The organism is Kitasatospora sp. NA04385, from assembly GCF_013364235.1.
Taxonomy (GTDB): Bacteria; Actinomycetota; Actinomycetes; order Streptomycetales; family Streptomycetaceae; genus Kitasatospora.
This window is the reverse complement of the sequence record NZ_CP054919.1, coordinates 4,126,886-4,354,068: the sequence shown is the minus strand read 5'-3', so window position 1 is coordinate 4,354,068 and position 227,183 is coordinate 4,126,886. Positions and strand designations below refer to the sequence as shown.

General features: G+C 73.2%; 203 protein-coding genes, 6 tRNA genes, 7 pseudogenes and 1 riboswitch (2 of these 217 running past the window's edge). Of the genes and pseudogenes, 107 read left to right on the top strand and 109 right to left on the bottom strand.

Annotated features, from left to right (window positions below):
* The 4 genes from HUT16_RS19500 to HUT16_RS19485 form a co-directional block, all read left to right on the top strand.
* A protein-coding gene (locus tag HUT16_RS19500; protein WP_176189409.1) for an acyl-CoA carboxylase subunit beta crosses the window boundary here: on the top strand, nucleotides 1-1,473 show its 3' portion. Its footprint begins 141 nt before the window's first position; only the last 1,473 of its 1,614 coding nucleotides appear in the window; its start codon lies beyond the left edge, outside the window; its stop codon occupies nucleotides 1,471-1,473.
* 35 nt (nucleotides 1,474-1,508) lie between these two features.
* Nucleotides 1,509-1,787 (top strand): hypothetical protein, encoded by a 279-nt coding sequence (locus HUT16_RS19495; protein WP_176189408.1) that lies wholly within the window; start codon nucleotides 1,509-1,511, stop codon nucleotides 1,785-1,787.
* Between the two features lie 83 nt (nucleotides 1,788-1,870).
* Nucleotides 1,871-3,661 (top strand): biotin carboxylase N-terminal domain-containing protein, encoded by a 1,791-nt coding sequence (locus HUT16_RS19490; RefSeq protein ID WP_176189407.1) that lies wholly within the window; start codon nucleotides 1,871-1,873, stop codon nucleotides 3,659-3,661.
* A gap of 113 nt (nucleotides 3,662-3,774) precedes the next feature.
* Entirely contained in the window at nucleotides 3,775-4,953 is a 1,179-nt protein-coding gene (locus tag HUT16_RS19485) for a glycosyltransferase (protein ID WP_176189406.1), read from the top strand.
* Between the two features lie 52 nt (nucleotides 4,954-5,005).
* Here the strand turns inward: HUT16_RS19485 and HUT16_RS19480 are convergent, their stop codons facing one another.
* Nucleotides 5,006-6,715 (bottom strand): serine/threonine-protein kinase, encoded by a 1,710-nt coding sequence (locus HUT16_RS19480; RefSeq protein ID WP_254897884.1) that lies wholly within the window; start codon nucleotides 6,713-6,715, stop codon nucleotides 5,006-5,008.
* Between the two features lie 1,350 nt (nucleotides 6,716-8,065).
* Here HUT16_RS19480 and HUT16_RS19475 point away from each other — a divergent pair.
* Nucleotides 8,066-10,000 (top strand): site-specific integrase, encoded by a 1,935-nt coding sequence (locus HUT16_RS19475; protein WP_176189405.1) that lies wholly within the window; start codon nucleotides 8,066-8,068, stop codon nucleotides 9,998-10,000.
* Nucleotides 10,001-10,231: 231 nt separating this feature from the next.
* On the opposite strand, the gene HUT16_RS19470 is transcribed toward HUT16_RS19475, so the two are convergent.
* Nucleotides 10,232-10,786 (bottom strand): GIY-YIG nuclease family protein, encoded by a 555-nt coding sequence (locus HUT16_RS19470; RefSeq protein WP_176189404.1) that lies wholly within the window; start codon nucleotides 10,784-10,786, stop codon nucleotides 10,232-10,234.
* Between the two features lie 105 nt (nucleotides 10,787-10,891).
* On the opposite strand from HUT16_RS19470, the gene HUT16_RS19465 reads away from it, so the two are divergent.
* A complete protein-coding gene (locus tag HUT16_RS19465) occupies nucleotides 10,892-12,220 on the top strand; it encodes an IS630 family transposase (protein WP_217712086.1) in 1,329 nt (442 codons plus the stop codon).
* Between the two features lie 150 nt (nucleotides 12,221-12,370).
* Here HUT16_RS19465 and HUT16_RS19460 read toward each other — a convergent pair whose 3' ends face one another.
* From HUT16_RS19460 to HUT16_RS19445, 4 genes are all read right to left on the bottom strand, one after another.
* On the bottom strand, nucleotides 12,371-14,533 hold the full coding sequence (locus tag HUT16_RS19460) for a DUF262 domain-containing protein (protein ID WP_176189403.1): 2,163 nt from the start codon (nucleotides 14,531-14,533) through the stop codon (nucleotides 12,371-12,373).
* Nucleotides 14,534-14,624: 91 nt separating this feature from the next.
* Nucleotides 14,625-15,971 (bottom strand): restriction endonuclease subunit S, encoded by a 1,347-nt coding sequence (locus tag HUT16_RS19455; RefSeq protein WP_176189402.1) that lies wholly within the window; start codon nucleotides 15,969-15,971, stop codon nucleotides 14,625-14,627.
* Nucleotides 15,968-18,403: an N-6 DNA methylase gene (locus HUT16_RS19450; protein ID WP_176189401.1), complete on the bottom strand. Its 2,436-nt coding sequence runs from the start codon at nucleotides 18,401-18,403 to the stop codon at nucleotides 15,968-15,970. The genes HUT16_RS19455 and HUT16_RS19450 overlap by 4 nt, the downstream gene beginning before the upstream one ends.
* Before the next feature lie 364 nt (nucleotides 18,404-18,767).
* Entirely contained in the window at nucleotides 18,768-19,043 is a 276-nt protein-coding gene (locus HUT16_RS19445; RefSeq protein ID WP_176189400.1) for a hypothetical protein, read from the bottom strand.
* A 657-nt stretch (nucleotides 19,044-19,700) separates the two neighbouring features.
* Between HUT16_RS19445 and HUT16_RS39800 the strand changes: the two are divergent.
* The 8 genes and pseudogenes from HUT16_RS39800 to HUT16_RS39780 form a co-directional block, all read left to right on the top strand.
* A pseudogene (locus tag HUT16_RS39800) lies at nucleotides 19,701-19,976 on the top strand (transposase family protein); the annotation flags it as partial.
* Nucleotides 19,977-20,070: 94 nt separating this feature from the next.
* A complete protein-coding gene (locus tag HUT16_RS19435) occupies nucleotides 20,071-20,916 on the top strand; it encodes an ISAs1 family transposase (protein WP_176189399.1) in 846 nt (281 codons plus the stop codon).
* A gap of 66 nt (nucleotides 20,917-20,982) precedes the next feature.
* Entirely contained in the window at nucleotides 20,983-21,591 is a 609-nt protein-coding gene (locus tag HUT16_RS19430) for a winged helix-turn-helix domain-containing protein (protein WP_254897882.1), read from the top strand.
* A gap of 501 nt (nucleotides 21,592-22,092) precedes the next feature.
* Entirely contained in the window at nucleotides 22,093-22,743 is a 651-nt protein-coding gene (locus tag HUT16_RS39795) for a reverse transcriptase domain-containing protein (RefSeq protein ID WP_368662700.1), read from the top strand.
* Nucleotides 22,728-23,561, top strand: coding sequence for a group II intron maturase-specific domain-containing protein (locus HUT16_RS39790; protein ID WP_368662699.1), 834 nt, complete (start codon nucleotides 22,728-22,730; stop codon nucleotides 23,559-23,561). Before HUT16_RS39795 ends, HUT16_RS39790 begins: the two co-directional genes overlap by 16 nt.
* Entirely contained in the window at nucleotides 23,444-24,049 is a 606-nt protein-coding gene (locus HUT16_RS39785; RefSeq protein WP_368662698.1) for a transposase, read from the top strand. Before HUT16_RS39790 ends, HUT16_RS39785 begins: the two co-directional genes overlap by 118 nt.
* 179 nt (nucleotides 24,050-24,228) lie before the next feature.
* Nucleotides 24,229-24,345, top strand: a pseudogene (locus tag HUT16_RS38305) (IS5/IS1182 family transposase); the annotation flags it as partial.
* Nucleotides 24,346-24,504: 159 nt separating this feature from the next.
* Nucleotides 24,505-25,341: an endonuclease domain-containing protein gene (locus tag HUT16_RS39780; protein WP_368662697.1), complete on the top strand. Its 837-nt coding sequence runs from the start codon at nucleotides 24,505-24,507 to the stop codon at nucleotides 25,339-25,341.
* 20 nt (nucleotides 25,342-25,361) lie between these two features.
* On the opposite strand, the gene HUT16_RS19410 is transcribed toward HUT16_RS39780, so the two are convergent.
* From HUT16_RS19410 to HUT16_RS19395, 4 genes are all read right to left on the bottom strand, one after another.
* Nucleotides 25,362-26,201, bottom strand: a complete 840-nt coding sequence (locus HUT16_RS19410; protein ID WP_176189397.1) for an IS5 family transposase — start codon at nucleotides 26,199-26,201, stop codon at nucleotides 25,362-25,364.
* Between the two features lie 717 nt (nucleotides 26,202-26,918).
* On the bottom strand, nucleotides 26,919-27,566 hold the full coding sequence (locus tag HUT16_RS19405; RefSeq protein WP_176189396.1) for a hypothetical protein: 648 nt from the start codon (nucleotides 27,564-27,566) through the stop codon (nucleotides 26,919-26,921).
* A gap of 547 nt (nucleotides 27,567-28,113) precedes the next feature.
* Nucleotides 28,114-28,186 (bottom strand) — tRNA-Lys (locus HUT16_RS19400).
* Between the two features lie 122 nt (nucleotides 28,187-28,308).
* Entirely contained in the window at nucleotides 28,309-28,980 is a 672-nt protein-coding gene (locus HUT16_RS19395; protein WP_176189395.1) for a nucleotidyltransferase domain-containing protein, read from the bottom strand.
* 224 nt (nucleotides 28,981-29,204) lie between these two features.
* On the opposite strand from HUT16_RS19395, the gene HUT16_RS19390 reads away from it, so the two are divergent.
* Entirely contained in the window at nucleotides 29,205-30,398 is a 1,194-nt protein-coding gene (locus HUT16_RS19390; protein ID WP_176189394.1) for a crosslink repair DNA glycosylase YcaQ family protein, read from the top strand.
* 1 nt (nucleotide 30,399) lies between these two features.
* Here the strand turns inward: HUT16_RS19390 and HUT16_RS19385 are convergent, their stop codons facing one another.
* Nucleotides 30,400-31,017 (bottom strand): transglutaminase family protein, encoded by a 618-nt coding sequence (locus tag HUT16_RS19385; protein ID WP_176189393.1) that lies wholly within the window; start codon nucleotides 31,015-31,017, stop codon nucleotides 30,400-30,402.
* A gap of 155 nt (nucleotides 31,018-31,172) precedes the next feature.
* Between HUT16_RS19385 and HUT16_RS19380 the strand changes: the two genes are divergently transcribed.
* The 3 genes and pseudogenes from HUT16_RS19380 to HUT16_RS38300 all read left to right on the top strand — a co-directional run.
* Complete coding sequence (locus HUT16_RS19380) at nucleotides 31,173-31,925, top strand: SDR family oxidoreductase (protein WP_176189392.1); 753 nt, start codon at nucleotides 31,173-31,175, stop codon at nucleotides 31,923-31,925.
* A 129-nt stretch (nucleotides 31,926-32,054) separates the two neighbouring features.
* A complete protein-coding gene (locus tag HUT16_RS19375; RefSeq protein ID WP_176189391.1) occupies nucleotides 32,055-32,753 on the top strand; it encodes a tyrosine-protein phosphatase in 699 nt (232 codons plus the stop codon).
* A pseudogene (locus HUT16_RS38300) lies at nucleotides 32,750-33,478 on the top strand (HNH endonuclease); the annotation flags it as partial. The gene HUT16_RS19375 and the pseudogene HUT16_RS38300, both read left to right, overlap by 4 nt.
* A 39-nt stretch (nucleotides 33,479-33,517) precedes the next feature.
* Here the strand turns inward: HUT16_RS38300 and HUT16_RS19370 are convergent.
* On the bottom strand, nucleotides 33,518-34,864 hold the full coding sequence (locus HUT16_RS19370) for a low temperature requirement protein A (protein ID WP_176189390.1): 1,347 nt from the start codon (nucleotides 34,862-34,864) through the stop codon (nucleotides 33,518-33,520).
* Nucleotides 34,865-34,990: 126 nt separating this feature from the next.
* On the opposite strand from HUT16_RS19370, the gene HUT16_RS19365 reads away from it, so the two are divergent.
* A complete protein-coding gene (locus HUT16_RS19365) occupies nucleotides 34,991-35,290 on the top strand; it encodes a hypothetical protein (protein ID WP_176189389.1) in 300 nt (99 codons plus the stop codon).
* Between the two features lie 132 nt (nucleotides 35,291-35,422).
* On the opposite strand, the gene HUT16_RS19360 is transcribed toward HUT16_RS19365, so the two are convergent.
* The 4 genes from HUT16_RS19360 to HUT16_RS19345 form a co-directional block, all read right to left on the bottom strand.
* Nucleotides 35,423-36,241, bottom strand: a complete 819-nt coding sequence (locus HUT16_RS19360) for a TIGR02452 family protein (protein ID WP_176189388.1) — start codon at nucleotides 36,239-36,241, stop codon at nucleotides 35,423-35,425.
* Nucleotides 36,242-36,357: 116 nt separating this feature from the next.
* A complete protein-coding gene (locus HUT16_RS19355; protein ID WP_176189387.1) occupies nucleotides 36,358-38,595 on the bottom strand; it encodes a DEAD/DEAH box helicase in 2,238 nt (745 codons plus the stop codon).
* Between the two features lie 221 nt (nucleotides 38,596-38,816).
* Complete coding sequence (locus tag HUT16_RS19350; protein WP_176189386.1) at nucleotides 38,817-39,365, bottom strand: hypothetical protein; 549 nt, start codon at nucleotides 39,363-39,365, stop codon at nucleotides 38,817-38,819.
* 146 nt (nucleotides 39,366-39,511) lie between these two features.
* On the bottom strand, nucleotides 39,512-39,958 hold the full coding sequence (locus HUT16_RS19345) for a CrcB family protein (protein ID WP_176189385.1): 447 nt from the start codon (nucleotides 39,956-39,958) through the stop codon (nucleotides 39,512-39,514).
* Nucleotides 39,959-40,037: 79 nt separating this feature from the next.
* On the opposite strand from HUT16_RS19345, the gene HUT16_RS19340 reads away from it, so the two are divergent.
* The 6 genes from HUT16_RS19340 to HUT16_RS19315 all read left to right on the top strand — a co-directional run bounded on the left by HUT16_RS19340 (nucleotide 40,038) and on the right by HUT16_RS19315 (nucleotide 45,343).
* Nucleotides 40,038-40,379, top strand: a complete 342-nt coding sequence (locus HUT16_RS19340) for a metallopeptidase family protein (RefSeq protein ID WP_176192757.1) — start codon at nucleotides 40,038-40,040, stop codon at nucleotides 40,377-40,379.
* Between the two features lie 145 nt (nucleotides 40,380-40,524).
* Nucleotides 40,525-40,597 (top strand) — tRNA-Glu (locus HUT16_RS19335).
* A gap of 42 nt (nucleotides 40,598-40,639) precedes the next feature.
* A tRNA-Asp gene (locus HUT16_RS19330) sits at nucleotides 40,640-40,713 on the top strand.
* Between the two features lie 27 nt (nucleotides 40,714-40,740).
* A tRNA-Phe gene (locus HUT16_RS19325) sits at nucleotides 40,741-40,814 on the top strand.
* 216 nt (nucleotides 40,815-41,030) lie between these two features.
* Nucleotides 41,031-44,921, top strand: coding sequence for a tetratricopeptide repeat protein (locus HUT16_RS19320; RefSeq protein WP_176189384.1), 3,891 nt, complete (start codon nucleotides 41,031-41,033; stop codon nucleotides 44,919-44,921).
* Nucleotides 44,922-44,941: 20 nt separating this feature from the next.
* Nucleotides 44,942-45,343, top strand: a complete 402-nt coding sequence (locus tag HUT16_RS19315) for a hypothetical protein (RefSeq protein ID WP_176189383.1) — start codon at nucleotides 44,942-44,944, stop codon at nucleotides 45,341-45,343.
* 78 nt (nucleotides 45,344-45,421) lie between these two features.
* Here the strand turns inward: HUT16_RS19315 and HUT16_RS19310 are convergent, their stop codons facing one another.
* Nucleotides 45,422-46,015, bottom strand: a complete 594-nt coding sequence (locus HUT16_RS19310) for a TetR/AcrR family transcriptional regulator (protein ID WP_176189382.1) — start codon at nucleotides 46,013-46,015, stop codon at nucleotides 45,422-45,424.
* Nucleotides 46,016-46,168: 153 nt separating this feature from the next.
* Here HUT16_RS19310 and HUT16_RS19305 point away from each other — a divergent pair, with 153 nt between their 5' ends.
* The 4 genes from HUT16_RS19305 to HUT16_RS19295 all read left to right on the top strand — a co-directional run bounded on the left by HUT16_RS19305 (nucleotide 46,169) and on the right by HUT16_RS19295 (nucleotide 49,118).
* Nucleotides 46,169-46,450: a hypothetical protein gene (locus HUT16_RS19305; RefSeq protein WP_176189381.1), complete on the top strand. Its 282-nt coding sequence runs from the start codon at nucleotides 46,169-46,171 to the stop codon at nucleotides 46,448-46,450.
* A gap of 120 nt (nucleotides 46,451-46,570) precedes the next feature.
* Nucleotides 46,571-47,269: a hypothetical protein gene (locus tag HUT16_RS38295; RefSeq protein ID WP_254897881.1), complete on the top strand. Its 699-nt coding sequence runs from the start codon at nucleotides 46,571-46,573 to the stop codon at nucleotides 47,267-47,269.
* An 80-nt stretch (nucleotides 47,270-47,349) separates the two neighbouring features.
* Nucleotides 47,350-48,438: an N-acetylmuramoyl-L-alanine amidase gene (locus HUT16_RS38290; RefSeq protein WP_254897880.1), complete on the top strand. Its 1,089-nt coding sequence runs from the start codon at nucleotides 47,350-47,352 to the stop codon at nucleotides 48,436-48,438.
* A gap of 38 nt (nucleotides 48,439-48,476) precedes the next feature.
* A complete protein-coding gene (locus tag HUT16_RS19295) occupies nucleotides 48,477-49,118 on the top strand; it encodes an SMI1/KNR4 family protein (RefSeq protein WP_176189380.1) in 642 nt (213 codons plus the stop codon).
* A gap of 17 nt (nucleotides 49,119-49,135) precedes the next feature.
* Here HUT16_RS19295 and HUT16_RS19290 read toward each other — a convergent pair whose 3' ends face one another.
* On the bottom strand, nucleotides 49,136-50,167 hold the full coding sequence (locus tag HUT16_RS19290) for a glycosyltransferase (protein ID WP_176189379.1): 1,032 nt from the start codon (nucleotides 50,165-50,167) through the stop codon (nucleotides 49,136-49,138).
* Nucleotides 50,168-50,614: 447 nt separating this feature from the next.
* Here HUT16_RS19290 and HUT16_RS19285 point away from each other — a divergent pair, with 447 nt between their 5' ends.
* The 4 genes from HUT16_RS19285 (at nucleotide 50,615) to HUT16_RS19270 (ending at nucleotide 53,526) form a co-directional block, all read left to right on the top strand.
* Nucleotides 50,615-51,052: a helix-turn-helix transcriptional regulator gene (locus HUT16_RS19285; RefSeq protein ID WP_176189378.1), complete on the top strand. Its 438-nt coding sequence runs from the start codon at nucleotides 50,615-50,617 to the stop codon at nucleotides 51,050-51,052.
* A gap of 104 nt (nucleotides 51,053-51,156) precedes the next feature.
* Complete coding sequence (locus HUT16_RS19280; RefSeq protein WP_176189377.1) at nucleotides 51,157-51,624, top strand: hypothetical protein; 468 nt, start codon at nucleotides 51,157-51,159, stop codon at nucleotides 51,622-51,624.
* A complete protein-coding gene (locus HUT16_RS19275; protein WP_176189376.1) occupies nucleotides 51,617-52,849 on the top strand; it encodes an MAB_1171c family putative transporter in 1,233 nt (410 codons plus the stop codon). The genes HUT16_RS19280 and HUT16_RS19275 overlap by 8 nt, the downstream gene beginning before the upstream one ends.
* Nucleotides 52,846-53,526 carry a DUF2236 domain-containing protein gene (locus HUT16_RS19270; RefSeq protein ID WP_176189375.1) on the top strand — a complete coding sequence of 227 codons (681 nt, stop codon included), beginning with the start codon at nucleotides 52,846-52,848 and terminating at the stop codon, nucleotides 53,524-53,526. The genes HUT16_RS19275 and HUT16_RS19270 overlap by 4 nt, the downstream gene beginning before the upstream one ends.
* Before the next feature lie 195 nt (nucleotides 53,527-53,721).
* On the opposite strand, the gene HUT16_RS19265 is transcribed toward HUT16_RS19270, so the two are convergent.
* The 5 genes from HUT16_RS19265 to HUT16_RS19245 form a co-directional block, all read right to left on the bottom strand.
* Nucleotides 53,722-54,156 carry a PGPGW domain-containing protein gene (locus HUT16_RS19265; protein ID WP_176189374.1) on the bottom strand — a complete coding sequence of 145 codons (435 nt, stop codon included), beginning with the start codon at nucleotides 54,154-54,156 and terminating at the stop codon, nucleotides 53,722-53,724.
* A gap of 88 nt (nucleotides 54,157-54,244) precedes the next feature.
* On the bottom strand, nucleotides 54,245-55,051 hold the full coding sequence (locus tag HUT16_RS19260; RefSeq protein ID WP_176189373.1) for an alpha/beta fold hydrolase: 807 nt from the start codon (nucleotides 55,049-55,051) through the stop codon (nucleotides 54,245-54,247).
* 190 nt (nucleotides 55,052-55,241) lie between these two features.
* The gene (locus HUT16_RS19255) at nucleotides 55,242-55,892 is read right to left on the bottom strand and encodes a TetR/AcrR family transcriptional regulator (RefSeq protein WP_176189372.1); all 651 of its coding nucleotides are present in this window, start codon (nucleotides 55,890-55,892) and stop codon (nucleotides 55,242-55,244) included.
* A gap of 191 nt (nucleotides 55,893-56,083) precedes the next feature.
* Nucleotides 56,084-57,193, bottom strand: a complete 1,110-nt coding sequence (locus tag HUT16_RS19250) for a hypothetical protein (protein WP_176189371.1) — start codon at nucleotides 57,191-57,193, stop codon at nucleotides 56,084-56,086.
* A gap of 41 nt (nucleotides 57,194-57,234) precedes the next feature.
* The gene (locus tag HUT16_RS19245; RefSeq protein WP_176189370.1) at nucleotides 57,235-57,579 is read right to left on the bottom strand and encodes a hypothetical protein; all 345 of its coding nucleotides are present in this window, start codon (nucleotides 57,577-57,579) and stop codon (nucleotides 57,235-57,237) included.
* 225 nt (nucleotides 57,580-57,804) lie between these two features.
* On the opposite strand from HUT16_RS19245, the gene hrpA reads away from it, so the two are divergent.
* Both hrpA and HUT16_RS19235 read left to right on the top strand, forming a co-directional pair.
* Nucleotides 57,805-61,773 (top strand): ATP-dependent RNA helicase HrpA, encoded by a 3,969-nt coding sequence (gene hrpA / locus HUT16_RS19240; RefSeq protein WP_303392084.1) that lies wholly within the window; start codon nucleotides 57,805-57,807, stop codon nucleotides 61,771-61,773.
* 116 nt (nucleotides 61,774-61,889) lie between these two features.
* Nucleotides 61,890-61,963: transfer RNA gene (locus HUT16_RS19235), tRNA-Asp, on the top strand.
* 373 nt (nucleotides 61,964-62,336) lie between these two features.
* Here HUT16_RS19235 and bldC read toward each other — a convergent pair.
* Nucleotides 62,337-62,543, bottom strand: coding sequence for a developmental transcriptional regulator BldC (bldC, locus tag HUT16_RS19230; protein WP_030459248.1), 207 nt, complete (start codon nucleotides 62,541-62,543; stop codon nucleotides 62,337-62,339).
* A 484-nt stretch (nucleotides 62,544-63,027) separates the two neighbouring features.
* On the bottom strand, nucleotides 63,028-63,939 hold the full coding sequence (locus HUT16_RS19225; RefSeq protein WP_176189368.1) for a hypothetical protein: 912 nt from the start codon (nucleotides 63,937-63,939) through the stop codon (nucleotides 63,028-63,030).
* A 162-nt stretch (nucleotides 63,940-64,101) separates the two neighbouring features.
* Between HUT16_RS19225 and HUT16_RS19220 the strand changes: the two genes are divergently transcribed.
* Nucleotides 64,102-65,244 (top strand): Glu/Leu/Phe/Val dehydrogenase dimerization domain-containing protein, encoded by a 1,143-nt coding sequence (locus HUT16_RS19220; RefSeq protein ID WP_176189367.1) that lies wholly within the window; start codon nucleotides 64,102-64,104, stop codon nucleotides 65,242-65,244.
* A 372-nt stretch (nucleotides 65,245-65,616) separates the two neighbouring features.
* On the top strand, nucleotides 65,617-65,856 hold the full coding sequence (locus tag HUT16_RS19215; protein ID WP_033217334.1) for a DUF3073 domain-containing protein: 240 nt from the start codon (nucleotides 65,617-65,619) through the stop codon (nucleotides 65,854-65,856).
* A 149-nt stretch (nucleotides 65,857-66,005) separates the two neighbouring features.
* Here the strand turns inward: HUT16_RS19215 and purM are convergent, their stop codons facing one another.
* The 3 genes from purM to HUT16_RS19200 all read right to left on the bottom strand — a co-directional run bounded on the left by purM (nucleotide 66,006) and on the right by HUT16_RS19200 (nucleotide 69,765).
* Entirely contained in the window at nucleotides 66,006-67,082 is a 1,077-nt protein-coding gene (purM, locus tag HUT16_RS19210) for a phosphoribosylformylglycinamidine cyclo-ligase (RefSeq protein ID WP_176189366.1), read from the bottom strand.
* A 94-nt stretch (nucleotides 67,083-67,176) separates the two neighbouring features.
* Nucleotides 67,177-68,757: an amidophosphoribosyltransferase gene (gene purF / locus HUT16_RS19205; RefSeq protein WP_176189365.1), complete on the bottom strand. Its 1,581-nt coding sequence runs from the start codon at nucleotides 68,755-68,757 to the stop codon at nucleotides 67,177-67,179.
* A 195-nt stretch (nucleotides 68,758-68,952) separates the two neighbouring features.
* Nucleotides 68,953-69,765, bottom strand: a complete 813-nt coding sequence (locus tag HUT16_RS19200; RefSeq protein ID WP_368662696.1) for a diacylglycerol kinase — start codon at nucleotides 69,763-69,765, stop codon at nucleotides 68,953-68,955.
* A 126-nt stretch (nucleotides 69,766-69,891) separates the two neighbouring features.
* Between HUT16_RS19200 and HUT16_RS19195 the strand changes: the two genes are divergently transcribed.
* Together HUT16_RS19195 and HUT16_RS19190 are read left to right on the top strand one after the other, a co-directional pair.
* Nucleotides 69,892-71,175 (top strand): adenylosuccinate synthase, encoded by a 1,284-nt coding sequence (locus HUT16_RS19195; protein WP_176189364.1) that lies wholly within the window; start codon nucleotides 69,892-69,894, stop codon nucleotides 71,173-71,175.
* Nucleotides 71,176-71,334: 159 nt separating this feature from the next.
* Nucleotides 71,335-71,928 (top strand): GNAT family N-acetyltransferase, encoded by a 594-nt coding sequence (locus HUT16_RS19190; RefSeq protein WP_176189363.1) that lies wholly within the window; start codon nucleotides 71,335-71,337, stop codon nucleotides 71,926-71,928.
* 18 nt (nucleotides 71,929-71,946) lie between these two features.
* Here HUT16_RS19190 and HUT16_RS19185 read toward each other — a convergent pair whose 3' ends face one another.
* From HUT16_RS19185 to HUT16_RS19175, 3 genes are all read right to left on the bottom strand, one after another.
* The gene (locus HUT16_RS19185; protein ID WP_176189362.1) at nucleotides 71,947-72,369 is read right to left on the bottom strand and encodes a DUF350 domain-containing protein; all 423 of its coding nucleotides are present in this window, start codon (nucleotides 72,367-72,369) and stop codon (nucleotides 71,947-71,949) included.
* Nucleotides 72,370-72,467: 98 nt separating this feature from the next.
* A complete protein-coding gene (locus HUT16_RS19180) occupies nucleotides 72,468-72,959 on the bottom strand; it encodes an LURP-one-related/scramblase family protein (protein ID WP_176189361.1) in 492 nt (163 codons plus the stop codon).
* A 67-nt stretch (nucleotides 72,960-73,026) separates the two neighbouring features.
* Nucleotides 73,027-73,815, bottom strand: coding sequence for an aminoglycoside 3'-phosphotransferase (locus tag HUT16_RS19175; RefSeq protein ID WP_176189360.1), 789 nt, complete (start codon nucleotides 73,813-73,815; stop codon nucleotides 73,027-73,029).
* Nucleotides 73,816-73,918: 103 nt separating this feature from the next.
* On the opposite strand from HUT16_RS19175, the gene HUT16_RS19170 reads away from it, so the two are divergent.
* The 4 genes from HUT16_RS19170 (at nucleotide 73,919) to HUT16_RS19155 (ending at nucleotide 78,775) form a co-directional block, all read left to right on the top strand.
* On the top strand, nucleotides 73,919-74,650 hold the full coding sequence (locus tag HUT16_RS19170) for a phosphotransferase (RefSeq protein WP_176189359.1): 732 nt from the start codon (nucleotides 73,919-73,921) through the stop codon (nucleotides 74,648-74,650).
* A gap of 144 nt (nucleotides 74,651-74,794) precedes the next feature.
* Complete coding sequence (locus HUT16_RS19165) at nucleotides 74,795-75,646, top strand: hypothetical protein (protein WP_176189358.1); 852 nt, start codon at nucleotides 74,795-74,797, stop codon at nucleotides 75,644-75,646.
* A 260-nt stretch (nucleotides 75,647-75,906) separates the two neighbouring features.
* The gene (locus HUT16_RS19160; protein ID WP_217712085.1) at nucleotides 75,907-76,908 is read left to right on the top strand and encodes a Fic family protein; all 1,002 of its coding nucleotides are present in this window, start codon (nucleotides 75,907-75,909) and stop codon (nucleotides 76,906-76,908) included.
* Nucleotides 76,909-76,954: 46 nt separating this feature from the next.
* A complete protein-coding gene (locus tag HUT16_RS19155) occupies nucleotides 76,955-78,775 on the top strand; it encodes an NHL domain-containing thioredoxin family protein (RefSeq protein ID WP_176189356.1) in 1,821 nt (606 codons plus the stop codon).
* A gap of 54 nt (nucleotides 78,776-78,829) precedes the next feature.
* Here HUT16_RS19155 and HUT16_RS19150 read toward each other — a convergent pair whose 3' ends face one another.
* Nucleotides 78,830-80,131, bottom strand: a complete 1,302-nt coding sequence (locus HUT16_RS19150; RefSeq protein WP_176189355.1) for a M18 family aminopeptidase — start codon at nucleotides 80,129-80,131, stop codon at nucleotides 78,830-78,832.
* 264 nt (nucleotides 80,132-80,395) lie between these two features.
* Complete coding sequence (locus HUT16_RS19145; protein WP_176189354.1) at nucleotides 80,396-82,225, bottom strand: acyl-CoA dehydrogenase; 1,830 nt, start codon at nucleotides 82,223-82,225, stop codon at nucleotides 80,396-80,398.
* A 273-nt stretch (nucleotides 82,226-82,498) separates the two neighbouring features.
* Between HUT16_RS19145 and HUT16_RS19140 the strand changes: the two genes are divergently transcribed.
* Both HUT16_RS19140 and HUT16_RS19135 read left to right on the top strand, forming a co-directional pair.
* A complete protein-coding gene (locus HUT16_RS19140) occupies nucleotides 82,499-82,927 on the top strand; it encodes an SseB family protein (RefSeq protein WP_234337291.1) in 429 nt (142 codons plus the stop codon).
* Between the two features lie 136 nt (nucleotides 82,928-83,063).
* Nucleotides 83,064-84,023 carry a pirin family protein gene (locus HUT16_RS19135; protein WP_176189353.1) on the top strand — a complete coding sequence of 320 codons (960 nt, stop codon included), beginning with the start codon at nucleotides 83,064-83,066 and terminating at the stop codon, nucleotides 84,021-84,023.
* Nucleotides 84,024-84,101: 78 nt separating this feature from the next.
* Here the strand turns inward: HUT16_RS19135 and HUT16_RS19130 are convergent, their stop codons facing one another.
* Nucleotides 84,102-85,055 carry a hypothetical protein gene (locus tag HUT16_RS19130; RefSeq protein WP_254897879.1) on the bottom strand — a complete coding sequence of 318 codons (954 nt, stop codon included), beginning with the start codon at nucleotides 85,053-85,055 and terminating at the stop codon, nucleotides 84,102-84,104.
* Nucleotides 85,056-85,494: 439 nt separating this feature from the next.
* On the bottom strand, nucleotides 85,495-85,905 hold the full coding sequence (locus tag HUT16_RS38285; protein WP_176189352.1) for a hypothetical protein: 411 nt from the start codon (nucleotides 85,903-85,905) through the stop codon (nucleotides 85,495-85,497).
* A gap of 16 nt (nucleotides 85,906-85,921) precedes the next feature.
* On the opposite strand from HUT16_RS38285, the gene HUT16_RS38280 reads away from it, so the two are divergent.
* On the top strand, nucleotides 85,922-86,107 hold the full coding sequence (locus tag HUT16_RS38280; RefSeq protein ID WP_254897878.1) for an excalibur calcium-binding domain-containing protein: 186 nt from the start codon (nucleotides 85,922-85,924) through the stop codon (nucleotides 86,105-86,107).
* Nucleotides 86,108-86,347: 240 nt separating this feature from the next.
* Here the strand turns inward: HUT16_RS38280 and HUT16_RS19115 are convergent, their stop codons facing one another.
* Entirely contained in the window at nucleotides 86,348-86,926 is a 579-nt protein-coding gene (locus HUT16_RS19115) for an XRE family transcriptional regulator (protein ID WP_176189351.1), read from the bottom strand.
* 421 nt (nucleotides 86,927-87,347) lie between these two features.
* Here HUT16_RS19115 and HUT16_RS39280 point away from each other — a divergent pair, with 421 nt between their 5' ends.
* Nucleotides 87,348-87,476: a hypothetical protein gene (locus HUT16_RS39280; RefSeq protein ID WP_303392083.1), complete on the top strand. Its 129-nt coding sequence runs from the start codon at nucleotides 87,348-87,350 to the stop codon at nucleotides 87,474-87,476.
* Here the strand turns inward: HUT16_RS39280 and HUT16_RS19110 are convergent, their stop codons facing one another.
* Nucleotides 87,477-88,355 carry a hypothetical protein gene (locus tag HUT16_RS19110; RefSeq protein ID WP_176189350.1) on the bottom strand — a complete coding sequence of 293 codons (879 nt, stop codon included), beginning with the start codon at nucleotides 88,353-88,355 and terminating at the stop codon, nucleotides 87,477-87,479.
* A gap of 97 nt (nucleotides 88,356-88,452) precedes the next feature.
* Between HUT16_RS19110 and HUT16_RS19105 the strand changes: the two genes are divergently transcribed.
* Entirely contained in the window at nucleotides 88,453-89,010 is a 558-nt protein-coding gene (locus HUT16_RS19105; RefSeq protein ID WP_176189349.1) for a 1,4-alpha-glucan branching protein, read from the top strand.
* A 72-nt stretch (nucleotides 89,011-89,082) separates the two neighbouring features.
* Here the strand turns inward: HUT16_RS19105 and HUT16_RS19100 are convergent, their stop codons facing one another.
* The gene (locus HUT16_RS19100) at nucleotides 89,083-89,904 is read right to left on the bottom strand and encodes an integrase (protein WP_176189348.1); all 822 of its coding nucleotides are present in this window, start codon (nucleotides 89,902-89,904) and stop codon (nucleotides 89,083-89,085) included.
* A 174-nt stretch (nucleotides 89,905-90,078) separates the two neighbouring features.
* Between HUT16_RS19100 and HUT16_RS39275 the strand changes: the two genes are divergently transcribed.
* Both HUT16_RS39275 and HUT16_RS19095 read left to right on the top strand, forming a co-directional pair.
* Complete coding sequence (locus HUT16_RS39275; protein ID WP_303392082.1) at nucleotides 90,079-90,210, top strand: hypothetical protein; 132 nt, start codon at nucleotides 90,079-90,081, stop codon at nucleotides 90,208-90,210.
* A 178-nt stretch (nucleotides 90,211-90,388) separates the two neighbouring features.
* Complete coding sequence (locus HUT16_RS19095) at nucleotides 90,389-90,625, top strand: DUF5302 domain-containing protein (RefSeq protein ID WP_176189347.1); 237 nt, start codon at nucleotides 90,389-90,391, stop codon at nucleotides 90,623-90,625.
* 85 nt (nucleotides 90,626-90,710) lie between these two features.
* Here HUT16_RS19095 and HUT16_RS39270 read toward each other — a convergent pair whose 3' ends face one another.
* From HUT16_RS39270 to HUT16_RS19065, 6 genes are all read right to left on the bottom strand, one after another.
* Nucleotides 90,711-91,742: an alpha/beta hydrolase gene (locus tag HUT16_RS39270; protein WP_303392081.1), complete on the bottom strand. Its 1,032-nt coding sequence runs from the start codon at nucleotides 91,740-91,742 to the stop codon at nucleotides 90,711-90,713.
* A gap of 295 nt (nucleotides 91,743-92,037) precedes the next feature.
* Nucleotides 92,038-92,661, bottom strand: coding sequence for a TetR/AcrR family transcriptional regulator (locus tag HUT16_RS19085; RefSeq protein WP_176189346.1), 624 nt, complete (start codon nucleotides 92,659-92,661; stop codon nucleotides 92,038-92,040).
* A gap of 57 nt (nucleotides 92,662-92,718) precedes the next feature.
* Nucleotides 92,719-92,952, bottom strand: a complete 234-nt coding sequence (locus tag HUT16_RS19080) for a hypothetical protein (RefSeq protein WP_176189345.1) — start codon at nucleotides 92,950-92,952, stop codon at nucleotides 92,719-92,721.
* A gap of 331 nt (nucleotides 92,953-93,283) precedes the next feature.
* Complete coding sequence (locus tag HUT16_RS19075) at nucleotides 93,284-93,670, bottom strand: YciI family protein (RefSeq protein WP_176192755.1); 387 nt, start codon at nucleotides 93,668-93,670, stop codon at nucleotides 93,284-93,286.
* A 252-nt stretch (nucleotides 93,671-93,922) separates the two neighbouring features.
* Nucleotides 93,923-95,161: an MFS transporter gene (locus HUT16_RS19070; protein WP_176189344.1), complete on the bottom strand. Its 1,239-nt coding sequence runs from the start codon at nucleotides 95,159-95,161 to the stop codon at nucleotides 93,923-93,925.
* A gap of 176 nt (nucleotides 95,162-95,337) precedes the next feature.
* Nucleotides 95,338-96,015, bottom strand: coding sequence for an ATP-binding protein (locus HUT16_RS19065; RefSeq protein WP_254897877.1), 678 nt, complete (start codon nucleotides 96,013-96,015; stop codon nucleotides 95,338-95,340).
* 354 nt (nucleotides 96,016-96,369) lie between these two features.
* Between HUT16_RS19065 and HUT16_RS19060 the strand changes: the two genes are divergently transcribed.
* From HUT16_RS19060 to HUT16_RS19020, 9 genes are all read left to right on the top strand, one after another.
* Nucleotides 96,370-97,161 (top strand): hypothetical protein, encoded by a 792-nt coding sequence (locus HUT16_RS19060; RefSeq protein ID WP_254897876.1) that lies wholly within the window; start codon nucleotides 96,370-96,372, stop codon nucleotides 97,159-97,161.
* 137 nt (nucleotides 97,162-97,298) lie between these two features.
* Nucleotides 97,299-98,033, top strand: coding sequence for a YcnI family protein (locus HUT16_RS19055; protein WP_176189342.1), 735 nt, complete (start codon nucleotides 97,299-97,301; stop codon nucleotides 98,031-98,033).
* 145 nt (nucleotides 98,034-98,178) lie between these two features.
* Nucleotides 98,179-98,859, top strand: coding sequence for an SCO family protein (locus HUT16_RS19050; protein WP_176189341.1), 681 nt, complete (start codon nucleotides 98,179-98,181; stop codon nucleotides 98,857-98,859).
* Nucleotides 98,856-99,335, top strand: coding sequence for a copper chaperone PCu(A)C (locus tag HUT16_RS19045; protein ID WP_176189340.1), 480 nt, complete (start codon nucleotides 98,856-98,858; stop codon nucleotides 99,333-99,335). The genes HUT16_RS19050 and HUT16_RS19045 overlap by 4 nt, the downstream gene beginning before the upstream one ends.
* Before the next feature lie 33 nt (nucleotides 99,336-99,368).
* Nucleotides 99,369-101,492 (top strand): FixH family protein, encoded by a 2,124-nt coding sequence (locus HUT16_RS19040; protein WP_254897875.1) that lies wholly within the window; start codon nucleotides 99,369-99,371, stop codon nucleotides 101,490-101,492.
* Between the two features lie 5 nt (nucleotides 101,493-101,497).
* A complete protein-coding gene (gene efeB / locus HUT16_RS19035) occupies nucleotides 101,498-102,760 on the top strand; it encodes an iron uptake transporter deferrochelatase/peroxidase subunit (RefSeq protein ID WP_176192753.1) in 1,263 nt (420 codons plus the stop codon).
* Between the two features lie 168 nt (nucleotides 102,761-102,928).
* Nucleotides 102,929-103,864 carry a prephenate dehydratase gene (pheA, locus tag HUT16_RS19030; protein ID WP_176189338.1) on the top strand — a complete coding sequence of 312 codons (936 nt, stop codon included), beginning with the start codon at nucleotides 102,929-102,931 and terminating at the stop codon, nucleotides 103,862-103,864.
* Nucleotides 103,865-104,588: 724 nt separating this feature from the next.
* The gene (serS, locus tag HUT16_RS19025) at nucleotides 104,589-105,869 is read left to right on the top strand and encodes a serine--tRNA ligase (protein WP_176189337.1); all 1,281 of its coding nucleotides are present in this window, start codon (nucleotides 104,589-104,591) and stop codon (nucleotides 105,867-105,869) included.
* A gap of 29 nt (nucleotides 105,870-105,898) precedes the next feature.
* Nucleotides 105,899-106,714 carry an HAD family hydrolase gene (locus HUT16_RS19020; RefSeq protein WP_176189336.1) on the top strand — a complete coding sequence of 272 codons (816 nt, stop codon included), beginning with the start codon at nucleotides 105,899-105,901 and terminating at the stop codon, nucleotides 106,712-106,714.
* A gap of 122 nt (nucleotides 106,715-106,836) precedes the next feature.
* Here HUT16_RS19020 and HUT16_RS19015 read toward each other — a convergent pair whose 3' ends face one another.
* The gene (locus tag HUT16_RS19015; RefSeq protein WP_254897874.1) at nucleotides 106,837-108,288 is read right to left on the bottom strand and encodes an LCP family protein; all 1,452 of its coding nucleotides are present in this window, start codon (nucleotides 108,286-108,288) and stop codon (nucleotides 106,837-106,839) included.
* A 678-nt stretch (nucleotides 108,289-108,966) separates the two neighbouring features.
* On the opposite strand from HUT16_RS19015, the gene HUT16_RS19010 reads away from it, so the two are divergent.
* Nucleotides 108,967-109,686: a FadR/GntR family transcriptional regulator gene (locus HUT16_RS19010; RefSeq protein WP_176189334.1), complete on the top strand. Its 720-nt coding sequence runs from the start codon at nucleotides 108,967-108,969 to the stop codon at nucleotides 109,684-109,686.
* Between the two features lie 62 nt (nucleotides 109,687-109,748).
* Complete coding sequence (locus tag HUT16_RS19005) at nucleotides 109,749-111,008, top strand: MFS transporter (protein WP_176189333.1); 1,260 nt, start codon at nucleotides 109,749-109,751, stop codon at nucleotides 111,006-111,008.
* Nucleotides 111,009-111,077: 69 nt separating this feature from the next.
* Here the strand turns inward: HUT16_RS19005 and HUT16_RS19000 are convergent, their stop codons facing one another.
* From HUT16_RS19000 to HUT16_RS18960, 9 genes are all read right to left on the bottom strand, one after another.
* Nucleotides 111,078-111,794 carry an ABC transporter permease gene (locus HUT16_RS19000; RefSeq protein WP_176189332.1) on the bottom strand — a complete coding sequence of 239 codons (717 nt, stop codon included), beginning with the start codon at nucleotides 111,792-111,794 and terminating at the stop codon, nucleotides 111,078-111,080.
* A 10-nt stretch (nucleotides 111,795-111,804) separates the two neighbouring features.
* Nucleotides 111,805-112,746, bottom strand: a complete 942-nt coding sequence (locus HUT16_RS18995; RefSeq protein WP_176189331.1) for an ABC transporter ATP-binding protein — start codon at nucleotides 112,744-112,746, stop codon at nucleotides 111,805-111,807.
* Between the two features lie 9 nt (nucleotides 112,747-112,755).
* Nucleotides 112,756-113,652 carry an ABC transporter permease gene (locus HUT16_RS18990; RefSeq protein ID WP_176189330.1) on the bottom strand — a complete coding sequence of 299 codons (897 nt, stop codon included), beginning with the start codon at nucleotides 113,650-113,652 and terminating at the stop codon, nucleotides 112,756-112,758.
* On the bottom strand, nucleotides 113,649-114,653 hold the full coding sequence (locus HUT16_RS18985) for an ABC transporter ATP-binding protein (protein ID WP_254897873.1): 1,005 nt from the start codon (nucleotides 114,651-114,653) through the stop codon (nucleotides 113,649-113,651). Before HUT16_RS18985 ends, HUT16_RS18990 begins: the two co-directional genes overlap by 4 nt.
* 183 nt (nucleotides 114,654-114,836) lie before the next feature.
* Nucleotides 114,837-115,790 (bottom strand): hypothetical protein, encoded by a 954-nt coding sequence (locus tag HUT16_RS18980; protein WP_176189329.1) that lies wholly within the window; start codon nucleotides 115,788-115,790, stop codon nucleotides 114,837-114,839.
* On the bottom strand, nucleotides 115,787-116,569 hold the full coding sequence (locus HUT16_RS18975; protein WP_176189328.1) for a hypothetical protein: 783 nt from the start codon (nucleotides 116,567-116,569) through the stop codon (nucleotides 115,787-115,789). The genes HUT16_RS18980 and HUT16_RS18975 overlap by 4 nt, the downstream gene beginning before the upstream one ends.
* On the bottom strand, nucleotides 116,566-117,453 hold the full coding sequence (locus tag HUT16_RS18970; RefSeq protein ID WP_176189327.1) for a hypothetical protein: 888 nt from the start codon (nucleotides 117,451-117,453) through the stop codon (nucleotides 116,566-116,568). The genes HUT16_RS18975 and HUT16_RS18970 overlap by 4 nt, the downstream gene beginning before the upstream one ends.
* A 34-nt stretch (nucleotides 117,454-117,487) precedes the next feature.
* Nucleotides 117,488-118,363 (bottom strand): hypothetical protein, encoded by an 876-nt coding sequence (locus HUT16_RS18965; protein WP_176189326.1) that lies wholly within the window; start codon nucleotides 118,361-118,363, stop codon nucleotides 117,488-117,490.
* Between the two features lie 258 nt (nucleotides 118,364-118,621).
* On the bottom strand, nucleotides 118,622-119,770 hold the full coding sequence (locus HUT16_RS18960; RefSeq protein ID WP_176189325.1) for a glycerophosphoryl diester phosphodiesterase membrane domain-containing protein: 1,149 nt from the start codon (nucleotides 119,768-119,770) through the stop codon (nucleotides 118,622-118,624).
* 1,111 nt (nucleotides 119,771-120,881) lie between these two features.
* On the opposite strand from HUT16_RS18960, the gene lanKC reads away from it, so the two are divergent.
* The 4 genes from lanKC (at nucleotide 120,882) to HUT16_RS18945 (ending at nucleotide 125,822) form a co-directional block, all read left to right on the top strand.
* Nucleotides 120,882-122,885, top strand: a complete 2,004-nt coding sequence (gene lanKC / locus HUT16_RS18955; protein ID WP_254897872.1) for a class III lanthionine synthetase LanKC — start codon at nucleotides 120,882-120,884, stop codon at nucleotides 122,883-122,885.
* The gene (locus HUT16_RS38270) at nucleotides 122,773-123,486 is read left to right on the top strand and encodes a lanthionine synthetase C family protein (RefSeq protein WP_254898324.1); all 714 of its coding nucleotides are present in this window, start codon (nucleotides 122,773-122,775) and stop codon (nucleotides 123,484-123,486) included. The genes lanKC and HUT16_RS38270 overlap by 113 nt, the downstream gene beginning before the upstream one ends.
* Before the next feature lie 135 nt (nucleotides 123,487-123,621).
* A complete protein-coding gene (locus HUT16_RS18950) occupies nucleotides 123,622-123,759 on the top strand; it encodes a SapB/AmfS family lanthipeptide (RefSeq protein WP_176189324.1) in 138 nt (45 codons plus the stop codon).
* Between the two features lie 248 nt (nucleotides 123,760-124,007).
* Complete coding sequence (locus tag HUT16_RS18945) at nucleotides 124,008-125,822, top strand: ABC transporter ATP-binding protein (protein ID WP_254897871.1); 1,815 nt, start codon at nucleotides 124,008-124,010, stop codon at nucleotides 125,820-125,822.
* 205 nt (nucleotides 125,823-126,027) lie between these two features.
* On the opposite strand, the gene HUT16_RS18940 is transcribed toward HUT16_RS18945, so the two are convergent.
* The 3 genes from HUT16_RS18940 to HUT16_RS18930 all read right to left on the bottom strand — a co-directional run bounded on the left by HUT16_RS18940 (nucleotide 126,028) and on the right by HUT16_RS18930 (nucleotide 127,977).
* Nucleotides 126,028-126,420, bottom strand: a complete 393-nt coding sequence (locus tag HUT16_RS18940) for a type II toxin-antitoxin system VapC family toxin (protein WP_176189323.1) — start codon at nucleotides 126,418-126,420, stop codon at nucleotides 126,028-126,030.
* Nucleotides 126,417-126,698, bottom strand: coding sequence for a hypothetical protein (locus HUT16_RS18935; protein WP_176189322.1), 282 nt, complete (start codon nucleotides 126,696-126,698; stop codon nucleotides 126,417-126,419). The genes HUT16_RS18940 and HUT16_RS18935 overlap by 4 nt, the downstream gene beginning before the upstream one ends.
* 94 nt (nucleotides 126,699-126,792) lie before the next feature.
* Nucleotides 126,793-127,977, bottom strand: coding sequence for a hypothetical protein (locus HUT16_RS18930; protein ID WP_254897870.1), 1,185 nt, complete (start codon nucleotides 127,975-127,977; stop codon nucleotides 126,793-126,795).
* Between the two features lie 448 nt (nucleotides 127,978-128,425).
* Here HUT16_RS18930 and HUT16_RS39265 point away from each other — a divergent pair.
* The 3 genes and pseudogenes from HUT16_RS39265 to HUT16_RS18920 all read left to right on the top strand — a co-directional run.
* Nucleotides 128,426-128,675 (top strand): annotated as a pseudogene (locus HUT16_RS39265) (transposase); the annotation flags it as partial.
* Nucleotides 128,676-128,697: 22 nt separating this feature from the next.
* Nucleotides 128,698-129,129: a hypothetical protein gene (locus HUT16_RS18925; protein ID WP_176189321.1), complete on the top strand. Its 432-nt coding sequence runs from the start codon at nucleotides 128,698-128,700 to the stop codon at nucleotides 129,127-129,129.
* The gene (locus tag HUT16_RS18920; protein ID WP_176189320.1) at nucleotides 129,119-129,628 is read left to right on the top strand and encodes a hypothetical protein; all 510 of its coding nucleotides are present in this window, start codon (nucleotides 129,119-129,121) and stop codon (nucleotides 129,626-129,628) included. The genes HUT16_RS18925 and HUT16_RS18920 overlap by 11 nt, the downstream gene beginning before the upstream one ends.
* 202 nt (nucleotides 129,629-129,830) lie before the next feature.
* Here the strand turns inward: HUT16_RS18920 and HUT16_RS18915 are convergent, their stop codons facing one another.
* Together HUT16_RS18915 and HUT16_RS18910 are read right to left on the bottom strand one after the other, a co-directional pair.
* Nucleotides 129,831-130,232: a DNA-binding protein gene (locus HUT16_RS18915; RefSeq protein ID WP_176189319.1), complete on the bottom strand. Its 402-nt coding sequence runs from the start codon at nucleotides 130,230-130,232 to the stop codon at nucleotides 129,831-129,833.
* Nucleotides 130,229-130,477 carry a type II toxin-antitoxin system CcdA family antitoxin gene (locus HUT16_RS18910; protein WP_030906175.1) on the bottom strand — a complete coding sequence of 83 codons (249 nt, stop codon included), beginning with the start codon at nucleotides 130,475-130,477 and terminating at the stop codon, nucleotides 130,229-130,231. The genes HUT16_RS18915 and HUT16_RS18910 overlap by 4 nt, the downstream gene beginning before the upstream one ends.
* Nucleotides 130,478-130,593: 116 nt before the next feature.
* Here HUT16_RS18910 and HUT16_RS18905 point away from each other — a divergent pair.
* Nucleotides 130,594-130,779: pseudogene (locus tag HUT16_RS18905) on the top strand (LLM class flavin-dependent oxidoreductase); the annotation flags it as partial.
* 41 nt (nucleotides 130,780-130,820) lie between these two features.
* On the opposite strand, the pseudogene HUT16_RS18900 reads toward HUT16_RS18905, so the two are convergent.
* A pseudogene (locus HUT16_RS18900) lies at nucleotides 130,821-131,215 on the bottom strand (type II toxin-antitoxin system VapC family toxin).
* Between HUT16_RS18900 and HUT16_RS18895 the strand changes: the two are divergent.
* The 4 genes from HUT16_RS18895 (at nucleotide 131,151) to HUT16_RS18880 (ending at nucleotide 134,558) form a co-directional block, all read left to right on the top strand.
* Nucleotides 131,151-131,498 (top strand): hypothetical protein, encoded by a 348-nt coding sequence (locus HUT16_RS18895; RefSeq protein ID WP_176184170.1) that lies wholly within the window; start codon nucleotides 131,151-131,153, stop codon nucleotides 131,496-131,498. The pseudogene HUT16_RS18900 and the gene HUT16_RS18895 overlap by 65 nt on opposite strands.
* 162 nt (nucleotides 131,499-131,660) lie before the next feature.
* A complete protein-coding gene (locus HUT16_RS18890) occupies nucleotides 131,661-132,551 on the top strand; it encodes a hypothetical protein (RefSeq protein WP_176189318.1) in 891 nt (296 codons plus the stop codon).
* Between the two features lie 103 nt (nucleotides 132,552-132,654).
* On the top strand, nucleotides 132,655-133,542 hold the full coding sequence (locus tag HUT16_RS18885; RefSeq protein WP_176189317.1) for an LLM class flavin-dependent oxidoreductase: 888 nt from the start codon (nucleotides 132,655-132,657) through the stop codon (nucleotides 133,540-133,542).
* A 203-nt stretch (nucleotides 133,543-133,745) separates the two neighbouring features.
* On the top strand, nucleotides 133,746-134,558 hold the full coding sequence (locus tag HUT16_RS18880; RefSeq protein ID WP_176189316.1) for an HAD family hydrolase: 813 nt from the start codon (nucleotides 133,746-133,748) through the stop codon (nucleotides 134,556-134,558).
* Nucleotides 134,559-134,616: 58 nt separating this feature from the next.
* On the opposite strand, the gene HUT16_RS18875 is transcribed toward HUT16_RS18880, so the two are convergent.
* The 13 genes and pseudogenes from HUT16_RS18875 to hisC form a co-directional block, all read right to left on the bottom strand.
* Nucleotides 134,617-135,549 carry a DUF72 domain-containing protein gene (locus HUT16_RS18875; protein ID WP_176189315.1) on the bottom strand — a complete coding sequence of 311 codons (933 nt, stop codon included), beginning with the start codon at nucleotides 135,547-135,549 and terminating at the stop codon, nucleotides 134,617-134,619.
* Between the two features lie 149 nt (nucleotides 135,550-135,698).
* Nucleotides 135,699-137,513, bottom strand: coding sequence for a GAF domain-containing sensor histidine kinase (locus tag HUT16_RS18870; protein WP_254897869.1), 1,815 nt, complete (start codon nucleotides 137,511-137,513; stop codon nucleotides 135,699-135,701).
* Nucleotides 137,514-137,618: 105 nt separating this feature from the next.
* Nucleotides 137,619-141,166 (bottom strand): annotated as a pseudogene (gene cydD, locus HUT16_RS18865) (thiol reductant ABC exporter subunit CydD).
* Nucleotides 141,167-141,201: 35 nt separating this feature from the next.
* The gene (gene cydB, locus HUT16_RS18860; protein WP_176189314.1) at nucleotides 141,202-142,209 is read right to left on the bottom strand and encodes a cytochrome d ubiquinol oxidase subunit II; all 1,008 of its coding nucleotides are present in this window, start codon (nucleotides 142,207-142,209) and stop codon (nucleotides 141,202-141,204) included.
* An 11-nt stretch (nucleotides 142,210-142,220) separates the two neighbouring features.
* Entirely contained in the window at nucleotides 142,221-143,762 is a 1,542-nt protein-coding gene (locus HUT16_RS18855) for a cytochrome ubiquinol oxidase subunit I (protein ID WP_176189313.1), read from the bottom strand.
* A 269-nt stretch (nucleotides 143,763-144,031) separates the two neighbouring features.
* Complete coding sequence (locus tag HUT16_RS18850; RefSeq protein WP_217712083.1) at nucleotides 144,032-145,495, bottom strand: cell wall metabolism sensor histidine kinase WalK; 1,464 nt, start codon at nucleotides 145,493-145,495, stop codon at nucleotides 144,032-144,034.
* Between the two features lie 4 nt (nucleotides 145,496-145,499).
* The gene (locus HUT16_RS18845) at nucleotides 145,500-146,261 is read right to left on the bottom strand and encodes a response regulator transcription factor (protein WP_254897867.1); all 762 of its coding nucleotides are present in this window, start codon (nucleotides 146,259-146,261) and stop codon (nucleotides 145,500-145,502) included.
* Between the two features lie 149 nt (nucleotides 146,262-146,410).
* Entirely contained in the window at nucleotides 146,411-147,043 is a 633-nt protein-coding gene (locus tag HUT16_RS18840) for a hypothetical protein (protein ID WP_176189312.1), read from the bottom strand.
* Between the two features lie 12 nt (nucleotides 147,044-147,055).
* Nucleotides 147,056-148,258, bottom strand: coding sequence for an ABC transporter permease (locus HUT16_RS18835; protein ID WP_176189311.1), 1,203 nt, complete (start codon nucleotides 148,256-148,258; stop codon nucleotides 147,056-147,058).
* On the bottom strand, nucleotides 148,255-149,031 hold the full coding sequence (locus HUT16_RS18830) for an ABC transporter ATP-binding protein (RefSeq protein ID WP_176189310.1): 777 nt from the start codon (nucleotides 149,029-149,031) through the stop codon (nucleotides 148,255-148,257). The genes HUT16_RS18835 and HUT16_RS18830 overlap by 4 nt, the downstream gene beginning before the upstream one ends.
* On the bottom strand, nucleotides 149,031-150,380 hold the full coding sequence (locus HUT16_RS18825) for an efflux RND transporter periplasmic adaptor subunit (protein WP_176189309.1): 1,350 nt from the start codon (nucleotides 150,378-150,380) through the stop codon (nucleotides 149,031-149,033). The genes HUT16_RS18830 and HUT16_RS18825 overlap by 1 nt, the downstream gene beginning before the upstream one ends.
* 286 nt (nucleotides 150,381-150,666) lie before the next feature.
* Nucleotides 150,667-151,959 (bottom strand): TrpB-like pyridoxal phosphate-dependent enzyme, encoded by a 1,293-nt coding sequence (locus HUT16_RS18820; protein ID WP_176189308.1) that lies wholly within the window; start codon nucleotides 151,957-151,959, stop codon nucleotides 150,667-150,669.
* A gap of 97 nt (nucleotides 151,960-152,056) precedes the next feature.
* The gene (gene hisC, locus HUT16_RS18815) at nucleotides 152,057-153,133 is read right to left on the bottom strand and encodes a histidinol-phosphate transaminase (RefSeq protein WP_176189307.1); all 1,077 of its coding nucleotides are present in this window, start codon (nucleotides 153,131-153,133) and stop codon (nucleotides 152,057-152,059) included.
* Nucleotides 153,134-153,421: 288 nt separating this feature from the next.
* Between hisC and HUT16_RS18810 the strand changes: the two genes are divergently transcribed.
* The 3 genes from HUT16_RS18810 (at nucleotide 153,422) to HUT16_RS18800 (ending at nucleotide 156,917) form a co-directional block, all read left to right on the top strand.
* Nucleotides 153,422-154,579 carry a LacI family DNA-binding transcriptional regulator gene (locus HUT16_RS18810; RefSeq protein WP_176189306.1) on the top strand — a complete coding sequence of 386 codons (1,158 nt, stop codon included), beginning with the start codon at nucleotides 153,422-153,424 and terminating at the stop codon, nucleotides 154,577-154,579.
* A gap of 156 nt (nucleotides 154,580-154,735) precedes the next feature.
* Entirely contained in the window at nucleotides 154,736-155,884 is a 1,149-nt protein-coding gene (locus HUT16_RS18805) for a metallophosphoesterase (protein ID WP_176189305.1), read from the top strand.
* 163 nt (nucleotides 155,885-156,047) lie between these two features.
* Complete coding sequence (locus HUT16_RS18800; RefSeq protein ID WP_176189304.1) at nucleotides 156,048-156,917, top strand: hypothetical protein; 870 nt, start codon at nucleotides 156,048-156,050, stop codon at nucleotides 156,915-156,917.
* 181 nt (nucleotides 156,918-157,098) lie between these two features.
* On the opposite strand, the gene HUT16_RS18795 is transcribed toward HUT16_RS18800, so the two are convergent.
* Complete coding sequence (locus HUT16_RS18795; protein ID WP_176189303.1) at nucleotides 157,099-158,526, bottom strand: MFS transporter; 1,428 nt, start codon at nucleotides 158,524-158,526, stop codon at nucleotides 157,099-157,101.
* 122 nt (nucleotides 158,527-158,648) lie between these two features.
* Between HUT16_RS18795 and HUT16_RS18790 the strand changes: the two genes are divergently transcribed.
* On the top strand, nucleotides 158,649-159,644 hold the full coding sequence (locus HUT16_RS18790; RefSeq protein ID WP_176189302.1) for an Lrp/AsnC family transcriptional regulator: 996 nt from the start codon (nucleotides 158,649-158,651) through the stop codon (nucleotides 159,642-159,644).
* Nucleotides 159,645-159,821: 177 nt separating this feature from the next.
* Here HUT16_RS18790 and HUT16_RS18785 read toward each other — a convergent pair whose 3' ends face one another.
* The 4 genes from HUT16_RS18785 to HUT16_RS18770 form a co-directional block, all read right to left on the bottom strand.
* Nucleotides 159,822-161,036: a M20 family metallopeptidase gene (locus tag HUT16_RS18785; protein WP_176189301.1), complete on the bottom strand. Its 1,215-nt coding sequence runs from the start codon at nucleotides 161,034-161,036 to the stop codon at nucleotides 159,822-159,824.
* An 85-nt stretch (nucleotides 161,037-161,121) separates the two neighbouring features.
* Entirely contained in the window at nucleotides 161,122-161,727 is a 606-nt protein-coding gene (locus tag HUT16_RS18780; RefSeq protein WP_176189300.1) for a TetR/AcrR family transcriptional regulator, read from the bottom strand.
* Between the two features lie 169 nt (nucleotides 161,728-161,896).
* A complete protein-coding gene (locus tag HUT16_RS18775) occupies nucleotides 161,897-162,322 on the bottom strand; it encodes a hypothetical protein (RefSeq protein ID WP_176189299.1) in 426 nt (141 codons plus the stop codon).
* Between the two features lie 168 nt (nucleotides 162,323-162,490).
* Nucleotides 162,491-163,243: a DUF6585 family protein gene (locus HUT16_RS18770; protein WP_176189298.1), complete on the bottom strand. Its 753-nt coding sequence runs from the start codon at nucleotides 163,241-163,243 to the stop codon at nucleotides 162,491-162,493.
* A gap of 228 nt (nucleotides 163,244-163,471) precedes the next feature.
* On the opposite strand from HUT16_RS18770, the gene HUT16_RS18765 reads away from it, so the two are divergent.
* A complete protein-coding gene (locus HUT16_RS18765; RefSeq protein WP_176189297.1) occupies nucleotides 163,472-164,377 on the top strand; it encodes a hypothetical protein in 906 nt (301 codons plus the stop codon).
* A gap of 34 nt (nucleotides 164,378-164,411) precedes the next feature.
* Here HUT16_RS18765 and HUT16_RS18760 read toward each other — a convergent pair whose 3' ends face one another.
* The 4 genes from HUT16_RS18760 to HUT16_RS18745 all read right to left on the bottom strand — a co-directional run bounded on the left by HUT16_RS18760 (nucleotide 164,412) and on the right by HUT16_RS18745 (nucleotide 166,475).
* Nucleotides 164,412-164,831, bottom strand: a complete 420-nt coding sequence (locus HUT16_RS18760) for a PIN domain-containing protein (RefSeq protein WP_176189296.1) — start codon at nucleotides 164,829-164,831, stop codon at nucleotides 164,412-164,414.
* Nucleotides 164,828-165,049: a type II toxin-antitoxin system VapB family antitoxin gene (locus HUT16_RS18755; protein ID WP_176189295.1), complete on the bottom strand. Its 222-nt coding sequence runs from the start codon at nucleotides 165,047-165,049 to the stop codon at nucleotides 164,828-164,830. The genes HUT16_RS18760 and HUT16_RS18755 overlap by 4 nt, the downstream gene beginning before the upstream one ends.
* A gap of 698 nt (nucleotides 165,050-165,747) precedes the next feature.
* Nucleotides 165,748-166,056, bottom strand: coding sequence for a hypothetical protein (locus HUT16_RS18750; protein ID WP_176189294.1), 309 nt, complete (start codon nucleotides 166,054-166,056; stop codon nucleotides 165,748-165,750).
* The gene (locus HUT16_RS18745; RefSeq protein WP_176189293.1) at nucleotides 166,053-166,475 is read right to left on the bottom strand and encodes a hypothetical protein; all 423 of its coding nucleotides are present in this window, start codon (nucleotides 166,473-166,475) and stop codon (nucleotides 166,053-166,055) included. Before HUT16_RS18745 ends, HUT16_RS18750 begins: the two co-directional genes overlap by 4 nt.
* A 163-nt stretch (nucleotides 166,476-166,638) precedes the next feature.
* On the opposite strand from HUT16_RS18745, the gene HUT16_RS18740 reads away from it, so the two are divergent.
* Nucleotides 166,639-167,820 (top strand): hypothetical protein, encoded by a 1,182-nt coding sequence (locus HUT16_RS18740; RefSeq protein ID WP_176189292.1) that lies wholly within the window; start codon nucleotides 166,639-166,641, stop codon nucleotides 167,818-167,820.
* A gap of 152 nt (nucleotides 167,821-167,972) precedes the next feature.
* The gene (locus HUT16_RS18735; protein WP_176189291.1) at nucleotides 167,973-168,119 is read left to right on the top strand and encodes a hypothetical protein; all 147 of its coding nucleotides are present in this window, start codon (nucleotides 167,973-167,975) and stop codon (nucleotides 168,117-168,119) included.
* 65 nt (nucleotides 168,120-168,184) lie between these two features.
* Here HUT16_RS18735 and thiC read toward each other — a convergent pair whose 3' ends face one another.
* Nucleotides 168,185-169,978: a phosphomethylpyrimidine synthase ThiC gene (thiC, locus tag HUT16_RS18730; protein ID WP_176189290.1), complete on the bottom strand. Its 1,794-nt coding sequence runs from the start codon at nucleotides 169,976-169,978 to the stop codon at nucleotides 168,185-168,187.
* Nucleotides 169,974-170,106, bottom strand: a riboswitch (TPP riboswitch). Its footprint overlaps the gene before it by 5 nt.
* 112 nt (nucleotides 170,107-170,218) lie before the next feature.
* Here thiC and HUT16_RS18725 point away from each other — a divergent pair.
* The 5 genes from HUT16_RS18725 to HUT16_RS18705 all read left to right on the top strand — a co-directional run bounded on the left by HUT16_RS18725 (nucleotide 170,219) and on the right by HUT16_RS18705 (nucleotide 175,613).
* Nucleotides 170,219-170,419: a hypothetical protein gene (locus tag HUT16_RS18725; RefSeq protein ID WP_176189289.1), complete on the top strand. Its 201-nt coding sequence runs from the start codon at nucleotides 170,219-170,221 to the stop codon at nucleotides 170,417-170,419.
* A 185-nt stretch (nucleotides 170,420-170,604) separates the two neighbouring features.
* The gene (locus HUT16_RS18720; protein WP_176189288.1) at nucleotides 170,605-172,089 is read left to right on the top strand and encodes a flotillin family protein; all 1,485 of its coding nucleotides are present in this window, start codon (nucleotides 170,605-170,607) and stop codon (nucleotides 172,087-172,089) included.
* Nucleotides 172,090-172,214: 125 nt separating this feature from the next.
* Nucleotides 172,215-173,222 (top strand): 3-oxoacyl-ACP synthase III family protein, encoded by a 1,008-nt coding sequence (locus tag HUT16_RS18715; RefSeq protein ID WP_176189287.1) that lies wholly within the window; start codon nucleotides 172,215-172,217, stop codon nucleotides 173,220-173,222.
* The gene (locus HUT16_RS18710; RefSeq protein ID WP_176189286.1) at nucleotides 173,219-173,974 is read left to right on the top strand and encodes a glycosyltransferase family A protein; all 756 of its coding nucleotides are present in this window, start codon (nucleotides 173,219-173,221) and stop codon (nucleotides 173,972-173,974) included. The genes HUT16_RS18715 and HUT16_RS18710 overlap by 4 nt, the downstream gene beginning before the upstream one ends.
* Before the next feature lie 163 nt (nucleotides 173,975-174,137).
* On the top strand, nucleotides 174,138-175,613 hold the full coding sequence (locus HUT16_RS18705) for a class I adenylate-forming enzyme family protein (protein ID WP_176189285.1): 1,476 nt from the start codon (nucleotides 174,138-174,140) through the stop codon (nucleotides 175,611-175,613).
* On the opposite strand, the gene HUT16_RS18700 is transcribed toward HUT16_RS18705, so the two are convergent.
* Nucleotides 175,565-176,215 (bottom strand): hypothetical protein, encoded by a 651-nt coding sequence (locus HUT16_RS18700; protein WP_176189284.1) that lies wholly within the window; start codon nucleotides 176,213-176,215, stop codon nucleotides 175,565-175,567. The genes HUT16_RS18705 and HUT16_RS18700 overlap by 49 nt on opposite strands.
* On the opposite strand from HUT16_RS18700, the gene HUT16_RS18695 reads away from it, so the two are divergent.
* Both HUT16_RS18695 and HUT16_RS18690 read left to right on the top strand, forming a co-directional pair.
* A complete protein-coding gene (locus HUT16_RS18695; protein ID WP_176189283.1) occupies nucleotides 176,202-176,642 on the top strand; it encodes a cytochrome P450 in 441 nt (146 codons plus the stop codon). The two genes, HUT16_RS18700 and HUT16_RS18695, sit on opposite strands and share 14 nt — an antisense overlap.
* Nucleotides 176,643-176,689: 47 nt before the next feature.
* Nucleotides 176,690-177,583 carry an NAD(P)-dependent oxidoreductase gene (locus tag HUT16_RS18690; RefSeq protein ID WP_176189282.1) on the top strand — a complete coding sequence of 298 codons (894 nt, stop codon included), beginning with the start codon at nucleotides 176,690-176,692 and terminating at the stop codon, nucleotides 177,581-177,583.
* On the opposite strand, the gene HUT16_RS18685 is transcribed toward HUT16_RS18690, so the two are convergent.
* The 3 genes from HUT16_RS18685 to HUT16_RS18675 all read right to left on the bottom strand — a co-directional run bounded on the left by HUT16_RS18685 (nucleotide 177,580) and on the right by HUT16_RS18675 (nucleotide 178,969).
* On the bottom strand, nucleotides 177,580-177,780 hold the full coding sequence (locus HUT16_RS18685) for a hypothetical protein (RefSeq protein ID WP_176189281.1): 201 nt from the start codon (nucleotides 177,778-177,780) through the stop codon (nucleotides 177,580-177,582). The genes HUT16_RS18690 and HUT16_RS18685 overlap by 4 nt on opposite strands.
* 177 nt (nucleotides 177,781-177,957) lie before the next feature.
* The gene (gene tenA / locus HUT16_RS18680) at nucleotides 177,958-178,614 is read right to left on the bottom strand and encodes a thiaminase II (RefSeq protein WP_176189280.1); all 657 of its coding nucleotides are present in this window, start codon (nucleotides 178,612-178,614) and stop codon (nucleotides 177,958-177,960) included.
* A gap of 37 nt (nucleotides 178,615-178,651) precedes the next feature.
* Nucleotides 178,652-178,969, bottom strand: coding sequence for a cupin domain-containing protein (locus HUT16_RS18675; RefSeq protein ID WP_176189279.1), 318 nt, complete (start codon nucleotides 178,967-178,969; stop codon nucleotides 178,652-178,654).
* Nucleotides 178,970-179,062: 93 nt separating this feature from the next.
* Here HUT16_RS18675 and HUT16_RS18670 point away from each other — a divergent pair, with 93 nt between their 5' ends.
* On the top strand, nucleotides 179,063-179,443 hold the full coding sequence (locus tag HUT16_RS18670; protein ID WP_176189278.1) for a phage holin family protein: 381 nt from the start codon (nucleotides 179,063-179,065) through the stop codon (nucleotides 179,441-179,443).
* Between the two features lie 91 nt (nucleotides 179,444-179,534).
* Here HUT16_RS18670 and HUT16_RS18665 read toward each other — a convergent pair whose 3' ends face one another.
* Nucleotides 179,535-179,963, bottom strand: a complete 429-nt coding sequence (locus HUT16_RS18665) for an SsgA family sporulation/cell division regulator (RefSeq protein WP_176189277.1) — start codon at nucleotides 179,961-179,963, stop codon at nucleotides 179,535-179,537.
* Nucleotides 179,964-180,223: 260 nt separating this feature from the next.
* Nucleotides 180,224-181,156 carry an IclR family transcriptional regulator gene (locus HUT16_RS18660; RefSeq protein ID WP_368662695.1) on the bottom strand — a complete coding sequence of 311 codons (933 nt, stop codon included), beginning with the start codon at nucleotides 181,154-181,156 and terminating at the stop codon, nucleotides 180,224-180,226.
* 357 nt (nucleotides 181,157-181,513) lie between these two features.
* Here HUT16_RS18660 and HUT16_RS18655 point away from each other — a divergent pair, with 357 nt between their 5' ends.
* Nucleotides 181,514-182,041, top strand: coding sequence for an NUDIX domain-containing protein (locus HUT16_RS18655; RefSeq protein WP_176189276.1), 528 nt, complete (start codon nucleotides 181,514-181,516; stop codon nucleotides 182,039-182,041).
* A gap of 13 nt (nucleotides 182,042-182,054) precedes the next feature.
* Here HUT16_RS18655 and HUT16_RS18650 read toward each other — a convergent pair whose 3' ends face one another.
* From HUT16_RS18650 to pdhA, 4 genes are all read right to left on the bottom strand, one after another.
* Nucleotides 182,055-183,509, bottom strand: coding sequence for a globin domain-containing protein (locus HUT16_RS18650; RefSeq protein ID WP_176189275.1), 1,455 nt, complete (start codon nucleotides 183,507-183,509; stop codon nucleotides 182,055-182,057).
* A gap of 443 nt (nucleotides 183,510-183,952) precedes the next feature.
* On the bottom strand, nucleotides 183,953-185,281 hold the full coding sequence (locus HUT16_RS18645; protein ID WP_176192746.1) for a dihydrolipoamide acetyltransferase family protein: 1,329 nt from the start codon (nucleotides 185,279-185,281) through the stop codon (nucleotides 183,953-183,955).
* A 5-nt stretch (nucleotides 185,282-185,286) separates the two neighbouring features.
* Nucleotides 185,287-186,294 (bottom strand): alpha-ketoacid dehydrogenase subunit beta, encoded by a 1,008-nt coding sequence (locus HUT16_RS18640; RefSeq protein ID WP_176189274.1) that lies wholly within the window; start codon nucleotides 186,292-186,294, stop codon nucleotides 185,287-185,289.
* Nucleotides 186,291-187,448, bottom strand: a complete 1,158-nt coding sequence (pdhA, locus tag HUT16_RS18635; protein ID WP_254897866.1) for a pyruvate dehydrogenase (acetyl-transferring) E1 component subunit alpha — start codon at nucleotides 187,446-187,448, stop codon at nucleotides 186,291-186,293. Before pdhA ends, HUT16_RS18640 begins: the two co-directional genes overlap by 4 nt.
* 137 nt (nucleotides 187,449-187,585) lie before the next feature.
* On the opposite strand from pdhA, the gene HUT16_RS18630 reads away from it, so the two are divergent.
* Nucleotides 187,586-188,053 (top strand): Lrp/AsnC family transcriptional regulator, encoded by a 468-nt coding sequence (locus tag HUT16_RS18630; RefSeq protein ID WP_176189273.1) that lies wholly within the window; start codon nucleotides 187,586-187,588, stop codon nucleotides 188,051-188,053.
* A 44-nt stretch (nucleotides 188,054-188,097) separates the two neighbouring features.
* Here the strand turns inward: HUT16_RS18630 and HUT16_RS18625 are convergent, their stop codons facing one another.
* Genes HUT16_RS18625 through HUT16_RS18615 form a run of 3 tightly spaced genes read right to left on the bottom strand, consistent with a single transcriptional unit; the run spans nucleotide 188,098 to nucleotide 190,264 of the window.
* Complete coding sequence (locus HUT16_RS18625) at nucleotides 188,098-188,628, bottom strand: hypothetical protein (protein ID WP_176189272.1); 531 nt, start codon at nucleotides 188,626-188,628, stop codon at nucleotides 188,098-188,100.
* Nucleotides 188,625-189,209, bottom strand: coding sequence for a TetR/AcrR family transcriptional regulator (locus HUT16_RS18620; protein ID WP_176189271.1), 585 nt, complete (start codon nucleotides 189,207-189,209; stop codon nucleotides 188,625-188,627). Before HUT16_RS18620 ends, HUT16_RS18625 begins: the two co-directional genes overlap by 4 nt.
* Nucleotides 189,210-189,256: 47 nt before the next feature.
* Nucleotides 189,257-190,264, bottom strand: coding sequence for a glycosyltransferase family 2 protein (locus tag HUT16_RS18615; RefSeq protein WP_176189270.1), 1,008 nt, complete (start codon nucleotides 190,262-190,264; stop codon nucleotides 189,257-189,259).
* Between the two features lie 149 nt (nucleotides 190,265-190,413).
* On the opposite strand from HUT16_RS18615, the gene HUT16_RS18610 reads away from it, so the two are divergent.
* The 3 genes from HUT16_RS18610 to paaN all read left to right on the top strand — a co-directional run bounded on the left by HUT16_RS18610 (nucleotide 190,414) and on the right by paaN (nucleotide 194,347).
* Nucleotides 190,414-191,679 (top strand): glycosyltransferase family 39 protein, encoded by a 1,266-nt coding sequence (locus HUT16_RS18610; RefSeq protein WP_176189269.1) that lies wholly within the window; start codon nucleotides 190,414-190,416, stop codon nucleotides 191,677-191,679.
* 106 nt (nucleotides 191,680-191,785) lie between these two features.
* Nucleotides 191,786-192,553 carry a hypothetical protein gene (locus tag HUT16_RS18605; RefSeq protein WP_176189268.1) on the top strand — a complete coding sequence of 256 codons (768 nt, stop codon included), beginning with the start codon at nucleotides 191,786-191,788 and terminating at the stop codon, nucleotides 192,551-192,553.
* 99 nt (nucleotides 192,554-192,652) lie between these two features.
* Nucleotides 192,653-194,347, top strand: coding sequence for a phenylacetic acid degradation protein PaaN (paaN, locus tag HUT16_RS18600; RefSeq protein WP_176189267.1), 1,695 nt, complete (start codon nucleotides 192,653-192,655; stop codon nucleotides 194,345-194,347).
* 68 nt (nucleotides 194,348-194,415) lie between these two features.
* On the opposite strand, the gene HUT16_RS18595 is transcribed toward paaN, so the two are convergent.
* From HUT16_RS18595 to HUT16_RS18585, 3 genes are all read right to left on the bottom strand, one after another.
* Nucleotides 194,416-195,120 carry a L,D-transpeptidase gene (locus HUT16_RS18595; protein ID WP_176189266.1) on the bottom strand — a complete coding sequence of 235 codons (705 nt, stop codon included), beginning with the start codon at nucleotides 195,118-195,120 and terminating at the stop codon, nucleotides 194,416-194,418.
* Nucleotides 195,113-195,610 (bottom strand): SigE family RNA polymerase sigma factor, encoded by a 498-nt coding sequence (locus HUT16_RS18590; RefSeq protein ID WP_176189265.1) that lies wholly within the window; start codon nucleotides 195,608-195,610, stop codon nucleotides 195,113-195,115. Before HUT16_RS18590 ends, HUT16_RS18595 begins: the two co-directional genes overlap by 8 nt.
* A gap of 228 nt (nucleotides 195,611-195,838) precedes the next feature.
* Nucleotides 195,839-197,074 carry a dolichyl-phosphate beta-glucosyltransferase gene (locus tag HUT16_RS18585; protein WP_254897865.1) on the bottom strand — a complete coding sequence of 412 codons (1,236 nt, stop codon included), beginning with the start codon at nucleotides 197,072-197,074 and terminating at the stop codon, nucleotides 195,839-195,841.
* A 129-nt stretch (nucleotides 197,075-197,203) separates the two neighbouring features.
* On the opposite strand from HUT16_RS18585, the gene HUT16_RS18580 reads away from it, so the two are divergent.
* From HUT16_RS18580 to HUT16_RS18565, 4 genes are all read left to right on the top strand, one after another.
* Nucleotides 197,204-198,679, top strand: coding sequence for an FAD-dependent monooxygenase (locus HUT16_RS18580; protein WP_176189264.1), 1,476 nt, complete (start codon nucleotides 197,204-197,206; stop codon nucleotides 198,677-198,679).
* 177 nt (nucleotides 198,680-198,856) lie between these two features.
* Entirely contained in the window at nucleotides 198,857-201,025 is a 2,169-nt protein-coding gene (locus HUT16_RS18575) for a protease pro-enzyme activation domain-containing protein (RefSeq protein WP_176189263.1), read from the top strand.
* 248 nt (nucleotides 201,026-201,273) lie between these two features.
* Nucleotides 201,274-202,320: a hypothetical protein gene (locus HUT16_RS18570; protein ID WP_176189262.1), complete on the top strand. Its 1,047-nt coding sequence runs from the start codon at nucleotides 201,274-201,276 to the stop codon at nucleotides 202,318-202,320.
* Nucleotides 202,321-202,606: 286 nt separating this feature from the next.
* Entirely contained in the window at nucleotides 202,607-203,980 is a 1,374-nt protein-coding gene (locus HUT16_RS18565) for a peptidoglycan-binding protein (protein WP_368662694.1), read from the top strand.
* Between the two features lie 21 nt (nucleotides 203,981-204,001).
* Here the strand turns inward: HUT16_RS18565 and HUT16_RS18560 are convergent, their stop codons facing one another.
* The 5 genes from HUT16_RS18560 to HUT16_RS37425 form a co-directional block, all read right to left on the bottom strand.
* Nucleotides 204,002-204,661 carry a TrmH family RNA methyltransferase gene (locus tag HUT16_RS18560; RefSeq protein ID WP_176189260.1) on the bottom strand — a complete coding sequence of 220 codons (660 nt, stop codon included), beginning with the start codon at nucleotides 204,659-204,661 and terminating at the stop codon, nucleotides 204,002-204,004.
* Nucleotides 204,658-206,814 (bottom strand): FUSC family protein, encoded by a 2,157-nt coding sequence (locus tag HUT16_RS18555; RefSeq protein WP_176189259.1) that lies wholly within the window; start codon nucleotides 206,812-206,814, stop codon nucleotides 204,658-204,660. The genes HUT16_RS18560 and HUT16_RS18555 overlap by 4 nt, the downstream gene beginning before the upstream one ends.
* 35 nt (nucleotides 206,815-206,849) lie before the next feature.
* Entirely contained in the window at nucleotides 206,850-207,935 is a 1,086-nt protein-coding gene (locus HUT16_RS18550; RefSeq protein ID WP_254897864.1) for an HTTM domain-containing protein, read from the bottom strand.
* Nucleotides 207,932-208,558, bottom strand: coding sequence for a DUF5819 family protein (locus tag HUT16_RS18545; RefSeq protein WP_176189258.1), 627 nt, complete (start codon nucleotides 208,556-208,558; stop codon nucleotides 207,932-207,934). Before HUT16_RS18545 ends, HUT16_RS18550 begins: the two co-directional genes overlap by 4 nt.
* Nucleotides 208,559-208,629: 71 nt before the next feature.
* A complete protein-coding gene (locus tag HUT16_RS37425; RefSeq protein ID WP_217712082.1) occupies nucleotides 208,630-209,751 on the bottom strand; it encodes a rhodanese-like domain-containing protein in 1,122 nt (373 codons plus the stop codon).
* A 215-nt stretch (nucleotides 209,752-209,966) separates the two neighbouring features.
* Between HUT16_RS37425 and HUT16_RS18535 the strand changes: the two genes are divergently transcribed.
* Complete coding sequence (locus tag HUT16_RS18535) at nucleotides 209,967-212,615, top strand: SpoIIE family protein phosphatase (RefSeq protein WP_176189257.1); 2,649 nt, start codon at nucleotides 209,967-209,969, stop codon at nucleotides 212,613-212,615.
* A gap of 55 nt (nucleotides 212,616-212,670) precedes the next feature.
* Here HUT16_RS18535 and HUT16_RS18530 read toward each other — a convergent pair whose 3' ends face one another.
* The gene (locus HUT16_RS18530) at nucleotides 212,671-213,330 is read right to left on the bottom strand and encodes a hypothetical protein (protein ID WP_254897863.1); all 660 of its coding nucleotides are present in this window, start codon (nucleotides 213,328-213,330) and stop codon (nucleotides 212,671-212,673) included.
* A 320-nt stretch (nucleotides 213,331-213,650) separates the two neighbouring features.
* Entirely contained in the window at nucleotides 213,651-215,432 is a 1,782-nt protein-coding gene (locus HUT16_RS18525) for a phosphatidylglycerol lysyltransferase domain-containing protein (RefSeq protein WP_368662693.1), read from the bottom strand.
* Nucleotides 215,433-215,610: 178 nt separating this feature from the next.
* On the opposite strand from HUT16_RS18525, the gene HUT16_RS18520 reads away from it, so the two are divergent.
* The gene (locus HUT16_RS18520) at nucleotides 215,611-216,279 is read left to right on the top strand and encodes a response regulator transcription factor (RefSeq protein ID WP_176189256.1); all 669 of its coding nucleotides are present in this window, start codon (nucleotides 215,611-215,613) and stop codon (nucleotides 216,277-216,279) included.
* A complete protein-coding gene (locus HUT16_RS18515) occupies nucleotides 216,276-217,433 on the top strand; it encodes a sensor histidine kinase (RefSeq protein ID WP_254897861.1) in 1,158 nt (385 codons plus the stop codon). Before HUT16_RS18520 ends, HUT16_RS18515 begins: the two co-directional genes overlap by 4 nt.
* Before the next feature lie 125 nt (nucleotides 217,434-217,558).
* On the opposite strand, the gene HUT16_RS18510 is transcribed toward HUT16_RS18515, so the two are convergent.
* A tRNA-Leu gene (locus tag HUT16_RS18510) sits at nucleotides 217,559-217,642 on the bottom strand.
* Between the two features lie 354 nt (nucleotides 217,643-217,996).
* Here HUT16_RS18510 and HUT16_RS18505 point away from each other — a divergent pair.
* The 7 genes from HUT16_RS18505 (at nucleotide 217,997) to pknB (ending at nucleotide 226,263) form a co-directional block, all read left to right on the top strand.
* Nucleotides 217,997-218,614 (top strand): DUF3662 domain-containing protein, encoded by a 618-nt coding sequence (locus HUT16_RS18505; protein WP_368662692.1) that lies wholly within the window; start codon nucleotides 217,997-217,999, stop codon nucleotides 218,612-218,614.
* Nucleotides 218,611-218,871, top strand: a complete 261-nt coding sequence (locus HUT16_RS39775; RefSeq protein ID WP_368662691.1) for an FHA domain-containing protein — start codon at nucleotides 218,611-218,613, stop codon at nucleotides 218,869-218,871. The genes HUT16_RS18505 and HUT16_RS39775 overlap by 4 nt, the downstream gene beginning before the upstream one ends.
* Nucleotides 218,872-218,883: 12 nt before the next feature.
* Nucleotides 218,884-219,408, top strand: a complete 525-nt coding sequence (locus HUT16_RS18500) for an FHA domain-containing protein (protein WP_176189255.1) — start codon at nucleotides 218,884-218,886, stop codon at nucleotides 219,406-219,408.
* 45 nt (nucleotides 219,409-219,453) lie between these two features.
* Nucleotides 219,454-220,953: a protein phosphatase 2C domain-containing protein gene (locus HUT16_RS18495; RefSeq protein ID WP_176189254.1), complete on the top strand. Its 1,500-nt coding sequence runs from the start codon at nucleotides 219,454-219,456 to the stop codon at nucleotides 220,951-220,953.
* Nucleotides 220,954-220,987: 34 nt separating this feature from the next.
* Nucleotides 220,988-222,493, top strand: a complete 1,506-nt coding sequence (locus HUT16_RS18490; protein ID WP_254897860.1) for an FtsW/RodA/SpoVE family cell cycle protein — start codon at nucleotides 220,988-220,990, stop codon at nucleotides 222,491-222,493.
* The gene (locus HUT16_RS18485; RefSeq protein WP_176189253.1) at nucleotides 222,490-223,947 is read left to right on the top strand and encodes a penicillin-binding protein 2; all 1,458 of its coding nucleotides are present in this window, start codon (nucleotides 222,490-222,492) and stop codon (nucleotides 223,945-223,947) included. The genes HUT16_RS18490 and HUT16_RS18485 overlap by 4 nt, the downstream gene beginning before the upstream one ends.
* Nucleotides 223,948-224,226: 279 nt before the next feature.
* Nucleotides 224,227-226,263, top strand: coding sequence for a Stk1 family PASTA domain-containing Ser/Thr kinase (gene pknB / locus HUT16_RS18480; protein ID WP_176189252.1), 2,037 nt, complete (start codon nucleotides 224,227-224,229; stop codon nucleotides 226,261-226,263).
* A gap of 82 nt (nucleotides 226,264-226,345) precedes the next feature.
* Here pknB and HUT16_RS18475 read toward each other — a convergent pair whose 3' ends face one another.
* A complete protein-coding gene (locus tag HUT16_RS18475) occupies nucleotides 226,346-227,074 on the bottom strand; it encodes a class E sortase (RefSeq protein ID WP_176189251.1) in 729 nt (242 codons plus the stop codon).
* A gap of 18 nt (nucleotides 227,075-227,092) precedes the next feature.
* Nucleotides 227,093-227,183: the 3' end of a class E sortase gene (locus tag HUT16_RS18470; RefSeq protein ID WP_368662690.1), read on the bottom strand. The gene runs 590 nt beyond the window's last position; the window shows 91 of its 681 coding nt (coding positions 591-681); the start codon falls outside the window, past its right edge; the stop codon is at nucleotides 227,093-227,095.

Here is a 227,183-nt window from a genome sequence, read left to right as displayed (position 1 = left end):
GAGGCGCAGCACGCGAAGGGCAAGCTGACCGCGCGGGAGCGGATCGATCTGCTGTTGGACGAGGGTTCGTTCCACGAGGTGGAGCCGTTGCGGCGTCACCGGGCGCAGGGTTTCGGCCTGGAGGGGAAGAAGCCGCACACCGACGGTGTGATCGTGGGGTGGGGCACGGTGCACGGGCGCACGGTGTTCACCTATGCGCACGATTTCCGGATCTTCGGGGGTGCGCTGGGTGAGGCGCACGCGCAGAAGATCCACAAGATCATGGACATGGCCATCGCGGCGGGTGCGCCGCTGGTGTCGCTGAACGACGGCGCCGGCGCCCGCATCCAGGAGGGCGTCACCGCGCTGGCCGGCTACGGCGGCATCTTCCAGCGCAACACCCGCGCTTCCGGGGTGATCCCGCAGATCTCGGTGATGCTCGGTCCCTGCGCCGGCGGCGCCGCCTACAGCCCCGCGCTGACCGACTTCGTGTTCATGGTCCGCGAGACCTCGCAGATGTTCATCACCGGCCCCGACGTCGTCCAGGCCGTCACCGGCGAGAAGATCACCCAGAACGGCCTCGGCGGCGCCGACGTCCACTCCGCCGTCTCCGGCGTCTCCCACTTCGCCTACGACGACGAACAATCCTGCATCGAGGAAGTCCGCTACCTGCTCTCCCTCCTCCCGCAGAACAACCGCGAGATGCCCCCCGTCGTCGCCGCCGACGACCCCGTCGAGCGCCGCAACGACACCCTCCTCGACCTCGTCCCCGCCGACGGCAACCGCCCCTACGACATGCGCAAGGTCATCGAGGAGATCGTCGACCACGGCGAGTTCCTCGAAGTCCACGAACGCTGGGCCACCAACGTCATCTGCGCCCTCGCCCGCATCGACGGCCACGTCGTGGGACTCATCGCCAACCAGCCCCAGTCCCTGGCCGGCGTCCTGGACATCAACGCCTCCGAGAAGGCCGCCCGCTTCGTCCAGATGTGCGACGCCTTCAACATCCCCCTGGTCACCATGCTCGACGTCCCCGGCTTCCTGCCCGGCGTCGACCAGGAACACGACGGCATCATCCGCCACGGCGCCAAACTCCTCTACGCCTACTGCAACGCCACCGTCCCCCGCATCCAGCTCATCCTCCGCAAGGCCTACGGCGGCGCCTACATCGTCATGGACTCCCGCTCCATCGGCGCCGACCTCTCCTACGCCTGGCCCACCAACGAGATCGCCGTCATGGGCGCCGAAGGCGCCGCCAACGTCATCTTCCGCCGCGACATCAACACCGCCGACAACCCCGACGACATGCGCGCCCAGAAGATCAAGGAATACAAGAACGAACTGATGCACCCGTACTACGCGGCCGAACGCGGCCTCGTCGACGACGTCATCGACCCCAGCGAAACCCGAGCCGTCCTCGCCCACGCACTCGCCATGCTCCGCACCAAGCACGCCGACCTGCCCAGCCGCAAACACGGCAACCCGCCGCAGTGAGTGGCGCCGGGCCGACCCGAGAGGAACCGAGCCCGATGGCCGACTGCCCGGTGCCGGACGCCCTGCTGAACGCGCTTCTCCGCACCGGGCGGCCCGGCCGTCCGAGCGACGACGGGCCCGCGGCACCCGTCGCGGCCCTGAAGGCGCACGGGGCCGCGACCGCTGCCCGGCGCGCGACGCCACCGCGCTTCGCCCACGGCGACCGCCCCCGTCCGCAGACCGGCCCGCAGGCCCGTCCGCAGGCCCGTCCGCAGGCCCGCCTGCGCCGTCTCGAACGCACCGCCGGCCACCGCAGTCCGGTCAGCTGGCGCTGAAGGACTCCACCCCGTCCAAGACTTCACACCGTCCGGAACAAAAGACCCGCTGTCCGGGAAAGACCGAGGAGACGTCTGCAGTGATGCGCAAGGTGCTCATCGCCAACCGCGGAGAAATCGCCGTCCGCGTCGCCCGGGCCTGCCGGGACGCGGGAATCGCCAGCGTCGCCGTGTACGCGGAGCCTGACCGGGACGCGCTGCACGTACGGGCCGCCGACGAGGCCTACGCGCTCGGCGGCGACACCCCCGCCACCAGCTACCTGGACATCGCCAAGGTCCTCAAAGCCGCCGCCGACTCCGGCGCCGACGCCATCCACCCCGGCTACGGCTTCCTCTCCGAGAACGCCGACTTCGCCCAAGCCGTCCTCGACGCAGGCCTGACCTGGATCGGCCCGCCCCCGCAGGCCATCCGCGACCTCGGCGACAAGGTCACCGCCCGCCACGTCGCCCAACGCGCCGGCGCCCCCCTGGTCGCCGGCACCCCCGAACCCGTCTCCGGCGCCGACGAAGTCACCGCCTTCGCCGCCGAACACGGCCTGCCCGTCGCCATCAAGGCCGCCTTCGGCGGCGGCGGCCGCGGCCTCAAGGTCGCCCGCACCCTCGAAGAGATCCCCGAACTCTACGAATCCGCCGTCCGCGAAGCCGTCGCCGCGTTCGGCCGCGGTGAGTGCTTCGTCGAGCAGTACCTCGACAAGCCCCGCCACGTCGAAACCCAGTGCCTGGCCGACCAGCACGGCAACGTCGTCGTCGTCTCCACCCGCGACTGCTCGCTCCAGCGCCGCCACCAGAAGCTGGTCGAGGAAGCCCCCGCGCCGTTCCTCACCCCCGAGCAGAACGCCGAGCTCTACCGCGCCTCCAAGGCCATCCTCCGCGAAGCCGGCTACGTCGGCGCCGGCACCTGCGAATTCCTCGTCTCCCAGGACGGCCTCATCTCCTTCCTCGAGGTCAACACCCGCCTCCAGGTCGAACACCCCGTCTCCGAAGAAGTCACCGGCCTCGACCTGGTCCGCGAGATGTTCCGCATCGCCGACGGCGAACCCCTCGGCTACGACGACCCCGAAATCCGCGGCCACTCCTTCGAGTTCCGCATCAACGGCGAAGACCCCGGCCGCGGCTTCCTCCCCGCCCCCGGCACCGTCACCCTCTTCGCCCCGCCGTCCGGCCCCGGCGTCCGCCTCGACGCCGGCGTCGAATCCGGCTCCGTCATCGGCCCCGCCTGGGACTCCCTGCTCGCCAAGCTGATCGTCTCGGGCGCCACCCGCCAGCAGGCCCTCCAGCGCGCCAAGCGCGCCCTGGAGGAATTCAAGGTCGACGGCATGGCCACCGCCATCCCCTTCCACCAGACCGTCGTCACCGACCCCGCCTTCGCCCCCGAACTCACCGGCTCCACCCGGCCGTTCGACGTCCACACCCGGTGGATCGAGACCGAGTTCCAGAACACCATCCCCGCCTTCACCGGCACCGGCGCCGAGAGCGAGGAGCCCGAGGGCCGCGAGACCCTGGTCGTCGTCGAGGTCGGCGGCAAGCGCATCGAGGTGACCCTGCCGTCCTCCCTCGGCGTCGCCCCCGCTCCCGCCGCGGGCGCATCGGGCGCGGCGGGCGCGGCGAAGGCCAAGCGCCGCACCGGCACCGCGAAGGCCGCCTCCACCGCTTCCGGCGACACCCTGGCCTCGCCCATGCAGGGCACCATCGTCAAGGTCGCCGTCGAGGAGGGCCAGGTCGTCGCCGAAGGCGAACTCGTCGTCGTCCTCGAAGCCATGAAGATGGAACAGCCCCTCAACGCCCACAAGGCCGGCACCATCGTCGGCCTCACCGCCCAGATCGGCGCCTCCGTCTCCAGCGGCGCCGCCCTCTGCGAGATCAAGGACGCCTGACCGCCGAGGTCCCGCCGACTCCGCCCCCGGGGCCGCTCCGGGCCCACCGTAGGCTGATGGATCGTCAATCCGAGTGGTGAGGTCCGCGGTACGGCGGTCGATGGGAGACGGGCATGGAGTTCACTGAGCAGGTCGGCCCCCTGCGCCTGGTGGTCACGGGCGGCGGCACGGGCGGGCACACCTACCCCGCGCTGACGGCGGTACGGGCGCTGCAGGCCCGGCTGGCCGCGCAGGGACGGGCGGTGGACGTGCTGTGGGTGGGCACCGCGGCGGGGCTGGAGGCCCGGGTCGCACCCGCCGAGGGGATCCGGTTCGAACCGGTCGCGACCGGGAAGATCCGGCGCTCCTCGAACCCGCTGAAGCTGGTCTCCCCGGCGAACGTCCGAGACATGTTCCGGGTGCCGCTGGGCGCCTGGCAGGCCAGGTCGCTGATCGCCCGGTTCGCGCCGGACGTGGTGCTGGCCACCGGCGGGTACGTGGCGGTGCCGGTGGGCCTGGCGGCCCGCTCGTGCGGGGCCCCGCTGGTGGTGCACGAGCAGACGGTGCGCCTCGGGCTGGCGAACAGGGTGCTGGCCCGCGCGGCGACCCGGGTCGCGGTGTCCTCGGAATCCACCCTGCCGCTGCTGCCGAAGTCCGCCCGGGGCGGCGCCGCGGTGACCGGCAACCCGGTGCGTCCGGCGGTGCTGGCCGGACGGGCCGACAAGGCGGTGACGGCGCTGGACCTGTACGGGTTCGACCGCTCGCGGCCGACCGTGTACGTCACGGGCGGCGCCCAGGGCTCGGTGCAGATCAACAACCTGGTCTCGGCGATCCTGCCGGACCTGCTGGACCGGGCCAACGTCGTCCACCAGTGCGGCCCGGCCAACGAGGCGGCCCTGCGCGGCCCGGCCGCCGCCCTGCCCCCGCACCTGGCCGGCCGCTACCTGCTGACCGGCTACCTCGGCGCCGAACTCCCGGACGTGCTGGCCCTCGCGGACGTGGTGGTCAGCCGCAGCGGCGCCGGCACCCTGGCCGAGCTCACCGCCCTCGGCAAGGCCGCCGTCTTCGTCCCGCTCGCCTCCTCGGCCGGCAACGAGCAGGCCCACAACGCCACCCACCTCCAGCGGTCCGGCGCCGCCACCGCCCTCCTCGGCACCCCCACCCCCGACGACCTCCGGGCGGCCCTGGCCCCACTGCTGGCCGACCCGCTCCGCCGCGAGGCCATGGCCGCCCGCTCCCGCGAACACGGCCGCCCGGACGCGGCGGAGCGCCTGGTCGACGTCCTGCTCTCGGTGGTCGGGACCAGGCGCTGAGCCCCGCCACCCCCGACACCCGCCGGCACCCCCGACACCCGCCGACGGCCCGTCAGCGGTGCTTGCCCGCCCGGGCCGGCCGGTCGTCGCCGTCCCCGGCCGGTCGGTGGAGCGGCAGCAGGAGGGTCAGCGCCCCGGAGGCGGCCACCCAGACGAACAGGCCGAGAAGCACCGTGAGCAGGGCGGGCGCCCGGGTACCGGTGAGCAGGCCGGTCGCCACGGCGCCGTTCACCAGGCCCACGCCGACCGCCCCCTGCACATCGGCCCGCCGCCGGATGAGGGCCCGGCCGAGCCAGCGCACGAGCGGCCGCTGCGCTCCCCACAGGGCGGGGCCCGTCGCACAGCCCAGGGGCAGCGCCGCCCACCAGGACAGCGGCGAGGCGAACAGGAGCAGCAGGGCGGAGAACGTCCCCGCGCCCAGGGCGACGAAGCACCCCGCCATGCTCTCGTCGCCCTCCGTCCCGGCCCCGTCGACCTCGATCAGGAAGACCAGGCCGAAGAAGGCGAGGAGGGAGACCGGGACCGCCCAGAGCACGGACCACGCGGCGAGGGCGACCAGTTGGACGCAGATCAGCACGGCACCCACCAGCGCGCTCCGGCCGGAGGCCATCGACGGCTTCTTCGCCGGCGCCTCGCCCCCGCCCTCCGGCGCCCCCTCCGTCTCGAACTCCGGTTCGCCCTCGGACGGTTCGACCTCGGCCGGTTCGCCCTCGGCCGGTTCGGGCCCGCGCCGGGCCGGCACCCGGCCGACCCGCGGAACGGCCGGCGGGTCCGCCGGGGGCGCGTCGGCCGGGGGTGCATCGGCCGGGGGCGCGTCGAGCACCGTCGGCGGGAACGGGCCCGCCGGTTCGGCCCGCACCGCGGTCTCGGTCTCGGCGACGTGCAGGCTCCGGGGCGCCGCTCGGGGCGGCTCGGACCGGCGGCTCCGCAGACCGGTCTCCAGCAGGATCGTGATCGCCTCGATGACCTCGGCCGTGTCGGCGGGCCGGTCCGCGGGCTCCTTCTCCAGCAGGTGCAGCACGAGCCGGTCGACGGCGGCGGGGATCGCGGCGCGGTGGCGGCCGGGGGCTTCGGGCTGCCGGGTCAGGTGCTGGTGGAGGACGGCCAGCGGCGCGCCGGTGAAGGGCGGTCGGCCGACCAGGAGGGTGTGCAGCAGGCAGCCGACGGCGTAGAGGTCGGCGGCGGGCCCGATGCTGCGGTCGCCCCGGGCCTGCTCGGGGGCCATGTAGGCGGCGGTGCCGACGGCGTGACCGGTGCCGGTGAGCGCGAGGTCCTCGTACAGGTGCTTGGCGATCCCGAAGTCGAGGATCTTGACCGTGCCGTCGGGCAGGAGCATGACGTTCGCCGGCTTGATGTCCCGGTGGACGAGGCCCGCGCGGTGGGCGGAGGCCAGCCCGGTGCACACCTGCCGGGTCCACTCCAGGGCGTCCGGGACCGGCGGCAGGCCGCCCCGGGAGACCACCTCGTCCAGCGAGCGGCCGTCGAGGAACTCCATGACGAGGAACGGCGCGCGGCCGTCCTCGGGGCCGGTGCGCCCGAAGTCGTGGATGGTCACGATGTGCGGGCTGCTGAGATTGCCCGCGGCCCTGGCCTCGGCGGCGAACCGCTCGACGCTGGCGGAGGCCGCATCGGCGTTGGTCAGCAGCTTCACCGCCACCGGCCGGCCGACCCGTTCGTCGAAGGCCCGCCACACCTTGCCCATCCCGCCGGAACCCAGGACCGACTCCAGGCGGTACCGGCCGTCCAGTCTTGCTCCGTGCATCTCCACCCCGTCACGGCCTCGGGAACGCAGTTGGTCCGGGTACGCCCGTCCAGGCAAGCACTCTATCCAGCGGAGGACCGGACCGAACCGCCCAACGACCCGGAGGGAGCGCGACGAACCAGGAACCACCCACCCGCCCGACCACCCCGGAAAACACGTCAGCACCCTGGCCGTTGACACCGGCCGGGGTGCTGCGCCACAGATCGGAGGGGGCGTGGCCCCCGTCCTTCCGAGTGGGCCGCCAGGGGTTCGAACCCTGAACCTACGGATTAAAAGATCCTGCATCTCAATTCTCACCGCCCAAGTTGGTGCTCCGCAGCCCATGGTGAGCACTATTTACCCAGGTCAGCGGGGTGCACCCAACTCCACGCCTCCAGCCGGGCCCGCCGGGGTCAACCCCTGTGTCGGGCAGCTCTGTCCCCGCGCTATCCCCGTGCATGCCTCTCCATCATGACCCAAAATAACCTCATATTTCGTGCACTTCGACGTAAAATCAACGACTGAATCAAACTGCACGCCTTCGGATTCATTCGATTCAGGTGCACCGTTTCACCGAGCCCTCCCCAGCAACGGATGCCAGCGCCTTACCGCGCCCGTCGGTACTGCTGCCAACCGCGAACCACGACATGAATGTCGTCTCCGACCTAGGGACGGGAACGCCGGGGTCGCAGACCAGCAGAGGAACGGTGCTCCGAAGACCGCGCAAGCCGCCGCGTCGATGCCGAGCAGGGCACGCAGCTTCGCGGTGGGCACTGGCAGCAGACGTCGACCTCCAGTGATCGCCAGGACCTCACCGCGTTACGCCGCGTTGTAGCTCTCGGCCTCCAGGAGTCCGAAGTACCCGCCAGCTTCCGGAACGGTCCCGGTCAGCTCGAGTCGCGAAGAGCCGGAGTGGTGTTCGTCGCCGTTATGACCAGACCCTGAACCGGAGCTTCTATGCCGTGGTCCACCCGCCTCCCCACGCACGGGGTACCGGGCCACAGGTACAGCCCAAGGCCATATTCATGCTGGTCACAGCTCTTGCATTACGCAGATGGCGTTCTTGACTGTCGCCGGCCACTGCCTCCACCAAGCCCGCTGATCCTTCGAACTTCCTTGTCAGCTAAGGCTGTTGAGGCTCTTCTCATCCGCCTTCGGCCACAATCATCGCATCAAGCCGCGTCAGGCCGAACACGACGCGACCATATACCTGCCGCACAGGTACGGTCTCCAACTTCCCTATCAGTCAACGAACCTGCACCCCAGGCGGCGCAGATCAGTAACTCTAGGAACTCCCTGAACCGAGCCCTGAGCGGGCCCGAGCACCGGCTGAGAGGCCATGACCCCGCACCACGCACCGAAGGCGGCCCGATGAGCAAAGCACGTAAGACCGGCTCGGTGTACCGCCGTTGTACCTGCCGCACCCCGGTCCACAACTGGGACGGCACACCAGTGCTGGACGCGCACGGCAAGCCCAAGACTAAGGAGCTAGGTGCACGGTGCCCCAAGCTCAAGGGGCGTAAGCCGCACGGAAGTTGGTGGTACTACCTTCCGCTTGGCAATGGTCCGGACGGCAAGCCGAGACGAGACCGGCGAGGTGGATTCGATGATCAGAACGCGGCCGAGGCGGCGTTGGCGAAGGCCCTCAGCCAAAGGACCCGCTCCGAGGTCATCGACCACCGCACTACTGTCGGGGAGTTCCTGACCAAATGGCTCGGGCACCGCAAGACGCTGGAGAAGTCGACCGTCAGCTCCTACGCCGGCCACATCCGCAACTACCTGATCCCCGCGCTCGGCGTCATCGTGCTGGAAGATCTGACGGCCGGTCCGATCCGGGACATGTTCGACGCGATTGAGGCGCGCAACCTCGTCATCGAGTACGAGTTGGCGATGGTGGCGAAGGCCCGCGCGGAGTACGCCGAGTGGAAAGCGCGCCACGGACGCAAGCCCGGGCGGCCGAAGGCTAACGCCCAGCCGCCCGCCGTCCCGGCCCCCGTGATCCCCAAGCGGGATCCGCACCCGCAGATGAAGATCGTCGCCCCCGCGACGATGCACCGCATCCGCGCCACCCTGCGCTCCGCCCTATCCCAGGCTGTCCGCGAAGAGCGGATCAGCAAGAACTGGGCGAGCCTGGTCGAACTGCCGTCGGGCAAGCGGCCGAAGGCTCTGCTGTGGACCCCCGAGCGGGTCGCGGAGTGGCGGCGCACCGGGGAGAAGCCGTCCAAGGTTATGGTCTGGACGCCCGAGCAGGCCGGCGAGTTCCTGGACGCGATCGAGAACGACTGGCTCCGGGCGTACTGGCACCTGGCGATCTTCCGTGCCGTGCGCCGAGGCGAGGGCGCCGGCCTGATGAAGTCGAAGTGCAGCCTCGACACCGCCCTGATCACCGTGGACTGGCAGATCGTCACCGTCGACGGCGAACCGCTCGGCAAAGCCCCGAAGGCGGACAGCGTCCGCACCGTCGCCCTCGACAGCCACACCTTGCAGGAGCTCCGCGACCACTTCGACCGCATGGACGAGGCCCGCCAGGAGGCCGCCGAAGCAGGAAAGCCCTGGCCCGAGCACGACGCCGTCTTCGTCCGCGAGGACGGCACCGCAATCAACCCGGACTACCTCACCGACCGCTTCGAGCGGCTGTGCACCCGCCTTGCCCTCCCACCGGTGCGCCTGCACGACCTGCGGCACCTCGCGGCCACCTTGATGCTCGGCGCCGGCGCCGACCTCAAGGTCGTGCAGGAAGTCCTCGGCCACTCCACCATCGTCCTGACCGCCGACACCTACACCTCCGTCCTGCCATCCCTCGACCGGGAAAGTGCCGAGAAGGCCGCCGCCCTGGTGCCGATGAAGACCCGCAAGGCGACCGCCCCGCTCGTCTACCTACTCGTGCTCGGCAGGATCGAGGTCGCCCTGACCAACCGCGACGACGCCCAGGCCCTCGTCGTCCTCTGGAACAATCTCCTAGAACAAGGCGACCTCGGACAGATCGACGCCCGCGCGACCATGCCCAGCGAGCCGGCGCCGTGGACCGGCCACGGATCCCTGTGGGAGCGACAGCCCCGCTACGAGCACGTCTACTCCGCGGTGGCAGTCCTCGACCGGCACTCGAGAGCAGTCCTGTATCAGCTACCGCTCGCCGGCCGACCGACGTTCGAGTTCGAGCGGGACCTGTTCACAGACCAGGCCGCCACCACGTCGGTGCAAGCCCGGCTCGGCCTGCGCGGCCCGGTCGAGATCGTCGCACGCGGCACCGACCAGGAGGCAGTGAAGGGCGCGTTCGCCCAAGCGCTGCAGGACACGGAGACGTAGCACATACGGCCCACGCGGGCCTGAGGCTACCCCGCATGTCCCGGCTCGCAACCGCAGGATGACGCTCCGCTCCACCCAAGCCGGCTCGGCCACCGTCCAGCAAGTGATCACCACACTGCAGCTGCTACTCTCCGCCGCCGCGATCAACGCCGTCCTGCCGGTACCCTAAGGCGCGGGCCGAGACCCACTTCGCGTCTCGCACCGCCGTCCCTGCCTTCATGCTCGTAGATCTCAGGTCGTGGTCAGGGACGGCGGTTGCGCCGCCCGAGGTCTCGCCCATAGCCGCTCCTCGTCGACGACCGTCAGCGCTTGGTCATAGGCGAGGCCGTAGAAATACTCCCCGTCGGTCTCATCTGGGTCGTGCCGCCGGCGCAGCGTCCGAAGCACACTCGTCTCCCAGTCGTGGGCGCTCTCGACGGGCTCCGATGCCCAGGCGTCGAAGAGTGCGTAGCCGTGCCGGCCAGCGCTCGTCCGGTGCTCTCGGAGGCGACGAGCGAAGTTGTCCGTACGTCCGATCTTCACGTATGGGTGGGCGCCCGCGAACGACAGGACGTAGAGCCGGTCCCCATACGGCCTCCGGTCTGGGTCAGCGGCATAGCCGAGTCGCCACATTGCCCAATACTCCACCAAGAGCGCTTCGCTCGACTTCCGCGCCGCCTTTCCGGAGATTAGGTTCGCCAGCAGCCGTTCGCGGGTCTCTTCCTCCGTCGACCGACCGAGTTGGTGGGGTGGGATACCGGCCTGTGCGAACGCCGCTTCGAGCTCTGTCAGGGACAGGGGTGCCATCCTGGAAGAGTGGCACAACTTCCTTCGGGGAACTAGTGTCTTGCGCTGCAAATCATGAGGGTAAGTTGCTACCCTTTTCGAGTGTCACATCCTGGGCCTTCTGCCGTGTCGATCACGTTGTCCGAGGACGAGCGTGCCGAGTTGGTGCGTCGGGCTGCGGGGTGGGACCGGAGAGTTGCCGAGCGGGCCCGGATCATTCTGGAGTGTGCTGACGGCATGTCGAATGCCGCTGTTGCAGGGCATGTTGGCGTGCAGGCCAAGACGGTGGGCAAGTGGCGTCGTAAGTTCGCGGCCGAGGGGCTGGCCGGTCTGCAGGACGCGGGCCGGATCGGGCGGCCGAAGGCCGATCTGGTTTTGAGCGATGCCGAGCGGGACCAGTTGGTGCGCTGGGCGAGGCGGGCGAAGACCGCGCAGTATCTGGCCCTGCGGGCCGGGATCGTGCTGCGGTGCGCGGAGGGTGGGACCAACAAGCAGGCCGCGATGGACCTGGGCGTCGACGAGTCGACGGTGGAGCGCTGGCGGGCCCGCTTCATCGCCAAGCGCCTCGACGGTCTGCAGGACGAGCCCCGACCTGGCCGGCCGCCGTCGATCCTGCTCAACCAGGTCGAGGACGTCATTGCCGCGACTCTGGAGTCCACGCCGGGCAACGACACCCACTGGTCGCGGACCTCCATGGCCGCTCGCACCGGGCTGTCGAAGTCGACCATCGGGCGGATCTGGAGGAAGTTCGACCTCAAGCCCCATCTGCAGGACAGCTTCAAGCTGTCCACCGACCCGCAGTTCGTGGACAAGGTCGTCGACGTCGTCGGGCTCTACCACAACCCGCCCGAGCGGGCGGTCGTGCTATGCGTCGACGAGAAGTCCCAGATCCAGGCGCTGGACCGCTCCCAGCCGGTGCTGCCGATGATGCCCGGCATGCCCGAGCGCCGCACCCACGACTACCTGCGCCACGGCATCACCAGCCTGTTCGCCGCCTTCAACATCGCCGACGGCACCGTCATCAGTGAACTCCACCGCCGTCACCGGGCGATCGAGTTCAAGAAGTTCCTGGTCACGATAGACAAGGCCGTGCCGCGAGACCTCGACGTCCACGTGGTGTGCGACAACTACGCCACCCACAACACAGCCGAGATCCGCACCTGGCTCGCGAAGCATCCTCGCTTCCGCGTCCACTTCACCCCCAGCGGCTCGTCCTGGATCAACCAGGTCGAGCGCTGGTTCGGCCTCCTCACCGACAAACTCCTCCGCCGCGGCGTCCACACCTCCGTCCAAGCCCTCGAGAACGACATCAAGGCCTGGATCTCGACCTGGAACGACAACCCCCGACCCTTCACCTGGACCAAGACCGCCGACGAGATCCTCAAATCCCTCGCCGACTACCTCACCAAAATCAACCCACCAAGCCCGACATCAGAGCAAAACTCACCCTCGTGATTTGCGGCGCAAGACACTAGGGAGTTGCCCCGTTACCGGCGCCCAAGGGCGGCCGCCAGCTGACGGCCGCCCTTCAACGCTACGCAGAACAGCCGCCGAAGCCGCCTCACCCTCTCGGAGCAGCTTCGGCCTCGGTGACAGACCGCCAGGCTAGCTCAGGAGTCCCCGCTCCAATGCCCGCTGCCGGACCTTGATCAGAGGCTCGAGCCCGTGCTCGGTCCGCACCTGCCATCGGCGCCAACCGTTGCAAGACGGGATGTTCAACGCAATCTGCCCGGCAGTGGACAGCGAGTCGTAAATGGCCCCGTTCTCCAGTTGCACCCGCCCGTCCTCCAACAGCACGGCGCGCTGAGCTTCCCGTCGCCCCGTCGTGGTGATCTCGATGCCAGGCCGGAGCAGACCCACCTTGATCAGCTGAGCGGGCGTGATGCCGTAGTGCGCTCGCGTCGACGCGGTTCGCTTCGCCGATTGCCCAGTCGGCACGGTGAAGCCCAGGCCCGCAGGGTCCCATACCAGCTCGCACAGCCGGCGGTACAGGCGCTGCCGCTCCTTGATCGCCGCAGGGGGAAAGGAGTCGCCGTAGGGCTTCGCGAGCTTCGCCAGGTCGTGAGCGGCGATGAAGCGCCGCAGGCGAGGGTTCCTCTCGTGGGCCTTCGGGTGCAGAAGGGCGGCCAGCAGGTTCTGCCGCTGGTAGTACTCAACCTTCTTCTCGTAGACCGTGTCCTGGTAGCTGGCATTGTCTGACTTGGGCAGCAGGAGGAGGGCGCCGAGCTGGTCCCGCTGGTTTCGGAACTGCTCCTCGCTTCCAGCCTCCTTGTGCCGGTCGTAGTGGTTCTCCCAGATGTGCTCGATCTCGTGCGGGCGGGTGCCCTCGAGGCCGAGGTACTCAGCGGTGCGGTCGGGGTTGTCGTTCTCGCCCTCAACGAACGCGGTCATCCGCGCCAGGAGATAGCGCACCTGCTTGCGGTTGTCACTGCGGAGCTTGAAGGTGTTGATGCCCAAGAAGTCGTGGCCGAGCTCCGCCGCTTCCTGGCCGAAGAGCTTCGAGAGGTCCTCGACCGTCGCGGCCTCGCGGACGAAGGGGACCAGCCGCATGATTTCCGGGAACAGCTCGACGCTCTGGATCGGAGCGCTGTTCGCCATCCGGCGGGCCAGGAGCAGGTCCAGGAACCGGGCCACCAGCTGTGCCTTGGCGATGAAGGTCGCGTCATCGTCGTCGGGCCGCATGACCGCGGTGAGCAGCGTGAGCTGTCCGGTGAGGCCGTTGTCGGCGTTGTAGCGGACCGTCTCCAGTCCCGGGATTCGCTCGGTCGTCGCCCGCTGGATCAGCGCGTACCTGCTGGCGAACGGTACGAGGATGTCGGTTATGAACCACCGGAACTTGTCGGGGCGGATCATCCCGAGGAGCCCGGCGTGTTCGCGGACCCACTCGTGGAAGGATCCGTCGATCTTCTCCCTGTCAGGGGTGTCGGGACCGACGTAGAGCGCCAGGAGAAGGGTCTTGATGAAGTCGCTCGGATGAGCGCCGGCGTTCGTCAGGCCGGTCAGCATGCCCCGCCAGGCGTCATTGAGCTCGGCGTGCTTCTGGCCGGCGTGGGAGAGCAGGAAGCCTTTGAGGAGGTCGAGGGGCGTGAGCCGCGCGCCTCGGTCGTTCATCGTCTCGAAGATCTCCCAGCCGTTGTCCCGGTCGTGAGCGCGGATGTCAACGAGGCAGACACGGTTGAGCAACCAGTCGACGAAGTAGGGCAGGGGCTCGCCGCGGAGGGTTGCCGGGAAGTCCTCGGCAAGGTCGGATCCTCGTGCCCAGAGGTTCTTCACCGACAGTGAGGCGTCTTCGGGCACCGTGAATTCCGTCCGGCCCCTCAGCAGCGCTTCCATGCAGTCGTTGCGCTCCGGAACGTCCAGGGTGAACGCCCGCGTGCCGTACTGCCGCGATCGGATGAGCTGGTCGAGGTCTCGGGCATCGTCCTCCAGCTCTTCGTCCACGCTGAGGAGTGCGCGCAGGTGGGTGAGCAGAAGGAGCAGTGACGTGAACCGCTGCTGGCCGTCGACGAGGTACGTCCGATCACTCTCGTAGGTGACGATGGATCCGAGGAAGTACGGCCGGTAGAAGGCCACATCACGGCGTTCGTGTCCTGACTTCCACTGGCTGAGGAAGCGCTCAGCCAGGTCGCCGAGCAGTTCCTGCATGTTCCGGCGGGTCCAGGTGTACTCCCTCTGGTAGTACTCCAGACCGTACCGGGCGTTCTTGAAGAGCTGCTTGACCGTCTGGCCCCGTCCGTCAACCAGCTGCGCGTCCCCGCCGTCGTGCACGTTCCCTCCCCTGCTTGGCAGTTGGTACAGGGTAGGAACGATATTCCAGGCCTATGACAGCCGCGGCGGTTCCACGAAAATCGACGAACCGTCACACGGCTACGCCTTCGCTGATCATCATTTCGATCTGGCGACGTGAGCGGTTCTCCTCCTCGCGTGCCTGTCGCTTGGCCACTTGAGCTTGCAGCTGCGCGTCAGCCCACAGAGCCGCGATCTTCCTCTGCTCTGCCACACCCGGAACGGGGATGGACAGCTCTCGAACGTCTGTGCTGTTGATGGTGGCCAGGTTCGTCGTCTGCTTGGCCCTCTGGCGAAAATGCAGACGAGACGGGGCGGTCTGCATGTACGCGAGGAGATATTCCGGCAGCAGTTCGTCTGATTCCATGCGCACACGCAGCACGTGGTTCTGGTGCACACACTTCTCGATTTCACCGGACCAAATCGCCGGACGCCCGACGAGATCCGCACTGTTCCCTTCGCACAGCAGCACGTCACCCGGCTTCAAGAGGAATAGGTCAAGCTGAGCCGGGGGTACCTCGATCGTCTTCATCTCATCGAGATCGAGGTACCCGTTCTGCACGTTGGCCACCCGGAGATACGGGTGAGCATGCTTCCCTGGGCGGTTTGTCGGGCTCTTCTGCAGCCCGTAGCTGACAACGGCAAGATCGCCCAATGGTCGAACGGGATAGTCGCTGACGAGTTCACGCGCGACGCCCCGGACGCCAGCAACGGCGGAGGACACTGACCAGCGGTCCAGCCGGACGCTCTGCGCGACGAACGGGAACTTTATGGGGGCAATATGGGTGGACACCAGGCCGAGGAAATCCGAGATCTCCTGGACCGCGTCAGCGAGCACTGACGTCTCGACGGTGCGCAGATGCTGAATGCGGTCCTGCGCCTCGAGCTCAGCCCGCACGATCCGGTGCTGCTCCTCCAGCGGTGGCACCGGAATGGTGAGGCTTTCAAAGAGTTCAGGCGACACCCTTTTTCGTCCGCTGTGGCCGACGACGAGGGCCTGAACCTGGCTTCGGAACACCGCCGTGCGGCAGAGGATGCGCATGTATGCCGACAGCACTTCGCCGACCGCGCTCATGTCGAAGATAGGGTACTCGGGGCTGAACGCCAGCTTCCCGAACTCCTCGGGAACGACTCCGATCGCCCCGTTCCGGACGTCGATCTTGCTGAAGACAACATCGCCGGGGTGGGCTACGAAGGTTCGCCCCTTGATGGAGGCCTCGGCAGGGCGCAGCGAGATCTTGCCGTCAAAGTGAATGCTGCCGAGGCGCAGGACACTGCTACTGGCCTCGGTGCGGCGGACAGCGACATCACCGATCGCCCTGAGTTCCGCGGCCGGCCGATGCCACGACAGCGCCAGCATCTGCTTGACGTCCCACCGGTCCAGCGCGCGGGACTGCGCCACCCGCACTGTGATCGTCACAGCGCCAGCTCCTGCTCGGACTCGACAGCAAGCCTTGCCTCGACCTCCAGCTGGTAGGCCACTGGATCAGCCTGGAACCTGCGGTACTCCGCCTCGACAAGCGGCAGGTCGTTCGCAACGTTCTCGCCGGTCTCTCCGGTCCCGGTGATGCCCGCTGACTCGACTTCAGCCATGAAGACCGGGTAGCTGAACCGCTCGCGCACCATGCTCCGGACGAGAGCGGCCTTCTTCTCATCCAGTTCGGCCGCAGCCTTCGCGTACTCACGGGTCAGCTCCCGAGCACGGGCCTTGTCGTCCGACGTGATGGCGGCGCGCAGCGCCCGCTTGAGGGCAGCAAGCTCAGATGGCTTCGCCTCGCCCGAGGCTTCGGCGGCGGTGATTTGATCAACTAGATCTGCAAGATCATCACGATCATAGGTGTCAATTCGGTGGCGAAGCTCATCCAACTTCTCGCGTTCAGCGATCAGAATCTCATCCGCTTCCTTGCCAGCCTGCTCGCGAAGAGCCTCAAGCTGCGCCACTTCGTCCTCTGTGAAACGCTGAAGGAAGACGATCGAGGTCTTGACCGTGGCCTTTGAGCTGGCGAAGACTTCCTGAGGAACAGATACGACAGCAAGAATCCTGGCGCGCCCTTCCGCGTATTCACGGAGCCACCCCATGGATGGATTGTTCAGGATTCCATCAGGAAGGACGATACCCATCCGACCGCCAGGCTTGAGCAGCCTGATGCAGCGCTCAACAAAAAGCGTCTCTGTATTTCGAGAGCTCCGCGCCTTGGCCTTTCCAAGCGGACCGCCGATCGGATCGCGCCCGATGTCGAAGAGCTCTATGATGGGCCGACGATTCTTGTCCGCGTCCCACATTCGACGCTGAGAAGCCTCCCACACATCGCCGAACTTCTTCTTGTAGTCGTCGATCAGATCAGGGTCGGTGAGCGCACTCGTCTGTTCGGTCGCTCCGACGACCTGATCCTTGGTGACGGTGGCCCCGAATGGTGGGTTGCTGAGAACGACGTCGAACGACTCCTCAAATACATCGTGAATGTCAAGAAGACCGTCATGGTGATAAATTCCGCTGTGCCCGTCACCATGCATGATCATGTTCATCTTGCTGGTGCGCGCCGCGCGAGGTTCAGCGTCAATTCCTCGAATGCATTCCTTGGCGGCCAGGTGCAGCCGCCCGGTCGAATTCTGAATGTCGAGGTCCTTGTTGAGGAGCTCATACGCCTCGTTGATCTTCTCGAGGAGGATCTCCTCGGTCCAACCGGCCGCCCTGCCCTGTTGCTCCAACTCCGCACGCCGGGCGTCCTTCTGGGCCTGGATGTCGTTCTCGATACCTGCCCGCACGTAGTCCAGAGCTGTGATGAGGAACCCGCCTGTGCCGGCGGCCGGATCGCAAACCCGCTCGCCTTCCTTCGGGTCCAACATCCTGACCATGAAGTTGACCATCGGTCGAGGCGTGAAGTACTGGCCCAGGTCGCCGCGGAACGTGTCCCCAAGGAATCGCTCGAAGGCGAGGCCCTTCACATCCTCGCCAGTGTCCGACAGATTGAACTTCTCAAGCTTCGACACGATTCGTTCAAACGTCGCGGGAGAAACGTTCAGGTCATCCCTTTTCCCAAAGAGACGATCATGCTTATAGAACTCCTTGGTGCCATCGAAAAGCTTCTGCAGGAGCCTTTCCTTGCTGTCCACGAGAAGCGAGTGCTCAATCTGACGAAGAGCTTCCGTACTGAAAACTTCGATTCGCCCCATGCGCTCATAGGCCATCTTGATGAAGAGGATCTTTGAGATCTCATCGAACGCTGCGCCAGGGTCCATCTTGTGATTATCCCGCAAGATGCAGTGGCACTCGAAAAGAAGTCGCTGGAATTCATCCCGCGTGAACGCCTTGGTGGAGTGCTTAATCTCCTCGATGCGCTTGCTGCTCGCCAGGTCCTTGAACTTAGGGACCTCTGCGATCTCGACGCTTCTGCCGGGCAGGCCCGCGATAAGGTGAAAATATGAGGTCGTCTTGCTGTTGTGAAGGACGAGGAAATCGACTCCAACCGACCGCGCATAGCTCTCGCCCTGCTCGTAGTCGGCCTGACGAATCGGAACGTTCTCGGCCTTCACCTCGACCACCATCACGTAGTCGCGGTTTTCGCGCAGTGCTTCGGGCGATTTGGCTACCACGATGTCCGCGCGGACAGACCTCCTACCGGCCTTAGTCCTACGCTCCTGGTCCATCTGCTCGAGTGCGTAACCCCACTTGGTATTCATCCTGTGAATGAACCGCTGCCGCACCAGTTCCTCGGGCTTCGCCAGCAGCCAGTCCCGGCGCAGCGGGGCCCACACCCAGTTGCCGGAGAGGTGCAGCGGCTCATCCCCGTCCCTGTAGTGGCTCGAGGGGGCGCCCTTCGGCTTGCTTGCCGTACCGCTTGCCTTGGACATACTGCTCCTCTTCGCCAGACCCACAGTCCGCTCGCGCCTGCCCTCTGGCGCGTGCATGAGCTGCCCAGCGAGCCGTATGAGATGCGGCTGACAACCGATCGTCGGCCGGCGAGTGCTGTGGGCAGGACCAGCGGACAGCCTACGACAGCCTAGGCTCTCGACGTGCCTTCCCGAAGGAGGAGCAACACCAACGGGTGCCGAGAAGTCCCACACAAGGTGTCGCTTCCTCCCCTGAGCTCGCTGTGCGCCATGCCTCACTCCTTGACTGCGTCCGGCCCTGCGGCGGAGAGCCATCGACCGAGGCGGCGCTGCCGGTGCGAAGGAGGCTTCGAAGAGGCACAGCACCCATGCCTCTTCCATGCCATCAGTCGCCGATGCGCTCCTCGGTCTGCTTCACCACTTTGCGGACTGGACGGATTCGAAGGGGGATCACATCGGCCAGGCGCAAGCCCAATACAGCCCCGGTATCCCGAGAGCGGATGACCCGATACTGAGAAGGGCTGAGCCGCCAAGCGTCCCATTCCTCCGCATCATGGCCAGCACGCTCCTCGTCGGCCTTGGCAGATGACCACGTTCCGGCAACCCCTGGCAGCGATTCCGGCGGATTGAGCGTCGCCGACGTTGAGCGGTAACGCTTCATCTGGCCATTCAGCATGGGACACGCCCGAGCAGAGTAGCTCGAACATTCAGGATGGAGAGCTGGCTCAGCCAGGAATCCGATCTGAATATCACGCGGCCGAACGAGATATACAATCCGACCTCCAAGCCTCTCCCCACATATCTGGCAGAGGCGGTTCACGATCGCATCACGGCGGCGCGCGTTATCTACGGCTCCCATCGCTGCCCGATCCACCGTCTGAGGCGTTACCCACGGCACCGCAAGCCCGCCGATTTTAAGAAGCTGAGCACACCGGATTGGCACAGGGAGAAAAGTCATGAACGCACCGTCCTGCCGACCAGCAGCAGTAGCCAGGTCCGGCAACCTCTGTCGCCGCACTCACGAGAGCCCCGCCGCTCCTTATGGATTGATAGAACGAGCCTCTGAGGAATACGGCACTATAGGCAACAGGCGATTCCGGGCGGCTGCCAAACTGACGGCCGCCCGATGAGCTGCTCGCCCGCAACACAGATCTTCCTCGGTCGCGGGTACAGTCAGGGCTGTTTCAAGGTCCCGATGAGCGCGTGAGTCGGCAGGTCACGGTGGGGTGAGGAGTACGGGGCGGCCCGTCACGTACGCAACGAAGCTCCGGTTGAACGGGGTGACCTTGCCAAGTCGCCTCGTACCGCCGGAGCTTCGATGTGCCGCCAGTCTGCCACCGTCTGCCTGATCAAGTCGCCCGCTCTGGAGGGCGTGACGGGATTGCCGCTGGTGGAACGTTTGCGGTTGCTGCCCGATCCGCGTCGGCGTCGAGGGGTGCGTCACCCGTTCGTGGCGGTGCTGCTGGTCGCCACCTCGGCGGTGGTCGCCGGGGCACGCTCGTACGCGGCCATCGGCCAGTGGTCCGCGAACGCACCGCAGCACGCCCTGGCCCGCCTCGGCGCCCGGGTCGTGGGCGCGGCGGGCGTACGGGTCGCACCGAGTACCGCCTCCATCCGACGGATCGTCAACCTGGTCTGCCCCGGCGGCCTGGCCGACCTGACCGGCCGATCCCGCAGGATCGGACTCGGTGGCTGTGGACGGCAAGGCCACACGTGGCTCCCGGCACGGCACCTCGCCCGCCGCCCACCTGCTAGCCGCGATGACCGGGGACGGCCGCACTGTCACCCAGCTGCGGATTCCCGGCAAGACCAACGAAATCACCTGCTTCGCCGCGCTGTTGGAGCCCTTCGACCTCGCCGGGGTCACCGTCACGGCCGACGCCCTGCACACCCAGCGTGCCCACGCGCGCTTCCTCGTCGAAGAGAAGAAGGCCCACTACCTGCTGGTGGTCAAGGCCAACCAGCCCGAACTCCACCGCCGGCTGCGGTCGTTGCCGTGGAAGAACGTCACCGCACGCCGCTACGACCGCGAGATCGGCCACGGCCGTAGGGAGACCCGCGCGACCAGGGCCCTCACCGTCACCGATCTCGGCCTGGACTTCCCCCACGCCGCCCAGGCAGTTCGCATCCTGCGCCACCGCACCGACCTCATGACCGGCAGGTGCAGCCGCCAGACCGTCTACGCGATCACCGACCCGACCTCACAGGAAGCCTCGCCCCAGCGCCTCGGCAGCTCGCCAGATCGCAGTGGACCATCGAGAACCGGCTCCACTTCGTCCGCGACACCACCTTCGCCGAGGATGCCTCGAAGATCCGTACCGGCCACGGCCCGGAGCACATGGCCACCCTGCGCAGCCTCGCGATCAACACCCTCCGCGCCGCCAGGCACCGCAACATCGCCGTCGGCCTTCGCCAAGCCTCCTACGCGCCATTCAACCGCCCGCTCGACCTGCTGGGCCTCGCCTGACCAGCACACCTACAAGATCGCCAGACTTTGCAACATCCCTAGCTCGCCGGGGAGCGGTCGGTACTGAACTTGATTGGGTGATGTCGGAGCCGTTCGCCTGACGGTGGCCGGTCCGTTCCGGTAGCCCAGGATCGTGAGATACGCACAGGGCGGCGGGCTGACCGACGCTGGGAGAGCTGCGCGGGAGCGAGTTCGGCTGCAGGCTGTGGAACGCTTCGAGGGCGGACAGGGGAACAGGGAGATCGCCGCCGCGCTGCGGGTCAGTGAGCGGTCGGTGGAGCGGTGGCGCGCCCAATGGCGCGAACGCGGTGAAGCGGGGGTCCTGTCGAAGGGATCGCCTGGGCGCCCCCGGCTCAGCGCCGCGCAGATCGCCAGGCTGGAAAGGGAGTCGGATCGGGGACCGTTGGTCTACGGCTGGGCCGACCAGCGGTGGACGCTGGCCCGGGTGAAGACGCTGATCGGCCGGCTGTTCCACGTGAGCTACACGGTGGAGGGCACCTGGCAGTTGCTGAAGCGACACGGCTGGTCCTGGCAGCAGCCCGCCCGGCGGGCGATCGAGCGCAACGACGCGGCGGCCGAGGCCTGGAGGAAGGAGACCTGGCCGCTGGTAAGACAACCGCGGCGGCGTGCAACGGCTGGATCGTCTTCGAGTTGCGCCGTGAGGCGCTGTGATTCGTGTGGAGGTGAGAGACCTTCACCGCTGACCTGTCGTAGCAGGGAGGTGGAGCTGAGGGCAGCCTGATCCGGGTGATGCCGGGGAGGGCGGGAGCGGCCCTGACAAAGCCGGGACGTGCCAGTACTGCCAGATGGTGCGGGTCCGGCGAGCGGGATGGAGAGGAGTACGCGAGGAACCGGCGTCTTTACGTCTCTTAACGATTACACCGGCTCGAACCTGGCGGATCTGGGCCGGAAGCGGTGCGCACTCGTCGCCTGGTGGTGGTGGGGAACTCCTTGGCCGGTATTTCGAAGCCGTTCGGGAGGCCCCGAGGAAGGTCTACGGCGTACTCGTGGCGATGCCGCAGGGACACAGTCGGGCTCCTACTCCAACGAGCGAATCACAGTGAACACGGGAACCATCCGGTCTCAACTCCCCTGTCGTGCACGGCCAGTGCCCGGCTGGGGATAGGCGCATCGACCGCCGAACGGTCCGGGTGGGGCGGAGCCGCCGTAGTACTCCGAGCCGAGGAGAGCCCGCGCACATGGGGAAGGGCGGCAGCGGTATCGAGAGGGGAAGGAGACTGCAATGCCGAAAGACGCACCGCTGAACAGCGGCGCTCCGTTGGAGGCGGACCCTATGGGTCCGCGCCAGCGGGTATCGGAGATGCAGGCCAAGCTTCACCGTTGGGCGGCGGCCGATGCCGGCCGCCGGTTCGATGATCTGTTCAACCTCGTGCACGACCCGGCGACGCTGATCGCGGCATTCGACCGGGTCGCTGGCAACCGGGGAGCCCGCACTGCTGGCGTGGACGGCCTGACAGCCGCCGACGTCGAGGAACGGTTCGGGGTCCCCGGATTCCTGGACGACCTACGGGCTCAGCTCAGACAGGGCTCGTTCCGTCCGCTCCCGGTTCGGGAGCGCAAGATTCCCAAGCCGGGCGGGTCGGGGAAGGTTCGGCGGTTGGGGATTCCCACGGTCGCCGACCGGGTCGTCCAGGCCGCGCTGAAGCTGGTGCTGGAGCCGATTTTCGAGGCCGACTTCAAGCCGGTCTCCTACGGCTTCCGGCCCAAGCGGCGTGCTCAGGACGCGATTGCCGAGATCCACTTCTATGGCACCTGCGGCTATCGCTGGGTGCTGGACGCGGACATCGCGGCGTGCTTCGACGAGGTCGACCACGTCGCGCTGATGGACCGGGTCCGGAAGCGGTCAAGGACAAGCGGGTGCTGGCGCTGGTGAAGGCGTTCCTGAAGTCCGGTCTCCTTACGGAGCTCGGCGAACAGCAGGAGACCTTCAGTGGCACGCCGCAAGGGGGCATCCTGTCCCCGCTGCTGGCCAATATTGCCCTGTCGGTGCTCGATGAGCACCTGCACCGGGCATGGGAGAGCGGCGGGGAGTTGTCCACCAGTTCCTGGCGCTGGCGGCGTCGGGCCAAGGGCCTGCCCTCGTGGCGACTGGTGCGCTACGCGGACGACTTCGTCGTCCTGGTCCACGGGACCAGGCAGGACACCGAGGCACTGCGCGAGGAGATCGCCCAGGTCATCGCGCCGATGGGGTTGCGGCTCTCGGAAGCCAAGACCCAACTGGTGCACCTGAGCGAGGGGTTCGACTTCCTGGGGTTCCACATCCAGTGGCGCCGCAAACGCGGAACGGACAAGTGGTACGTCTACACCTTCATCGCCGACCGGCCCGTCCAGTCGGTGAAGGCGAAGATCCGCACCCTCACCCACAGAACATCGCAGCAGGACCTGGCCGTGGTGCTGACCAATCTGAACAGGGTCACCCACGGATGGGCCAACTACTTCAGGCATGCCGTTGCGAAGCGCACCTTCAGCAAGCTGGACAACCTCGTCTGGTGGCGAGTGATCCGAATGCTGCAAGAGCGGCATCACTGGAACTGGTCGGACGTCCGCAGACGGCTCACCACCCCCACCGGGCGGTGGCTGCCGATCAGCGCGGGCGAGATCGAGTTGCGGAAGACCAGCGCGATCCCGGTCACCCGGTATCGCTACCGCGGCAACACGATTCCCAACCCCTGGACCAGCACGACAACCTGACGGCAGAGACCGTGGAGAGCCCGTTGCGTCGAGAGGCGCACGGCGGGTTCGGCGAGAGGTCCGGGGAAACGGGCCGGGAGCAATCCCGGCACCGCGCCCCGGGCCTACTCAGCGACGAAGCCGGCCAGTCGATGACGCCGCCGCGCGCGAGAACCTGGGGACGCAAGGGCCGCACGCCGGTGGCGAGGGTGCGCGGCCGAGGATCAGGCCGGGTGTCCATGACCGGGCTGACCTGCTACAAGCCGGGCAAGCGGTCCCGGATGTTCTACTCGGTCCGCGAGTACCGGGGCCGCAAAGGCGAGCCGAAGGGCATCGGCTGGCGCGACCTGCTGGTCAGAGCACACATCCAGCTCGGCCGCCCGATCGTGCTCATGTGGGACAACCTGCGCATGCACCTGGTCGAACCGATACGCCAGTTCATCGCCGACCACGCGGCCTGGCTCATTGTCTTCCAACTTCCGAGCTACTCACCGGACTTGAACCCGTAAGAGGGGATCTGGTCGCTGGTCAAGCGCGACATCGGCAACCTCGCCGCAGCCGACCTCGGCCAGATCACCCGTGCCATCAAACGCAGACTCAAGCAGAGCCAGTACCGCCGGGACCTGGTCGACGGCTGCTTGACCGGCACCGGCCTGACCCTCGACGGCTGATCGACATCACGAATTCAAGTTCAGTAAAGACCGTGCGCAAGGCCCCGGACCAGCGCGGACTCTAGGTCCAGCCCAAGCGTTGGGCCGTGGAGTGCACCTTCTCGTGGATCACCGTTCATCGCAGCCTCGCGCGAGACTACGAGCAACAGACCGCCCGCTCCGACACCATGATCCGCCGTCCCACCCGAGGCGACCCGGCCCGGCGAGCAGGGCCAAGTGCCAGTGTCAGAGCTGTGCCTTACCTTGCACCTCGGTAGCTGGCACCACATTCGACCAAGACATTACTAGCTTGGATGCTTGAATTAATTTCATATTTTGGAGCGAGAATGCCCGAGGCTCTTCGGTTGATCTTTCTCAAGTGTGTCGCAGAAGGGGAAGGATGGGAGTGTGATCGCGAGGTTAAATACCACGCTAAAATGCTATGCGGTGCGCATTATCAGCAGGCCAATTCTGGCAAGGTGCTCGTCGCCGCTCGACCTCGGTCTTATCCAAATTCTATTTGCGCGGCGCGGAATTCTCATGAGCTTGCCGGCGAGGGATATGGGGAATGGGAGTGCCTGAGCCCCCGAAAGTCCCGAGAGTGGTGCGCCGCGCATTATGGGCAACTGAGGGGGACGAATCGTATCGGATATCTTCGTCCGATCAGAAAATATAAAGACTATCGCTCTGATGGATCGAAGAAGAGGTGCATTTCTTGCGAATTGGTCAAGCCGAACTCTGAATACTATAAGCATGACAAATCCGCCGACGGCCTCAAGCGTGACTGTGCCCGTTGCAACTGGACTTACAACTTGAAGCGGAGATTCAATATCACGCCACAGCAATATGCGGATATTCTCGCATTTCAGAATGCGGGGTGTGCTATCTGTGGGCGAGATTCCAGTGCGGATGGCAAGCGTCTGGCAATTGACCACTTTCATGGATGCTGCCAGGTAAATGGCGGCAGCTGCGGAAAGTGCATTCGCGGGCTTCTGTGCACCAGCTGCAATACCATGCTTGGCAAATACGAGACGCTGCCTTCTAGATTTCAAGATTCATTGCACCTGAACTCTTATATTTCCAATCCGCCCGCACGTCAACTTAATCAGGTCGCATCTGAGAGGGCGTTTCGTCCCGTTGTTTCGTCCTGAATTGTCTGACTGGTGGTGGTTCAGGGGTCGCGCCAGGTTGGTGTGGCTTCGTGGGTGAGCCAGCGGGTCATGAGGTTGATCATCGCGAGGTGGATCATGGCTTCGGAGCGGTGTGGGTGTGCTTCGTAGTCGCGGGCGAGGCGGCGGTGGTTCATGAGCCAGCCGAGTGTTCTCTCGACGGTCCAGCGCCGGGGCAGGACGGTGAATCCCGTGGTGGTGGGGTCACGGCGGACGATGTGCATGTCGATGCCGAGGGTGGCGGCGTGTTCGACGAGGTGCTGGCGGTAGCCGCCGTCGACCCAGGTCTTGCGGACGCTGGGGTGGTCGGCGGCGACCCGCTCGATCAGAGTTTGGCCGGCGATGGAGTCCTGCACGCTCGCGGCGGTGACCAGCACTCCCAGGAGCAGGCCGATGGTGTCGATGACGATGCTGCGCTTGCGTCCGACGATCTTCTTGCCGGCATCGATGCCCTGCCCGGTGGCGGGAACGTTCACCGAGGTCTTGATGCTCTGCGAGTCGATGACGCAGGCGCTCGGTTCCTCCTGGCGGCCCTCCTGGCGGCGGACTTGACGCCTGAGCAGGCTGTTGAGTTGGTCGAAGACGCCTTCGGCCTGCCAACGGGCGAAGTAGGCGTAGACGGTGTTCCAGTGCGGGTAGTCGTGGGGCAGGTAGCGCCAGGGGATGCCGGTGCGGTTCACATACAGGACCGCGTCAAGCAGGCTCCGCAGATCGTGGTCCGGTGGTCGTCCGATGTCCAGGCCCCGGCCGCGGCGCTCGGCCCGCCACGCGGCCAGAACCGGCTCGACCAGGGCCCAGCGGGCATCGGAGAGATCACTTGGGTAGCGGCGGCGTTCAGGCACGATGACGAACTACCCGCCCGGGCCGGGCGCGCTTACCGGCGCGCGAAGCACACCACACACAACCGGCGCCTTGGGATGAAACAGGAGGACGACGGGCAAGACCACGGCCTCGTCATCTCTCCAGCATCGCCAACCCCTTGAGTATCAGCAGTCACATCGAACCCGAAGAGCAAATCACCCGAAATCCTATTAGAAGCGGTGTAAACACCCTCTGAGATCTCACGGGTTGGTGCGTGAAAGCGATCGCGTGCCTGGTCGCCGGGTCGGCTCGCCTCGGATGGGTCGGCGGATCATGATGGCGATCATCGTCCAGCGGATCATGGTCTCGTAGCGGACGAGCTGCTGCTCGTAGTTACGGGATAGACGCCGGCACGCGGTGATCTACGAGAAGGTGCGCTCCAAGGCCCAACCCTTGGGCTGGACCTGGAATCCGCGTTGGTTCGGGGCCGTGCGCACGATCTCCAGCTCGCGGCCGAGGATTACGCGGGCCCACCCCACGAGGAAGTCGGCGAAGCCCTGATCGGCCCAGATCGGGTGGTGATGAGGATCTGCGCAAATCCCCACGCCCGTCGTCGGTGATCGGTGGCGGGGCGTCAGCCGTCAAACTGGTCCCACCACGGGGCAGGCCCTTACCGGGATCACGCCGGCCAGGCCCTCGGGGCCGGATGTGTGCGCGTGCGGATTCGGCACCATGACCGGCGGGTGAGCTGGCCGCCGCTACTCGGACTCGGACAGGCCGTACGCTGCGAAGTACGAACGCCAGTCAGCAATAGCCCCTCGCGCCATCTCTAGGGCGTCCGTGGTGCCCGAAGTTCCGTCGGGCTTGTCCCACGTGATCGTCCAGGACACCCGGACACCGTCGGGGATGCTCACAGGGGACACTGCCGCGGTCGTGTATCCCGGATCGCGGCCGTAGTGTTTGTGCGTGTTGTGGATGTTGCATGCGAGGTGAATCGCGGTGCTCTCCGCGGCGAACTTGTTCACGCCGTTCTGGGCCTTCTGGGGGACGGCGGGGTCCCTCCTAAGCCACTCCTTGAGGATGTAGCACTCCGCGCAAAACGCGTCGACGACCTCTCGTGGATCAAGCGGGCGCTCTCCGATGCCGTCAGCGAGTCGTTCCATCGCGGCAAGGTCGTCGAGGAGCCTGCCCCACTGCTCACGCCATGACCGCTCAAGGAGGTACTCGATCTCCAGGCCCGCCTTCTCGACCGCCGTCACGGTATCCGGCTCCGGGGTCACCAGGTACTTGCGGTTGGTGTCGCCGCACTCCGGGCACGGCTCGCTGGGCGGCACGCCGGTCAGGTCGTGGCCGCGATCATGGCACACCGCCGGCCACTGCGGTACGTCGTCCGTTCCATCGGCCATGCTCTCCTCCTCCGTGGGCGCTCTTCCGAGCGTATGAGCGACTTCGGGAAAGCGCCGAGTGGGAGGAACCAACCCAGGGACCAACCGGCGTGCTACTCGCTGCCGAGGCCCCGCAGGTCGGCGAGTCCCACAGTCGCGGAGTTGAGCAGCGAGCCCGCGCGATTCTGCTGGCGGGTCTCCCGATGGCCCCCGAGGGGTTGCGCTTCGACGCTCCGTCGGCCCGGCCGGATGAGGACATCGTGACCGGCACTGCCGAGCTTCCTCGTGAACCCGGCGAAGACGCCCCGGTCGCCGGGGCGGGGGACAGCTAGCGGAGCCCTCGGCGTAGCCACGTTCAGTGAGGAATCGGACTGGGATTGGACGCACGTGGACTGGCCTGTAGGTGGGTGGAAAGGGGGTCTGCGGGGGCGAATCGGGGGCGTTATCCCCGCTCTATCCCCGCAGTGGGACATATCGGGCACATTTCAGGGCCAGCAGCGGGCACGGATGAAGCGTCAGAAATGCAAAGACCCAGGTCAGTTGGGGTCTGACCTGGGTCTCGGTGCAGTGGGCCGCCAGGGGCTCGAACCCTGAACCTACGGATTAAAAGTCCGCAGCTCTGCCAATTGAGCTAGCGGCCCGCGGCAGGCGTGGACCGGGTGGGACAGTGCCTGCCGGGGTGATCCTACCTGGTGCTCGGTGGGGGATGACCAGTGGATTGCCGGGCGGGTCGCGCGGGTGCGGGGCCGCAGGTGGCGGGGGGTCAGGCCGGGGGGAGGTGGGCGGCTCGGACGCGGTGGAGCCAGGCTTCGGCGGGGCGTTCGTCGGGGGCGGCGGGGAGGACGCCGGGGCGGTCGAAGCGGGTCTCGGCGTCGGCGAGGAGGGTGACGGCCTCCTCGGGGCGGTCGGCGTAGCGCTCGCCGAGGGCGCGGACCCGCTCGGGGTCGGGGAGCCGGATCTCCAGTCGGCCGGTCTCGTGCAGGGTGACGCCCTGGCGGACCAGGCGGACCAGGTGCCGGGCGTGCTTGGCGGCCCTGGTGCGGCCGGCCGGGTCGGTGCGGTCGCGGGCGGTGAGCTTGCGGAACTGCTGGTCGGCGTAGCCCAGGTAGGCGCGCCGGACCGCCGGGCCGGACAGGAAGGACTCCCGCAGGCCGATCAGCTCCTCGCCGAGCGGCGTCCGGACCTCGTACAACTCGTCCGGGAGCCAGGCCAGTTCGGTGGCGGTCGGGTTGCCGTTGAGGGCCAGCCGGCACCACTTGGCGGCCTCGTGCAGGGTGCGGTCGGGGCGGGTGGTGACGTGCGACTCGGCGGGGCGGTGCAGGCCGTGGAAGGAGACGGTGGGCGCGGCGAACAGGCCGAGCCGGTCGAGGTCGGAGCCGGCGTGCGCCAAGCCGTACGCGGTGGAGCCGACGATGCCGGAGAGCAGGACGTTCACGGGCGGACGCCTCCTCGGCGGTCGCGGACGGGTGCGGGTGCGGTGCGGACGGGGAAGGTGCGGGCAGGAGTGGCAGTGTGTCCCGGGCCGGGCCGTTCGCGCGAGCGATTTCCGGCCGGGAGGCAGGGCCCGGGAGGCGGGGCCCGGGAGGCGGTGCCCGGCGTACCGGCCGACTCGGGCCCGGGTTACCGGTCGTGGGGCGGACCCGCGCCGATACTGGGCGCATGGCGAACGGCGAGGTCCCCGCGGCGAAGCTGCGTGCCTGGTGGGCGCACCGGCAGTGGCTGGACGGCGGGCGGCACCGCGGGGCGTCCGCGGCGCAGGTGCTGGCGGCGACGGGGTGGGCCCGGACGGGGGGCGGGTCGGCGCCGTACCTCGGACTGTTCGCCCGGGCGGGGCTGCGGCGGGCGGAGGTGGACGCGGCGCTGGCCGCGCTGGAGGTGCAGGAGCTGCCGGCCGCCCGGGGCCGGTCGTACCTGCTGCCGGCCGAGGACTTCGCGCTGGGCCTGGCCGCGGGCGCGGGCGCGACGGAGACGGAGTTGGGCGCGGCGGTGCGGCAGCTCGGGGTGACCCGGGACGAGATCGAGCAGCTCTGTCTGACGCTCGCCCAACTGCTGTCCCCCACCGTGCCGTTGACCTCGGCCGAGCTGTACGTGCAGGCCGGCCCGGCGGTGCGCCCGCTGGGGGACGCGGGCCGTCGGCGCGGGGTGGCGAGCACCCTGCCGCTGGCGCTGGGGCTGCTGCGCTCGCGCGGCCTGGCCCGCCGGGTGCCGGTCGACGGCCGGCTGGACCACCAGCGGCACGGGTACCTGGGCTGGGACCGGCCGGTGCACGGCGAGGCCGCCGACCTGGCCCGGCGGTACTTCGCCTGGGCGGCCCCGGCCTCGGTGCGGCAGTTCCGCCGGTTCTCCGGGTTCGGCGCCGCGACCGCGAAGGCCGCACTGGCCCCGCTGGAACTGGTCGCGCTGCCCGGCACCGAACTGCTGCTGCCGTCCGAACTGGCCGGTGAGTTCGCGGAGTTCACCGTTCCGTCCGAACCCGCGTACGCCCTGCTGGCGGCCACCGACGGCCTGCACCTGCTGCGCCGCGACCTGTCCCGGCTGGTCGACCCGCGGGACGCGGACCGGCCCGTCCCGGCGTCCCGGACCGGGCGGGTCCTGGGCGCGGAGGCCGACCCGCCGACCCACCTGGTGGTGGACCGCGGCCGGATCGTCGGCTTCTGGGAGTACGACCCCGAACGTCGGGAGCTGGTGCACGAGTTGTTCGTGCCGATGGACGCCGCCCTGCGGGCCGCGCTCGAAGCCGCCGAGTCCTTCGTCCGCGAGGACCTCGGCGACGCCCGGGCCGCGGGCCCGGACTCGCCGCGGAGCCGGGCACCGAAGCTGGCCGCGCTGCGCGCCGCGCCCCGAAAGGAGTGAACTACCGCTCCGGGTCCGGCATTTCGCGCGGCAGGTAGCCGTAGCCGACCGAGTTCGGGACGCCCGCCCGCAGGCCGTCCAGCAGCAGCTTCGGCGGAGTGACGTACACGGTGGTGTAGTGGTGCTCGCCGAGCGCCGGATCGTTGGCCCAGGCGGGCCGCTCCTCGGCGGGGGTGGTGGCGAAGTGCCCGTCGGCGCCGTTCCGGTTGCCCCGGCCGTCCAGCCGCACCCACCACGAACTACCGGGAAGCAGAACGCCGTTGAGCCCGTGCAGGACCTCCAGCTTCTGGTAGCACAGGCCCGCCGGGATGCCGTTGGCGCGCAGCAGCGCGGCCAGCAGGTGCGACTTGCCGTGGCAGATCGCGTTCCCGGCCGCGAGCACGTCGGAGGCCCGGTAGGCGGCCGACCAATGGCCCACGTCCGCCGAGTGGTCGATCCGGTCGCGGACGTACGCGAACGCCGCCTCGGCGGTCCGCACCGGGTCCGGCTGCCGCAGCTCGGCGGCGAGCGCGACGATCGCGGGGTGGTCGTGGTCGACGACCTCGTCGGCGGCCAGGTACGCGGCCGGGTCGGGCAGTTCGGCCAGCAGCGGGCCGTGGGGGGAGACGGAGAGATCCATGGCAGTGATGCTCGGCCGCCGACCGCACGGCCCGCAAAGGGATTTCACCCGATGGGCTACGGTCGGGACCACACGCATCGTGGACGGACAGACGGAACAGCGGGACAGCTGACCAGCTGACCAGCGGGACAGCGGACGGGCGGAGGAGCGGCGGCATGGCGCAGGACGAGGTGCTGGTGGTCACCGGCGGCGGTCGCGGCATCGGGGCGGCCACCGCGCTGCTCGCCGCCGGGCGCGGCTACCGGGTGTGCGTCAACTACCGCAGCGACCGGGAGTCGGCGGACGCCGTGGTGGAGCGGATCAGGTCCGCCGGCGGCACCGCGATCGCCGTCCGGGCGGACGTCTCGCACACCGCCGGGGTGGACGGGCTCTTCGAGGCGGTCGACCGCGAACTCGGCACCCTCACCGCGCTGGTGAACAACGCGGGCACGCTGGAGAAGCAGTGCCGGCTGGACGAGCTCGACGAGGACCGGCTGAACCGGATCTGGGCCGCCAACATCACCGGCCCGTTCCTGTGCGCGGGCGCGGCGGTGCGCCGGATGTCCACCCGGTACGGCGGCCGGGGCGGGGCGATCGTCAACGTCGGCTCGGCGGCGTCCCGGCTCGGCTCGCCCCACGAGTACGTCGACTACGCGGCGTCCAAGGGCGCGCTGGACTCGATGACCACCGGCCTGGCCCTGGAGGTCGCGGCCGAGGGCATCCGGGTCAACGCCGTCCGCCCGGGCCTGATCCACACCGGCATCCACGCCCTCGGCGGCGAGCCCGGCCGGGTCGACCGGATCGGCCCCCACCTGCCGATGGGGCGCGGCGGTCAGCCCGAGGAGATCGCCGAGACCATCCTGTACCTGCTCTCCCCCGCCGCCTCGTACGTCACCGGCGCCTTCCTGGACGCGGCCGGCGGACGCTGACCCCGGCGCGACACCGACCCCGGCGGGGCACCGGCGCGGCACCGACCGCCGCCGACCGATCCGCGCGCTCGGTACCGGTTCGGTGAACGGCCCGGCCCGGCGTCCGTCCCTGCCCCTACCGTGGAACGCATGACCGAGACCGAGATCGCCGCCGCTCCGTTCCTCGACATCCCCGACGTCCCCAACCTCCGCGACGCCGGGGCCGGCGTCTACCGCCCCGGGCTGCTCTACCGCTCGGCCACCCTCAACCGCCTCACCGACGAGGGCCTGCGGCGCTTCACGGAGCTCGGCGTCCGCACCGTCCTCGACCTGCGCAGCTCCCCGGAGGTCGCGCAGTACCCCGACCGGCTGCCGGACGGCGTCGACTACCTGCACCTGCCGCTGCTGCCCGACCCGGCCACCACCGACCGGGCCTGGCCCGAGGACCAGGCCGCGCTGTACCCGTTCATGGCCGAGACCGGCGGCATCGCCGTCGCCGCCGCCGTCCGCGCCCTGGCCACCGGCGCCCCGCTGCTGGTGCACTGCGCCGTCGGCAAGGACCGCACCGGCCTGACCGTCGCCGTCCTGCAGACCCTGGCGGGCCTGCCGCTCGAAGGCGTCACCGCCGACTTCCTGCGCTCCAACCCCGGCCTGGGTCTGGACCGCGGCCCCATCCCCTACTACGACGCGGCGGGGGTGGAGCGGCTGTCCCGCCCGGTCGAGGCCGCCCACCTGCACGCCGCCCTCGACCACGCCACCACCCGCCACGGCTCCCTGGACGCCTACCTCCGCGACCACGGCGCCACCGACGCCGAGATCACCGCACTCCGCGCGATGGGCCCGGCATGACGGCGGCCGGCGTCCCGCTCACCGGGCCCGCCCTGCTGGCCCTCCTGGACACGTTGAACCGCTCCGGCCTGCGCGGCGGCGGCAGCGCCCCGCACAAGCCGCTGCTGCTGCTCTGGCTGATCGACCACCGGCTCGCCGTGTCCGGCACCACCGAGACCTCGTACGAGGAGGCCGCGGAGCCGGTCGGCCGACTGATCGCCCAGCACACCAGGACCGTGGCGACCCCGGACGGGGAACGGGCCGCGCTGCCGTTCCAACTCCTGGAGAAGGAGCTGTGGACGGTCACCGACGCGTTCTCCGAGCCGCTGCCGAAGGAGGTCGGCCACCGCCGCCTGCTCGAACTGGGCGCCCGCGGCCGCCTGCACCCGGCGGTCGAGGAACTGCTGGGCGACCGGGACGTCCGGGCCCGGGTGCGCACCCTGCTGCTCGCCAAGGTCGGCGGCAGCGGCACCGGCAGCGCCCTGGAGCAGTCCCTCCAGGAGGCCCTACCGCCCGCCGAGCCCCGGTACCGGCAGGAGTACCGGCGGGTCCGCGACAGCGGGTTCGCCCGCGCGGTCCTCCCGCTGTACGGATACGCCTGCGCCGTCTGCGGGTTCGGCGGCCTGCTCGACGGCACCCCGGTGGGCGTGCAGGCCGCCCACGTCCACGCACACGCCAGCGGCGGGCCGGACGTGGTGCAGAACGGGATCGCCCTGTGCGGCCTGCACCACGCGCTGTTCGACTACGGGGTGCTCGGGCTGAGCGAGGAGCTGACGCTGAGGGTGTCACCCCGTTTCGTCGGCGGCCAGGGCCACGGGGGCACGCTGGTCGCCGAGCTCGACGGGGCCCCGGTGCGACAGCCCTCGAAGGCCGTGTTCCGGGTCCGGCCGGAGTACGTCGGCTGGCACACCGATCACGTCTTCCGCGCCTGACGGCCGTCCGGCGGTCGGCCGCCCGGCCGTCGACCCGCCGCCCGTCTCCGCGTCGGTATCCGTGTCGGTATCCGCGTTCGCGTTCAGGCCCGCCGAGCGGCTCTCCACCGCGAAGACCAGCGCCAGGACCACGACGGTGCAGGCGAGTTGGGCGAGCGGGCTGATCCGGATGCCGAGCGGGACGGCGGCCAGGACCAATGCGGCGGCCAGCAGGCGCAACCGGCCGGTGCCGAAGGCGAGGATGCGGCGGGCGGCGGTGTTGGCGCCCAGGAAGAGCGCGACACCGCCGGCCAGGGCGAGCGCCTCGGGCAGGTGGATCGGCTCGGTCGGGTGCGCGGTGGCGGTCTTGGCGCCGGTGGCGAACAGGATCACCCCCAGCAACAGCGCGTAGTGGCCCAGGTTGTAGACCTTGATGGCGGTCAGGTTGCGCTGCGCGTCGTCGAGCCGGGCCATCGCACGGACGGCGTGCTCGTCGTCGTCCGCGCCGAAGTACGCCCACCACAGGCCGACGCAGACCGCCAGCGCGAGCATCGCGGCGCCGATCAGCGCCGGGGTCAGCTCGGCCCCGTCGATGCCGACCCCGATGGCGATCACCGACTCGCCGAAGGCCACGATCACCACCAGCCCGTGGCGCTCCACGAAGTGGTCGGCGCGCAGCTGGAAGCGCGGCAGGTCGACCAGGTACGGGATGGCCAGCTGGAGGCCGAACGCGGCCGTCCAGAGCAGCAGTTCGGGCCCGCCGCGGAGGTAGCCGCCGGTGATCACCAGCCCGGCCCCGAGCAGGTTGAGCGCGCCCATCCGGGCCACCGCCCCGGGCCGGACCCCGGCGGTGGCGAACATCCCGGTGTGCACGGCGATCACCAGCAGGTACGCCCAGCCGAAGATCTCCCCGCCGCCTTCGAAGGCCCGCGGCACGCTCAGCGCGATCACCAGGAAGCAGCCCATTCCCAGCAGCATCAGCGCCCGCTGCCCGGCCGTGCGCGGCGGGACGGCGTTGGCCACCCAGATGTAGGCGTCGTACATCCACCAGATCACCGCCAGCATCACCAGCACCCGGGCGAGGCCGCCCGGGGTGAGGTGGTGGGCCAGGCTCGCGGTGAGCTGGGTGATGACGAAGACGAAGACCAGGTCGAAGAAGAGCTCCAGCGGGCTTGCCCGCAGCTCCCCGTCCCCCGTCGGTGCAAGCTCTCGATCGGTCACCGCCCGAGTATCCCAATCCCCGTTCCCCGCACGGCGGGCGGCTCGTTAGGAGCGTTACCGTGGACGGTGCGTCCACCGGTGCGTCCACCGGCCGAGCCGGTCCGCCGTCGTGAAGGAGTCCGTCCCATGGCCCGTTTCCCCGCCACCGCCGCAGTCGCCGCCGCCGGGCTGATCGGCGGGTACGCGACCGCGCGGTTCAGTGGTCGGCGCGAACTGGGCGGCGCGGTGCTGGCCGCCGCCGGGGCGACCGCCGCGGTGCGCTGGGGGCGCCGGTCGGGGGTGCCGGCCGCCGCGGGGCTGACCACGCTGTACCTGGCGGCGTTCGGCGGCTCGCACCCGCTGGCGAAGAAGATCGGCGCCTGGCCGGCCGTGCTGTCGGTGACGGGCGTGGTGGCCGCCGCCTCCGCGCTGGCCACCGGCGACTGACGCCCGGCCGCGCACCGGCTCGACAGCGCGCGAGGCACGCGGGGGCACGCAGGAGCGCGGGAGCACCGGGGAGCCGCGGCCGTGCCCGGCCACCGGATTCGCCGGGTTCGCCAAGGCGACGGCCCGCCGGGTTCAGCCGCCGAACCGCCGCTCGAAGGCCGTCCGGTTCGCCGAGGGCCGGTCGCGGTCCCAGACCGCGAACACCACCCGGTCGAAGGCCGCGCCCCACCCGTCCAGGGCCTGCCCGAACGTGTCCGCCACCTCCGCCGGGTCGTTGCGGAACACCCCGCAGCCCCACGCGCCCAGCACCAGCTCCCGGGCGCCGTGCCGGGCCGCGACGGCCAGCACCCGCCCGGCCCGCTCGGCCAGCACCGGGCCGAGGTCGAACCTCCGCCCGGGCGAACGCAGCACCAGCTGGCCCGCGTTGGGCGCGGGCGAGGTCAGGAAGCCGACCCGGTGGGTGCGCTCCAGCAGCTCCCCCCGGTCGTCCCGGATCACCGGCACGCCGGGCGACCAGATCACCCGGTGGCTGTAGTGCAGGTCGGTGGAGGCGCGGTGCGCCGCGTAGTAGTCCGGGGCCTCCAGCAGGCAGCGGTACAGCAGCGAGGAGCGGCAGACGTCCTCCTCCTGGGCCTTGGCGCCGCGCAGGTACCCGCCGCCGGGGTTGCGCGCGGACGCGAAGTTCAGCACCGCGACGCCGCGCCCGCCGTCCCCCACCAGCCGCCGGGCGGCCTGCATGCTGCCCTCGTCAGTCACCTCGACCACCGCCCCGGCCGCCGACGGCCCCGGGGCCGGTCCGAACTCCACGTCCGCCGGGTACGACACCGTGCCGGCCCGGGCCTCGGCCAGCTCCTCGGCGATCCGCACCACCGCCCCGCTCGGGCTCCGGTACTCGCCCTGGTCGGCGATCTGCTCGTTCTGCGCGGCCACGGCCTTCTGCCTACTGCTCATGCTCCGGCACGCTAACCGCCAACTCCCTTGCCCACCAGCGATTTTCACCCCCGGGAACGCGGGCGGGCCCGCCCCACCGAAGTGGAACGGGCCCGGATCGCACTGCCTGCGGCAGGTCAGTTCTTCCAGCGCGGCTTGCGGTCGCCGCCACCGTTGTAGCCGCCGCGGTCGTCGCGGTTGAAGCCACCGCGCTCACGGTCGCCACCGAAGGAGCGGCCGCCACGGTCGTCACGGTTGAAGCCACCGCCCTGCGGGCGCCCACCGGCACGGTGGTCGTCGCGCCGCGCGAACGGACGGCTGCCGCCACCGGCCTGGCCGCGGTCACGGTCGCCGAAGGAGCGGCCACCACGGTCGTCACGGTTGAAGCCACCGCGCTCACGGTCGCCACCGAAGGAACGACCACCACGGTCGTCACGGTTGAAACCGCCACGCTCGCCACGGTCACGGTCGCCGAAGGAGCGGGCCGGACGGTCACCGAAGGAGCGGCCGCCGCGGTCGTCACGGTTGAAGCCACCGCGCTCGCGGTCGCCACCGAAGGAGCGGCCACCACGGTCGTCACGGTTGAAACCGCCACGCTCACGGTCGCCACCGAAGGAACGACCACCACGGTCGTCACGGTTGAAGCCACCGCGCTCACGGTCGCCACCGAAGGAACGACCACCACGGTCGTCACGGTTGAAACCGCCACGCTCACGGTCGCCGCGGTCACGGTTGTTGTAGGCCGGGCGCTCACTGCGGGCCTCGCGGTAGGACGGGGCGCGCTCCTCGGCGACGGCGGCGGCCGCGACCGGCTCGGTCTCGACGGCAGCGGCGACGGGGGCCTCGGCGTCGGCCTCGGCGGCCGGCTCCTCGTCCTCGATGCCCAGGTCGGCGCGCTCGCGGGCGGCGCGGGCGGCCAGGCGGTCGGCCTCCTCGCGCAGCTCGGTGGCGCGGCGCTGGGCGCGCTCCAGCTCACGGGTGAGCTCGGCGACCTCGCGCTCGGCGGCGCCGGCGATGCCGGACGCGCTCTCGGCCTGGACCTCGACCAGCGAGCGGGCGCCGGTGATCCGGGCCACCTCGGCGTCGAAGGCGTGGTCGAGGATGTGGCGCGAGGCGTCCACGCCCGCGTCCTCCATCAGGCGGAACACGCCGCGGCGCTGGTGCGGCAGCACCAGGGTGACGACGATGCCGGAGCGGCCGGCCCGGGCGGTGCGGCCGGAGCGGTGCAGGTAGTCCTTGTGGTCACCGGCCGGGTCGACGTTCAGCACCAGGTCGATGCCGTCGACGTGGATGCCGCGGGCGGCGACGTCGGTGGCGACGACCACGTTCAGGTAGCCGTCCTTGAAGTCGCCGAGGACCCGGGTGCGGGCGCCCTGGGTCATGCCGCCGTGCAGCGCGTCGGCCTTCACCCCGGCCTCCAGCAGCTGCTGGGCGACCCGGTCCGCGCCCATCTGGGTGCGGACGAAGATGATGGTGCGGCCCTTGCGGGCGGCGATCGCGTTGGTGATCGGCGCCTTGTCCTTGGGCTTCACGACCAGGATGTGGTGGGTCATGGTGGTGACCGCGCCGGCCGACGGGTCGACCTCGTGGGTGACCGGGTTCTTCAGGTAGCGCTTGACCAGGGTGTCGATCTCGTTCTCCAGCGTGGCGGAGAACAGCAGGCGCTGGCCGCCGGCCGGCACCAGGTCGAGGATCTCGGTGACCTCGGGCAGGAAGCCCATGTCGGCCATCTGGTCGGCCTCGTCCAGGACGGCGATCTCGACCTCGTCCATCTTGGCGGAGCCGCGGTTGATCAGGTCGCGCAGGCGGCCGGGGGTGGCCACCAGGACGTCGACGCCGCGCTCCAGGGCGTAGATCTGGTTCGACATCGAGGTGCCGCCGCAGACCACCTTCAGGCGCAGGCCGAGCACCGAGCCGAACGGCTCCAGCGCGTCGGCGACCTGCATCGCCAGCTCGCGGGTCGGGACCAGGATCAGGCCGCGCGGGTGCTTGGCCTTGGTGCGCTCGCCGTCGGCGAGGCGGGTCAGCAGCGGGAGGCCGAAGCTCAGGGTCTTGCCGGAGCCGGTGCGGCCGCGGCCGAGCACGTCCTTGCCGGCCAGCGCGTCCGGGATGGTCGCGGCCTGGATCGGGAACGGGGTGGTGACGCCGCGCTTGGCGAGCGCCCGGACGACGTCGTCGTGCAGGCCCAGGTCACCGAAGGTGATGGTGGGCTCGGTGTCGGCGGCCTCGGCGGCGTCGGTGTCCGCGTCGAGGTCGGTGTCGCTGTCGACGTCGGTCAGCTCGGCGAGCTCCGCGTCCAGCGTGTCGGTGTCGAGGGAGTCGGCGTCGGACCCGTTCGCGGGCATGGCGAAGCGGGCGTCGTCAACGAGAGACATGCAAAACCTTCCGGAAGTGGCACGCGCCAAAGTCCGGGGGTCTGTTGAAAAACCGCCTCTATGCGGTCAGCCACGGATCGCCGGAACGCGCCAAGGGCGCTCAAAGGTGTATGAGGAGCGCCAGCCAAATAGGATCAAACGAACGATCTACCACCATAGGGGAGCCTCCGGATCAGAGGCAAATCCCCTGGTCAGCACGGTCGAACGAAGGCCGGGACGGCTCAGTGCGCCGAGGGCGACCCGCTCGGCGACTCCGGCCCGGGGCCGCTGGGCGTCCCGGACGGCGCCGCCGAGTGCGAGGGCGCCGGCGGGCTGCTCTGCGGGGTCGGCGAGGTGTCCGCCGGGGGCGAGGCGGGCGGCGACGGGGGCGTGGCCGGTCCGCTCGGCGTCCCGGACGGGGCCGCGCTGCTCACCGACGGGGCGGGCACCTGCACCGGCGCGCCCGGCACCCCCGCGGACACCGGCGGCGGGGTGGCCCCGGGCGCCTGGGCCCCGGTGGAGGGCGTCGCGCCGGGTGACGCCCCGTCAAGGCTCAGCGAACCGCCGTGCTCCCCCGGCCTGGCCCCCTGCCGCACGCCCGGCCCGGCGCCCGGCTTGGCGCTGGCCGCCGGGCCGCCCGTCCCGGACGGCTTCACCTGCACCACCCCGCCGGGGGCGTCCGCGCCCACCGACATGCACCCGCCCAGTCCGAGCACGGCCAGCGCCGCCGCCACCGAACCCGCCGCCGTCCGCCGCCCGCGCGCCGACCGGACCACCGCACCCGCCACCATCACGCCACCTCCCGCACGGCCCGCCCGGGGCCGCCACCTTTCCCGGTGCCCAACGCGCGGCCGCCCGCCGGGACACGGGTAGCCCCGCGCTCACCCCCGGACCGCGCGACCGCCCCCGCACCCGCCCGCACCGCCGGCGGCCGGCTTCACCCCGCCCCCGCCCGCCCGCCGTACGCCGACAGCACCGCCCGGGTCGCGCTCGCGGCCGCCCGCACCGCGGCCAGCGCGGCCAGCAGCGTCCCGGCCAGGTAGAGCAGCGCCCGGCCGGGCACCCCGTGCCCGAACAACTGCTGCGCGTCCACCGCGTACGTCGAGAAGGTGGTGAACCCGCCGAGGACGCCGGTCGCCAGGAACGGCCGCAGCAGCGGGTGCGGCGCGCGCCGCCCCTCGGTCAGCGCCACCAGCACCACCCCGATCAGCGCGCAGCCGACCGCGTTGACCAGCAGCGTCGTCCACGGGAAGCCGTCCCGCGCGGTCGGCCGGAGCAGCCCCGCCCCGTACCGGGCGCAGGCCCCGAGCACCCCGCCCGCGCAGACCGCGGCCACCGCCCGGCCCTGCCCGCGCAGCAGCGGCACCGGCTTCCTCGTCGTCATGCTCCGAAGTCAAGCACCCGCCACCGCCCGGATGACCTGGCGCCCCGTCAGCGGAACTCGGACAATGGGGCACGTGGAGATGACCAGGGACGAGTTCGAGGCGCTGGTGTCCGACGCGCTGGACCGCATTCCGCCGCAGCTGGCCGCGATGATGGACAACGTCGCGGTCTTCGTCGAGGACGAGCCCGACCCCGCCACCCCCGACCTGCTCGGCCTCTACGAGGGCATCCCGCTCACCGAGCGCGGCGAGTGGTACGCCGGCGTCCTCCCCGACCGGATCATGGTCTACATGGGCCCGACCCTCCGCCACTGCGAGACCCGCGAGCAGGCCGTCGAGGAGGTCCGCACCACCGTCATCCACGAAGTCGCCCACCACTTCGGCTTCGACGACGACGAACTCCACGAACTCGGCTGGTCCTGACCCCCGCCCCTCCCGACCACCCGCGCCGCGCCGCGCCACATCGCGCCGCGCCGACCACCGGAAACCGTTTTGGCGTTCCCGCCCGGCATCCCATATGCTTCTCGACGTCCCCGAACGCCGGATGATCCGGCCGGAAGGGCCGCAAGCCCTCATCGTCTAGTGGCCCAGGACGCCGCCCTTTCAAGGCGGTAGCACGGGTTCGAATCCCGTTGGGGGTACGCAGTACCGTAGTAAGGTCCTGTGCGGAGCGATCCGCATGAGGTCCCGTGGAGCAGTTGGTTAGCTCGCCACCCTGTCAAGGTGGAGGTCGCGGGTTCAAGTCCCGTCGGGATCGCTCGTCTCGCAAGAGGCGGTGCAGTACGGCCAGGTAGCTCAGTTGGTACGAGCGTCCGCCTGAAAAGCGGAAGGTCGCCGGTTCGACCCCGGCCCTGGCCACAGCAGTGAAGAGGCTCCGGAGCAGCAGCTCCGGGGCCTCTTCCGTGTGCGGCGGGCCCGGTACGCCAATGGCAGTGGTACGCCCGTCCGTCTCCCCCGCGCGCACGGTGCGGGCAGTGCGGGTGTTCTTCCGGCAGGGGCGGGAACCGGTCACTACTCACCGGCTCGGGTGGGTAATTGATGGGTTGTCCGCAATTGCTGGGGATGGGGGCCGGGGTGGAGCGACTGCTGGTGGAGCTGACCGCGGACGGCCTGGTCGTGGTGTCCGAGTGGCGCGGCGGGGAGGCGTTCCCGAGCCAGGTGGGTGAGCCGGTTCCGCTGGAGTGGCCGTTGGACGCCCGGGCGCTGGACGACCTGCGGTGGTACCTGGAGGAGTACCTGCGGGCCCCGTTCGGGGTGTACAGCGAGCGCGGGCCGCGGATCGCCGGGCGGCTGCCGGAGTGGGGGGCCCGGGTGTTCGAGGCGCTGTTCGGGGCGGGGCCGGCCAGGAGCGCCTACGTGCGGGCCAGGGCGCGGGCGCGGACCGGCGGCGGGTCGCTGGAGATCGTGCTGCGCTCCCGGACGCCGCAGCTGCTCGGGCTGCCGTGGGAGCTGATGGCCGACCCGGGCCGGCCGACGCCGGTCGCGCTGGACCGGGTCGCGGTGACCCGCAGCCTGCCCTCGGCGGAGCTGGGCGAGGTCTTCACGGTCGGGGGTTCGCGGCTGCGGGTGCTGATGGTCATCTCCCGTCCGCACGGCGAGGCGGACGTGGGCTACCGGATGATCGCCCGGCCGCTGCTGCACCGGCTGGAGGCGGTGCGCGGGAGCGTGGAGCTGGTGGTGCTGCGCCCGCCGACCCTGGAGCGGCTCGGCGAGGTGCTGGCGGAGGCCCGGGCGGCGGGCCGGCCGTTCCAGATCGTGCACTTCGACGGGCACGGGGTCTTCGGCGAGCCGGCCGGGCCGGCGAGCGGCTGGAACGCGCTGACCTTCACCGGCCCCGGCCCGCGCGGGATGCTGGCGTTCGAGCGGCCGGGCGGCGGCGCGGACCTGGTGCCGGTCGAGCAGGTGGCGCGGGTGCTGGCACGGGCCCGGGTGCCGGTGGTGATCCTGAACGCCTGCCAGTCCGCGGTGATCGGCTCGCAGCTGGAGGCGGCGGTGGCGACCCGGCTGCTGCAGGAGGGCGCCGGGGCGGTCGTCGCGATGGCGTACAGCGTGTACGCGGTGGCCGCGGCCGAGTTCATGGCGGCCTTCTACGAGCGGCTGTTCGCCGGTGACCGGGTGGCCGACGCGGTGGCCGCCGGCCGCCTGCGCCTCGCCGAGCACGACCGGCGCCCCTCGCCCAAGGGCCTGCTGCCGCTGGCCGACTGGATGGTGCCGGTGCTGTACGCGCGCAGCGAGGTGTCCTTCCCCGGGCTGCGCACCGAGCGGGCGGGCGAGGAGTCGCTCGGGGCGGTCCTGGACCGGATCCGCGAGCGCCCGGCGGGCGGGGCCGGCCCCGCCGAGGGGCTGGCCCCGGCGGGCGCGTTCGTCGGCCGGGACGGGCTGCTGTACACCCTGGACGTGGCCGCCCGGCTGCAGCGCGTGGTGGTGCTGCACGGCCCGGGGGGCGTGGGGAAGACCGAGCTGGCCCGGGCGTTCGGCCGCTGGTGCCGGGACACCGGGGCGGTCGACCGGCCCGAGTGGGTGCTCTGGCACTCCTTCAAGCCCGGCGTGGCCTCCTTCGGGCTGGACGGCGTGGTCACCGACATCGGCCTGCACGTGTACGGCGCCCAGTTCGCCCGCCTCCAGGACCCGGCGGAGCGGCGGGCCGTGGTCGAGGACCTGCTGGCGACCCGGCGGCTGCTGCTGCTCTGGGACAACTTCGAGTCCGTCCACACCATGCCCGACCCGACCGCCGCCACCCCCGCCCTGAGCGAGGAGGACCGCGGCGCCCTGCGCGGCTTCCTGGAGCACGTCGCCCGGGACGGCCGGAGCGCGGTCGTCATCACCAGCCGCACCCCCGAGACCTGGCTCGGCGAGGTGCGCCGGATCGAGGTCCCCGGCCTGGAGGCCGAGGAGGCCACCCAGTACGCCGAGCTGCTGCTCGCCCCCTACCCGCGGGCCGGGCGGCGGCGCGAGCAGCGCTCGTTCGGCGAGCTCATGCAGTGGCTGGCCGGGCACCCCGACAGCATGCGGATCGTGCTGCCGCACCTGGACGCCCGCGATCCGCAGGACCTGCTGGCCGGGCTCCAGGGCACCGATCCGCTGCCGGAGCACGAGAGCGGCTCGCTGTCCGCCGGGATCGCCTACTCCTTCGACCACCTGCCCGCCGCAGACCAGCGGAGGATGACCGCGCTCAGCCTGTTCCACGGCGTCGCCGACGCCGACGTGCTGGGGCTCCTCTCGCAGGACCCGGCGGTCCCCGAACGCTTCCGGGGCTGCACCGCGGAGGACTGGCACCGGCTGCTGCGGCGCGCGGTGGAGATCGGGCTGCTCACCGAACTGGGCGGCGGCATGTACCGCATCCACCCGGCGCTGCCCGCCTACCTCGCCGCCCGGTGGCGCCACGAGGAGCCGGACGGCCACGGCGGGCAGCGCCGGGCGGCCACCCTCGCCCTGCTGAACGCCTACACCGACCTCTCGGTGTGGCTGGAGCGGCAGTTGACGGGCGGGAACGCCCAGTTCGCGGTCGCCCTGATCGACCTCCAGCGGCGGACGCTGGGCAACCTGCTCGGCTACGCCCTCGACCACGGCCTGTGGGAGCAGGCCGTCCGCGTGGTGATCCCGCTGGACGCCTACTGGGACATCCGGGGGCTGTTCGTCGAGGCGCGCGGCTGGGTCGACCGGGTGCGGGTCGCCGTCGAGGACTCCGACGGCACCCCGCCGCTCCTGGACACCCCGGCGGGCGCGCTGTGGATGTTCCTGGTCGGGTCCGAGGCCAGCCGGCAGATCGACGCGCACCGGCTCGACCAGGCCGAGAGCACCTACCGGGACATCCTGCAGGCGCTGCGCGAGCAGCCGACCAGCGACTGGCAGCGCGGCCACCTCTCCACCAGCTACCACCAGCTGGGCATCGTGGCGCAGGTCCGGGGGCGGCTGGCGGAGGCCGGGGAGTGGTACCGGCAGTCCATGGCCATCGAGGAGGAGAGGGGCAACCGGCACGGGATGGCCACCAGCTACCACCAGCTGGGCATCGTCGCCCAGGACCGGGGACGGCTGGCGGAGGCCGAGCAGTGGTACCGCAAGTGCCTGGCCATCGAGGAGGAGCTGGGGGACCTGCCGGGGATGGCGGGCAGCTACCACCAGCTGGGCATGGTCGCCGAGGACCGGGGGGAGCTGGCGGAGGCCGAGGAGTGGCACCGCAGGTCGCTGGCGATCAAGGAGGAGCTGGGCAACCTGCCGGGGATGGCGGGCAGTTACCACCAGCTGGGCATCGTCGCCCAGGGGTGGGGGCGGCTGGAGGAGGCCAGGGAGTGGTACCGGAAGTCGCTGGCCATCATGGAGGAACTGGGCAACCTGCCGGGGATGGCCAGCAGCTACCACCAGCTCGGCATCGTCGCCCAGCTCGGCGAGCGGCTGGAGGAGGCCGAGGACTGGTACCGCAAGTCGCTGGCCATGGAGGAGGAGCTGGGCAACCTGCCCGGCATGGCCAGCAGCTACCACCAGCTCGGCCGGGTGGCCCAGGAGTGGGGGCGGCTGGCGGAGGCCGAGGAGTGGCACCGCAGGTCGCTGGCGATCAAGGAGGAGCTGGGCAACCTGCCGGGCATGGCCCGCAGCTACCACCAGCTGGGCATCATCGCCCAGTTGCAGGGACGGCTGGAGGAGGCCTGGGAGTGGCACCGCAAGTCCCTGGCGATCAAGGAGGAGCTGCGCATCCTGCCCGGCATGGCCGCCAGCTACGGGCAGCTCGGCCTGCTCTTCGAGCAGTGGGGCGCCCAGCGGGAGGCCCTGGCCTGGATGGTCAGGTGCGTGGCCTGCTTCGCCGAGTTCCCCCACCCCGCGACCGGGCCGGCGCCCTGGCACCTGCGGCGCCTGGTGGCGGCGCTCGGGTCGGCGGCCCTGGAGGAGGTGTGGCGGGAGGTCACCGGCGAGCCGCTCCCGGCCGCCGTCCGCGAGCAGGTCTGCCCCGAACCGGAACCCACCGACTGACCCGGAAGGAGACCCGTCCCATGACGCACCCGGTCGAAGCGGGCGCCCGAGCCGCGGCGCGGCGCCTGGCCACGCGGCGCACGCCCGCCCTCGCCACCGACGTCGAAGCGGCCCTGCACGCCCGCGGGGCGGCGGACCGGCCCGAGCGGTACTTCGACCCGGTCTCGCTCGGGTCGCTGATCGTCAGCGTCGCCACCCTGGCCTGGACGGTCTACCAGGACCGCCGGAAGGAGGGCCGGGCCCCGCGGCCGGACGTGGTGACCCGGCTGGTCCGGGTCGAGCTCGACCGGGACGGCGGGCGGGACGCCGGGCTCGGCCCGGCCGAGCGGGACCGGATCGTTCGGGTCACCGTGGAGGAGACCCTCCGCGCGGCCGGCCCCGAGCAGCCGCCGGGCTCCGAGCAGCCACCGGGCCGGGAGTAGCGCGGGCTCAGCCGCCGGGCCGGGCCGCCGGTCCCGGGGCCGCTCCGGGGGCACCGGCACGTCGTGCGCGCGCCCCGGTCAGGCGCTCCCCGCGGCCGGGAGGGAGTCGGCGACCGCGCGCCGGGCGAACTCCACCAGGTGGGCGCGCAGGTCGGGTTCGGGCCGGGGCCCGGCGCCGAGGATCAGCCGGGACATCTGGGGCACCGCGCTGGGCCAGGCGGCCAGCGCGATCAGGCCCAGCAGGCAGGTGGTGACCTGCGCGGAGACCTCGGTGCCGAAGGTCTCGGCGAGCGCGGCGGCCTTCCGCTCGTAGTGGGTGGCCCGGCGCTCCTCGCGGGGCAGGGCGTCGTCGCGGTAGTGCAGGCCCTCCCAGAGCGAGAGCCGCACCAGGGCGGGGTTGGCGCGGTGGAAGTCGTACACCCGGCCCACGTACTCGGCGGGGTCGTCGCCGGGGCGCAGCGGGACGGCCTCGGCGAGTTCGTCCAGGGCCAGCGAGACCACCTGGTCGAAGAGCTTCTGCTTGCTGCCGAAGTAGCCGTAGATGCGCTCCTTGTTGACGCCGGCGAGTTCGGCGATGCGGTCCACGCGGGCGCCCGCGATCCCGTGCGCGGCGAACTCCTCCCGGGCGGCGGAGAGGAGCCGTTGCTTGGTGGAGGTCGGGTCCTGGGTCATGCGGTCAGCCTAGGACGGAGCGGCCCCGCCCGCCAACCAACTGGATAGTTGACACCCAACTGGTTGGTTGGTTACTTTCGACCAGCCGCCGCACCTCCCTGCCGACGAACCTCCCGACGGACCTCCCGATGAAGACGAACAGGAAGCGCCCCCATGCCGATCACCGCCACCGCGCCCTCGACCGTCACCACCGCCGTCACCGCCACCGCCGCGCCGCAGGCCGTCCCCTCCGTGCACGTCCGCGCCCTGCTCACCTGGCTGGCCGTCTACCCGGCGATCACGCTCGCCCAGGTCCTGCTCGGCCCCCCGCTGGCGGGCCTGGCCGTGCCGCTGCGGGTGCTGGTCATCACCGGCCTGGTCGTCCCCGCCGTGGTCTACCTGCTGGTGCCCGCGCTGCTGCGGGCCCGGGCCGCCCTGCTGCGCCGCCGGGGCTGAGGCCCGCGGGACGGCCACCCGTCCGGGCGCGGGTCGCAGCGCCGTCCGGCCGGGCCCGGCCGGTAGCGTCGCGACCACCCGTGCGAACGTCCGCGGGCACCCACCGCAGGGAGGTCACCGGTGATCCGGATGCCCCGGGCCGCCGTCGCGGCCGCCGCAACGGCCCTGGTCGCCGCCGCCCTGGGCGCGGCCCCGGCCACCGCCACCGCCACCGGCCGCCCGCCCGCCGACGGCCGGCTGCAACTCCGGTTCGCCGCCGCCGCGGCGGAGTTCCACGTCCCGGAGGGCCTGCTGCTGGCGCTGGCCTACCAGCAGACCAGGTGGGAGTCGCACGGCGGCGAGCCGAGCACCACCGGCAACCACGGAGTGACCGGGCTGACCCGGGTCGACCCGGCCGCCGTCCCGGCCGGATCGGACGGCCCGTGGCTGCACACCCTGGACGCGGCCGCCGCGCTGATCGGCCGCCCCGCCGGGCAGGTCGCGGCCGACCCGGCGCAGAACCTCCGCGCCGCCGCCGCGCTGCTCGCGCACGACCAGCGGGAGTCCGGCCGGGCCGTGAGCGCCGACCCGGGCGACTGGTACCGAACGGTGGCCGGGTTCGGCGGCGGCGACGAGCGGAACCCGTTCGCCGACCGGGTGTTCGCGACCCTGCGCACCGGCGCCGAGCGCACCACCGCCGACGGCCAGCACGTCCGGCTGGCCGCCGCGCCCGCCGTGCGCCCGACCGGCCGGACCGCCCGGCGCCCCGCGCCGCCGACGCCGCCGCGGACTGCCCGGCCGGTCTGGACTGCGACGTCCGCCCGGCCGCGTACGCCCTGACCGACCCGAAGGACCCGACCTCGTACGGGAACTACACCAGGGCGAACCGCCCGGACGACGGCCAGCGGATCCGGTACGTCGTGCTGCACGACACCGAGGGCGGCTACGACGGCTCGCTGGCCGCCTTCGCCAACCCCCGCAGCCAGGCCAGCGCACACTACCTGGTGCGCTCCTCGGACGGGCACGTCACCCAGCTGGTGGCCAACCGGGACGTCGCCTGGCACGCCGGGAACAAGACCTTCAACATGCACGGCATCGGCATCGAGCACGAGGGCTACGCCTTCCCGAAGGACCGGCCGACCTGGTACTCCGAGCAGCTGTACCAGTCCTCCGCCGCGCTGGTACGGCACCTGGCGGCGCGCTACGGCATCCCGCTGGACCGGGAGCACGTCCTCGGGCACGACGACGTCCCCGGGCCGGTGCAGGCGAACGTGGCCGGGATGCACTGGGACCCGGGCACCTTCTGGGACTGGGCGCACTACCTGGAGCTGCTGGGCGCCCCGCTGCCCGGCCCGGCCGGACGGCCCGCCGTCGGCGCGGTGGTCACCGTCTCCCCCGCGTTCGACACCAACCGCCCTCCGGTGAACGGCACTTCGGATCGCCCGGAGAACTTCGTCTACCTGCGCACCGGCCCGTCCGCCGACGCCCCGCTGCTGAACGGCGGCACCCGGGACGCCGCCGACTGGCGCGACAAGGCGGTCACCGGCACCCACTACGTGGTGGCGGACACCGCCGACGGCTGGACGGCGATCTGGTACGGCGGGCAGAAGGCGTGGTTCGCCGACCCCGCCGATTCGGTCGGCGCCCCCGACACCCGCCCCGGCCGGACGGTGCTCACCCCGCGCCCCGGCGCGGCCTCGATCCCGGTGTACGGCCGCGCCTACCCGGAGGCCGCCGCCTACCGGCAGCACCCCTCGATCCCCGTCCAGCAGGTGGTGCCGCTGTCGGCGACCGTCCCGGCCGGGCAGGCGTACCCGGCCGCGGACGCCGAGCCGGTGCCGGGCGACTTCTACTACGCGCGGAACATCGACGGCGACGCCCCGGAGGACCGCACCCTGGTGGTCGGCTGCGACGCCTACTACCCGATCCGCTACGACCACCGGCTGGCCTACCTCAAGTCGACCGACGTGCAGGGCGGTCCGGCGGCCCCGGGCTGCCCCGGAAACTGAGCTGCCGTCCGGCCGCCCCCTCGCCTAGAGTCCGCCACATGACGACGAACTGGACGGGGGTCCGGGCCCGGGTGACCGCCCTCCGGCCGCACCGCGGCCGGGCCTTCGGCTCCGGACGGCACGGCTTCGCCCTGGCCGACCCGCTGACCGAATCCCAACTCCGCGATGCCGAACGATATTTGGGCGTCACCCTGCCCGCCGAGTACCGCACTTTCCTGGCCGAGGTCGGTGCGGGCGGCGCGGGCCCGGACTACGGCCTGTTCCCGCTGGCCGCCACCCCGGACGGCTGGGGCTGGCCGGGGCAGTACGACGACGAACCGGCCGACCTGGCGGCGGAGTTCCTCTCGGTGACGGAGCGCGAACGGCTGGACGCGGAGCACTCCGCCCGCGAGCCCCGGGAGGCGGACTTCGCCGACCCGGAGGCCCACCTGGCCGCGTTCCGGGCCTGGGACGACGAGTGGGAGACGCTGCGCCGCCGGATGACGGCGGGCTCGGTGCAGATCGGCGAGCAGGGCTGCGGCTACTCCTCCTGGCTGGTGGTCTCCGGCCCGCACCGGGGCAGCGTCTGGGAGGACGGCTTCGCCGCGGACGCGCTGATGTCGCAGCTCGCCCCGGACTTCCGCACCTGGTACCTCGACTGGCTGGCCCGCGCCGAGGTGGAGTCCCGCGGGCGGCGCTGAGCGGCGGACGGCGGGCGCTACTTCCGGCGCAGCGCCTTGCGGGTGTTGCGCACCCGGCGGTGCAGGCGCTGGACGTTGGCCAGGGTGTGCACCCGCCCGGCCACGGTGAGGCGGTACTTGAGGCGCAGGAAGCGCGGCAGGGCGTCGATCCGGTCGTCCCCTATGGCGCTGATCAGCCGGGTGACGTGCCGGTGGTAGGCGTACCGGTAGTCGTGGTCGCCCTCGGGGACGGTCCAGAAGAACATCGGGATCTCCTCGACCAGGGTGTTGTGGTCGTAGGCCCGCAGGTGCTCGCGGAAGACGGGTTCGGGCCGGTCGAGCAGCCAGCCGCGGACGAGCTCGATCGAGCGGACCCGGTCGGCCAGGCCGCGCGGGTCGGTGCGGCGCTGGGTGATCGAGCGGTCGCCGTCCTCGCGGATCCGCCAGTGGTAGACCGGCTCGGACAGCACGTCGACGCTCTTCGCCAGGAAGTGGTGCGGGACGCTGACCGGGGCGTCCTCGTAGAGCATGCCCTCGGGGTAGTCCAGGCCGGCGGCGTCGTAGAAGGAGCGCCGGTAGACCTTGTTCCAGGCGGTGCGGTCGGTGACCAGCCCGGGCAGTTCGCCGACGTGGGTGCGCAGCCTGGTCTCGGCGAACGGGCGGACGTGCACGTGCGAGGGCTCCAGGCCGGCGGTGCGCAGCCGCAGCACGTTGCCGGTGGCGAAGTCGGAGCCGGTGCCGTCCAGGGTGTCGACCATCAGCCGGTAGGCGTTCGGCGGCACCACGTCGTCGCTGTCGACGAAGGCCAGGTACTCGGCGCCGGGGGCGAGGTGGCGCACGCCGGTGTTGCGGGCCGCGCCGAGGCCCCGGTTCTCCTGCCGGACCAGCCGGAACCTGGGGTCGCGCGCGGCGTACGCCTCGGCGATGGCGGCGCTGGTGTCGGTGGAGCCGTCGTCGACCATGACGCACTCCAGGTCGGCGAACGCCTGGTCGGCGATCGAGTCCAGGCAGGCGGCGAGGTAGCGCTCGACGTTGTACACCGGGACGACGACGGAGAGACGGGGTGCCATCGGCTGCGCGCGCCTTTCGGGCCGGGCGCCCGAATTGGCTGGCGGAAATGCCGCCGGGCGCGGACGCGCGCAGCCTATCCGGCCCGAACTACCGTGCCGGAAACGGCGGGTGAAGCGAAAGTAGCGGAATCGGCCGCTCCGAACATCCGGCAGATGGCGGACGGCGGATGGTGGACGGCAGTCGGCGGACGGCGGAAAAGCGGCACCGCGACGCGGGGGACCACCGAGCGCCGCTGCCCACCCCCGTGGGGCAACGGCGCCCGAGCATCCGGACACCGATCCTGCCGACCGGCTCCACGGTGTGTCAACTATCGTGGATTCTTTCCCGGCGATCCGATCCCCGGCCGGACCGGTCGCCACGTTTTCCGCACGATTCCACCAACGATCGTGCAGAACGGGATGGATGAGGGATACGCCCGGGGGTAAGGACCCTCTATGATCCGGCACATGCCCCAGGACACATCCCGCGCCGAAGCCCCGGACTTCGCCAGCCGCTTCCGGCGCCTGATAGCGGTGATCTACCCCAAGGACCTCGGCCGCCCCTGGCGGGACACCGAAATCGCCGAAGGCACCGGCCTGAGCGGCACGTACATCGGCAACCTGCGCAAAGGCACCCAGAAACCGAGCCTGGAGAACGCCGTCCGGATCGCGAAGTTCTTCGGCGTCCCGCTCGACTACTTCTCCGACTCGGAGACCGCCCACGCCGTGGAGCAGGACCTGCGCAAGATCGAGGCCCTGCGGGACGCCCGGGTCGAGCGGATCGCGATGCGCGCGGCCGGGCTGCCGCCGGAGATGCAGGACGCCGCACTCACTATTGTGGAGCAGTTGCGGCGGGCCGTCGGCCTGACCGACGGGCAGCCGGGCGAGGCCGGCCCGAAGACGTGACGGAGCGCCAGCAGGTGCCGCTGGGACACTGGCGGTTGCCGGAAGGGGTCGACGTGCGGGGTGTGGGGAGCGGACTGGGGCGGACCCGCCGACGGATGCGGGCGGTGGCGCGCGAACTGCGCCTGCCACCGCTGAGCACCGTCGAGGAGTTGTGCACCGCGGTCTCCGCCCACCTGGACCGCCCGATCCGGATCGCCCCGCGCCGGATGCGGGTGGGCGAGCCGTCCGGCTTCGTCGAACGGCTCCCCGCCGAGGACGTCGTCCACGTCGAGCAGGAGACCTCCGGACTGCACCGGGCGCACATCATCTGCCACGAACTGGCCCACCTGCTGTGCGGCCACCTGACCGCCCCCGCGCTCCTCGACCAGGGCGCCGGGGAGGTCGAACTGCCCACCATCGACCCGGACATGGTCCGGCTGGTGCTCGGCCGCTCGCACTACGACGACGCCGCCGAGGAGGAGGCAGAGGTCCTCGGCGCCGAACTGATGCGCATCCTGGTGCTCGCCCCCGGCGCCGGCACCACCTCCCAGCTCGCCCCCGCGCTGGAGCACCGCAAAGGACAGCATGTCTGAACTGCCGTACAACCTGGTCTACTTGGGTATCGGCAGCGCCGCCTGGCTGGTCGCCGCCCTGAAGCTCAGGGCCTGGCGGCGCGATCCCTCCTTCGGACTGCTGGTGGTCGCCCTGGCCATCGCCTCCCCCTCCACCGCCTTCCTGCTCGCCTCCCCGCTGCTGTACCGGGCCGTCGGGAGCCTCAGCGGCGTCGGCAACCTCGCCACCCTGTTCGTCTACCTCGGCATCGTCGGCTTCTCCGCCGCCGCCGTGGTCCTCGCCCTGGTCTGGACCCCGCCCGAGGAACGCGCCGGCACCCAGGTCTGGGCCCCGCTGGACGACCGGCTGCGGCAGCGGGTGCGCCGCCGCACCGCCGTCTTCGCCGCCCTCGTCCCCGTGCTGGCCGCGCTCTTCCTGGCCGGCGGACCGTACCGGCCCGAAACGCCGCTCACCTTCGACACCACCTTCGCCCCGCGCACCGCCACCGCCCTGTTCCTCGCCCTCTACCAGGGCCTGTTCGCCTACGCCCTGATCGACATCGGCCGGGTCTGCCTCGGCCACGCCGCCCGGCTCCCGGACGGCTGGCTGCGCCGCGGCATCCGGCTGATCGCCCTGGGCGCGCTCACCGCCTGCGGCTACGTGGTGTGCAAGATCGCCGCCATCGCCCTCGCGTACGCCGGGGTGGACGGCGCCGAGTGGCTCAGCACCGCGCTCGGCCCGGCCTTCGCCGCCCTCGGCGCGATCGGCATCACCTGCGGCTTCGCCGGCCCGGCCGGTGCCGCCTGGGCCGTCCGCCGCCGCGACTTCCGCGCCCTGCGCCCGCTCTGGGACCTGGTCTACCGGGCCGACCGCCGCCTCGCCCTGGAGGGCCCGCCCTCCCCCGCCTGGCGCGAGCGCATCGCCCTGCGCGACCTGGAGTGGCGCACCACCCGGCGCGGCCTGGAGATCCGCGACGGCCAGCTGACCCTCCGCCCGTTCGTCGACCCCGCCGCCGTGCACGCCGCGCAGCGCCTGGCCGGCCGCGCCTCGCTCGCCCCCACCCACCGGGACGCGCTGGTCGTCGCCACCGCGATGCGCTCCGCCGTCACCGCGCTGGCCACCGGTGCCGTCCCCCGCCCCCGCGAGGAGCAGCCCGCCCTGCCCGGTCTGGACGCCGCCCCCGCCGAGGAGCGCGCCCACCTGGTCCTGGTCGCCGCCTACCTGCGCTCCCCGCTGCTGGAACGCGCCCTGGACCCGCGCGGATGAACCCCCCGCCACCGGCGCGGGACGCCTTCGCCGCCCTCGTCCTGCACCGCCGCCCGCAACGCGCCCGGGTCGGTCTCACGCTCGGCTTCGTCCGCACCTTCGCCGTCCCCGAGATCGCCGAAGTCCTGGCCGGCACCGGCAGGTTGGCCGCCGCCCCGAAGGCCCGGGCGAAGGCCACCGGCGCCATGATGTTCGCCCTGATCGGCCACGGCGTCGACAGCCCCGCCGGGCGGGGGATCGTCGCCGAACTCGCCGCGATGCACCGGATTCCCGGCGTGGACGAGGAGGTGATGCGCTACGTCCTGGCCTGCTTCACCGTCTGCCCGGTCGAGTCCGCCGCCGCCACCCCCGCCGAACGCGAAGCGGCCGCCGCCTTCGCCGCCGAACTCGCCGCGGCGCTGCGGCTGCCACCGCCGGCCGGGCCCACCCTGGCCGAGACCGCCGCCTGGATGCGGGAGTTCGAGGCCGCCAGGTTCGCACCCAGCGAGGCCGGCCGCCGTCTCTGGGACGCCGTCGCCCCGCTCTTCGCCGCCCGCCTCCCCGGCCCCCTCGCCCGCCACGCCCCCGCCTTCGCCGCCGCCCTCCTCGACGCCCCGCTCCGCACGGCCTTCGCCGTCCCCCGCCCGCCCCTCCCCCTCCGCGCGGCCGCCCGCCTCGCCTTCCGCCTCACCCGCTGAGAGCACCTCGGCAGAAACGACGGGATGCGACATCAGGGGCTCGGGGAACGGCGAGTCCGTGCTGCTGACGGCCGGAACCCATCGAAGTGTCCGTGCTGCTGCGTGTCCTGAACAGAACCGGAAGCCGACGCGCGCAACGGCAGTGCACCGCCAGCAGCCACGGCCTCGCCGTTCCCCGAGCCCCTGACGGGGCGCTCAGCGTGCGCCGTGCACGCGGCGGTGGCTCCAGGCCAGCAGGCCCAGCAGGATCAGGCCCGACAGGATCAGGCTGGTCCCGGTCGCCCAGCCCGCGAAGGGCAGCGAGGGGACGGCCGCGGCGACGACGCCCGCGGCGATCAGGCCGAGCCCGGCGAGGACCGAGCCGGCGATCCGCCAGCCGGAGGCGACGCTCGCCTCGACGCCCTGCATCGCCTTGACCCGCACCGGTTCCACGAACCGGGCGAAGGCCGGCACCGCCCGGGCGACGAGCACCATGCCGGCCAGCAGCAGGAGCATGCCCGGACCGGGGAGGACCAGCAGCAGCACGCCGACCGCGATGAGCACCGTCCCGGCCACCACGAGGGCGACTCGGGCCACCGGGTGGACCTCGGTCGGATCCGCCTCGTACCCGGGTCGCCGCTGCTCGCTCATCCGTCCACCCTAACCGGACGGCCCGTGCTTCCCCCCGCCCCGACACCTCCCGCCGCCCGGCCCGCGGGCAGCGCGGGCAGCGCGGGGATCACGCCCCGGCCAGGGCCCCGGCGCGCACCGGGGTGGCCAGGAAGTCGTGCAGCGCGGCGAGGAAGGGCTCGGGCTCCTCGGCGAAGACGATGTGGCCGGTGTCGAACTCGGCGTAGGAGCTGCCGGGGAGTTCGGCGTGCAGGCGGCGCGCGTTGTGGACGGGAATGGTGGCGTCGCGGGTGCCCCCGACGACCAGGGTCGGGGCGGTGACCTTCGGCAGCAGGGGCCGCAGGTCGACGCGGGCGTCGAGGTCGATGTGGCGCAGGGTGCCGGGCAGCGGCCGCATGTAGGCGGCGATGCCCTCGACGGCCTCGGGGCCGACCGAGTTCAGGAAGGTGGTGCTGAACGCGGTGATCATGGCGAGCCGGCCGAAGGCGTCCGGGTCGGCGGCCGACGCCGCCCACACCCGCATCAGGTTGACCAGGTAGGCGTCGTCCCGGGAGGCGACCCAGGCGGAGACGGGGACCAGGTGCCGGACGAGTTCGGGGTACAGGGCCGCGGTGGCGACGGCGACGGTGGAGCCCATGGAGAAGCCCACCACGTCGGCGGGCCCGGCCCCGGCGTCCCGGATGACGGCGGCGACCTGCTCGGCGAGCCCCTCGACGGTGATCTCGCCGCCGTCGTCCTCGGCGTCCACGCTGCCGGAGAGGTCCGGCAGGAGCACGGTGTGGCGGTCGGTGAAGCGGTCGAGCAGGACGTCCCACATGCCCGAGCCGGGGCCGGTGCCGTGGACGAGGACGAGGGCGGGGCCCGCGCCGACGACGCGGTAGGGGATGCGGGCGGTGCCCACGGTGACGATCGGCATGGCGGTGGTCCTTCTGCTGGAGGCTGGTCCCTGGGGCGAGCCGCCGTTCCCGGCGACCCGAGAAGTAAACTACACCGTGCAGAGTACTCAATCAACTGCACCGTGCAGTGCACTTTCCGGCGACGAGAAGACCCGCAGGGGCCGACCTGGCGCGGTCGGCCCCTGCGGGTCGGGCGGGTGCGGGCCGGGGTCAGCCGGCGGCGGCGCCGTAGATCTTCAGGAAGGCGTCCACGCCGGTGGTGGCGATCCGGACGATCTCCGCGTCGTCGATCGGGAACGTCCCCCAGTACGAGCGGTCGGCGACGCCGTGGAAGGTCAGCAGCATGAAGTGCTCGGCCGCCAGGCCGGCGTCCTCGACCACCAGGTGCCCCTCGTCCGCCAGCCGGCGCAGGCGCACCTCCTGGTCGCGCAGCGCGGCGACGACGCCGGCCTCCTCCCAGGCCCGCAGCGCCTCCGGCGGGATGTTGCCCGCCTCGGCCCGGATCGCCCGCCCGAGGGCGGCGTGGTCACCGGCGCCGACCACCTCCCGGGCGCGGTCGGCGGCGAAGGCGATCAGGTCCGCGCGCAGGTCCGTGACGTCGTCCAGGCGGCGGGCGGCCAGTTCCCCGATCCGCTCGGTCAGCGCCCCGGAGGTCTCCAGGGCCACCGACAGGAACAGCGTCTCCTTGTCGGAGAAGTGGTTGTAGACCGTGCGCTTCGACACGCCCGCCTGGGCGGCGATCGCGTCCATGCTGGCCCGCGCGTAGCCCTCGCGCCCGAACACGGCCATCGCGGCCGCGACGATCGCGGCGCGCTTCTCGGGGCGCCCGGCGGGGGCGCTCCCCGGGGTGGCGTTGGTCATCCTCACCGAACCCTTCCATTGGGAAACTACCCCGTACAGTATACTTTCGGCGGCGGACGGCGCCCCGGACCGCACCCGCACCCGCGCCCGCACCGGACGGCGCCCGCCTCGGACCAACGGCCGCTCATGCGGCAGGGCGCCCCCCGGAACCACCGGGGGACGCCCTGCCGCGGGGCCGTCGACCGGCGCCGTCAGTCGACGCCGTTGCGGCGGTAGGGCTGGTAGGCCGATCCGCCGTGGAAGTACGGGTAGGGGATCTCCCGGGAGACCATGCCCGCGTCGCCGCTGTCCTCGATGCCGATGTACCTGGTGTGCGCGGCGTCCGCCCAGCCCGCGAACAGGATGGTGTGGTCGCCGGAGATCATCGCGTCGCCGGGCTGGAGGTCGCCCTTGGTGATGTGGTGGGAGACGTTGCCGCCCATCAGGCCCCAGGTGTTCAGGCCCGGGCCGGGCAGGCCCCAGGCGCAGGAGACCAGGCCCGAGCAGTCGACCCGGTAGCCGTTGGTGACGGCGCCCTGGCTGTAGCCGAGCTTGTGCTCGGCGCGCTCCAGGGCGCGCTCCACCATGGCCTTGCGCTCGGCGGACAGCCCTTCGAGCTTGGGCCGGGCCAGGACGCCGAGGCCCTCGCCGTTCTTCCGGTGCCGGTGGTCGGACCAGGCGTCCCAGCTGTTGCCGTTGGTGATCTTCGTCTTCCAGTCGCCGGTCGAGTGGTCCTTGAGCTTTGGGCCGTCGAACTTCCCGCCCGGGCCGCCGACCACCGTGCCCGTCCCGCCGTCACCGCCGCCGGTACCGCCACCGCCACCGCCGCCGTGCCCGGTGGAGGGCGAGGAGGGCTGCGGCTGGTGGCTCCCGCCACCGCCGCCACCGCCGCCGCCACCGCCCACACCGTCGATCTTGGTGCCGGGCGACTTGGGCGCGGGCGGCTTCGGCTGCTCGCTCTGCTTGCGCTTGAGGTCCTCGGCGATCTTCCGCTCGGTCTCCTCGTACGCGTCGATCATCTTCTTGATCTTCGCCGCGTCCTCACCGAGCTCCTTGGTGAGCCGCTCCTTGGCCTCGGCCAGCGCCTGGGCCCGCGCGTTGATGTCCCGCACGTCCCCCGCGACCTCGGCCAGGATCTTCCCCGCGCCGAGGACCCCGAGGATCCCGCCGGAGAAGATGTCCGTGGCGGCCGCCTTCGCGATCGTCGCCTTGATCTGACCGATCTTGCCGGTCATCTCCTCCATCCGCTGGTTGACCTGCTCGAAGTCCCGTTGGATCTTCTGCAGTTCGCCCACCTGAAAACCGAACTGACTCCCCGCCATCTGTCTGGCGCCTCCTCGTTCTCGCCCCCGTGCGGGAGGCCCTACAGGACGTTGGCGAGCTGCTTGACCGAGCCGCTCAGCTGCCCCAGTTCGTCCGCGACGGTGTTCAACTCCCGCACCCGGCCCTGCGCGTGCGCGGTGAAGGCGTCCGCGGCGGCGCCGTGCCAGGTCATCCCGCCGAGCACCGCGCTCACGTCGCGGCCGAGGGCGTCCACCTGCTTGCCCAGCTCCGCCAGCTCCTGGGCGATCGCGTTCAGCTCGGCGTCGGCGTCGCCGAACATCTTGCCGAGCGCCCAGTGCGCGATCTCGGCCGGCGCCATGACGATGTCCTCGCCGACCTTGGCCACGTCACCGACGAGGTGTTTGACGTCTCCGATCAAGTCCATGACCGTCCCCCTGTTTCCCCGTGTGTTCTTCCCCGAAAGCCTGTTCCCCCCAGGCTAGTCAGTACGGCGCCCGGGCGAAATGGCCGGGTACCGCCCGGGAGCCCCGCCCCGGCTGTTCGCGGTCCGCCCGCCGCGCCTGTGACACTGGAGGCTCGAAAGAGCGAGACCGACAAAACCGAGGTGCGCTCCGGCCCCGGCCTTATGCAACCTAGAGGGATGCCCGCAGTGAGTTCTCCCGTAGCCCCGCAGCCCGCCCCCACGTTCGCGGAGCTGGCCGCCCGGCTGCCCGGTGTGATGCTGCGCGACGCGCAGCGGCTCGGCCGCCGCCTGGAGGGCACCCGCAAGGTCAGGTCGGCCGAGGGCCGGCAGCAGGTCCTGGCCGAGCTGGCGTCCGACTTCGACCGCTCCGAGGCCCGGGTGGCCTCCCGCCGGTCGGCGGTGCCGGTGATCAGGTACCCGCAGGAGCTGCCGGTCGCCCAGAAGAAGGACGAGATCCTGGCCGCCGTCCGCGACCACCAGGTGGTGATCGTGGCGGGCGAGACCGGCTCCGGCAAGACCACCCAGATCCCGAAGATCTGCCTGGAGCTGGGCCGCGGCGTCCAGGGCCTGATCGGGCACACCCAGCCGCGCCGGATCGCCGCCCGCACGGTGGCCGAACGGGTCGCCGAGGAGCTGGACACCCCGCTGGGCGGAGCGGTCGGCTGGAAGGTCCGGTTCACCGACCAGGCCGGCCAGGACACCCTGGTGAAGCTGATGACGGACGGCATCCTGCTGGCCGAGATCCAGACCGACCGGGACCTGCGCCAGTACGACACCCTGATCATCGACGAGGCGCACGAGCGCAGCCTGAACATCGACTTCCTGCTCGGCTACCTCAAGCAACTACTGCCCCGCCGCCCCGACCTCAAGGTGGTCATCACCTCCGCGACCATCGACCCGGAGCGCTTCGCCGCGCACTTCGACGACGCCCCGATCATCGAGGTCTCCGGCCGCACCTACCCGGTCGAGGTCCGCTACCGCCCGCTGGTCGAGGACGACGAGCTCGACGAGGACGAGGACGGCAACGACCGGGACCGCGACCGGGACCAGATCCAGGGCATCTGCGACGCCGTCGAGGAGCTCCAGGCCGAGGGCCCGGGCGACGTCCTGGTGTTCCTCTCCGGCGAGCGCGAGATCCGCGACACCGCCGACGCGCTGACCAAGCTGAAACTGAAGTCCACCGAGGTGCTGCCGCTGTACGCCCGGCTCTCCTCGGCCGAGCAGCACCGGGTCTTCCAGCGCTCCTCGCAACGCCGGGTGGTGCTGGCCACCAACGTCGCCGAGACCTCGCTGACCGTCCCCGGCATCAAGTACGTGATCGACCCGGGCACCGCCCGGATCTCCCGCTACAGCCACCGCACCAAGGTGCAGCGCCTCCCGATCGAGGCGGTCAGCCAGGCCAGCGCCAACCAGCGCAAGGGCCGCTGCGGCCGCACCTCGGACGGCATCTGCATCCGGCTGTACTCGGAGGAGGACTTCCTCTCCCGCCCCGAGTTCACCGACGCCGAGATCCTGCGCACCAACCTGGCCTCGGTGATCCTGCAGATGACCGCGGCGGGCCTGGGCGACATCGCCGCCTTCCCGTTCCTGGACCCGCCGGACTCCCGGAACATCAAGGACGGCGTCAACCTGCTGCACGAGCTGGGCGCCCTCGACCCGGCCGAGAAGGACCACCGCAAGCGGCTGACCGAGCTGGGCCGCAAGCTCGCCCAGCTCCCGGTCGACCCGCGGATGGCCCGGATGGTGCTGGAGGCCGACCGCCTCGGCTGCGTCCGGGACGTGATGGTGATCGCCGCCGCGCTCTCCATCCAGGACCCGCGCGAGCGCCCGGCCGAGAAGCGCCAGGCCGCCGACGACCGGCACCGCCGCTTCCAGTCGGAGACCTCCGACTTCCTGTCCTACCTGTCGATCTGGCGCTACGTGCGGGAGCAGCAGAAGGAGCTGTCCTCCTCGGCGTTCCGCCGGATGTGCAAGTCCGAGTTCCTCAACTACCTGCGGATACGGGAGTGGCAGGACGTCTACGTCCAGCTGCGCACCATCGCCAAGCAGCTCGGCGTCACCATCGACGAGCCGGCGGACGACGCCGAGCCGGACGCCGACCGGATCCACCAGGCGCTGCTCTCCGGCCTGCTCTCCCACCTGGGCCTGTTCGACGTGGAGAAGCGCGAGTACGCGGGCGCCCGCGGCGCCCGGTTCGCGGTCTTCCCCGGCTCGGGGCTGTTCAAGAAGCCGCCGCGCTGGGTGATGTCGGCCGAGCTGGTGGAGACCTCCCGGCTGTGGGCGCGGATCAACGCGAAGATCGAGCCGGAGTGGGTGGAGCCGCTGGCGGCGCACCTGATCAAGCGGACGTACAGCGAGCCGCACTGGGAGAAGAAGGCCGGCGCGGTGCTGGCCTACGAGAAGGTCACCCTGTACGGGCTGCCGATCGTCGCCCAGCGCAAGGTCAACTACGGCCGGATCGACCCGGAGCTGTGCCGGGAGCTGTTCATCCGCACCGCGCTGGTCGAGGGCGACTGGGAGACCCACCACCGGTTCTTCGCGGAGAACCGCAAGCTGCTCGACGAGGTCGAGGAGCTGGAGAACCGGGCCCGCCGCCGGGACATCCTGGTGGACGACCAGACCCTGTTCGACTTCTACGACGCCCGGCTGCCCGAGGACGTGGTCTCCGGGCGGCACTTCGACGCCTGGTGGAAGAAGACCCGCCGCGACCGGCCCGACCTGCTCAACTTCGAGAAGTCGATGCTGATCAACGACTCGGCGGACGGCGTCACCGAGGCCGACTACCCGGACTTCTGGCAGCAGGGCAAGCTGCGCTTCCCGCTGACGTACCAGTTCGAGCCGGGCAGCGACGCGGACGGCGTGACGGTGCACGTCCCGCTGGCGGTGCTGAACCAGGTGGTGTCGGAGGGCTTCGACTGGCAGATCCCGGGCCTGCGCGCGGAGCTGGTGACGGCCTGGATCCGCTCGCTGCCGAAGGCGGTGCGGCGCAACTTCGTCCCGGCCCCGGACTACGCCCGGGCGGCGATGCGCGAACTGACCGACCGGCAGGAGCCCCTGCTGCCGACGCTGGAGCGGGTGCTGCACCGGATGTCGGGCCTGCCGATCCCGCCGGAGGCCTGGGACGAGGAGCGCGTCCCGGACCACCTGAAGGTGACCTTCCGGGTGGTGGACGGCAAGCGGAAGCTCGCCGAGTCCAAGGACCTGGAGGAGCTGCGCCGGAAGCTCCGGCCGAAGCTGTCCGCGACGCTCTCCAGCGCCGCGTCCGGCCGCGGCATCGAGCGCACCGGGCTGACCGCCTGGCCGGCCGACCTGCCGGTCCTGCAGCGCACCTTCGAGCAGCGCTCCAAGGGGCACTCGCTGCGCGCCTACCCGGCGCTGGTGGACGAGGGCACCGGCGTGGGCATCAAGCTGTTCGACACCCCGGAGGCCCAGCAGCGGGCGATGTGGGCGGGCACCCGCCGCCTGCTGATGCTCCAGGTCAACTCCCCGGCCAAGTCGATCCAGGGCCGGCTGGGCAACCAGGCCAAGCTGGCCCTGTCGTACAACCCGCACGGCTCGATCCCGGCGCTGTTCGAGGACGTGGTGGCGGCGGCGACCGACCGCCTGATGACGCTGAACGGCGGCGTGGCCTGGGACGCGGAGGCGTTCGGCACGCTGTACGACAAGGTCCGGGCGGACCTGTACGAGCTGTCGGCGGACACCACGCTGAAGACGGCGACGGTGCTGATCGCCTTCCACAAGGCGTCCACCCGCCTGAAGTCGGTCTCCAGCCCGGTGCTGCTGTCCGCGGTGAACGACGTCCGGCTGCACCTGGCCTCGCTGGTGCACCCGGGCTTCGTGGCCGACACCGGCTGGCAGCGCCTGGGCGACCTGAAGCGCTACCTGCTGGCGGTGGACCGCCGGCTGGAGGCGCTGCCCAACCACCCGCAGCGCGACCTGCAGAACCTGCTGAAGGTGCAGGCGGTCCAGCAGGCGTACGGGGAGCTGCTGGCGAAGGTGCCGGCGGGCCGGGAGCCCTCGCCGGAGGTGCGGGCGGTCCGCTGGATGATCGAGGAGCTGCGGGTGAGCTTCTTCGCCCAGGGGCTGGGGACGCCGAGCCCGGTGTCGGAGAAGCGGATCCTCAAGGCGATGGAGGCCGCGGCGGCCACCCTCTGAGCCCCTGGTCGGGCCGGTTCCGGGGTGCTCCGGAGCCGGTTCGACCTGGGGGGTCGCGATGCAGTACAGTCTGTCTTGTTCGCAGGCGAGAGCAGGCGGGCAAGGATCAGAACACTGGTCCCGTGGAGCAGTTGGTTAGCTCGCCACCCTGTCAAGGTGGAGGTCGCGGGTTCAAGTCCCGTCGGGATCGCAGTAGCGTGAAGGCCCGGAACCGTAAGGTTCCGGGCCTTATCGCATTTCCGGGCCGCCGGGCAAGGTGACACGACTGTGACCACCGTCACTGAACGCCTTTTGAGATGCCACTTCGGGAGCATCTCCGCAAAGTGCCCAGATTTAATATGTAAAATTGCACTTGCTTTCCCAAGAATGCCCCCCTCCACCAGCCACCCCAAAGGGAATCGCGCGTTCCGGCCGGAGGCACTCCTTCGAGCACCCCTCCGGTCTCCCCCGGGCACGCCGAAGGGCCGCCCCCTCCGACCCGGCGGAGTCGGAGGAAGCGGCCCTTGGGCTGTCGGCGGCGCCCCGACCCGGCGGAGTCGGGGAGCTGCCTGGGAAGAACGGGATCAGACCTCAGTGCGCTGGGCCGGAATACCGGCCAGCAGGGCACGCACCTCCGCCTCGCGGTAACGGCGGTGGCCGCCGAGGGTCCGGATGGACGTGAGCTTGCCGGCCTTGGCCCAGCGGGTCACGGTCTTCGGATCCACGCGGAACATGGTGGCGACCTCTGCCGGCGTCAGCAGGGGCTCGGCGTCAGGGGTACGAGCGGTCATGAGCGGCCTCCTCGGAGAACCGAACCAGGGCGGTTCTATCCTTCAAATTCTGCACCTTGGCCCGCGATGCCCGAAATGGCAGGGACGGGCCGAGTCGGTTATAGGACGAACGGCTTGTCCTGGTGTCTACAACTACACCATCCGTCCAGCCCCATCGGCCAAACCGCCAAAATTGACCCCTCACGGGTTCAAGAGCGACGGAAGGCCCCGGACCACCCCATAGCGGACAGTCACGCAGTGGTGACGTCCGGTCACGTTGCGACACGCCTGTGCGCGCTTGGGCTGGTTGTCCCATTTTGGCATATAGGTCTGAGTTCGCGTCAACGGTGAGTAGTATCACGTTCCATGGGGATTGACCCGATCCGGGACCATGGTCCCGGAAACCGCGGCAATGGTCCGGACCATCCTCCCCCGCAGGCCCGGATTCGGCCAGTGGCATTTTCCTGACGCCCCATCACCGCCGCCGCGTTACGCCCCGGCCGGTTCAGGACGCCTGCCGCAGGGCCAGCACCCGCCGCCAGCGCGCCGTCAGCGCCTCGTGGGCCCGCAGCGCCGCGTCGGTGTCCCCGGCCCGCAAGGAGCCCAGTCCGTCCGCCAGTTCGCCCACCGAGTGCTCCTCGGCCAGCCCCCGCGGGCCCAGCAGCCCGGCCAGGCCGCCGTAGTCCAGCTCCACCAGCGAGCGCGGGTGGAACTCCTCCAGCCACCGCCCGACCTCCTCCGCGCCGTCCGCCAGCGGCCCGCCCGGCGCCCGCTCGCGCAGCACCCGGTACGCCCGGGCCACCCGGCGGCGGGCCTGCACCATCGGCGTCAGGTAGAACAGCGTGGCCGGTTCCGGCCGCTCGCCCTCCCCCGACGAGCCGTACTCGCCGGCCGGCACGTGCCGCCGGTCCTCCTCGCCGAACGGCAGGAACCAGCGCAGCGGCACCTCCCAGCGGCTGGAGGCGATCCACGGCCGGGCGTCGGGGTGCCCCTGCTGCCAGCGCTCCCGGTCGGCCTCCCCGGCCGCCCGCAGGGCCGGCGGCAGCACCGTGTCCACCAGGTGCGCGGGCAGCGTCCGCCGGAGCTCCTGGAGGGCCAGCCAGCCCCGCAGCCGGGTCGTCCAGGGGCACACGTAGACCACCCCGTCCAGCAGCCGCACGTACGCCCGCTCGTCCTCCTGCTCGGGCAGCGGACGGGGCGTCAGGGCCGCCACCGCGGCCAGCGCGGCCCGCTGCTCGGCCAGCGCCGCCGCGGCCACCGACTGCCCCGGCCCCTCGGCGTCGGGGCCGTGCTCGGCGGCGTACGCCTGCCAGCGGGCGCGGTCGGGCTCGGGGAAGGCGGCCAGCGGCTCGTAGACCCGCAGCTGCGCGGTGTACGGAGGAAGCACGGTCGTGCGCCAGGCGGTCACGCTCCGCATCGTCGCACGCGCCCGGGACAACCGGCAGGGTGTCGTACGGACGGCTTCGGTCGTTGTTCCCCGGGGGCGTCCGAGGGGCAGATTCGAAGGCGATCCCGGGGCTAGGCTTCGACCAGACGCCCGCACCACCGCCGCGGGCCATCCCTTACTGGAGTCACCACCGTGACCGACGTACACACCACGCACCCCGCACCAGGCGTGCTGGGCCGAGTCTTCGGCACCGACCGGGACGGCGAGGGGCACGAGCAGGTCGTGCTCTGCCACGACCGCTCCTCCGGCCTCAAGGCGATCATCGCCATCCACTCCACCGCCCTCGGCCCGGCCCTGGGCGGCACCCGCTTCTTCCCGTACGGGACGGAGGAGGAGGCGCTGCAGGACGCGCTGAACCTCTCCCGCGGGATGAGCTACAAGAACGCCCTGGCCGGACTCGACCTCGGCGGCGGCAAGGCCGTCATCATCGGCGACCCGGACCGGGACAAGAGCGAAGCGGTGCTGCGCGCCTACGGGCGCTTCGTGGAGTCCCTGCGCGGCCGCTACGTGACCGCCTGCGACGTCGGCACCTACGTCCAGGACATGGACGTGGTGGCCCGGGAGACCTCCTTCGTGACCGGCCGCTCGCCCGAGCACGGCGGCGCCGGCGACTCCTCCGTGCTGACCGCCTTCGGCGTCTTCCAGGGCATGCGCGCCTCGGCCCGGGCCCGCTGGGGCCGGCCCACCCTGAGCGGGCGGCGGGTCGGCGTCGCGGGCGTCGGCAAGGTCGGCCACCACCTGGTCGGCCACCTGGTCGAGGACGGCGCCACCGTGGTCGTCACCGACGTCTCCGAGGCCGCCGTGAACCGCGTCCGGGCCGCCCACCCGGAGGTCGAGGTGGTGGCCGACACCGCCGCCCTGCTGAACGCCTCGCTGGACGTCTACGCCCCCTGCGCGCTCGGCGGCGCGCTCACCGACGACACCGTCGCCGTGCTCGGCGCGGCCGGCACCTCCGTCGTCTGCGGCGCGGCCAACAACCAGCTCGCCCACCCGGGCGTGGAGAAGGACCTCGCCGACCGCGGCATCCTCTACGCACCGGACTACCTGGTGAACTCCGGCGGCGTGATCCAGGTCGCCGACGAGATCGAGGGCTTCGACTTCGACCGGGCCAAGAAGAAGGCCACCCGGATCTTCGACACCACGCTGGAGATCTTCACCCGGGCCGCCGCCGACGGCGTCCCCCCGGCGGTGGCCGCCGACCGGCTCGCCGAGAAGCGGATGCGGGAGATCAGCGCGCTGCGCTCGGTGCTGCTCCCGGCGGCCCGCCGGGGCTGACCGCCGCCGCCCGCGGTGCGCGGGGCCGGGAGCGCCCCGCCCCGCGCATCACGATGTGGAACCGGATTCTCAGTCCGTCCCCCGATCGGGCGATACCGCGCCCCCTTCGGGGGATAATCTCTGCAGGAACGACGGGTCCGGTCACCTGCCGGACAGCCTGCGAAAGCCCCGTAATTCCCCTCTGACCTGGGCGGACCTGGTTCGGGGGGGCTCGGGTGCGCGCCACGTCACACCGGCGACGTACCGTCCGGCGGCGGAAACAGGTACCGTTAATGCTCCAAGGGACGGTCTCCCACTTCGGGCAGGCCGGACCTGATCATCAACACGTGTCAGACTCGGGGCCGTGAGCCCCACCGTTGAGGGGGTCGACCCATGGGGCGCGGCCGGGCCAAGGCCAAGCAGACGAAGGTCGCCCGCGAGCTGAAGTACAACAGCGGCGGGTTCGACGCTAACCGTCTGTCTCACGAGCTGGGTGTATCTCCGTCCACCGCGATCGAGCCTGAGCCGATCGAGGACGACGACGAGGACGACCCCTACGCGGCGTACGCCGACAGGTACAACGACGACGACGATGACGACGAGGACACCCCTCCGGCTCGTCGCCGCGCCTGACGTTCTCCGACCGGGCCGGTCCGAGCGCTCCCCGTGAGCGCCGGGCCGGTTTTCGGCGTCCCCGCGTCGCGCACCACCGGCGCCGCGCCGTCCCGGCGAGCGCGAGGGGCCCCGCCGCACCGCGGCGGGGCCCCTCGGCGCGCCTCGGATCAGAACGCCTCGTAGGCGTTGTACAGCGCGGCGCCGCCGTCGTGCTCGTCGGTGCGCTCGACCACGTCGCCCAGCAGCCAGGCCTCCACGTCGCGGTCCTCCAGGACGGCGAGGACGGTGTCGACCGACTCCGGCGGGACGACGGCGACCATGCCGACGCCCATGTTCAGGGTCTTCTCGATCTCCAGGGTCTGCATCGCGCCGACCTTGGCGACGGTGCGGAACACCGGCAGCGGGGACCAGGTGCCGCGGTCGAGGCGGGCGTGCAGGCCGTCCGGGATGACCCGGGCCAGGTTGGCGGCCAGGCCGCCGCCGGTGACGTGCGAGAAGGCGTGGATCTCGGTGGCCCGGGCCAGCGCCAGGCAGTCCAGCGAGTAGATCCGGGTGGGCTCCAGCAGCTCCTCGCCCAGGGTGCGGCCGAACTCCTCGACCCGGCGGTCCAGCGACCAGCCGGCCTGGTTCAGCAGCACGTGCCGGACCAGCGAGTAGCCGTTGGAGTGCAGGCCGGAGGCGGCCATCGCGATGACCACGTCGCCCGCCCGGACCCGGTCCGGGCCGAGCAGCGCGTCGGCCTCGACCACGCCGGTGCCGGCGCCCGCGACGTCGTAGTCGTCCGGGCCGAGCAGGCCCGGGTGCTCGGCGGTCTCGCCGCCGACCAGCGCGCAGCCGGCCAGCGTGCAGCCCTCGGCGATGCCCTTGACGATCGCGGCGACCCGCTCCGGGACGACCTTGCCGACGCAGATGTAGTCGGTCATGAACAGCGGCTCGGCGCCGCACACCACCAGGTCGTCGACGACCATGGCGACCAGGTCGTGGCCGATGGTGTCGTGCTTGTCCATGGCCTGGGCGATGGCGACCTTGGTGCCGACGCCGTCGGTGGCGGTGGCCAGCAGCGGGCGCTCGTAGCGCTTGAAGGCGGAGGCGTCGAACAGTCCGGCGAAGCCGCCGAGCCCGCCGACCACCTCGGGCCGGTTGCTCTTCTTCACCCACTGCTTCATCAGCTCGACGGCACGGTCGCCGGCCTCGATGTCGACACCCGCGGCGGCGTAGGTCGCCCCGGTCTCGTTGCTGGTCACCTGGTGTGGCCCTTTCGAAGTGGTGGTGCTGCCTCCCCGGCCGGGGCCGGGACGGGGTGCCCCCGGCGTCCGGCGCCGGGGGCGGTGCGCACGGTTACGGGCGTCGCAGCGCGTCCGCCGCGCCGGCGCCGCCCAGCAGCGACTGCACGCCGTCGAGGTCGCTGGTCTGCTTGTTCCCGCGGACGGGCTGCTTGGCCTGGCCGCCGGCAATTTCAGCCTCGAGCAGGAGCTTGCCGAGCAGCGCCGGGTCGGGCAGCTCCATCGGGTACTCGCCGTCGAAGCAGGCCCGGCAGAGCTGGTCCTTGGGCTGCGTGGTGGCGTCGATCATCCCGTCGATGGAGATGTAGGCGAGCGAGTCGGCGCCCAGCGAGCGGCCGATCTCGTCGACCGACAGGCCGTTGGCGATCAGCTCGGCGCGGGTGGCGAAGTCGATGCCGAAGAAGCACGGCCACTTCACCGGCGGCGAGGAGATCCGGATGTGGACCTCGGCGGCGCCGGCCTCGCGCAGCATCCGGACCAGCGCGCGCTGGGTGTTGCCGCGGACGATCGAGTCGTCCACGACCACCAGGCGCTTGCCCCGGATGACCTCCTTGAGCGGGTTCAGCTTGAGCCGGATGCCGAGTTGGCGGATGGTCTGGTTGGGCTGGATGAAGGTGCGGCCCACGTAGGCGTTCTTCACCAGGCCGGAGCCGAACGGGATGCCGCTGGCCTCGGCGTAGCCGATCGCGGCGGGGGTGCCGGACTCCGGCGTGGCTATCACCAGGTCGGCCTCGACCGGGGCCTCGGCGGCCAGCTTGCGGCCCATCTCCACCCGGGAGAGGTGCACGTTGCGGCCGGCGATGGTGGTGTCCGGGCGGGCCAGGTAGACGTACTCGAAGACGCAGCCCTTGGGCTTGGCCTCGGCGAAGCGCGAGGTGCGCATGCCGTTCTCGTCGATGGCGATCAGCTCGCCGGGCTCCACCTCGCGGATGAAGCTGGCGCCGACGATGTCGAGGGCGGAGGTCTCGGAGGCCACCACCCAGCCGCGCTCGATCCGGCCGAGCACCAGCGGGCGGATGCCCTGCGGGTCGCGGGCGGCGTAGAGCGTGTGCTCGTCCATGAAGACCAGCGAGAAGGCGCCCTTGACGTCCGGCAGGACCTTGCGGGCCGTCTCCTCGATGGTGAGGTCCGGGTGGCCCGCCAGCAGGGCGGTCAGCAGGTCGGTGTCGTTGGTCGCCGCGGTCCGGCCGGAGCGGGAGACGTGCTCCTCGCCGGGCAGTTCGGCGACCTTCGCCGCGAGTTCGGCGGTGTTGACCAGGTTTCCGTTGTGGCCGAGGGCCAGCGAGCCGTGGACGGTCGCGCGGAAGGTCGGCTGGGCGTTCTCCCAGACCGAGGACCCGGTGGTCGAGTAGCGGGCATGTCCGACGGCGATATGCCCGTGCAGCGACCCCAGGGAGGTCTCGTCGAAGACCTGGGAGACGAGTCCCATGTCCTTGAAGACGAGAATCTGGGAGCCGTTGCTCACTGCGATGCCCGCGGATTCCTGTCCGCGGTGCTGCAGGGCATAGAGGCCGAAGTACGTGAGCTTCGCGACCTCTTCGCCGGGAGCCCAGACCCCGAAGACGCCGCAAGCGTCCTGGGGGCCCTTCTCGCCGGGGAGGAGGTCGTGGTTGAGTCGTCCGTCACCACGTGGCACGTCTCCGAGTCTAGGGCAGCCTGGGCGAACGGCCTGCTGGCGGCCTCCTGGTACGCGCGTAGACACCGCCTCTTACCAGTTTTCCGCACCGCGGGCGGCCGCCTTCACGCCCTTGTCATCGGGCCTTCGCACGGCGGACGGGCGGCGGAACGTGAGCCTGCTCACCCTGGGTGATCGGCGGGGCCCGGCGGCGGCTCAGTCGGGCAGCAGCAGCCGCCAGGAGTCCGGGCGGACCGTCCAGGTGCGGTGGCGGACCGGGCCGACCGGGCAGCCGTCCGCCTCGTAGCCGAAACCGCGCCCGGCGACGGTGAGCCGGCCGGCCCGGTGGCGCAGCGGGCGGCCGTCGAGGTCGAGGGCGAGCTCCATCCCGCCGTCGACCACGGCCACCCGCAGGTGGCGGACCCGCTGGTGGACGTCGGCGAGCAGGCGGCCGTCGGCCTCGATCCGCAGCTCCTCCGGGTTGGAAGGGCTCGCCTGCTCGGCCGCAGCCAATTTCGCCCATAGCGAACGCCAACCACCCGTCCGGCCCTGGCGCGGGCCGGTGAAGCGCACTTCGGCGAGCACCACGCCGCCGCCGTCGTCCAGCAGCAGGGCGAGCCGGCGGGCGGTGCCGGCCAGCACCGCGCGGGCGGCCGCGACCGGCTCGGCGGGCACCCCGAGCAGCCGGGCGGTGGCGGTGGCGACCGGCCCGCCGACCGGCACCAGGCCCACCGGGTCGGTGTCCAGCTCCCGCTGCCGGTGCAGGGCCTGGAGCACCCGCTGGAGCGCCTGGTCCGAGCCGATCACCACGGCCCGGCGCCGCCCCCGGTGCGCCAGCACCCGGTCGAGCTCGGACGGGCTCTCGGGCAGCGCGACCTTGACGTCGGCGCCGCCGCACAGCACGTCCTTGGCGATCCGCACCGACTCGCCGTCGGCCTCCCGGGCCGAGGGGTCGAGGAGCACCAGCAGCGGCCCGGGGCCCCCGGCGTCCTCCGGGGGGCGGGATACGGGCGTGGACAGCGACGACACGACCGGTCCTTCCTCAGGTAATCTCTCGGTGCAAGAGCCCCTTGCGCCATTGCGCCAGGGGCTTCGTCCATCTCGGGCCAGACTGCGGTCTACGCAGGATGCCCCAACCGGAAGGGGTGTACGCCTGTGCCGGCACTCGTGCTCGTTGGTGCCCAGTGGGGAGACGAGGGCAAGGGGAAGGCCACCGACCTCCTCGGCGGCTCCGTCGACTACGTCGTCCGCTACCAGGGCGGCAACAACGCCGGTCACACGGTGGTCATCGGCGACCAGAAGTACGCCCTGCACCTGCTGCCCTCCGGCATCCTCAGCCCCAACGTCGTGCCGGTGATCGGCAACGGCGTGGTGATCGACCCGGGCGTGCTGCTCTCCGAGCTCAAGGGCCTGGACGAGCGCGGCATCGACACCTCGAAGCTGCTGATCTCGGGCAACGCGCACCTGATCACCCCGTACCACCGGACGCTGGACAAGGTCACCGAGCGCTTCCTCGGCAAGCGCCGGATCGGCACCACCGGCCGCGGCATCGGCCCCGCCTACGCCGACAAGATCAACCGGGTCGGCATCCGGGTCCAGGACCTGTTCGACGAGTCGATCCTGCGCCAGAAGATCGAAGCCGCGCTGCACGACAAGAACCAGCTGCTGGTCAAGCTCTACAACCGGCGCGCGATCCCGGCCGAGCTGGTGCTCGAGGAGTACCTGGGCTACGCCGACAAGATCAAGCCGTACCTGGCCGACACCACGCTCGTCCTGGACGAGGCGCTGAAGGCGGACAAGGTCGTCCTGCTGGAGGGCGGCCAGGGCACCCTGCTGGACGTCGACCACGGCACGTACCCGTTCGTCACCTCGTCGAACCCGACCTCGGGCGGCGCCTGCACCGGCTCCGGCATCGGCCCCACCAAGATCGACCGGGTCATCGGCATCCTCAAGGCGTACACCACCCGCGTCGGCTCGGGCCCGTTCCCGACCGAGCTGCTGGACGCCGACGGCGACGCGCTGCGCCGGATCGGCGGCGAGCGCGGCGTCACCACCGGCCGCGACCGGCGCTGCGGCTGGTTCGACGCGGTGATCGCCCGCTACGCGACCCGGGTCAACGGCCTGACCGACTTCTTCCTCACCAAGCTGGACGTGCTGACCGGCTGGGAGCAGATCCCGGTCTGCGTGGCGTACGAGATCGACGGCAAGCGGGTCGAGGAACTCCCGTACAACCAGTCGGACTTCCACCACGCGAAGCCGGTCTACGAGAACCTGCCCGGCTGGAGCGAGGACATCTCGAAGGCGCAGACCTTCGGCGACCTGCCGAAGAACGCCCAGGCGTACGTGAAGGCGCTGGAGGAGATGTCGGGCGCCCCGATCTCGGCGATCGGCGTCGGCCCCGGCCGGACCGAGACCATCCAGATCAACTCCTTCCTGTAGGCCCGTAGGCCTGTAGGCCGTACCCGGCGGGCCGTGGTGCGAAAGGCCCGGCGCTCCCGCGCGCACGCGGGGGTGCCGGGCCTTTCGCACACCTCCGGACGAATGCACTAGTGCAAAAAGCACTTGCTACTGGTGCAACACCGCCCTACCGTGGGGCGCATGGTCTCGAAGCTGCCCGCACCCGTCGTCCTCACCGGCCGGCACGTCCGGCTGGAGCCGCTGACCCGCGCCCACGTGCCCGACCTGTTCGCGGCCGGCGGCGGGGACGAGGAGGTGTGGCGCTGGCTGCCCTCCCCCGTCCCGCGCACGGTGGCGGACATGGCGGCGGTCGTCGACGCCCGGCTGGCCGACCGCGACTGCACGCCGCTGGCGGTGGTGGCCCGGGCGAGCGGGCGGGCGGTCGGGGTCAGCTGCTACCTGGACGCCGACGCGGCGGACGAGCGGCTGGAGATCGGCGGCACCTGGTACGGCCGCTCGGTGTGGCGGACGGCGGTGAACACCGAGGCCAAGCTGCTGCTGCTGGCGCACGCCTTCGAGGACCTCGGCACCGGCCGGGTCTGCTGGAAGACCGACCACCTCAACGAGCGCTCGCAGAACGCGATCCGGCGGCTCGGCGCCAGCTACGAGGGCACCTTCCGGCGGGCCAGGCGGCGGCCGGACGGCAGTTGGCGCGACAGCGTGTACTTCTCGATGCTGGCCGACGAGTGGCCCGCCGCCCGGGCCCGGCTCACCGAACGGCTGGCCGCGGGCTGAACCCCCGGGCGGGGCGGGTCAGTAGATGGCGGCGGAGACGATCGCCGCCACGGCCAGGTTGGTGGAGGCGGTCACCCAGACCGCCGGGTGCGGCTCGCCGTCGACCAGCAGCTCGCCCAGCTTGCCGGGGGTGACCAGGTCGAGCACCCAGAACGAGACCGCCATCAGCAGCAGGCCGAACAGGCCGAACACGGCGGCCGCGGCCAGGCCCTTGACGAACTCCTGGTAGGTCGAGATCACCGCGGTGAACACGATCGCGCCGATCGCCAGCAGCGCCGAGCTGAGCACCACGGCGGCGTTGCGGTTGCGCTCGATCCAGATCTGCCGGCGCAGCTCGCCCGGCGTCAGCGCGTCGACCAGCAGGACGCCGAGCAGCAGCAGCACCAGGCCGACCGCGCCGTAGGCCGCCGCGTACCCCAACTGGTGAAGGATGTCGTTCATCCGCCCCGCCCCTCCTGCCTGTCCGCCTGCCGGCCCCGTGCCGAGGACCGGCACAACATAGCGCACGGGGCGGCGGCGGAAGGGGGCTGCGGCGGGGCTCAGTCGTTGTGCTCGACCAGGCGGTCCAGGCAGACCGCGACGGCGATCATCAGCGGGACGTCGACGCCGTCCTCGATCTCCACGCCGTAGGTGTCGCGGATCCGGAACCACTTGCGGGAGACCTCGGCGAGGCGGTGGCCGTCGCCCTTGACGGTGTACTCCTTGTCGAGCAGGTCCCCGTGGACCTCGTACTCGCCGCCGTTCTCCAGCTCCACGTGGTACTTGTCGTGGAACGGGGTGAACAGCTTCTTGCGGACGGTCGCGACCACGTCCCCGTCCGCGTTCTCGATCTTCATCGCGTCGCGGACGGTCAGCACCTTCTCCCGGATGGTGGCGACCGTGTTGCCCGCGGTGTCCTGCAGTTCGAAGGTGTCGCGCAGGCGCAGCACCTTGCCGTCCACCAGGAACGCCTTCTCGCCGTGCTCGTCCTCGACCCAGTAGTCGTCGCCGACCGCGAAGAGCCGCTCCTTGACCACGAACTTCCGACCCATGTCCCCGACTCCTCGTCCTGTTCGCCGACCCGCCGTCGGGCGGCACCCGACATGGTGCCACCGGGGCCTAGGTCGCGTCCCACAACAGGCGGTAGTAGGCGAGGCGTTCGGTGTCCGGCTCGACCCCGTACGCCGCCAGCAGCGGGAGCTCCCAGCCCGGGCCGTAGTTCCACACCGTGCTCCAGGAGGCCACCGCGAGGTCGGCCCAGCGGTCGGCGGTGCCCAGGGCGCCCAGGTCGACGTGGCCGCGGAAGCGGCCGTCGTCGCCGATCAGGGTGTTGGGCGCGCAGGCGTCCCCGTGGCAGACCACCGGGCGGTCGACCGGCGGCGGGTCGGCCAGCACGGCGAGCGCCCGGTCCACCGTGCCGTGGTGGCGCAGCTCCGGGTGCCACGCCTCGGGCGGGCGGCGCAGCTCGACGGCCCGGGCGACCCGGGACGGCGCCGACCAGTCGTACGGGCAGTCGGCCACCGGCAGCGCCTCGTGGAAGGCGCGCAGGCCCTCGCCGATCGCCCGGACGGCCGTCGCCGGATCCCGCTTCCACGCCTCGTCCACGGCCGAGCTGCCCGGCAGGCCGGCCGTCAGCAGCCAGCTGCCGTGCTCGTCGGCACCCAGCTCCAGCACCTCGGGGACGGTGGTGAACCGCCGTGCCCAGCCCAGCCGTTCGGCCTCCGCCGCGAGGTCCGCCGGGCTGCCGGCCGGCGCCCACTTGGCGAACCGGCGGCCCGGCCCGTCCCCCAGCCGGAACGTCAGCCCGTGCAGCTCGTTGCGCCACACCGCGGCGATCGGCGCGCCCGCGGCCAGGGCGAGCACGGCGGACGGGACGGCGACCTCGCCCTGCGGCGCGTGAGCGGTCATCCGGCCATTGTCGTCCGGCGCCCGTGCGGCGTCACCCGGATTCCGGCGGGAACCGCGGCGGGAGGCCGGGCGTGCCTACTGGCACGAGGAACGGGGGGACGACGTGTCCGAGGAGAACCGCGCCACGGCGCCGGGGCCGGGGCCGGGCGAACCGATCGGCACCGGCCGCACCGCGGACGTGTTCGCGCTGCCCGACGGGCGGGTGCTGCGCCGCTACCGCGAGGGCGCCGAGGCGTGGGCCGACGCGCACGCCGAGGCCGAGCTGATGGCGTACCTGGCCGGGCACGGCTACCCGGTGCCGGCCGCGTGGCCCGGCGAGCGGCCCGCGGACCTGCTGATGGAACGGCTGGCGGGCCCGACCCTGGCGCAGGCCGTCACCACCGGCGCGGTCGCGCCCGACGCCGCCGGGCGGATCCTCGCCGACCTGCTGCTGCGCCTGCACGCCCTCCCGCCGCGCACCGGCGCCCGGCCCGGCGACCGGGTGCTGCACCTCGACCTGCACCCCGAGAACGTGCTGCTCACCGCGCGCGGGCCGGTGGTCATCGACTGGGCCACCGCCGCCGAGGGCGACCCCGGCCTGGACGTCGCGATGAGCGCCGTCGTCCTCGCCCAGGCCCTGCTCGGCATGCCCGCCTTCGCCGACGCCGCCCCCGCCGTCCTCGTCCCCCTGCTGCGCGCCCTCCCCCCGCTCACCGAGCCCCACCTCGCCCGGGCCCGCGCCCGCCGCGCCGCCGACCCGGCCCTCGACGCGGCCGACCACGCACGGCTGGACGCGGCCGTCGCCCTGGTCCGCGCCTGCGCGGCGGCTGCGGCTGCGGCTGCATCCGAGAGCTGACGGCTTCTCTGACGGCCCCGCGCGCGACGGCGCGCGCGGCCGGGGCCGCCAGTACTACCCCCCGCCGAGGAGGGGCCGGTGCGGGTGAGTAAGTTGTGCGCGCACGACACTGTGTGCCCATAGCTCAGGAGGGGGTCTCCGCCCGTGCGGACGACAGTTTTCAAGCGCACCACCGCCGCCCTGCTCGGCGCGGCCGCCATCGCGCTGGCGGCCCCGGCCGTCCAGGCCAACGCCGACTCGCCCTCGAACCCGACCTCCGTCCAGCTGGCGCGCGGCTCGCAGCTGACGGCCGGCCAGTACCTGCAGAGCGGCGAGTCCCAGCTCGTCATGCAGGACGACGGCAACCTCGTCCTCTACCTGGTCAACACCGCCGGCCGGCGCGGCCCCGCCGTGTGGAGCACCAGCACCTGGGGCAACCCGGGCGCCCACCTCGTCATGCAGGACGACGGCAACCTCGTCCTCTACCGCCGGGGCGGCGACACCCCGACCAACGCGGTGTGGAGCACCAGTAGCTGGAACAACCCCGGCGCCTACCTGACCATGTGGGACGGCCAGGTGATGCTGGTCACCGCGCAGGGCCGCGCGCTGTGGGAGACCGGCACCGGCGTCTCCGTGGCCGTCGGCTACGGCGGCTCCAACCCGGCCGGCATGTTCAACTCCAACCGCGGCCTGATGACCGGGACGTGGCTGAAGTCGAACTCGGTGTGGCTGGTCAACCAGCAGGACGGCAACGTCGTCCTCTACCGCAAGCGCGACGGCGCCGCCCTGTGGTCCACCAACACCCCGGGCCGCCCGAAGTCCACCGCCTTCGTCCAGACCACCTCGTCCACGGCCGCCATCGTCATGTACGACGTCAAGACCGGCGCGACCGTCTGGCGCACCCCCGCCAAGGGCGGCCCCGGCACCTACGCCGTGGTCCAGGACGACGGCAACTTCGTGGTCTACAACGGCTCCAACCAGGCCGTCTGGTCCACCGGCACCTGGGGCAACTGGTAACCACCACCCCCACCCGGGGGCCCGGACGCACCCGCGTCCGGGCCCCTTCCCGTCCGCCCCGGCCCGATGGGGTTGACCGAGGGCATGACTTCTCGTGCACGCGTCCGCGCCCCTGGAAGGATCACCCCCGGGGGTGACACCGCGGCAACCGGGCAGAGCCCCCCGCCCGAAGTTGATAAGTTCAATTAGCCACCATCGGCATGTATCAACTCTCGGGGAGGAAGTTCGTGGCAGGCAGGGGCAGGCCCAGTCGCAGCACGGTGTACCAGCGGCTGAGCGGGGCCCTGGCCGAGCTGAACGAGCGCTTCGGCGGGCTGCCGAGCCCCCGGGAGGCCCGAGAGATCTGGGACGACATCTGGCACCAGGAAGCGCACCATTCGACCGCGCTCGAAGGCAACACCCTCGTCCTTCGCGAGGTCGAGGCGCTACTCGACCAGGGCCGAGCCGTCGGTGCCAAGCCGCTGAAGGAGTACAACGAGGTCCAGGGCTACGCGGATGCCGCCCGTTGGGTCTACGGGCAGGCCCTTGAACCGGACGCATGGCATGACGGACGGCTGATCACGCTCGGCGAGGTCCGCCACATCCATCACGTCGCCATGTCGCCGGTCTGGAACGTCGCGCCCCATCCGGAGGCCACCGACCGGGAGGGCCCCGGCAGCTTCCGGGAACACGACATCCACCCGTTCGCGGAGGGAATGACGCCCCCGAAGTGGCCGCTCGTTCCTCCCCGTGTCGAGGAGTGGGTCGGCGAGGTCTGTGCCTTCGGCAAGCAGATCGGGGGCGGTGAGGAACTGGGCCGGCCGCTCCCGGAGGTCCTGGCCGGGATCCACAACCGGTTCGAACGCATTCATCCGTTCCTCGACGGTAACGGGCGAACAGGACGACTGGTGATGAACCTCGTCCTCGTCCGCCTGGGCTACCCGCCGATCATCATCCTCAAGAGGCAGCGGGAGGCTTACCTGGCCGCCCTGCGCCGCGCCGACGCCGGTGACTGCGGAACCCTCGGCGAGCTGATCGCCCGGGCCATGGAGGACAACCTCAACCGCTTCATCGTGCCGAACGTGGCCGGCCCCGCACGGCTGGTTCCGCTCGCCGCGCTGGTGGACGCAGAGCACTCCCTGGCCGCACTGCGGCAGGCGGCCCAACGGGGTCGGCTCAACGCCGTGCAGGGGCCGGACGGGGTGTGGCGCTCGTCCCGGAAGTCCGTGGCCGCCTACCAGGCCGACAAGCACCGGCGCAGGCCCAAGTCCGACGGGGTGTGAGCGCAGGAGTGAACAGCTCCCCGGCCCGGTGAGGTTGACTGGGGGCATGACTTCTCGTGCACGCGTCCGCGCCCCCGAGCTGGTGGGCAAGGGCGGATGGCTGAACACCGGGGGCAAGGACCTGTCCCTGGCCGACTTCCGCGGCAAGATCGTGATCGCGGACTTCTGGACCTTCTGCTGCATCAACTGCCTCCACGTCCTGGACGAACTCCGGGAGTTGGAGGAGCGGCACCGGGACACCGTGGTGATCGTCGGCGTGCACTCGCCGAAGTTCGTCCACGAGGCCGACCACCGGGCGGTGGTCGACGCGGTGGCCCGGTACGAGGTGCACCACCCGGTGCTGGACGATCCGGAGCTGGTGACGTGGAAGCAGTACGCGGTGCGGGCCTGGCCGACGCTGGTGGTGATCGACCCGGAGGGGTACGTGGTCGCGCAGCACGCCGGGGAGGGGCACGCGCACGCGATCGCGAAGCTGGTGGAGGAGCTGGAGGCCGAGCACGCGGCGAAGGGGACGCTGCGGCGCGGGGACGGGCCGTACGTGGCGCCCGAGCCGCAGGCGGGTGACCTGCGGTTCCCGGGGAAGGCGGTGCGGCTGCCGGACGGGCACTACCTGGTCGCGGACTCGGGGCACCACTCGCTGGTGGAGCTGGACGCGGACGGCGAGCGCGTGCTGCGGCGGATCGGCGACGGGGTGCGCGGGCTGGTGGACGGGGCCGCGCCGCGGTTCAGCGAGCCGCAGGGCCTGGCGCTGGTGCCGGAGGGGCTCGACCCGGGGTACGACGTGGTGGTGGCGGACACCGTGAACCACGCGCTGCGCGGGGTGCGGCTCGCGGACGGCTCGGTGACCACGCTGGCCGGCACCGGCAAGCAGTGGTGGCAGGGCTCGCCGACCGCCGGTCCGGCCCGCGGGGTGGACCTCTCCTCGCCGTGGGACGTGGCGTTCTTCGACGGCGAGGTGTGGATCGCGATGGCGGGCGTGCACCAGCTGTGGGCGTTCGACCCGGTGGCGGGCACGGTGCGGGTCGCGGCCGGCACCACCAACGAGGGCCTGGTGGACGGCCCGCCCGACGAGGCCTGGTTCGCCCAGCCGTCCGGCCTGGCGGTGTCCGCGGACGGCGAGCGGCTGTGGGTGGCCGACGCGGAGACCTCCGCGCTGCGCCGGGTTTCCCGTGGAACCCACGAGGTGCGCACCGCCGTCGGCACCGGCCTGTTCGACTTCGGGCACCGCGACGGCGCCTCCGGGCAGGCGCTGCTCCAGCACCCGCTGGGCGTGACCGTGCTGCCGGACGGCTCGGTGGCCGTCAGCGACACCTACAACCACGCGCTGCGCCGCTACGACCCGGCCTCCGACGAGGTCAGCACGCTGGCCACCGACCTGCGCGAGCCGTCCGGCGCGGTGGTGGTGGACGGCGACATCGTGGTGGTGGAGTCGGCCCGGCACCGGCTGACCAGGCTGCGGCTGCCCGAGGAGGCCGTCCGGGTGGAGGCCGTCGCGCACCGCACGCAGCGGGCCGCGACCGAGGTCGCCCCGGGCGCGCTGCGGCTGGACGTGGTGTTCTCCGCGCCGACCGGCCAGAAGCTGGACGAGCGCTACGGCCCCTCCACCCGGCTGCTGGTCAGTGCGACGCCGCCGGAGCTGCTGGTGTCCGGCGCGGGCGCGGACAGCGCGCTCAGCCGCGAGCTGGTGCTCTCTCCCGAGGTCGCCGAGGGGGTGCTGCACGTCTCGGCGATGGCGGCGTCCTGCGACGACGACCCGGCGGTCGAGTACCCGGCCTGCCACGTGCACCAGCAGGACTGGGGCGTGCCGGTGAAGCTGGTGGCGGGCGGCGCGAGCCGGCTGCCGCTGGTGCTGGCCGGGATGGAGTGACGCGCGGACGGGGGCGGGCCCGCGCGGGCCCGCCCCCGTCGTCCGGGGGGCCGCTCAGCCCTCCAGGAAGGCCTTGATCGCGCTCGCCAGGTAGTGCGGGTCCTCCGCGCCGCACAGCTCGCGGGCGGAGTGCATGGACAGCGCGGCGATGCCGCAGTCCACGGTGGTGATGCCGAGCCGGGCCGCGGTGATCGGGCCGATCGTGGTGCCGCAGGGCATCGCGTTGTTGGAGACGAAGGACTGCCAGGGCACGCCGGCCCGCTCGCAGGCGGCGGCGAACACCGCCCGGCCGACGCCGTCGGTGGCGTACCGGTTGTTGACGTTGACCTTGAGGATCGGGCCGCCGTTGGGCATCGGGTGGTGGCCGGGCTCGTGCCGCTCGCTGTAGTTGGGGTGCACGGCGTGGCCCATGTCGGAGGAGAGGCAGACGGTGCCGGCCAGCGCCCGGGCGCGGTCCTCCAGGGTGCCGCCGCGGGCGTGGCAGGAGCGCTCCAGCACGTTGCCCAGCAGCGGGCTCTGCGCGCCGGTGTCGGACTCGCTGCCGGTCTCCTCGTGGTCGAAGGCGGCCAGCACCGGGATGTACGGCAGCTCGCCGCCGGCCTCGGCGACGGCGGCCAGCGCGGCGGTGGCGGCGTGCACCGACAGCTGGTTGTCCAGCCGCGGCCCGGCCAGCAGTTCGCGGTCGCGGCCCAGGTAGGCGGGCGGCTGCACGTCGTGCGCCATCAGGTCCCACCCCGCGATGTCGGCGGCGGCCAGCCCGGCCTTCTCCGCGACGTACTCCAGCAGGGCGCCCTCGGTGGTGCCGCCGATTCCCCAGATCGGCGTCAGGTGGCGCTGGCGGTCGAGCTTGAGGCCGTCGTTGACCCCGCGGTCGAGGTGGATGGCCAGCTGCGGCACCCGCAGCAGCGGCTCGTCCAGGTGCACCAGCCGGGTCGAGCCGTCGCGCAGCGCGAGCCGGCCGGAGAGCCCGAGGTCCCGGTCGAGCCAGGTGTTCAGCGGGACGCCGCCGTAGATCTCCACGGCGACCTGCCGCCAGCCGGCCGAGCTGGTGTCGGGCACCGGCTTGACCCGCAGGTTCGGCGAGTCGGTGTGCGTGCCGACCACCCGGTACGGGGTGGCGGCCGTCGCGTTCTCCGGCACGTACCAGGCCATCAGGGCGCCGCCGCGCACCAGGTAGCGGCCGCCGCCGTCGCCGTCCCAGGCGTCCGTCTCGCTGACCCGGCGGAAGCCGACCCGCTCCAGCCGCTCGGCCGCGCTCGCCACCGCGTGGTACGGGGAGGGGGAGGCGGCCAGGAAGGCGACGAGGTCGTCCGTGTGCTTCCGGTCGAAGTGGGCCCTGCGGGCGGCGGTCGACATTTTGCTCCTGGGTAGAGGGCGGGGCGGGCCTGGTGGGGTTGCGGGTCCGCCCCCTGAGCATATGCCCGTACACGGACAGGACTTCGGGAAGTCCGCAACGGTGACACAACAGTGAACGCAGCGCGACACAACGCGACGCGGCGCGCCCGCACCGCCCGGGAACGGCACCGCCGGGCCGCCCGGAACGACGCCGCGGGGCCCGGTGCAGCACCGGGCCCCGCGGGGTGAGGGTGGGTCAGGCGGTCCTGTGGCGGGCGCGCCGGATCAGAACGACTCCTCGGCCAGCTCCATCAGCTCGTTGTCGATGTTCTCGGCGATCTGGCGCTGCGCGGCGGTGGTCGGCAGCACGGTGCGGGCGAAGTGCTTCGCGGCGGCGACCTTGCCCCGGTAGAACGGGACGTCCTTCCCGGAAGCGCCGGCCTCCAGCTTGGCCAGCGCGACGGCGGCCTGGCGCAGCAGCAGCCAGCCGACCACCACGTCGCCGGAGACCATCAGCAGGCGGGTGGTGTTCTGGCCCACCTTGTACATGTTCTTGACGTCCTGCTCGACCGCGGTCAGGTCGGCGATCAGGGTGCCGACGATGGCCTCCAGGTCGCCGGCGGCCTTGGCCAGCAGGTCGCGCTCGGCGGCCAGCTCGGCGCCGCCCTCGCCGGTGGCGAGGAACTTGCCGATCTGCTCGTTGACCGCGGTCAGCGCCTGGCCGCCGTCCTTGACGATCTTGCGGAAGAAGAAGTCCTGGCCCTGGATGGCGGTGGTGCCCTCGTACAGGGTGTCGATCTTGGCGTCCCGGATGTACTGCTCGATCGGGTACTCCTGCAGGTAGCCGGAGCCGCCGAAGGTCTGCAGCGACTGGGCGAGCTGCTCGTAGGACTTCTCCGAGCCGTAGCCCTTCACGATCGGCAGCAGCAGGTCGTTCAGGCGCTCGGCGGCGGCGTCGTGCTCGCCGCGCAGGCGGGCGGCCAGCATGTCGTCCTGCACCGAGGCGGTGTACAGGACCAGGGCGCGCATGCCCTCGGCGTACGCCTTCTGGGTCAGCAGCGAGCGGCGCACGTCGGGGTGGTGGGTGATGGTGACGCGCGGCGCGGTCTTGTCCATGAACTGCGCGATGTCGGCGCCCTGCACGCGCTCCTTGGCGTACTCCAGCGCGTTCAGGTAGCCGGTGGACAGGGTGGCGATGGCCTTCGTGCCGACCATCATCCGGGCGAACTCGATGATCTTGAACATCTGGCGGATGCCGTCGACGGTCTCGCCGAGCAGCCAGCCCTTGGCCGGGTGCTTGGCGCCGAAGGTCATCTCGCAGGTGTTGGACGCCTTGAGGCCCATCTTGTGCTCGACGTTGGTGGCGTAGACGCCGTTGCGCTCGCCGAGCTCGCCGGTCTCCCAGTCGAAGTCGTACTTCGGCACGATGTACAGGCCCAGGCCCTTGGTGCCCGGCTTGCCGCCCTCGGGGCGGGCCAGCACCAGGTGGACGATGTTCTCGGACATGTCGTGCTCGCCCGAGGTGATGAAGCGCTTGACGCCCTCGATGTGCCAGGAGCCGTCGTCCTGCTTGATCGCCTTGGTGCGGCCGGCGCCCACGTCGGAGCCCGCGTCCGGCTCGGTCAGCACCATGGTGGCGCCCCAGAGGCCCTCGACCATGCGCTGGGCGACCTTCTGCTGCTCCTCGGTGCCCTCGTCGTGCACGACGCCGGCGAAGGCCGGGCCGGAGGAGTACATCCAGATCGCCGGGTTGGAGCCGAGCACCTGCTCCGCGTACGCCCAGACCAGGGAGTTCGGGGTGACCTGGCCGCCGATGCCCTCCGGGATGCCCAGGCGCCACCACTCGGCGTCCATGAAGGTCTGGTAGCTCTTCTTGAAGGTCTCCGGGATCGGAGCGGTGTTGGTCTCCGGGTCGAACACCGGCGGGTTGCGGTCGGCGTCGACGAAGGAGGCGGCGAGGTCGTTCTCGGCCAGCCGGGCGATCTCGGCGAGGATGTTCTTCGCGGTGTCGACGTCCATCTCGGCGAACGGACCGGTGCCGTACACCTGGTCGCGGCCGAACACCTCGAAGAGGTTGAACTCCACGTCCCGCAGGTTGGACTTGTAGTGACCCATGACCGTTTCTCCGGTTCGTCTGCTCCACGGGCGGCCGATTCCGGCGCACCGCTTACCCACCAGTACGCCCCATGATGCTACCCGTTGGTAACTTGTTCAAGCCCCCTGACGTGACCGGGGTATGAACGTGGTCACGTCCCACAATGGCGCCCCGCCCGGGATTGTGCGGATCACCCGCCCCCAAGCGGGGCGCGGCCCGATAGCCTTGTCCCCGTGTACGGCTACGAGCAGAGCGCCTACCAGGACCCCTACCAGCAGCAGATGCAGCAGGGGATGTCCGGCATGCCCGGCCCCGGGTACGGCGACCCGCAGGCCGCCCAGCAGTCGCTCTACCCCGAGCCCTCCCCGCCCTCGCTGGCGGACGCGGTGCGCGCCTTCACCACCGGCGCGATGCCGGTGGAGGACTTCCAGGCCATCTTCATCACCTCCAAGGTGTACTGCCCGCGCGGCGACCGCCCCGGCTTCCTGGCCCTGCACAACACCCCGACCCCGGTGATCCCGATGTTCAGCTCGCTCAAGGAGCTGAAGCGGTACGCGGGCAAGGAGTCCAAGCACTTCTCGGTGACCGGCGCCGAGATCCTCGACCTGCTGCCCACCGGCTACGGCTTCGCCCTCGACATGGAGGGCGAGCACCGGATGGTCTTCGACGCCCGCGCGGTCGAGCAGATGGTGGACTTCACCATGCGCCGGATGTACGGCTGACCTCCCCCCTCCCCCTTCTTGCGGTTCTCGCCCGGGCGGGAATGCACCCACATAGTTCAACGTTCAACCTTGCGAGTGGTTGAGAGTTGAACTACTGTGGTGGACGTAGGCCACAGACCCGCCGAAGGAGGCCGACATGCCCGCCGTGACCGTCGAGAACCCGCTGACCCTGCCGCGCGTCACCACCCCCGACCCGGTGCACAGCACCGCCCGGCCGGTCCTCACCGTGGCCACCGCGCCCGAGGGCTACGAGGGCGAGGGCTTCCCCGTCCGCCGGGCCTTCGCGAAGATCAACACCAAGTTCCTCGACCCGTTCATCATGATGGACCAGATGGGCGAGGTCGACTACGAGGCCGGCGAGCCCAAGGGCACCCCCTGGCACCCGCACCGCGGCTTCGAGACCGTCACCTACATCATCGACGGCACCTTCATCCACCGTGACTCGCACGGCGGCGGCGGCACCATCACCGACGGCGACACCCAGTGGATGACCGCCGGCTCCGGCCTGCTGCACATCGAGACCCCGCCCGAGTCGCTGGTGATGTCCGGCGGCCTCTTCCACGGCCTCCAGCTCTGGGTGAACCTGCCCGCCTCGGACAAGATGATCACCCCGAAGTACCAGGACATCCGCGGCGGCAGCGTCAAGCTGCTCACCTCCGCGGACGGCGGCGCCCTGATCCGCGTCATCGCCGGCGAGGTCGACGGCCACCAGGGCCCCGGCGCCACCCACACCCCCATCACGATGACCCACGTCTCGCTCACCCCCGGCGCCCAGCTCACCCTCCCCTGGCGCCCCGACTTCAACGCCCTCGCCTACGGCCTCGCCGGCAGCGGCTCCGCGGGCGAGGAGCGCCGCCCCTTCCGCACCGGCCAGGCCGTGGTCTTCGGCGACGGCGACAGCCTGACCATCCGCGCCGACGAGAAGCAGGACTCCCGGTCCGCCACCTTCGAGTTCGTCCTCCTCGGCGGCCTCCCGATCCGCGAGCCCGTCGCCTGGTACGGCCCGTTCGTGATGAACAGCCACCGCGAACTCCAGCAGGCCATGGAGGACTTCCAGGCCGGCCGCCTCGGCACCGTCCCGGCCGACGCCAACTGACCCACGACCGGTCCGACCGCCGGTGCCCGCACCCCGCTCCCGCAGCGGACGTGCGGGCACCGGCCGTTCCGGCACCGGTCACCGCCCGCCGGACGTCGGGGCCCGGGCGGCCCGGGCGGCCCGGGGGATCAGCCGGTGGCCGTCGCGGCCGGACCGACCGGCAGCGCGGCCCGTGCGGCACGCATCGCGTCCCGGACGCGGGCGGCTCCCCGGCCGCGCGCTCCCGCCCGCACCGGAGGCGGGCCGCCGGTCCGGCAGGCCCGCGCAGGGGCCGCAGATGCCGGGGCGGGGCACGGGGTCGTGGCACCTGGCGCACTCCGCGTAACGGGCCGGGGCGGGTCGCGCGGCGGGCGGCATCTTGCGGGTCAGGCGGTCGCGGAGCACGGCGGCCGGTGAGTGCAGCGGGACGGGCAGGCCCGGCAGCAGGGCGGCGGCGAGGTCGGCGGGGGTCGCGCCGCGCTCCAGCCACCGGGCGACCAGGGGAGCGAGCTCCCCGGCCTCGCCCGCACCGAGACACAGCCGGGGTTCGGGCCGGATCACCCGGAACAGCGCGGCGACCGCCTCGCGGGTCTGCGCGTCCGGCACCGGCGGGAGTTCCGCCGCGTCCTGCCGCGCTCCCCCGCCCGCCTCCGGTTCACCGACGGGCTCGACGGGCTCGGCGTGCTCTACGGGCGCGGCGGGGTGGGAGGGTTCTTGGTCCCCGTCCTTTGGAAGGACGTCAGCAGCGCCGGTGGTCGGCCCACCGGGTGCCGGACGGGTGGCACCCGGTAGCGGCGGGCGCTGCGGGACGTCGTAGACGTGGGCCTCGGTGATGATCCGGCCGTCGGACAGCCGGATCTTCTCCACCCGGTAGTACCCGGCTTCGGTCAGCTCCCGCAGGGCCCGGCGGATCGCACCGCGCCCCTGCGGGCTGGTGTCCGCCATGTGCCGCCCGTCCTCGCGCCAGCCGTCCGGGCGGGAGAGCAGGTCCGCGAGCAGCCCGCGGGCGGTGTAGGACAGCTGTCGGCACTGCAGCAGGCAGTTGGGCAGCACGGTGAAACTGCGCGCGTGAGCGCTACGATGAACACGCATCGGGAGGGTTTGCTCCTGGTGTCGGACCCCGGGGTGTTGGCGCACCGCCGGGGTCGTCTTTTCTGGTTCTTGGCGTGGGGAACGTAGCACACGTACCAGTGGAAAACCGACACGGTCGACGGGTGACCGGCATTGCGCTCACGCTGTCCCCATCAGCCGTCAAATAGCGCACTGAAAAAGACCTTTAGCGATCCGACGCATCGTCAATGCGCAGTTCGACATGGCTCGGCCCGGCCCCGGACCCCACCCGTCGGAGCCCTCCGCCGCACCGCCCGCCGTCCGGTTGACCGCCCCCGTCCCGCCTTCGGATCGTTTGCTTCCGGTTCGGTCACGGCTTCGGTGAACGCGGACGAAGGATCGGGGCGGGGAGCGAGGATGATCACGTCTCATTCACATCCGATCACCCGAGGAACACACCAGTGAACCCGTACCAGACGCCATCGACCACGCCGGAGCAGCGGACGACGGGGAACCGGGTGCTGCGGATCGCCCTGCTGGTGTTCCTGCCGCCGGTGGCCGGGGTGATGGTGTGGCGTTCGAAGCGGCTGCACCGGGGGGTGCGGGTGCTGTTGCTGGTGTGGTGCGTGGTGATGTCGTTCATCTGGCTCGCGGGGCTCTTCGGATCGGAGAAGCGGGGCACCGAGCCCACGCCCGCGCCCGCGCCCGCGGCCACCACGGCCTCGCCGAGCCCGGTGGCGAGCGACAGCCCCTCGCCGAGCCCGACGCCCACGCCTGAAGCGACGCCCACGCCCACGCCGGAGCCGACGCCCAGCCCGACGCCGACGCCGACGCCGACCCCGGAGGCGCCCACGCCCACCACGCCGCCGGTGGCTCCGGAGCCCGCGCAGACCGAGAACGAGCCCGAACCGTCCCGCACCACCGAGCAGCCGGCGGCGTACTACAAGAACTGCACCGAGGCGAAGGCCGCCGGGGCCGCACCGCTGCACCGGGGCGAGCCCGGGTACCGCTCGGCGCTCGACCGGGACGGGGACGGGGTGGCCTGCGAGAAGTAGGCCCCGCACCGCGCGAACCCCGCCCCCGCCGGCTGCGAAGCGGTGGGGGCGGGCTTTTCCGCGAGACCTGGCGGCCGGTGCCCGCCCCGGGCCTCGGCACCGACTACTGGACGCTCTCCGCCGTGGTCGCCACCGGCCCGGACGACGTCTGGGCGGCGGGCACCGAGCAGGTGCCGAGCAGCCAGTCGGCAGGGCCCCTGCCCGTGGCGAGTGGGCACCTCTGTGCTGTTCGGAGGCGGATCACTCGACCGGGATCCCCCTGGACCACAACTCCTCCGCGTGTTCGGCAAAGCGGTCGAAGAGTCCGCCCTGCTCGACTCGGCGCAGGTGCAGGAGCGGGGAGTCATGGCCGACCAGCCGAGCCAGGTGCGGAGTCACCAACTCCTGCTCGTCGAACCGGAAAACGGACAGGCTGACGTGGTTGGTGGCGTCCTCCGGTGCGCTGAACCGGGCCTCCAGCCCCTCCGACTCCGCTATGCCCTCCAGGGACTGGAGGGTGATCCGGATGCGGGTGGAGACCGTGAGCGCGGTCTCTTCGACGGCCTCCCGCTGCCGGGTCACCGCCCCGTCCGGGTCCCCCAGGAGGAACCGCACCCGGCACCCCGCTTCGAGCTTGCGGCGCAGCGTCTCGGCGAAGTTCGGCTGTTCCAGCCAGACGAAGTAGTTGGTATAGCCGGCGAAGAACACGTTCTCGGCGGCCTTCCCGATCAGCTCCCCCCACACGGTGGACGGACAGGCCGACCGGTACGGGTAGGAGTGGACCAACTCCCTGTCGTGCCCCGTCTTGATCTTGTCCTTCACTACCTGCGGCCAGATCATCTCTTCGTCAACTCCCAACGCCCTGCAGGCGTCCTCACGGTTCCGTGGGTGCGGCACGCGGTCCGGATCGGCCAGCCAGCGCTCTACGGTCTTCCGAGTCACCCCTGGCAATAGGCAGAGGCGCGCTCGAAGCCCCCGGGGGCATTCGGGCCTTCTTCGAGACTACGACTCCATCGGACTGACTGCTCGTCAGTTGACCGGCGGCAGCGGGAGCCGTCCCGCCCTCGGGCCGGAGCCTGCGGGACGGGCGGGAGGGCATCACCACGCTGGGCGAACTCACCCCGCTGGGGCGCGTGGTGGAGGAGCTGTGACGGACGAGACCGCTCGCAGGGCGTGGGAGGCGGCGTCCCGCTTGGCGGCGTTGACGGGTGCGGAAGTGCAGGTGTCGGAAGTCGCCGGGGGGGTCCGCATCAGGTTTCCGGTGAACTCCGGCGACAGCGGCACGGACCACGGTGCGGTGCTGTCCGTCCTCGGTGAGTCCGACCGCTACGGGCACCGGAGATCACGCGACGGCAGCGAAGAACTCTGGGCCGCCTACCACCGCCCCTGATCAGTCCCGGGGCGGGCGCGGGGCGGGCGGCAGGTCGAGTTCGGCGAGCACGGCGGCGCCCGCCGCGGCCTTGTCCCGGTCGGGGCCGGTCTCGGGGTCGGTCTCGGCGGCCCGCAGGCGGCGCAGTGCCTCGGTGAGCCGGTCGGTGGCGCCGCGGAGTTGGGCGGCGCGCTCGGCGTGCAGTCCGGTCATCGGGTCGTCGACGACGGTGACCGGGATGCCGCGTTCCCGGGCGACGGCGAGGAGTGCCTCGCCCGCCTCCGGGATCAGGGTGAGCGCGGAGGCGGCGAACAGGCCGCCGGCCAGGTTCTTCGGACGGCCGATCAGGTTCTTGGCGACGATCTCGCAGGGCAGTGAGCGCTCCTGCCGCTCGGCGGCGGCGGTCGCCGCCAGGGCGACGGTGAGCAGCGCCTCGGCGGCCCTGGTGACCAGCCACTTGCGGCCGGGGACGGGCGGCAGGAACTCGCGGATCCGGTCCACCTCGCGCTCGACCACCACGTCCGGCAGCAGGTCGACGGTGCTGTGGCAGCGGATCTCCAGCACCCTGCCCCAGGCGACGGACTCCCCGTCGAAGCCGACCTCGTCCGGCCCGACCGCGACCTGGCCGAGCCCGTCCAGCAGGTGCAGCAGCCGCACCGCCGGGCCCGGGACGTGCGGCAGCCGCCCGACCAGCCCCGCGAGCGAGACCTCCCAGTCCTCCGTCGGCGGCACCCCCGGCTTCGGGTGCGTCTCCAGCGCCCGCCGCGCCCAGTCCGACCCGGCCCTGGCCCGGGCCGAGGCCACCGCGCCCGAGACCGCCCCCGTCACGGCGCCCGACACCGACCCGAGCGCCGCCCCGGCCCGCCGTCCCGCCCCCTCGCCGACCTGCCTGATCCCCACGCCCGTCCTCCCCCGTGTCCTCGCTGCGCGCACCACGCTACCGGCCGTGGGTTCGTAGGCTGGAGGGCAACGGGAACACCGGACCGAAGGAGCGGCAATGGCGACGATCCACGACACCACGATCGAGCCGGACAAGCTGGAGATGCTGGCGAAGTGGCTGCCGGAACAGGACTGGTTCCGGCCCGGCGGCGGCGAGTTGGCGCGGGCCGGCGGGTTCCGGCTGGACGATCCGGCGGGCGAGGTGGGCATCGAACTGCTGGTGGTGACCGACGACCGGGACGCCTACCTGGTGCCGATGGCCTACCGGGGCGCGCCGCTGGAGGGAGCCCCGGCCGGGGCGCTGATCGGGACGGCCGTGCACGGGGTGCTGGGCGCGCGCTGGCTCTACGACGCGGCCCAGGACCCGGTGGCGAGCGAGCAGTTGGCGCGGCTGCTGAGCGGGGAGGCGGTGCCGCAGATGCAGCACGAGAGCGACACGGTGGACGACGGCGTGGCGGTGGCCCCGACGGCGGGCCCGGCCGTACCGGTGCTGCGCCGGGTGCTGGTGCCCGTCGGCCCCGCCGGGGAGCCCGCGCCGGGCGAGGCGGTGGCCGGGTACACCGCACCGGACGGGACGGCGCAGCGGGCGGTGTTCGTGGCGGACGGCCGGAACTGACGGGCGGGCGGAACTGACGGACGGGCGCCGGGCCGGGGCTGAGGTCGGGGTCGGGGCCGGGCTGATCCGGGGTCAGAGGCGGGCGTAGAGCGCGGCCGCGTCGTCGTGCGCCTTGCCGCGGGGCCAGCGCAGGCAGGCGGCGTCGGTGCGCTCGGCGGCCCGGACCTGGGCGATCAGCTCGGCCGGTCCCGCCTCCGCCAGCAGTCGCACGGCGTCGGCCCAACTGCCCAGCCCCAGGCGGTCGGTGTAGCGGGCGGCACCGTCGGAGAGGGCGGCCACGCCGTGCAGGTCGGCCCGGGCGACGGTGCCGGTCTCGGCGTGCGCGGCGGCGTGCGGGGTGGCGGCGGCGATCCACGGGCCGCGCCCGGTGTTGCGGGCGGCCCGGACGGCGACCGCGTACCGCATGTACAGCGCGGCCCGCTCGGCGGTGCCCGGAACGGTCGACCAGATCTGCCGGCGCAGCGCCTCGCCGCCGGGGAAGCGTTGGTTGTCGCCGATCACCCGGGGCGGACCGTCCTTGAGGTGCAGCACCAGCAGGGAGTCGCCGAGCGCCAGGTACTCCAGGGTGTCCTCGCGCAGCCGGGCGGCGACCACCATGGCGGCGGGCGTGGCCGGGTTCGCCAGGTCGCAGGCGCCGCCGTGCAGCGCGGCGGTCTCGGCGATCGCGTCGGAGAGGCAGTCGGCGATCGGACGGTCGACCCGGTCGGTGAGCCTGGCCAGCAGGTGCACCCCGAGGCGGCGCACGTACCAGGCGATGCCGTGGGTGCAGCCGGACGGCAGGGAGTCCGGGGCGCTGGAGCCGTCCAGGAGGACGAGCGCCTCCGGGGTGGCGACCGCGAAGTCCTCGTTGGCCCGGTCGGGACGGCGTGCTTCGACTGCCAGCTCTACCCGCATGCCCACCAGTCTGCGGCCGCCGCCCGGTCCCGAACAGGGGGACGACCGTGTTCCCTCCCGGGAGTGGTCGGGCGCTGATCGGACATAATGGTGCGAAACCGGGCAATCAACCGCCCTCGCCCCTCCGTCCCCGTCCTTGTCCCCGTGCCCGACGTCCGCGACAGGAGCGTCCCCATGGTCTGGCAGTTCTTCGTACTGGTGATCGCCTCGATCGGCTTCCCGATCCTCGCCCTGCTGTTCATGATGGGCGGCCTGGAGTACCGCGACGACCGGCAGCACCCGCACGGCACGGCCCGCCAGGGCTGACCCGTCCCGCCCCGCCCCATACGGTCGGACGGCGTCCGGACGGCGACCGGACGGCGGCCCCACGGCCGCCGGACGCGGCGCGCCGGGGCCCGCCGACGGCGATATCGGCTGACAGCACCCCCGGTCGGCATGACAGGGTGTGCTCCAGCACACCAGCTTCCCGTCCAGGAGGTCCCGAATGAGCAGCGACACCGCCCCAGCCGCCGAGCCCGCGCCGGACGCCACCGCCGACGCCGACACCGGCACCGAGGCCGCCGCCCCGGAAGACCAGAAGGCCAAGTTCCTGGCCGCGTTGCAGCGCAAGGGCAACGGGGGCCGGGGCTCAAACGGCGGCCCCGGCGGCGACTCGAAGATCCACGGCACCCACGGCGCGGCCGGCGGCAAGCGCACCTTCCGCCGCAAGAGCGGCGGCTGAGCACCCGCCCGGCCCACCGCCCCGGACGGCCGGTCCCGCGCCACGTGCGCAGGACCGGCCGTTCGGCGTTCCCGTCGGCCCTCCGTCAGGCGACCGGGACCGCGGGGGGCTCCGCCGCCTCAACCGCCTCAGCCGCCTCCGCCAACGGCGCGACCGGCGCTGCCGACGCAACCGGCGCAACCGACGTCGGCAGCGCGGCAGGCCCGACCGACGGCACCGGCACCGGCACCGGCACTGGCACTGGCACTGGCACTGGCACTGGCACTGGCAACGGCTCGGACAGGAAGGCCAGCACGTTGTCGACCACCGTCGGCTCGGACAGCACCCGGCGGTGGCCGAGCCCCCGGGTGGTGATCAGGCGCAACTGCTCCTCGCCGTACGCCGCGCGCAGCAGCTGCGACTGGCGGTACGGGACGACGTCGTCACCCTCGTCGTGCACCGCCAGGATCGGCGCGGTGACCAGCTCCGGGCGGCGGGTGGCGTCGAAGCGCTGCCAGATGTCCCCGGCGCCCGGCAGCAGGACCTGCTCGATCCGCCGCGCCAAGTCCCGCTCCAGGCGCTCGTTCAGGCCCAGGATGGCCGTGAACGCCTCGACCAGGTAACCGAATTCGGCAAGCCCCGCGATCGAGACGAGCCGCCCCACCGGCACCCCCTCGGCCATCGCGAGGAGGGTGCAGCAGGCCCCGAAGGAGTGCGTGACGGCGGCCTCGAACGGGCCGTACCGCTCGGAGAGCCGACCGATCAGCTCGCGGTACTCCAGGATCGTGACGCTCCGCCCCCCGGAGTCACCGTGAGCGGGCGCGTCGAAGGCCACCGGGCTCATCCCGAGGTCCAGCAGCCCCTGCACGTACGGGGTGAACCGGGACGCCCGGGACCGCCACCCGTGCACCAGCAGCACCGGCCGCCCGCCGTCACCCCACCGGTAGACCCGCACCCGCTTGCCGTTCACCACCAGCTCCTCGGTGGTCGCACGGTCGTGCAGCTCGCGCTCGGCGGGACGGACCCGGCTGCGGCGCATCGGATGCCGGAAGAGCTCGAAGACCACCCGCCCCGGCGGGGCGGTGGCGACCCGGGAGGTGGCGTTCAACGCGGTGCGCACGAGAGCGGTAGCTACCATGGGCGGAATATTAGCACGACCGTTCGTGCAGTTTTGAGGGCGCGGAGAGGCACACCGAGAAGGCGCGAGCCGGCAGACTCCGGCGGGGCGACGGGTGGTGGGTGGTACGTGGTGGGTGACGGGCGGTGAGTGACGGGCAGCGGTCGACGGGTGGTGGGCAGCAGTCGACGGGCGGCGGGCGGTCAGGCCGGTCAGGCCGGTCAGGCCGGTCAGGCCGGTCAGGCCGGTCAGGCCGGTCAGGCCGCCGGAGGATGGTGGGCGGCAGCCGGAAGGGCAGCCAGGCCGGTCAGGCCGGTCAGGCCGCCGGAGGGAGACCGAGCAGGCGGCGGGCCGCCCGCATCGTCCGGTCGTAGCGGGACGGGTCGTCGTGCAGCACCGCGAGGCTGTTGGCGCTGTCCATCAGACCGGTCAGCAGCATGGCCAGTTCCTCCGGGTCGGTGCCCGCGGGCAGCTCGCCGGCCGCCTCGGCCGCCCGGGCCAGGTCGACCACCAGGGCCTCCCACTCCAGCGCCGACTGGGCCAGCGCGTCCCGCACCGGGCCGGGCTGGGCGTCGAACTCGGCCGTCACCGAGTAGAAGAAGCAGCCGCCGTCGAAGACCCGGCCGCGCGAGTAGTCGAGCCAGGACTCACACAGCGCCAGCAGCCGGTCCACCCCCTCGGGACGCTCCAGCGCCGGGGTCACCACCCGGTCGTAGAAGATCCGCCGGGCCGCCCGGACCGTCGCCAGCTGCAGTTCCTCCTTCGAACCGAAGCCCGCGAACACGCCGCTCTTGCTCAGCCCCAGGTCCGTCGCCAGCCGCCCGATCGACAGCGCGCCCAGTCCCTCGACCGAGGCGATCTGCACGGCCCGGCCGAGCACCGCCCGTCGGGTCTCGTTGCCGCGCTGGACCCGGCCGTCGGTGGCGGAGTCGATGACCACGGGAACACCTCCGGCGGAACGGGTCGGGACACCCGCCAGAGTACGCCGGAGCAGCCCTCAGCCGGTGTGCTCGCCCGGCAGGTACGGGGTCTCGCGCAGGAAGAGCGCCCCGCAGGTGTGGCAGTTGTGGTCGGGGTCGACGGTCCACCCGGCGGCGTCCTGGAGGGGCGCGGCGGCGGACAGCTCCCTGCCGCACAACGCGATGAGGTCCGCATCGCGGACGATGTGCCAGCTGACCACGGAGTCCGTGGCGCCGTTCGGGCCGGTCTCGGCGCGCATCTGATGCATCATGATCACCATGGTCCGCTGCCCGGGCGGGACCGGCAATTCGCGCGCAGGTCGGTGCTTTGTCACCGGTGCTCTGGCATCGGTGTTCCGACATCCGTGCCCCAACATCGGTGTCGCGTCACCCATGTCCCAGCATCCGCGCTGCGACATCCGTGTTTCGACATCGGTGCTGCGGCATGGGTGCTGCGACACCGATGTCACGTCATCGGTGCAGCGTCATGAATGCCCCATCACCGATGTCGCGCCACAGATGCGCCGACATCAATGTCGCGACATCGATGCGCCGACACTGATGCCGCAACATCCATGCCCGCACACCAATGACGTGTCATCACTACTCCGCCGGGGGCTCCGACATCAGCTCCCGCACCTCGATCGGCATGTTCATCGGCTTCCCGTCGTGCCCGGGCGCGGCAGAGACCCGCGCGGCGATCTCGACCGCCCGCGCCTCGTCGGCGCAGTCGACCAGCCACCAGCCGAACAGGAACTCCTTGCTGTCCGGGAACGGGCCGCCGGTAACGGTGGGGGCCCCGTCGGTGGCGCGGACGATGCGGGCGGTGTCGGGCATGGCCAGGCCGCGGGCCTCGACCAGTTCGCCGGTGGCGGTCAGGTCGGCCACCGTCTGGCGCATGTGGGCGACGTGGACGGCGGTGGCCTCGGGGCTCCAGGTGGGGATCGGCGGGACGTGGGTGTCGTCCTGGCTGAAGTGCATCTGCAGCATGTACGTCACGGCGGGGCTCCTCGCGGTACGGGCGGGCGGTGTCGCTCTTCCGTACCAAGGTCGGAGCCGGGGAGGCGTTCTCGACATCCCGGCGTCCCGCCCCGCCCCGACCCGCCCCGCCCCGCCCCGCCCCGCGGCGTCCTACCCCGCGGCGCCGCACCCCGCGACCGTCCCACCCCGCAGCACGGCGCGGGAACGAACACAGCGGGCGCAGGGACGGCAGAGCAGCGAGGCGGCGGAGAGCGGCGCCGGTCAGGTGGTCGGGCGCAGGGCCCGCCAGGCCGCGAGGGTGGCCAGGAGCAGGGCGGCGCCGGAGAGGGAGAAGCCGATCCGGGCGTCGACGTGCTGGGAGACGAAGGTGACGGCGAGGCCGGTGACCGGGAGGGTGCCGGTCATCGCGCTGCCCCACAGGGACATCACCCGGCCGCGCAGCTCGGGGGCGGAGCGCAGCTGGGCCAGGGTGTTGGCGGTGGCGATGAACCAGATCGAGGTGAGGCCGACGGCGGCCAGGCCGATCACGGCGACGTAGATGTTCGGCGAGAGTGCGGTGAGCAGGATCGCGGCCGAGGTGGCCAGGGCCAGGGTGCGCACCCGGCGCGGGGTGGGCTCCGGGGAGGCGGCGGCCAGCAGGGCGCCGGGCAGGCCGCCGATGCCGAAGGCCGCCATCAGCAGGCCGTACCCGCCGCCGCCGCGGTGCAGGGCGTAGCTGACCAACGGCGGGAGGGTGAGTCCCATCGCGAAGATCAGGCCGCTGGCGGCGGACATCGGCAGCAGGCCGCGGATGAGCGGCGAGTGCCAGGCGTAGGAGAGTCCCTCGCGGGCGCTCGCCTTGGGGCCGCGGGCCGGTGCGCGGCGCGGGCCGCCGCCGGCCGGGCGGAGCTTGAGCAGGGCGACCATGGGGGCGGTGTAGGAGAGCGCGTTGAAGGCGAAGCAGAACGCGGCGCCGCTGGTGGCGAGCAGCGCCCCGGCGATGCTGGGGCTGATCACCCGGGAGGCGTTGAGCGCGACCTCCCAGAGTCCGACGGCGCTGGCCACCGCTCCGGCGCCGACCAGGTCGACCACGAAGACCTGGCGGGCCGGGGAGTCGACGGTGGTGATCAGTCCGGTGCAGGCGGAGAGCGTCAGCAGCACCCACAGCCGGATCCCGCCGAAGGCGGCGATCAGGGCCAGGGACAGGCCGATGGCCATCATCAGGCTCTGGGTGACCATCAGCAGCCGACGCCGGTCCGAGCGGTCGACCAGCGCTCCGGCCCACGGGCCGAGGAGCAGCGTCGGGCCCCAGGCGCAGGCCGTCTGGACCGTCAGCCAGACCGCGTTGTGGGTGAGTTCGAGGATCATCCAGGACATCGCGACGCCCTGCGCGAGACCGCCGGACGCGGACGTCAGCTGGCCGTAGAACCAGAGGCGGAAGTCCCGCCCCTGCAAGGCGTTGCCCATCCGGGACAGCGCACGACGGGAGGCGGAGGCAGGCTCCGCGGCAGTGGTGGTCATGGTCCCCTCCGGTGGCCGGTCTAGACCTTAACCGGCGCTCCCGGACGCGTGGCCAGCGGATTTCGGACCGTGAGATGCGCCGGGGCGTCAAAGGGGACGAAATGGGGTCGGATACGAACGGGCGGCCCGTGGCGGTTCAGCGGACCGTGGCAGTTCGGCAGACTACGGTCGGCCGTTCAGGAGGCGGTGCGCAGCAGGGCGGCGGCGGGGCCGGGGGTGAGCAGCTTGTCGAAGCTGACGGTGGCGCCGCGCAGCGGGTGGGTGCGGAGCTGGACGTGGTCGGCCAGGGCGTGGATCAGGAACAGTCCGCGGCCGCACTCGGCGTCCAGGTCGGGCACGGTGTCGGCGGCGGGGCCCGGCGGGACGGGGCACGGCAGCGGGGGCAGCACGTGGGTGTCGTACGGGGCGGGCCGGTCCGCGACGGGACGGCGGACGGTGAGCACCCGGGCCGGGACGGAGGCGCGGCCGCGGCGGGTGCGACAGCGCGGGGCGGGCCGCTCGGCGGCCGGGCGGCGCGTCGCGGTCGGTCGCACCCCGGGGCGCTCGGCGACGGCGACGGCGACGGGCGCGGGCGCGAACAAGGACGCGGGCACGGACGCGGCCGGGCTGGTGTTGGCGACCTCGATCCGCAGCAGGTCGCCGCTGCGCGAGGCGGTGACCTGGAAGGTGTCCCCGGCGTGGGCGGGCACGGCGTGCTCGACGGCGTTGGCGCACGCCTCGGTGAGGGCGAGGCCGAGGTCGAAGGCGACCTGCGGGTCGACTCCGGCGGAGTCCATGGCGCCGAGCAGGATGCGGCGGGCGAGCGGCACGCTGGCCGGGTCGCGCTTGAGGTGCAGAGTCCACCAGATTTCCACGGGAGATCCCTCCTGGCTGCGGCTCCACATACAACTAGCTATCTCCTCGGCCGCGCACGGCGAACCGTCCGCACGAGCGAAGCCCGCCCGTTCGGCGGATGGACTGGTCCTGTCGGGTGTGCCGATCAGCGCGCGGACGGGTGAGTGCGCCGGTCGGTTTCTCGCCATTCGGAGCGGGTTGCCGCCCCTGCCCCGGAGCCGGGTGTAGGCGGTGAGATGATGGCCCGGCCATGACCGACCCCACCGCCGCCGCCCGCCGGGGCGCCGCCGTGCCCGGCCGCCGGAGCGCCGTCGCGCTCGCGCGCCGGGTCGCCGCCGCGCTCGCGCGCCGGGTCGCCGCCGCGCCCGCGCCGGGTGCCCGCGCGCCGGGTGCCGGTGGCGGCCTGGGACCTGCGGCTGCTGCGGGCGGTGCCGTTCGCGCTGGTGTGCACCCTGGTGGCGGCCTTCGGGCACGCGCGGGCGGGTGGCGCGGTGGCGCCGGACGTGCTGCTGCTGGGCTTCCTGGCGGTGTGCGCGGCGGCGGCGCTGGTCGGCGGGCGGGAGCGCTCGCTGGCGGCCATCGCGGCCGCGCTGGGCGCCGGGCAGCTGGGGCTGCACCTGCTGTTCCACTTCCTCGGCGGCGGCCTGGGCGGCGGTGCGCCGATGGCGCACGCGCAGATGGCCGGAACCGGTTCCACGGACCCGCTGGCGGTGGTCGCGGGCCGGCTGCTGTGCGACGACGTCCCGGGCAACGGGCTGACCGTCGTCCCGCTGGACACCACGCCGGAGCAGGTGGTGAGCGCCGCGGGCCTGGACCCGCAGGCGGTGGTCGCGGCCGCGATGCCGCACCCGTCCGGCTGGCTGGGGCTCACCACCGGCATGCTGCTGGGCCACCTGGCGGCGGCGCTGGTCGCGGGCTGGTGGCTGCGGCGCGGCGAGGCCGCGCTGTGGCGGCTGGTGCGGACGACGGCGCTGACCGCCCGCGGGTGGGCGGCCCCGCTGCGCACCGCGGTGGCGCTGCTGACGGCGCTGCTGCTGGGCACCGGGCGGCCGGCCGCGCCGCGCCGGTGCGGCGGGCGCGCGGAGGACTGGCCGCTGCCGGTGGCGGCGGCGCTGCGGCACTGCGTGCTGCGCCGGGGCCCGCCCGTGGTGGCGTTCGCGCGCTGATCGGCCCGGGAAGGACCGGGGCCGGGCGCGCACCGCTGCCGCCGTGCCCGCGACGTGAGCGGGCCGGACGGGTCCCCGCACCTCACCCCGTGCCGACGCGCACTGCCGCGCGGCCCCCTTTCCTCAGGAGTCCCCTGATGCGTTCGCTTTCCGCCCGTCGTTCCCTCGGTGCGCTCGCGCTGGCCGGCGCCGCCCTGCTGGCGTCCGCCGTCCCGGCCGCCGCGCACGTGACCGTCCAGTCGGGCAACGCCCAGCAGGGCGGGTACACCGCCGTGGCGTTCCGGGTGCCGAACGAGAGCGACACCGCCTCCACCGTGAAGGTCGAAGTCAACCTGCCGGCGGACCACCCGATGGCCTCGGTGCGCACCCAGCCGGTGCCGGGCTGGACGGCCGTGATGGAGAAGTCGAAGCTCGACAAGCCGCTGGACTCGCACGGCCAGCAGATCACCGAGGCCGTCACGAAGATCACCTGGACCGCGAACGACGGCACCAAGATCGCGCCCGGGCAGTACCAGGACTTCTCGGTCTCGCTCGGCGCCCTGCCGACCGACACCGACAAGCTGACCTTCAAGGCGCTGCAGACGTACGACAACGGCGACGTGGTCCGCTGGATCGAGGAGGCCAAGGACGGGCAGCCCGAGCCGGCCAAGCCCGCCCCGACGCTGAAGCTGACCAAGGCCGCCGCGGCCGCCCCCTCGGCCGCCGCCGACCAGCACTCGACGGACTCCACCGGCAAGCAGGAGAGCGCCGCGGCCGCCCCGAAGGGCTCCGACTCGACGGCCCGCACGCTGGGCGTGGTCGGCATCGTGGTCGGCGTGGTCGGCGCCGCGCTGGGCGTCGCCGGGCTGCGCCGCCGCTCCGGCCAGTCCTGACCCGCCGCCGGGACGGGGCCGCGCGCCCCGTCCCGGCGCACCTCCCGCACCTCCCGCACCTCTCGCACTTCCCGCACCCGCGCTGCTCCCGCGAGCTCCCCGTACTCCCACGCTCCCGCGCTCCCCGCACGAACAGGAAAGTCCCTTGGCCTCCCTCCACCGCCCCCGTCCCCGGCTGCTGACCGCCGCCGCCCTCGTCCTCGGCGCCTCGCTCGCGCTGTCCGCCTGCTCCTCGTCCGGTGGCGGCGGGGAGAGCACCGGGGCGGCGAAGGTCAGCAAGAAGGCGTCGACCAGCCAGTACCGGGGCACGGTGCTGAGCAAGAACTTCGAGAAGCCGGACCTGGTGCTGAACGACACCTCCGGGCAGCCGTACGACCTGCGGGCGAAGACCGCGGGCAAGACGGTGCTGCTGTTCTTCGGCTACACCAGCTGCCCGGACGTCTGCCCGACCACGATGGGCGACATCGGCGTCGCGATGTCGAAGCTGACCCCCGCGCAGCGGGAGAAGCTGGCGGTCGTGTTCGTCTCCACCGACCCGGAGCGGGACACCCCGCAGGTGCTGCGGACCTGGCTGGACTCGATGGGCAAGGACTTCATCGGCATGACCGGCGACCTGGCGAAGGTGAAGGCCGCCGCCAAGCCGCTGGGCATCGCGGTCGAGGACCCGGTGGTCGACGACAAGGGCGCGGTCACCTCCACCCACGGCGCGCAGGTGCTGGCGTTCCTGCCCACCGACGACAAGGCGCACCTGCTGTACATGGCGGGCACCTCGATCGACGTCTACCGGCACGACCTGGAGCTGATGGCGGACGGGGTGGCGGTGTGAGCAGCCGGTCGTTCCGGCGCTCCGCGCTGCTCGGGGCGGGGCTGGCGGCCGCGCTCGCGGTCGGCGCGGGCGCGGTGGCGCACCAGTCCGGCGGCGGCCCCGGCGGCGCGCCGCGGCTGACCGTCGCGGACCCGTACATACCGCTGCCCGCGACGCCCGGCGGGATGGGCGCGGGCTACCTGACGGTCCGCAACGCCGGCGGCGCGGACACCCTGCTCGGCGTGAGCAGCCCGGCCGCCGGGTCGGTGACCATGCACCGTTCGACCGACACCTCGATGGAGCAGGTCGACGAGATGGACGTGCCGGCCGGCGGCACGCTCGACCTGGCCCGCGGCGGCGCGCACCTGATGATCATGGACTGGGCCGCGCAGCCCGCGCTGGGCGACGAGTTGGAGCTGGACCTGCAGTTCGCCAAGGCGGGCCGGGTCGTGGTCAAGGTTCCGGTGAAACCGCTGACGTACCGTCCGGGTAGCTGATCGGCGATGGCGACGAGGAGAGGCACGCACGTGGTGACAGGGGTGAGGCGGCGGCTCGGCGCGCTGCTGGCGGTGCTGGTGGCGGCGCTCGGACTGGTGCTCGGCGGGGCGACGGCGGCGTCCGCGCACGCCACCCTGGAGGGCACCGACCCGGCGCGGGGCTCGGTGGTGGCGACCGCGCCCGCCGCGGTCACGCTGACCTTCAGCGAGGGCGTGTCGCTGGCCGCGGACTCGGTGCGGGTGCTCGACCCGCAGGGCAACCCGGTCGACGACGGCAAGCCCGAGCACGTCGACGGCAAGGCCGCCACCGCCCGGGTGGCGCTGCGCCCGAACCTCGCCAACGGCACCTACACGGTGGCCTGGCGGGCCGTCTCGGAGGACTCCCACCCCGTCGGCGGCGCCTTCACCTTCTCCGTCGGCGCCCCCTCCGACACCTCGGTGAACGCCGCCGCCGTGCAGGGCGCCAAGGCCGACGGCGCGGTCGCCTTCGCCTACGGCACCGCCCGCACCGTGGCCTACCTCGCGTTCGCGCTGCTGGCCGGCGCCGCCGCGTTCGTGATCGTGGCGTGGCCGGGCGGCGCGTCCGTGCGCGGCGTGCAGCGGCTGCTGATGACCGGCTGGATCGCGCTGCTGCTGTCCACCGTGGCCGTGCTGATGCTGCGCGGCCCGTACGAGCGCGGCACCGGCCTCGGGCAGTCCTTCGACCTGTCGCTGGTGCGCGCCACCCTGGACGAGCGGATCGGCACCGCGCTGGCCGCCCGGCTGCTGCTGCTCGCCGCCGCGGGCGTCTTCCTGTCGCTGCTGGTCGGCCAGTTGGGGATGCAGCAGCCCAAGGCCGTCCCCGCCGTCGCGGAGCCCGAGGCGGAACCCGAGGACGAGGAGGAGGCGGAGCTGCGCCGGCTGGAGCGGGCCGCCGCCGAGCGCCCGCAGCGCGACACCCGGCTCGGCCTCGGCCTGGCCGGGCTCGCCCTGGCGCTCGCGCTGTCCGCGACCTGGGTCGGTGCCGACCACTCCTCGGTCGGCATCCAGGTCCCGCTGGCGCTGCCGCTGGCCGCCCTGCACCTGCTCGCGATGGCCGGCTGGCTCGGCGGCCTGGCCGTCCTGGTCGTCGGCCTGCGCCACGGCCTGCCCGCCGCCGCCGTCGACCGCTTCTCCAAGCTGGCGTTCTGGCTGGTCGCGGTGCTCGTGGTGACCGGCGTCTACCAGTCCTGGCGCGGTCTCGGCTCCTGGAGCGCGCTGGTCGACACCGAGTACGGGCGGCTGCTGCTGATCAAGGTCGGCTGCGTGGCGGCGATGCTCGGCGTCGCCTGGATCTCCCGCGCCTGGACGGCCCGGCTGCGCGGCGCCGACGAGACCGCGGCCGTGGCTACGGCCACGGCCACGGGCACGGGCACGGACGAGGGCCGGGAGGAGCGGGAGCAGCAGGAGGGCGCCGCGGCGGTGGGCGCAAAGGCCGCCGCGAGCACCCCGGCCGGGAACGCCGGTAACGGCGGGAACGGCCGGAACGGCCGGAACGGCGGGAACGGCCGGAACGGCGGGGCCGCCGAGGGCGCCGACCCGGAGCGGGCCGCCCAGCTCGCCCGGCAGCGGGCGCTGCGCGACCGGGCCCGGGCGAGCGGTCCGCCGCCGCTCCCCGCCCGGGCCGGGCTGCGGCGCAGCGTGGCGGTGGAGACCGCGGTGGCGGTGCTGGTGCTGGTGGTCACCACCATGCTCACCAACTCCCCGCCCGGACGCGTGGCCCAGGCCGTCGCCGACGCGCCCGCGCCGGCCGGCGCGGGCGCGAGCGCCGGAGCCTCGGCGGTGCCGGGGCGGACCGAGGAGCTGAAGCTCCCGTACGACACCGGCGGCCGCACCGCCAACGCCAAGGGCACCGCGGTCGTCACCGTCAACCCGGTCGCCACCGGCCCCAACGCCGTCACCCTGAAGCTCACCGACTCCACCGGTCAGCCCACCGAGGTGCCGGAACTGGAGCTCGCCTTCACCCTCCCCGACCGCGACCTCGGCCCGCTCCCGGTCACCCTGCAGTCGCAGGGCACCGGCAGTTGGACGGGCACCGCGCAGCTGCCGCTGAACGGCGTGTGGGTGGTGTCGGTGACCGTCCGCTCCTCCGACATCGACCAGGTCACGGCCACCCAGCAACTGAAGGTCGGCCAGTGAGCACGCTGGGGCAGGAACAGGGGCAGGAACGGGAGCGGGAGCGACGGCGGGGCGGTGCGCCGGGGCTGTCCCGGCGGGCGGTGCTCGGCGGGGCCGGGGCCGGGCTCGCGGTGGGGGCGGCCGGCGGGGCGTGGGGCGGGCGGGCGTCCGCGCACGCCCCGGCCGAGGGGGTGACGCTGGGCGGCGCCCGGGTGCCGTTCCACGGGGCCCGGCAGGGCGGGATCGTCGAGCCCGCCCAGGCCCGGGTCGAGTGGGCCGCCTTCGATCTGCTGGCCAGCACCGGGCGGGACGGGCTGGCCGCGCTGCTGCGCGGCTGGTCCGCGGCGGCGGCCCGGATGGCCGCGGGCGAACCCGCCGCCGAGGGCGAGAACCAGATCGCGCTGGACGCCGGGCCCAGCTCGCTGACCGTCACCTTCGGCTTCGGCGCCACCCTGTTCGACAAGGCCGGCCTGGCCGACCGCCGCCCCCGGGAGCTGGCCGCGCTGCCCGCCTTCCCGGGCGACGCGCTGGACCCGGTCCGCTCCGACGGCGACCTGTGGGTGCAGGTCGGCGCGGACGACACCCTGGTCGCGGTGCACGCGCTGCGGGTGCTGACGCGGCTGGCCACCGGGCTGGCCGCGCCGCGCTGGCTGATGTCCGGCTTCGCCCGGACGCCCGGCGCGACGCCGCACCCGATGACCGGCCGCAACCTGATGGGCCAGGTCGACGGCACCAACAACCCGCGCCCGCAGGACCCGGACTTCGGCGCCACCGTCTTCGCCGGCGGCCCGGACTGGATGAACGGCGGCAGCTACGCGGTGCTGCGCCGCATCCGGATGCTGCTGGAGGGCTGGGACACCCTGCCGCTGGACAAGCAGGAGCGGATCATCGGCCGCCGCAAGAGCGACGGCGCCCCGCTGTCCGGCGGGCCGGACGCGGTCGAGCGCACCCCCGTCGACCTGGCCGCCACCGACCCGGACGGCGTGCTGCGGATCGCCCCCGACGCGCACGTCCGGGTCGCCGCGGCGGCCTCCAACGGCGGGGCGGCGATGCTGCGGCGCGGCTTCTCCTTCCACGACGGCCTGCTGCCCGACGGCTCCCCCGACGCGGGCCTGCTGTTCGCCGCGTACCAGGCCGACCCGGCCCGCGGCTTCGTGCCGGTGCAGCAGCGGCTGTCGCGCGGCGACGGCCTGTCCCGGTACCTGCGGCACGAGGCGTCCGCGCTGTTCGCGGTGCCGCCGGGCGCCCCCGAGGGCGGGTACGTGGGCCAGCAGCTGCTGGAGGGCTGAGCCGGACCGGACCGGTGCGCGGCGCCCTGCCCGCAGAGCGGGACGGGAACCGGGCGGGGCTCCGGGAGTGGCTATGGTGAAGTTTGTGGGCGGTGCCGACCCCGCGTTGGCCAACGAGAAGTCGGCATCGCGCAGCCACACCCACGTGCAGTGAGTTCGGAGGCGGTCATGTCGGCGACCCGTTACACCTACCTCGGGCCCGCGGGCACCTTCACCGAGGCGGCGCTGCGCACCCTGCCGGAGGCGGCGACCCGGGAGCTGACGCCGATGGCCTCGGTCTCGGCGGCGCTGGACGCGGTGCGGGCCGGCGAGGCCGCGGGCGCGATGGTGGCGATCGAGAACTCGGTGGACGGCGCGGTCACCACCACCAGCGACGAGCTGATCAACGGCAGCCCGCTGATGATCTACCGCGAGGTGCTGCTGCCGATCTCGTTCGCGGTGATGGTCCGCCCCGGCACGGCGGCGGGCGACGTGAAGACGGTCAGCGGCCACCCGGTGGCCCAGCCGCAGGTGCGGCACTGGCTGGCCACGAACCTGCCCGACGCGCAGTGGGAGTCGGCGGCGTCCAACGCGGAGGCGGCCCGGCTGGTCCAGGAGGGCCGCTACGACGCGGCGGTGGCGGGGGCGTTCGCGGCCGAGCTGTACGGCCTGGAGGTGCTGTCGGACGAGATCCACGACGCGGCCGCGCCGACCACCCGGTTCGTGCTGGCGGGCCGCCCGGGGCGGGTGTCCTCGGCGACCGGCTGGGACAAGACCTCGATGGTGGTGTGGCTGCCGGACGACCACCCGGGCGCGCTGCTGGAGCTGCTCCAGGAGTTCGCGGTGCGCGGGATCAACCTGATGCGGATCGAGTCCCGGCCGACCGGCGAGGGCATGGGCAACTACTGCTTCCTGATCGACTGCGAGGGGCACCTCAGCGAGCGGCGGGTCAGCGAGGCGATGATGGGCCTGAAGCGGATCTGCCCGCAGGTGCGCTTCCTCGGCTCCTACCCGCGGGCCGACAAGGGCACCGCCTTCCCGCTCCGCAACGGCACCTCCGACCTGGACTTCGCGAACGCCTCGGACTGGCTCTCGCGCTGCCTGGACGGGCGCGGGGAGCTGTAGCCGGCCGTCCCGCCCGGGGCCCTCGCGGGGGCCCGCCCGGGCGGGGGCGAATTCCGGCCGGGACGGGTCCGCCCGCGGGCCCGTCCCGTTCATTTCCGACACGCCCGGACGTCACCTGCCCGGCGCAGCCCCGTTCACCAGCGGCGCGGCCGGCCGGGCCCGGTGCGGCGGCGGTCGGGGCGGTTCATCCACAGGACGGCGGGCCGCGTCCACAGGCCCGGTTGTCCCCAGCTGACGGGCAGTTATCCACAGGGCCCGGCCCGAGTCGACAAACCGGTAAAGAAACCCGCAGTTCCAGTCAGATCATCCGCTAGGGGCGCGGAGTGGACTTATCGGACCAGAGTCGCCCGCACGCCGACAAATCACCTGGGCGAGCGAGCGAATTCCCTCACTCGGGAAGCCGAATCGAGGTTTGAAACCCGGAATTCCTGGTTCGGACGTCTGCGGACCTTCGGTTCTCCACTGTCCACAGGCCGACGCGCGAACCTGTGGATAACCGGCTCCCCGGAAGGTTGTCCACCGGGGTTATCCACAGGCGGGACGGGGTTATCCCCAACCCCGGAACGGCCCTCCACCGCCCCCGCCCCGGGCCGCGCGGGACAGGATGCCACATTCCCGGACAGCCGGGACATAAACGCCCAAGCCGTCGCCCGGCCGGAACCCGCCCCCGCCCCGGCCGGGCGGCGTCCCGGAGCCGCCCCCGCCCACCGGTAGGCTGGAGCCCGTGATCGACCTCCGCCTGCTCCGTGACGACCCCGAGCGAGTGCGCACCTCGCAGCGCTCCCGGGGTGAGGACGTCGACCTGGTCGACGCCCTGCTCCTTGCCGACGAGCGCCGCCGCTCGGCCGGCACCCGCTTCGACGAACTGCGCGCCGAGCAGAAGCAGCTCGGCAAGCGGGTGGCCGCCGCCAAGGGCGACGAGAAGGCCGCCCTGCTGGCCCGCACCAAGGAGCTGGCCGCCGAGGTGAAGGCCGCCGACGCCGCGCAGGGCGAGGCGAAGGAGGAGGCCGAGCGGCTGCAGCGCTCGCTGGCCAACCTGATCGACCCGGCCGCCCCGGTCGGCGGCGAGGAGGACTTCGTCACGCTGGAGGAGATCGGCACCCCGCGCGACTTCGCCGCCGAGGGCTTCGAGCCCCGCGACCACGTCGAACTGGGCCAGCTGCTCGGCGCGATCGACACCGAGCGTGGCGCCAAGGTGGCCGGTGCCCGCTCCTACTACCTGACCGGCCCCGGCGCGCTGCTGGAACTGGCCCTGGTCAACATGGCGATGGCGCAGGCCTCCGCGGTCGGCTTCACCCCGATGATCACCCCGGCGCTGGTGCGCCCCGCCGCGATGGACGGCACCGGCTTCCTCGGCCAGGCCGCCGAGAACGTGTACTACCTCGCGGACGACGACCGCTACCTGGTCGGCACCAGCGAAGTCCCGCTCGCCGCCTACCACATGGACGAGATCCTGGACGCCGAGCGGCTCCCGCTGCGGTACGCCGGCTTCTCCTCCTGCTTCCGCCGCGAGGCCGGCACCTACGGCAAGGACACCCGCGGCATCATCCGGGTCCACCAGTTCGAGAAGGTGGAGATGTTCGTCTTCACCGCCCCCGAGGACGCCGAGGCCGAGCACCGCCGCCTGCTCCAGTGGGAGAAGGACTTCCTGAACGCGCTGGAGCTGCCCTACCGGGTGATCGACGTCGCCTCCGGCGACCTCGGCGCCTCGGCCGCCCGCAAGTTCGACATCGAGGCGTGGGTGCCGACCCAGGGCAAGTACCGCGAGGTCACCTCCACCTCCAACACCACCGAGTACCAGGCCCGCCGGCTCTCCATCCGGATGCGCGACACCGAGGGCGTCCGCCCGCTCGCCACCCTCAACGGCACCCTGGTCGCCGTCCCCCGGGTGATCGTCGCGCTGCTGGAGAACCACCAGCGGGCCGACGGCTCGGTGGTCCTGCCCGAGGCGCTGCGGCCCTTCCTCGGCGGGAAGGCCGTGCTGGAGCCCGTCGCCGCCCGGTAACACCCCTTCGTCCAGGAGCACTCCGCGCCATGAGCACCGCACCCCTGCCCTACCGGCTGGTCGCCACCGACCTCGACGGGACGCTGCTCACCAGCGCCGAGATCGTCTCCGCCCGCACCCGCGAGGCCCTGGGCGCGGTCACCGCGCTCGGGGCGAAGCACATCATCGTCACCGGCCGCTCGGCCGGCTGGACCAGGCCGGTGCTCGACGAGATCGGGTACACCGGGATAGCGGTCTGCGGGCAGGGCGCCCAGGTCTACGACGCGGGGGCGCACAAGCTGCTCACCTCCGTCACCCTGGACCGGCAGCTGGCCGCGATCGCCCTCGCCAAGATCGAGGCCGAGGTCGGCACGCTGGCCGTCGCCGCCAACCAGGACGGCCTGGACGGCGAGGTGCTCGCCGGGCCCGGCTACAAGCTGCGGATCGGCACCGAGCTGCCGCTGCGGGCGGTCTCCCCCGACCAGCTGCTCGCCACCCCCGTCAGCAAGCTGTACATCCAGCACCCGGAGCTGACGGACGACCAACTCGCCCACGCCGCCTGGTCGGTGGCCGGTCAGCTGGTCGGCATCACGATGGCCGGCGAGGGCATCGTCGAGCTGCTGCCGCTCGGCCTGACCAAGGCCACCGGCCTGTCGCTGGCCGCCCGCCGGCTGGGCGTCACCGCCGCCGAGACCATCGCCTTCGGCGACATGCCCAACGACGTCCCGATGTTCCACTGGGCCGGGTACGGCGTCGCGATGGGCAACGCGCACGAGCAGCTGCGGGCGGTGGCCGACGAGGTGACGGTCGGCAACGACGAGGACGGCGTCGCCGTCGTGCTGGACCGGGTGTTCGGCCTGCGCTGAACCGCCCGCCGCCCGCCACCCGCCACCCGCCGCCCGCCGCCCGACGGCTTGTGGCCGGTGGCCGGTGGCCGTCGGGCGGTTGCGTGCGGGGCCCGCGGGCGGGTTGCCCGCGGGGTCGGCGGTCAGCCGAAGCTGAGGTCGGAGCAGGCGTCCTGGTCCGCGGAGCGGGCTTCCCCGGCGACCTCGGAGGAGACCGGGCCCGGGTCGGTGGTGGCGGACGCCCCGCCGCCCGCGTAGTCCTTGCCGAGGATCAGCGTGACGCCCGCGCCGCCGCCGGCCTCGACCTTCGCGCCGGGGAACAGCGCCGCGACGGACTCCGCGTGCGCCTTCTGCCCGGCCGAACCGTACTGGACCACCGTGGTGGCGTAGTTCCGGGCGGCCGCGTTGCCCGTCGTGGTGACGGTGAAGTTGGCCTCCTTCAGCGCCGTGGCGGCCTTGGTGCCGAGCCCGGCCGTCATGGTGCCGTTGTACACGGCGACCTTCACCCCGGTGCCGTCGGCCGGGGCGGCGGCCGACTCGGTGGGCGCGGCGGACGCGCTCTGCTCCGGGCTCGGGGAGGCGCTGCCGGCGCCGGCGTCCTGGTTGTCGAGGGTGCGGTCGGCCTTCAGCGCGGCCCACAGCTGGTCGGACTCGGGGTGGTTGAGGCCGATCCGGGCGCCCTCGTAGTGCCAGGGGGTGGTGATGAACTTGATGTCGTGCAGGTCGATGCCCTTGAGCGTCATCGCCAGGTCGGTCAGCTTCTGGATGCTGTCCAGGTCCTCGTCCACGGTCAGCGACTTGGTGGCGGCGTCGGCCAGCGGGTACAGCGTGGTCGGGCTCATGCCCTCCGACTTGACCTGCTTGATCAGCGAGGCCAGGAACGCCTGCTGACGCTTCATCCGGCCGACGTCCGAGCCGTCGCCGATGCCGTGCCGCAGCCGGACGTAGTCCAGCGCGGACTGGCCCTCGACCTTCTGGACGCCCTTGGAGTAGACCAGCTTGCCCTTGTGGCCGAGGTTGGGGTTGAGGTCGCCCTCGTAGATGTCGTTGGGCAGGCAGACCTGGACGCCGTCGACCGCCTTGGTCATCGCGGCGAAGCCCTCGAAGTTGACCACCATGGTGTGGTCGACCCGCAGCCCGGTGAGCTGCTCCACGGTGTTCTGGGTGCAGGCCGGGTTGCCGTCCTTGAAGTCGCCCACCGAGTAGGCGCTGTTGAACATGACGTTGGATTGCGGGTTGGCCCAGGTCTTGTTCGGCAGGATGCACTTGGGGATGTCGACCAGCGCGTCGCGGGGGAACGAGACGCCCACGGCGTGCTTGTGGTCGGCGTAGACGTGCAGCAGGATCGTGGTGTCGGAGCGGGCGCCGCCCTCCTCGCCGCCGCCGAGGTCCTTGTTGGCGCCGTCGCGCGAGTCGGACCCGATCAGCAGGATGTTCATCGGCTTGTTGCCGTTGGCGTCGGCCTGCGCCTCCGGCGGGCGGCTCTCGCTGACGCCCGCGCTGTCCCAGGAGGAGATGTTGGCGTTCAGCCGCCAGTAGAGGAAGCCTCCGGTGCCGACCACGGCGAGGCTGGTGCCGACCACGCTCCAGACCACGATGCGCTTGGTGCGGCGGGGCTTGCGACGGCCCTGCGCCGAGCGTCCCTGCGCCGACCGCCCCTGCGCGGCCCGGCGGGCCTCGGCCCGGCCGCCCCCCGACGGGGCCTCGGCGTCCGCGGCCCGGAGCGCCGACCGCCCGGCCCTGTGCGGCCCGGCGGGCCTCGGCGCGGCTCCCGGCGGGAGCGGCGGCGTCGTGGCTGCCGGAGCGGCGGCGCGGGACGGTCGGCCCGGGTATGTCGTCGCGCTGGGGAGCGTCCTGCCGGTAGGCGTCGTCCTGCGGGGGGAGGTTCTCCCACCAGCCGGCGTCCTCACCCGACGACCCCGCCCTACGGCCTGTCATGCCTGCACCCTTCACCGGAGGCCGCCGTCGGGCGCCTCTGCCGCAGCTCCCCGCCGTTCGCGTCGTGGCCGACGGACGGAAGGAGCCGGAGAGCGGAGCATACAAAGGGATCATTTCCGAGTCACTGCCCGGGGCACGCTCCGTGCAGTGGAACGCCCGTATGCGGATCGCCGGTTCCCGGGCCGGGATGTGAGGCGCGCAACGCCCGGGCCGTCAACCGCCCGTGGGACACCGTACGGACCCGGGAATCCGCACCGGCCGGTTGTAGGATGACCGGGCAAGAGGTTGTAGGATGACCGGGCAGGTCGGTTGGCGCGTGTGGAGAGGAGCCCGGCGTGGAGGGGTTGCAGGCGGCGGGGCGGCGGTCGTTGGTGGATGCCGCGATCGAGCAGCTGCGGGAGCAACTCGCGTCCGGGGTCTGGGCGGTGGGGGCGCGGATTCCGACCGAGCACGAGCTCGCGGAGCGGCTGCAGGTGGGGCGCAACACGGTGCGGGAGGCGATCCGGGTGCTGGTGCACGCGGGGATGCTGGTCTCGCGGCAGGGGGAGGGCACGTTCGTCCGGTCGACCAGTGATCCGGCGGCGGTGCTGCGCGGGGTGCAGCGTTCGGGGGTGCGGGACGTGCTGGAGGTGCGGGCCGCGCTGGAGACCGAGGCGGCCCGGCTGGCCGCCGAGCGGCACACCCCGGCGGACCTGGCCCGGATGCGGGCGGCGCTGGCGCGCGAGGCCGAGGTGATGGCCGCGCACCCCGAGCGGACCGGCCGGGAGGCCACCGTCGAGCACGACCTGGAGTTCCACACCGCCGTGGTGGAGGCCGCGCACAACCCGGCGCTGACCGAGGTATACCGGTACTTCGGGGCCTCGGTGCGGGAGTCGATGCGCACCGCGTTCGGCGACCACGAGATGCCGGAGGTGGTGATAGCCACCCACGCGGCCCTGGTCGACGCGATCGAGAGCCGCGACCCGGAGCGCGCCGAGGCGGCCTGCCGGGCGCTGCTGGCCGAGCCGACGGCGGCCGTGGAGCAGCTGCTCGCCGCGATCGCCGCGCGGAAGTGACGCGGGCCCCGCGCCCGCCGTCCCCGCAGTAGAGACCACCAGCACGGAGAGTCAGCCCAGCCATGTCCACCACCCGCGCCGTCCAGCCCGCCCTCGACCCGAAGGTCGGTACCCGAACCGCCGCCCGCTTCGCCCACCCCGCCCTGCTGCTGGCCGGGATCGTGCTGGTGGCCCTGAACATGCGGGCCTGCCTGGCGGCGGTCTCGCCGATGGTCGCGGAGATCCAGCGGACCTTCGGCCTGTCCGCCACCGCGAGCGGCCTGATCACCACCGTGCCGGTGCTGTTCCAGGGCGCGGGCGCGCCGCTGACCCCGCGGCTGACCCGGCGCTTCGGCACCGAGCGGGTGGTGCTGGGCGCGGTGCTGGCGCTGGGCGCGGGCGTGCTGCTGCGGGTGCTGCCCTCGGTGGCGGCGCTGTACGCGGGCTGCGTGGTGATCGGCGTGGCGATCGCGGTGCTGAACGTGTCGATGCCGGGCCTGGTGAAGCGGGAGTTCCCGCACCGGGCCGCCATGATGACCGGCGTCTACTCGACCACCATGCTGGTCGGCGCGACCCTGGCGGCCGGGCTGTCGGTGCCGCTGGAGCACGCGCTGGGCGGCGGCTGGCGGGCCTCGCTGGGCGCCTGGTCGGTGCTGGCGCTGGTCGCCGCGGTGGCCTGGCTGCCGCAGGTGCTGCGGGCCCGGCAGGAGCGCACGGTGCCGCTGCGGGTGCCCGGTCCGGTGGCCCGGGCCGCGCTGGCGAAGGAGCCCGGCCGCAGCCCGTGGAAGTCCGCGCTGGCCTGGCAGATCAGCGTGTTCATGGGCATCTCCTCGCTGCTGGTGTACACCCTGGTGGCGTGGATGCCGACGATCCTGGCCGACCACGGGATGCCGCGCGGCGAGGCGGGCCTGGTGTTCGCGTTCAGCAACCTGGTGCAGGTGGCCGGCGCCTTCCTGGTGCCGCTGCTGGCAGGCCGGATGACCCGGCAGCGCGGCCTGGCGCTGGTGATGGCCGGGCTGAACGGCGCGGGCGTGCTGTGGCTGCTGCTGGCGCCGGTGTCCGGGGCGTGGTTCTCGGCGACGCTGCTGGGCCTGGCGCAGGGCGGTTCGCTGGGCCTGGGCCTGGCGTTCATCGTGCTGCGCACCGACAGCGTGCCGGGCGCGGCCCGGCTGGGCGGGATGAGCCAGGCGGTGGGCTACCTGGTGGCGGCGGCCGGCCCGGTCGGCGCGGGCGCGCTGCACCAGGTGACCGGCGGCTGGGACGCGACGCTGCTGGTGCTGCTGGTGCTGGCCGCGGTCGCGGCGGTGGCCGGCTGGGGCGCGGGGCGCAACCGGACGGTGTGAGCGCGCGGGAACGACGGGAGGGCGGGGACGGTCACCACGACCGTCCCCGCCCTCGCGCGCGTCCGGGTGCTACTCCTCGCTGCCCAGCGTGAGCCCGGCGAGCTTGACCGAGGCGTACGCGGTGGCACCGGCCCCGACGATCACCAGCAGCCACAGCGCGGTGCCCAGGCCGACCGGGGCGATGACGGTGCCGTCGGCGGCGACCGCCTCGGTCAGCGACAGGCCCCACTGCTGGACGGAGAGGGTCTGGGCGCCCTCGACGTAGCTGCCGATCAGGCTCTCCCAGATCAGCGCGTAGGCGAGGCCCGCGATCACCGCGTGCCGGGTGAGCACGCCCAGCAGCAGGAACACCGCGCTGTACGCGGCGCCGGAGGCGAGCGCGCCCACGGTGTAGCCGAGCGCCACCCGGTCGCCCGTGCCGTACAGCAGCAGTCCGGCGACGTACACCGGGACGGCGGAGAGCAGCCAGGTGCTGCCGACGGCGACGGCCAGCTTGGTGGTGACGATCTTCCAGCGGGGCAGCGGCTTGGCGAGCAGGTAGACGATCGAGCCGTCCTCGATCTCGGTGGCGATCACGCCGGTGCCGACGACCAGGCCGGTGATCGGGACGAGGGTGCCGAGGGCGAGGGTGCCGAGGACCTTGTGCACGAGGTCGAGCGAGTCCAGGTTGCTGTTGCGGGTGAGCACGGCGATGCCCAGCAGCAGGACCGGGACGGCCAGCAGGAGCAGGACCCGGCGACGGCCGAACAGGCCGCGCGCGGTGAGCCTGGCGACGGTGGTGTTCATCGGGGGCCCTTCAGGACGAGACCAGGTACGAGAAGACGCTTTCCAGCGACTCGTCGGCCGGGGAGACGGTGTACAGGCGGATGCCGGCCGCCCTGGCGACCTTGGGCAGCAGGGTGGTGAAGCCCTGGAAGTCGACCGCCTGGATGCGCAGGGCCCCCGCGGCGGAGCCGCCGACCGACTCCGCCGCGGCGTCGAACTCGATGCCGGAGGTGGAGCCGTCCGCGATCAGCGCCGCGGCCAGCCGCCGGTCGTCGCTGGAGCGCACCAGGTAGCGGTGCGGGCGGTCGGTCATCAGGCGGCGGATCTCCCGGAAGTCGCCGGACGCGGCGTGCCGGCCGGCCACCACCACCTCGATGTGGCGGGCGAGCTGCTCGACCTCCTCCAGGATGTGCGAGGAGAACAGCACGGTGCGCCCGTCGGCGCCGAAGCGGCGCAGCAGTTCCATCAGGTGCAGGCGCTGGCGCGGGTCCATGCCGTTGAACGGCTCGTCCAGCAGCAGCACCGCGGGGTCGTGGACCAGCGCGGAAGCCATCTTGACCCGCTGCTTCATGCCCTTGGAGTAGGTGCCGGTGTGCCGGTCCTGGGCGTACTCCATCTCGACCAGGGCGAGGGCGCGCTCGGCGGCGGCGCCCGGGTCGGCCAGGCCGTGCAGTTCGGCGTTGGCGAGGACGAACTCCCAGCCGGTCAGGTAGTCGTACATCGACTCCTTCTCCGGGACCAGGCCGATCTGCCGGTACACCTCCTGGTTGCGCCAGATCCGGGCGCCGTCCAGGGCGACGGTGCCGGAGGAGGGCGCGAGGAAGCCGCTCATCATGTGGATGAGGGTGGACTTCCCGGCGCCGTTGGGGCCGAGCAGGCCGGTGACGCCCGGGCCGATGGACATGGTGACGTCGTTGACGGCGACCACGTTGCCGAACCAGCGGGAGACCTTGTCGATGGTGATGACGGCCATGGCTGCCTCTCAGACGTTCCGGTAGCGGCGCAGCGTCAGCGCGTAGCCGCCGGCCGTGAGGACGAGGAGTACGGCCAGGAACACCGCGGCACCGGCCGCGCCGGGGGCGTACAGGAGGGTGGAGCTGCCGTCGCCCAGCGAGAAGAGCCGGTTGACCAGGGCCTCCACCAGGGTCGACGGGGAGATCAGGAACGACCAGGAGGATTCGTCGCCCCGCGTCGGGTCGTAGCCCCGGCTGAGCTCGTCGGTGATCATGGCCAGCGCCCGGGTGATCATCAGGAGGCCCATGATCGCGGCCACGCCGAAGCCCCGGCGCGGGGTGAGCGCGGCGATCAGCAGGCCGAGCGCGCTGTACAGCAGCGCGTACAGGAGGGCGGCGACCAGGCCGTACAGCAGGTGCACCAGGTTGTCGCCGACCGGGAACTTCGCCAGCATCGCGCCGGTGAACAGCAGCAGCAGCGGCAGCGACAGCACGATCATCAGTGCGCTGGACATCGCGGCGAACTTGGCCGCCACGTAGTCGCCGCGGGTGGCCGGGCGGGAGAAGTACAGCGGGACGACGTGGTGCCGCAGGTCCCGGGACATCAGCACGGGCGCCTGCGCGGCCAGGAAGATCTGCGGCAGCACCGAGAACGAGGCCAGGTAGTCGGCGTAGTCCATCGGCATCTTGGACTGGTGGGTGAACAGCGCGATCGCCAGCATCGCCAGCGAGGGCGCGGCCATCCCGCCCAGCAGCAGGAACGGCAGCACCTTGGACTTGCCGGAGCGGCCGAGGCCGAACGCGGCCCGCAGGCTCTGCACGTACAGCGAGCGGGTGGCGTACCGGCGGCCCAACCGCGGCCCGGTGTACGGGCGGTAGCCGATGTCGTGGATGACGCCGCCGTGGGCGTCGGAGCGGGTGGTCATGCCTGCTCGCCTCCTGCGGCCACGGCCCGGTGCGCGTCCCGGCCGTACTCGTCCCCGTGGTCCGCGTCCTCGTCGGAGCGGGTGCTGAAGATCTCGGCGACCCGGTGGCGGCGCTGCTCCAGCCGGACCAGGCCGAGACCGAGGTCGTCCACCGCGTCCCGGACGGTGTCGTACGTCTCGTCGCCGGCGATCTCCACCAGCAGGACCCGGCCGGCGTCGGCCCGCACGCTCAGCCCGGCCGCGGTCAGCCGCGCGGTCAGCTCGGCGTCGGCGTCGAAGGACCGGTCCACCGGGTGGTCGGTGACCTCGACGGCGAGCAGCCGGGTGGTGCCGGTGAACGAGGCGGTGGAGGAGGAGCGCAGCAGCTTGCCGCCGTCGATCACCACCAGGTGGTCGCAGGTCCGCTCCAGCTCGCCCAGCAGGTGCGTGGTGACCAGCACCGAGATGCCGAAGTCGGCGTGGACGCGGCGGATCAGCGCGAGCATCTCGTCCCGGCCGACCGGGTCGAGGCCGTTGGTCGGCTCGTCCAGCAGCACCAGCTGCGGGTCGTGGACCAGCGCCTGGGCCAGCTTCACCCGCTGCTTCATGCCGGTCGAGTAGCCGCCCATCGGGCGGTAGCGCTCCTCGTACAGGCCGACGTGGCGCAGGGTGTCGGCGGTGCGCTCGCGGGCCGCGGAGGCCGGCAGGCCGGACATCCGGGCCATGTGCACCACGAACTCGGTGGCGGAGACGTCCGGCGGCAGGCAGTCGTGCTCCGGCATGTAGCCGACGCGTTCGCGGATCGCCGGACCCTGGGTGGCGATGTCCAGGCCGAGCACCTGGCCGGTGCCCTCGGTGGCCGGGGACAGCCCGAGGAGGATCTTGATGAGGGTGGACTTGCCGGCACCGTTCGCCCCGACCAGGCCGACCACGCCGGACTCCACCTCCACGGTGAGCCGGTCCAGCGCGGTGACCCGGGAGAACCTCTTGGTGAGGCCGTCCGTCTTGATGACTGTGGACACGGGCATCAACGTAGCCGGGCACCCCCGCCCCGCGGAATGAGCTGCGGAGTCCGCTTCTCCTCCCCCCACGGGATGACCCGCCCGGCCCGCCCCCTAGGGGGGACGGCTCCGGACGGGCCGACCCGCCGTCGACCCGACGTCAACCCGACGTCAACCCGCCCGCCCCGCAAGGGCGGTGGGCGATCAGGCCAGCATGCTGCTCTGCAGGGCGACCACCTGCCGGAACGCCTGCGCGGGGACGCCCTTCGGGTTGGTCAGCTGGATCAGCGCCACCACGTCGCCGCTCTGCATCCAGCACAGCCGGCCGGTGGGCAGCCCCCCGGCCTGCGCGTCGGACAGCCGGATGTTCACCTGGCCGGCGGCGATCGGGTACACCCCGTCGATGTCCAGGTGGGTGGAGTCGATGTCCTTGGTCTCGGCCATCGTGTTCGCGCCCGCGAAGTAGTCGGTGGCCTCGTCGGCGGACCCGAAGTGCAGCAGCCGCAGCTCGGTGCGCGTCCCGTCGGCGGCCGTCCAGCCCTGGGCGGCCGCGCCCCGGCAGGCGTCCGTGCTCAACCGCAGGACGAACGCGTCGTCCTTGGCCAGCATCGCGTCCCGGTCGCACGGGATCCAGCGGCCCGCCACCGGCGGCAGGCCCGGCTGCGGGGACGCCGGTGCCGCTGCCGCCCCGGAGCCGGACGCGGAGCCCTGCGCGGAGCCGGACGGGGTCGCGGACGGGTCGGCGGACGGGGAGACCGGCGCCGACGCGGACGGGGACGGGGCGGTGCCGACCGCGCCCTCCGGCAGCGGCAGCAGCAGCCCCCGCAGGTCCGCCGCGTGCGTCTTGATCTTGTACTCGGCGGGGGCCGAGGCGCCCTGCGGCAGCGGCGGCAGCGTCAGCTCCGGGAACGCGTACCGGCCGTCGTTCGGCGTGGCCAGGCCCGGGACGTCGGTGCGCTCCGGCAGGGAGACCAGGGCCGCGGTCGCCGCGCCGGTCACCACGGTCAGCAGCAGCGCCGCGCCGACCTGCCACCTGCGCCGGCGGTCGGCCCGCTCCGGCCCCGCCCGGTCCGGCGGCGGCACCGGGGCACCGGCGTACGGCCCGCCCGTCTCCAGCCTGACCTCCGGACCGCTCTGGGGGGTGGTGTCGCTGCTCATGCGGAGGCTCCCGGTCGGGCCAGTCGGTCCAGTTGCTGGCGGAACAGGTCCACGACCCGGTTCTGGTCGAGGGGCACCACGCCGGAGACCCGCATCTGCACCAGCAGATCGCCCTCGGCGGAGTAGCAGGTCAGGTAGTCGAGCCGGTCGCCCGGGTCCAGCGTCGGCAGCACGCAGCGCGCGTCCGGGTGGTTCGGCACCCCGGGCCCGCGCCGGAACAGGTCGCTGTCGTCGACCAGCGAACCGAACAGCGCGTTCTGCTCCGACACCGTCTGCTGGTTGAACCGGGTCAGCTTCAGCACCGCCGTCAACCGGTTGTCGTTCTGCGCCAGGCTGCGCACCCCGATCCCGGTGAAGTGCAGGCTGCCGAGCGCGTCCTTCAACTGGCCCCGGTACTTCTCCGGCATCTCGGACAGCAGCTCCTCCTGCGCCCGCTCCAGGTCGGCGGCGCCGAGCTCGTCGTCGTTGCCGAGCCCCTTGTAGTCCGGCCCCAGCCGGTACCCGTCGGGCACCGGCAGCAGCAGGTCGCGCAGGCTGCCGAAGTGGTTGCCGTTGGACTTGGCGCCCCACGGCGCGGGCGCGCTCGCCGACGGTGCGGGGGCCGCAGCCGCCGCGGCCGGGGCCGGCGGCCCGTCCGGGTAGTGCACCCGGATCACCACCTCGCCGATGCCGACGCCGGCCAGCGCCGCGGCGAGCACCGCCGCGACCGCCTTCGCCGCCCGCGCCCCGCGCGGCGGCCTGACCGGGACGGCCGTCCCGGCGGATTCGGTACCGGTCACGCGAGCTTCTCCCACTGGCGCTTGGCGATGTCCTCGAACTGCGCCCGGTCCACCGGGTTCTTGGCGAAGACCTGGACCGTCATCAGCACGGTGCCCTTCCGGGCGAGCGCCTCGCCGTAGTAGTAGGTCTCGGTGCTGCGGGCGTAGTGGTAAGGGTCCTTGGCGGTCATCAGGTAGCTGTCCGTGTTGCCCGGGATCTTCGAGACGACCATGTCCGCGGTGGAGCGCGGCACCGCACCGGTGATCGTCTTCACCACCGACTCCTGGGAGTACTGGATCAGCGAGATCCGGAAGCTGTCGTCGCCCGAGCGCCAGCGCACCGCGGCGGCCCGGCGGAAGCCGTCCTCCAGCAGCCCGGTGAACTCGCGCTCGCTGTCGTCGAAGGTCTCCGCGCGGTCGGCCGCGGACAGCCAGCCGTCGCCGTCGCCGACGGTGAGCTCGGTGCTGCCGGCCGGGCGCTCGATCAGCAGCTTGCGCAGGTCGCCGTCGATGGCGAGCGGCGACGGCCCGGCGGCGGCCAGCGCCTGCGGGTCCACCCGCGCCGCGGAGTAGGACAGCCGGGGCGCGGTGATCTTCGGCAGCGGCGTCGGCGGCCGGGAGGACTGGATCGCGTAGCCGACCGCGGCCCCGATCACCGGCCCGGCCAGCACGGCCGCCAGGAACATCGCGCCCGCGCCGAGCCTCCGCCGCGGGCGGGCGACGCCGCCGGCCTCGATCAGGTCGGGGGCGCCCGGCGGCGGGGCCGGTGCGAACGCGGGGGCGGCAACCGTCGGTGCGGTGGTGGGGGCTGGTGCGGTGGTGGGGGCAGGTGGCGGGGCGGCGGGTGCGGTCGCGGCCGTCCCGGCCGCCCCGGTCTCCGTGGCGCCCGCAGATTCGGTGCTCAACTCTGGCTCCTGGAAAGGGTTTCGGGGACGTCCGTCAGCCGTTGACGAGGCGGTCGCGGGCCCGCTTCATCGCGTCGGCGAGCAGCGCCCGGTCGGGGTCGCCCTGCACGTCGACGGTGACCTCGTAGACCACGTCGCCGACCACGCCGATGCCGATCAGCTCGCCGGTGTACGCCTGCTGCTTGGGCTTGAAGACGTAGCCCCTGGCGTTCGGGACGCCGTCGACGTCGAACGAGTCCTGCTGGTAGCTGGTGTGGTCGGCGAAGCCCTGGGCCCGGTCGGTGCGGCTGAAGCGCTTGAGCTCGACCCGCACCTCGGTCCTGCCGTCACGGGTGCGGTAGGTGCGGGTGGCCGCGTCCTTGAAGTCCCAGGAGTCCAGGACGCCCTTGACGTCGGTGTCCTTGTCGTAGTGGGACTGGATGTCCGCCATGCTCATCATCGCGCCGTCCGGGGAGCCGTACGGGTCCGCGTCGTCGGGCACGGGGAGCAGGAAGTACCGCAGGTCGCCGCTGTGCCTGCCGCCCGAGACGCTGCCCTTCAGGGTGCTGGACGGGCGCGGGGCCACGGTCGGCGTCGGGGCCGGGGTCGGGCTCGCCGTGGGCGTGGGCGTGGGGCTCGGGCTCGGGGAGGCCGACGGGGACGGCGGGACGCCCGGGCTCGACGGGGCCGCCGCGGCGGCCGGCCCGGAGCGGTCGGGCCTGCCCACCGCGACGGTGACGGCCGCGCTGGCCGCCGTCACCGCGAGCAGACCGGCCACCGACAGCACCACGCCGACCGCCCGGGGCAGCCGGCGCGGGGCGTCCGGCAGCGGCCCGGGCGGGGGCGCGAACCCGAATTCGGGGCCGGGGGCGGGGACGGCAGTGGGAGCGGGATCGGGGACGACCTCGGCCGCCGGTCCGGTGTCGGGCACCGGAGTCGAAGCCGGAGCCGGAGCCGGAGCCGGGCCAGGGGACGGTTCGGGCACGGACAAGGGTCTCCCCCCAGGGTTCACATGGCTGTCCGCGCAGCGGCACGGGCCGTCCCCCCGGTCGGCCCGGCGCGGTCGTCATCGCGCGGTGCACGAATTATGTGAGACCCGTGCGCCCGTCAACAACACCGTTCCGACGCCCAATTGCCGTATTCGACGGCCAATCGGACAGCCCGTGACTGAACCGCAACCAGCGCCCGGTCAGCTCCCCTTCGGGCCCTCCCCGGCGGGCGGCTCGGTCGGCGCGGCGGGCGCGGCGGGCGCGGCGGGCCGGGCGTCCTCGGCCGGTCGGGCGTCCTCGACGGGCCCGGCCTGGGCGGGGACGGGCGCGGTCGGGACGGGCCCGGTGTGGACGGGTCCGGCCTGCGGGTAGCCGTAGGACTCGGCGAACCGGATGCCCGCGGCCTCGGCCAGCGCGACGTCCAGCCGCTCGTTGCGGATCCGGCGGTCGATGTACAGCACGCCGTTGGCCAGCGGGACCAGCGGGCCGGTCGCCAGCATCCCGAACAGGACGACCAGCGAGCCGAGCGCCAGCACCATCACCATCACACCCCGGGTGAACTGCTCGTCCGAGGTGCCCTCCAGGCCGATCGCACTGGCCGGCAGTGCCAGCGTCAGGACCAGCCGGATCGGGAAGCTCAGGATGCTGGTCGCGAACCCGCCGACGAGCGAGACCATCGACGTGAGGCCGAAGCTGCGCCACCAGTTGTTCCGGTTGAGCTGCCAGGCCCGGCGGATCGCCGCCTTCGCGCCGCTCTCCTCCAGCACCGCCGCGGGGATCTGCGGGGCCAGCCGGATCACCACGTAGCAGGCGCCGAACGTCAGCACCGGGAACAGCAGGACCAGCAGCCCGGGGTTCCCGACCAGGCCCATGAGCAGCAGCACCAGCAGGTACACCAGCAGCAGCGGCCCGTACAGCAGCGCCAGGACGGCGGTGCTCGTCCCCAGCCGGGGGCGGACCTCCTTCCAGGCCTGACCGGCCGTCAGCGGCTTCCCGAGGACAGCGGCCCGCAGCACCACCGTGGCCAGCGGCCCGGCGAGCACGTACTGCGCGACGGCCACCAGCAGGAACACCACGAGGAACGGCAGCAGCGGCCGGAGCACCGCCCACAGCTGCTCGTCGGTCGGGTCGGTGCCAGCGGTCGGGAAGTCCGAGAGCGCGTCGGCGAGGCTGCCCCCGGCCAGGAAGGAGGCGAGCAGCAGCGGCACCGCGCCGATGACGGCGACCAGCGTGAGCGGCAGGTAGAGCGGGCGGGTGTGGCGGCGCACGGTGTCGAAGACCGCGCTGAACATCTCGCCGAACCCGAGCGGGCGCAGCGGCAGCACACCCGGCTTCGGCGCGACCGGCACGGCGCCCCACGGGCCCTGCCCCCAGCCGCCGGTGCCCCAGCCGGGCTGCCCGTACCCCGGCCAGTGACCCGGAGCACCCGGCCCCTGCTGCTGCCCGTACCCCGGCCAGTGGCCCGGAGCGCCACCCTGCCCCGAAGCGCCCGGCCCCTGCGGCTGCCCGTACCCCGGCCAGTGGCCCGGAGCGCCACCCTGCCCCGAAGCGCCCGGCCCCGGAGCGCCCGGCTCCTGCGGCTGCCCGCCGTGCTGCTGCTGACCCGGACTGCCGCCGTCCCCGCTCATCCGTACCCCTCCATGAGGCCTTCGGGCCCGACGTCCGGGCTCCCGCTCCGAAAGCCTAGGGCCCGGATCGGCGCCCCGTGGAGGCGCCCCTGGACCGGCCCGGGCCGGTCCCCCGGGCCGTTCTCCCGGGCCGTTCTCCCGGGCCGGTCGGTGGCCTCCGCACGGGCCGCGCGACCTGACGGATCGTCGACGGCGCGGCCCGGTGCCGGTGATCGTGGCGGGCACCGGGAGAGCCCGGCCCGACCGCCCGCGCCCCGCCCGGTCGGCGCCGAGCCGGGCGCGGTGGTCATTTCGCCGGAGAAAAATCCAGCACGCATGGATGTTTTTCCAGTGCCCCGGCGTTCACCCGACGCCCGACCCTTTTTCGATCGCACCCGGATTCACCGGTCCGACCAGCCGAAAACCCCCCGCGCGAACACGGATGCGATGCACGCGAATGTGTTCGCCGATACAGGATCGCCACCGCGCACGCCGGTGGCCGCCCGGGTGGCCGGGCTCCGGCGGCCGGATGTCCCGGACGGCGAGCGGGCCGCGAACCGGCAGCTCAGGGCGGTGCCGGGCCGCTCCGCGCGGCGGTCGGCGGGTCTCGCGGCCGGGGACGGAGCAGGGCGGCGCACCGGCAGGGGGGCGTATGCACCGGCGCTGCGGCTCGCTCGGATAACGGCGCACACGCCTGGTGCACGCATTCCACCGAAATAGCGTCCTGCGCGCCGTTGCCCGCGAACTCGTAGGGAATCAATACTTCTGGTTGTCGCACCAGCGCCGGGGAATTCCCCCGCACCGCCGGCCCGCGTCACGGCACCGTCCGCACTCCCGCGCCGAGGAGGTTCCGTTGGACAACCGCTACGAGGCGTACGCCTACGCAGACCCGCTCTTCTACGACTCGCCCCGCCGCTGGGGCGCCACCGAGGAGTTCCCCGCCGTCACCCGCCCGCTGCCGGCCGGCTGGGAGCGCGGCGACCTGGAGATCTGGGCCGTCGTCCGGCCCACCGGGGTGCGGCTGCCGGACCAGGGCTGGAAGGTCCACGTGTCCTCGTGCGCCGAGGACGCCGAAGAGGTGCTGGAGACGGTCTTCGCGTACTGCCTGCGGGAGCGGCTCGCCTTCAAGTTCCTGCGCGGACTGCCGATCCTCCAGGTCCAGAACTCCAAGTACGCGGCGCGCGGCGCCAGCGGCAAGTTCTGCACGATCTACCCGGTCGACGACGACGCGCTGGAGCGATGTCTCGACGGCCTCGGCGCCCTGCTGGCCGGCCGGCGCGGCCCGTACATCCTGAGCGACCTGCGCTGGGGCGAGGGACCGCTCTACCTGCGGTACGGCGGCTTCGCCGAGCAGTACTGCCACAACGAGGCGGGCGAGCGGGTGCTCGCCCTCACCCGCCCCGACGGCCGGCAGGTGCCCGACGTGCGCGGGCCCGGGTTCGCCGTCCCCGACTGGGCGCCGGTGCCGCCCTCCGTGGCCGCCGCCGTCGCGGCCCGCGCCGCCCGGAGCGACGACGCACTGCCCTACACCGTCGAGCGCGTGCTGCACTTCTCCAACGCCGGCGGCGTCTACCTGGGCCGCGCCACCGAGGGGGACGGCCCGCAGGTGGTGCTCAAGGAGGCCCGCCCGCTGGCCGGCCTCGACCAGCGCGGGGTCGACGCCGTCACCCGGCTGCGCAACGAGCACCGGATCCTGGCCCGGCTCGCCGGTCTGCCCGGAGTGCCCGAGCAGTACGGGCTGCTGACGGTCTGGGAGCACGAGTTCCTGGTCCAGGAGTACGTCGAGGGCCGTTCGCTCAGCGAATGGCTGACCGCCGAGTACCCGCTCGTCCACCCGGACGCCGGACCGGACGCCGTCGCCGCCTACACCCGCGACGCCCTCGGGATCGTCGACCGGCTGGAGCGGACCCTGGCGGGCATCCACGCCCGCGGCGTGGTCTTCGGCGACCTCCACCCCCGCAACCTGATCCTGCGCCCGGACGGCGAACTCTGCTTCATCGACTTCGAACTGGCCAGCACCGCAGAGGAGTTCGTCCGCCCGGCGCTCGGCGCCGCCGGCTTCACCGCGCCGAAGGGCTATACCGGGGCGGAGATCGACCGCTACGCGCTGGCCGCGGTCCGGCTCTGGCTGTTCTACCCGCTGGCGCAGCTCCCCGCGCTCGACCCCGGCAAGGCCGAGGAGCTCGCCGACGCCATCGAGGCCCGCTTCCCCGTCCCGGCCGGGTTCACCGACCCGATCCGCCGCTACCTCCGGGCCGCCCCGCACGACGGCCGCGCCGAACGGCCCGCGCTGGGCCTGGGGCGCGCCGAGGCGCGCGCCCTGCTGGCCGCGGCGGAGCCCGACTGGCCCCGGATCAGGGACGCCCTCGCCGCCGGGATCGCCGCCACGGCCACCCCCGACCGCGCCGACCGGCTGTTCCCCGGCGACGTCGCCCAGTTCACCCACGGCGGGCTCGGGCTCGCGCACGGTGCCGCGGGCGTCCTGTACGCCCTGCACGCCACCGGCGCCGCCGTCGACCCCGGCCACGTCCGCTGGCTCGCCGACGCCGCCCGCACCCGCGGCACCACGCCCGGCCTGTACCACGGCGGCCACGGCGTCGCGTACGTCCTCGACCTGCTCGGCGAACGCGAGACCGCCCTCGGCCTGCTCGAACGCGCGGCCCGCCTCCGCCGCGACCGGCGGCCGGGCCGACGGCCGGACCGGCGGGGAGCCGGGCACCGGGCTGGCGACGGGCGCACCCGGCATCGCCCTGGCGCTGCTGCACTTCGCGGCCGTCACCGGCGTCGAACGGCACCTGGAGGACGCCCTCGCCCTCGCCCGCTCCGCGGCCGCCACCCTGGAGAAGGCCGGACATGAGGACCCCCGGCGGCGCGCCGGACTGCTCGCCGGGGCCTCCGGAACCGCCCTCGCCCTGGTCCGGCTAGCCGAGCACACCGGGGACCGCACCCTGCTGGACCAGGCCGAGGCGCTCCTCGAACTCGACCTCGACCGCTGCGCCACCGTCGCCGACGGCACCGTCCAGGTCGTCGACGGGCGCCGGGTCCTGCCGTACGTCGAGACCGGCAGCGCCGGCATCGGGCTCGCCGTCGACGCCCTGCTCGCCCACCGGCCCGACAGCCCCGCCGGGCGGCACGAGGCGGCGATCCGCCGCGCCGCGGAACCCGAGTTCATCATCCAGCCGGGCCTGTTCAACGGCCGGGCCGGGCTGATCGGCTACCTCGCGCTCACCCGGCACCGGGCCGCGGACCCCGACGACCGGACGCTGCTCGACCGCCAGCGCGCCCTGCTGACCCTGCACCAGATCACCTACCAGGGCCACCCCGTCTTCCCCGGCGACCAGTTGCTGCGGCTGTCCGCGGACCTGGCCACCGGCTCCGCCGGCGTCCTGCTCGCCCTCGGCACGGCCCTGGCCGGAACCCCGTTCCTGCCCTGGACCGGTGCCGGGCAGCAGAACTGACGCCGCGTCCGATCCGGACGCGCGCCACCACCGGGCGGGCGGCACCACCGCCGCGCCGCCACCGGGCGCCCGGCGCCCCACCGAACTCCCGGCCGTCCGGCCGGGTGGGTCACTGTAGTGAGAAGGAGAAACGTCATGGCGATCCTCGACCTCCAGACCATGGAGCTGCCCGAGACCGAGGCGGCCCCGATCGACGACACCCTCGCCAGCACCAGCTCGCTGAGCGTCCTCAACTGTGGGACCAGCACGGTCAGCACGCTCCTCTGCCTGTGATCTGACCCCGCGCCGTTCGCGGTGCGGCAAGGCACAGACGCCGGCCGGGCCCCGCACGGGGTCCGGCCGGTCTCCGGGCCGCAGCTCTGCGCTGCGGCCCGGTCCACGTCCGTCCCCGTGCCGCGTCGTCCGCCGTCCACCGTCTGCCGTCTGCCCTGCACCGTCCGCCGTCCGCCGTCCGCCGTCCGCCGGGCAGCGCGCCCGGTGCCGCCCACGACCCGAGTCCCGTTCGAACAGAGAGGCTGGCCGTGGCCGTCGACCGCTCCCCCCGGACCACCCCGCGCGGCACCGACCCGGCCCGGCTCCGGCTGCGCCGCGAACTCACCGCCCACCCGGTCCGGTTGGCCTGCGCCCTGCTGCTCGCCCTCGCCGCCACCGGCGCCGGCCTCGCCCTCCCGCTCCTGGTGCGAGAGGTCATCGCCGACTTCTCCGCCCACCGCCCGCTCGGCCCCGACGTGCTGCTGATGTGCGCGGCGGCCGTCGCCGGTGCGCTCGCCCAGGCCGCCTCGGGCTTCCTGCTCGCCCGGATCGGGGAGCGGATGGCCTACCGGCTGCGGATCCGCCTGATGGAGCACACCCTGCGGCTGCCGCTGGCCGTGGTCCGCGCCCAGGGCGTCGGCGAGCTCGCGGCCCGGATCACCTCCGACGCGATGCTGCTGCGCCAGGTCGTCGAGGTCGCCACCCAACTGCCGCTGGCCGCCCTCACCGTCCTGGCGACGCTCCTCGTGATGGTGTGGATCGACTGGGTCCTCACCCTGGTCACGGTCGCCGCGCTCGGCGTGCTCACCGTCCTGGTGCTGCTGATCCTGCGCCGGATGAAGGGCAACGTGGCCGGCCAGCAGGACGCCGTCGGCCGGGTCGCCCAGCGCTACACCGCCACCCTGGACGCCCTGACCACCGTCAAGGCGTACCGCGCCGAGCCGGTGGCCGCGCGGGCCCTCGCCGCCGACGCCGAACAGCTGCGGGTGGTGTCGCTGGAGGGCGCGCGGCTGAGCGCGCTCGTCCCGGCGGTGCTGGCCCTCGGCAACCAGTTCGCGATGATCGCCGTGATCCTCACCGGCGGGGCCCGGCTGGCCGCCGGGGACCTCCAGGTCGGCGCGTTCGCGGCGTTCCTGCTCTACCTGCTGCAGACCGTCCCGTCGGTCAGCACGCTCGCCACCGGCTTCGGCCGCCTCCAGGCCGGACTGGCCGCCCGCGACCGCTGCAACGAACTGCTCGACCTGTCCCCCGAGGCCGACCCGCAGGACACCGCGCGCCCCGCGCCCGACCCCGTCCCGGACGCGCCCGCCGTGGTCTTCCGCGGCGTCGGCTACACCCACGCCGGCGCCGCCGAGGCCGCCCTGCGCGGCGTCTCCTTCACCACCGCCCGCACCGGCCTGACCGCCGTGGTGGGTGCCTCGGGCGCCGGCAAGAGCACCACGCTCGCCCTGATCGACCGCTTCATCCGGCCGTCCGGCGGCTCGATCACCGTCCTCGGGCACGACACCGACCACTGGCCGCTGGACGCCCTCCGGGCCCGGATCGCCTACGTCGACCAGGCGTTCACCCTGCTGGAGGCCACCGTCCGGGAGAACCTCCAGCTCGGCCGCCGCGACCCCGCCACCGACCACGACCTCGCCGCGGCGCTGGAGGCCGTCGGACTCCGCGAGGACGTCGCCCGCCTGCCGCAGGGCCTCGACACCCCGATCGGACGCGAGGCCGACCTGTCCGGCGGCCAACGGCAGCGGATGGCCCTGGCCCGCGCCCTGCTCTCCGACGCCGAGATCATCCTCCTCGACGAACCCACCAGCCAGCTCGACGGCCTGAACGAACAGCGCTTCCGCAGCATCGTCGCCCGCCTCGCCGCCACCCGGGCCGTCATCGTGGTCGCCCACCGGCTCTCCACCGTGCAGGACGCCCAGCACGTGGTGGTGATGAACCGGGGCACCGTCCTCGACGCCGGCGACCACCGCACCCTCCTCACCCGCTGCGCCCCCTACCGCGCCCTGGTCACCAGCCAGACCCCCGCCCCGACCCCCACCCCCACGGAACGCCTCGTCCAGGACGCCACCCCGTCGAGGTGACCCCCGCCCCACCGGGGCGAACGGGCCTCGCCCCCCCCGTCACGCCCGGCCTGCGCGGACGCAGCGAGAGCGGTGGCTCCGGGGTGCGCTTCTCCGCCGGGGGATTCGGCGAATAGCACTGGGATGTCGACGTCCAGTTCGACCTCTCCAGCATCATCTCGCGTGCCGACGCGCAGTGACGCGGCACGAAGGTAGGCGAAGGCGCTCAGATCGGCTCGACTGCGATGCGCGGGTGGCAGAGCCTGCGCAGGTCGTCCGGGTCGCTCGTGACGACGGTAACGTCGCCGCGTTCGAGGTGGGCCGTGGCCGCGAGCATCGCGTCGATGGCGTACTTGTGGCCGTGCAGCCCTTCAGCCGAAAGACGCTTGCTCGCGGCGCGGGCGATCTCCTCCGTGACGGGACGCACCTTGGTCAGCGAGACGGCGTGGTCGAACGCGGCCTGCGGCACTTTCGGGTCGCGGGCCTCGACCAGGGTCGCCGCGCTGGTGACGACCAGCAGGTCGAGGGTGCGGGCAACGTCCAGCCAGACCGTCATGTCACGGTGGCGTCGGGAGAGCTTGGAGAGCGCCTCGCTGTCAAGCACGAGCGTTCCGCTCACGCCGCGTCCGCCGGAGCCGAGTTGCCGCGGTGGGCGGCGTGGTGGGCGCGGACGCGTTCGGCCCTGGCCGTCACCTCGGCCGGATCGACCGGGCCGTGCTCCGCCTCGGCGGTGGCGATGTACTCGTCGATGGCTTCGCGCTGGAGCTGGCGCTGCACGGCCTCCTCGATGTACGAGGAGACCCCCTGCTTCCCGGCGCGCGCGCGAATCGCCTCGAGCGTCTCGGTGCGCAAGGAGACACTGGTGACCCGGGTCTTGCCGGCGCGAGGGGCATCCATGGAAAAAGTGTAGTACCTCACTTGTGAATGCCATACGGCGACGCTCCGGATTCCGGAGGTCCGGGTGACCCCGACGGCAGCGCGCCGCCCGGGACTACCGTCGCCGACCCCCGGCGACGAGTTCACCGAGCCGCTCGCCGATCACGGAGACGCCGGGCCGGGGTTCCCGCGCGTAGTACCAGGGCTTGCGCCGACGCAGCAGTTCCTCGCCCTGCTCGGCCCAGCTGAACCCGGGCTGCCGCAGCAGCTTCCGGAAGACCGTGTCGGCGGTCTCCGGGTGGGCGGCGGCCAGTCGGCGGATCGGCAGCGGCTCGATCGAGTCCTCGCGGAGGTAGCTGCGCAGCAGGTCCTGGTGCTTCCGGCGGCCCGTCAGGCCCGGGTCCGCGAACAGGTCACGCAGCATCCCGTAGTCCGCGTAGAAGTTCAGCCCGTCGACCTCGTCGTAGACGACACCGACGGTCTCCGCGTCCGCAAGGTCGGGTGGGAGTTCGAAGACCGGGAAGTCCGGGCCGGGAAGCCGCTCTCCTCGTACGTGGCCGGGGTGCGCGGCCGCAATGAATTCCTGCCGGTGCCGGTAGTAGGCGTTGAGCAGGTCCTCGGCCTCGACCGGGGAGAGGACGAGTTCGTCGGCCCCGGAGAACTCGACGAAGGCGGCCCGGTCCTCCCGCATCTGCTGCCAGCCCTGTTCGATCTTCTCGGGGTTGCGGAAGACCAGTCGGGGCTCGCTGACGGCCAGTTGGAGCGCGGCTTGAGCGATCTCGTTGGCACTGGACTTCGGGTAGTACTCCATGGCCCCGGAGACCAGCCAGGCCCCCTCAGCCGGGAGGAGGGGCACCAGGCAGGTGAGGAGGAACCCTCCTTTGGAGACACCGCGAAAGGCGGCTCGCCCGACGTTCGAGTAGGCGCGGTACTCCAGGTCGTCGACCAGGTTCAGCAGGACAACCGCACCGTCGTCCTTCCGCCGGATCTCGAAGATCCCTTCCACCGGGTCGCGCCAGCCGAGCAGCAGTTCCCGCTCGTCCTCGGTCAAGCCCCGACGGCAGGCGACGAACCGGTCCACCACGGTCGAACCGTCCGGCAGGCGGTACCGCAGAAGGAAGTGGTCGATGATCCGGATCGCCTCGGTCTCGTCCAACTCCCGCTCTGGGCCCGCCGCTTCCAGCAACAGCGGCGTCAGCCACCGGTCGAAGCGCGCGCTCTGCCCGAAGGCGACCAGCTCCCCCTTCAACTCGGCGCTTCGCTCGATCAGGCCAGCACGCAGAAGTGCATCCGTGTCCACGGCACCACGTTAGCGATCGTCCGGGCACCGTTCCACGGCCTTGCCACCAGCCCACCCGCACCGCCGTCTACAACTCCAGCGGCAAGCCGATGCTTTTCACCAACGACGCCACCGGCCTGCGCACCCGCACCGAGACCAACGCGCTCAGCCATACCAGTCGTGTCCGATGCAACCCAGCAGGAATCCCGATCGAAATCGTCGGTCCCACGGACGCCGTCACCCGGTACGGTCACGACGCCTTCGGCCAGGGCTTGGAGGTCACCGACCCTCTACCCTCCCGGCCGGAACCACCCCTGCCGGCGCCCGAACCACCTGCACCCACGACGCCAGCATGCAGCTCGTGGCCGTCACCAACGCCCTCGAGCAGCAGTGGACGTACCCGGTACGACGCGGCGGGGCACCTGATCGGGGCGGGCAACCCGGATGCGAACCTGGTCCGCTCCGTCGACAGATCCGTCATGCCGACAGCGCCGACCTGTGGACCTGGCTCGTCATCGCCGCCCACACCCAGCTCCGACTTGCCCGACCGCTGGCCGAGGACCTCCGCCGCCCCTGGGAGCGGCCAGCCGAGCCCCGCCGCCTCACCCCCGCCCGGGTGCGACGGGGGTTCCGCAACATCCGCCCGACCACCGCTCTCCCGGCGGCGGCACCGAAACCGACCACGCCCGGGCCCAGGACGGCCTCCCGGCTCGAAGAACAAATACCGCGCCACGCGCCACGGTGTCGGCAAGACGGTCAAACGCGCCGACACGATCAAGGAACACCACGCCCGACAAGGATAAATTCCAAGCCCAGAAGGAAATCAATTGGAGCCCCAAGAGCGTTCCGACCTTCGGCCACACGTTCAAGCTCCACGGCGCCGGGAAGAAAAGGACCACCGGCCTGACCGGCCGCGCGGCCACCGAGGGGAAGGAACAAGGCCAGTGGCTGGATGAAAACGCCACTGCACAAATCTCCAAGCAGCGTTGGGACCCGGGCAATCCGGAGACCCGAATCATTGACATTCCACCGGGAGTCGGCCAGGTGATCAAGCCCGGTGGTAGCATCGTGCCGGTCACCAGGGCATTGATCGTGCCGAATAGAGCCACCAAGATATACCGAAGCGGATATCCGATCAGCGAGAACTTCGACGGAGACATGGATGCCATTTGAAATCGCCCTCTCCACCCCCGAGAACCTCGGACCGGTCGAGCACGACCCGATCGAACCCTGGGAAGGCGACCTGCAGGTATTCGCCATCGAGGTCTGCGAACCCCTGGACGACGCCGGGGTGCGCTTCTCCGCCGGGGGATTCGGTGAGGAGCACTGGCGAGTCGACGTCCAGTTCGACCTCTCCAGCATCATCCCGCAGCTTCCGGATTTCCTCGAAGGTCTCCGCAACGGAGCAGAGTCGGAACTGGACTTCTGCGAGCAGGGGACCCAACGCGTGGTCACCGCACATCCGACGGGGGAATCGGTCACCCTCTCCTGCCGACCGTACTTCACTGCATGGAAACCCGACCCCGAGGTCGAGAAGGCGGACCGCACCGATTTCACCGCCATGGTCGAGAAATTCACAGCCGATCTCGGAAACGCCATCGCGGCCGTCCTCCCGGAGCTGGCCGAACTCGAACCCGTCATTTCCTGGCGGGCACTACGCCCCGGCCAGTGATGTTCCCCCTGGTCAAAGAGCCACCGGGTGGGCGGAGCTTCCGGGAGAAACCGTGGTTCGGGTCGGCGCCGACGCTGACGACAGCGCGACGGCCACCGGACGGATTCGGGTGGGGACGCTGATGACCTCGGTCAAGCCCCGTTCACCCATCACGCACTGACCTGCGGGAACGCGGTCATGAACGCTCTGACCCGCTGTCGGCTCAGATGGCGATGAGCCGGACCCGGTCACCGCAGAGCTTGGCCATGTCGTCGACGCCCGAGGTCAACATGGCCACCGGGCCCGGCTGGCGGAGCGCCATCTCGGCGACGGTGGCGTCGATGGCGTACTTGTGACCGTGCAGGCCGGCCTGCTTGAGAAGCGCCGCGGCGGCTCTGGCCGCGTGCTCGGTCACGGGCTCGATCCTGGCCTGCGAGAGCACCCGGTCCAGGCGGGCGGTGTTCGCCCTGGCGTGCGAGATCTCCACGATGGTGTTGGCGCCGATGACCAGGCCGGCCCCCGTCGAGTGGAAAGCCTTGATCATCGCGAGCACGCCCCGGTCCTGCGAGATCCAGGCGGACGTTCCCCGGGAGTCCAGCACGACGGTCTCGATCCGCACACTCACGCGGCGGCCGCTCCGCTGCCCGGCTCGGACGAACCGAAGATCCTCGCGTGCGCGGCGGCGAGTTCCTCTTCCGTGAACGCACCGTGTTCTTCCTCGTACTGGCGGAGTTCTTCTGCGAGCAGTTGATGCCTGATCTGCCGGGCCACCGCTTCCGCGACGTATCCGGAGACGTTGTCGGTGAGTTTCTTCAGCTCGGCCACCTGCTCCGTGGGCAGGGTGACCGTGATGCGCGTGGTGGCTGCCATGAAGCAAGCATACTGCGGGTATGCACGCTCCGGCCGGGCTTTCGTCGGCATAGTGTCGGGCCATGCGACTGAGCACGGTGATCCTCCCCATCCACCGGTAGAGCGAGGGGCAGCAGGTGTGGCGGCGGGCCGAGGAGCTCGGGTTCCACGCGGCGTACACGTATGACCACCTGAGCTGGCGGAGCTTCCGGGAGGAGCCGTGGTTCGGGTCGGTGCCGACCTTGACGGCGGCGGCTGCGGCGACGGAGCGGATGCGGGTGGGGGCGCTGGTGACCTCGGTCAAGCCTCGTTCACCCATCACACACTGACCTGCGAAGACGCGGCAGGTCGTCGGGCGGGGCGCTCAGATCGGCTCGACTGCGATGCGCGGGTGGCAGAGCCTGCGCAGGTCGTCCGGGTCACTCGTGACGACGGTGACGTCGCCGCGTTCGAGGTGGGCCGTGGCCGCGAGCATCGCGTCGATGGCGTACTTGTGGCCGTGCCGCCCTTCGGTCGCGAGGAGCCCGCTCGCGGCGCGGGCGATCTCCTCTCCGTGACGGGACGCACCTTGGTCAGCGAGACGGCGTGGTCGAACGCGGCCTGCGACACTTTCGGGTCACGGGCCTCGACCAGGGTCGCCGCACTGGTGACGACCAGCAGGTCGAGGGTGCGGGCAACGTCCAGCCAGACCGTCATGTCACGGTGGCGCCGGGAGAGTTTGGAGAGCGCCTCGCTACTGGAGGTCGCGGCGGGGGTGATCGTGGCGATGAAGGTCGAGACAATCGCCGAACTGGTCGCGCCGGCGGTGGCGTTGGTGGCGGACCAGGCGGCGGCGGTGGCCACCTTCGGGATCGCGGAGGCGGCGGTGCTGGCGATCGAAGAAGCCGCGAAGCGGCTGATCAACTGCCTGGAACAGCAGTTGGAGCAGTACATCATCGCCCAGGTGGTGGAGGCGGCGATCGGCCCGCTGGTGGACACCGTCGCCAACGCCGTCAGCGGACTGGTGTTCCAGTCCAAGATCGCTGGGGTGAGCTTCGAATGAGCAACCCGATCGTCAAGGCGCTAACGAATACGCAGCGTTGAAGGAACTCGCCAAGGCCGACGGTGACCCGTCCAAGGTTCCGGCATTCTCCAGGGACCCCCGGTTTCGCGACAACCCGCACGTGATCACCAAGGCTCATGCCGTCTACCACGGGACCCACAAATGACGTACAAGCTGTTTCTCACCGGCTCGCTGCAGCGGGACAGCGTCGTCGTCGTGCTCGCGGAGCAGTTCGGTCGGCCAGCCGACGATGTCGATGTCGCAGACGCGGACGACTACGACAACCGGAACTGGGACGCAACCGTCAGCTGCACCTACGAGCAGGTCCACGGCGATGTCACCTGGTCGCTCGACATCCACGTCCCCGACGATCACCCCGCCCGCCCGGCCGAGGAGCGGTTGGCAGCTGCGCTGGCCGGGAGGCTGGGGAAACCGGTGCTGTTCGCCGCAGCGGAGCCGCTGCCGAGCGCCTACTGGCTGGCCGCCCCGGGCGGCCTGCTCACCCGGGCGCGCGTGTACGAGTCGGACGACGAGGATGCGACCTTCACCATCGACGCGGTGGGACGGCCGGTGCCCGGACTCCCGGACGTTCCGGTGGACCGCCAGGCCGAGGTCATCCGGGAGCACCGGGTCCCCACGCCCGTCACCGAGGCGTTCAGTGCCTGGCTCGCCACGCGAGGAACGCCCGGGAGCGAGAGGCAGAGCGAGGCGGAGTGGTACGCCCGAACCCGGCTGGGCGCCTGGGAGGAACTTGCCGTCCGCATTTCCACGGCCTGGCCGCCGGACGGCTGGTACCCGGTCGACTTCTACCAGGAGGACCTCGGCCTCCGGGATCAGCTGGTGCAGACGGCCGCCGAACTCACCGGTGAGACCGCGGCCCGGTGCACGGCAGCGCTGGCCCGGGTCGACGAGCTCTTCCGGGAACACACCGTCGACGACAAGGGCGCGGCACTCGGCGAGGTGTCGGGCCTTTCACGACTCGACATCGCGCTGCGGAGCTGGTGGTGGCAACGCCGGCCGGACCCGGTGCCATGGCCGCTCCCGGGAGAGTGAGATCGGTACGGCGCCCGGGTCCGGACCCTTGGCGTTGACACGGTCACCAGGAACGGCCACGAGCGCCGCCTGGCCCGTTCCTGAGCCGCGTAGGGTCGCCCGTATGCGACTGAGCACGGTGATCCTCCCCATCCACCGGTGGAGCGAGGGGCAGCAGGTGTGGCGGCGGGCCGAGGAGCTCGGGTTCCACGCGGCGTACACGTACGACCACCTGAGCTGGCGGAGCTTCCGGGAGGAGCCGTGGTTCGGGTCGGTGCCGACGTTGACGGCGGCGGCTGCGGCGACGGAGCGGATTCGGGTGGGGACGCTGGTGACCTCGCCGAACTTCCGGCATCCGGTGACGTTGGCGAAGGAACTGATCACGCTGGACGACGTGTCGGGCGGGCGGTTGACGCTGGGGATCGGGGCGGGCGGGGTCGGGTTCGACGCGACGGCGCTGGGGCAGGAGGCGTGGTCGGCGAAGGAGCGGGCGGCGCGGTTCGAGGAGTTCGTGGGGTTGCTGGACGAGTTGCTGCGCAATGACGCGGTGACCCGGGAGGGGCAGTACTACTCGGCGGTGGAGGCGCGGAACGTGCCGGGGTGCGTGCAGGTGCCGCGGGTGCCGTTCTACGTGGCGGCGACGGGCCCGCGCGGGCTGCGGCTGGCGGCGGAGCACGGGCAGGGCTGGGTGACGTACGGGGACCCGCGCGGGCCGGCGGACGTGCCGGTGGAGCAGGCGCCCGGGGTGATCGCGCAGCAGATCGGGAAGCTGACGGCCGCGTGCGAGGCGGTCGGGCGGGACGTCGGCGAGTTGGAGAAGGTGCTGCTGCAGGGCTCGACGGCGGAGCGGCCGCTGCAGTCGGTGGACGCGTTCGTCGACTGGGCGGGCCGGTACCGGGAGCTGGGCATCACCGAGCTGGTCGTGCACTGGCCGGTCCCCGACTCCGTCTTCGAGAACGACCTCGACGTGTTCGAGCGGATCGCCACCGAGGGGCTCGCCCAGCTGGGGTGAGGAGCGCGGCGGCGGGCCGGCCCCGGCCTTCCGCGCCGAGCTGCCGCAGGCCGGTGACTGGCGGCCGTTCCCGCGGTTCCGGACCGGCGGCACGCTGCACACCGCGGCGCTCACCCTGGCCGTCGCGGCCTGACCGGCCGGGCGACCGGACCCGCCCGCACCGGGCGGGTCCGGTCGCCGGGCGAGTGCGCGAAGATGGACGGATGACCGCCTCCCCGCGCCCCCGCCTGATCGCCACCGACCTCGACGGCACGCTGCTGTGCTCCGGCGGCACGGTGACCGCCCGGACGGCCGCCGCGCTGGCCGCCGCCGAGGCCGCCGGGGTGCAGGTGGTGTTCGTCACCGGGCGGCCGCCGCGCTGGATGCGGCACCTCGGCCCGCACATCGGCGGCCACGGGGTGGCGATCTGCTCCAACGGCGGCGCGGTGGTCGACGTCCGGCGCGGCGAACTGTTGGAGACCCACCCGCTCGACCCGGCCGGGACGCTCACCGTGGTGGACCGGCTGCGGGCCGAACTGCCCGGCACCGCCTTCGCGTTCGAGTTCCCCGGCGGCTTCGCCCGGGAGCCGGAGTACAACGTGGTGATGTGGGAGTCCGACAAGGAGCACCCGGTGGGCACCGCCGCCGAACTGCTCGCCGCCGGGCAGGTCGACGGCCTGTTCAAGCTGCTCGGCAAGCACCCCGACCTCTCCCCCGACGAGTTCCTGGACCGGGCCAGGGCCGCCGTCGGCCCGCTCGCCGAGGTGACCCGCTCCAGCCCGATACCGCTGGTGGAGATCAGCGCCCCCGGCGTCACCAAGGCCAGCAGCCTGGCCCGCTGGTGCGCCCAGCAGGGCATCGACGCCGCCGAGGTGGTGGCCTTCGGCGACATGCCCAACGACCTGGAGATGCTGGCCTGGGCCGGCCGCTCCTACGCGGTGGCCAACGCCCACCCGCTGGTGCTGGCCGCCGTCGCGCAGCACACCGTCAGCAACGAGCTGGACGGCGTCGCCGCGATCATCGAGACGCTGCTCTGACGACTCTGACGGCGCTGACGACTCTGACGGCGCTAACGGCGCTGCCGCCCGCCCGCGCTCACCGGCCCGGGTCCGGGTCCGGGTCCAGGCCCAGGTCAAGGTCCAGTTGCAGTTCCCGGGACGGGTCGGGCTCCCGGGGCGGGTCCAGGCCGAGCAGGTCGGCCATCGTCCCGGCGGCCCGGACGGCGGCGTCGGCGCAGCAGTTGTTGAACAGGACGTGCACCTCCCGGGCCCGCTCGGCCATCGCCCGCACGCGCGGCAGCCAGGGGGCGAGCTCCTCGGGCGTGTAGTCGTGGCGGAAGCGGTCCTCCTTCGAGCCGGTGCCCCAGTCCCGGCTGCGGCCGTGGAAGCGGACCACGGCCAGCCGCCCGGAGGTGACCGGGGCGAGCGGCGGGATCGAGGTCGGCAGGCCCTGCGCGACGTCCACGGCCACGGCGGCCGCGTCCAGCTCGGACAGCAGGGCGCGGGTGTCGGCGGCCCGCTCCGGCCGCCACCAGTCGGGGTGGCGGAACTCCACCGCCAGCGGCCACCCCGCGGTGCGCTCGCGGCACGCGCGCAGCAGCGCCCGGGCCGACGCGTCCGGCGCCAGCCACGGGGGGAACTGGAAGAGCAGGGTGCCGAGGCGGTCGGCCGCGCGCAGCGGCTCCAGGGCTCCGGCGAACCGGGCCCACACCTCGTCCGGCAGCCCCGGGTCGTCCCGGCGGACCGGGCGCAGGTCGGCGGGCAGCGCGGCGGGCCGGGTGGGGTGGCCGGTGAGCAGCGAGAACGCCTTCACGTCGAAGCGGAAGCCGGGCGGGGTGCGCTCGACCCACAGGGCGCTGTTCCGGGCGCTGGGCAGCGCGTAGTAGGTGGCGTCGACCTCGACCAGCGGGAACCTCGTCGCGTAGTGGCGCAGTCGGCCCTCGGCGTCCCGGCGGCCCGCCGGGTACCAGCCGCTGGCCAGCAGCTCCTTGTCCGTCCAGGAGCACGCACCGACCCGGATCTCCGCCATGGGCCGCGTCTGCCCCGTCCCGGCCCGGCCTAACGGCCGGACCGCACGGCCGGGCCCGACGGCCGGACGCGGCGAGCACAACCGCGGCGCACACAACCGCGGCGCACACAACCGCGGCGAGCACAACCGCGGCGGCCGGTCGCGGCGGGTCAGAGCCGGGCGGTCCAGCGGACCCGGGTGCCCTTGCCGTGCGGGCCGGTCTCGTGCCAGGCGTCGCCGCCCAGGGCCTCGGCGCGGCGGGTGAGGTTGCGCAGGCCGGAGCGGCGGCCGCCGTCGGGGATGCCGACGCCGTCGTCGGTGACGGTGAGCAGCACGCCGGGCGGGCCGGTGCGGGTGGGCGAGGGGGAGAGCGGGCGGCCGTCCTCGCCGAGGTGGACGGTGGCGTCCAGTTCGACGGCGACCCGGGAGGCGCGGGCGTGCCGGGCCGTGTTGGAGAGCATCTCGCGCAGCGCGGCCAGCAGTTGGCGGGAGGTCTTCTCGCCGACCAGGCTCTCCACCGGGCCGGTGAAGGTGATGGTGGGCTTGAAGCCGAGCGCCGCCGCGGCCTGGCTGCCCTCGCGCAGCACCCGGGTGCGCAGGGTGTCGGGCTGGTCGTCGGTGTCGCCGTGCTGGAGCGCGTAGATGGTGGTGCGGACCTCCTGGATGGTGGCGTCCAGCTCGTCCACGGCCTGGCCGAGCCGCTCCTGCACCTCGGGGACGACGGCCCGGCGGGCGGCCGACTCCAGCATCATGCCGGTGGCGAACAGCCGCTGGATGACCAGGTCGTGCAGGTCGCGGGCGATCCGGTCGCGGTCCTGGAACACCGCCAGGCGCTGCTGGTTGCGCTGGTACTCGGCCAGCCGCAGGGCCAGCGCGGCCTGCGAGGCGAAGGTCTGGGACAGCTGCCGCTCGGTGTCGGTGAACGGCACGCCGCCGGCCCGGCGCCACACGCACAGCGCGCCCAGCACCCGGCCCGCGGAGACCATCGGCACCGCCATCGCCGGGCCGAACTCCCGTGCCAGCCGGTCGAACTGGGCGTCGGAGGCGGTCTCCGCGGCGGTCGCCGGGTCGGCCAGGTAGACGGCCTCGCCCGCCAGCAGACGGGGCGCGAAGCCGTCCTCCGGGAGCAGCTCGCCGGTCAGGTGCTCGGCCCGCTCGCCGGAGGCGTGGGCCACCCGCATCCGGTCCTCGCCCGCCGGGAGCAGGATCATCCCCAGCGCGCCGTCGGCGAGTTCGCGGACCTGCTCGGCGGCGACGGTCAGCGCGATCTGCGCCTCGTCGGTGGACAGCAGCGAGGTGGTGACCGCGGCCGCGCCGGTGATCCAGCGCTCGCGGCGGCGGCCCTGCTCGTACAGCCGGGAGTTCTCGATCGCCACGCCCGCGGCCGCGCCCAGCGCCAGCACCACCTGCTCGTCCTCGGGGGTGAACGCGCCGCCGCCCTTCTTCTCGGTCAGGTAGAGGTTGCCGAACACCTCGCCGCGGACCCGGATCGGCACCCCGAGGAAGGACACCATCGGCGGGTGGTGGTCCGGGAAGCCGACCGAGCGCGGGTCGGTGGACAGGTCGGTCAGCCGCAGCGGGCGCGGGTCGTCGATCAGCGCGCCCAGGATGCCCCGGCCGGTCGGCAGGTGGCCGATCTCGGCGGCCGTCGCGTCGTCGACGCCGATGTGGATGAAGTCCGACAGGCCGCTGCCGTGCGGGTCCACCACGCCCATCGCGGCGTACTCGGCGTCCACCAGCTCGGCCGCGCCGGCCGCGATCCGCTGCAGCGTGGCGTGCGGGTCCAGGCCCGCGCCGACCGACACCACCGCCTCCAGCAGCCGCTGCATCCGGTCGGTCACCGCGGCGGCCGACTGCAGCCGCTCGGAGACCTCGGTGACCAGGGTGTCCAGCCCGAGCGAGGAGATCTCGGGGATGCGTGGCCGACCGCCCGTGGCGGCCGGCTCCTCCGGCGTCTGCATGTCACCAGTGTGCATGTCTGTCATGATTTGCCCCTTTCCGGAACGGCGACACCCCCACGCAGGCCGCCGACCCGCTCGCCCGCCCGACCGCAGACCGCCACCCACCCGCCCGCAGGCCGCAGGCCGGGCTCAGACCGCCACCCGCTCGCCCGCCCGCTCCCGCTCGACCATCCGCGCCAGCCGGCCGCCCGGCCGGGCCGCCAGCTCCGACCAGCGGCCGCGCTCGACCACCCGGCCGCCGTCCAGCACCAGCACCTCGTCCACGCCGTCGTCGTCCAGCCCGGCCAGCCGGTGGGTGATCAGCAGCGTGGTGCGGCCCGCGGTGGCGGTCAGCAGGTCGGCGGTCAGCGCGTCCGCCGTGGCGACGTCCAGGTGCTCGGCCGGCTCGTCCAGCACCAGCACCGGGAAGTCCGCGAGCAGCGCCCGGGCCAGCGCGAGGCGCTGGCGCTGGCCGCCCGACAGCCGGGCCCCGTGCTCGCCGACCATGGTGTCCAGGCCCTCCGGCAGGCCGTCCACCCACTCCAGCAGCCGGGCCCGGGCCAGCGCCGCCCGCAGCGCCGCCTCGTCGGCGTCCGGCCGGGCCAGCCGCAGGTTCTCCCGCACCGAGCTGTCGAAGACGTGCGCGTCCTGCGCGCACAGCCCCACCACCCGGCGGACGTCCTCACCGGCCAGCTCCCGGGTGTCGGTGCCCGCCAGCCGCACCGCCCCGGCCGAGGGCTCGACGAAGCGCAGCAGGGCCTGCGCCAGCGTGGTCTTGCCCGACCCGGACGCCCCGACCACCGCGATCCGCCGCCCGGCCGTCAGCTCCAGGCCGACGCCGCACAGCGCGTCCCGCCCGGCGCCCGGCCAGCGCACCGTCAGGTCCTCGACGGTGAGCGGCAGCCGGACGGCGGGCAGCGGCCCGGGCGCGTCCGGCTCGCGGACCGGCAGCGGCGCGGCCAGCACCTGGTCCAGCCGCTCCCGGGCGGCCCTGGCCCGCTCCCGGTGGCGCACCGCGGTGGGCATGCCCGCCACCGCCTCGAACGCGGCCAGCGGTGTCAGCACCACCACCGCCAGGCACACCCCCGGCAGCGCGCCCGAGGCCACCGCCCGCACCCCGACCGCCGCGGCCGCGACCACCGTCAGGCCCGACACCAGCGCCACCAGCCCCGCCGAGAGGCCGCCCGCGGCGGCCGAGCGGCCGCCAGCCGGGTCAGCACCCCGTCCGCGTCCGCCGCCGTGCCCAGCCGGCGCGGCAGGGCGCCCGCCACGGTCAGCTCGGCGGTGCCGGTCAGCGTGTCGACCACCGCGGTCGCCAGCTCGCCGCGGGCGGGCGCGTGCCGGCGCTCCGTCCGGCCGGAGATCCACCGCTCCAGCGCCGGGACGGCCGCGCCCGCCAGCAGCAGGCCCAGCGCCAGCACCAGGCCGGCCGACGGCAGGAGGAGCGCCAGCACGGCCGAGGCGCCCAGCGAGACCACGGCGGCGACGGCGGCCGGCAGCCGCCAGCGCAGGTGGAAGTCCTGCACCGCGTCCACGTCCGCGACCAGCCGGGACAGCAGGTCGCCGCGCCGGAACTGCGGCAGCCCGGCCGGGGCCAGCCGCTCCAGCCTCCGGTAGACCGCCGTCCGGACCCCGCCCAGCGCCCGCAGCACCGCGTCGTGCGCCACCAGCCGCTCCGCGTACCGGAACACGCTCCGCCCGATGCCGAACGCCCGCACCGAGGTCACCGCGACCATCAGGTACAGCACCGGCGGCATCTGCGCGGCCCGCGAGATCAGCCAGCCGGAGGTGCCCATCAGCGCGACCGCGCAGCCGAGCGCGAGGGCGCCGAGCAGGACGGCGAGCCAGAGCCGGGGCACGCGGGTGGTGACGCCCAGGGGCGCGGGGAACCGCGCGGGCCGGGAGGCGGAGACGGCCGGATCGGGCTCCGGCGCAGCCTCCGTCCTGCGGTCCGCGCCCTGCCGGGCGGCCCCTTCGAGCGGCAGGTCACCGTCGTGCCGGGTCTGCGGGGCGGTTCCTTCCGCTTCGCGCGGTTCCTCGCGCCCCCGGTTTCGCACGTGCTCGCCGCCCCGGCTTCGCGCCTGCGGCGCGGCGGCCGGCCCCGGCAGGTGGACGTGGTGGTCGGCGAGGGCGGTGAGGGCCGGGCGGTGGGTGATCAGCAGGACGGTGCGGTCGAGGCCGCGCAGGGTGTCGAGGAGGGCGGCCTCGGTGACGGGGTCGAGGTGGGCGGTGGGCTCGTCGAGGATCAGCACGGGGCGGTCGGCGAGCAGGGCGCGGGCCAGCGCGAGGCGCTGGCGCTGCCCGGCGGAGAGGCCGTGGCCGTTCTCGGCGAGCCGGGTGTCCGGGGTGGTGAAGTCGACGTGCGCGGCGGCGAGGGCCGCGGCGAGCTGCGCGTCGCTCGCGTCGGGGCGGGCGAGGCGGACGTTCTCGGCGACCGTCCCGGCGAACAGGTGCGGGTGCTGCGGGACCCAGGCGACCTGCGCGTGCCAGCTCGCCGGGTCGGTGTCGGCGAGGTCCTGCTCCCCGAGCAGGACCCGCCCGGCGTCGGGGCGGACGAAGCCGAGCAGGACGGCGGCCAGGGTGGTCTTGCCGGCGCCGCTGGGGCCGGTGAGGACGGTGGTGCGCCCGGCCGGCACGGTCATCGAGAACTCCGTCGGCGTCGCGCCGCCGCGCCCGGGGTGGCGGACCGTCAGGCCCTCGACCCGGAGGTCGGCGCCGACCGGGGCGGGCCGGGTGCCGTGCGCCGGCAGCGGGGTCTCCAGCACCTCGAAGATCCTCCCGGCGGCGGCCAGGCCCTCCGCGCTGGAGTGGTAGAGCGCGCCGACCTGGCGGATCGGCAGGTACACCTCGGGGGCGAGGACCAGCACCAGCAGGCCGGTCTCCAGGTCGAGGGTGCCGCCCACCAGCCGGAAGCCGATCGAGACCGCGACCAGGGCGACCGAGAGGGTGGAGAGCAGTTCCAGCGCGAAGGAGGAGACGAAGGCCAGCCGCAGGGTGCGCAGGGTGGCGCGGCGGTAGTCCTCGGTGATCCGGCCGATCGCCCGGGCCTGGGCGCGGGCCCGGCCGAAGACCTTCAGGGTGGGCAGTCCGGCGACCACGTCGAGGAAGTGGTGGGAGAGCCGGGCGAGTCCGGCGAACTGGCGGTCGGTGCGGGCCTGGGTGGCGTGGCCGATCAGGATCATGAACAGCGGGATCAGCGGCAGCGTGCCGCAGACGATCGCGGCGGACTCCCAGTCGGCGCCGAGGATCCGGGCCAGCACGACCGCCGGGACGACCACGGCCAGGGCCAGTTGCGGCAGGTACCGGGCGAAGTAGTCGTCGAGCGCGTCGACGCCGCGGGTGGCGAGGGTGGCGAGGTCGCCGGTGCGGCGGCCGGCGAGGTAGCCGGGGCCGAGCGCGGTGGCGTGGCCGAGCAGGCGGCGGCGCAGCGCGGACTTGACGGCGGCCACCGAGCGGTGGGCGGTGAGTTCGGTGAGCCAGGCGACCAGGGCCCGGCCGAGGGTGACCGCGGCCAGGCCGAGCAGCTGCCCCCACAGCCCGGAGCGGCCGCGCTGGAAGCCGTCGACCACCAGGGAGGCGATCAGCGCGGCCTGGGCCACCAGCAGCACCGCGCCCGCCCCGCCGAGCAGGACGGAGCCGGCGAGGAAGGCGCGGGTGGTGCGGGCGTGCGCCAGCAGCCGGGGGTCGATCGGTCGCATCCGCTGCTGGCGGTCCATCTGTTCGGCTCCTGCGGTCAGTGGTGCGCGGCGGCGGGGATGTGCTGGACGCCGATCCGGCGCCGGAACACCCAGTACGTCCAGCCCTGGTAGAGCAGCACGAGCGGGGTGAAGACCAGGGCGACGACCGTCATCACCTTGAGGGTGTAGGGCGAGGACGAGGCGTTGGTGACGGTCAGCGACCAGTCGGGGTTCAGCGTGGAGGGCATCACGTCCGGGAACAGCGACAGGAAGAGCATGCCGACCGCGGCCACGATGGTCAGGCCGCTGAAGGCGAACGCCCAGCCCTCGCGGGCCAGCCGGTTGGCGCCGAGCGCGGCGAGCAGCGCCAGCACGGCGACGACCAGCGCGGCCAGGCTCCAGCCGTTGCCGGAGTGCGCCTGCGTCCAGACCAGGAAGACCAGGGCGAGCACGGCGGTGGCCAGGCCGAGCGCGGTGGCCTGGGCGCGGGCCCGGAGCCGGATCTCGCCGCTGGTCTTGAGCGAGGCGAACACCGCGCCGTGGAAGGTGAACAGCACCAGCGTGGTGAGCCCGCCGAGCAGCGCGTACGGGTTGAGCAGGTCCCCGAGGGTGCCGACGTAGTTCTTGTCGGCGTCGATGTCGACGCCGTGCACGATGTTGCCGAAGGCGACGCCCCACAGGAAGGCGGGCAGCAGCGAGGTCCAGAAGATCGCCAGCTCCCAGTTGCGCTGCCAGCGCTCGCCGCTGCGCTGGTGCCGGTACTCGAAGGAGACGCCGCGGACGATCAGGCAGACCAGGATCAGCAGCAGCGGGACGAAGAAGCCGCTGAACAGGGTCGCGTACCAGTCGGGGAAGGCGGCGAAGGTGGCGCCGCCGGCGGTGAGCAGCCACACCTCGTTGCCGTCCCAGACCGGGCCGATGGTGTTGATCAGGACGCGGCGCTCGGCGGTGTTCCGGGCCAGCAGCCGGGTGAGGACGCCGATGCCGAAGTCGAAGCCCTCCAGGAAGAAGTAGCCGATCCACAGGACCGCGATCAGGATGAACCAGAGGTCGTGCAGGTGCATGTGATCCGTCCTCAGTACGCGAAGGCGAGGGGCTGGTCGGCGTCCTCGTCGTCGGAGGGGCCGCGCAGGGTCGGGTCCTTGGCCGGCGGCTGCTCGTCGGTGTCGGGCCCGGCGGCGGCGTACTTGGCGAGCAGTCCGACCTCGATGACGGCGAGGACCGCGTAGAGCGCGGTCAGCGTGGCCAGGCCGACCACTTGGGTGCCGACGGTGACGTTCGGGGAGACCGCGTCGCGGGTGCGCATCAGGCCGAACACCACCCAGGGCTGGCGGCCCATCTCGGTGAAGATCCAGCCGAAGCTGTTGGCGAGCAGCGGGAAGCCCATGGTGAGGATGCCGATCCGCCAGCTCCACCGGGTGAAGAAGACGCTCATCTCCCGGTTCCTGGTGAGCATCAGCTTCGGCGGCTCGTCCTCGCCGGTGCGGTGCTCGGGGGCGAGCCAGAACCTGCGGCGGGTGGTCCACAGGCCGATCAGGGCGGCGGCGAAGGACGTCATGCCGAAGCCGATCATCAGCCGGAAGCCCCAGTAGGTGACGAAGATGTTGGGGATGTAGTCGTCCGGCCGGCCGCCGTGCTGCGCGGCCTCGGCGGCGGCGGTGTCGTTGATGCCGGGCACCGCGGAGGAGAAGTCGCTGTGGGCGAGGAAGGACAGTATCCCGGGGATCTCCAGCTCGACCGAGTTGTGGCCCTTGGACACGTCGCCGACGGCGAAGATCGAGAACGGGGCGGGCGCCTGGGTGTCCCACAGGGCTTCGGCGGCGGCCATCTTCATCGGCTGCTGCTCGAACATCACCTTGCCGAGGGTGTCGCCGCTGATCGCAACGCCGAGGCCGGCCACCGCGGCGACGGCCAGGCCGACCCGCAGCGAGGTGCGCATCGCGGCGGTCCGGCGGCGGTCGGGCTGCTTGCCCCGCTTGGCCCGCCACAGGTGGTAGCTGGCGATGCCGACCACGAAGGCGCCGCCGGTGAGGAAGGCCGCGGTGAGGGTGTGGAAGACCTGCACCAGGGTGGTGTTCTGGGTCAGCACCCGGACGATGTCGGTGAGCTGGGCCTTCCCGGTGGCCGGGTCGATCCGGTAGCCGACCGGGTGCTGCATCCAGGAGTTCGCGGCCAGGATGAAGTACGCGGAGAGCGCGGTGCCGATCGCGACCAGCCAGATGCAGGCCAGGTGGACCTTCTTCGGGAGCCGGTCCCAGCCGAAGATCCACAGGCCGATGAAGGTGGACTCGAAGAAGAAGGCGATCAGCGCCTCCATCGCCAGCGGGGCGCCGAACACGTCGCCGACGAAGCGGGAGTAGTCGGACCAGTTCATGCCGAACTGGAACTCCTGGACGATGCCGGTGACCACGCCCATGGCGATGTTGATCAGGAAGAGCCTGCCCCAGAACTTGGTGGCGTGGAAGTACTTCTCCTTGCCCGTGCGCACCCAGGCGGTCTGCAGGCCGGCCACGATCGAGGCCAGGCTGATCGTGAGGGGCACGAAGAGGAAGTGGTAGACGGTGGTGATGCCGAACTGCCATCGCGAGATGGTCTCGTGAGCGACTGCTAGGTCCACTGCGCCCTCTCTCACAGGGGTTGTGCCACATACCAGACAGAAGGGCAGATCTAGCACGCAAGCATGCCGAACCGTCCCAAGCTTGTCCGCTTGTGAACGTGAACACGTTCACAAGGGAAGTATCCATGATGCTTATCAGTGCGGTGGCAGGGGGGTTGGGTGTTTCGTGACACACCGATGATCGGGGGCCCGACCGGGCGCTCACAAGCAGCGTCCGGGCAGCCCGGGTGTACCGAACGGCGCTTGACGGCGCCCCCGCTGACGGGGTCTCAGCTCTGGTGCGGCAGCGAGAGCCGGAAGGCCGCCCCGTCGCCCGGCGCGGTGCGCAGGGTCAGCTCGCCGCCGTGCGCCGACACCAGGGCGCTGGCGATGGCCAGGCCCAGGCCCGATCCCCCGCTCTCGCCGACCCGGCGGCTGCGCGAGGCGTCCGCCCGGTAGAAGCGCTCGAACACCTGGGCGGCCTGCTCCTCGCTCAGGCCCGGGCCCCGGTCGGCGACCTCCAGCAGGCAGCCACCGCCCGCCCGGCCCACCCCGATCCGCACCGCGGTGCCGGACGGGGTGTGCTTGACCGCGTTGCCCACCAGGTTGGTCACCACCTGGCGCAGCCTGGCCTCGTCGCCCAGGACCGGGGCGGGCTGCGGGGCGCCCTCGCCGTTCGGGCCGGTCAGCGCGACCGGGCGGCCCGGGTCCAGCGCGGTCAGGTCGTGCAGGGCGTCGGCGGCCAGCGTGCGCAGGTCCATCGGGGCCAGGTTGAGCGGGCGCTCCTCGTCGAGCCGGGCCAGCAGCAGCAGGTCCTCGACCAGCGCGCCCAGCCGCACCGCCTCCGACTCGATCCGGTCCATCGCCCGGTCCACGTCCTGCAGCGCGCCCATCCGGTGCAGCTCGGCGAAGCCGCGGATGCCCGCCAGCGGGGTGCGCAGCTCGTGCGAGGCGTCCGCGACGAAGCGGCGCATCCGCTGCTCGGAGGCGGCCCGGGCGGCGAACGCCGTCTCGATGTGGGTGAGCATCCCGTTCAGCGCCTCGGACAGCCGGCCCGCCTCGGTGCGCACCGGCAGCTCCGGCATCCGGTACGACAGGTCGCCGTCGGCGATCCGCTGGGCGCCCGCCTCCAGCTGGCGCAGCGGGCGCAGCCCGGCCCGCACCGCGAGGGCGCCCAGGCCCGCGATGCCGACCAGCACCGCGGCGCCGATGCTCAGGAAGGTGGTGCGCAGGTGCGCGATGGTGGTCTGCACCTCCGCCAGCGGCACCGCGACCTGCACGTACCTGGGCGCGGCCGGGTCGTTCGCCACCCCGCGCTGCAGCGGCAGCACCAGCGAGCGCCACTCGGTGGCCCGCGGCCCGGCGGCGGTGAACGGCTCGTCCAGCCGCTCGGTCAGCCCCTTGCGGTCCAGCCCGGGCAGCTGCGGGTCCGGGTCGGACTCGCTCAGCGGCTGCCGGATCACCGACAGCACCGAGCCGTCCTCGGCCAGGTAGCGCACCACGTACTCGCTGGGCAGGCCCTGGCCGGAGCGCCGGCTGACGGTCTGGGTGCTGCTGAACACCGAGGTGGTGCTCTGCTTGGACGGCGCGCGGTGCGACAGCGGCTCGGCGAAGCGGTCGAGCTGCTCGTCGGCGCGGTCCACCAGCTGCCCGCGGACGGTGCCCAGCACCAGGGTGTCGCTCACCACCAGGCCGGTGGTGACCAGCAGCAGCGCGAGCACCAGCAGGCGCACCCGCAGCGAGAACCTGGCCACCTCGTCAGCTGTTCGGCGGGCGGCGCAGCGCGTAGCCGATGCCGCGCACCGTGTGGATCAGCTTGGGGCCGTGGGCCGGCCCCGAGTCGAGCTTGCGGCGCAGGTAGGAGATGTACGACTCGACGATGGACAGGTCGCCGCCGAAGTCGTACGCCCACACGTGGTCGAGGATCTGCGCCTTGGAGACCACCCGGCCGACGTTGGCCATCAGGTAGTGCAGCAGCTTGAACTCGGTGGGGGACAGCGAGACCGGGACGCCGCCGCGGGTGACCTCGTGCGCGGTCGGGTCCAGGGTGAGGTCGGCCACCACCAGGCGGCCGTCGTCGGCGGGGCCGCCGGCCCGGCGCAGGATCGCCCGGATCCGGGCGATCAGCTCCTCCAGGCTGAACGGCTTGGTGACGTAGTCGTCGGCGCCGACCGCCAGGCCCTGCACCTTGTCGCCGGTGCCGTCCTTGGCGGTCAGGAACAGCACCGGGACGTGCTCGGGGCTCTGCGGCCACTGGGTCTGGTCGCGCAGCCGCTGCACCACGGTGAAGCCGTCCAGGTCGGGCAGCATCACGTCCAGGACGACCAGGTCGGGGCGCTCGGCGGCGACCGCGTCCAGGGCCTCCTGGCCGGTGGCGGCGGAGGCCACCCGGAAGCCGGAGAAGCGCAGGCTGGCCGAGAGCAGCTCGCGGATGTTCGGTTCGTCGTCCACGACCAGGAGGAAGGGCTCGCCGCCCGCCTGGGTCGCCACGGCCGGGTTCGACTGGACTGCGCCTGACACGATTGCTCCGCCTCCCGGCCGGACGAATGGGCCACCCCGGACACCACGGGGTCTGTCCGACGGCGCCCGCCGGGGTGCGCCCGGTGGAAACACTGTCGGACAGACCCTAGCCCGGGCAGCCTACGCAGGGGGAATGAAGATTGGATTAGTCATCCGGTCGTGCCCGAACCGGTACCCGCGCCGCCCGCGTTCCCGCCGCCGTTCCCGCCGCCCCGGCCGCCGCCGAAGCCGCCCGCCGCGTTGCCCTCGGTGAGCTGGGTGGCGTTGTAGGAGCCGTCCGCGCCCTTGCTGCCCAGCACGGTGACGGTCTGGCCGGGCTGGAGGTCGCCGACCTTGCCCTCCTTGGTGGTGGTGACCTTGGTGGAGTCACCGGTGGTGATCTTGACGGTGCTGCCGTCGGCCGCGGTCAGGTACACGGTGTCGCCCTCCACCGACTTCACGGTGCCGCGGGTGAAGCCGCCCGCGCCGCCGCCGGGGGCCTGGCCGTTGCCGGCGCCGCCGGCCTGCCCGCCCCCCTGGCCGCCGAAGCCGCCGTAGCCGCCGCGGGTGCCGCCGCCGGCGAACCGCTCGTTCGAGGCGCCGGCCCGGTTGCCGCCGCTGGTGCCGCTGGTGCCGCTGTCCTTCTGGTACCAGACGCCGCCCGCGAAGGAGAGCACCGCGATGACGCAGCCGGCCAGGGCCAGGGTGGGCCAGGGGAGCTTGCGGCGCGGTGGCGCGGCCAGCTCGGCGGTGATGTCGCGGGCGTCCGGCGCGGTGGCCAGCAGCTCCTGGTCGTCAGACACGGGGGTCTCCTTCTACTCGTGCCGGAGGGCGTCGATCGGGCGCAGCGAGGCGGCCCGGTTGGCGGGGTAGCTGCCGAAGAACAGTCCGATGGCGACGGCGATGCCGAAGGCGCCGAGCACCGACTCGGGGATCACCACCGGCTTGATGCCGACCACCGAGAAGTGCGAGCCGGCGATGCCGGCCAGCACGCCGAGGCCGGCGCCGATCACCGACAGCAGGGTGGACTCGGCGAGGAACTGGCCGAGGATGACCGCGCGGGGCGCGCCGAGCGCCTTGCGGATGCCGATCTCCCTGGTCCGCTCGGCGACCGTCACCAGCATGATGTTGGTGATGCCGATGCCGCCGACCAGCAGCGAGATCGCGGCGACCGCGCCGAGCAGGACCGTGAAGGTCTTGTTGGTGGACTCGCGGGCGCTCAGCAGCGAGGTCTGGTTGCTGACCCGGAAGTCGACCTTGGTGGCGTCCTTGATGGCGTGGGTGCCCATCAGGATCCGGGTGATGTCGGACTGCGCCTCGGTGGTGCTCTCGGCCGAGGAGGCCTGCACCAGGATCTGGTTGACCGAGCCGAAGCCGGTGAACGCGTTCTGCACGGTCGGCAGCGGGGCGATCACCACGTCGTCGGGGTCGTTGAAGCCGGTGGAGCCCTTGGTCTTCAGCACGCCGACCACGGTGAACGGGGTGCCGCCGATGGTGATCTTCTTGCCGACCGGGTCCTCGGTGGCGAACAGCTCGGTGGCGGTGGTCGAGCCGAGCACCGCCACCTTGCGGGAGTTCAGCACGTCGTCGGCGGAGAAGTAGTCGCCCTTGCCGACCTTCAGGTTGGAGGTCTCGAAGTAGGCGGGGTAGGTGCCGACGATCTGCCCGGGCTGGTACGAGATGTTCCCGTACAGCGCGGTGCCGCTGGTGGTGACCACCGGCGCGACCGACTTGATGGACGGGGCGTCGGTGGCGGTGGCGAGCGCCTTGGCGTCGTCCACGGTGAGCTTCTTGGCCGCGGTCGCCGAGCCGCGCGAGGCGGAGGAGGAGACGGTCAGCGAGTTGGTGCCGAGCGAGGTGATCGAGTCCTTCACCGCCACCGAGGAGCCGTTGCCGACCGCGAGCAGCAGGATCACCGAGGCCACGCCGATCAGCACGCCGAGCATGGTCAGCGCGGAGCGGACCTTGTTGGCGGCCAGGCCGGCCACCGCGAAGCGGAGCATCTGCCAGACGATCACGCGCCCACCCCCGCGACGGCCAGGGCCGGCGGCGGCCCGTCGACCGGCGCCTGCCGGACGTCGGAGACGATCGCGCCGTCGACCAGCCGGACGACCCGCTTGGCGTGCAGCGCGACCTCGTCCTCGTGGGTGATCATCACCACGGTGCGGCCGCGCGCGTTGAGTCCGTCGATGATGCCCAGCACCTCCTCGGTGGAACGGCTGTCGAGGTTGCCGGTGGGCTCGTCGGCGAGCAGCATCGCGGGCGCGGTGACCAGCGCCCGGGCCACCGCGACGCGCTGCTGCTGGCCGCCGGAGAGCTGGTTGGGCTTGTGCCCGGCCCGGTCGGCCAGGCCGACCATGCCCAGCGCGGCCAGCGCCCGGCGGCGCCGCTCGGCGGCCCGCACGCCCGCGTAGGCCAGCGGCAGTTCGACCTGGGCCAGCGCGGTGGTGCGGGGCACCAGGTTGAAGGACTGGAACACGAAGCCGATCTTGCGGTTGCGGACCAGCGAGAGCTGGCCCTCGTCCAGGTGGCCGACGTCGGTGCCGTCCAGCAGGTAGCGGCCGGAGGTGGGCACGTCCAGGCAGCCCAGGATGTTCATCAGGGTCGACTTGCCCGAACCGGAGGAGCCCATCACCGCGACGTAGTCGCCCTCCGCGATGTCCAGGTCGACGCCGAGCGGCTCGCCGCCGCCGGTCATCGGCCCGCGCAGGGCGTGCACGACGGCGTCGCCGTGGCCGTACGACTTGGTGACCCTGCGGATCTGGATCACCGGGGGCTTGGCGGCGCGCATCAGCGGGTGCCTCCGGCGCCGCCGCCGCTGCGGGTGCCGCCGCCGAAGCCGCCCGTGCCGCCGAAGCCGCCGGCCGCGCCGCCCGCGCCGGGGAACTGGCCGGACGGGAAGCCGTTGCCGGTGCCCGCGGTGGTGGAGGTCAGCTCGACCTTCTCGCCCTCGGTGAGGCCCTCGGTGACCTGCACGGTGCTGTCGCCCTCGATGCCGACGGCGACCTGCACCCGCTCGGTGCTGCCGTCGTCGTGCACCACCGTCGCGGTGCGGGAGGAGCCGGTGCCCTGGAGGGCCGCGGTGGGCACCGACAGGGCGTTCTCGGCGGAGCCGGTGGTCACCGAGATGGTGGCGCTCAGGCCGGTGCGCAGGGTGGCGGTGTCGCCGGTGATCTGGAGCGTCGCGCCGTACTGCACGGCCCCGTTGGTGGAGCTGGAGGGCAGCGAGGAGACCGACAGCACGGTGGCCTCCAGCTTGGTGTCGGACTGCGCGTTCAGGGTGACGGTGGCCGCCTGGCCCTTCTTCAGCTTGAGCGAGTCCAGCTCGGAGAAGTTCGCGGTGACCTCCATCCCGGACGGGTTGGTCAGCACGATGAAGCCGGACGGGGTGGTGCTCGCACCGGTGCTGCCGGTGCTGGTCTTGGTGCCCGACGAGGAGGAGCCGCCGGAGGACGAACCGGCGGAGCCGGTGCCGGAGACGGTGTCGCCGACCTTGTTGGAGATCGAGGCGACGGTGCCGTCGGTGGTCGCGGTGAGCGTCGTCCCGGCCAGCGCCTCCTTGGCGTTGGCGAGCGTCGTCTCGGCGTTGTCGACCTGCTGCTGGGCGGAGGCGACCTGGGCCTGGTCGACCTTGACCGTGGTCGTGGTGGTCGGCTGCGGGGTGCTCTGGGCGCCCGCGCCGGAGGAGCCGCTGCGGCCGGAGCCGGACGAGCCGCCGGAGGAGCCGGCCACCGTGGTGGTGACCGTCTCGCCGGCCTCGGCCTTGGTCAGGTTGGCCTCGGCCGTGTTCAGCGCGGACTGCGCCTGGTCGACCTGCTGCTGGGCGGCGGTGGTGTCGACGGTGGCGAGCACCTGGCCCTTCTTCACCGCGTCGCCGACCGCGACCTTCACCGCGGTGAGCTTGCCGCCGGTGGTGAAGTCCTGCCCGGCGTCGGACGGTGAGAACAGCGTGCCCGATCCGGACACGGTGGCCTGGACCGTGCCCTTGGCGACCGTGGCGGTCCTGACCTTGGAACTGGTCGCGGCCTTGCTGCTGCCGCTGTCCAGGGTGGTGTACGCCAGCGCGGCCCCGCCGAGCAGGGCCACGCCGAGCGCGGAGTTGACGAGGACGGCCCCACGCCGTCGCGGAAGCACCTTCATGGCGCAGAAGCATCGCCGGGTGCTCTTGCGCCGCCCTGTGCGAATCCTGGGCGCCCGCTGGGACCTGCGATCCGGACAAATGCCCGCGCAACGACCGCGCGGGGGCCGACGGCCTACCGGCCGACCACCAGCCCTTGACCCCGCTCCCAGAAACCTCCCAGCAAAGTCCCGTCAGTGCTTCACGCGGCCGCCCGGCCCGACCGGCGCGCCGCGGTCGGTCGGTGAGCCGCGGCCGGTCGGTGAGCCGCGGCCGGCCCGCGCGCCGCGGTCGGTCGGTGAGCCGCGGTCAGTCGGTGAGCCGCCCCGCGAAGTGGTCCAGGTACGCCTGCATGTCGAAGTGCCCGTGCCCGGACAGCGCGAACACGATCGCCCGCGACTCGCCGGACTCCCGGCAGGCCAGCGCCTCGTCGATCGCCGCCCGCACCGCGTGGGTGGACTCCGGCGCGGGCACGATCCCCTCCGCCCGGGCGAACGCCACGCCCGCCTCGAAGCAGGCGGTCTGCGGCACCGCGACGGCCTCGACCAGCCCCAGCTCCTTCAGGTGGCTGACGATCGGCGACATGCCGTGGTAGCGCAGCCCGCCGGCGTGGATCGCGGGCGGGGTGAAGCCGTGCCCCAGGGTGTGCATCTTCATCAGCGGGGTGGTGCCGGCGCTGTCGCCGAAGTCGTAGTCGTAGCGGCCCCGGGTCAGCGAGGGGCAGGACGCGGGCTCCACCGCGACCGCCCGCACCGCCCGGCCGCCCGCCAACTGCTCGCCCAGGAACGGGAAGGCCAGCCCGCCGAAGTTGGAGCCGCCGCCGGCCGCGCCGACCACCACGTCCGGGTAGTCGTCGATCCGGGCGAACTGGGCCAGCGCCTCCCGCCCGATCACCGTCTGGTGCAGCAGCACGTGGTTCAGCACCGAGCCGAGCGCGTACTTGGCCCGGCCGCCGGAGGCCGCGACCCGCTCGACCGCCTCGGAGATCGCCAGCCCCAGGCTGCCGGTGGCCGCCGGGTCGGCCTCCAGCGCGGCCCGCCCGGCGGCGGTCAGCCCGGAGGGCGAGGCGTGCACCGCGGCGCCGTAGGTCTCCATCAGGGCCCGCCGGTAGGGCTTCTGGTCGTAGGAGACCCGGACCATGAAGACCTCGCAGTCCAGCTCCAGGAAGGAGCAGGCCAGGCCCAGCGCGCTGCCCCACTGCCCGGCGCCGGTCTCGGTGACCAGGCTGGTCACCCCGGCCGCCTTGTTGTAGTACGCCTGCGCCAGCGCGGTGTTGAGCTTGTGCGAGCCGGTCGGGTTGCCGCCCTCGTACTTGTAGTAGATCCGGGCGGGGGTGCGCAGCGCGCGCTCCAGCCGCTCGGCGCGCACCAGCGGCGCGGGGCGGAAGCGGCGGTACAGGTCGAGGACCGGGCCGGGGACGTCCACCTCGCGCGGGCCGCCGAGCTCCTGGGCGACGAGCTCGGCGGGGAACAGCGGGGCGAGGTCCTCGGCGGTGACCGGCTCCTTGGTGCCGGGGTGCAGCATCGGCGGGACCGGCTCCGGCAGGTCCGGCAGGATGTTGTACCAGGCGGTGGGGATCGGGTCGGCGTCGTACTGGGTCATCCGGGCTCTCCCTGCGGTGCGTGAGCTCTCCGCCGGGAGTCCTTCCACCCGGACGGGGCGGGCAACCGTGCCGCCCGCCCAGCCCGGTGACGCCGCCTCAGAACTCCTTGCGGAAGGACTCCGCGGCGGCCAGGAAGAGGTCGTTGCCCCCGACCTCGCCGATCGAGACCCGCACGCCCTCGCCGGCGAAGGGGCGGACCACCACGCCGGCCTCGGCGCAGGCGGCGGCGAAGTCGAGGGTGCGCCCGCCGAGGCGCAGCCAGACGAAGTTGGCCTGGGAGTCGACGACCGTCCAGCCCTGGGCGCGCAGCGCGGCGCTCACCCGGTCGCGCTCGGCGACCAGGGCCTCGACCCGCTCCAGCAGGGCCTGCTCGGCGCGCAGCGAGGCGACCGCGGCGTCCTGGGCGAGCTGGCTGACGCCGAACGGGACGGCGGTCTTGCGCAGCGCGTCGGCGACCGGCTCGTGCGCGATCGCGAAGCCGACCCGCAGGCCGGCCAGGCCGTACGCCTTGGAGAAGGTGCGCAGCACGCAGACGTTGGGGCGGTCGCGGTACAGCTCGACGCCGTCCGGGACGTCGGCGTCGCGGATGAACTCGCGGTAGGCCTCGTCCAGCACCACCAGGACGTGCGCCGGGACGGCGTCCAGGAAGCGGACCAGCTCCTCGCGGTGGATGGCCGCGCCGGTCGGGTTGTTGGGGTTGCAGACGAAGACCAGCCGGGTGCGGTCGGTGATCGCGGCGAGCATCGCGTCGAGGTCGTGGGCCTCGTCGGCGGTGAGCGGGACGGGCACGGGGGTGGCGCCGGCGACCTGGGTGATGATCGGGTACGCCTCGAAGGAGCGCCAGGCGAAGACCACCTCGTCGCCGGGGCCCGCCGCGGAGAGCACCAGGGACTGGGCCACGCCGACCGAGCCGGTGCCGGTGGCGACGTGCTCGGCCGGGACGCCGAAGCGCTCGGCGAGTTCGGTGACCAGGCCGCTGACCGCCATGTCGGGGTAGCGGTTGAAGTCGCCCGCGGCGGCGATCGCGGCCTCCAGCACGCCGGGCAGCGGCGGGTAGGGGTTCTCGTTGGAGGACAGCTTGAAGGCGTCGGCTCCGGCCGGCTTGCCGGGCTTGTAGCTGGGGATGCCGTCCAGGCTGGGCCGCAGGCGGGGGCCGTGTTCGCGCTGAACCACGGGGTTCTCCGTTTCTCGTTCCTCGACGGTGGGCCTCGTTCGGCCCCCGGTCGGGTGCTGCGAACGATACCGACCGCCCTCACCCGTGCGGGTGAGATGCTCGTCCGGGTTACGGGTGCAGTTCGGCCATTCTGCCGGGTTCCTTTGGCACATGTCAGAGGTATCCGAGCCGGAAAAACGCCGACCCCGGCGGGCGTCCGGTCAAGGCGTCCAGGAAGAAACGTATCTCCGACCTTCTGTAGCGAACCGGTCACGGAACGCCGTCACGCGCCATACGATCGGTCCGCCATGACAGCAGCAGCCAACCAGAACGGTCGACGGGCCACCGCGTCCCGGCGCCTGGAGCGGGCCGGCATCCGGGACGTCGCGGCGGCCGCCGGCGTGTCCATCACGACCGTCTCGGACGCCCTGAACGGCAAGGGCCGGCTCCCGGACGAGACCCGCAGCCGGGTCCGCGAGGTCGCCGAGCGCCTCGGGTACCGGCCGTCCGCGGCCGCCCGCACCCTGCGCACCGGGCGGTCGGGGCTGATCGGCCTGACCGTCACCACGTACGGCGAAGAGCCGTTCACCTTCACCGAGTTCGCCTACTTCGCCGAGATGGCCCGGGCCGCCACCAGTGCCGCGCTCGGCCGCGGCTACGCCCTGGTGGTGCTGCCCGCCTCCTCCCGGCACGACGTGTGGAGCAACATCGCGCTGGACGGCACGGTGGTGATCGACCCGCCCGATCAGGACCCGCTGGTCACCGAGCTGTACCGGTCCGGCGTCCCGGTGGTCTCCGACGGCAAGCCCGGCAACTGCCCGGTCACCGCCTGGGTCGACAACGACCACGAGGCCGCCGTGCTGAACATCCTGGAGCACCTCAGCGAGGCCGGCGCCCGCCGGATCGGCCTGCTCACCGGCACCTCCACCGACACCTACACCCGGCTCTCCACCGAGGCGTACCTCGCCTGGTGCGACCGGGTCGGCCAGGAGCCGGTGTACGAGGCCTACCCCGCGCACGACCCGGCCGCCGGGGCGGTCGCCGCCGACCGGCTGCTGGCCCGCCCCGACCGCCCCGACGCGGTGTACGGCCTGTTCGACCCGAACGGCACCGACCTGCTGGCCGCCGCCCGCCGCTACGGGCTGCGCGTCCCCGACGACCTGCTGCTGGTGTGCTGCAGCGAGTCCGACGTGTACGCCAACACCGAACCCCCCATCACCACGCTGTCGCTGAAACCCCGTCGGATCGGCACCACCGTGGTCAACCTGCTGATCGACGCGATCGAAGGAGTCGACGCCGACACCGGCACCGCCACCGGCCGGCTGTTCCCGCCGCGCTACCGCACCGCCGGCACCGGCCCGCCGCCCGGCACCCTGATGCCCACCGAACTGATCGTCCGGGCCTCCTCGCAGCCCCGCGCCCCGCGCACCACGGTCAGCCCGCCCCGACTGCCCGGCGAGGTCTAGACCCCGGACCGCCGCCCGCCCACCGGGCCGGACCACCACGAAACGGTGCAGACCGGACAGCGGGACGGCCCGCCGCGGGCCGGCCGGGCGGATCGACGGAAATCGGATACCGACCAGGTGAGGACGACGGGAGAGTGCGCTTCCTATGATGGGCGAATGACACCCGAGGACCTCTTCCGCGAACCCGAGCAACCGCACTCGGGCCCCCGCCCCCGCCAGGACCTCGACGTGCTCCCGCAAGGCTCCTACTTCGAGCCGGCCGCACCCGCCGGCTACCCGTACGAGGAGACGTACAGCACCTACGGCGGCGCCCGCTACCTGGAACAGCACTGGGCCCCCGCGGGCCAGTTCGGCACCGGGGCGGCCCCCGCGCCCGGCCACTACGCGCCCACCGGGCAGGCCCCGCACGAGGACCCGCCGACCATCGAGCTCGGCCCGCCGATCGACACCCCGCCCGTCGAGGTGCACTTCCCCTACCCGCAGCCCGAGCCCGGCGAGGGCCCCGGACCGCTGTTCGTCATCGGCGACGTCCACGGCTACCTCGACGAGCTGCTCGCCGCCCTCCACCAGCAGGGCCTGATCGACACCGAGGGCCACTGGTCGGCCGGCCGCTCCCGGATCTGGTTCCTCGGCGACTTCACCGACCGCGGCCCGGACGGCATCGGCGTCATCGACCTGGTCATGCAGCTCGCCGCCGAGGCCGCCGCCGCCGGCGGCTACTGCCGCGCCCTGATGGGCAACCACGAACTGCTCTTCCTCGGCGCCTCCCGCTACGGCGACGAGGCCGTCCAGTCCACCGCCGGCACCGCCTCCTTCCTCGCCGCCTGGCGGCTCAACGGCGGCCAGCAGCACGACCTGGAACGCCTGCAGCCGCACCACATCAGCTGGCTCTCCCGGCTGCCCGCGATGGCCCTGGAGGACGGCCACCTGCTGCTGCACTCCGACACCACCGCCTACCTCGAGTACGGCGAGACCATCGCCGACGTCAACGACGCCGTGCACGCCCTGCTCGCCGACGAGGGCATCGACGAGTGGTGGGACGCCTTCCGCAAGTTCACCAAGCGCTTCGCCTTCCGCGGCCAGGCCGGCACCATGGCCGCCCAGGAGCTGCTCGCCGTGTACGGCGGCTACCGGGTCGTCCACGGCCACAGCCCGATCCCGTACCTCACCGGCGACCAGCCCGAGGACGGCACCCCGCCGCACGTCCCCGGCCCCTACATCTACGCCGACGAGCTGGCCATCGCGATGGACGGCGGCGTGACCATGGACGGTCGCCTGTTGGTCGCCCGGCTGCCACTGAACTGACACCCGCCGACCGGCCCCGGAACTGAACACCTGACCGGCAACTGCACGGACACACAAGGGAACTGAGCACACGGAAGTTCCGGAAAGAGGCTGTCGGCCCGCTCCCGCCCACCCCTACCATCGAGGCCACTGACCTCCGTCGACCTCGCGGAACGGGGTACCCATGAGCAACCCCCCGCGCCTGCTCGCCGAGGACCGCGCCGACTTCGCGCGGCTGCTCGACGAAGCGCTGCGCGACACCGGCGTCCGGCAGGCCCTCGCCGAACCGGGCGGCCACCTCACCGCCGAACAGCTGCACACCAAGGCGCTCGCCGACGCCGACACCGTCGCCGCACCCGCCGCCGCCGAGTACGCCCACTACCTGGCGCTGCGCACCGCGCTCGCCGAACACCCCGGCACCGCGCCACCGGCCGGCGCCGGGCTGTTCCCCGTCCTGACCGTCCTCACCCCCGTCCTGGCCGGTGCCGCCGGACTCGTCCTGCTGCTGCTCGGCTGGCTGCTGCGCGCCGCCGCGCCCGCGCTCGCGCTCGGCCGCTCCACCGTCACCGCCGGCATCGTCGCGCTCGCCATCGCCGCCGGAGCCCTGCTGGTCGGCGGCGCCGGACTCGTCCTCACCGCGCTGCGCGACGCCTCCACCGCCCCCGGCCACGCCGACCCCCAGCAGCACGCCGACCTCGCCGAGGCCCGCGACGCCTGGCGCGAGGCGCTGCGCGAACGCGCCCTGCTGCCCTGGCTGCACGCCAACCTGGCCGCCGACCCGGCGGTCACCCCGCTCCCGCACGCCCGGCCCGCCCCGCCCGACCTGCACAGCCCCGGCTACAGCCGCGCCGCCTACTCCTCGCCCGGCTTCACCAGCCCCGGCGTCGAGGGGCTCACCGACGAACGGGGCAACCCGCGCGAACGCCCCGCGGAGTTCACCGGACCCGGCTACTCCTCCCCCGACTTCACCAGCCCGGGGCCGGAGGGGATCACCGACGAGCAGGGGCGCCCCCGCCCCGGGGGCCCGGGGTTCACCGGGCCCAACGAGGTCTGAGGGGGACGACGGCGGGAGGCGCGCACCGTCGAGGGGCTCCGCCCGGACCCCGTCACCGGGTGCTCCCGGACCTCCCGGTGGGCCCACGGCCGGTCGAACCCGGTTCCGGTGCGCCGGAGTTCGGTGACCGCGTCGGCGCACCCGCAGTCCCGGGGACGGTCCGGCACCGGCGGCCCGCCCGTCAGCCCGTCGGTGCGGCCTCCCGGGCCGCCGGGCCGCGGCGCAGCGCCAGCGCGACCGGCACACCCAGGCCGCACAGCAGCGCGCAGCCCGCCCAGACCAGGGTGTACGCGCCCGCCGAGGGGACGTCCGCGCGCAGCACCAGGTGGTCCAGCACCGCCGCCGCGACCACGCCCGCCGCCGCGCCCGCGAGGGACTTCAGGGTGTTGTAGACGCCGGTGCCGATGCCGGTCTGGTCGGCCGGCAGCCGCCGCATCAGCAGCGCGGGCAGCAGGCTCAGCCCGAGCCCGGCGCCGTAGCCCGCGAGCGCCCCGCCCAGGACGAACTGCCAGGCCGCCGCGTGCCCCAGGGCGATCACCCCGTAGCCCGCGGCGCACAGCGCGAAGCCGCCGCCCAGGACGGCGGAGGCGTCGCGGCGGGCCGTCAGCCGGTGCGCCGTCACCGCGCCCAGGGTGGCCGCCGCCGTCTGCGGGAGCACCAGCAGGCCCAGCACCAGCGGCACCGCGCCCAGCCCGTAGCCGGTCTCCGCGGGCTTCGCCGCCTCGAAGGCCAGCGTCGGGCCCTGCGCCCCGTACAGCGCGCAGCCCAGCAGGAAGCTCAGCCCGAACACCGGCGCGGTGGCCCGGCGGGCCAGCAGCCGCACGTCCACCATCGGGGTGCCGGTGCGCAGTTCCTGCCGGACGAACAGCGCCAGCAGGACGCCGCCCGCCGCCAGCAGCGGCAGCGTCACCGCGACCGGCAGCACCCCGCCGGCGCCCAGGCCGGACAGCAGCAGGGTCAGGCCCAGCGAGAGCAGCCCGGCGCCCACCCAGTCGATCCGGCCCACCGCCCGGGTCGCCGACTCCGGGACGAGCCGCCACACCACCGGCAGGGCCAGCAGCGGCAGCGCCGCCAGCGCCCACAGCAGCGGGCGGGTGGCCGCCGGGTCCGCGCCCAGGCCGCCGACCGCGAGCGCGCCCAGCGTCGAGCCGACCGTCAGCGCGCCCACCAACGGGCCGACCGCCCGGCCGCCGCGCTCCTCGCCGAGGCGGTCGCGCAGGATCGCGAACTCCAGCGGCAGCCAGCAGGCCAGGAACCCGGACAGCGCCCGTCCGGCCAGCAGCACCGGCAGGTCGGGGGCCAGCGCGGTCACCACGAAGCCCAGCAGGGTGAGCAGCACGGTGGCCCGCAGCAGCCGGCGGTGCCCGTACAGGTCGCCCAGCCGCGAGGTCAGCGGCACCGCGACGCCCGACACCAGGAACTCCGCGCCCAGCGCCAGGCTCAGGTCGGAGGCCCGCAGGTCCAGGTGCTCGCCCAGGCGGGGCAGCAGGATCGGGAACCCGCCCTGCAGCACCCCGCTGGCGAACTCCACCAGCGCCAGCAGCGGGACGGCGGCGGACGCGAGCCGGTCGGTCCGGGTGGGAGGAGGGGATGCGGCGGCGACGGTCATCGGCGGTTCCGTGGGGGTGCGGAGGGTGGTGGGGGGTGGCGGCAAGGATGGCTAACCTGGAGGCCACCGCACCGCCCACGCACGAATCCGTTCCTGCGGCCGACCCCGCGCAAGGATCAGCCATGATCGACGAACTCGACCTGGCGCTCGTCGACGCCCTCCGGGTCGACCCGCGAGCCCCCTGGTCCCGGCTGGCCGCCCCGCTCGGCGTCGACCCGGCCACCCTCTCCCGCCGCTGGGCCCGGCTCACCGCGAACGGCGACGCCTGGGTGACCTGCTACCCCTCCGCCGACCGGATCGGCCGCGGCCTCACCGCGCTCGTCCGGGTCGACTGCCCCGCCGACCGGGTCACCGGGGTCGCCGCGGACCTCGCCCGGCACCCGCAGGCCGCCAGCATCGAACTGGTCACCGGCGACGCCGACCTGCTGCTCACCGTCGCCGCGTACGACCACGCCTCGCTCACCGGGTACCTGGTCGACCGGCTCGGCACCGTCCCCGGCGTCCTGCGCACCCGCACCACGCTGGTCGAACGCACCCTGGTCGAGGGCAGCCGGTTCTCCAACGGGGCGCTGGACGCCGAACAGCGCCGCGCCATCGCCGCGCCCCCGCCGGGCGCGGCCCGGCCGGTCGCCGACCGCCGGGTCGAGGAGGACCTCGCCCTGATCCGGGCGCTCGGCGCGGACGGCCGGATGCCCTACGCCGAGCTCTCCGCCCGCACCGGGCTGCCCTTCACCACCGTCCGCCGCCGGCTGGCCGAACTGCGCGACTCCGGACGGGCGGTGCTGCGCTGCGACGCCTCGCCCCGGGTCACCGGCCACCCGGTCGGGGCGATGCTCTGGCTCGACGTCCCGCCCGCGGCGCTGCCCGACGCCACCCGGCGCCTCACCGCCCTCCCGCAGACCCGGATGTGCGCCGTCACCGTCGGCCCCGCGAACCTCGCCCTCTACCTGATCGCCCCGCAGCTGCCCGACCTGCGCCGGATCGAACAGGACCTGGCCCACCACCACCCGGCGATCCGCGTCCACGACCGGCACGTCACCCTGCGCACCCCCAAGCTGGTCGGCCACCTCCTCACCCCGGACGGCCGCCGGACGGGCTACGTCCCGATCGAGCCCTGAGCGGGCCCTGAGCGGGCGGAGCCAGGGGCTCGGGGAACGGCGAGCCCGGGTCTGCTGCCGGTGCACTGCCGGAGCGCGCATCGGCTTCAGGTTCCGTCAAGGACGCGCGGCAGCACGGACCCCCGGTGGGCTCCGCCCGTCAGCAGCATCGACTCGCCGTTCCCCGCGGCCCTGCTGTCAGCCCGTCCTGCCGAACGCCAGCGCCGCCAGCAGGGCCGCCGCGTCGCCCAGGACCCCGTCGTCGAACCGGGCCCCGGCGGAGTGGTTGTACGGGGCGGTGAACGGGTCGAGGTCCGGCGGGCAGGCGCCGAACATCACGTACGCGGCGGGGACGTGCTCGGCCAGGACGCCGAAGTCCTCGGAACCGGCCACCGGCCGGGGCATCTCGAAGTAGTGGTCGGCGCCCAGGAGTTCGCGGGCGGTGCGTTCGGCGTACGCGGCCTCGGCGGGGTCGTTGACCGTCACCGGGTAGCCGTGCTCGACGACCGCGTCGACCCGGCAGCCGTGCGCCTCGCCGATGCCCCGGACCACCCGGACCGCCTCGGCGAGCACCAGCTCGCGGGCCGCGGGGGAGAAGGAGCGGACGGTCGCGCCGAAGGCCGCCTCGTCGGGGATGACGTTCTCCGCGGTGCCCGCGTGGAAGGTGCCGACGGTCAGCACGACCGGGTCGAAGGCGTCGAAGCGGCGGGTGACCATGGTCTGCAGGGCGAGCACCGCCTCGCAGGCGACCGGGACGGGATCGACCGCCAGGTGCGGGCTGGAGCCGTGGCCGCCGCGGCCGCGGACCACCACCTTCAGGGTGTCGGAGGCCGCCATGATCGGCCCGGGGCGCCCGGCCACGTAGCCGGCCGGCAGCAGGGCGGCGCCGACGTGCAGGGCGTACGCGGCGGCGACCCGCTCGCCGGCCGCGTCCAGGACGCCGTCCTCGACCATCAGGGCCGCGCCGCCGTCGCCCTCCTCGCCGGGCTGGAACATGAACACCACGCTGCCGGCCAGCTCCTCGCGGTGGGCGGCGAGCAACCGGGCCGCGCCGACCAGCGCGGCGGTGTGCAGGTCGTGGCCGCAGGCGTGCATCGCGCCGGGGTTCTCGGAGGCGTACGGGAGGCCGGTGTCCTCCCGCACGGGCAGGCCGTCGAGGTCGGCGCGGAGCAGGACGGCGGGGCCGGGCCGGGCGCCGCGCAGGACGGCGGTGACGGAGGAGAGCCGCTCGCCGAGGGTGACCTCCAGCGGGAGGCCGTCGAGGGCGGCGAGGATGCGGGCCCGGGTGCGGGGGAGGTGGAGCCCGATCTCGGGGTCGCGGTGCAGGGCGCGCCGCAGCTCGACGAGTTCGGGGTGGAGCGCGGCGGCGTCGCGGCGGAGTCCGTCGAGCGGGGGGTGAACGTCGGCCGACATGGGTGCGCCTCCTGGGTGGACGGGGAGCGGACGGTTCTCCGGCATCCTGGCCCCGGCGCGGGCCGGTCCGGCCCGCGCGCACGGATCACCCCCGATCGGCGGGCGCCGCGCACGGATCTTCCAGCGGCGGGCCGGCCGGCGGGGCCGACGCCAGCAGGGCGGCGGCGATCGCCCCGGCCTCGGCGGCGGGGGCGGTGGTGCCCTCGCGCAGGGCGGTGACGATCGCGCCGTCCATCAGCAGCACGAGCCGCCGGGCCAGCTCGGCGGCCGGGCCGGGCGCGCGGCCCTCGGCGGCGAGCAGGGCGGCGACGTACTCGGTGACCCGCCGCTTGTGGGCGGCGGCGACCCGGTGGGCGGGGCTGTCGGGGTCGGCGGTCTCCACCATGGTGTTGATGAAGGCGCAGCCGCGGAAGTCGGCGCGGGCGAAGCGTTCGGCCAGCGCGTCGAACAGCGCGGCCGGGCGCCCGCCGTGCGCGGTGACGCGCTCGGCCAGCCAGTCGCGCCAGACCTGGTCCCGGCGGGTGAGGACGGCGACGACGAGTTCGTCCTTCCCGGTGAAGTGCCGGTAGAAGGAGGCGCGGCCGACGCCGGAGTCGGCGAGGATCCGCTCGACCCCGACCGCGCGGATGCCTTCGGCGTAGAACAGCGCCTCGGCGGTGTCGAGCAGCCGGGCACGTGCACGGGTGGCCATGTCCCCCAGGCTAGCGGGTGGTTGACGAATTTCGGTACCGGTCGGTACCGTCCCGCAGACCGCCGACGGCGGAAGGCCCCGGCCCGCGGCCCCCGCTCGGCGGGGGTGCGGACCGGGGCCCGGGGCCGGCGCGTCAGCGCGGCGGCGTCACTGCTCGGGGGTCAGGCCGTCACTGCTTGAGGGTCAGGCACAGCACGAACTTCTCGCTGCCCTTCTGCTGCGCGATGGCCGCGACGCCGTCACCGCACGCGTCCAGGTCGAAGCTGTTCTCGACGACCCGGCTGACCGTGGCGTTGGCACTGGCGTCGTCGCAGCCGACCACCTTGAACTCCGGCTTGCTGTCGGTGCCGGAGACCACGGCGCAGTCGCCGGCCTTGGCGCGGACCGGGTCGTCGCCGAACACCGCGCCGATGCCGAACTTGACCGCCACACCGATGACGACCACCGCGACGATGCCGAGGATCTTCTTGCCCATGCCCTTCTTCGGGGCCTCGGCGGCCGCCTGGGAGGCGGCGGCGTACTCGAAGGGAGCGGCGGCGGGCGCCCCGGGCGCGACCTGCTGCTGCTCGGGCTGGGGGGTCTGCGGAGTGGACATGGGTTCCTCTGGTCTTGGACCGCCCGTTGGCGGCGTGCGCGCACCCTATCCAGGACCGAATCGGGCTTTCCCGGCATTCGTCGCGATATCGAGCGGGCGTGATCCAAGCGACATACAAAGAATGCACAAAGGATTCCTCGGGCATTCCGCTGATTTGCCGTCAGCTGCCTACAATGCCGCGCTCCGGCCCCGGAGTTCCTCGACCACGCACAGGAACAGGAAGAAGTTCGGTATCCGGTGGACCGGGGTGTTCGACCAGGGCATCCACTTCCCGGCCTTCCGCAGGGCCACCGTGCCGCGCCTGACCTCGACCTGCTCGATCTCGCCCCACGGCACGCCGGCCCGGTTCGCCGTCGCCACCCCGCCGGCGTTCACCACCATGTCGCCGAAGTGGACCGTCCCGCCGCCGTTCAGCAGGTCCAGCACGCCGGCCAGCTGGGCCCGGGTGATCTCGTGCTGGACGGCCGCGCCCCAGACCTCCGGCTCGGCGTAGAAGCCGGTCAGCCGGGCCTTCGTCCCGTCCGGCCGGAAGAGCCGGTAGTCGTAGCTGGTCCCGACGTAGACGCCGTTCACGTACCGCCGGGTGATCCGCTGCAGCACCGAGACCGCGTCCCAGCGGAACGCGACCGGACCGGACGGCTCGTCCAGCACCAGCCCGTGCTCGAAGCAGTGGATCCGCCGGGCCGCCTGCTTCCGGTTGAGGTCGGGGGTCCGCCACAGCAGCCACAGGAAGTACAGGCCCGGCAGCACGAGGGCCAGCAGGCCGAACAGCCCGAACACCGCGAGGCCCAGCAGCCGCCAGAACCCGGAGCGCTTGGGGCGGAAGGTGGCCCGGAGCCCGCCCAGGCCCTCGGCGGCGGCCAGCGCGGCCACCCCGTCGGAGAACGGCCGCTCGGCCGGCGGGGTCTGTACGTCGTGCACGGGTACCTCTTCGTCGCGCTTCACCACGGAAATGCCGCAGGTCAGCGGCGGCACCGGATGCTACTGGCAACCGCCCGTTCCGGAAAGGCCCTTTCCCCGGTCCATTCGGCCGCCGCGCCCGGCCCCGCGCCGGACCGCCCCCGAATGCCTTTCCCGGCCCCGGCCGACCGCCCCCCGAATTACCCCGAAACCCGCCGAATGCGACGGCCGACTGCGAGAATGACCGCCATGGAGCACCCCCGCCGCACCGCCGGCGCCGCCGCCCTCCTGCTCGCCTGCGCCCTCAGCGCCGCCGCCTGCGACTCCGGCGCCTCCCCGGCCCCGGCCCCGGTCCAGCCGACCGGCACGACGGGCGCCACCTCGGGCACCGCCGCCGCGGACCGGACGACCACCGTCTTCGCCACCGACCGGCCGCTGAGCGGCGAGGCGCTCACCCGGGCCGCCGAACAGCTGCGCCGCCGCGCCGAGTTGCTCGGCCTGCCGAACCCGGAGGTGAAGGCGGACAACGGCACCCTCGCACTCACCGTCGCGGGCCCGGTCGGCGACCGGCTCGCCGCGCTCACCCACCGGCCGGCCCTGGAGTTCCGCCCGGTGCTCGCCGCCGCGACGGCCGGCCCCGACGCCGCCGCGCCGACGGCGGGAGACGTCCCGGCGCAGTGGAAGGACCGCTTCGCCGCGCTGGACTGCGGGGACGGAGCCGCCACCCCCGCACCCTCCGCCGCACCCGCCGACCCCGCCGCCGAGGCGCTGGCCTGCGGCACCGAACCGGCCGGCGGCCGCTGGAAGTTCGTCCTCGGCCCGGTCGCGGTCAAGGGGGAGGACATCGCCGACAGCACCTCCGAGTTCAGCGACAGCGGGGCCGGCTGGCAGGTGCGCCTGCGCTTCACCCCGTCCGGCGGCACCGCCTTCGCCGACGTCACCGGCCGGATCTCCACCCTCCCGACCCCCGGCAACCAGTTCGCCATCGTGCTGGACGGCGCCGTCCTCTCCCACCCCTACGTCGCGGAGGCCATCACCGGCGGACAGGCCGACATCTCCGGCTCCTTCACCGAACAGGACGCCAAGACCCTCGCCGCCCAACTCGCCACCCCGTCCCTCCCCACCGACCTCCACCCGGTCACCACCACCTCCTGACCCCCCGCCACCAGCCGGACCCGGCGGCCGGCCTTCAGCGCGGAACGTCGCGGACGTTCCGTTGCAGCACGTCGGTCAGCACCCCGGCGGCGGTGGCGAAGTCGTTGTCGTCGTGCAGCACGATCAGCCCGTGGTGGGCCGCGGTGGCGCAGACCGTCAGATCGACCACGGACAGCGCCCGGACAGCTCCGCCGCTCCGGGCGAGCCGGAACTGGGCGGCCTCGATCCAGCCCCACATGTTCTTGGGCAGGGGCACATCCGGGTACAGATCCGCGAACATCTCGCCCATCTGCTCGTAGTGGGCGAGGTTCCGCGCGGAACGCCGGAACTCGGCGCGCTGGGGAGCACACGACCCGATCACCCGCAGGTCGATGTCCTCCCCCCATGCCTCGTTCAGGTCCTGCTCCCGGAGCAGGCGCCACACGGCGGTGGAGTCCACGAGGTACCGGATCACTCCGCTCCCCGCTTCTCCGCGTCATGGACCTGCTGCCACCCCTCGTAGTCCCACTCCCGGGCAGCCTGCACATGCCGGGCCCGCCGGGCAGCACGCTCGTGCCTCTCGGCGTACTCGCGGAGCGCGGCGTTCACCACGTCCTTCTTGGTCGCTCCGCCGGAGAACCGCAGGGCCTTCGCCAGTGCGTCATCGTCCAAGTCGATGGTCGTCACGCTCATGCATGCCTCCGATATATAAGACCAACACCCTCCTTGAATATAGCAGTGGCCGACCGGCACGGATCAGGAGAAACCTGACGCCGTCACACGACTCCTCGCCCTGCCGGGTGCGGGGAAGGGCCCGATCAGGGCGGGCAGAAAGTCTGCTCCGAAGGCGGGGCTTGGGGTGTTCGGCAAGAGGGTGTCCTCAGGGGAGTCGGCGCGGTGCCGGGCGTGCGCGTCCGGCAGGAAAGAGCACGAGGGCGGGGACCGGCCGGGCCCGAGGAGGGAAGGCTCCACCGGCCCGGCCAGGGCCGCTCTGCCGATCACGACTTGGCTGCCTTCGGCGCGGTAGGCGACGCCGGTGGACACCTGGCCGTTGAAGACGTTCGCCCACGGGGCCGCGACCAGACCCACCGGGCACACGACGGAGCCCGGAGCAGCACCGCTCACGGGCCGGCGGTGGGGCGACCGACGGCAGGAGCCCGGACAGGCCCGGTCGGCACCGCGAGCAGGTCACAGCCGATGGCCGAGGTCCGTTCGTCCGGGCTCCTCGCTGCTCGATGATCCGGGGCGGACGTAACCCGTCAAGCCCGCAACGTCGGCTACCATCGCCAACTGCGGCTCCCGGAAGCGAGATTGACCGAACCCATCCACCCCTACTCTCGGCAGCTACGGGGAAGCCCGGCCGAGGTGGTCCCGAAGCCGTCACCGACCGCTCAGCGGGACGTGCCCGGACGCTGCGGCGGGTTCAGGTACACCTCGCACCAGACAGTGCCCTTGTCCTGTTCGTCGTGCTGCGGCCCGTGGGAACCACGGTGCCCGTAACGGTCGCCCATTGCCAGGGCCGCCAGCACTTCGCGGTGGTCGTCCCCACCGCCGTACAGGTGCACGGAGATCCGGTACCCGCCCGCGATCTCCATCACCCCCGTCTCCTGCCCGGTGGCCTTCGCCAGCCGCTCGGCGACCGCCCACGCCCGTTGCAGCAACACCTCCGCCGGCTCGTCCGGCTGCCCGCAGTTGCTCACGAGGCCGCCCCCAGTTTGGGCAGCGCCCCGTCAGGAGCGATCACCCCGAGTACCTCCAGGTACTCACCCGACAGGTCACCGAAGTCCAGCTCCGGGAACGCCGCCACCACCGCATGCAACTCACCTCGAAGAAAGGCGAGTTCAAGCAACGACTCCGCCAACCGCTGCACCCACCCCAACCCGGCGCACCCCAACGCGACACCGGCCAACTCCGGTGCCACATCCGGTCGGTACACCGGCGACAACCCCGGCGGCGGCTCCAACCGCGCCATCCGAAACGCCCGCTCCAACAACTCGGCGGCCCCCTCGACGTCCGCGAACCCCTCCCGCAGGAACCGCCGGAGAACGCCCCCAGCCCCCAACGGCGAATCAGCGTGCGGCACTCGACACCCCTTCCCTCTCATGTCTCCGACCACCACTCGAACCAGCCTCACCAGCCACGCCCCACACGTTCCGCCCCGGCGACGCGAGAACCATCAAACGCCTGCGGTCTTGGTAGGAACAGGGCGATCCTGTAGGCAGAAGGCAGGCACTTCACTAGGCAGTTCAGCGCCTTGCAGCGCCCCCAGAGACAGGTCCCAGATGGCCAACGACGTGCTACGAAGGCTTCGGCTCAGGCGGGAGTGGACGCAGAGCGACGTGGCAAAGCGGGTGAACGCCCGAATTCAGGCGGAGACCCATCGGGAATCGGCGATTGACGCCAACGTGATCAGCCGCCTAGAACGTGGCGTAATCAGCTGGCCCGACGAACACGTCCGTGCTGCACTGCGCGGCGTGTTCGGTGTGGCGACGAACGCGGAGCTGGGCCTGTTCTCGAAGCGGACCCGGCGCGACCGGGAGGAGGTGAGCGAGTCGAAGCGCCGCGATTTCCTGGCCGTCTCCTTGGCCTCGATCCTTCCCGACGTCATGCCGTCCCCGTCTTCCCTGGGGATGAAGGACATCGACGACATCGCCGAACGGACCTTCGCACTTGAGGAGTGGGACCGGCGAAGCGGTGGCCTGGCCACCCGCCACCTCGCCTTCGCCGAACTGCGGAACACCGTCGACCTCACCAAGTCCTCGATGGGGCCCCGCGTCCGGGACCGGCTGTGCGGCCAGATCGCCAACCTCGCCGATCTCGCCGCGTGGTCGGCGTTCGACGCGGGACAGAGCTCGTCGGCGCGGAGCACGTTCGGGCTCGGCATCAAGGCAGCCCAGGAAGCCGGCGACGACGGACTCCTGTGCCACGTCGCGACCGGCCTCGCCCGTCAGGAGATCGCCGAACGCAAGCCGGTGGACGCCGTCGCCCTGGCCGACATGGCAATGGGTGACGTGCCGCTGTCCGCGCTCGCGATGATCGCCGCGGTGAAGGCCCAGGCGTACGCCGTCCAGGGTGACGAGGCCGAGGTGATGCGGCAGATCAGCCTTGCCGAATCGATCTACAGCCGCGTCACCGATCTACGCAGCGAACCGCGTTGGATGTGGTACTTCACCGAGCACAAACTGCACGGGGAGACCGGCCACGCCCTCTACCTGCTTGCGACGGTCAAGGGACGGCCGGTCTCCGACCTCGTCTCCCGCCTCCGTCGCGCTGTGGACTCCCAGACCTCCAACCGGGCCCGTTCCAAGGCGATCGACACCGCCCAACTGGCCACGGTGCTCTACCGCCAAGGCGCACGCGAAGAAGCCGAGCACTACGCCCGCACCGCCACCGACCTTTCCACCGTGGTCCGCTCCGCACGACTGGACGCCGCACTGGCCGAGATGAGGAGAGCCCAACCGTGACCATCGAAGACGTGATCAAGGAAGCCGCCGCCCGTGGCGTCACCGGCCTGCCCTAGCCTTCCCGGCTGACGCACGTCCGGGTCTGGCCCGGCGCGTCGCAGTGGGTCGGCGAGGTCGGCGAGCCGCCCCACAACGAGACCGTGGGCGAGGGCATGTTCGACACCAAGGACGAGGCTCAGGAGGCCGCGTTGCAGTCCGTCACCGACAGCCGGGCTCTCCTGCTCGCGCTGCTGCCCACCGATCTCGCGGCAACGGCCACGGAGTGGCCCGCCCCGATCGTGAGCACCTGGAACGCCTGAGAACGACCAGGGCGGCCGCACCGGGAACACCGGTTCCCCGTGTGGCCGCCCGTGTGGTTCCGCTGTCAGTCGGCCAGCGGGAGGTACACCCGGCTACCGTGCTCCGCGAACTCCTCGGACTTGGCCTGCATGCCCGCCAGGGCCTCGGCGTCGTACTCGGTGTTCACAGCCTTGTCGCCGTACAGCTCTGTGATGCTTTTGCTGATCTTCATCGAGCAGAACTTCGGGCCGCACATGGAGCAGAAGTGCGCGGTCTTGGCGGGTTCCGCGGGGAGCGTCTCGTCGTGGAAGGCGCGGGCGGTCTCCGGGTCGAGGGCCAGGTTGAACTGGTCCTCCCAGCGGAACTCGAAGCGGGCGTCGGAGAGGGCGTCGTCCCAGGCCTGGGCGCCGGGGTGGCCCTTGGCGAGGTCGGCGGCGTGGGCGGCGATCTTGTAGGTGATGACGCCGGTCTTGACGTCGTCGCGGTCGGGCAGCCCGAGGTGCTCCTTGGGCGTGACGTAGCAGAGCATCGCGGTGCCCCACCAGGCGATCATCGCGGCGCCGATGCCGGAGGTGATGTGGTCGTAGCCGGGCGCGACGTCGGTGGTCAGCGGGCCGAGGGTGTAGAACGGGGCCTCGTCGCAGATCTCCTTCTGCAGGTCCATGTTCTCGCGGATCTTGTGCATCGGGACGTGCCCGGGGCCCTCGATCATCACCTGGACGTCCTTGGCCCGGGCGATCCGGCCGAGCTCGCCGAGGGTGGTGAGTTCGGCGAACTGGGCCTCGTCGTTGGCGTCGGCGATCGAGCCGGGGCGCAGGCCGTCGCCGAGCGAGAAGGTGACGTCGTAGGCGCGCAGCAGGTCGCAGAGTTCCTCGAAGTGCGTGTAGAGGAAGTTCTCCTGATGGTGTGCCAGGCACCAGGCGGCCATGATGGAGCCGCCGCGCGAGACGATGCCGGTCTTGCGGCGGGCGGTCAGCGGGACGTACCGCAGCAGGACGCCGGCGTGCACGGTCATGTAGTCGACGCCCTGCTCGCACTGCTCGACCACGGTGTCCCGGTAGACCTCCCAGCTGAGGTCCTCGGCCCGGCCGTCGACCTTCTCCAGCGCCTGGTAGAGCGGGACGGTGCCGATCGGGACGGGGGAGTTGCGCAGGATCCACTCGCGGGTGGTGTGGATGTTGCGGCCGGTGGAGAGGTCCATGACGGTGTCGGCGCCCCAGCGGGTGGCCCAGGTCATCTTCTCCACCTCCTCCTCGATCGAGGAGGTGACCGCGGAGTTGCCGATGTTGGCGTTGATCTTCACCAGGAAGTCGGTGCCGATGATCGCCGGTTCGACCTCGGGGTGGTTCACGTTGACCGGGATGACGGCCCGTCCGCGCGCCACCTGCTCGCGCACGAACTCCGGCTCCAGGCCCTCCCGCAGCGCGACGAACTCCATCTCCGGGGTGATCAGCCCGCGCTTGGCGTAGCCGAGCTGGGTGACGGCGGCGCCGTCGCGGGCCCGCAGCGGGCGGCGCGGGCGGCCGGGGAAGACGGCGTCCAGGTTGCGCAGGTCGCCGCCACGCGGGGCGGTGTGCCTGATGCCGTCGTCCTCGGGGCGGGCCGCGCGGCCCTCGTACTCCTCGACGTCCCCGCGCCGGCGGATCCAGGGGTCGCGCAGCGCGGGCAGGCCGCGCCGGACGTCGGCGGTGTGGGACGGGTCGGTGTACGGCCCGGAGGTGTCGTACAGCGGGACGGTGCGCCCGTCGGTGAGGTGCACCTCGCGGTAGGGGACCCGCAGGTCGGGGCTGCTCCCCTGGCGGTACGCCTTGCGCCAGGCCGGGGTCGGGTACCCGGCGGCCGGCTGGTGGGCAGAGGTGTGCTCGGTGAATGCGGTCATGCGACCTTCAACTCCCTACGCCGGCATTACCCGGTCAGGTTCCTGCGGTCGACGCAGCGGTTGGTACGCGGGCCGCGTACCGTCAGCGCCCTCTCAGCCCGGTGCTCCGAGCTCCCGTTCCGCGCAGGGGCGTTCGCCGCCTGCGTTCGCCGTTCACCGTAGGGCACCGGGCACGGATGGTCCAGCACGCCTCCGACCGGCCGCTGTTCACCGCGCCGACGGGCGGGGGACAATCCCCGGGTGATCGGACTGGTGGGACGGGTGACGGGGCGGATCGGCGCGGGCCTGGTCGGCGAGGTGATGGTGCACGTCCCCCAACGCCAGGGCAGCGAGGCGTTCCTGGCGTACCGGGCGGTGCCGGGCGAGCCGCTGGAGCCCGGCACCATGGTGGTCGTGGTCGATTACCAGCCACCGCGCACGGTGTACGTCGAGCCCTACTGACGGCGCCTCACCAAGGCCGGGCAAAACCCGCGCAACGGTTTCGAGACAGTGGGCGCTCCCGTCGGCGCGACCCCTTCCCCCGCGATCACGGCAGGCGGAGAATGCGGCTGCCACCGGGTTCCGCGCCCACAACTGCACCACCCAGCGCAGCCACGGACCGGTGTGCCACGAAGGGGGAGATCGCGATGCTGATCGGCATCGTCGGAGCCGTTGTCGCAGGGCTGCTGGTCGTGGTCCTGCTGTTCAAGATGATGTGGCGGGTCGCCGAGCCGAACGAGGCGCTGGTGATCTCGGGTTCCAAGCACGGCGAGGGCCTCGGCTTCCGCGTGGTCACCGGACGGGGCACCTTCGTGCTGCCCGGCGTCCAGGTGGTCCGGCGGCTGTCGCTGGACCTCAACGAGGCCGCGCTGGACGTCGAGTGCGTGACCTCGCAGGGCATTCCGGTGCACGTCAAGGGCGTGGTCATCTTCAAGGTCGGCGACGACCCGGTGTCCATCGCCAACGCCGCCCGCCGCTTCCTGGACCAGCAGAAGATGATGGGCCAGCGGGTGCACAACGTGTTCGCCGGCCACCTGCGCTCCATCGTCGGCGGGCTGACCGTCGAGGACATGATCCGCGACCGCGAGCGGCTCACCGGGGAGACCCGCTCCGCCTCGGGCATCGAGATGGAGAAGCTCGGCCTGATCATCGACTCGCTGCAGATCCAGGAGATCCTGGACCCGACCGGGTACATCACCAACCTGGCCGCGCCGCACGCCGCCGCCGTCCAGCGCGACGCCCGGATCGCGGCCGCCGAGGCCGACCGCCGGGCCACCGAGGCCGAGCAGGAGGCGTTCGCCCGCAAGGCCGAGGCGACGCGCAACTCCGGTATCCAGCAGGCCGGTTACCAGGCCGAGATGGACACCGCCGCGGCCCGCGCGCTCCAGGCCGGGCCGCTCGCCCAGGCCGCCGCCCGGCAGGAGGTCGTGGTCCAGGAGACCAAGGTCGCCGAGCTGGAGGCACACCGCAAGGAGCAGCAGCTGCAGGCCGACGTCCGCAAGCCGGCCGACGCCCGCGCGTACGAGACCCGCACCAAGGCCGAGGCCGACCGCGACGCCCGGATCTCCGCCGCCGAGGCGCTCTCCCGGGAGACCGACCTGAAGACCGCCGCCGAGGCCAACCGGGTCAAGGTCGCCGCGGCCGCCGAGGCCGAGGCCACCAAGGCCCGCGGCCTGGCCGCCGCCGAGGCCACCCGCGCCACCGGTGAGGCCCAGGCCGCCGCCGAGGCCGCGAAGGGCCTGGCCGAGGCGGAGGCCGCCCGCGCCAAGGGCCTCGCCGCGGCGGAGGCCACCCGGGCCCAGGGCCTGGCCGAGGCCGAGGGCATCAAGGCCCGCGCCGCGGCCCTCGCCGAGAACCAGGAGGCGGTCGTCGCCCAGCAGCTCGCCGAGAACTGGCCCGCCATCGTCCGGGCCGGCGCGGACGCCTTCGGCAACGTCGAGCACATGGTGCTGCTGAACGGCGCCGAGGGCATGTCCGAGATGTTCGCCAAGGCGCTCACCATGGGCGGCACCGGCCTCGGGCTGGCCCGCCAGCTGCTCAACTCGATGACCCCGGCCGCCCCCGCCGAGGCCCCGGCCGAACCGGCCCCGGCCACCCAGGTCATCCCGGTCCAGGTCGACACCGGCAACTGACCACCGGCCGGCCGGGCCGGTACGACGGCACCGCCGCCGTACCGGCCCGGCCGGCTCCGCATCCCCGACCCCGGCTGAGTACCCGTACTCACGCCCCGGCCGCCGCCCCGGGAGAGCATCGGAGCATGGACCCGCTGCCCCGCGTCGGAATCACCGCCGTCGGCTCCCACCTCCCCGGACAGGCCGTCACCTCACGGCAGTTGCAGGACGAAGTGGCCGCCGGCGCCCGCCTCCCGCTGCCCGACGGCATGTTCGAGAAGGCCACCGGCATCCGCACCCGCCGCTTCGCCGGGCCCGACGAGCACCCCTCCACGCTCGCCCTCGCCGCCGCCCGGAAGGCCCTCACCCGCCGCCGCCTGGACCCCGGCGACCTCGACCTGCTGCTGTTCGCCTCCGCCTCCCGGGACGTCTGCGAACCCGCCACCGCCCACCTGATACAGGCCGAACTCGGCTCCCACGCCCATGCGTTGGACGTCGCCAACGCCTGCAACAGCTTCCTCAACGGCATCGACACCGCCCGCGCGATGATCCTGGCCGGCCGCGCCGCCCGCGCCCTGGTCGTCACCGGCGAGACCCCCAGCCGGGCCATGCGCCGCGACCCCTCCGGCCTCGCCGAACTCCGCGCCGGCTTCGCCGGCTACACCTTCGGCGACGGCGCCGCCGCCGTCCTGCTGGAACGCGTCGACCGCGGCGGCATCCTCGACGTCGAGACCCAGACCGCCTCCGAGCACTGGGAGGTCGGCGGCATACCCGGCGGCGGCTCGCGCCACCCGCGCGGCGACGAGTGGAGTTACTTCCGCGGCGGCGGGAAGGAGTTGCGCGGCGTCTTCGAACGGATCGGCGCCGACATCCTCACCCGCGTCGCCGCCCGCACCGGCCTCGGCTGGGACGCCTACGCCCGCGTCCTGGTCCACCAGGTCACCCTGCCGTACCTGGAGCGCTTCGTGGAGCTCACCGGCGTCCCCGCCGACCGGCTGGTGGTCACCGTCCCCGAGCTCGGCAACCTGGCCTCCGCCACCATCGGCGTCCAACTCGACCTCGTCATGGACGAGTTGGACACCGGCGACCGCGTCCTGATGGTCGGTCTGGGCGGCGGCGTCAGCCTGATGACGATGGTCTGGGAGAAGTCATGACCGCACACCGGACGACCGAGCTCTGGGTGATCGTCCCCGCCTACCAGGAGGCCGCCCGGATCGACGGCGCCCTGCACGCCCTCGCCGCCCAGCACGACCGCGACTTCACCCTGCTGGTCGTCGACAACGGCTCCACCGACACCACCGGCGCGCAGGTCCTCGCCTTCGCCCGCACCGCGCCCTTCCCCGTCCACCTGCTCACCGAACCCGAGAAGGGCGTCGGCTGCGCCGTCGACACCGGCTTCCGGCACGCCATCGCCCGCGGCGCGACGCTACTGGCCCGCACCGACGCCGACTGCCTGCCCGAACCCGGCTGGACCGGCGCCGCCCGCGCCGCGATGCTGGCCTGCGGCGGGCTGGTCTGCGGACGCGTCACCGCCCGCCGCGACGAGCACGGCCCCGTCGGCCGCACCGTCTTCCGCGTCCTGGTCGCCCTCGGCGCCTTCTTCGGCCGCGTCCGCCCCGCCCACCGGCGCCGGCACGGCTACCTCACGCCCTACCGCATGCACGCCGGCAACAACATGGCCATCACCGCCGCGCTCTACCTCGCCACCGACGGCATGCCCCGCCGCCCCTCCCCCACCGACCGCGCCTTCATCAACCACATCCGCCGCCGCACCACCGCGATCGTCCACCGCCCCGACATGGTCGTCCAGAACTCCACCCGCCGCATCCGCGCCTACGGCCTGCGCGGCACCGCCCGCTGGTACCTCGAACGCGGCGCCGGCCACCGCGACGTCGACATCCGGTAGGGGAGAACGCGCCACCGGCGGCTCGGGGAACGGCGGGCCCGTGGCTGCCGACGGTTCACCGCCGTTGCCCGCATCGGCTCCGGGTGCTGTCACCACGGCCCGCAGCAGCACGGCCCCGCCGTTCCCCGAGCCCCCGAGTACCTGTTCACGGAAAGGATCCCCCGTGCTCGACCAGCTCGCCCGCACCCTGCGCGAAGGCGCCTCGCGGCCGGCCCTCCTCGGCGCCACCCGCCGCGGCGCCCCCCGCGTCCTCGCCCGCTGCGGCGAACTCGCCGACCTCGCCGAGCGCCACGCCGCCGCGCTGCACCACGTCCACGGCCTGCGGGCGGGGGACACCCTGGGGGTGGCGGTGCGTCCGGGCCCGCGGGCCCTCGCGGTGCTGCTGGCGGCGCACCGGCTGGGCCTGCGCAGCGCCGTGTTCGACCCGGGCGCCGGGCCGGAGGTGCTGCGGGCGCGGCTGGCGCTGGCCCCGCCCGCGCTGATCCTGGCCGATGCCGCCGCGCAGGCCGTCTCCGGGTGGGCCGCCCCGCTGGCCCGCCGCGCCGGGCTGGAGCTGCCGCCGCTGGCGGCCCTCGCCCCGGTGGCCACCGTCGGCCCCCGCCACCCCTGGTGCGCCCGCCCGCTGGCCGGGCACCCGGGGCCCGCCCCCGCCCCGTACGAGGGCGACGGGGACGCGGTGGTCGTGTTCACCTCCGGCACCACGTCCGCGCCGCGCGCGGTGGTGCACTCGCGGGCCTCGCTGGCCGCCGGGATGCGGGCGGTCGACGCGCTGGTGCGCCCCCGGCCGGGCCGGACGGTGCTGGGCGGGACGACGTTCGTGCTGGTCCCGGCGCTGGCCGCGGGCGCGGTCGTCGCCCTGCCGGCCCGCCGCACCGCCGTGCTCCAGCGCCAGATCGACCGGCTCGCCCCGGACGAGACCTACCTGACGCCGCCCCGGCTGCGGCCGCTGACCAGGCTCACCGGCCGGGTCTGGACCGGCTCCGCGCCCGCCGACGCGGCGCTGCTGCGCCGGGCGAAGCAGGCGGGCGCCCGGGAGGCCTGGGGGGTGTACGCGCTGACCGAGCTGTTCCCGGCCGCGGCCGTCGAGGAGCGCGACAAGAGCGCCCACGACGGCCCGGGCGACCTGCTCGGCCACCCGCTGCCCGGCGTCCGCACCCGGCTCGGCGCGGACGGCGAACTGCTGCTCGCCGCCCCGTCCGCCCGCGACCGCTACCTGGGCGAGGACCCGGACCCGTGGGTGCGCACCGGCGACCGGGCCCGCCTCGACCCGGACGGGCGGATCGTGCTGGCCGGCCGGCTCAAGGACATGGTGCTGCGCCGCGCCGAGAACATCTACCCGGGCCTGTACGAGCCCTCCCTGCACCTGCCGGACGTCGAACTCGCCGTCCTGGTGGGCGTCCCCGCGCCGGACGGCGACGAGCGGCTGGTCGCCCTGGTGCAGCCCCGCCCCGGCGCCGACCACCACCGCCTGCGCGCCGCCCTGCGCGCCCCGCTCGCCCGGATGGGCACCGCCCGCCCCGACGCCCTGCTGCTCGGCCCCGTCCCGCTCACCGGCCGCTCCCGCAAGCCCGACCGCCCGGCGGCCGCCCGCTACTGCGCCCACCGCCTCGCCACCCCGCCCGCCCGGAGCCCCCGTTGACGCCCGCGCGGCGCGCCGACCGCGCGGTCTACCTGCGCAGCCACCCGCTGCTGTTCGCCCTGCTCGCCGCGACCAGGCACCGGCCGGTGCTCCGGCTCGGCCGCACCGTGCTGGTCCACCACCCGGACGCCTACCGCGAGGTGCTCACCCGCGTCCCGCTCGACCGGACGGCCGCGCGCACCACCGGCGGCACCGCCGCCCGGCTCACCGGCGGCAGCCTGCTCTTCGACCAGCAGGGCGCCGAACACCGCACCGCCCGAAGCGAGTTGGCGAGCCTGCTGGGCCCCTCGGGGGTGGCCGCGCTGCACCCGCTCTGGCAGCGGGTCCTCGACCGGCGGCTGACCGGCCTCGACGCGCCCGTCGACCTCGTCCCCGTCGTCCGCGAGCTGGCCGGGGCCACCGCCGCCGCGCTCACCGGCAGCGACGCCGACCCGGTCCGGCTGGCCCGCGCCGCCGAGCGGGCCGCGGCCACCACCGCCCGCGCGCACCTGCCGTCCCTGCTCCCCGCCCGGGCGGGCGCGCCGCGCCCGCGAGGCCGCCGAGGAGCTGGGCCGGCTGCTGCCCGACCCGCGCGACGCGATGCTCGCCGTGGCCGCGGTCAACACCACCCTCGCCGCGCTGCCCCGCGCCGTCGCCTGGTGCGCCCGCGACCGGCTCTGGGACCGCGCCCACCGGGACGCCCCGGCCCTCGCCGCGGAGCTGCTCCGCCGCACCGCCGCGTCCCCGGTCCTGCCGCGCGCGGCCGCCGCCGACGCGACCGTGCTCGGCCACCGGATCCGCCGCGGCGACCGCCTGCTGCTGGTCGCCCGCCACGCCGCGCAGGCGCACCGCGACACCCCCGCCCACCCGCACGCCACCCGGGCCCCGTTCGGCCTCGGCCCCCACAGCTGCCCCGGCGCCGCCCTCGCCCGGGCCCAACTCGCCCTGCTGCTCACCACCCTGGCCCCGCACCACCCCCGCGTCCTGCGCACCGCCCCCCACCCCACCAGCGCCCTCCCCTCCTACCGCAGCTGCGTCCTCCAGAAGTAACCGCCAGGGGCTCGGCCCCTCAACCCCGTTCGCGGAAAGGACCCGCGTTGACCACCCTCGCGCTGACCGGCGCCACCGGCTTCTGCGGCTCGCACCTCGCCGCCCTCGCCGTCTCCCGCGGCCACCGCGTCCTGGCCCTCGGCCGCCGCCCGCCCCGGCACGGGACGCACGTGCCGTGGGACGCCGTCGGCGGCCCCGTCCCGCCCGAACTGCGCGCGGCGGACGTGGTGGTGCACTGCGCGGCGGCCGTCGGCGACCACCCGCCGGGCTCGCCCGCCGAGCGCACCCAGTACGAGGTCAACGTCGGGGCGACCCGGCGCCTGCTGGAGGCCGCCGCCGGGACGCCCTTCGTGTTCGTGAGCAGCGCGAGCGTCTACGACCCGCGCCCGGACCGGTCGTTCGTCCCGGAGGAGCACCCCACCGCCGGCGGCCACCTGAACGCGTACGGCCGGACGAAGGCGCTCGCGGACGCCCTCGCGCTGGCCGCGGGCGCCGTGGTGCTGCGCCCGCGCGCGGTGTACGGGCCGGGCGACCCGCACCTGGTGCCGCGGCTGCTGGCCGCCGTCCGGGGCGGGGTGCTGCCGCTGCCGGGCCGGGACGTGGAACTGAGCCTGACCGCGGTGGAGAACCTCGCCGAGGCGTGCCTGCTGGCGGCGGGCTGGCCGCCGGGCGCGTACAACGTCGCCGACCGCGCCCCGTACGGCCGGGACGCCGCGCTGCGGGCGGTGCTCGCCGCGCACCGGCGCCGGGCCCGGCTGCTGCACGTGCCGCCCCGGCTGGCGGCGCTCGCGGTGGGGCGGCGCCCGCACCTCACCGCGTACGCGCTGGACCAGCTCGCGCACCGGGTGGTGCTGGACACCCGGAAGTCCCGGTCCCGGGGCTTCACCCCGGGCCGGGACCTCGACGACTACCTGGCGGGCCCGGCCCGCGGCGGGCGCTAGTTCCTGGCGGCCTTCTTGAGCAGGATCACCACGACCGCGGCGATCGCGACCAGGACCAGCACGTTGATCGCGAAGGCGACGATGCCGGCCACCACGCCCACGATGGCCCAGAAGATCTTCCAGGCGATCACCAGCAGCAGGATCGGCACGACGATGTTGCGCACCCACGAGGGCAGCGACTTCCAGAACCCGGCCATGTCCGTACCTTCTCCCCTCGGGGTCGGTGCCGGTGTTTCCGGCTGCGTTCCCGCTCCCTCGATCTCGACACTTCGATCGTAGGCGGGAGCGGGAGCCGAAATCGAGGGGGTCCGGCCCGGAGAGAACCCGGAGATCCTTCCCTGACCCGAGGGCCGCTGCGGCCTCGGGGAGAACCCTCAGACCGGCCAGGCCTCGCAGTGCCAGGCGGCGTCCCAGAACATCCACTCGTAGCGCGAGGTGGTGGTGAAGTGCTCGACCACGCGCCGCCGTTCGGCCGCGGACAGCTCCTCGCCGATCCGGTCGGTGAGCTCCAGGACGCGGCGCACCACGCCCTGGAAGCCCTCGTCGCCGTACGCGGCGATCCACTTGGCGTACAGCGGCTCGGGGGAGGAGCGGCGGGCCAGCTCCTCGCCGACCCGGGCGTAGATCCAGTAGCAGGGCAGCACGGCGCCGAGCGCCTCGGCGAAGGAGCCGCCGTAGGCGGTGGCCAGCAGGTAGGAGGTGTAGGCGCGGGTGGTGGGCAGCACGGTCCCGTCGCCCTCGGCGGGGCCGCCGAGCGCGGCCATGAACTCGCCGTGCATATCCTGCTCGGCGGCGATCGCGCCGACCGCGTCGTTGCAGAAGGCCAGCACCTCGTCCTCGCCGGGGGCCTTGGCGGCGCAGACGGCCAGCGCCCGGGCGTAGTCGCGCAGGTAGTGGGAGTCCTGGACGACGAAGTGCCGGAACGCGGCGCGCGGGAGGGTGCCGTCGGCAAGGCCGAGCAGGAAGGGGTGGTCGAGGATCCGGCGGTAGGTCGGCTCGGCGGCCGCCCACAGTTCGTCGGTGAGCTTCACGGGTTCGTCCTCCTGCGCGGGCGCGGCTTCGGCACGGTCAGTCCTCCGGCGGGGAGAAGACCACGAGCACCCGCAGTTCCTCGGTGATGTGGTGGAAGCGGTGCTCCGTCCCGGCGGGGACGAACACCACGCTGCCGCGCCCGACCGCGGCGGTCTCCCGGCCCACGGTCAGCTCGGCCCGGCCGCTGACCACCAGGTAGATCTCGTCCTGGGCGTGCGGGGTCTGCGGGTCGGCGTCGCCGGGGGAGAGCGCGTACAGGCCGGCGGACATCGTCGGCTGCTTCAGGAAGCGCAGGTACGCGCCGTCGCCCGCGGCGCGCTCGGCGTCGAGTTCGTCCAGCCGGAACAGCTTCATCGGGGCTCGGCTCCTCTCCCGGTCCGGCCCCATTCAACAACACCGACCCGGAGAGCTTCCGCCCACCCGTCCGGGCCTGCCACCATCCGCTGCATGAAGAATTTCGTGATCAAAACGCTCATCAACGCGGCGGCGATCTGGGTCGCCGCCTGGATCGTCACCGGGATCACGCTCACGGACGACGATTCGGACTGGCAGCACCAGACGCTCACCGTGATCGGGGTCGCCCTGGTCTTCGGCCTGATCAACTTCCTGATCAAGCCGGTGGTGAAGCTGTTCTCGCTGCCGCTGTTCATCCTCACGCTGGGCCTGGTCACCTTCGTGATCAACGCCCTGATGCTGTGGCTGACCTCCTGGGCCTCGGACAAGCTGAACCTGGACTTCCACGTGGAGGGCTTCTGGTCGGCGCTGCTCGGCGCGCTGATCATCAGCGTGGTGTCCTGGGGCCTCAACCTCGCGTTCGGTGACGACTGACCGGTCGGCGGACGGTCGCGGAGACCCGCCCTGAGGGACCCCGTCCGACGACCGGTCAGTCGCGCGGGCCGACCCCGGAACGCACCCGGGGTCAGCCCGCGTTCTCGTGCCCGGTGGTGGAGAGGATCGAGGCGAGCTCCTCGTCCAGCTCCCCGCCGGACAGCTCCTGGCCCATCGGCACCAGCCGGTCGGTCCGGGCCAGGAAGGCGAGCAGCGGCGGTGCGGCCGCGCGCATCAGTGCGTCCCCCTGGGGGGAGCGCAGCACGATGCAGACCTCGTCGAGGTCGTCGCCGACGGGGTGGATGTGCACGTCGCCCTCGCCGGTGGGGCGGCTGATCCCGTCGACCAGGAGTTCGCGGGCGAAGACCCAGGTGACGGGCTCGTCACCGGGCAGGTGGAAGGTGGAGCGGACGGCGAACGGGTCGTCGCCGTCGTAGTCCAGGTCGACCACGATGCGGAAGGACAGCTCGCTCGACACCACGAGGTGCATCGCCATCCGGGCTTGGACCGTGCTGTGCATGCGCCAGTACCTCTCGTTCTGCCCGCCCGGTGCGCCGAGGGTCGAGCGGTGGGCGGGCACGTCGGTTCGATCTCGTTCGCTGTGCTGGAACGGCACCCCGGTGGGGGCTGGCCCGTCAGGTCGTGCGGGTACCTGCGGACGGGTGGCTGCATCGATGGGGGCTTTGTCCCCTGATTCCCCGTTCGAACCTCATCGTCCACGTTTGCCGCCGATGCGGACAAGGTTCGCTTTTTCAAATGGTGAACGAACACCACACGGAATCACCGCACGGCCCCTGGCCCGACCACCTCCCCGCACCCCGTGAGCACCGGGGCCTTCCCGGAGGCCGCGACCGCCGGGGCCGCCGTGACCGACGGGGCCGCCGCGACCGCCGGAACCGCCGGGAAGACCGGGAACATCGCCCCGACCAGCGAGCGCAGCCGGGCCGCGACGGGGCCGAGCCGCTCGCCCTGCTCCAGCGGGAGCGAGACGGCCACGGTGGCGACCACCGAGCCGACGGTGATCGGCACCGCCGCGCAGACCGTGCCGAGCGCGTACTCCTGGCGCTCCAGCACCGGCATGGTCGGCCGGACCCGCTCCAGCCGGCGCAGCACCGCCCGGACGCCGTCCGAGGTGGACGGGGTGAGGGCGGTCGGGCGGTAGCGGGAGAGGTGGTCGAGCCGCTCCTCGGTGCCGAGTTGGGAGAGCAGGCAGAGTCCGATGGCGTGCGCGTGCGCGGTGGCGCGGAAGTCGGCCCACTCCTCGACCCGGGGCTGCCCGGCGCCGGCGGCCACGTCGACCACCCGGACCTCGCCGTCCTCGTAGACCGCGTAGTAGACGGCGGCGCCGAGTTCGTCGCGCAGGTCCGCCATCCGGTGGTGCAGGTCGGTGCGGTCGGACTGCCGCTCACTGGCGTGGCCGATCCGGTCGGCCGCCGCGCCGTAGTGGAACCGGCCGTCCTCGCGCCGCAGGTAGCCCTCGTGGGTGAGGGTGCGCAGCAGGTGGTAGGTGGTGCCGAGGGGGAGCCCGGCGGAGCGGGCGAGCTGCTTGGCGGTGGCGCCGTGGGCGTGCGAGCCGACCGCCTCCAGCAGGCGCAGGGCGCGCTGCACCGAGGTGATCAGGGTGGGCGCCCGCGGCGCGCGTATGCCGCTGTCCGCGGCCGAGGCCGTCCCCGGCCCTGCGGGCTCCCCGATCCGGTGCATGCTCATCCCCATCCCCCGGACGTTGGCTGGCGTTCGGAGGAGGCTGCTCCGAATCCGTCCGGCAGGCGGACATTTGAGCACAGGCCGGGCATCCCTGCAATGACAATGATGTACACATCGGGCAATTCACCTTCAATGCGAAGGATGCGCCCCAATCGGGGTGGCAGGTTACCAGGCGTCAGCTCGCACGCCGGAGCGAATCGAAGATCCACAGCGGATGTGCCCATCGCCGCCGCCCGACACCCCCGGGCATGCCGGTGCACCCGGACGGCGGAACGGGTACCTCCGATTCGTCCCCGTGTGCGAGTTTCGCGCCCGCCGCCGCGCGGCAGAATCCCGCACAACGCTCGTGCCCCGGAGGTAACAGCCATGTCGGGCCCGGTCCGTCCCGTCGTCAAGCGCACCGCCCGCGCGATCCTGCTGGAGTTCGATCCGGCCGCCCCGCACGCGCCCGCCTCCCTGGTGCTGATCCGCCGGGTCCGCCCCGGCTCCCCGCACCCGTACTGGATCACCCCCGGCGGCGGCGTCGAGCCCACCGACCCGACGGTGGTCGCCGCCCTGCACCGCGAGGTGGACGAGGAGTTGGGCGGCAAGGTCACCGACGTGGTGCCCGCCTTCGTCGACACCGTGGCGCACTCGCACCACGAGGACGGCACCCCGGCGCACCCGCACGGCGTCAAGGTGCAGCACTTCTTCGCCTGCCGGCTCGCCGGGATGGACGAGAGCCGCCGACACGGCCCCGAGGTCGAGCAGCCCAACGGCGAGTACGCCGTCGTCCGCGTCCCGTTCACCCGCGAGGGCGTCACCTCGGTCAACGTCGTCCCTCCCAGCCTCCGTGCCTACCTCGCCGCCAACATCGAGGGCGTCCGCGCCCTGCTCGCGCCCGACCTGGGCTGACCGGCCGCCGGGGTCAGCCCCGCCCCTCCTCCCGCGCCGCCAGGTCGTGCCGGACGCTCCCGTCCGGCACCCCGCAGCGCCGCAGCACCCCCGCCGCGGCCCGGACCATCGCCTCCGGGCCGCTCAGGTACGCCGCGAAGCCGTGCCAGGGCGCGTACCGGGCGGCCGCCTCCGGCAGGTCCCCCAGCAGCGCCCCGGCCGGCGCGCCGGACGGCTCCGACACCACCGGACGGACCGTCAGCCAGGAGTGGCGCGACGCCAGTTCGCGCAGCTCCTCCAGCCGGTACAGCTCCGCGGCCCGCCGCGCCCCGTAGAACACCTCCACCCGGCGCCCGGCCGCGCCCCGCTCGACGACCTCCTCGACCAGCGCGGCGACCGGCCCGATCCCGGTGCCGCCGCCCAGGCACAGCAGGTCCTGCCCGGCCGCGTGGTCCACCGTCATCGCGCCCTCCGCACCGCCGAGGCGCAGCACGTCGCCCGGCCGCGCCCGGTGCACCAGCGCGTTGCTCACCCAGCCCGCCTGCACCGCCTTCACGTGCAGCGTCAGCAGCCCGTCCGGCCGCGGCGCCGAGGCGAACGAGTACGGCCGCCACACCCGGGGCCACCACGGCGTCTCCACCGCCGCCCACTGCCCGGCCCGGAACGGGTACGGCTGGTCGGGGCGGAGCGTCAGCACCGCGACGTCCCGGGTGGCCTGCCGGTGCTCCACCACCTCGGCCTGCCACCACGGCGGGGCCGAGCGGGCCTCCTCCTCCGCGCCCTCCACCATCAGCCGGGACACCAGCGCCAGCAGCCGGCGCCAGGCCGCCTCGGTGCGCTCGTCCCAGCCGCTGCCGCCGAACCTGGCCAGCGCCGCCACCAGGCAGTCCGCCACCGAGGCGTAGTGCCGGGTCAGCGCCCCGTACTTGCGGTGCCGACGCCCCAACGGCCCCAGGTAGGCCCGCAGTTCCGCCGGATCACCGGCCCGGGCCGCGCACAGCCGCAGCGCCTGGAACAGCCGGGTGCGCTGCTCGTCCATCGCGGCCGGGAACATCGCCCGCAGCTCCGGGTGGCGCAGGAACATCAGCGCGTGGAAGTGCGCCATCGCCCGGTCCGCGTCCGGCGCCACCGCGGCCAGGCAGGCCCGGGCCAGCACCAGGTCCTCGGCGCTCGGCGGCTCGGCGGCGGGTCCGGCCGCGCCCACCGGCTCCAGCGCGGGCGGCGGCTCGGCGGCCGCCGGAACCCCCCAGGCCCTGGCCCAACGGTCGTCCGGGCCGACCCAGTTCAGCGCCGGGGCCTGCCGGAACAGCGGCTCGAACGGCACCGGCGCGGACGCCGCCGCCACCGGCTCGAACGGCACCGGTGCGGACGTCCCGGACACCGGCTCGAACGGCACCGGCGCGGACACGACGGGCACCGCCGGGGGCACCGCGGGCGCCCAGGTCGGCTTCGCCGGGACGGCCGGCACCGGGGTCAGCCCCAGTGGCACCGGCGGCACCGGCGGGCCGGCGGGGCGGCGGGGCCGGTTCCGGCCCGGCGGAGGGCTGCTCCGCCGGGCCGGACGGCTCCCGCTGCTCCACGGCGGTCGGAGGTTCGTCCGCGGGCTCGGCCGGGGCGGACGGGGTGGCGGGAGCGGCTTCGGCACCGGGCAGCACGGGGCCGGCCGCGGTGCCCCGGCCGACCCCTGCCTTCGGCGGCCTGCTCTCCAGGACGAGCTGACGAGTGCTCAAGGAAATCGTTTCGCTTCCGGTCGACCAGTGTGCTGACGCCCCAGCACACTGGCACCGACCGAACAGTTCATCCGAAGAATCCGGCGAACCCCGGACACCCGGGCCGTCCACCCGCTACCCTCGCCCGCCGGACCGGCCGCACCCGCACCGCACCCGGCCCGGAGCCCGCACCGGCGAGGACCCGGAGGCCGCCCGGAGCCCGCTACAGCGCCCGCAGCAGCATCCCCGGCCGCTCCACGCAGTCCGCGACGAAGCGCAGGAACCCGCCCGCCGTCCCCCCGTCGCACACCCGGTGGTCGAAGGTGAAGGACAGCTGGGTGACCTGGCGGACCGCCAGCTCGCCCTCGTGCACCCACGGCTTGGGGACGATCCGCCCCACCCCGAGCATCGCCGCCTCCGGGTGGTTCAGGATCGGCGTCGACCCGTCCACTCCGAACACCCCGTAGTTGTTCAGCGTGAACGTCCCGCCGGTCAGCTCGGCCGGGGCGAGCGTGCCCGCCCGGGCGCCCTCGGTCAGCCGGGCCATCTCCTCGGCCAGCCGCTCGGTGCCCAGCCGCCCGGCGTCCCGGACCACCGGCACCAGCAGCCCGCGCGGGCCCTGCGCGGCGAAGCCCAGGTGCACGGACGGGTGCCGGCGCACCGCCTCGCCCTCGACGCTCGCGTTCAGCTCGGGGAAGCGCTCCAGCCCGGCCAGGCAGATCCGGGCCAGCAGCGCGAGCACGCTCAGCTTCGGGCCCGGCGCCAGGTTCGACTGGGCGCGCAGCGCCATCAGCCCGGTGGCGTCGGCGTCCACCCAGCAGGTCGCGGCGGGGATCTCCCGGTGGCTGCGGGTCAGCTTGTCGGCGACCGCCCGGCGCAGCCCGCGCAGCGGCACGAGTTCGCCCTCCGGCCCGGTTCCACGTGGAACGGCCGCCGCCGGGGCGGCGGCCGCCCCGATCGCCCGCTCCACGTCCCGCCGGGTGACCAGCCCGTCCGGCCCGCTGCCGGGCACCGCGGCCAGGTCGAGCCCGTGCTCCCGGGCGATCCGGCGCACCAGCGGCGAGATCACCGCCACCACGGCCGGCGCGGCCGCCACCGGCGCGGGCACGGGCTCCGGCACGGGCACCGGCTCCGGCGCGGGCGCGGGCGCGGGCACCGGTTCCGGCGCGGGCGCCGCCGCGGGGCCCTCCCCCGGCCGCACCCGGCGCCGCCCGGCCCGCCGGGCCTCGGCGACCCCGTAGCCGACCAGCGGCCGCTCCACCGCCGGTTCGGGGGCGTCCCCGGGCGCCGCGGCGCCCCCCGCCGGGGGTGCGACCGCGACGGTCACCAGCGGGGCGCCCACCGGCACCTCCTGCCCGACCTCGCCGAACCGGGCGGTCACCACCCCGCCGTACGGGCAGGGCACCTCGACCACCGCCTTGGCGGTCTCCACCTCCACCACCGGCTGGTCGACGGCGATCACCTCGCCGACCTCGACCATCCAGCGCACCACCTCCGCCTCGGTGAGCCCCTCACCGAGGTCGGGCAGCGTGAACTCGCGGACCACCGCCACCGCCATCACTCCTCCCACTGGAGCCGGGCGACGGCGTCCAGGATCCGGTCCACCCCGGGCAGGTGGTGGTGCTCCAGCATCGGCGGCGGGTACGGGACGTCGAAGCCGGTGACCCGCAGCACCGGCGCGGCCAGGTGGTGGAAGCACTTCTCGGTGAGCCGGGCGGCGATCTCCGCCCCGGCCCCGCCGAAGCCGGCCGACTCGTGCACCACCACGGCCCGGCCCAGCGAACGGACCACCGCGCAGGCGGTGGCCTCGTCGAACGGCACCAGCGAGCGCAGGTCGAGCACCGCCAGGTCCCACCCCTCGGCCTTCGCGGCCTCGGCGGCCTCCAGGCACACCGGCAGCGAGGGCCCGTAGGTGACCAGCACCGCCGAGGTGCCGGGGCGGCGCAGCACGGCCCGGCCGATCGGCTCGACGGGGGCGGCCGGGTCCCACCCGTCCTTGCCCCAGTACAGCCGCTTGGGCTCCAGGAACACCACCGGGTCGTCCGAGGCGATCGCCGCGCGCAGCAGCCCGTACGCGTCGCCGACCGTCGCGGGGGCGACCACGTGCAGGCCGGGGGTGGCCGCGTAGTACGCCTCGGAGGCGTCGCTGTGGTGCTCGACCCCGCCGATGCCGCCGCCGTACGGGATCCGGACGGTGATCGGCAGCGGGAGCTTCCCGGCGGTGCGGTTGCGCATCTTGGCGACGTGCGAGAACAGCTGCTCCAGCGCCGGGTAGGCGAAGGCGTCGAACTGCATCTCGACCACCGGCCGCAGCCCGTACATGGCCATGCCGACGGCGGTGCCGAGGATGCCGGCCTCGGCCAGCGGGGTGTCCAGGCAGCGGTCGGGGCCGAACTCGGCGGTCAGGCCGTCGGTGATCCGGAAGACGCCGCCGAGCGCGCCGACGTCCTCGCCGAGCACGTGCACCGTCTTGTCCGCGCGCATCGCGTCGCGCAGCGCGAGGTTCAGGGCCTGCGCCATGGTGCCGGTCCGCGGGCCGGTGCGCTCTCCTGCCACGGTGCTCATCGGCCGTGCACCTCGGCCTCCGCAGCGAGCTCGGCGGCCAGCTGACCGGCCTGCTCGCACAGTTGCTGGGTGGGTTCGGCGTAGACGTGCGCGAACAGCGACATCGGGTCGAGCTCGGGGTCGGTGTGGAACTCGGCGCGCATCCGGGCGGCCAGCTGCTCGGCCCGCTCGGCGGCGTCGGCGACCAGCTGCTCGTCCAGCAGGCCGCGGCCGCGCAGGGCGTCCTCCAGCAGCCGGACCGGGTCGTGGGCCCGCCAGGCCTCGACCTCCTCGGCCTGCCGGTAGCGGGTGGCGTCGTCGGCGTTGGTGTGCGCCTCGATCCGGTAGGTGAGCGCCTCGACCAGGGTGGGGCCGCCGCCGGTGCGGGCCCGCTCGACGGCCTCGGTGAGCACCCGGTGCACGGCGAGCGCGTCGTTGCCGTCGACCAGCCGGCCGGGCATGCCGTAGCCGACCGCCTTGTGGGCGAGGGTCGGCGCGGCGGACTGCCGGGTCAGCGGGACGGAGATCGCGTAGCCGTTGTTCTGCACCAGGAACACCACCGGGGCGTGCAGCACGGCCGCGAAGTTCAGGCCCTCGTGGAAGTCGCCCTCGCTGGTGCCGCCGTCGCCGAGCAGGGCGAGCGCCACCGTGTCGTCGCCGGCCAGCCGGGCGGCGTGCGCCAGGCCGACGGCGTGCGGGACCTGGGTGGCCAGCGGGGTGCACAGCGGGGCGGTGCGGGTGGCGCGCGGGTCGTAGCCGGTGTGCGCGTCGCCGCGCAGCAGGGTGAGCGCCTGCAGCGGGTCGACGCCGCGGGCGACCACCGCGAGGGTGTCCCGGTAGGAGGGGAACAGCCAGTCGTCGGGGCGCAGCGCGAGCGCGGCGGCCACCTGGCAGGCCTCCTGGCCGGTGGAGGCCGGGTAGACGGCCAGCCGGCCCTGCTTGGTGAGGGTGGTGGCCTGCTGGTTGTAGCGGCGCCCGGCGACCAGCCGCCGGTACAGCTCGCGCAGCAGCGCGGGGTCCGCCGCGTCGGCGGCGGGGGTGCCCAGGACGCGCAGCGGCTCGGCGTCGGGCAGCAGCGGGGCGGGGTCGGTGCGGGGCGCGGTGGCACCGGGCCGCCAGCCGGGTACGGCCGCGGCCGGGTCGTTCCTGTGGTCCAGGACGGTCATCTCGGGCACCTCCGGGGTGTGGGGGCTCCCTACCGATTGTTCGGTCGTCTGTTCATCTTGACCATATCCCCGTCAAGACGGTGGACAGTCGGCCGAAAGGGGGGTCTGCTGGGGCCAGCACGTCCAATCGCGAGGGATGGGGGGCCATGTCGGCTGAACAGGTGTCCAGACTCGACCGCGTCGACCGGTCGATCCTGCGGCTGCTGCGGCAGGACGGTCGCGCCTCGATCCGCTCGGTGGCCGAGCGGGTGCACGTGTCCCGGGCGAACGCGTACGCCCGGATCTCCAGGATGGTCGAGGACGGGGTGATCCGCGGCTTCACCGCCCGGGTCGACCACGAGCGGGCCGGGCAGGCCGCGTCCGCGTACGTCACCCTGCGGATCGTGCAGAACTCCTGGCGCACCGTGCGCGAGCAGCTGCTGCGGCTGCCCGGGGTGGCGCACATCGCGCTGGTCGGCGGCGACTACGACGTGCTGATGCTGGTCCACACGGAGGACAACCGGGCGCTGCGCGAGCTGGTGCTGGGCAGCATCCAGTCCATCCCGGAGGTGCTGAGCACCCGCACCATGCTGGTGTTCGAGGAGACCGACCAGATCCCGCCGGACGGCCTGTAGCGGGCCGTGGCGGGCGCGGCGGGCCGTCACCGGCGGGGAGCCGCTCAGTCCTCGCCGGTGGAGACGGCCACCACCGTGCGGCCGTCCCCGACGCCGACCAGTGCCGCGTCGAAGGTGCACACGGTGACCGGCCACCAGCCGGCGCCGCGGCCGTCGGGCGGCGGGTGCGCGAGGTGGCCGTTGGCCCGCCAGTCGGCGTCCGGGCCGAGCAGCTCGGCCAGCGGTTCGGCCAGCACCCGGGCCTCCGCGACGGACGTGAACGTGCGGAACACCAGGCTCTGCCCGAGCGTGCGCGCCATCCACTCGGCCGCGTCCGCCGCCGGGACGCGGACCCCCAGCCGCTCGTGCAGCTGCCGGGCGTCGCGCGGGCCGCGGTGGCCCCGGCGGCAGCGGCAGGCGGCGGGTCCGTGCACCAGCGGCTCCGGCCGGCGTTCCAGCGCGTCCCAGCAGAGCCGGCCGTGGTCGAGGCCGCGGTCCTCGCCGATCTCCACCACCAGGTCGAAGTTCCGGTGGGAGGTCCAGTCGTCCAGCAGCGCGCGCAGCGCCTCCAGCTCCCCCGGCCGGTGGACGCTCACCCGGCGCGCAGGCCGTCGAAGGCGAACCGGGCCACCGCGTCGGGCAGGCCCTCGGCGCCGCGCTGGCCGGGCCGGTACCACTCCACCAGCGAGTTGACGGTGCCGAACAGCAGCCGGGTGGCCAGCCGGGGTTCGACGTCGGCGCGCAGCTGCCCGGCGTCGACGGCGTCCTGGACGAGCTCGGCGACCCGGTGGTCGAAGTCGCGGCGCCGCTCCAGCGCCCACTGCTCGGTGGCGGTGTTGCCGCGCACCCGCAGCAGCAGCGTCACGTAGGGCAGTTCGGCCAGCAGCACCTCGGCGGTGCGGCGCACCACGTGCTCCAGCCGGTCCACCGGGCGGCCGCGGACGGCGGACGGCTCGTCGAGGATCGCGAACAGCGCGTCCAGCGCCCGGCCGACCGCGAGCCGCAGCAGCTCCTCCTTGCCGCGCACGTGGTGGTAGATCGAGGACTTGGAGATCCCGGCGGCCCTGGACAGGTCCTCCATCGAAGTGCCGTCGTAGCCGCGTTCGTTGAAGACCCGCACGGTGACGGCGAGCAGCGAGTCGACGGTGTAGGCGGCGCGCGTGGGGTGGTCGGCCATGCGACGAGTATCCCCGGGCCGGTGCCGGACCGCCCCGGGGGGTGGCCTCAGGCCCGGGACGCCTGCCCGGACACCCGCTCGGCCGCCGTCCCGGCCCGCCGCCCGGCCGGCCGGGCGGTGTCCTCGGCGACGAAGTAGGCGGGGCGGCGCTGCACCGAGGTGTAGATCCGGGCGACGTACTCGCCGAGCAGGCCGACGCAGATCAGCTGCACCCCGCCGATGAACAGCAGGCCGACGAAGAGCGAGGTCCAGCCGGGCACGGTGGCGCCGAACAGGTAGACCGCCAGGCAGAAGGCCAGCAGCAGCAGGCAGGTGAAGAAGGCGACGGTGCCGAGCCAGGTGGCCAGCCGCAGCGGGGCGGCGGAGAAGCCGGTGATGCTGTCCAGGGCGAGCCGGACCATCTTGGTCAGCGGGTACTTGGTGGTCCCGGCCACCCGCTCCTCGCGGACGTAGCGCACCTCGCCGCTGGGGAAGCCCAGCCAGGGCACCAGCAGCCGGTAGACCCGCTGCTGGTCGGGCAGTTCCCTGAGCGCCTCGACGGCCTCCCGGCTGAGCAGCCGGAAGTCCCCGGCGTTGGACGGCACCTGCCGCCCCACCAGGCGGCGGATCAGCCAGTAGTAGCCGCCGGCCGTCCAGCGCTTGAAGCCGGTGTCGGTGGAGCGGTCCTCGCGCACCCCGTAGACGATGTCCAGCTCCTCGGCGCGGGCCAGCTCCAGCATCTCCGGGATCTTCTCCGGCGGGTCCTGCAGGTCGGCGTCGATGCTGGCCACGTAGTCGCCGACGGCGTGGTCGAGGCCGGCGGTCAGCGCGGCCTGGTGGCCGCTGTTGCGGCGCAGCCGGACCATCCGCAGCTCGGGCCAGTCGGCGGCCAGGTCGCGCAGCAGGGCGGCGGTCTTGTCGGCGCTGCCGTCGTCCACGGCGACCACCTCGTAGCGGGCGCCGAGCCCGTCCAGCACCGGGCGCATCCGGGCCGCGAAGGCCGGCAGCGCGTCCTCCTCGTTGTACATGGGGACGACCACCGACAGCAGAACGCCTGCTTGTGCCGCTGCACTCATCAGTCTCTCCAGCCGGGTGGGTGAGTCCGTCCGATGGTGGGGAGTGTAACCACGCACCGTCCGGTCAGGTACAGACCAGGTGAACGTGCCGTAGGCTCGCCCGAGCATCCTGGCGGCCCGGCGGGGCCCGAGAACCCAGACAGGACCTGATGGCGATGGCAGCGAGCCCCGACACCGAACTGGTCGAACGACCCGATCCGCCCGCGGACGAGGTCCCCGCGGCGCTGAGCCCGCGCGAGTGGCTGCGCCGCGCGGCGCGGGAGTACGGCCCGGCCCTGGCGGTGTTCGGGGCGGTCCGGCTGATCGCGTTCGCGGTCTTCGCGTGGCTGCTGTCCTGGTCGGGCGAGTACCTGACCAAGACGCCCAGGTTCGGCGGCGGCAAGCACGTCTGGGACGTGGTCGGCGGCTGGGACGGCTGGTGGTACCAGCAGGTCGCGCAGAACGGCTACGACCCGAAGCTGCTGCCCTCCACCTCCGGGCCGTGGACGATCGAGCAGAACTCGGTCGCGTTCTTCCCCCTCTACCCGGGCCTGATCAAGATGGTCTCCGCGGTGACCGGCCTGAACACGCTGGGCGCGGGCATCCTGGTCTCGGTGGTGACCTCGTTCGTCGCCGCGGCCGGCATCTACGCGGTGGCCAAGCTGATCGCGGGCCACCGGGCGGCGGTGATCGCGGCCGGCGTCTGGGGCCTGTTCCCCGGCTCCGGCGTCGAGTGGGCGGTCTACTCGGACTCGCTGTTCGTCGCCCTCGCCTCCTGGGCCTGCTACTTCGTGATGACCCGCAACTGGCTGGCCGCCGGCGTCACCACCTTCGTCGCCGGGCTGAACCGGCCGACCTCCGCCGCCCTGGCCGCGGCGGTCGGCGTGGCCGCGCTGATCGCGCTGTGGCAGCGCAAGGACGGCGTGCTCGGCCCGCTGGCCGCGATGGTGATCGCCCCGCTCGGCTTCATCGGCTACATCGCGTGGGCGAGTTGGCGGATGGGCAGCTGGACCGCCTACTTCGACCTGCAGCGCGGCGGCTGGCTGCACTACTTCGACTGGGGCGCGCACACCGGCAACGTGCTGCAGAACCTGCTGCTCGGCCACCACGACTACATCTTCGGCTACCCCACCGAGGACATGATCGCGCTGTTCCTGGTGTTCAGCCTGCCGATCCTGCTCTTCCTGATGGTCCGGATGCGGGTGCCGGCCTTCCTGGTCGTCTACACCTGCGTCACCATCGTGCTGGTCCTGGGCAGCCAGCAGATCTTCGGCAACACCTCCCGCTACCTGCTGCCCTGCTTCCCGCTCTTCCTCCCGATCGCCGTCGCCCTCAAGCGCCTCTCCCGCGCCTCGCTGGCCGTCACCCTGGGCACCATCGCCGCGGCCTCCGGCTGGTACGCCGGCTACGTCCTGTTCGAGCTGGGAATTCCGTAAAGCCCGGTCAAGCCCGGGTAAAGATCAGCCCTCCGGTGCGCGGGGTCCGCCCCGCGCACTGCCACACTCGCGCGTCCGAATCCCGTACGAACCGAGGACGCACCCGATGCGCACCGCCCGCCCGCTGGCAGCCGCCGCCCTGTCCGCCGCCGCCCTCTGCGCCCTGACCGCCTGCGGTTCGGGCGGCGGCTCGAAGGACGCGGCGCCCTCCGCCCCGGCCGCCGCCTCCGTCCCCGCCGCCTCCCCGTCCCCCACCGCGCCCGCCCTGGCGGACCTGACGGCGGCGGAGATCGCGCAGAAGTCCCGGGACGCGGGCGAGAAACTGAAGAGCGTCACCATGACCATCACCGTGCCCGGGTACCCCGGCGGGGCGTTCGACGGCACGTTCACCGAGGGCGGCGACGGCAGTTGCCACGGCACGTTCAGCATCAAGGGCCAGGGCGCGGCGGAGATCGTCCGCGTCGGCACCGACGTGTGGCTCAAGCCGGACGCCGACTATCTGAAGAACCTCTTCACCGGTGCCCCCGCCGGGGCCGCCGGGAAGTGGATCACCAGCGGGAACACGACGAAGGACAAGGCCTACTTCTGCGACCTGGGCGTGCAGTTGGAGAAGCGGGTCGGTCTGCACACCGACGGCAACCCGGTCGACGGCGTCGCCAAGGGCGGCAGCAAGCAGGTGGACGGGGCTCCTGCGGTCGTCCTCACCATGACCGACGACTTCGGCAAGCCGGTGCGCTACGACATCGCTGCCGAGGGCGAGCCTCGGCTGCTGGTCACCGAGACCGGCACCGGCGACATGGTCGTCAAGCTCGGCGACTTCGACAAGCCGGTGCAGGCCGCCGCCCCTGCCGCGAACCAGGTCTTCCAGCGCTGACCCGGCGCCCCCGGAACGGAAGGGGCGGGGCCCCTTGCACCGACCGATCGTTCGGTTACGCTGAGGAGCGTCCCGCCCCGCCCCCGTGAGGAGCGCACCATGGCCGCTGCGACCCCCGCCCTGCCGGTCGCCGAACTGCTCGCCCGCCACCAGGAGACCCTGGACCGCGCGCTGGCCGCGATCGCCGACCGCGACCACTGGTCCCCGTACCCGGAGTTCCCCAAGGCGTACGGGGAGGGCGCCGCCGCCGACGGCAAGGCCGCCTTCGACGCCCTGCTGGGCCGGGAGTTCGAGCTGCCCGGCCACCCCGGCGGCGGCGAGCCGGTGACCGGCGAGGCGAGCCCGTACGGCGTCGAACTGGGCGTCAGCTACCCGCACGCCGAGCCGGACGCGCTGCTGGCCGCGCTGGAGGCGGCCCGGCCCGGCTGGGCCAGGGCCACCCCGGCCGAGCGGGCCGCGGTCTGCCTGGAGGTGCTGGCCCGGATCAACGCCCGCTCGCACGAGTTCGCGCAGGCGGTGATGCACACCACCGGCCAGGCGTACGGCATGGCGTTCCAGGCGGGCGGCCCGCACGCGCAGGACCGCGGCCTGGAGGCGGTGGCGTACGCGTACGCCGAGCAGACCAGGCTGCCCCGCTCGGCCCGCTGGACCAAGCCCCAGGGCAAGCGCGAACCCCTGGTGATGACCAAGGAGTTCACCGCCGTCCCGCGCGGCACCGCGCTGCTGGTCGGCTGCAACACCTTCCCGACCTGGAACGGCTACCCGGGCCTGTTCGCCTCGCTGGCCACCGGCAACGGCGTGCTGGTCAAGCCGCACCCGCGCGCGGTGCTGCCGCTGGCGCTGACCGTGCGGATCGCCCGCGAGGTGCTCGCCGAGGCCGGGTTCGACCCGGACCTGGTCTGCCTGGCCGCCGAGCACGAGGGCTCGGCGATCGCCAAGGTGCTGGCGCTGCGGCCCGAGGTGCGGCTGATCGACTACACCGGCTCCACCGGCTTCGGCGACTGGCTGGAGGACAACGCCCGGCAGGCCCTGGTGTACACCGAGAAGGCCGGCGTCAACACCGTCGTCCTCGACTCCACCGACGACTACCGCGGCATGCTGGACAACCTGGCGTTCTCGCTCAGCCTGTACAGCGGCCAGATGTGCACCACCCCGCAGAACCTGCTGATCCCGCGCACCGGCATCCGCACCGAGGACGGCGAGCGCTCCTACGACCAGGTGGTCGCCGACCTGGCGGCCGCCGTCGAGGGGCTGCTCGGCGACGACGCCCGGGCCGCCGCGATCCTGGGCGCCGTGGTCAACCCGGGCGTGCTGGCCCGCAGCGCCGCCGCGGCCGGCGGCGAGCTGGGCGAACTCGCCCTCGCCCCGCGGGTGGTGGCCTCCGCCGAGTTCCCGGGCGCGACCATCCGCACCCCCGCGCTGGTGAAGGCCGACGCCGACAAGCCGGACGACCGCTCCCGCTTCCTGACCGAGTGCTTCGGCCCGGTCGCCTTCGCGGTCGCCGTCGAGTCCACCGCCGCCGCCGTCGAGTTGCTGCGCCGCACCACCGCCGAGCACGGCGCGATGACCGCCGGCGCCTACACCACCGACCCGGCGGTCGAGTCCGCCCTGGTCGAAGCCTGCCTGGACGCCGGGGTCTCGCTCTCGCTCAACCTGACCGGCGGGGTCTACGTCAACCAGACCGCGGCCTTCTCCGACCTGCACGGCACCGGCGCCAACCCGGCCGCCAACGCGGCGTACTGCGACGCCGCGTTCGTGGCCGGCCGCTTCCGCACCGTCGAGATCCGCAAGTAGCGACCGGCGGCCCCGGGCCCGCCCGGCGAACCCGGCGGGCGGGCCCGGCGGCGGGACGGCGCCGCCGGCTACGGGGAGGGCGGTGCGCCGGACGGGCCGCCGGCGGAGGAGCCGACCACCTCGACGGTGTCGCCGGGGGCGACGTGGTCGTAGAACCACCGCGCGTCGTCCGCCGACAGGCCCACGGCTCCGCGGGTGGTGTTCGCCTTCCCGACGGCGGAGGGGGACAGCCAGGGCATCGAGCAGACGTAGGTGGGGGTCGCGCTGCCGGTCCGGACCAGCCGGACGCACCAGTCCGCGGTCACGCTCTCCGGTCCGCCGGAGGCGCCGTCGTCGAACAGCCCGACCTTCGGGAGCTTCTCCTGGACCGTCATCCGCCCGCTCGGCGTCTCGTTGCCCGGCCGACCCGCCGTGACGCCGAGCACCGTCACCCGGCCGTCCTTCCCGGTGACCGTCAACCGGTGGCCGTCGGTGTCGATGACGGCGCCGGGCACCGCGGCCCCGGTCCGCCCGGCCGTCGGCGACGGCGAGGCCGCCGCCGGGGCCGGGGCCGACGGCTGCGGTGCGGTGCCGTACCGCAGGCCGCCGGCGATCACGACCCCGGCCGCGAGCACGGCCGCGGACCCCAGCACGGCGCGGCGCCGACGGCGGCGGCGGATACCGGTGCGGTGCACCTCGGCGGGCGGCAGGGGGACCGCGGACGGAACGTCGGCGACCAGGTGCCGCAGGGCGGCGGAGAGGTCGTCGGTCTCGGGGCTGGCGTGGTCAGGCACGGATGAGTTCCCTCTCGTCCCGGTCGGAAAGGTGTTCGGCCAGCGCCGCCCGGCCGCGGGAGAGCCGGGCCTTGACGGTGCCCTCGGCGACCCCGGTCTCCCGGGCGACCTCGGCCACGGTCAGGTCGCACAGGTGGAAGAGGACGATGGCCTGCCGCTGCGCCGCCGGGAGCCTGCGCAGCCCCGCGACCAGCGCGGTGTGCTCGGGCCCGGGGCCGGGCGCGTCCTCGTGGAGGTGGTTGCGGAGCACCAGGTCCAGGCCCCGGCGCGCCCGCCGCCAGCGGCCGGCGGCCAGCCGCCAGGCCACCGTGCGGATCCAGGCGTGCGGCGACCCCGCGCCGCTCAGCTCCCCGCGCCGCCCCCAGGCGCGCAGGAACGCCTCCTGCACCGCGTCCTGCGCCTCGTTGTAGTCCCCCGTCATGGCGTAGATCTGCCTCACCAGGGGGGAGAACGACGACACGTAGAACGCGTCGAACTCCTCATCGGTCATGCCGCTGCCGTTCCCGTCGTCCGGATCGAACGCACGCGCGTCCGAAGGTAGTACCGGCGTCGCGGGCGGCCGGTTGCGTCGGACGCCCGGCGAATCCGCGCCGCCCCGTGCGAACGGCCGGGGGAACCCGGCCCGGGGAACGCGAACGGGCCCGGCGCCGTCCCACAACGGCGTCCGGGCCCGCAGCCCTGTCCCGGAGGGGGAGGGGACAGGGAGTCGGCGAGTCCGCTAGGAGCGGCGGGGGTTGAACACCCACACCCGCAGCAGCACGAACCGCACCAGCGTCGCGGCCGCGTTGGCCGCCACCAGCACCGCCAGCTCCACCCCGGGCCCGGCGCCCGGCGAGGCGGCGTGCAGCACGGCGACGGCGCCGCTGGTGAGCGCCAGGCCGACCAGGAAGGCCAGCCCGCCCTCCAGTTGGTGCTTGAGGGCGTCCCGGCGGCCGGTCACGCCGAAGGTGAAGCGCCGGTTGGCGGCGGTGTTGAAGACCGCGGTGACGGCCAGCGCCAGCGCGTTGGCGGCCAGCGCGGGCGCCAGCTGCCGCAGCCCCAGGAACAGCAGCAGGTAGGCCAGCGTGCACAGGCCGCCGATCACCGCGAAGCTGACGGACTGCCAGCCCAGCCCGGGCGGCACCTGCGCCCGCCGGACCCGGTCGGGCAGCTCCACGCCGCCCCGGCCCGCCAGGGTGCGCCGGGCGACCCGGGCCATGCCCTTGAGGTCGTCGACGACGGTGCGGACGATGTCCACCCGGCTGTCCGGGTCGTCCACCCAGTCCACCGGCACCTCGTGGATCCGCAGCCCGGAGGCCTCGGCGAGCAGCAGCAGTTCGGTGTCGAAGAACCAGGCGTTGTCCTCGACCTCCTCCAGCAGCCGCTTGACCACCTCGGTGCGGCCCGCCTTGAACCCGCACTGGGCGTCGGAGAACTTGGCCGCCATGGTGGCCCGCAGCAGGAGGTTGTAGGTGCGCGAGATGAACTCCCGCTTGGGGCCGCGCACCACCGCCGAGCCCCGGTGCAGCCGGCTGCCGATGGCCAGGTCGCTGTGGCCGGACAGCAGCGGCGCGACCAGCGGCAGGAAGGCCTCCAGGCCGGTCGACAGGTCGACGTCCATGTACGCCACCACGTCGGCCGTGCTGTCGCCCCACACCTGGCGCAGCGCCCGCCCCCGCCCCTTGAGATCGAGGTGCACGGCGCGCACCGGCCCGAGCTCCGCGGCCAGCGCGGTGGCGACCTCCCAGGTGCCGTCGACCGAGGCGTTGTCCGCCACCGTGATCAGGTAGTCGTACGGGAACGTCTCGGCCAGGTAGGCGTGCAGCTCACGGACGCAGCGCTCCAGCGAGTGCTGCTCGTTGTACACGGGTACGACGATCTCCACGAGCCTGGTCCTCACCACGGTGTCGGCCCCGTCCCGGCCGCCGACCGCCGGGACGGGGCGCAGGGTCCGGCGCATCGCTGGCTGTGTCATGGGAAGGAGGTTCACAGCCCCTGATGGGCCCGCGATGATGGCAGTCTGAGAGCGCGCTGAGAACCCGGGCGCCGTGGACTCCGGCCGGTGCGCGCACCGGCCCTTGCAGCAAGACGACGGGAGAGACGGATGTCCGAGACGGAGTTCACCGCGGACGTGCTGGTGGTCGGCGCCGGCCCGACCGGCCTGCTGCTCGCGGGCGACCTGGCCGCGGCCGGCCTGCGGGTGACGGTGCTGGACAAGCGGGCCGAGGAGTCGAACCTGACCAGGGCGTTCGCCGTGCACGCCCGGACCCTGGAACTGCTGGACGCCCGCGGCCTGGCCGACGAGCTGATCGCCACCGGCCAGACGATGCCCTCGATGCGGGTGTTCGGCCGGCTCCGGATCGACTTCGCCCACCTGCCCACCCGCTTCCCGTTCGTCCTGGTCACCCCGCAGTCGAACACCGAGCGGGTGCTGCGCGAACGGGCCGTCAAGGCCGGGGCCGAGCTGCGCCGCGGCGCCGAGGTGACCGGCCTGCGGCAGGACGCCGGGGGCGTCACGCTGACCGCCCGCACCGCCGACGGCGAGCGCTCCTTCCGGGCCCGGTACGCGGTCGGCGCGGACGGCGTGCACTCCTCGGTGCGCGACCTGCTGGGCGTGCCGTTCCCCGGCGAGGCCGCGGTGCGCTCGGTGATGCTGGCCGACGTCCGGCTGGAGCACGAGCCCGAGGAGCCGCTGACGGCGGGCGCGGGCGAGGCCGGGTTCGCCTTCCTGGCCCCGTTCGGGGACGGCTGGTACCGGGTGATCGGCTGGAGCCGCGAGCACCAGGTGCCGGACTCCGACCCGGTCGTGCTGGGCGAACTCGCCGACCTGCTGCGCGAGGTGACCGGCCGTGACCTGGGGGTGCTGGAGGCCCGCTGGACCTCCCGCTTCCACAGCGACGAGCGCCAGGCGCCCAGCTACCGCTCCGGCCGGGTCTTCCTCGCGGGGGACGCCGCGCACTGCCACTCCCCGGCCGGCGGCCAGGGCATGAACACCGGCCTGCAGGACGCCGCCAACCTGGGCTGGAAGCTGGCCTCGGTGGTCCGCGGCTGGTCGCCCGACGCCCTGCTGGACACCTACCAGACCGAGCGCCACCCGGTCGGCCGGGCGGTGCTGCGCTCCTCCGGCGCCCTGGTCCGGCTCGCCCAGGGCCGGCACGCCCCGACCAGGGCGCTGCGCTCGGCGATCGGCGCGGCCGCCGGCCACCTGGGCCCGCTGGCCGAGCTGGGCGCCAAGCAGGTCTCCGGCATCGGGTACGCCTACCCGGCCGAGAAGGGCGCCCACCCGCTGGTCGGCCGCCGCGTCCCCGACCTGCGCCTGGCGGTGGACGTGCCGGGCGGCCCGGCCCGGCTGCACGAGGCGCTGCGCTCCGGCCGGGCGGTGCTGGTCAGCAACGACGAGCTGTCGGTGGCGGACTCCTGGGCGGAGCGGGTGGTCACCGCGGCCCCCGCCGACCCGCACGGCAAGCTGCGCGACACCGTGCTGCTGGTGCGCCCGGACGGGTACGCGGCCTGGGCCTGCGCGGACCCGACCAGGGGCGAGCTGCGGGCGGCGCTGAGCCGGTGGCTGGGCCGGCCCTGACATTCAGTTTCCGCCGCGCCGGAATCGAAGCAATTCACTGAATGGAATTCCAACTTCACAGTTGACTGTTTTTTAGTAAGCAATTGCCCGGGCATGGGCCAATTCCCGCGGGCTCTCTGAGAGATTCTGGCGAGCGTTTTCGAAAACCGGAACGCCGCCAGATTTCCGGAGGAGCCCGTGCGACCCCGCTCGCTCGCCCTTGCCGCCGCCCTCGCGGTCCTTCCCCTCACCGCCGTCTGCCTGGGCACCGCCACCGCCCAGGCCGCGCCGTCCCCCAACGCCGCGGCCCGGGTGGCCCTGCCGCAGACCGTCACCCCGGCCGTCGCCCGCTCGCACCGGCAGGGCGACGTCCCGGCCGACCGCGAGATATCCGTGGCGGTCTCGCTGAAACTGCGGAACACCGCCGAACTGGACCGTTTCCTGACCGCGGTCGCCACCCCCGGCACCGCCGAGTACGGGCACTACCTGACGCCCGCGCAATTCACCGACCGGTTCGGCCCGACCGCGGCCGACGTCGAGCAGGTCCGGGCGTTCCTCACCGCCCAGGGCCTGCGGGTCGACTCGGTCAGCGCCAACCGCCAGGTGGTGAACGCCACCGGCACCAGCGCCCGGCTGTCCGCCGCCTTCGGCACCCACGAGTCGACGTACACCGACCCGCAGCAGGGCGGCCGGGCGTTCTTCGCCAACGACGCCGCCGCCTCGGTGCCGGCCGCGCTGGCGGGCACGGTCGAGGGCGTCAGCGGCCTGAACGACCACACCGTGCGCACCACCCGGATCGCCAAGCCGCAGGCCGCCGCCCCGCAGGCCACCCCGTCCGGCTTCGGCCCGGCGGCGTACGACGGCGCGTACCGGCTGAACCAGCTGGGCGCGGACGGCACCGGCTCGACCGTGGCGCTCTGGGAGTTCGACGGCTACAAGTCCTCGAACCTGACCACCTACGACGGCCAGTTCGGCCTGTCCGGCCCGGCGGTGAGCACCGTGTCGGTGGACGGCGCGAACTACGACGCCAAGCCCGGCGACGGCCAGGGCGAGGTGGAGCTGGACTCCGAGATCGTCCGCGGCGTCGCCCCGAAGGCCACCCAGCTGGTGTACGAGGCGCCCAACAGCGACCAGGGCGAGATCGACATGGCCGCCAAGATCGTCTCGGACAACCGGGTCTCGGTGATCTCCATCTCCTGGGGCTCCTGCGAACCGGACACCACCGCCTCCTCGATGACCGCGGTGAACAACTCCTTCAAGCAGGCCGCCGCCCAGGGCATCTCGATCTTCTCGGCCTCCGGTGACGACGGCTCCCGGGACTGCACCCGCTCCACCTCCGGCTCCGGCGTGAAGGCCGTGGACTTCCCCGCCTCCAGCCCGTACAACACCGGCGTCGGCGGCACCAACCTCAAGGTCTCCGGCAGCACCTACAGCTCCGAGAGCGCCTGGAGCACGGCCGGCGGCGGCGTCTCCACCCAGTTCGCCAAGCCGAGCTGGCAGACCGGCACCAACGTCACCGGCACCATGCGCACCGTCCCGGACGTCTCCTCCAACGCCGACCCGAACAGCGGTTTCGCGATCTACACCCAGGGCAGCTCCAGCCCCGGCTGGCAGGTCTACGGCGGCACCTCCGCCGCCGCCCCGCTGTGGTCCGGCTTCGCGGCCCTCTACAACCAGAAGGCCAAGGCCGCCGCCAAGCCGGTGCTCGGCGAGGCCAACCCGAAGATCTACGCCGTCACCAACTCGTCCTCCTACGGCAGCGCCTTCCACGACGTCACCAGCGGCAAGAACCAGGACTTCTCCACCAAGGCCGGGTACGACCAGGTCACCGGCTGGGGCAGCCCGGTCGCCGACGGCCTGGCCACCGCCCTGCTCGGCGGCGGCGGCACCACCCCGCCGCCCACCGGCTCCTGCACCGCCGCCCAACTGCTCGGCAACCCCGGCTTCGAGACCGGCTCCGCCTCCCCGTGGACCACCTCCTCCGGCGTGGTCGACAACTCCTCCTCCGAGGCCGCGCACGGCGGCTCCTGGAAGGCCTGGCTGGACGGCTACGGCTCCGCCCACACCGACAGCCTCGCCCAGACGGTGTCCGTCCCGTCCGGCTGCACCGCCAAGCTGAGCTTCTGGCTGCACGTGGACACCGCCGAGACCAGCACCACCACCGCGTACGACAAGCTCACCGTCTCGGTGAACGGCACCACCGTCGCGACGTACTCCAACCTGGACAAGGGCACCGGCTACGCGCAGCGGACCGTCGACCTGAGCGCCTACGCCGGACAGAGCGTCACGGTGAAGTTCGGCGGCACCGAGGACGCCTCGCTGCAGACCTCCTTCGTGATCGACGACACCGCGCTCAACGTGTCCTGACCCACCGTCGGCACGGCTGCCGGGAGGCCCTCCGGGGGTCCTCCCGGCAGCTCTGTGTCGGCGGTGTTGCCGGTTCGGTCCGCTTGCGAAATGCTTGTCGTGACCACTGTCATATGTCCTGATTAATGACGTAGCCTCTCAACCCTCATAGGGTTCCCACACGCTCGGCGGCGCACCACCGAAGCACCGCCGAGCACCGTGGCGCCGGGGGTGATCCCGCCGAACCCGCCGGGTGGGGAAGGTGTCGCATGGGCTCGCAACAACCGCAGCACGCCGGCCGGCTCCGACTGGTCGGACAGCGCGACCACAGCGGCGAACCGCCGCCGCCCGTCCCGCCGGCCCCGGCCGCCCCCGCGGCGCCGGCGCCCCCGGCGGCCCCGGCGACGGCCCCGGCCGCCCCGGCGGGCGGTTTCGCCGAGGTGCTCAACACCGCCATCGAGAGCAGCGGCCTCAGCCTGGACCGGATCCGCGCCGCGCTCGCCAAACAGGGCGTCAGGGTCAGCGTCACCACGCTCAGTTACTGGCGGCGCGGCCGCAGCCAGCCCGAGCGCGCCACCTCGCTGCGCGCCGTCCACCTGCTGGAGGACCTGCTCGGCCTGCGGCACACCTCGCTCACCGCGCTGCTCGGCCCGCCCCGCCCGCGCGGCCGCTGGGTCACCCAGGGCCCCGCCCCCGACGGCCTGCGGCTGGAGCAGGTCTGGCCCGGCCAGGCCGAGCTGGTCGAGGTGTTCGCCGAGCTGGACGCCCCGCCGGCCGGCCAGCTGGAGCGCCAGTCCATCCACGACGCCTACTACGTGGACGCCTCCCGCCGCGGCCACCTGCTGCGGATGCGCCAGGTGGTGCGCGCGACGGTGGACGGCGTCACCCGGCACGTGGTGGTCCACAAGTCCGACGAGGGCGTCCAGATCTGTCCCGAGATCACCTCCGTCCGGCACGCCCGCCTCGGCCGGGTCCGCCGCCGCCCGCTCAGCGGGCTGCTGGTCGCCGAGCTGCTGCTCGACCGGCCGCTGGCCCTGGGCGACTCCACCGTCCTGGAGTACGAGGTGCAGATCCCCGACTCCGGCCCCACCACCGACTACGGGCGGTTCTTCCCCGCACCGGTGCGCGAGTACGTCCTCCAGGTGCACTTCGACCCGGCCACCGTCCCGGTCCAGTGCGAGCGCTTCGACCGCGCGCCCGGCACCGAGGTCGACCGGCACCGCGAGCCGCTGTGGATCGGCGCCTCCGCCAGCGCCCACGTGCTCACCGCCGACCAGCAGCCCGGGCAGGTCGGCATCCGCTGGCAGTGGGAGTAGGCCCGCGGACCCGCGCCGGAGCGCCCCTTCCCTCCGCTTTCTTCCCTATCCTTCCCTTTCCCTCCCATTCGTTCCCTTTTGTTGCCTTTCCTGCCAGTTCATACGGTTTCGCCCTTTTCATCCCTTCGGCCCCGTTTCGACCCTCGCCACGCCCGACCCCGCGGTGCGCGGCGTTCACCCGAACCGCCCTGTCCGACGCCCCATCGGGTGGTCCGCGCCACCGGCCCCGGGGAACGTGAGTCCCACTCAGCCAACTCACGAGGAAAGGCGGGACCCACCCGTGCTGATGGAGTTCAGCGATGTCGAGCCGGACGACTCCTGCGGCTGCGGCGACTGCGCCGACCGCCTCCGGGCCCGGCTGCGCGCCGTCCGGTCCCCCCGCCGACGCCCGCTCGGGGCCCGCCGCGCGGCCGTCCTGATCGCCGCGGCCGGCAGCGTGCTGGGCGGCCCCGCGGTCTCCCTGGCCGCGGCCGCGCCGCGCACCGACAGCAGCCCGCTCATACCCGACTCGCCGCAGGGCGAGGTCGCCGGCCCGTTCGGCGCCGACCCCTCGGCCCACCGCTCCGCGGCCGCCCAGCCCGCCACCACCCGGGCCGAGATCATGCGCCGGGCGCAGACCTGGGTGGACCGGAAGGTGCCGTACAGCATGAGCACGTACTGGTCGGACGGCTACCGCCAGGACTGCTCCGGCTTCGTCTCGATGGCCTGGGGCCTGGGCAGCAGCCAGACCACCTGGACGCTGCCGAACTTCGCCGACCGGATCCCCAAGGACGACCTGCAACCGGGCGACGCCCTGATCTACAACAACCCGAAGGACCCGGAGGGCGGCTCGCACACCGTCCTGTTCGGCGGCTGGGTGGACGCGGCGCACACCAAGTACACCGCGCTGGAGCAGACCCGCCCGGGCACCACCAAGCGCAGCACCCCGTACGCGTACTGGAGCAACGCGAGCGGCTACCTCCCCTACCGCTACCGGGGGCTGAGCCAGCCGATGCCCGCGCCGGAGGACTCCGACGCCTTCCCCGGGGCCGACAAGTTCGGGCCCGGCAAGGTCAACCCGTACGTGACCCGGCTGGGGAAGATGCTGGTGGAGCGGGGCGGCGGGCGGTTCTACCGGGAGGGGCCCAGCCCGGACTGGGGCGAGGCGGACCGGAAGGCCACCGAGGCGTTCCAGCTGGCGCAGGGCTGGCGCGGCGCCGAGGCCGACGGCTACCCCGGCAAGGACACCTGGGACTTCCTGGTGCACCACAAGGGCAAGGACATCCCGCCCGCGGCCCCCGCCCCCACGACGCCCGCCCCGACGACACCCGCCCCGACGACACCGGCCCCCGCTCCCGGCACGCCGGTCCCCGGCACCGGCACCGGCAGCGACACCGGCGCCCCGAAGCCCCCGCCGCCGGTCCCCGTCCCGCCCTTCCCCGTCCCGCCCTTCCCCGGCGCCGACCGGTTCGGGCCCGGCAGGGTCAACGACGACGTGCTGCTGCTCGGGCAGCGGCTGGTCGCCAAGGGCTTCGGCGCCGCCTACCGGGAGGGCCCCAGCCGGGACTGGAGCGAGGCCGACCGGCTCAACACGGCCGCCTTCCAGCGCGCCCAGGGCTGGAGCGGCGCCGAGGCCGACGGCTACCCGGGCCCGCACACCTGGAAGCTGCTCTTCTCCTGAGCCCGCCCGGCGGGAGCGCGCTCAGGACGGCGCGGCGTGCTCCCGCACCCAGGCGTGCATGGCGATCGCGGCGGCCGCGCCCGCGTTGATCGAGCGGGTCGAGCCGAACTGCGCGATCGAGCAGACCGCCGCCGCGTGCTCCCACGCCTCGGCGGTCAGCCCGGGCCCCTCCTGCCCGAACAGCAGCACGCAGCGCTCCGGCAGCCGGAAGGTCTCCAGCGGCACCGCGCCCGGCAGGTTGTCGATCCCGATCACCGGCAGCCCGCGCTCCGCGGCGTAGGCCGCCAGCGAGGCCACCGAGCCGTGGTGGCGCACGTGCTGGTAGCGGTCGGTGACCATGGCGCCGCGCCGGTTCCACCGCCGCCGCCCCACGATGTGCACCTCCCGGGCCAGGAAGGCGTTCGCGGTGCGCACCACCGAGCCGATGTTGAAGTCGTGCTGCCAGTTCTCGACCGCGACGTGGAAGCCGTGCCGCCGGGTGTCCAGGTCCGCGACGATCGCCTCGTGCCGCCAGTACCGGTAGCCGTCCACCACGTTGCGCCGGTCCCCCGCCGCCAGCAGCTCCGGGTCCAGCCGGGGGTCGGCGGGCCACGGCCCGGGGTGCGGGCCGACGCCGACCTCCCGGTCGTCGGCGGGGTCGTCGTACTGCTCGCCCAGCTGGGGCGCCGAGGTGTCGCTCACGCCCCCAACGGTACGGGCTCGGGACGGGCGGCCCGCTGCCGCGTCCGCACCGAGCGCTCCAGCTCGGTCAGGGCCTGCATGACCAGCCGGGCCCCGGCCCGGGTGACGTCGATCCGGTCGTCCCGGGGCAGCCCGGCCAGCTGGTGGTCCCAGGTGCGGTGGGCCTCGCGCAGCGCGGTGAAGTCGACGTCCTGGCCGAGCAGGACGGCGGCGGCGGCCAGCGCGGTGGCGTCCCGCAGCTCCTCGCCGAACGCGGCGGCGCCGGGCACCGGCGGGGCGTCCTCGCCCGGCAGGTGGGCCTCCAGCAGGACGGTGGAGCGGTCCAGCATGCCGACCGCCGAGCGCGCCTTGTCGAACTGCTTGCGGGTCAGCTCCCGCAGCACCTGCTCGTCGTGCCGCACCGGCTCCACCTCGGCCCGGTCCAGCGCCGCCAGCATCTCGCTGCGCGCCTCCCGCACGTCCAGCAGCGCCGGCCGCACCTCCTTCTCCGCCAGCCCGCCCGCCGGGTCCCCGTACGCGCCGAACACCGCCGCCGCGTACCGCCCCGCCGAGGCCAGCCACTCGGCCAGCCGCTCCGGCAGCCGGGCGGTCTGCCAGGTCGGGAACAGCGCGTACGCGGCGAGCGCGACGAACCCGCCCAGCAGCGTCATCGACACCCGGTCCACGGCCAGCCCCACCGGGTCCCCGGGCTGGAGGCCGAGCAGGAACACCACGTACGAGGAGATCGCCACCGTCGTCACCGCGTACCCGGTGCGCATGGTCAGGTAGGCCAGCCCCATGCAGCACACCGCCAGCACCGCCAGCACCCAGTCGCCCGGGTCGAAGACCTGCACGACGGCGGTGGAGACCAGCACCCCGGCGGCGGTGCCCGCCACCCGGGCCACGCCCCGGCTGAAGGTCTGCGCGAAGTCCGGGCGCATCACCATCGCGGTGGTCATCGGCGCCCAGTAGCCGTGCTCGATCCGCAGCAGCCGGGAGGCCAGGTAGGCGGCGGTGACCACCACGGCCATCCGCGCCGCGTGGTGGAAGATCGCCGAGTGCCGGTGCAGCTGCCGGCCGACGGTGGCCAGCGCGGCGGGCACCACCTTCACCAGCGGCGGGCGGCGCAGGCCGGTGGCGGGCTCGGTGCGGGCCTGCACCGTGGTGCGGTCCTGCCGGTCCAGCCGGTCCGCGGCCCGGCCCAGCAGGCCGGAGAGCCGGCGGGCCGAGCGGCGGGCGCCGCCGCGCAGCAGGTCCTCGCCGTTGCCGCTCCCGCTGCCGGGACGGGCCAGCGCCAGCCCGGGGGTGTCCCTGGGCAGCCGGACCGGGTCGCCGCTGCGGATCGCCCGGGCCAGCGCGTCCAGCACCTCGGCGGCGGCGGCCAGCACCTCGCGGGCCCGGTCCCGCTCGGGGCCCTCCTCGGCGGCCCCGACCCGCGGGTCGGCCAGCGCGGCCAGCGCCGGGCGGATCCGCTCGGCGATGGTGCGCAGGCCGCGCAGCTCGGGCGGACGGCGCCTGGCCTGCCGGGCGGTCAGCCGGGCCGCCTGCCGGCCGACGATGAACGGCTCCGGGTCGACCTGCGCCACCGGGTCGTGCCGCAGCCGCCGGGCGTAGTCGCCGAGCCCGGCGTAGATGTCGGCGAGCGCGTCGCGCTGGGCCCGCCAGCTGTCGATCGGCCAGAGGGTGACCACCAGCGCCTGGACGGCGCCGCCGACCGAGCAGAGCAGCCCGTGCTGGATCGCGGTGGGCACCGAGACCGGCAGCTGCACCACCACCATCATCACGGCCAGCGTGTTGGCGGCGACCACGCCCGCGGTCGGCCCGATCGCCCAGGCCAGCCCGGCCGCGAACGCCCACAGCGCCAGCAGCACCGGGTACGCGCCCGGGATGCCCACCGCGACGTAGCCGAGGAAGGTCGACAGGCCGAGGCCGGCGGCCGCCACCAGCGCCAGCGAGGCACGCGGGCGGAACGAGCGCTGGAAGGTCGCGGTGCCCGCGATGAAGGCGCCCATCGCGGCCGAGGTGGCCTGCGCGGGCCCGTACAGGAACAGCGTGGGGAAGACCACCAGCGCGGCCGCCAGCGCCCCGCGCAGCGCGCGCCTGGGGTTGGTCAGCGAGCGGTCCACGGTCAGCCCCGCCTTCGCGGTGTCGCGCAGGGCCGTGAACCAGGACATACCGCGAGCTTAACGACTTTTCGCCCACCGGCTCGTCAGTCGCTGCGCCCGCCCACCGGCTCGCCCGCCGCCGCCTCCCCCGCGGCCCCCGCCACCGGCCCGTCCGACCCGTCCACCGGTTCGTCCGGCCCGTCCATCGGCCCGTCCGGCGCCGCCCCGGCCGTCCGGCGCGGCCACCGGGCCGCCAGCCGCCCCCGCACCGCCAGCAGGAAGGCGGTGGGCAGGAACACCGCGTCCGCCGAGACCATCGCCAGCGAGAAGAACGGCAGCCCGAGCAGCAGCGCGATCGCCAGGTGCTCGCACACCATCACCGCCAGCAGCGCGTTCTTCAGCCGCCGCGCGGCCAGCGAGAATGGGAAGCCGACCTGCATGATCACGGTGCCGTAGGTCAGCGCGAAGGTCACCAGCAGGCTGCCGCCGAGCAGCCCGGACAGCTCCGGCCAGGGCGTGAAGTAGCCCAGCTTCAGCGGGTAGAAGACGGCGGTGCCGTCCTGCCAGCGGGCGCCCTGGACCTTGTACCAGCCCGCCGTGGCGTACACCAGCACCACCTGGACGGCGATCACCAGCATCGCGCAGTTGTGCAGCATCGCGGCCAGCGCGTCGGCCACCGCCCGCGGCTCGCCCCACTCGGACGGGTCCTTGCCCGGTCGGCGGGCCCGGCGGCGGGCGTCCAGCGACCAGACCCGGCCGCACCGGGTGAACACCAGGTAGATCGCCATCAGGTGGACCAGGTTGTCGCCGCCGTCGCCGAGGAACACGTTCCGGTTCTGCAGCGACAGCACGGTCAGCGCGAACAGCACCGTGGACGCCCGGGTGCGCCAGCCCGCCGCCACCGCCGCCGCGGACAGCAGCGCCAGCAGGTACACCGCCTCGAACCACCAGCGGCCGTCGTTCCAGGACAGCGCGGTGAACGCGTGGGTGTCGGCCAGCAGCCGGTCGTTCAGCTCCGCCGACCAGGGCGAGCGGTCCCCGTACAGCACCCGCCGGTGGGGCCACTCGCGCAGCAGGTAGGCGCCCCAGGTGCCGGCGATGCCGATCCGCACCACGGCGGCCTGGTAGGGGGCGAGCGTGGTCAGCAGGCGCGGCAGCGCGGCCCGGACGGCGGAGGCGGCGGCCGTCACGACAGGCCCCGCCGGTCCTCGGCCTGGACCGGCCACCAGGGCAGCTCGCGGGCGTGCGGGGCGGTGTCGACCTGCTCCCGGCTCCAGGACGGCGGCGCGACCGAGGTGATGGTGGCCCGCAGCTGGACCTGGATCACCCGGTCCCCGCCGGAGCCGATCCGCTGCAGGGCGATCCGCTCCAGGTACTGCTCGGCCATCCGCCCGCGCGAGCCGGCCGGGGCCGGCGCGTCACCGTCGCCGTGGGTGGACTCGTAGAAGTCCCAGGCCCGGCGCAGCAGGTTCTGGTCCAGGTGGCTGGGCGCCGGGTCGTGCCGGATCGCCGCCCAGTCCCCGGCGGTCAGGCCGTGCCAGTCGCCGGTGGCCACCTGCCCGTCCGCGCCGATGGTCTGCACCCGGGCGTCCACCTCGACGTTGCGCTGCAGCGGGTCCGGCGCGAACAGCTTCCAGTTCTGCTCGAACTCCGGGTAGACCACCCAGTCGACCTGCGCGCGGTACGCCGTGGAGACCGAGTTCGCGGGCGCCACGTGCAGGAAGAGCGCGCCGAGGAACGCCAGGACGCAGACCGCCAGGCCCGCCCCGGCGACCACCAGCACCACCCGGGCGGGTGTGGACCAGACGCGCACGGCGGACATCCTGCCGCACCGCCCACGCGTTCGAACAGGGGCCGGGGCCCTTGCGCCCGCCCCGCCCCGCCCTACAGGACGAACGGCTCCTGGCCGCCGCCGCTCACCATCGGGCGGCCCGCGGCCTCCCAGGCGAACATCCCGCCGTCCACGTTGACCGCGTCCCGGCCGCCCGCGACCAGGTACTGCACCACCTGCGCGGACCGGCCGCCGACCCGGCACAGCACGTACAGCCGGCCGTCGGGCAGCTCGTCGAGGCGGGCCACCACCTGGCCGATCGGGATGTGCAGCGCGCCGTCCACGTGCCCGGCGTCCCACTCGTCCTGCTCGCGGACGTCGAGCAGGACGGCGTCGGCGGGGACCGAGGCGGCGTCGGCGGTGGGCAGCTGAGCGAACATCGAGGGGTTCTCCTGGGGTGCGTGGGACGGATCGCTCGGACCATTGTCGGGCAGCAGGGCGGCCAGTCTCGCCTGCCGCTCGCCCGCGGTGGCGAGCAGCTGCTCGGCGAGGTCCTCCAGCAGCCGCTCCGGCTCGTCGGGGCGCAGCAGCAGCAGCTCGCCCATCGGGGTGCGCTCCAGCCGCACCCGCTCCACCGCGAGCGCGGTGATCCGGCCGGTCAGCCACTCCAGGCGCTGGCGCAGCCAGGCCAGCCGGTCGGGGGAGTCGGCGGCGGGCGCCGAGTCCGGCGAGGAGGACCACTCCTCGGCCAGCCGCTCCAGGCCCTCGGTGTCGGCCAGCGCGTACGCCTCGTTGACCCGGGCGATGAACGCCGAGCGGCGCTCCTGCTCGGCCGGGTCGGTGGTCAGGTCGGGGTGGGCGCGGCGAGCCAGCTCGCGGTAGACCCGCTGGGCGTCCTTGTCGGGCCGCACCCGGCGGGCCTCCGGCTCGCCCTCGCGCGGCCCGCGCTCCTGCGGCGGCTCGACCCGCTCCCGGGCCTCCCGGGCCCGCCGCAGGTCCTCCGGGTCGCCGCTGAGCGCCGCCACCGACTCGGCGATCAGCGCGTCCAGCTCGTCCAGTTCGGCGTACAGCGGGCCGAGCAGCTGGTGGTGGGCCAGCGCGAAATTGTCGATCTCCACCCGCAGGGTGGCCACGTCGACGTCCAGGGTCAGCCAGGCCAACTCGGCCGCCGCGACCCGCTCCTCCAGGTCCTGCCGCTCCGGGTCCGCCCACACCTCGACGCTCGGTACGCTCACCCTGGCCACCCTACCGGGGGTCCGGCACACCGCCGATCGGGTGACGGCGGAGCACCCCGGGGGCGTACGGCGGGCGACACGCAACTGATACTGACGAATCTGCCCGATTAACTACCTCCCCCCGCCGTCTCCGTGCTTCATTGGAGGGCGCGCGCAAGGACGCGCGCAGCGGCCAGGAGGAGCAGCAAGCACAACAAAGGGGCAGACCGATACCCATGGTGGACCAGCCCGACTCCACACCCCCCGCCGGAGTGGTCGCCCTGCTCCGGGTCGCCGCCGTGCTGGTCGATCCGGACGGCCGGATCGCGCTGTGGAACCGCACCGCCGAGGAGCTGTTCGGCCACCGCGCCGAAGTCGCCCTCGGCCGCACGGCGCACGGCCTGCTGCCCGCCCTCGACCCCCGCCCGGACGGCACCGGCCCGGCCCACCGCGGCGACGCCCTCGACACCCTCGACGACCTGGTGCTGAACGGCCCCTGGGCCGGCCCGATGGCCGTCGAGGACCGCGAGGAGCGCCCGCGCGACGTGCTGTGGTGGGCCTACCCGCTGATCGAGCCGTCCGGCCGCTCGCTGCTCGCGCTGGCCGCCGACGCCCGCCCGCTGCGCACCGCCGGGCCGCGGATCGCCCTCGGCGAGCGCCTCGTCCCGTACGCCGCCGCGCCCGCCGCGGCCCGCCCGCAGCAGGTCGACGCCGCCTTCGCCCCGCCCGGCCCGGACGCCGCCGAGGCGCTCGCCGCGCTGCTCCCGGCCGGCTCCGAGGAGCGCCGCCGCCGACTGCTGGACGCCCTCGCCCAGGCCGGCCCGCCCGCCCTGCGGGTGGACGCCGCGACCCGGCTCCCGGTGGTGCCCTACCAGTCCTCCCCCGAAGGGACCGGCACCGCCCGGGTCGCCGCCGGCATCGGCCGCCGCTACCCCACCCCGCAGCAGCGCGCCGCCCGCCGGGCGGACGGGCCGCCGCCGGGTGCGGGTGCCCCCGGCCGCCCCGGGGTACGGATACCGCCCGCCGGGCCGGCCGCGCCGAGGCCCGGCAGCTCCGTCCCTGGACAGCGCGAAGCCGCCACCCACGGCCCGAACCCGGGAGGCCCCGTCATCGACCCCGCAGCCGCCGCCCCCGAACCGACCTCCGCCACCGCCCTGGCCGTCCCGCCCAGCCGGACGGCCGCCCCCGGCACCGGCACCGGCGTGGAGGTGGTCCGCGGGCTGCCCGACGACGGCGACCTCGCGCTGCTCGCCTCGGTCGGCAGCCAGGTCGGCACCACGCTCGACCTGGACACCACCGCCCGCGAGCTGTGCGAGGTGCTGGTCCCCCGGGTCGCCGACTTCGCCTGCGTCGACCTGCTCGACAGCCTGATCTCGGACGCCGAGCTGCCCGCCGGCGCCCCCGACGACGCGACGATGCTGCGCCGGGTCGCCCGCACCTTCAACCCGTCCTCGCAGCGCTGGAGCCACGTCCTGGACGAGGGCTCGCTGCTGGCCATGCCGCGCTCCACCCCGCCCGGCCTGGCCCTGCAGGAGAACCAGCCGGTGCTGGTGCCGCTGATCTCGGCGGACGTCGCGGTCGACTACGCGGCCTCGCTCGGCGGCCCCGAGCTGGAGCCCGCCGTGGTCGGCCGCTCGATGCTGGTGCTGCCGCTGTCCGCCCGCGGCGCGGTGCTGGGCATCCTCAAGCTGCTGCGGCTGTCCGACCGGGCACCGTTCACCCGCTCCGACGCCGACACCCTCAAGGAGATCGCCGCCCGGGCCGCGCTCTCGCTGGACAACGCCCGGCTGCACCGGGCCGAGTCCAAGGTCGCCACCACGCTGCAGCGCTCGATGATCCCGACCCGCCCGCCGCGGATCCCCGGCGTGCAGGTCGCCCACCGCTACATGCCCGGCGACCGCAAGGCCGAGGTCGGCGGCGACTGGTTCGACGCCATCCAGCTGCCCGGCAGCCGGGTCGCCCTGGTGGTCGGCGACGTGATGGGCCACGGCCTGCACTCGGCCGCCGCGATGGGCCGCTTCCGCACCGCCATGCAGACCCTGGCCGCCCTCGACCTGCCGCCCGGCCAGCTGCTGCGCCACCTGGACAACCTGGCCCACAAGCTCGGCGACGAGCACCTGGCGACCTGCCTGTACGCCGTCTACGACCCGATCAACCGCACCTGCGAACTCGCCTCGGCCGGCCACGTCCCGCCGGTCCTGGTCCACCCCGACGGCCGCGGCGAGCTGCTGGAGCTGCCCTCCGGCGCGCCGATCGGCGTGGGCGGGGTGCCGTTCCAGACCAAGAAGATCGACGTCTCGGACGGCTCGATGCTGGTGCTGTGCACCGACGGCCTGGTCGAGGTCCGCGGCGGCGACATAGGGGAGGGCCTGGCGGCGCTCTGCGGCAACCTGATCGACCCCAAGCAGACCCCGGACGAGGCCTGCGACACCGTGCTGAACACCCTGCACTCCGAGGACCGGCAGGACGACATCGCGCTGCTGGTGGCCCGCTTCGACGGCGTCCCGCCGACCGAGGTCGCCACCTGGCAGCTCGGCGTCACCGAGCTGGAGGTCGGCCGGGCCCGTCGGCTGGTGCGCGACCAGCTGGCCACCTGGCAGCTCGACGCGCTCGCCGAGACGGTCGAGCTGCTGGTGTCGGAGCTGGTCACCAACGCGGTCCGGGTGGCCCGGGCCGAGGTGCAGCTGCAGCTGATCCGGGTCGACAAGCTGCTGGTCGAGGTCAGCGACGACAACCACAACCTGCCCTCGCTGGAGGCCGCCGACGCCGACGCCGAGCACGGCCGCGGCCTGAACCTGGTCAGCAAGCTGGCCGAGAAGTGGGGCAGCTCCCGCAAGGCGGTCGGCAAGGTCGTCTACTTCGAGATGCCGCTGCCGCGCGGCTGACCACCGCGGGCCGCGGCCCCCGCCGGTCGCGGCCGCCGGGATCAGGGCCGCCGGGTCAGGGCGCGACCGCCGCCCTGGTCCCGCCGTTCGCGGCCACCGAGGCGGCCGCCCCGACCCCGGTCAGCACCCGCGGCCAGTAGTCGCCGAACACCTCGACCCAGACCGCGATCAGCACCGCCGCGCTGATCGCCACCAGGTGCTCCAGGCCGGCCAGGTTCGGCAGCAGCAGCGCCTCCACCGTCATCGCCAGCACCACCGTGCCGCCCGTCCACCAGGCCCGGCAGCGCAGCGCCACCACCACGGCCAGCGCCACCACAGCCGCCGAGGGCCCGGTGTCCCGCACGTGCGCCACCCAGCGCGGGAAGCCCAGCGCGTGGTGCGGCCCGAGCGCCACCCCGATCCGGGCGAACAGCGTGCCCGCCAGGGTGCAGACGTACGCCACCACCAGGGTCAGCCGCCGCCCCAGCACGATCTCGGCCACCCCGAACACCAGGAACACCTGCGCCAGCGCGCCCCACACCGGCAGGTCCAGGGCCGGCACGTACAGCGACAGCGGGGTGCGCAGCAGCGACACGTCCAGCGGCAGCGCCGCCTTCACCACCCCGATGTCGGACACCAGCCGGTCCCCGCCCGGCAGGTGCTGCACCACCGAGAACAGCAGCACCAGCGCGGTCGCCACGGTCGCCAGCGGCACGACGGCGAATTTCCGCCGCACCACCTGCTCCTTCACGGAAGCGAACAGCTCCCCCCACTCCGCGACCGCGGCCCGGCGGAATACCGCCCACCACTTCGGCCGCACGCCCCCCGCGTGGGTGATCCGATCCACGAGCCCGTTTCTCCCGTCCGTTTCCGTTCCGTCCAGCGCCACCGCTTCTTCCGCTCCCCGTATCCGACCCTACGCACCGGATTAACCGGAGGCATCAGCTTCGGAGACCATTTCCGCTCTCCTCCCGGAGGCTGACGTCCGGGCCCGCTCCGCCCCCCGGCGGAGGGACCGCCCCCCGTCCCGCGCCGTGCCCGGCCGGGAAGCCCTGCTCACCCGTGCCGGCGGCGGAACAGCGCCGGCATGCTCGGCACCGTGATGAAACCCTCCGCGCGGGCCGAGGCGATGCCGATCCGGGGAATCTCGCCGCTCTTCTCGAAGAGCAGGTAGCGCGGTTCCCAGATCGGGCGGTACTTCGCATTCGCCCGGTAGAGCGACTCGATCTGCCACCAGCGCGAGAAGAAACCCAGCACCGAACGCCACAGCCGCAGGACCGGCCCCGCGCCCAGCTTCGAGCCGCGCTCGAAAACCGACCGGAACATCGCGAAATTCAGCGAGACGCGTTCCAGCTCCACCTCGCCGGCCCGCTGCAGGAGCTCGATCACCATGAACTCCATCAGGCCGTTCTCGCTGTCCCGGTCGCGGCGCATCAGGTCCAGCGACAGGCCGCGCTCGCCCCACGGGACGAAGCTCAGCAGCGCCCGCAGCTCGCCGTCCCCGTCGAAGCACTCCAGCATCACGCAGCGCCCGTCGCCCGCGTCGCCGAGCCGGCCCAGCGCCATCGAGAAGCCGCGCTCGGTCGCGCCGTCCCGCCAGTGGTCCGCCTTGGCCACCAGCTCGGCCATCTCGCACTCGGGGATGTCCCCGTGCCGGCGGATGCGCACCGTGTACCCGGCCCGCTTGACCCGGTTGTAGGCCTGCCGGACCACCCGCATCGCCCGGCCGTCCAGCGAGAACTCGTCCAGCTCGACGATCGCCTCGTCGCCCAGCTCCAGCGCGTCCATCCCGTGCCGGGCGTAGATCACCCCGGCCTCCTCGGAGGCGCCCATCACGGCCGGCACCCAGGCGTGCTCGCGGGCCTCCGCCAGCCAGGCGTCGATCGCCCCCGGCCAGGCCTCCGGGTCGCCGATCGGGTCGCCCGAGGCCAGCGTGACGCCGCCGACCACCCGGTAGGCGATCGCCGCCTTCCCGGACGGGGAGAACACCACCGCCTTGTCCCGGCGCAGCGCGAAGTAGCCCAGCGAGTCCCGCTCGCCCTGCTTCTCCAGCAGCTCGCGCAGCCGCTGCTGGTCCTCGTCGGTCTGCAGCTCCTCGCCGCGCGGCGAGCGGAACGCCACGTACAGCACGAACAGGAACAGCACCGCGCTCATCGCGTTGATCGCCGCGTTCACCCAGGTCGGCACCGAGACCACGTCCTGGACCCGCTCCGACGGGTTCAGCGTGATCATCCGGTGCACCGCGTAGCTGAAGCGCATGCCGAAGCCGGCGCCGGAGACCTCGTTGGTCAGCTGCACCAGCAGCGAGCCGACCAGCCCGCCCACCAGCAGCCCGCCCACCGCGGCGGCCGCGGCGGTCTTCGGGTTGGAGCGGTCGCCCTTGGAGGTGAACTCCCGGCGGGAGACCAGCAGCGCGACCAGGAACAGCCCGGTCAGCACGATCGAGAAGTAGTTCCACGGGTGGTCCCGGTACCGGTCGCCCCAGGCCATCCAGGCCAGGTAGCCGAGGAAGGTCACCCCGGCCAGACCGGTGTTGAAGATCCACGCCGCCCGCTTGCGGCGGCGCATCGCCACCGCCAGGAACAGGGCCAGCAGCATCGAGGTCAGGCCCGCGGTCATCAGGTACGGGGTGAAGAACTCCCCCGTGTTGTGGCGCTCGACCTGGTCCCGGAACGGCACCGAGAGCACCGCCACCAGGTTCAGCAGGGCCATCAGCCGCAGGTACCAGACGGTCGACGCGGCGGCCCGCGGCCGCCACCGTGCCAGCGGACCTGGACCCTCGCCCCGGGACGGGGACACGGCCGAGGAAGCCGTCTTCACAGTGGACACAGCAACCATTCCAGACGATCGATCACCGGGGCGCATCCGCTCGCGGTTCCGCGCACTCGACCCCGATTTCCATGGTTGCCCAGCGGAGATGAGAATTGCGTGAATCCGGTAGCGGATTCCCACCCCCGCCGATCGGCGGGGGTCCGGAGCCGCGCCCGGAACCGAACCCGCCCCAGCAGGGAGAGACATGCCGCCGACCCGGGTCCTGATCGTGGACGACGAGGTGCTGGTCCGCTCCGGGCTCGGCCTGATCGTCGGCACCGCCCCCGACCTGGAGGTGGTCGGCGGCTGCTCCGGCGGCCGGGCCGAGCAGCTGGCCCGCGAGCTCGCCCCGCAGGTGGTCCTGCTCGACGTCCGGATGCCCGACCTGGACGGGATCAGCGTGCTGCGCCGGCTGCGCGCGCTGCCCGAGCCGCCCGCCGTCGCGATGCTCACCACCTTCGACACCGACGAGCACATCGGCACCGCGCTGCGGGCCGGCGCCGCCGGGTTCCTGCTCAAGGACACCGCCCCCGAGCAGCTGGTGCACGCCGTCCGGGTGCTCGCGGCCGGCGGCAGCGTACTCTCCCCCTCGGTGGCCCGCACCGTGATCAGCGGCTACGTCGAGGGCGGCGGCCCCGACACCGCCGCCGCCACCCTCACCGGCCGGCTCACCGGCCGCGAGCTGGACGTCCTGGCGCTGCTCGGCGAGGGCCTGTCCAACGCCGAGATAGCCGACCGGCTGTTCCTCGGCACCGGCACCGTCAAGGACCACATCAGCGCCATCCTGGCCAAGCTCGGCGCCGCCAACCGCGTCCAGGCCGCCGTCATCGCCCACCGCGCCGGGCTGGTCCGCGACCGGCAGGACGGGGAGTGACCCCCGAGGAGCCCGCCGCCCCGCGCCGCCGGGCCCCGGCCTGGCTGCGCTCCCCGCGCACCTCCCTGCTCGCCCCGGTGCTGCTGGCCGCGATGGACTCCGCCCTGGTCGCCAAGGGCTCCGCGCCCTGGCAGCTGGCCCTCTCCGCGCTCTCCGTGGTGGCCCTGCTGGGGCGCCGCCGCCACCCCCTGCCGGTGGCCCTGCTCACCCTGCCCGGGGCGTTCTTCAACGAGATCTGGCTGGCCCCGATCACCGCCGTCTACGCGGTCGCCGCCGCCTGGCCCCGCCCCCGCGTCCCGGTCCTGTGCGCCACCGCCTTCGCCCTGGTCGAGTTCTTCCACTGGCCGCTCGACCCCGGCCTGTTCGAACTCAGCCGGGACAACGCGCTGTACGCCATCCAGTCGGTGATGCTCGGCGCCGGACCGGCCGCCCTCGGCATGCTCGCCCGCACCCGCGGCGAACTCGCCGAGCGCGTCACCGAGCTGACCGCCGGCCGGCAGCGCGAGAGCCGGCTGCTCGCCGAGAAGGTGCTGGCCGCCGAACGGGCCCGGCTCGCCCGCGAGATGCACGACGTGGTCTCCCACCAGGTCAGCCTGATCTCCATCCAGGCCGGCGCGGTGCAGGTCTCCAGCACCGACCCGGCCGCCCGCGAGGGCGCCCGCACCATCCGCGAGCTCTCCGTGCGCACCCTCGACGAGCTGCGCCAGATGGTCGGCGTGCTGCGCGCCGCCGGCGTCCCCGGCACCCCGCTCGCCCCGCAGCCCACCCTGGCCGACCTGCCCCGGCTGATCGACGGCAGCGGCCTGGCCGTCACCAGCCGGCTCGACCCCGGCCGCCGGCCCTGGCCCGAGGCGGTCGAACGGGCCGCCTACCGCACCGTCCAGGAGGGCCTGACCAACATCAGCAAGCACGCCCCCGGCGCCCCCGTCACCGTCCGGGTCACCGCCCGCGGCGGCAGGCTGCACGTGGAGGTCCGCAACGGCCCGCCGCCCGCGCGCACCCCGGGCACCGACGGGGACGGCACCCCGCTGCCCGGCGGCGGCCACGGCCTGATCGGTCTGCGCGAGCGGGCCGCCCTGCTCGGCGGCACCTTCACCGCCGCCCCCGCGCCCGACGGCGGCTTCGTCCTGCACGCGGTGCTCCCCGCGCACTGAGCCGGCCGCCCGCCCCGGGGCCGGACCACCCGCGCCGGACCACCCCGTCGGCCGATCCGGCCCCGGAGAACGAGCCCGGAGAACGAGAAAGCCCCGCAGATCCGTAGATCTGCGGGGCTTCGCTGTGCGCGAGGGGGGAGTTGAACCCCCACGCCCTTTCGGGCACTGGAACCTGAATCCAGCGCGTCTGCCTATTCCGCCACCCGCGCATGGGTGTTTGTCTTCAGTTGCTTACCGCTTCTTCCGACCTGTCGAGAAGCTTACCGCATCTCTCGGGGTCTTCCGTTCGGCTCCCTTGCGGGCGCCCCTTCCGACATGGAAAACATTAGCACGCCCCTGGCCGTACCTGCGAATCCATTCCGATCCGACCCCCCGCACGCCCCCCGGCGGTCCGCAACCGGAGGCGGGGCGAACGAGTGAGCGGGCCGTTCGGCGGGTACCCCTCCGGGCGCGACCTAGGCGGGGAACCGTACGGAAGGGCCGGGCGTGGATACGATCAGTACGGAAGTACCGCTTTCCAGCCGACGAACCGGCCCGTCCGACGCCCTGAGAGGGGGTGCCCCGTGGGAGTCCTGAAGAAGTTCGAGCAGCGACTCGAAGGTCTCGTCAACGGCACCTTCGCGAAGGTGTTCAAGTCCGAGGTCCAACCGGTGGAGATCGCCGGCGCCCTGCAGCGCGAGTGCGACAACAACGCCACCATCTGGAACCGGGACCGCACGGTCGTCCCGAACGACTTCATCGTCGAGCTCAGCCCGCACGACCACGAGCGGCTCAGCCCCTACTCCACCCAGCTCGGCAACGAGCTGGCCGGGATGGTCCGCGAGTACGCGGAGGCACAGCGGTACAGCTTCATGGGCCCGCTGCAGGTCGCGCTGGAGAAGGCCGACGACCTGGACACCGGCCTCTACCGGGTGCGCAGCCGCACGCTGACCGCCGAGGAGCCCCAGCGGGCCCCGGCCGCCCAGCCGCCCGCCGCCCAGCCCGGGTACGGGCGCCCGCCGACCCCGCCCGCGCCCGGCGCGCCCTGGCACCAGGGGCGGCCGCCCGTACGGCGCCCGGCGCCGCCCGCCGCCCGCCCGCGATGCCGGCCGCGCCCCCGGCGTCCGCCGCCGGGGCCAACGTGCGGCCCTTCCCCGGCGCGGGCCACGGCGGCGCCGGCACCCGGCGCTGGATCGAGGTGAACGGCGCCCGGCACCAGATCAGCCAGAACGCGGTGGTGCTGGGCCGCTCCACCGAGGCGGACATCCGGATCGACGACCCCGGAGTGTCCCGCAAGCACGCGGAGATCCGTCCCGGTACGCCCGCGATGGTCCTGGACCTGGGCTCCACCAACGGCATCGTGGTGGACGGGCAGCACACCCAGCGCGCTACGCTCCGCGACGGCTCCCGGATCGTCCTGGGGTCGACCACCATCGTCTACCGACAGGTCGAAGGGTAGAAGCGGGCCGGTATGTCTGATCTGACCCTGACGGTCATGCGGCTGGGCTTCCTCGCCGTCCTCTGGCTGTTCGTCATCGTCGCGGTGCAGGTGATCCGCAGCGACCTGTTCACCACCAAGGCCGCGGCGCGCACCGCCCAACGGGCCACCGCCCCCGCCCCCGCCGGGGCGGGCCGTCCGCCGCAGGGCCAGGGCGCCCCCGCGGCGGGCGCCCAGCAGGCCCAGGCCCGGCAGCGCCGCGGCCAGCCCACCCACCTGGTGGTGACCCAGGGCTCGCTGGCCGGAACGACCGTCGCGCTCCAGGGCCAGACCATCACGCTGGGCCGGGCGCACGACTCCACGATCGTGCTGGACGACGACTACGCGTCCTCGCGTCACGCCAGGATCTACCCCGATCAGACTGGGCAGTGGACGGTGGAGGATCTAGGCTCCACCAACGGCACCTATCTCGACCGGCAGCGGCTCACCACGCCGATGCCGCTCCAGATCGGCGTGCCGATCCGAATCGGCAGGACCGTCATCGAGCTGCGGAAGTAGTCAGCGCATGAGGACCAGCTCCACCCGAAGGAGGGCCCGGACAGCATGAGTCTCGTGCTGCGCTTCGCCGCCGGCTCGCACAAGGGCCTGATCCGCGAGGGGAACGAGGACTCCGGCTACGCCGGGCCCCGATTGCTCGCGGTGGCCGACGGCATGGGCGGGGCGGCGGCCGGCGAGGTCGCCTCCTCCGAGGTCCTCGGCTCGATCGTCCGGCTCGACGAGCCGCACCCCGGCGCCGACCTGCTGAGCCTGCTCAACGAGGCGGTGCAGACCGCCAACGACCGGCTGCGGCAGATGGTCGAGCAGGACCCGCAGCTGGAGGGCATGGGCTGCACGCTGACCGCGCTGCTCTGGGACGGCCAGCGGCTGGGCCAGGTGCACATCGGCGACTCCCGGGCCTACCTGCTGCGCGACGGCCGGCTCGACCAGATCACCCAGGACCACACCTGGGTGCAGCGGCTGGTCGACGAGGGCCGGATCACCGCCGAGGAGGCCGAGACCCACCCGCAGCGCTCGCTGCTGATGCGCGCCCTGGACGGCCGCGGCCAGGTCGAGCCCGACCTGTCGATCCGCGAGGTCCGGGCCGGCGACCGGTACCTGATCTGCTCCGACGGCCTGTCCGGCCCGGTCAGCCACCAGACCCTGGAGGAGACGCTCGGCAGCTTCTACGCGCCCGAGCAGACCGTCCAGGAGCTGATCCAGCTGGCGCTGCGCGGCGGCGGCCCGGACAACATCACCTGCATCGTCGCCGACGTGATCGACGTCGGCGCCACCGACCCGCTCAGCGGCCAGGCCGCCGAGGCGCCGGTGGTGGTCGGCGCGGTCGCCGAGAGCCAGCCGCACCACTTCAACGACCCGCAGCTGCTGGACACCCCGGCCGGCCGGGCCGCCGGCCTCGGCCGCGGCCCGCAGCCGGGCCCGCAGGGCGCCTTCGGGCCCGCCCAGGGCTACGGGGGCGGCTACGAGCAGCAGCCCGGCTACGGCGCCCCCGCGGGCGACTTCGGCCCCCCCGAGGGCTACGGCGCCCCGGCCGACGAGGCGGGCTACGGCGAGGCCGGCTACGGCGCGCCCGACGAGGAGTTCGACCAGGCCGAGCCGGTCGACCGCCGGAAGAAGAAGCGCGGCCTGAAGCTCACCCTGATCGGGGTGCTGGTGCTCGCGCTGCTCGGCGCCGGCGGCTTCTTCGCCTGGCAGTGGAACCAGGACCAGTACTACGTCGGGGCCGAGGACGGCCACGTCGCGGTCTACCGGGGCCTGGACCAGAGCCTGGTCGGCATCGAGCTCAGCTCGGTCTACCAGCAGTTCTCCGACGTCGAACTCAAGTACCTGCCCGCCTACCAGCGGGACCAGGTGACCAAGAAGATCCAGGCCGGCGGCCTGGACGACGCCCGCAAGCAGGTGGACACCCTGCGCGCGCAGGCCGCCGTCTGCAAGAAGGTCGCCGACTCCAAGAACGCCCCGGCCGCCGGGGAGGGCACCGAGCCGTCCGCACCGCCGCTGACCGAACAGGAGCAGCAGCTCGCCGCGTCCTGCCCGGCCCCGTAGGGCCGCGGTCGAACCCGGGGGGTTTCACACAGGCATGAGCACCTTCGACGTGAGCGGCGGCCGCACGCCCGCCACCGGGCGGCGCCGCGCCGCCGACCGACCCGCCCGGGACACCGTGCCGAACCGGCGCAACACCGAGCTGCTGATGCTGGCCTTCGCCCTGGCCATCCCGATCCTCGGGTACGCCAACGTCGGCCTGGCGATGGACGGCACGCTGCCCGCCAACATCCTGGCGTACGGCCTGGGCCTGGCCGTGCTGGCCGGCGCCGCGCACCTGGCGGTGCGCCGCTTCGCCCCGTACGCCGACCCGCTGCTGCTGCCGCTGGCGACGCTGCTGAACGGGCTCGGCCTGGTGATGCTCTGGCGGCTCGACAAGGCCGGCAAGCTGCTGCGCAACAACTTCCCGGCCACCACCAACCAGCTGATGTGGTCGGGCCTGGGCATCGCGCTGTTCATCGGCGTGATGTGGCTGCTCAAGGACCACCGCATCCTGCAGCGCTACACCTACATCTCGATGGTGGTGGCGCTGGTGCTGCTGGCCGCGCCGGCCTTCTTCCCGTCCCGGGACGAGGACTTCGGCGCGAAGATCTGGATCCGCTTCGGGTCCTTCTCGATCCAGCCCGGCGAGTTCGCCAAGATCATCCTGACCGTCTTCTTCGCCGGCTTCCTGATGGTCAAGAAGGACGCCCTGGCGCTGGCCAGCCGCAAGTTCATGGGCCTGTACCTGCCGCGCGGGCGCGACCTCGGCCCGATCGTGGTGGTCTGGCTGCTGTCGATCCTGATCCTGGTGTTCGAGACCGACCTCGGCTCGTCCTTCCTGTTCTTCGGCCTGTTCGTGGTGATGCTGTACGTGGCCACCGAGCGGACCAGCTGGATCGTCTTCGGTCTGCTGATGTCCTTCGGCGGCGCCGCGGTGGTCGCCACCAGCGAGCCGCACGTGAAGACCCGGATCAACGCCTGGCTGGACCCGATGGCCGCGTTCGGGCCGCACCCGCCCGCGCGGTCCTCGGAGCAGATCGGCCAGACCCTGATGTCGCTGGGCTCCGGCGGCACCGTCGGCACCGGCCTCGGGCAGGGCCGCAGCTGGCTGATCCAGTTCGCCGCGAAGAGCGACTTCATCCTCGGCTCGTTCGGCGAGGAGCTGGGCCTGACCGGCCTGATGGCGATCTTCCTGGTCTACGGCCTGGTGGTGCAGCGCGGCCTGCGCACCGCCCTGGCGGCCCGCGACCCGTTCGGCAAGCTGCTCGCGGTCGGCCTCAGCTCGGCGTTCGCGCTGCAGGTGTTCGTGGTCGCCGGCGGCGTCACCGGCCTGATCCCGCTGACCGGCATGACGATGCCGTTCCTCGCCCAGGGCGGTTCCTCGGTGGTCGCCAACTGGGCGCTGATCGCCGTCCTGATGAAGGTCAGCGACACCGCCCGCCGCCCGGCCGCCGAGCCGGCCGCCGAACCCGCCCCGGCCATCCCGGAGCCCGCCGGACCCGACCGCTTCGGGCCGCCCGGGTACGGCGCGCCGGGCCAGAGCAGGGGAGCGTCCTCGTGAACAAGCCGATCCGCCGGGTGTCGATCTTCTGCCTGGTCCTGATCCTGGCCCTGATGCTCCGGGTGAACTGGGTGCAGGGCGTGCAGGCCGCGTCCTGGGCGAACAACCAGCACAACGAGCGGGTGAAGTACGACCGGTACGCCTACCCGCGCGGCAACATCATCGTCGGCGGCCAGCCGGTCACCAAGTCCGACTTCGTCAACGGCCTGCGCTACAAGTACAAGCGCTCCTGGGTGGACGGGCCGATGTACGCCCCGGTCACCGGCTACTCCTCGCAGATCTTCGACGCCAGCCAGCTGGAGAAGCTGGAGGACGGCGTGCTGTCCGGCACCGACTCCCGGCTGTTCTTCCACAACACCCTGGACATGCTGACCGGCAAGCCCAAGCAGGGCGGCGACGTCGTCACCACCATCGACCCCAAGGTGCAGAAGGCCGGCTTCGAGGGCCTGGGCAACCGGAAGGGCGCCGCGGTGGCCATCGACCCGCGCACCGGGGCGATCCTGGGGCTGGTCTCCACCCCGTCCTACGACCCGGGCACCTTCGCCGGCGGCAGCGACGCCGACTCCGCGGCCTGGACGGCGCTGCAGAACGACCCGAACCAGCCGATGCTGAACCGGGCGCTGCGCCAGACCTACCCGCCCGGCTCGACGTTCAAGCTGGTCACCGCCGCCACCGCGTTCGAGAGCGGCAAGTTCAAGAACCCGGGGGACACCACCGAGACCCCGGAGACGTACATCCTGCCCGGCACCAGCACCCCGCTGGTCAACGACAGCCCCGACGAGCCCTGCACGAACGCCACCCTGGCGTCGGCGATGGCACTGTCCTGCAACACGGTGTTCGGCAAGATCGGCGCCGAGCTGGGCGGGGACGCGCTGCGCGCGCAGGCCGAGAAGTTCGGCTTCAACAACGACAAGGTGGACGTCCCGATCCGGGCCGCCGCCAGCTACTACCCGAGCGGCTCCTCCCCCGACGGCACCGCGATGGACGCCATCGGCCAGCACGACACCCGGGCCACCCCGCTGGAGATGGCCATGGTGGCGGCCGCGATCGCCAACAACGGCTCGCTGATGCAGCCGTACCTGGTCTCCCAGGAGGGCTCGGCCGGCAACGCCATCTCCACCCACTCCGAGCACCAGCTGAGCCAGGCCGTCTCGCCCGCCACCGCGCAGAAGCTGCAGCAGCTGATGGAGGGCGTGGTGAAGGACGGCACCGGCAAGCGCGCGGCCATCCCCGGCGTGACGGTCGGCGGCAAGACCGGCACCGCGCAGCACGGCCAGGACAACGCGGGCAAGCCGTTCGCCTGGTTCGTCTCCTACGCCAAGGACTCCTCCGGCAAGCAGGTCGCGGTCGCGGTGGTGGTCGAGGACGGCGCCGCGCAGAGCTCCGAGATCTCCGGCGGCTCGCTGGCCGCTCCGATCGCCAAGTCGATGATGCAGGCGGCCCTCGGCAAGTAGCTCCGGTCGCATGCGTCACATTCCGGCCGCCGGTCCTCGATCGGCGGCCGGAATTGTCACAATGGGACCGTCCCGGTCGATACCGGTCTGGTCTCAGCTGGCGGCCTGCTCGGGTCGGCTCAGGTTCGCCCGGTAGCGTATCCGCCAGCAGCGGGTGTACCCGCAGCCGGAAAGTCGCCCCGGCCGTGAAACCGCGGTGGCGGCCGACGCGTCCGAAGAGAGCGTGCGGGGACACCTACGTCACATCCTCACCTGCCGGTGGGGGAGAGGGTCGGAGATATGGAAGAGCCTCGTCGCCTAGGCGGCAGGTACGAGCTCGGCGGCGTCCTGGGGCGCGGTGGCATGGCCGAGGTGTACCTCGGCCACGACACCAGGCTCGGGCGCACCGTGGCCGTGAAGACCCTCCGCACCGACATGGCCCGCGACCCCTCCTTCCAGGCCAGGTTCCGCCGCGAGGCGCAGTCCGCGGCCTCGCTCAACCACCCGGCCATCGTCGCGGTCTACGACACCGGCGAGGACTACATCGACGGGATTTCCATCCCGTACATCGTGATGGAGTACGTCGAGGGCTCCACCCTGCGCGAGCTGCTGCACACCGGGCGCCGGCTGCTGCCCGAGCGGGCGCTGGAGATGACCATCGGCATCCTGCAGGCGCTGGAGTACTCGCACCGCGCCGGCATCGTGCACCGCGACATCAAGCCCGCCAACGTGATGCTGACCCGGCAGGGCAACGTCAAGGTGATGGACTTCGGCATCGCCCGCGCGATGGGTGACGCCGGCATGACGATGACCCAGACCTCCGCGGTCATCGGCACCGCCCAGTACCTCTCCCCCGAGCAGGCCAAGGGCGAGACCGTCGACGCCCGCTCCGACCTGTACTCCACCGGCTGCCTGCTGTACGAACTGCTCACCGTCCGGCCGCCGTTCGTCGGCGACTCGCCCGTCGCGGTGGCCTACCAGCACGTCCGCGAGGAAGCCGCGCCGCCGTCCTCGTACGACCCCGAGGTGCGGCCCGAGATCGACGCGATCGTGCTCAAGGCGCTCGCCAAGGAGCGCGACTACCGCTACCAGTCCGCCGACGAGATGCGCGACGACATCGAGCGCTTCCTCGACGGCCTGCCGGTCAACGCCGCCCAGCAGGCGGCCTACGGCATGGGCGCGGCCGGCTACGGCTACGACCAGGGCGGCAACCAGTACGACCCGTACGGCCAGACCAACGTGCTGCCCCAGCAGGGCGGCGGCCCGACCACCATGCTGCCGCCGGTCGGCAACCAGCAGCAGCCCGCCCCGTACGGCGGCTACCAGGACAACGGCTACGGCGGCGGCGGGGACGGCTACGAGGGCCGCAGCAGCCGGCGGCGCGACGAGCAGCCGAAGAAGAGCAACACCTCCTGGATCGTGCTCGCCGTCGCGGCGGTGCTGGTCCTGGTCGGCGCCTTCTTCGTGGTGCAGTCCATCGTGAAGACCGGCGGCAGCAACGCCGGGAAGAGCACCGTCCCGAACCTGGTCGGGTTGACCCTGGCCGAGGCGGAGAGCGCCGCCAAGGCGCAGAGCGCCAACCTCAAGGTGACCGCCGGCGACCCGGCGGCCAGCTGCGCCGACACCAAGATCCAGAAGGACCAGGTCTGCACCCAGAGCCCGGCCGCGGCCGGGCAGATGGCCTCCGACGGCACCATCACCGTGCACCTGACCGCCGCCCCGGCCCAGGTCGACGTGCCGGACGTCACCGGCCAGGCCAAGGACGCCGCGACCAAGGCGCTCAAGGACAAGGGCTTCGACGTCAAGGTCACCTACGCCAACGACGACAAGGTCGACCAGGACAAGGTCGTCTCGCAGGACGTCAAGGACAAGGCCGCGCCGGGCGCCACCGTCACCCTGACGGTCTCCTCCGGCCAGCAGAAGACCGCGGTGCCGAACGTGACCGGCAAGGCCCTGGACGAGGCCACCAGGATCCTCGACGAGGCCGGCTTCAACGTCGTGACGGCGCCCAAGACCGTCACCGACCCCACCCAGGCCGGCCAGATCCTCGACCAGACCCCGAAGGGCGCCCAGCAGGCCAAGCAGGGCTCCACGGTCACCCTCACGGTCGGCAAGCAGGCCGACAAGGTCTCCACGCCCATCACCGAGAACCGGACCTACAAGCAGGTCATCGCCGATCTCCAGAAGAACCACCTGCAGTCGGTGGTCGTGAACGGCGGCCCGCAGGACGAGAACGCCATCGTGATCAAGAGCGACCCGCCGGCCAACACCCTGGTCGACCAGGGCACCACGATCCAGCTCTGGACCAGGCCCGGCGACAAGCCCGCCACCCCCTGAGCGCCGCACCGCCCGCGAGGGGCCGCACCGTTCTCCCCGAACGGTGCGGCCCCTCGGCCGTTCCGCGCGCCCCGGCGGCCCGTCAGCGCAGCTCCGACGGCGGGGTGCGCCGCGCGTCCACCGGGTCGACCCGGACCAGCTCGGCCCAGACCGCCATCCGGTACCGGGAGGTGTACACCGGCGTGCAGGTGGTCAGCGTCAGGTAGCGGCCCGGGCCGGTGAACGGCGAGCCCTCGGGGACGGGCGCCACCACGCCCACGTCGTACTTGGAGGTCTGCGGCAGCGTCCCGGCGACCTTGTAGACGTACCAGGCGTCCTTGGTCTCCACCACCACCGGGTCGCCCACCGCCAGCCGGTCCAGGTCGTGGAACTTCGCGCCGTGCCCGTCCCGGTGCGCCGCCAGCGCGAAGTTGCCCTCCGCGTCCCACGGCATCGCCGAGCGGTACGGCTCCTCGTACACGCCCGCCACGCCCTCGTTGAGCACCTCCGCGGTGGTGCCCATCCGGATCAGCGTCTGGTCGCCGGGCCCGAAGGCCGGCACGTGCAGGAAGCCCACCCCGTCCCCCGCCGCGTACTGCGGCACCGGCGCCGTGCCGGAGCCCTCCGGGGGCGCCGCCGGGGCGGTCCAGGTCTGCCGCAGCCGGTCCCCCATCCGCCCGGCGGACCGGTCGGCCACCACGTCCGTCCACCACAGCGAGTACCCGACGAACAGCGCCAGCACCAGCCCCAGGGTGATCAGCACCTCCCCCAGCAGCCCCAGGACCGCTGCCGGCCGCCCCCGCCGCCGCCCGCCCCGAATGGCTGTGCCCATGGTGCCGCGCCTCGCTGCTCAGTGTCGCCCGGTCAGCGCCTCCGGCTGGCCCTGGCTCCTCGGCCGTTCCTCGACCATCTTGCCAAACACGATCAGTCTTCCCCGGGCA

Coding starts and splice junctions, on each gene's coding strand:
- HUT16_RS19355 (WP_176189387.1), bottom strand. CDS start 38,595: ATGTCTCTCGTTGACGACGCCCGCTTCGCCATGCCCGCGAACGGGTCC.
- HUT16_RS18640 (WP_176189274.1), bottom strand. CDS start 186,294: ATGAGCACCGTGGCAGGAGAGCGCACCGGCCCGCGGACCGGCACCATG.
- HUT16_RS19285 (WP_176189378.1), top strand. CDS start 50,615: ATGCCCCAGGACACATCCCGCGCCGAAGCCCCGGACTTCGCCAGCCGC.
- HUT16_RS18830 (WP_176189310.1), bottom strand. CDS start 149,031: ATGCGCGCCGCCAAGCCCCCGGTGATCCAGATCCGCAGGGTCACCAAG.
- HUT16_RS19475 (WP_176189405.1), top strand. CDS start 8,066: ATGAGCAAAGCACGTAAGACCGGCTCGGTGTACCGCCGTTGTACCTGC.
- HUT16_RS18715 (WP_176189287.1), top strand. CDS start 172,215: ATGGACCCGCTGCCCCGCGTCGGAATCACCGCCGTCGGCTCCCACCTC.
- HUT16_RS18790 (WP_176189302.1), top strand. CDS start 158,649: ATGATCGACGAACTCGACCTGGCGCTCGTCGACGCCCTCCGGGTCGAC.
- HUT16_RS19055 (WP_176189342.1), top strand. CDS start 97,299: ATGCGTTCGCTTTCCGCCCGTCGTTCCCTCGGTGCGCTCGCGCTGGCC.
- HUT16_RS19380 (WP_176189392.1), top strand. CDS start 31,173: ATGGCGCAGGACGAGGTGCTGGTGGTCACCGGCGGCGGTCGCGGCATC.
- HUT16_RS18555 (WP_176189259.1), bottom strand. CDS start 206,814: ATGTCCTGGTTCACGGCCCTGCGCGACACCGCGAAGGCGGGGCTGACC.
- HUT16_RS18675 (WP_176189279.1), bottom strand. CDS start 178,969: ATGAAGCTGTTCCGGCTGGACGAACTCGACGCCGAGCGCGCCGCGGGC.
- HUT16_RS18920 (WP_176189320.1), top strand. CDS start 129,119: ATGCCATTTGAAATCGCCCTCTCCACCCCCGAGAACCTCGGACCGGTC.
- HUT16_RS19345 (WP_176189385.1), bottom strand. CDS start 39,958: ATGACGACGAGGAAGCCGGTGCCGCTGCTGCGCGGGCAGGGCCGGGCG.
- HUT16_RS19315 (WP_176189383.1), top strand. CDS start 44,942: ATGACGCACCCGGTCGAAGCGGGCGCCCGAGCCGCGGCGCGGCGCCTG.
- HUT16_RS18740 (WP_176189292.1), top strand. CDS start 166,639: ATGGCCAACGACGTGCTACGAAGGCTTCGGCTCAGGCGGGAGTGGACG.
- HUT16_RS18710 (WP_176189286.1), top strand. CDS start 173,219: ATGACCGCACACCGGACGACCGAGCTCTGGGTGATCGTCCCCGCCTAC.
- HUT16_RS18890 (WP_176189318.1), top strand. CDS start 131,661: ATGACGTACAAGCTGTTTCTCACCGGCTCGCTGCAGCGGGACAGCGTC.
- HUT16_RS19365 (WP_176189389.1), top strand. CDS start 34,991: ATGGCCCGTTTCCCCGCCACCGCCGCAGTCGCCGCCGCCGGGCTGATC.
- HUT16_RS18670 (WP_176189278.1), top strand. CDS start 179,063: ATGAAGAATTTCGTGATCAAAACGCTCATCAACGCGGCGGCGATCTGG.
- HUT16_RS19225 (WP_176189368.1), bottom strand. CDS start 63,939: ATGCGGAGCGTGACCGCCTGGCGCACGACCGTGCTTCCTCCGTACACC.
- HUT16_RS18605 (WP_176189268.1), top strand. CDS start 191,786: ATGCGCACCGCCCGCCCGCTGGCAGCCGCCGCCCTGTCCGCCGCCGCC.
- HUT16_RS18535 (WP_176189257.1), top strand. CDS start 209,967: ATGGTGGACCAGCCCGACTCCACACCCCCCGCCGGAGTGGTCGCCCTG.
- HUT16_RS18580 (WP_176189264.1), top strand. CDS start 197,204: ATGTCCGAGACGGAGTTCACCGCGGACGTGCTGGTGGTCGGCGCCGGC.
- HUT16_RS19255 (WP_176189372.1), bottom strand. CDS start 55,892: ATGACCAACGCCACCCCGGGGAGCGCCCCCGCCGGGCGCCCCGAGAAG.
- HUT16_RS19360 (WP_176189388.1), bottom strand. CDS start 36,241: ATGAGCAGTAGGCAGAAGGCCGTGGCCGCGCAGAACGAGCAGATCGCC.
- HUT16_RS19375 (WP_176189391.1), top strand. CDS start 32,055: ATGACCGAGACCGAGATCGCCGCCGCTCCGTTCCTCGACATCCCCGAC.
- HUT16_RS39270 (WP_303392081.1), bottom strand. CDS start 91,742: ATGGTAGCTACCGCTCTCGTGCGCACCGCGTTGAACGCCACCTCCCGG.
- HUT16_RS19190 (WP_176189363.1), top strand. CDS start 71,335: ATGGTCTCGAAGCTGCCCGCACCCGTCGTCCTCACCGGCCGGCACGTC.
- HUT16_RS39795 (WP_368662700.1), top strand. CDS start 22,093: ATGCCGAAAGACGCACCGCTGAACAGCGGCGCTCCGTTGGAGGCGGAC.
- HUT16_RS18935 (WP_176189322.1), bottom strand. CDS start 126,698: ATGGATGCCCCTCGCGCCGGCAAGACCCGGGTCACCAGTGTCTCCTTG.
- HUT16_RS19250 (WP_176189371.1), bottom strand. CDS start 57,193: ATGGCGGGGAGTCAGTTCGGTTTTCAGGTGGGCGAACTGCAGAAGATC.
- HUT16_RS18875 (WP_176189315.1), bottom strand. CDS start 135,549: ATGGCGGAGATCCGGGTCGGTGCGTGCTCCTGGACGGACAAGGAGCTG.
- HUT16_RS18615 (WP_176189270.1), bottom strand. CDS start 190,264: ATGAGTGCAGCGGCACAAGCAGGCGTTCTGCTGTCGGTGGTCGTCCCC.
- HUT16_RS18660 (WP_368662695.1), bottom strand. CDS start 181,156: ATGGGGATGAGCATGCACCGGATCGGGGAGCCCGCAGGGCCGGGGACG.
- HUT16_RS18565 (WP_368662694.1), top strand. CDS start 202,607: ATGGAGTTCAGCGATGTCGAGCCGGACGACTCCTGCGGCTGCGGCGAC.
- HUT16_RS19175 (WP_176189360.1), bottom strand. CDS start 73,815: ATGACCGCTCACGCGCCGCAGGGCGAGGTCGCCGTCCCGTCCGCCGTG.
- HUT16_RS18630 (WP_176189273.1), top strand. CDS start 187,586: ATGTCGGCTGAACAGGTGTCCAGACTCGACCGCGTCGACCGGTCGATC.
- HUT16_RS19390 (WP_176189394.1), top strand. CDS start 29,205: ATGGCGAACGGCGAGGTCCCCGCGGCGAAGCTGCGTGCCTGGTGGGCG.
- bldC (WP_030459248.1), bottom strand. CDS start 62,543: ATGACCGCTCGTACCCCTGACGCCGAGCCCCTGCTGACGCCGGCAGAG.
- HUT16_RS18720 (WP_176189288.1), top strand. CDS start 170,605: ATGCTGATCGGCATCGTCGGAGCCGTTGTCGCAGGGCTGCTGGTCGTG.
- HUT16_RS19155 (WP_176189356.1), top strand. CDS start 76,955: ATGACTTCTCGTGCACGCGTCCGCGCCCCCGAGCTGGTGGGCAAGGGC.
- HUT16_RS18570 (WP_176189262.1), top strand. CDS start 201,274: ATGGGCTCGCAACAACCGCAGCACGCCGGCCGGCTCCGACTGGTCGGA.
- HUT16_RS19290 (WP_176189379.1), bottom strand. CDS start 50,167: ATGGCACCCCGTCTCTCCGTCGTCGTCCCGGTGTACAACGTCGAGCGC.
- HUT16_RS18820 (WP_176189308.1), bottom strand. CDS start 151,959: ATGACCCAGTACGACGCCGACCCGATCCCCACCGCCTGGTACAACATC.
- cydB (WP_176189314.1), bottom strand. CDS start 142,209: ATGCACCTGCACGACCTCTGGTTCATCCTGATCGCGGTCCTGTGGATC.
- HUT16_RS19450 (WP_176189401.1), bottom strand. CDS start 18,403: ATGTCCAAGGCAAGCGGTACGGCAAGCAAGCCGAAGGGCGCCCCCTCG.
- HUT16_RS19275 (WP_176189376.1), top strand. CDS start 51,617: ATGTCTGAACTGCCGTACAACCTGGTCTACTTGGGTATCGGCAGCGCC.
- HUT16_RS19070 (WP_176189344.1), bottom strand. CDS start 95,161: ATGACCACCACTGCCGCGGAGCCTGCCTCCGCCTCCCGTCGTGCGCTG.
- HUT16_RS18785 (WP_176189301.1), bottom strand. CDS start 161,036: ATGTCGGCCGACGTTCACCCCCCGCTCGACGGACTCCGCCGCGACGCC.
- HUT16_RS19115 (WP_176189351.1), bottom strand. CDS start 86,926: ATGATCTGGCCGCAGGTAGTGAAGGACAAGATCAAGACGGGGCACGAC.
- HUT16_RS19490 (WP_176189407.1), top strand. CDS start 1,871: ATGCGCAAGGTGCTCATCGCCAACCGCGGAGAAATCGCCGTCCGCGTC.
- HUT16_RS18500 (WP_176189255.1), top strand. CDS start 218,884: ATGTCTGATCTGACCCTGACGGTCATGCGGCTGGGCTTCCTCGCCGTC.
- HUT16_RS19270 (WP_176189375.1), top strand. CDS start 52,846: ATGAACCCCCCGCCACCGGCGCGGGACGCCTTCGCCGCCCTCGTCCTG.
- HUT16_RS19105 (WP_176189349.1), top strand. CDS start 88,453: ATGGCGACGATCCACGACACCACGATCGAGCCGGACAAGCTGGAGATG.
- HUT16_RS18735 (WP_176189291.1), top strand. CDS start 167,973: ATGTTCGACACCAAGGACGAGGCTCAGGAGGCCGCGTTGCAGTCCGTC.
- HUT16_RS18910 (WP_030906175.1), bottom strand. CDS start 130,477: ATGGCAGCCACCACGCGCATCACGGTCACCCTGCCCACGGAGCAGGTG.
- HUT16_RS19145 (WP_176189354.1), bottom strand. CDS start 82,225: ATGGGTCACTACAAGTCCAACCTGCGGGACGTGGAGTTCAACCTCTTC.
- thiC (WP_176189290.1), bottom strand. CDS start 169,978: ATGACCGCATTCACCGAGCACACCTCTGCCCACCAGCCGGCCGCCGGG.
- HUT16_RS19485 (WP_176189406.1), top strand. CDS start 3,775: ATGGAGTTCACTGAGCAGGTCGGCCCCCTGCGCCTGGTGGTCACGGGC.
- HUT16_RS19495 (WP_176189408.1), top strand. CDS start 1,509: ATGGCCGACTGCCCGGTGCCGGACGCCCTGCTGAACGCGCTTCTCCGC.
- HUT16_RS18665 (WP_176189277.1), bottom strand. CDS start 179,963: ATGCACAGCACGGTCCAAGCCCGGATGGCGATGCACCTCGTGGTGTCG.
- HUT16_RS18795 (WP_176189303.1), bottom strand. CDS start 158,526: ATGACCGTCGCCGCCGCATCCCCTCCTCCCACCCGGACCGACCGGCTC.
- HUT16_RS18980 (WP_176189329.1), bottom strand. CDS start 115,790: ATGAGCAGCGACACCACCCCCCAGAGCGGTCCGGAGGTCAGGCTGGAG.
- HUT16_RS19150 (WP_176189355.1), bottom strand. CDS start 80,131: ATGTCGACCGCCGCCCGCAGGGCCCACTTCGACCGGAAGCACACGGAC.
- HUT16_RS19340 (WP_176192757.1), top strand. CDS start 40,038: ATGACCAGGGACGAGTTCGAGGCGCTGGTGTCCGACGCGCTGGACCGC.
- HUT16_RS19445 (WP_176189400.1), bottom strand. CDS start 19,043: ATGAAGCGTTACCGCTCAACGTCGGCGACGCTCAATCCGCCGGAATCG.
- HUT16_RS19385 (WP_176189393.1), bottom strand. CDS start 31,017: ATGGATCTCTCCGTCTCCCCCCACGGCCCGCTGCTGGCCGAACTGCCC.
- HUT16_RS18775 (WP_176189299.1), bottom strand. CDS start 162,322: ATGTCCACTCCGCAGACCCCCCAGCCCGAGCAGCAGCAGGTCGCGCCC.
- HUT16_RS39780 (WP_368662697.1), top strand. CDS start 24,505: ATGCTTGAATTAATTTCATATTTTGGAGCGAGAATGCCCGAGGCTCTT.
- HUT16_RS19350 (WP_176189386.1), bottom strand. CDS start 39,365: ATGGTGGCGGGTGCGGTGGTCCGGTCGGCGCGCGGGCGGCGGACGGCG.
- HUT16_RS19470 (WP_176189404.1), bottom strand. CDS start 10,786: ATGGCACCCCTGTCCCTGACAGAGCTCGAAGCGGCGTTCGCACAGGCC.
- HUT16_RS18810 (WP_176189306.1), top strand. CDS start 153,422: ATGACAGCAGCAGCCAACCAGAACGGTCGACGGGCCACCGCGTCCCGG.
- HUT16_RS18780 (WP_176189300.1), bottom strand. CDS start 161,727: ATGGCCACCCGTGCACGTGCCCGGCTGCTCGACACCGCCGAGGCGCTG.
- HUT16_RS18620 (WP_176189271.1), bottom strand. CDS start 189,209: ATGGCCGACCACCCCACGCGCGCCGCCTACACCGTCGACTCGCTGCTC.
- HUT16_RS19480 (WP_254897884.1), bottom strand. CDS start 6,715: ATGCACGGAGCAAGACTGGACGGCCGGTACCGCCTGGAGTCGGTCCTG.
- HUT16_RS18990 (WP_176189330.1), bottom strand. CDS start 113,652: ATGACCACCCGCTCCGACGCCCACGGCGGCGTCATCCACGACATCGGC.
- paaN (WP_176189267.1), top strand. CDS start 192,653: ATGGCCGCTGCGACCCCCGCCCTGCCGGTCGCCGAACTGCTCGCCCGC.
- HUT16_RS18520 (WP_176189256.1), top strand. CDS start 215,611: ATGCCGCCGACCCGGGTCCTGATCGTGGACGACGAGGTGCTGGTCCGC.
- HUT16_RS19180 (WP_176189361.1), bottom strand. CDS start 72,959: ATGGGTCGGAAGTTCGTGGTCAAGGAGCGGCTCTTCGCGGTCGGCGAC.
- HUT16_RS19185 (WP_176189362.1), bottom strand. CDS start 72,369: ATGAACGACATCCTTCACCAGTTGGGGTACGCGGCGGCCTACGGCGCG.
- HUT16_RS19095 (WP_176189347.1), top strand. CDS start 90,389: ATGAGCAGCGACACCGCCCCAGCCGCCGAGCCCGCGCCGGACGCCACC.
- pheA (WP_176189338.1), top strand. CDS start 102,929: ATGTCGGCGACCCGTTACACCTACCTCGGGCCCGCGGGCACCTTCACC.
- HUT16_RS19005 (WP_176189333.1), top strand. CDS start 109,749: ATGTCCACCACCCGCGCCGTCCAGCCCGCCCTCGACCCGAAGGTCGGT.
- HUT16_RS18805 (WP_176189305.1), top strand. CDS start 154,736: ATGACACCCGAGGACCTCTTCCGCGAACCCGAGCAACCGCACTCGGGC.
- HUT16_RS19100 (WP_176189348.1), bottom strand. CDS start 89,904: ATGCGGGTAGAGCTGGCAGTCGAAGCACGCCGTCCCGACCGGGCCAAC.
- HUT16_RS18885 (WP_176189317.1), top strand. CDS start 132,655: ATGCGACTGAGCACGGTGATCCTCCCCATCCACCGGTGGAGCGAGGGG.
- HUT16_RS18525 (WP_368662693.1), bottom strand. CDS start 215,432: ATGGTTGCTGTGTCCACTGTGAAGACGGCTTCCTCGGCCGTGTCCCCG.
- HUT16_RS19135 (WP_176189353.1), top strand. CDS start 83,064: ATGCCCGCCGTGACCGTCGAGAACCCGCTGACCCTGCCGCGCGTCACC.
- HUT16_RS19075 (WP_176192755.1), bottom strand. CDS start 93,670: ATGCTGCAGATGCACTTCAGCCAGGACGACACCCACGTCCCGCCGATC.
- HUT16_RS18490 (WP_254897860.1), top strand. CDS start 220,988: ATGAGCACCTTCGACGTGAGCGGCGGCCGCACGCCCGCCACCGGGCGG.
- HUT16_RS18475 (WP_176189251.1), bottom strand. CDS start 227,074: ATGGGCACAGCCATTCGGGGCGGGCGGCGGCGGGGGCGGCCGGCAGCG.
- HUT16_RS19295 (WP_176189380.1), top strand. CDS start 48,477: ATGACGACGAACTGGACGGGGGTCCGGGCCCGGGTGACCGCCCTCCGG.
- HUT16_RS19405 (WP_176189396.1), bottom strand. CDS start 27,566: ATGGCCGATGGAACGGACGACGTACCGCAGTGGCCGGCGGTGTGCCAT.
- HUT16_RS19245 (WP_176189370.1), bottom strand. CDS start 57,579: ATGGACTTGATCGGAGACGTCAAACACCTCGTCGGTGACGTGGCCAAG.
- HUT16_RS19305 (WP_176189381.1), top strand. CDS start 46,169: ATGCCGATCACCGCCACCGCGCCCTCGACCGTCACCACCGCCGTCACC.
- HUT16_RS18610 (WP_176189269.1), top strand. CDS start 190,414: ATGGCGATGGCAGCGAGCCCCGACACCGAACTGGTCGAACGACCCGAT.
- HUT16_RS19080 (WP_176189345.1), bottom strand. CDS start 92,952: ATGATGCATCAGATGCGCGCCGAGACCGGCCCGAACGGCGCCACGGAC.
- HUT16_RS19020 (WP_176189336.1), top strand. CDS start 105,899: ATGAGCACCGCACCCCTGCCCTACCGGCTGGTCGCCACCGACCTCGAC.
- HUT16_RS18825 (WP_176189309.1), bottom strand. CDS start 150,380: ATGAAGGTGCTTCCGCGACGGCGTGGGGCCGTCCTCGTCAACTCCGCG.
- HUT16_RS18685 (WP_176189281.1), bottom strand. CDS start 177,780: ATGGCCGGGTTCTGGAAGTCGCTGCCCTCGTGGGTGCGCAACATCGTC.
- HUT16_RS19215 (WP_033217334.1), top strand. CDS start 65,617: ATGGGGCGCGGCCGGGCCAAGGCCAAGCAGACGAAGGTCGCCCGCGAG.
- HUT16_RS19140 (WP_234337291.1), top strand. CDS start 82,499: ATGTCCGGCATGCCCGGCCCCGGGTACGGCGACCCGCAGGCCGCCCAG.
- HUT16_RS18590 (WP_176189265.1), bottom strand. CDS start 195,610: ATGACCGATGAGGAGTTCGACGCGTTCTACGTGTCGTCGTTCTCCCCC.
- HUT16_RS18755 (WP_176189295.1), bottom strand. CDS start 165,049: ATGAGCGTGACGACCATCGACTTGGACGATGACGCACTGGCGAAGGCC.
- pknB (WP_176189252.1), top strand. CDS start 224,227: ATGGAAGAGCCTCGTCGCCTAGGCGGCAGGTACGAGCTCGGCGGCGTC.
- HUT16_RS18895 (WP_176184170.1), top strand. CDS start 131,151: ATGTCACGGTGGCGCCGGGAGAGTTTGGAGAGCGCCTCGCTACTGGAG.
- HUT16_RS18870 (WP_254897869.1), bottom strand. CDS start 137,513: ATGACAGACATGCACACTGGTGACATGCAGACGCCGGAGGAGCCGGCC.
- HUT16_RS18585 (WP_254897865.1), bottom strand. CDS start 197,074: ATGACACAGCCAGCGATGCGCCGGACCCTGCGCCCCGTCCCGGCGGTC.
- HUT16_RS18765 (WP_176189297.1), top strand. CDS start 163,472: ATGGAGCACCCCCGCCGCACCGCCGGCGCCGCCGCCCTCCTGCTCGCC.
- HUT16_RS18950 (WP_176189324.1), top strand. CDS start 123,622: ATGGCGATCCTCGACCTCCAGACCATGGAGCTGCCCGAGACCGAGGCG.
- HUT16_RS18495 (WP_176189254.1), top strand. CDS start 219,454: ATGAGTCTCGTGCTGCGCTTCGCCGCCGGCTCGCACAAGGGCCTGATC.
- HUT16_RS19310 (WP_176189382.1), bottom strand. CDS start 46,015: ATGACCCAGGACCCGACCTCCACCAAGCAACGGCTCCTCTCCGCCGCC.
- HUT16_RS18995 (WP_176189331.1), bottom strand. CDS start 112,746: ATGGCCGTCATCACCATCGACAAGGTCTCCCGCTGGTTCGGCAACGTG.
- HUT16_RS18655 (WP_176189276.1), top strand. CDS start 181,514: ATGTCGGGCCCGGTCCGTCCCGTCGTCAAGCGCACCGCCCGCGCGATC.
- HUT16_RS19000 (WP_176189332.1), bottom strand. CDS start 111,794: ATGAACACCACCGTCGCCAGGCTCACCGCGCGCGGCCTGTTCGGCCGT.
- HUT16_RS18800 (WP_176189304.1), top strand. CDS start 156,048: ATGAGCAACCCCCCGCGCCTGCTCGCCGAGGACCGCGCCGACTTCGCG.
- HUT16_RS39275 (WP_303392082.1), top strand. CDS start 90,079: ATGGTCTGGCAGTTCTTCGTACTGGTGATCGCCTCGATCGGCTTCCCG.
- HUT16_RS19260 (WP_176189373.1), bottom strand. CDS start 55,051: ATGCCGATCGTCACCGTGGGCACCGCCCGCATCCCCTACCGCGTCGTC.
- HUT16_RS18880 (WP_176189316.1), top strand. CDS start 133,746: ATGACCGCCTCCCCGCGCCCCCGCCTGATCGCCACCGACCTCGACGGC.
- HUT16_RS19265 (WP_176189374.1), bottom strand. CDS start 54,156: ATGAGCGAGCAGCGGCGACCCGGGTACGAGGCGGATCCGACCGAGGTC.